Here is a 200,984-nt window from a genome sequence, read left to right as displayed (position 1 = left end):
GGGTACCCCGCCCGTTGGGGCGAGAAGACCAGCGGGCCCGCCCGGGGGGTGGGGGTTTGGGGGGGGGGGGGCCCCCGCGCCCGGGGGGGGGGGGGGCCGGCCCGCCCCGCCCCCCCCCCACCCCGGTCAGACCCCGCTCCGCTGTCACATCGCTCGCGTACGGCCCTCCCAGTAGGGATCCCGTAGCCGCCGCTTGTAGAGCTTTCCGTTCGGGTCGCGCGGCATCGACTCGATGAAGTCGACGCTCTTGGGGCGCTTGTACCCGGCGAGCAGGCGCTCGCAGTGGCCGAGGATGTCGGCGGCGAGGGCCGGGCCCGGCTCGTGGCCCGGGGCGGGCTCGACGACGGCCTTGACCTCCTCGCCCCAGTCGTCGTGCGGGATGCCGAAGGCGGCCGCGTCGGCGACGGCGGGGTGGGAGAGCAGCGCGGCCTCGATCTCGGCCGGGTAGATGTTGACCCCACCCGAGATGATCATGTCGATCTTGCGGTCGCGGAGGAAGAGATAGCCGTCCTCGTCGAGACAGCCCAGGTCCCCCACGGTGAAGAAGTCGCCGATGCGGTTCTTCCTCGTCTTGCTCTCGTCCTTGTGGTACGAGAATCCGCCCGTGCTCATCTTCATGTAGACGGTGCCGAGTTCCCCGGGCGGCAGCCGGTTGCCGTCGTCGTCGAAGACGGCGAGTTCGCTGATGGGCCAGGCCTTGCCGACCGTGCCGGGCTTCTTCAGCCAGTCCTCGGTGGTCGCGAAGGCGCCGCCGCCCTCACTGGCCGCGTAGTACTCCTCGACGCTGTGGCCCCACCACTCGATCATGGCCCGTTTCACATGGTCCGGGCACGGGGCGGCGCCGTGGATGGCGTGCCGCATCGAGGAGACGTCATAGCGCGCCTTCACCTCGTCGGGGAGTGCCAGCAGCCGGTGGAACTGGGTCGGGACCATGTGGGTGTGGGTGCAGGCGTGGGCGTCGATGACGCGGAGCATCTCCTCGGGCGTCCACTTGTCCATCAGCACCAGGCGGTGACCGATGTGCAGGGAGGCGCCGGCGAACTGGAGTACCGCGGTGTGGTACAGCGGCGAGCAGACCAGGTGCACGTTGTCGTCGTACGGCCTGATGCCGAAGATGCCGAGGAAGCCGCCGAGGTACGACTCCTCGGGGAGCTTGCCGGACAGCGGGCGCCGGATGCCACGGGGGCGGCCCGTCGTGCCCGAGGTGTAGTTCATGACCCAGCCGAGCGTGCGCTCGTCGGGCGCCGAGTCGGGCTGCCCGTCGAGGAGTTCGGCGTACGGCCGGAAGCCCGCCACCGTGCCCACCGCGTACCGCCGCGCCGCCGGAAGCTTCGCCTCGTCGGCGGCGTGGCGGGCGGCGCCGGCGAACCGTTCGTGGGCGATCAGCACCTTGGCGCCCGAGTCGGAGACGATCCAGGCGATCTCGGGGCCGACGAGGTGGTGGTTGACCGGCACCAGGTAGAGGCCCGCCTGGGAGGCGGCGAGGTAGGCGACGAAGAACTCGACGCCGTTGGGCAGGACGACCGCGAAGGCGTCGCCGCGTTCGAGGCCCGCGGCGCGCAGACCGTAAACGAGCCGATTGGCCGCGGCGTGCAGCCGGCCCGCGGTCCACTCGTCCCCGTCCGGGGTGACGAGGACCGTCCGTCCGGGGTCGGCGGTGGCCTGGGCCCAGAAGCCGTTGGGTGAGGTGCTCATGACTGTTCGCCCCTTCCCGCGATCCGGTTGATACGGTCGACGGCTCGCTCGAAGCCGCTCGTCAGGTCGTCGAAGACGGCCTGGACACCGCGCTCGCTGTTCATCCGGCCGACGATCTGCCCCACGGGCGTCCCCAGCAGCGGTTCCACCTCGTACTTCTGGATCCGGGAGACCGCCTCGGCCACCAGCAGCCCCTGGAGCGGCATGGGGAGTGTGCCGGGGCCGTTGGGGTCGTCCCAGGCGTCGGTCCACTCGGTGCGCAGCTGGCGCGCGGGCTTGCCGGTCAGGGCGCGCGAGCGGACGGTGTCGCCGGACCCGGCGGCGAGCAGCTTGCGGGTGACGGCGGGCGAGTGCATGTCCGCTTCCGTGACGGTCAGCCACAGCGACCCGAGCCACACCCCCTGGGCGCCGAGGCTGAGGGCGGCGGCCACCTGCTGTCCGCTGCCGATGCCGCCCGCCGCCAGCACGGGCAACGGATCGACGGCGTCGACGACTTCGGGAGTGAGCACCATCGAGGCGATCTCGCCGGTGTGGCCGCCCGCCTCGTAGCCCTGCGCGACGACGACGTCGATGCCCGCCTCGGCGTGCTTGCGCGCGTGCCGGGCGCTGCCCGCGAGGGCCGCGACGAGCACTCCGCGCTCGTGGGCGCGTTCGACGACGTCGGCGGGCGGAGAGCCCAGCGCGTTGGCGAGCAGTCTGATCGGGTAGTCGAAGGCGACGTCGAGCTGGGTGCGGGCGACCTGTTCCATCCAGCCGGTGATGCGCCAGCCGGACACCTCGACCTCGGCGAGTTCGGGCACACCGTACTTGGCGAGGGTGTCCTTGACGTACTGCCGGTGCCCCTCGGGGATCATCGCCTCGACGTCGGCCTCCGTCACCCCCTCGACCTTCTTCGCGGGCATGACGACGTCCAGGCCGTACGGTTTGCCGTCGACGTTCGCCTCGATCCAGTCGAGGTCGCGTTTGAGGTCGTCGGGGGCGGTGTAGCGGACCGCGCCGAGCACACCGAATCCGCCCGCGCGACTGATGGCCGCGGCGACGGCGGGAAACGGCGTGAAGCCGAAGATGGCGTGCTCGACTCCCAGTTTCTTGCTCAGCTCCGTCTGCATGGGCGCAGAATGCCGCAGTCCTCCGGACGAGGGAAGGCCTTTTCTGATGCTCCGTCAGATTTCTGGCCGGTCCTTCGCCAGAGTCCCAGGCCCCACGCCGCGCCGGCGACGCGCGAGCGACCGGCGGAGCTAGTCGTTCGCGTCCTCCAGTACGGCCATGGCCGCGTTGTGCCCGGGCACCCCGCTCACGCCGCCGCCGCGCACCGCGCCCGCCCCGCACAGCAGGACGTTCGCGTGCCGGGTCTCGACACCCCAGCGGCCCGTGCCCTCCTGGGCGTACGGGAAGGCGAGGTCGCGGTGGAAGATGTTGCCGCCGGGCAGCCGCAGGTCGCGCTCCAGGTCGAGCGGGGTCTTCGCCTCGATGCAGGGGCGGCCGTCCACGTCGGTGGCCAGGCAGTCGGCGAGCGGTTCGGCGAGGTGCGCCTCCAGCTGCGCCAGCGTCGACTTCAGCAGCTCCGCCCGTACGGCGTCGTTGTCCCGCTCGAACAGCCGGGCGGGCGTGTGGAGGCCGAAGAGGGTGAGGGTCTGGTAGCCCCGCTCGACCAGCTCCTGGCCGAGGATGCTCGGATCGGTGAGGGAGTGGCAGTAGATCTCGGAGGGCGGCGCGGTGGGCAGCTCGCCGGACGCGGCCTGCGCGTGGGCGGTCGCCAACTGCTCGTAGCCCTCGGCGATGTGGAAGGTGCCGGCGAACGCCTCGCGCGGGTCGACGGAGGTGTCGCGCAGCCTCGGCAGCCGCTTGAGCAGCATGTTGACCTTCAGCTGGGCACCCTCGGCGGGGGTGGGCGGTTCGTCACCGGTGAGGTGCGCGAGTTCCTGTGGCGAGGCGTTCACGAGGACGTGCCGGGCCGGGACGACACCCTCGCCGTCCGCGGTGCGGTAGGTGACCTCGGCGGCCCGCCCGTCGGTCTCGATGCGCACCGCCTCGTGACCCGTGGCGATCACCACGCCCGCGGCGCGCGCCGCCGCGGCGATCGCGTCGGTGAGGGCGCCCATGCCGCCGACCGGCACGTCCCAGGCGCCGGTGCCGCCGCCGATCACGTGGTAGAGGAAGCACCGGTTCTGGCGCAGGGACGGATCGTGGGCGTCCGCGAAGGTCCCGATGAGCGCGTCGGTGAGGACGACACCGCGTACGAGGTCGTCGGCGAAGTTCTCCTCCACGGCGACCCCGACCGGCTCCTCGAAGAGGATCCGCCAGGCCTCCTCGTCGTCGACGCGGGCGCGGAGTTCCTCGCGGGTGGGGAGCGGTTCGGTGAGCGTCGGGAAGACCTGCTGGGCGACATGGCCGGTCATGCCGTAGAAGCGCTGCCAGGCCTCGTACTCGCGCTCCGAGCCGGTCAGACGCGCGAAGGCCTCGCGGGTGCGGCGCTCGCCACCGCCGACGAGCAGGCCGGTGGGCCGTCCGTCGCGTTCGACGGGCGTGTACGAGGACACGGTCCGGCCGCGCACGCGGAAGTCGAGGCTCAGATCCCGCACGATCTTCCGGGGCAGCAGGCTGACCAGGTAGGAGTAGCGCGACAGCCGCGCGTCGACTCCGGCGAACGGCCGGGTGGACACGGCGGCGCCGCCGGTGCTCCCCAGGCGCTCGAGCACCAGCACGGACCGGCCGGCCCGGGCCAGGTAGGCGGCGGCGACGAGACCGTTGTGGCCCCCGCCGACGATCACGACGTCGTATCCCTCGTGTGCAGGCATGGTTCTTCGTAGCACGCGATGATCTAGAACGGCCAGAGGTACGCGGCACCCGGCGGGCATCCGGACGGGGCGCGGGCGCCCACTCCGAAGCGGCGGCGCGGGCGGGGCCGCCCGGGAGCCGTCCGCCGTACTCCCGGTGCCGTCCCTCGAACGGGGCGAGCGCGAACCCCCTGCACGAGAGCCCCTCAGCCTCCCCGTGCCGCCCGCTGCTGGCGTAACGCCGCGACCCTCCGGTACAGCTCCACCGCTTCCTGACCCCGGCCCAGTTGTTCCAGGCAGTGCGCCTCGTCGTTGCGGCTGGCCAGGGCGTCGGGGTGGTCGGCGCCGAGGACGCGTTCACGGGCGGTGGCGACGCCCCGGTACTCGGCGAGCGCGTCGGACCAGCGGCCCAGCCAGCCGAGGCCGACCGCGACCTCGCGGCGGCTGACGAGGGTGTCGGGGTGGTCGGGACCGAGGACTCGCTCGCGGAGCGCCCACACGTCGCGGGACTCGGCGAGCGCCTCCTCCCAGCGCCCCATCCGGCCCAGGTTGACGCCGAGGCCGTGCCGGGCGCGCAGGGTCTCCGGGTGGGCGGGGCCGTGCACCCGAGTACGGTCGTCGATCAGGTCCCGGTACAGCTCCAGGGCCTGCGCGCTGCGCCCGAGCCGGCCGAGGCTGATGCCGACCTCGTAGCGGGCGGAGAGGGTGTCCGGGTGGTCGGGGCCGAGGGCCTGGGCCCGCGCGTCGGCCACTTCCCGGTAGGTCTGCAACGCCTCCGGCCAGTGCCCCAACTGACCCAGCGCGTAGGCGACTTCGTACCGTGTCACGAGCGTGTCGGGGTGGTGCGCACCGAGCACCCGGGCGCGCGCGGCGGCGACCTCGCTCGCCATCCGGTACGAGTCCTCCAGGCGGCCCAGCCTGCTCAGGTTGAAAGCCAGGTTGTGGCGGCAGCGCAGGGTGTCGGGATGGTCGGGGCCCATCGCACGCTCGCGGGCGGCGAGCACCGCGACGTACGCCTGGTGCGCCTCGAAGTGGCGGCCCAACTGGCCCAGTACGTACGCCATCTCCTGGCGCGCGGCGAGGGTGTCGGGATGGCCCGGGCCGAGCGCCCGCTCCCTGCCCCGGGCGACCCGCGCGTACTCGCGCAGCGCTTCGGCGGCGTGTCCGGTGCGGCTGAGGGTGAAGCCGACCTCGTACCGGCTGGCGAGGGTGTCGGGGTGGTCGGGGCCGAGGACGTGCTCGCGTTCGGCGGCGACCGCGCGGTGCACCTCGCCCGCCTCGGTCCACCGGCCGAGCCGCCCCAGGCTCAGTCCGGCGTTGTGCCGTCCCGTCAGAGTGGTGAGCAACTCCGGTGAGGGCGTCGGGCGTTCGACGCGATCCGGCGCCTGAGGTACGGACGTGGCCGGGCGCGTTGTCCATTCGCCGGTCAGGCCCGCCGCCGCGTCCGGCAGGGCGCCACCCAGTCCGGCACCGGTCGCCTTGTGGCCGGTGGTCATGCCCCGGGTCCAGGAGGGCAGCCGGGGTTCACGCGAGGAAGCGGGCGAGGGAGCCCTCGTCGACGGCCCCAGCATCCGCTGCTCATGGGCGGGACGGCCCACCGCGGGGGACACGACCGTCGGCACGTACACCGGAGTCGTGCGCCCCGTGCCGATCCGCCGGCCGAGCTCGCGCGCGTCCTGCGGGCGCCTCGCCGGCTCCTTGGCCAGCAGATCCAGGATGATCCGCTCGAAGTACTCGGGGAGCTCGGCGCGGTGGTGGCGCGGCGGCTCGGGAGGCGTGTCGCGGTGGCCGACGAGGATCGCCCACGCGTCGTCCAGGTCGAACGGCGGTGCCCCGGTGGCGATTTCGTAGAGCACACATCCGAAGGAGTACAGATCGCTGCGCTGGTCGACCTGGGCACCGCTGATCTGCTCCGGTGACATGTAGTGCGGGGTGCCCATCGCGATGCCGGTGCCGGTCAGCCGGGCCGTGAAGCCGATGTCGTGGCCGAGGCGCGCGATGCCGAAGTCGCAGATCTTCACCGTGCCGTCCGCCAGCCGCATGATGTTGGCGGGCTTCAGGTCGCGGTGCACGATGCCCTGTTGGTGGGTGTAGGCGAGGGCCCCCGACACCTGGTCGGCGATGTCGACGACATCGGCGACGGGGAGCGGATGCTGCTTGTTGTCCTCCAGGAGCTGGCTGAGGTTGCGGCCCTCCAGCAGCTCCATGACCAGGTACAGCACGCCCTCCGCCTCGCCGAAGTCGTGCACCACGGTCACCCCGCGGTGTTGCAGCGCTGCGGCCACCCGGGCCTCGCGCCGGAATCTCTCCCGCAGCACACGCGTGAACGACTGATCGTGGTGCGGGCCGAGCGGTTTGAGGCACTTCACGGCCACCTGCCGCCCCAGCGACTCGTCGCGGGCGCGCCACACCTCACCCATGCCTCCCCGCCCGATCAGATCGAGCAGTCGGTACCGGCTCTGGATCAGCCTGGTCTCCGCCATCTCGTGCGATCGCCCCCGTCGCTGCTCGCCGCGCCCTCCCCTGGCCCGTCCAGTATGGCGAGTTATCTGCCGACTTTGTACGGTGCCGGTCGGGAGCCGGGGCCGAGCCGTGCCATGGCCCGCAGAATGTGTTTGGGCGGGAGTTGCCAGCGAAGACGTGCGGGAACGCAGCGCAGCACGGTGCCCGTGACGCGCAGGCGCCGGGTCACCGTCGAGGGGGCCGGTGCGGGTCTGCCGTACAGCTCGTGGGCGTACGGCGGCAGAGCGGCGTACGCCAGATGCGCCACGCGCCGCCACAGCAGGGCGCGCGCCGGTACGAGCAGCGGGTGGGTCGGCGGGCGCGACAGGAAGTCGTCCACGTCCCGCGCCTCGGACCCGGCGTCGAGCTCCGGCAGCACCTCCTCGAAGTAGGCGGCCAACTCCGCCCGGTTCGCCGGTACGTCTGCGGGATCGAGGCCCACCAGGCGTGCGCTGACCCGGTGTTCGTCGATGTACCGGTCGGCGTGCGCGTCCGTCATCGGGAACCCCGAGCGGCGCAGGACGTGGAGATAGGAGTCGATCTCGGCGCAGTGCACCCACAGCAGCAGCTCGGGCTCGTCGATCCGGTACCGCTCCCCCGTGTCCGGGGCGGTGGCCTTGAGCAGGGTGTGGATCTTCCGGACCCGGGCCCCGGCCTGCTCGGCGGCCTCGGTCGTGCCGTACGTCGCCGTGCCGACGAAGTTCGCGGTGCGCATCAGCCGGCCCCAGGCGTCGCGCCGGAAGTCCGAGTTCTGCATGACGCCCCGGACGGCGCGGGGGTGCAGGGCCTGGAGGTAGAGCGCGCGGATCCCGGCGACCCACATCATGGGGTCACCGTGCATCTGCCAGGTCACCGAGGAGGGACCGAACAGGCCCTGGTCACCCGAGCGAAGCGCGTCCACCTCGTCAGGTGTGACCAAGGTTCTTAGTTGGCATCAGGCAACGTTCGTGACCTGCGCTGATGCCAACTAGGTTCAGCAACTCTCGGTACGAAATCAGAGAGATAGTTGGCACTTTGGTACAGCGCAGGTCACAAGGGGTGTCACACCGCAGCCAGCCATCGAAGTGCACCTGGAAGCCTCAGTCACGGCAGTCCTCACCTGACTGACGTATGGTGCAGCTCTGGCGATGAGATCGAGACGCGCACTACGGATCTGTATGGGTCATTGCCCTGGAGTCGTAGTTGGCGCCGGGCCGGGGCACCGACCAGGCCTGCGCAGCGATCAGATCGTCAGCGGTCCCGTGTTCGCAACTGCCGGACGGTCATCCCTCATCACCCAAATACTCCAAGCTACGTCCCGTGAAACGCATCGCATCCTGGCTCAGCAGGAGGGGATCCCGACAGCCGCGCTGGTCGCACGCTTCGGCAATGTGGTCGGCGTAGGCCGTTACCCGCTGGTGCAGGCGTAGGCGCTCCTTGCGAAGTTCGTCGGCCATCAGAGGACCCAGTTCGCCCACGAGGGCGGCACGTGCGGCGCCGCGGGGGCGAGCCCGGATGGTGGGGCTATGCACGTAATGGCCTTGCGTGACCTGGCAAAAGGTCAGGACAGTGCCGAGGTCCGCATCGGCACGCTCGTGGAGACGGCGCAGGCGGGGGATGGCGGCGGTGAGAGCACGCCAGTGCTCATCCGGCATGGTCCAAGTGGCAAGCGCGCGACGGCGCTGGCCGTAGTCGATGCGGTTGGGGTCGGCCTCCAAACAGTCGGCGATCTGGTCGACTCGGGCTTCGAAGTCAGGCCAGAGTGCAAGTGTCTGCAGTTCGTCGCCGAGCCGGGTCAAGATCTTCGCGGCCATGCTCTTCGTTGAGCCGAGTTCGGGAGCGCAGGTGGTCCAAGGGACTCCGGTGACAAGTTGAGCCAAGCGCAGGGAGGCAGCCTGCCGGAGGATGCGTTCCCAACCAGTCCGTCGGGAACTGGTCGGTAGCTGGTCGAGGAAGCCCTCGAAGTAGGTGCGGAACCAGGCCACGGGAAGGTGGGCGGGGACGTGGTCGATGGTGTAACGGCGGGTGTTGCCATGAAGATTGCGGTGGCCCTGGCTGCCGTATGTGCGCGCGGCCATCGCTCGGGCCAGGCGCGGGGAGATGTTTATGGAGCGGGCGATCTGTGCGCCGTACGCGCTGGCGCGGGTATTCATCTCCTTGACCAGGGGCTGGATGTGCTCGCGTAGTTCGGCTGGGTCGGCTGGGGCGAGGAGAGCGTCAGCGGCCAGGAGCAGAGCGCCGCACTGAGCGGGGTCGGTGGGCGGGTCGCGAAAGCCCGTGCGGCGACCTGTGCGGTCGGAGGCTTGGAGGAACCAGGAAGCTTCATCAGCGTGAGCATCGACAAGGTCAGCCAGGGGTCGGTTGGGGAGCAGGTGGGTGCCAACGGGCCAGCTCAGCTTGACCAACTGGATAGCCATGATCAGGTCGGTGAAGTAGTACCGGTCAGTCCCCTCAACGCTGGAAGTGAGGCGGGCCAGGAGACGGCGTTGGAAAGCAATGAGTCGGTCTAGATCGGTTCCGTCGGGCCCTTGGGAAGGGGTGCGGTCAAGGCGGCTCGCACACAGGACGGCCGGGCCCGTGCCGCTGATCGGCGGGACTGGGTTGCGGCATTGCAGCGGGTGCTCGACAAGCCGGGAAGCGAACTTGACGAGGTTGACTCGAGCGCGCGTGTGATTGTTGAGCGGCTTGCGGCAGTGAGGGCATCGGTAGTGCAGGATGCGCCGATGACGAGGACAGGCAAAGACGACGGGTAGGTGCCAGATGAGTTTCCAGGCTCCACCATGAATGTTCTGGATGTCGCTGCCGTCACCAGCGAGGCAGTCCGGGCAGAAGCGGGAAGAGAAGTCCAGGGACCAATGAGCGCTGGCCATAGTCTGCGTGCGCTCACGGGCATTGCGCACCGCCGTCAGCGGCGGATAAGCGCCGGCGAGGCTGTCCAGGGTGAGGGCGTGCACTTCATCGGACGTCAAGCGCGCTGCGGCGGCCAGGCGGCCAGCTTGTTCGGGGGTCAAGTACTGCAGGAGAGCAGTGGGCAACCGGTCCTGACTGTAGGTGAGCAGCCCACACAGTTCGGCTGTGCGGCCGGGAGAGCGGCACAACCTGTGTGACAACCGCAGCACGAATCCGGCGAGGGATTCCTCAGGCAGGGGGGCGAGGCTGCGCGGCAGTTTTCGCGTCGTCGTAGAGACCTTCCTACGAGCTTCTTGGACCCGGGGGCGCGAAACCAGGTCAGGAATCGCACGCGAGAGGACAATGCCGAGGCACTGAAACAACCACCTCACTTCCTGGCGCCCAGACTCTCATTCATTCATCCGAACGACTGATGATCAAACTTCCGGACTGCTCACGCAAGAGGGAAGTTCTACCGCCGTGGGGCGATCTTGGATCATGCGCAGACGGCGAGAACGAAGCCATGCGTTTGATTCGATCCAGTACAAGCCGAAAAAATGCCCACCGGACTCAATACCCTCGCCAGCTCCACATTGGCCCAAGGCCGCACTGAGTGATTTCGTAGGGCTGCTCCACTAGCGAGACACCCCCAGAAAGGAAGCCATCTCACAGACCAACGGCGGCTGGATCCTTATGGCACGCAGCCAACGAACTGCCTCCTATCTCTGCGGCGCCCGGTGAGCGTCTGCGGCTTGGGAGCATCGCAGCAATCCGCGGCTCACTACCAGGAGAGCATGACTGCGATTCCCGTGACCGTCTCCCGAGTCACAGACCGTGAGCCATGCACACAAGAAATAATCAACCTAACGATACATCAGCCGTCATAGCCGACGCCAGCGAGGAAAGCATGCATTCACTCATACGTGTGACTACCGTAAAACGTTCGACTCGGGTGGAGTTGCACGCCGTACGGTCATCGCGCTCCTGGTGAATGGCTCACGAGGCAAAGGTGCTCAGGAGGCTCACGGATGAACTCGACGGACTTCGAGCCAAATTGGCTTTCCCGGCGGCTGGAGTCCTCCAGTGCCGTGTGGTCTGATGCGTGCTGCCTCCAAGACCTTGCCCTTTTGCACACCGGGTTCAGTGACTATGCGCCAGCCTTGGATCTCAACGAGAAGTGGCCCGCACGTTGGACCACGACGTGGAAGTTCGGCCGTGCTTCGGTGACCAGCCCGGTGCATGACCTGGACAAGGTGAACCTCAGGCGGAGCATTCCTGTGCGCCGCTTCACGTGGCGCACGGACCAGTTCCACCGGCCGGGGCTGGAGTACCTGATGGCGACGAACCGGCACCATGGCTTTGAGAGTCATGAGGAAGAGTGTCTACTACTGGTCTCCGACTTCGCCGCCAGCCTCGTGGAGGCCCTGTCTCAGCCGTTCCGGCTGCGGTTCTTCGCCAATGGGAAGGCGATCGAGCACACTCCGGACTTTCTGTTGGTGACTGGCTCCGGGCTCGTCCTGATCGACGTACGCCCGGCCGGCCGAATCAAGGCGGAAGACGGGCTGAAGTTCGCCGCTGCCGCGGAAGCCGCACTGTCGGCGGGCTGGCGGTACGGCGTTGTCGTGGGGTGGCGCCAGCATGTGTGGACGAACGTGGACGCGTTGTCGGCCGAGCGGCGCCCGCTGACAGATGTGCTGGGCATTCAAGGGCAGTTGCAGGAGGCTGCCGCGCAAGGCCCCCTGCCGTACGGAGAGTTGGTGGAGCGCTGCTGCCTGCCGGCGATCGGCCGGGCGCACGCGATCCATCTGCTGTGGAACCGGCGTCTCGGCGTGGACCTCTCCGTGCCGTTCGGGGACGCGAGCATGGTCCGGCTCGCTCTGCCCCAGCACCACCGGGAGCTTGAGCGGTGAGCACTGCGGTGAGAGCCATGTGGACCCTGGAACCGGGCGCAGAGCTGATTGTCGGCGGTGCCGCATGGCGGGTCCAGTCCTGTCTGCCCCACCTGGGCCGGGTTACGCTCATCGACGAGGAGGGCGGGTCGTGGAAGACCTCGGTGAGCGAGTTGATTCACCGTCCGGACTGCCGACCTTCCACTCGGACCCGCACGGACCTCTCGGCTGCGGACCGAGGTCGCCAGCCCAAGGCGATGGACGACCTGAAACAGGTGGAGCGCGACATCGTGACGCTCCGGCTGGAGCACCTGCGCGAGGTCGAGACCGGTTACCGCAGCGGCGACCCGCTGGACGCGCTGCCACATGAACCCCGTCCTCAATACGACCCGGACACCACGACCCTCACTCAGCGGCGGCTCGCGAAGGTACAGGAACTACGCCGAGCCGCTGCTGAAGCCCCCACGCAGGCGAAGACGAATGGGCTGCACCGGGTGAGTCTGCGCACTCTGGTGCGCTGGGACACCGGACGAGGCAAGTCCGGCCCGGTAGGTGTGGCGGATGACAGGTGGCTGCGTGAGGCGAGCGGCCACAAGATCTCGCCCGAGTTGCGTGAAGCCCTCTTCGCGGTGCACGCCGAGGCACAGCACCGCTCGAAGCTGACCATGCGAGAGAAAGAACGCCTCATCCATCAGTACATGCGCGAGGTGTTTGGTTCTGAGGATAACGCCAAGTCCGCCGACGTTCAGGAGGTGGAGATCCCCGGCTACGACACCCTGCGCGCCATCTGGAAGGACTGGTTCGGCTCCGACGGAGCTCGGCAGCGTTATGCGCGCTCGGCGGCGAAGGCGAAGGGGTACGCGACGGGCCAGCACGTCGTTGTGCACCGGCCCGGTCAGGTGGTGGCGCTGGACACCATGCTGCTGCCGGTCAAGGTGCTGGAGAACGTGTTCGGCGACCCTGTGTCGGTGCATCTGACGCTGGCTTTGGACGTCTACACGCGCTCGATCGTCGCATTCCGGCTCAGTCTCGTCTCCGACACTTCGATGGACGTGGCGATGGTGCTGCGGGACATGATGATGCCGTTGCCGATGCGCCCGGACTGGGGCAAGGACATGGAGTGGGCCTACCCCGGCGTCCCCGGCACGGTGGTCGCGGACTTCGCCGGGCACGAGGTGGCCGGGCTTCCGTTTTTCGCTCCGGAGACCGTCACCACTGACCACGGCTCCGTCTACCGCAACCACCACCTGGTCGAGGTACAGAGGGTTATCAAGGCGAACATCAAGCCCAGCCGTGTGCTGCGTCCCACCGACAAGTGGTCCGTGGAGCGGACTTTCGGCGCCATCCAATCGCTCGTATTCGGGATCCTGCCTGGCTATCAGGGCATCGACACCGCCGACCGCGGCGTGGACCCGGAGGCCGACGCCTGCCTCACGGTGGCGGAGATGGAACATCTCATCGCCACGTGGGTCGTGAAGATCTGGCAGAACCGGCGCTTCGGCTCGTATGCGCCGAGCTGGGACCCAAGCGGGGCTCACAGTCCCAACAGCCTGTTCGCCGCAGCCATGGCCCAGGGCGGCTTCGCACTGCGGATACCCTCGGCCGAGCTGTACTACCAGTTGCTGCCGCGGCACAAAGTCATGATCCACGGCAAGCGCGGCGTGAAGATCAAGAATCTCTGGTACGACGGCGACGCCCTGGATCCCTACCGGGGTGAGCTCTCGCGTCGCGGTGGGCGGCACAAGAACAAGTACGTCTTCCACCGGGACCCGCGAGATCCGTGCTTCGTGTTCTTCCAGGACCCTCGGACCCACGACTGGCACACGTTGCGCTGGACGGGCCTTCCCCAGGACGGCGAGATGCCGGCGTTCAGCGATGCCCGGGTGCGGGAGGCCATGCGGGAGCTGCGCAAGCGGGGTCTGGCTCCGAAGGCGGACGCCGAACTGCTGCCGGTACTACTGGAGTTGATCGGCGGAAATGTGCCCGTGGATCAGTGGCCGACCCAGCTTTCCAAGAAGCAACGCACCGAGCACGCACGCGAAGTCGCCCAGGCGGCCGCAGCCGCCGCCGACCGTCCCTCAGACGCGATCAAGAGGGAGCCGCCGACACGGCCCGTCGCAATTCCCGCAGCACGTGAGGGTTCCGAGGACGGCAAGGTCGTGCCCCTGCGCCCGAAGGAGCGTGCCCAGCAAGTACACGACGCAGTGAACGGCGAACGCCAACGCCGCCGTGAAGCCGCCGTCCCCGATCAGCTACTCCCACCACCCGACCTGTCCGAACGGCTGCGTACCTCCAGCCTGTTGGCCCTGCCAGACGACGACTCCGACGACGACATCACGGCCGGCGAGGCCGAGGAAGAGGCCAGCCAGTGACCTCCCAGCAGATCCCACTGTCGTTTCTCCCCGGCCCGGCGGTGGACCGCACCACCTTCGAAGGCTGGAACCGATGGTGCCAAACCCGCAATGCCTTCATTCCCGCACAGATCCTGACAGCACAGGAATACGGCCGCTTGACGAAACGGCAGAAACGCATCCACGACCTGCATCGTCTCGCGACGCACAGTTCCCTGCCGATCCAGGCCACCCCGATGAGCGAACGTGTCGCCCACGCAGTGCTGGCGCGCGTCGAGGACGGCGCCTTCAGCCACAAGGCCGGGACCCGCGGCGGCATCATGGTCAACGGAGACGGCGCCCAGGGCAAGACCGAAACGATCTGCGAGGCCCTGGCCATCTTCCAGGAGGAGTGGCTGGCCCTCAACAACTACGCGAACCCAGACGCCATGCCCGGCACCCGCGACCTGGTCGCCCCAGTCGCCTACGTACGCTGCCCGGTCAAGGCCACCCCCATCTCCACCTGCCAGCGGATCCTCGACTTCTACGGCGAGGACTACAAGGGCATGCGTCTGGAAGACCTCGTGCGCACCGTCAAGACCGCCGTCATCGAGCACGCCACGAAAGCACTCGTGATCGACGACATCACCCGCCTCAAGCTCCACCGGGAAGCCGACCAGGACGTCCTCGACCTGATCCGCGAAATGATGAGCATGCCGGTCACGCTCATCCTCGTCGGCGTCGGCATCCCCACCTCCGGCCTGCTTCGCGAGGGCCTGCGCGACCCCAAGACCGGGGAGTGGGTCTACGGGCCGGTCAAGGACCGCGGCCGCAGCCCCAACGACCACGCCGCCAGCCAGCACGAACGCCGCTTCCAGTTCATCGACCTCGATCCGTTCAACTACTCCACAACTGCGGAGATGCAAGCCTGGATGGTTCATCTCCGGCGCCTGGAAGGCGAGTTGAGGTTGCTCAACAACACCGACGGCATGCTCACCGACGGCGGCATGCCCGAGTATCTGTTCGACCGCACTAAGGGTGTGGTCGGCATTCTGGAGAAGCTCATCCAGCACGGCTGCCGCCGCGCCGTGGAGGACAAGAGCGAACGCCTGACCAAGGACCTGCTCAACCAGTTCACCGTCACCCCCGACGACATGCCCGACCTCGACGCCGAGTCCGGCGAACAGCCCCACATCCCGCCCCACGACCCCACGTCGAAGAAGAAGTCCACCGGCCGCATCGCCGTGTTCGACGACAACGGCCCGGCCGAGAGCAACGCCGGATGACCGAACCGCGGCGCCGCCCCTTGGCACGCTGCCTGGCACCACTGTGGTTACCGCCAAGTCCCATCACTGTGTACGACGACGGTCTGGCTGCCGTCGGCTCTGGCGGGTCACCCACGTGCAGCGTCGTGCACTGGTCCGGAACTGGAACCACTGCCAGATTTCCGAAACGAAGGAACCGACTTGCGAATTAAATTGCCAGCCTGGGCCATCCCTGCTGCCGTGCGACACCAAGATCCGGTCCATTGACGACACGTCCACTGGCGCGAAGCCTCGCACCGCTACCGGAAGAGTCCCTGACAGGCCTGCTCCTGCGCTTGGCCTACCGGCTGGATCGCTCGCCCGCCAGGATCGCCTCCCTATGCGGGCTGAGTCGCCACCAACACCGACTGCCCGCCGAGTACTTGATCGCCTTGCCTGCGGAGTCCAGCAAGGCTCTTGAGACCGCTGCATCTCTGCGCGCGGGTGAAACCAGTGCGCTCACCCTGTCAGCCATGGCCGCCTCCTATCCGCCGCTGGCCACGATGCGACTGGGCGGCAGCCGCAACATGGCCTCCGCCCGACGCACCTGGGCCTTCAACCTGTCCAGCCGCTACTGCCCCAACTGCCTGGCCGGCGACGGGAGCACCTTCCAGAACGTGTACGGCGGCCCGTGGCGACTGCGCTGGCATATCCCGGTCTCCTTCGCGTGCACCGCCCACAGCCGCCTCCTGGAGCAGGGGTGTCCGCAGTGTGGAGGTCATCCGAACCGGCCCTCGAACACCGAGCGGCAAGGGCTCATCACACAGCGCGCAATCAGTGGACTGCACCCGGCTCAGTGCCGCCATCTCCTCGATTCCGGCCCGGTCGGTGCCGACATCCGGACACCCCTGTGTGCAGCGCGACTCGACCAGACGGCCTGTACAGCCGAGCAACCGGACAGCGACCTTGTCATGATGCTCGCTCTGCAACGACGCATCGACCGACATCTGACGCCCACCAAACACGCGCACCCGACCAGCGACAACTACTCAACCTCAGAGCCGCATTTCTTTTCCGACTTGATCGCCGCCGCTCAACTCATCCGGCTCAGCTGGCCCGACGGTGCACGCTTCGCCCCTTCGAGCACCGCCGCAGATCTTGTTGCCCGCCACGTTGCCACCTGGAACGCCCTCCGCGAGGACCGCAGCCTGGGCAGGCGCGTCCGTAATGCATGGGCAGCTCCCGACGAACCGGCTGAGAGCGGAGCACTGCTGTTGGCCGCTGACACGCTGCTTGCCGACCGGGGCCAGGACAGTCCGGCTCTTCGCGAGCGGATCCAGCCGCTCGCCAACGCCGCGTTCTCGCGCAACCAGGCAAACATCAGCGCCACCTTCCGACGCATGGACGTCTCCCCAGACTTGTCAAGAGCCCTGGCCCAACGATCCCTCGGCTTCAACCGTGCTGGCGGCCACCACCACGCCCGACAACACGTGCCCTCACGCCAGAGCCAATTCGGAATCGAGCATGTCCCCGCTCTCTTGCCGGAAGCCTGGATCGAAGCGCACTTCGGCGATCTGACGTCCCTCTGGGACCCCAAGGACGTTTGGAAACCACGCCACCTACGCCGAGTAACATCCCTCAAGCTCGTCGAAATGGCTGGCGGCGGACCCTGGCCTCGATGCGCCGAGATCCTGGGAATACCTTGGACCACCGCCCAACGTAGTCTGACCGTACTCAAGCGAATCCTGTTGCCCGGCGGCCTCTGGCCGCTGCTCGACACGGCGGTCGAGGCCGTCGCTCAGGAATTGGATGCTGCCGCACTGCACGTGGATTTCGCTGCCCGTCGTCGAACGCTGAGTACATGGCAGATCCCTGTCGAGGACCTTACTGCACTCACAGTAGGCCTGGTCCGCCTTACCAACGTGGAGTCTTCTTCGATGCGGGCTGCGGTAACCGCGCTCGTGTGGGCTCGCGTGACGCAGGGCGACCACCTGCACAGCCCATCGATGCAAGCACTCCGCGATGCGCAGCAAAGCACCAAGCCCTTGGTATCAGCCATCGGACAGTTGCAGACCCCCTGCAACCACAGAGGAGCCAGACTCCGCCTCCTTCAACGCATCAGCGAATACGCCGATTGCCTCACCCAGACGCGCATTGAAGGGGACCGGTGTAGTTGAGGGGCCGGTCCATTTCCGGACACGCGACGCTGCTTGCGCGAATCGGCCCCTCCGAAGATGTGGTCGGTCGACATGTAGGTGCCGACGGTGCGGGTGGTGTCCCTCCCCGTTGTCGGCGCTGCCGATTTCGGGAGCCCCGGCGCACTACGCGGAAGGTCGGGAGCCCACTTTCTCTCCCCCGCCTACGTCGGGAGAAAGCTCAGCTCCCGTCCCGGACCTCGCTGACCGTGGGCAGCTTCCGCGACCACTTCGGCCACTACCAGCGCCAGATGTTCAACATCGACATGGCAGGACTCCCGCTGAAGACCGTCCTGGAGCAGCTCGACCTGCTCGGCGAGGAGGTCCTCCCGACTCTGCGCAAGGAGTTCGACGCCGGGCGCCCCGCGGATGTTCCGGAGGCCCCCACCCACTCGACCCTGCTCGACCGGCGCACGGCTCAGTCCGAGGAGGCGGCCAAGTGAACACGGACCTGAACATGAACACCGTCGAGCCGCTGCACCTCGCGGTCGTATCGGCCGGCTTGAGCGTCCCCTCCTCCACGCGTCTGCTGGCGGACCGGCTTACCGAGTCGGTGCGAGAGCAACTCGCCGACGCGGGGCGCGAGGTGGAGGTCCATCTCGTCGAACTGCGCGATCTGGCAGTCGACATCACCAACAACCTCGTCACCGGCTTCCCCTCCCCCACCCTTGAGGAAGCCATCGAGACGGTCACCTCGGCGGACGGTCTGATCGCCGTCACCCCAGTCTTCTCGGCGTCGTACAGCGGACTCTTCAAGTCGTTCTTCGACGTCATCGACAACGACGCCCTCACCGGAAAGCCCGTGCTGGCCGCGGCGACCGGCGGTACGGCCCGCCACTCGCTCGCCCTGGAACACGCACTGCGTCCGCTCTTCGCCTACCTGCGCGCGATCGTCGTGCCGACCGCGGTGCACGCGGCATCCGAGGACTGGGGCGGCAACGGCGATCCTCTCACCGACACGCTCCCCAACCGGATCGTGCGCGCGGGAGATGAGCTGACCGGGCTGATGCGCGGGCGGGTGAGTTCCGCCGCCCGCACGACGGCGGATGGCGTCGCCGTCGTACCGTTCGCGCAGCTCAGTGGATAGAGCAGGTGCCTTCTAAGCGCTTGGCCGCAGGTTCGAGTCCTGCCGGGGGCGCCCTTTTCTCAGCTCTCCTCCAGGAGGGCTTTTTTGCTGGTCAGACCATGCCCAGTCCTACACAGAAGAGCGCCGGACCCTCCCCCGGTGATCGCGGAGAGGGTGCAGAGCGTCGATGTGGCGCTGCCAAGCCGGCTGGCGGGCGTGCGCCGCGTTCACTCGGGGGAAGACGACGACCGGCAGGTCGAGCGTGCCAATGGCTTCGCCCACCTGCGTCAGTGCCACGTTGTCCATCACGCCCGAAGCCAGCTTCGCGACCGTATTGGCCGATGCCGGCGCGACCACGTAGCAGTCGACCGGCGGATGTGGTCGGGCCTCCCCAGGTAGTCGCGGCGCATGACGGGCAGGCCGGTCAGCTTCTCCAGCCGCTCGGCTTCGCCGGTCATCCGTAGCCACTCACCGGCGGTCGGTGTCAGCGTCACAGCCACTTGCCACCCTCGATCCATCGCAGGTTCGACAAGGCCGGTCCGGAGAACCTCCAATTCCCCGGCTGCCGAGCCGACGACTCCGAGCACGCCGCGCTTGGCTGAACTCACTGCATCCCCCGCACCGTTGAGTCACCACGAACACCTCGTACAAACGAGAGGCGCCGGTCACCGGAGGTTGCTTGATCAGGTTTCGCAGCGTCTCACGCACCCTGGGATTGTCGCGTACGGCGGCATCGGCGCCTCCTTGCCTACGCCACCCCATCAGCGACTGACAGACGCCGCGGCCGGGAAGAGGCACTCGCCGTCTGACCGGCGAACCCGCCCCCTGAAGATCAGGGGGCGAAAGGCCGATCTGCCCCGGCGTAGCCGCAGGAATGTCAGACCGCGTGGCTGCCCAGAACGGCCTTGCAGGCAGTGGGGAGTTCGCGCTGCGCACCGATACGTAAATGCCACGCACGTGGATAACCTTCGTGCCTAATCTCAATCCATGACAACTGCTACAGATGAAGATCAATACCTCAGACAGATCCTGGCTCTGCTGGAAGGCGCCAAGTCGTACGAGGCCCTCACGCAGTCCAACTCCAAGGGCTGGGAGGTCCAACCGGGCAGCGCCCTCGCCGGGGACGACGCCAAGACCGACCCCTACCAGGTGTCGCACAACGCCTGGAACGCCCTCAGCGTCGCCGTCGACCACCTGCACTGCTACCGCTCCTCGCTCGTGGGCGAGCAGCAGGGAACCAACCTTCCGCTCACCCTGCACACGCACGCGCAGTACTCGCTCCTGCGGGGAGCATTCGAGAACAGCGCCCGAGCGGTGTGGTTGCTCGCGCCCGCGAACCGCCTCGTACGCGTCCAGCGCCGCCTCTCCCTCCAGGCCGGCGAGTACCGCCACTCCGACCACATGCTGGAGTTGCTGAAGCAGCAGCCTCAGCGCCCGTCGGAGGAGCGCAGGCAACAGTTGACCGACCTGGTGGTGGCCGCCGGCGCCGATCTCGGCGACGCCAAGAAGGCGCTGCGGTCCCCGGACTACAAGGACATCGTCCGCGAAGCCGGGGCACAGACCACGATGGGTGCCGATCAGGCCGAGATCGTGTGGAGCAGCTGCAGTTCACTGGCGCACGGCGACGTCTACGGCACCCTGAGCATCCTGGAGCGCAACGTCATCTACACCCAGGGGGGCGTGAACCTCACTCAGATCACAAGCTCCCCCCAGGTCTTGTGGTGGGCGACGGACCGAGCGGTCGCGATGATGCAGCGCGGCTTCGACCTCTTCAAAGAGAGGGCCACCTGCCACCGCTGAGCCAGCACTTCCGCCTCCATCGATGAAGGCGTCGGCCTGTTCAGTCGGTAAACGCTCACGGCTCGTTCCGTGCGGCCCTCATGTTCCGTTACGGAAGAGCCTTGTTGCTCCGGAACAGAACGAGTGTTGACAGCGGACGCTGCACTCGCCGCTGTCCATGCACCATGGCTGCAACCAATGCCGGGAGCCAGACGTGAACAGGCCCCCGCCTTGGTGCGGTCAGGTGTGCATCAGCGGTCCTCCACGATGAAGCAGGCACGTTGGTAGAGCTCGTCGAACGTGATGACCTCGACGTCCTGGATGGATCGCCTGTACTGCTCAAAGGAGGTGATCTTCTCCGGGTTCGCCGCGCCGCTCTCCGTGAACTCGCTGAGGCTTCCGATCACCAGCACCTGTCGGGGGCGGACGGTGGAGACTTCGATGCCGGTCGGCGCGCCGTCGTCCCGGTAATGCCTGTGCAGTTCACCGCTGACCAGTTGTTGGGCCTTGTGGGCGGTCTTCTGCACCTGCGCCACGGCGCCGACGACGTCCTTGGAGACCTGGTAGACGTCTGGGAGCCGGTACGGCGCGCCAGCCAGCAGCCGCGTCATGTGGGTCTTGATCTCGCAGAACAACAGGCTGCTGATGAAGCCCTTGGAGCGCATGACCGCGTCACTGCGCTTTCCTGCCCCCGTGAAGATGTTGGCACCAGTCGTGATGCGCTCCAGCTTGCCGTCGTCGAAGGGGCCACAAGCGACGAGGGTGAGGCCGTACCCGAAGATCCACGGATTCTCCTCGAAGAAGCCCTGCCAGACCGCTTCCGGCCCTGCCACCTCGCGCTCTCGCTCGAAAAACTCCGGGTCGTTCAACAGCTGTCTGAACCGTAGGAGTTGCGCCTTGCGGTTGCTGATCAGCCGGATGTCCTCTTCCGTGAGGGCGCCACCGACGGCGGTCCTGACGGCTTCGAGGAGCGTCGTGCGGTCCTGGTCGGCCAGGAGCCGAGCCAACTCGGCTTCGTCGCCGACGACTAGCCGCAGGCTGCTTCCCGGGAGGTCCAGCCCGACGCAGCTCTGGAGGAAGCTGATGACCTTCCAGAAGCTCTCGTGGACATCTCCTGTGTCAACAAGCGCCTTGACGATCTGAGGCGCCTCGGTACCGGGGATCGCCTCCGTGGCCGGCGTCTTCGCAGCCTTGGCCTTGTCCTTCTTCCACAGTTTGATCCTGGGCGAAAGGACGCCGTCCTTGTTGATGAGGGTGACGTGGCACAGCGTGGCCACCTGCGGCCGGTCGTCGAGGAGGAATTCGGTGATCAGACGACCTCGGCGGGTGTCGTAGAAGTAGGGAAGTCCGGTGCCGCGGATCTCAAGGTCCGAGAAGTCCTGCCGTGCGACGTCGAACTCCGGGTTCAGCAGACCGATGCGGAGACGCCGAGCGATGGGCGGATCGGGCTCGGCCGTCTGGTTCCTCCAGTCCGGCGGGACGGTCGGCAGGGGCTCCATGCCGCCTTCGACCACGAGGGACTGAACATCCTCGCGCCGGGCCCTGGCGAGCACCGATTCCAGCCGCTGCCAGATCGCGTCGGTGACCGCTGCTGTGAACGCGGGCAGCAACGCGCGGTCCACGGTGAGGACAGCCTCGTACGTATCGTCCGTCCATCGGTCACCGGGCATGGGGTGGTAGATACCGCCGTCACGGCGCAGCGTCAGGGCGGTCGCGCGGAGCAGGTCGCGGGCCACCTCCTCCCCGTCGCGGTCGAGGAGGCCGTACGTCTGCCCGAGAACAAGGTCGAGTTTTCCGGTGTCGTCGTCGGCGAGCGGCAGCGAGACCACGGGGCCAGTGGGCTGCGTGGGAATCGCCTCGTAGATCGGCCGACTCGACAGGAACTCGAAAGCACGGAAGGTCCAGCCGTCCGGCCCCAGAAGGCGGTTCAACTCCTCGACACGTCGGGATGACTGGTCGACGTCGGGCTCTACCTCGGGATGAACGAGCCGTGCCAGGAAGGCGAGAAGCATCTCATCGGGGCCTTCGAGGAGTTGGAAGCGCGGGTCCTCGAAGACCCAGTCGTCGGGCCAGTCCAATGGGTTGTTGATCCGGTGCTGGACGATGTCTTCGCGTGCCGTCGTGAACCGGCGATCCGTCGACGGCAGCCTGTCCAAGTCGTACACGCTCTCCAGGAAGTCGGTCTCCTCAAGCCGTCCCCACCAGGGGCCGCCCTCGCCGCGCAAGTAGCCAAAAATATCGCGTCGCGTCACCGCCGTGATCTTCGGTGTGCTTTGCGGTGCCAACAAGGGCTCGGCCTGAGTCATGCTCCCAGGATGGACGTACGTCGGCTCATAAGGGGGCTGTTGGGCACTCTTGGATCTCTTTGGCTTGAGCGAGTGGCGTCGTCATCCAGAGCTCCAACGTGGCGAAGTCAGTCTGCCGCGCCAATCCTTCGCAGCCCCCGGGAACGCTGGCAGCGCAGACGCCACCATGTCCGTCACCACGCGGCTGGCGCTCGACAGAACCGGCATGCTTCACGCCGTGCTGATCTGGCTGACCTGCGCTCCAGCACGTGCCATTCACCGGCCAACGCTGGGGCCCTTCTTCGCTGAAGAGCCACCCATTCCCACCCAGCTACAGGCGGCCTGACCAGCACCCCAACACGCCTGACGCCCCATCAGAACGAGCATCAAATGAGCGTCACGAGCGTCATTTCAGCGTCAAGATATCGCCCGTAACGCCCACACCGCACATAATGCGCACACACAAAACCGCAGGTCAGGACACCTTGGCCACCGGTTCAAGGATCGCGACACACTCCACATGATGGGTCGTATGAAACAGCTTCAGACCCGACACCTTCCCCTCCTCGGTTCGGAGATCGAGAACACCGACGAGGGGTGCGATTGTTTCCGCGATCGCCTTCGAGTGCGTGAAGATGCTGTGAGAAGCTACGTCCAGGCCAGGGGGAGGCACTGGCGTCCCACCAGTCCCACGGGCGACTCAATCCCACATACGTACGCCTCCCCCGCTCCTCCGTGAAGCCGCTCAGACAGTCGGCGTCACGGGGCCAGCAGGGGCATCGCCTCGAAGGCGTGGTCCTGCCACAGGAGGTGCGAGGCCTCCTCGGGGTACACGGTGACCGACGACGGCGTGTGTCGAAGATCCGGGTGAGGCGCTGCTCGGAGTCGTACGCGGGCCAGCCCTGGTCGCCCGACGCGGCGAAGGACGTGCATCGAGACCGTCGATCAGCCCCCATGACAGCGCGGTCGTCGCGTCCAGGGCCGTACCGGTGAGCGCAAGGTGGAGAGTCCGCCACCGCCCGATCCGGCGCGGAATGCTGACGGTGCCGCCCGCGCCGGGAATCAGTCCCATGCCGATCTCCGGGAGTCGGAACGTGGTACCGGGCGCGGCCCTGACCGTTCCCGCGAAAGCGGGCAGCTCGATGCCGGAACCCACACACGTGCCATGCACCCGTGCTTCCATACGCGTCCGCAGTTCGTGCAGGAGCCGTCCGGCGCCCGCCCGGGTGCGGACGAAGTGAGCGACGACGGGGTCCTGTGCCGTGCCGAACTCGTCCAGGTCACCGCCCGAGCAGAACGCGGGACCAGCGCCCTTGAGCAGCACGCGGGAGATGGTGCCGTCGAGGGTGGCAAGGGTGAGGGCCTCGATCAGGGCGTCCCGCATGTGCCGGTCATAGGCGTTGCGCCGTTCCGGCCGGTTGAGGACCACCTCCAGTACGTCTCCCTCCCGGCTGACCAGTACGGGATCGCGCACGGGCGCCGGCTGCGGACGCGGACCCAGCGTGCCGAGCCAGCGCCGGAACCCGGCGCCGCCGAGCAGGGACGAGTACGCCAGCGACTCCGCGTCCAGGGCATCGCGCACCGGAAGCGACTCGGTCATGCGCAGGAGGGCGGCCAGTACGAGGGCGGGCTGCGGGTTGGCCGTCACGGCGGCCACGATCTCGGTCAGAGCGGTGGCGGGGTCGGACGCGGGGACGAAGGCTCGGTCGTCCGACGGCGGTTCGTGCCTGGTGAGCGTCAGGTCGAGGGCCCTCGCCAGCGCTTCCGCTTCGGGAGGCTGTTCGCCCCGAGCCGCCTGGGAGACCCCGACGAGGATGCGGTCACAGGTCCGGGCACGGCGGACTGCTGCAGCGACTGCCTCGGGAGCGATCGGTTCATCGAGGACGACTGCCAGCACGGGGGTCATGGCCCGCGCGCTCGCGTCCAGCAAAGGAGTGTGCGCCGCACCGTCCGCCAACTGTGCCGGACTGATCGAGGGCACGGACGTCATCGAAGCCACGCTCCTTCAAGGTCACGGCACGGGACCGCGAGTGTATCGTCGGCCTGGTGTCGACCGTCATGTCGGATTCCTACTGCTCATCGTCATGAATCTGCCCCCTTCGCCCTTGGCCGACTGGGCGTCCAGCGGCATCGTGTCGCTCACCGGACGCGCAGACGGACCACCCCTTGTGCCTCCCGGATGCGCGGCCACGTATGCCCGCGAACTGTCCGAACGGATCTACGAGCTGACGGCCTGCACTCCCTCGCCCGTGCGGGTCGACGGCGCCGGGCTGCTTGCCGAGCGGGCCGCGTTCACCGGCCACTCGCGGCGCGGCCGGACCTCGCCCGGTGGCGCGTGCCGGCTGCTTCCCGTCGCGGACGGCTGGGCTGCGGTCTCGTGCGCCCGCGTCGACGATCCGGCCCTGCTCGGCGCCCTGGTCGGCTCCGAGCTGACCGGCGATCCCTGGCCGGCTGTCGCGTCCTGGCTGCGGGACCACAGCGGTGCCGAACTGGCGGAGCGCGCCGAACTGCTCGGCCTCGCCGCCGGTACGGTCGCGTCCCCTGCTACCGCCCCTCCCGCCCGATCGCCGTCGCACCTGGTATCCCGGCCCGTCGACGGCCTGCTCGTGGTGGACTTCAGCGCCCTGTGGGCCGGGCCGTTGTGCAGTCACCTGCTCGGGCTGGCCGGCGCTCGTATCGTCAAGGTGGAGACTCCGAGCCGCCCGGACGGGGCCCGCCGCGGACAGCCCGACTTCTATCGGCTGTTGCACGCGGGACACCGGTCCGTCGTCCTCAATCCGGATACCGCGTCGGGCCGGCGTGCCCTGGCCGCGCTCGTGGCTGCGGCCGACATCGTCGTCGAGGCGTCCCGTCCGCGCGCGCTGGCCCGCTTTGGGCTCGACGCGTGGGCCGCAGTGGCCGCGGGCACCACCTGGATCTCCCTCACCGCCGCAGGGCGCGCGAGCGGACGGATCGGGTTCGGTGACGACGTCGCGGCCACCGCCGGACTCGTCGCCCGGGAACCCGACGGCACCCCGCTCTTCTGCGGGGACGCCATCGCCGATCCGCTCACCGGGCTCACGGCCGCCGCGCGTGCGCTCTCCGCTCCCGCCGACGGCAGCGGCTTCTTGCACGACATCGCGATGACCGATGTCGTCGGTGCCACGCTGGCCCAGGATCCGGGACCAGCCGCTGCCGCTCGCCGTTCCACGACGGGGTGGGTCCTGGAGACGGACCGCGGGTGGATCCCCGTCGCGGCCCCCCGGCGGCGCGAACCGGCCGGAGACGCACCCAGCATGGGCGAGAACACCGCCGAGGTGCTGCGCGATCTTGGAATCCCCGCGCTATGAGCCGCCTCCGCCGCGTCATCAACCTCCTCTTGCACGACGCCGAACTCGAAGACGGACGCCGGGCCGATGTACGTGTCGTGGACGGACGCATCGCGGCCGTGGCCCCGAACCTGTCACGCAGTTCCGGGGAGGAGACCGTCGACTGCCGCGGTGGCGCGTTGCTGCCCGGTCTGGCCGACCACCATCTCCACCTGCACGCTCTCGCCGCGCATCGGCACTCGGTCCGGTGCGGCCCGCCCGTCGTGCGGGACCGACACGGCCTCGCCACCGCGCTCGCCTCGGCGGCCCCCGCCGCGCACGGCTGGATCCGCGGCGTCGGCTACCACGAGACGGTCGCCGGAGATCTCGACGCCGCCGCACTGGACGCCATCCATCCGCAACGTCCCGTACGCGTCCAGCATCGCAGCGGCGCCCTCTGGATACTCAACTCTCTTGCCGCGAGGGCCGTTTCTCTCGATGCCGGTGACCATCCGGGGATCGAGCGGGACGCCTGCGGGAAACCGACCGGCCGGTTGTGGCGCGCCGACGACTGGCTGCGCGGCCGGCTCCCGCGCACCGCGCCGCCAGGCCTTGCCGCCGTCGGGGAGGAGCTCGCCCGCTTCGGCATCACCTCGGTGACCGACGCCACGCCCGATCTCGCCCCGGAGGCGCTGGCCGCCCTCACCGGCGACATGGGGAGCGGGCTGCTCCCGCAGCGGGTTCTCCTGCTGGGTGCACCGCTGGACTTCGCGGCCGACGGCTCTTCACCGGGGCACCCGGCCGTCGGCCCGTACAAGATCGTGCTGGCCGACTCGGGGCTTCCCGCGCTCGACGACCTGGTCAAGCGCATCCGTGCGGCGCACGCTGTCGGCCGTGCCGTCGCCGTGCATGTCGTGACCCGCGAGGCGCTCGTACTGCTGCTGGTGGCGCTGCGGGAGACGGGCGCCCTGCCCGGTGACCGCATCGAACACGCCGCCCTGGTTCCCAGGGAGTTGATCGCCGACATCGCCGTTCTGGGAGTGCGGGTGGTGACCCAGCCCGGCTTCCTCGCCGACCGGGGCGACGACTACGTCCACGACGTGCCCGTCCCGGAACACGCGGATCTGTATCGCTGCCGGTCTCTCCTTGAGCACGATGTACGGCTGGCCCTGTCCTCCGACGCCCCCTACGGTCCGCTCGACCCATGGGGCGTCATCGCGGCGGCCGTACGACGCACGATCCCGGGCGGACAAGTCGTCGGCCCGCAGGAGGGCCTCACCCCGGCCGCCGCCCTCGACGCGTTTCTGAGTGCCCTCGACGATCCCGGCGGACCGCCCCGACGTGTCGGGGTCGGTGCAGTCGCCGATCTGGTCCTGCTGCATGCCGGGCGGACCGAGGTACTCGCTGCTGCCGGGGTGGAGTTCGTCCGGACGACCTTTATGGGAGACCTTTCTGCGAACGTGCGCGCGCCCGGCCCAGTAACCGGCCGTATCAGGTGAGCTCGGCCGTCGCCGGCTCCGCACCGGCCTCTGGGGCGGCGTCGACGCGTGCCGGGGAACCACTCGTGACCGCCTTCTCTGTGTCCCCGGCCTCCTCGGACAGCCGCTCCATGCCGCTGATGGTCTTCAGCGGCTTCTCCTTGACGAACAGCACGGCCATCAGGGCCAGCAGCGCGAAAGGCGTGGCGACGAGGAAGGGTTCGGCGGTGGCGACTCCGTAGGCGTGCTCGACGATGCCCCGCATCGGTGTCGGCAGGGCGGTCATATCGGGTACGCCGCCCTCGCCGGCCTGACTACCGCCGGGCGCGACACCCGCCTCCTTGAGGCTCTTGGCCGTCTCGGATGCGACACGGTTGGCCAGAATCGCGCCGAGCACGCTGGTGCCGATGGTGCCGCCCATGCTGCGGGAGAAGGACAACACCGAGGTCGCGGCGCCGAGTTCGGCAGCAGGGACGTCGCTCTGCTCGGCCAGCGGCGAAGGAGGAGCCCGCAGGGGGGAGACCCTGCTTGGACCGGGAGGGACGATGTCCCGGCGGCGGTGGAGGAGGTCGTCGGGACACCGACGAACACCGTCAGGCAGGGCCTCATGGCTGCCGAGGACGTCCAGTCGGCGCGCAGGTCACCCGAATCCGCCGCCCGCTCTCACACACGCCACAGCTGCGCACCCGGGCGTGCCACGACCATCTCGGGTGCGACTGCGTTGGCGGACAACTTCGTTACCGCCAGAGCCAGTTCGGCAACGTCCTCGACCCGGATCATCCGGCTCGGCTCGCCCCGGTCACGGAACCACGCCGTCATGTCCGTATCGACATAGCCGGGGCAGATCGCCAAGGCCGTGCCGGACCCAATGCCGCACCGCATCGGCTGAAGCGTGATGGGCAGTTCTGGTCCGAACGCCCCGCCTCACTGCTGTCGCCGTTCCCAAGCAGCGGTCGGCCGACGGCGACGACGAGTTGGGGGGTCCGCGGTGCGATGCGGAACGCGAGGTTCGGGGTCAGGGAAACGGAAGGGTCTCAGGCCCAAGTGCCGGCGCCAGTCCCCCGGCCGCCGCGAGGGTTAGCAGAGCCGCACGGCCGCGTCGCCACCCTCACCAAGGCCGGCCGTGAACTCACTGGCGTAGAGCCGATACGTGCTGGTCGACGACCGCTGGGGCCATCTCCTGGGCATGTTCGAGGACGTGGAGGCCGGGAGGGCGGCCGTTCGTCCCCGGCGGCCCATGCGGACGAACGCAGCCACTCGGCGAGCGGAGGACGGACCATCAGGACCTCAGGTGCCGTGGAGTGTTCGCAGCCCTCGCCCCATCGGTGAATCGAGATGGGGACAAGAATTCACTTGACCCGCGAAATGTCCACACCGCGCACTGGCGCTGGACGGGCGCCGAGCACTGTGACGGAGTGGCAGCGGAGGAACCGTCCGTGGCGGCTTGCGCGACGAAAAGATGAGTTACGTTCACGTCTACTCGGACGAGAGTCAGAAGTTCGAAAACAGCATGTTTGGAGGTCGCAAGCCCGGCGCCGGTGTGCCGATCGACATCTGCGGCCTGAGCGCCATCCGCCACGCCTGCGTCCGGGTTTGGACGCAAAGCGCAAACCTGTCCACCTTCAGGGCTGAGATGTTGAGCGGTGTTCAAGGTCTCAGCCGAGGGGAATGCGGCCGGGTCTGACCGACCGCCCACTCATTTGACACCAGTTAAACCACTCGCTTTACTTCTTTGAAGCGGTCGGCTTACTTTTTGAAGGAGCCGGCGAATTTGGTGGCCGTCGTGGCGGCACAGGTCAACGGCGAGGTTGCTGGGAGGTAACGACACTGGCGGGCTGAGACGGTGCGATCGGGGCGCAGCAGGGCCACGTGGGAGGTAGTTCTGACCGGGGGCGAACGAACGCAGGATCCCTGCGGGCTGACCCGCGCCATCGCACGTAAGCACATCGACCAATGGAAACGTGTGCGGATGACGGTGGCCGCCGACACTGTCCGCTCCTCCGAGATCTGCGACCGGGTGTCCTGCCTGGCACGCTCAGGCACCGAACACCCGACAGCGCAGGGCAACTCCTTCTGGTTCGCACGATGCTGGCACCAGGTCACCTGCGCCCCAGCGCTGCACGACATTTTCATCAGCGAGTCTCTCGGCCACCCCTCACTACGGCTGCTTCTGCTCGATCCGAACCAATGCGCGCCCGGTCTGCGACCAGCGGTCCGCACCAAGCGCTAGGCCATGACTCCTCGTGGCACGCATGTCCGCCGGGCGCGAACGAGCGTTCACCGAAGACGGCGCCGCCTGCCAGCTCACCTGGGAAAACCTCGCCACCAGCCTCGTAACGCCATCGCCGGACCGAGACCGCCCTGGGCGACTCCGTTACCACAGGAAGAGAACAACATGGAAAGGACAGTGCAGTAGCGATGAGCGACACAACGACCTCTGCGGGAGAGAACTCAGCAGAGATTCCAGCGTTTCCGATGTCCAAAAATACGGCGGCCTGCCCGTTCGATCCGGCCCCAGACCTGTACACCCAGCGACAGGAGGGGCCGCTGACACGGGTGCGGTTGTGGGACGGCAGCACCCCGTGGTTGGTCACCGGCTACAACGATCAGCGGTCGGTGCTCGCTGACCCGCGGGTCAGCGCGAATCTCAACACTCCCGGCTTCCCGAGCACGTCACCACCCGTGGCCGCCGCGAAGACCAGCCTCTTCCGGATGGACGACCCGGAGCATGCCCGGCTGCGCCGAATGATCACCGCACCGTTCGCCATCAAGCGGGTCAACGCCATGCGCCCGGCAGTGCAGAAGATAGTGGACGACCAGATCGACGCGATGCTGGCCGGTCCAAAGCCGGTGGACCTGGTGGAAGCCTTCGCCCTACCGGTGCCCTCAGTAGTCATCTCCGAACTCCTCGGCGTCCCATACGACGCTCACGAGTTCTTCCAGGACAACAGCCAGATCATGGCCAGCCGCAACTCCACGCCCGAGCAGAAGTCCGGGGCCGTCAGGACACTGATCGAGTACCTGCACGGCCTGATCTCGGACAAGGTCTCCAATCCCGGCGACGACCTGCTGTCGGGGTTGGCCGAGCCGATCAAGACTGGGGAGCTGACCCAGCAGGAGGCAGCCGGGTTGGGCATCCTGTTGCTGGCCGCTGGACATGAGACCACCGCCAACATGATCGCCCTGGGAACGCTGGCGCTGCTGCAACACCCCGACCAGCTCGCTCTTCTCCGCGAGTCCGAGGACCCGAAGGTGGTCACCTCCGCTGTGGAGGAGTTGTTGCGCTATCTGAACATCGCTCACGACGGGCGGCTACGCGCCGCGACGGAGGACTTCGAGGTCGCCGGCCAGATCATCCACGCCGGCGAGGGTCTGATCATGCCGAACGAGATCGGCAACCGTGACCCGGAAATCTTCGACGACCCAGACCGGCTGGACATCACCCGCGACGCGCGCCGCCACGTCGCCTTCGGCTTCGGCGTCCACCAGTGCCTCGGCCAGTCACTGGCCCGCGTGGAACTGCAGATCGTCTACAGCACCCTCTACAAGCGGATCCCCACGCTGAAGCTGGCCACCGAACTCGATCAGATTCCGTTCAAGGACGACGGAATAATCTACGGCGTCTACAAACTCCCCGTCACCTGGTGACCGAAGCGATCTGCTGTTCGATCGCGGACTTTTCCTGAGCCGTGGGGTCGGTGCCCTCGCTGATCGCGTCGAGGAAGAACTCCGGCGTGAGCATCTTGAGGCCCAGACCCTCGGCGAGGGGGGTGACGATCGACTCGGAGGCGCCGATGAGGGTGCCCGCGTACTTCGCCTTGATGTCGGCGATGGTCTTGTTGTACGAAGCGAGGGCCGTGTCCTCGAAGGTCATCTCCTGCGCGTCGAAGTACGCGGCGTCGGCCGCGTCGATCTTTTGCAGTCGGCGGTGATCTGCTCGATGACCTGGTGCACATTGGCGGGCGTTACCAGCGGTGCGGGTTGCCGCCCGGCTTGATGCCCACCAGGTCGCCGACCTTCAGATCGGTGCGGCCGCTCTCGGGGTTGGCGGACAGCAGCTTGTCGGCCCAGGCTTCGTAGCCGATGCCGTTGACGACCGTGAAATGGGCGGGGGCGACGGTGCGGGCGTCAGCGGCGGTCGGCTCGTAGTCGTGCGGGTCCGCGTTCGGATTGTTGATGATGCTCTTCACCTCGACGTGGCTGCCGCCGAGCTGTGTCGCGATGCTGCCCCAGAAGTTCTCCGCCACCACCTGGATCGTCTTGCTCTTCTGGCTGTCGGCGGCCGTCTTGGAGTTGTCCGAAGAACTGGTCGAACAGGCGCTGACGGCGGCCAGCGCGGCGATGGCGACGACCGCGCCGATGGCGGTGCGGGTGCGAAGGGCTATGGCGGTTCTCATCCGAACCACATTCGGGACGAAGAGAGCTCTCTGCGCCGAGCCGAAAGTGAACATCCGCTCCAGCCGTCCGGTTCCCGCTCCTGTCCTGCGGCCACGCACTTGGCCCGTGTCTCCCGCAGACGGCGCCTGATCGAGCTCTTGCCGCTCGCCCCCTGCCCGCGACGCCCGGACACAGGGGACGTGTCCCCGCTAAGGGCTCGCAGAGAATCAACATGCTGATTTGATCTTCATCGGCAGGTGGGTTCCGTACTGGTCGAGGTGGGCGGCCACGTCGGTCGGGCACGCCCCCGCTGCGGCGGTCCCGCGTGTCAGCCCAGGTCGCCTTGGACCAGAGCACGGCCGGGCAGGGCTGTGCCAGGGGCACGCAGTCCGTCGAGGATCAGGGACGTTGCCCGGTGCAGCATCATGTCCGAGAGTTCAGCGTCGGCAGTCGGAAAGTGCTTGACCAGCAGCGACAGCAGCACGCTGATATCGCCCACGCCGATGTCCGCGCGTAGGCTGCCCTCCCTCTGCGCGGCAGCCACCAAGCCGTCGAGAAGTCCGAGGATCTCGTCCCTGACGCCCCCGATCTCCGGATCCCCGGTGATGATCGTGTGGGCCCGCTCCGACAACAGCGCCAGCTGGGACATCACACGCAACTCTCGCGAGTGCGCAAGGAGACGGGTGATGGTGTCCCACGCGGTCGGCTCCTGACCGGCTGCCGCCTTCACCTCGTCCAGCACACGTTCAAAGCTGTCTCGCGCCACGGCCCGGATCAGTGACTCACGGTCGGGGAACCGCCGGTAAAGGGTGCCCACGCCGACTCCGGCTCGCCGGGCGATCTCCTCCATCGGAACATCGGGGCCCTGCTCCTGGAACACCGCCTTCGCGCCCGCCAGGATCTGGTCGCGATTACGCCGGGCGTCGGCTCTCATCGAGGCGTGCGAGTCAGCAGTCATGCGGCCGATTCTCGCAGGGCGACCGGCCGGTCGAACCGGAGAGGTGGGCGAATTTCGTCCGTTTCGATACGGCCGGATCTCGAAGCGGAAGAAACTTGTCCGAGCTGCCGAGCGCATCGGAGCGTTTCTCCTGATCCGTCGCGCACGCCGCGCGCTCCTCCTCTACGTCCGCATCCGAAGCACCCGCACGATGCCGATCTGCTCCCGCCCAGGCCCCCACGAACCGCCTGCCACCCGGTAGCCCTGGCGCGCACGCGTCGTGGGCGTCTCGCATCTGCTGCTCGAAGGAGATTTCCATGACCAGAACCGCCCGCGTCACCGGAGCGTCCTCCGCTTTCGAGGCCGCCCTGACCCGAGCGTTCGCCCGGAAGCGCGCGGGTTCGCGGATTCCCGGACATGATGACGCCGGAACCGGATCGCGTGCGGCGCTCAGATATGGACGAGCGCGCGGGTTCGGGCTGGCGTGGCCTTCCTCGCCTCAGCCGGCTGTCTCGGGGTCAGGCCAGGCCTGGGCGGCGTCGCTGAGGGCGCCCGCCAGGGCTCCGAGCAGGAGCAGAAGCGCGGTTCGGGAAGGCGGGGCTGGAGCCGTGCGCCGAGGTAGCCGCCTATCAGCCCTTCGGCGCCGCAGGCCAGACCTAGCCACCAGTCGGGCGCGACGGGCCCGGGACTCGCCTGGCCCGGCCACCACATCGAACAGCAGGTTCGTCGGCGTGACGGCGGGACTCGGGACGCCGAGGACTCTGAGCTGGACCGACAGGAGGAAGACCGTCCCGGACGCGCGGCGGCGTAGCCGATGTCCGACCTCGGGTCTGGTGGGCTCGCATGTGGGGTGTCGTCTTTTCGTGGCGGGTGGTGGGGTGGTGTGTGTGGTTGCCGGGGCGTATCGGCTCATGTGGTGCCGGTTTCGTCGGCGAGGCGGGAGGTTGTCCTGCCGTGGTAGTTGAGGGCTCTGGCGATGACGGGCGCGGGGGCGTGTCACCGTACGGGCTGTGACTCGGCCGGGGCTCGGGAACTCCTCATCTTGGAGGGCGGCGAAGTCGGCGTGTGGCTGTTCAGCGGCTTCGGGGATACGCCTCGCGTTTGGCGTGCTCGGAGAGCGCCCGGTAGATGCTTGCGATCGAGGGGTTCTGTTCTGTCCCTTTCGCTTGCCGGTGGGGATGATCAGGTCGGGCTGGATCTGCTCTGCTGGTGCAGGGCTTCGATGTAGGCGTTGAGCGCTGGTGAGGTTTGGGACTCTTGGCGGATCACGGCGTAGAGCCGTCGGGTCAGGCTGGTCCCGGCGATGTCGCGAATGGCCAGGCGCGGGTCTGCGGCTGGCAGGGTCAGGTCGGGCAGCAGGGTCACTGCGCCTGCGCTGCGGACGAGTTCGAGCTGGACATCGGCATCGTTGGATCGGTGCCGGAGGTCGGGGTCAAATCCTCCGTGCGCCCGGCAGGTCCCGATGATCATTGCGTGGTGTCCGGTACCGCTGCTTGAGGAAGCCCATACCTCGTGGCGCAGCGAGGAAAGTGCAACGGGCCCGGGGCGGGTGGCGAGAGGGTGCCCTGCCGGCAGAACCAGGCGTGTCCCTTCGTGAAGGAGCAGGTGATGGTCCACGCCGTCGGGGCGCGGGCGGGGATGGCCTTCGTACTCGTCGCTGATGACGAGGTCGACGGTTCCCAGGCGCAGTTCGGGTAGGGCCACTTCGAGTTCGAGTTCGGTGATCTCGATCTCGACGAGGGGGTGCGAGCGTGCCACTTCCACCAGGGCGGGGATGAGCAGACGGCGTGCTGCCGATTGCAGGCCCACGGCTCGGATCCTGCCGCGGACTTCCTGGGTCAGGTTCGCCAGTTCGGTTTCGGCGGTTTCGGCGACGTTCAGCAGGACGGCGGCGTGACGGGCCAGCACTTTTCCGGCGTCGGTGAGCCGGACTCCCCGTCCGGCCGGCTCGACCAGGCGGGCACCAGCTTCCCGCTCCAGTGCTGCCAGCTGTTGGGAGACCGCCGAGGGGCTGTAGCCGATCGCGGCGGCCACGGCGGCGAGGGTCCCCCGCTCGGCGAGTTCGCGAAGCATCCTCAGGCGGCGGAGATCAGACAAGACCATCCACAAATCCTAATGAATCAGCTCCATCATTCATCGCTGGTCCTTATCGGTGAGGTGGGGGACGCTGGAGGTCGCCGCCGGTCGATCGGCACCTCACGCTCCTCGCCTCCCTCGGAAAGCACTTACGCTCACATGAACGCGCGCACCCCCTCCGCCCTTGCGTCCGGGATTTCGTCCTCGGTCGGAGCGTCGGTCATCTTCGGGATCATTTTCATGATCCCCCCGCACCTTCTGCCGCTGGATCCCGAGCAGATCCTGGGATACCGCATCATCGCGATGGTCGCCTTCCTGGCTGCCTTCTTCTGCGCGGCGCGGATGTGGGACCAGGCCGCGGCACTCGTCGGCCGTCTGCGCGCAACACCGCATCTGGTCGGCGTCCTGGTCGTGGACGCCGCTCTTTTGGGGCTGCAACTGTGGCTTTTCGGATGGGCGCCCCAGAGCGGACACGGCCTCGATCTCTCTCTGGGCTATCTCATCCTGCCGCTGGTCATGGTGGTGGTCAGCGTCGCGGTCTACCGCGAGAAGCTCTCCCGCTGGCGGATCGCGGCCGTGCTCTGCGCCGCTGCGGGAGTCACGGCGGCCGTAGTCGTCGCTGGCGGGCTGCGCTGGCCCACCCTGCTCGTCGCACTGGGGCTTCCGCTCTACTTCATCAGCCGACGCGCCTTTGCCCTGGACTCCGCTGCAGCCCAGCTCTTCGAGCTCAGCGCGATGCTCCCCTTCTCGGTCTTCGTCCTGACGGCCAAGCCGTCCCTCGGCACGGTCACCCACCGCCCACAGCTGATCGCCGGACTTGTCCTGCTTGGGCTTCTCAGTGCCGCCGGGTTCGCGCTGTACCTGACTGCCAGCCGTGTCCTGCCGTTCTCCCTGTTCGGGGTGCTCAGCTACGTCGAGCCGGTGCTGCTGGTGCTGGTTTCCCTGACGTTCCTGGGCGAGCCGTGGCAGTCGGCTGACACCTTCGTCTACATCCCGATCTGTGCCGGGCTCGTTCTTCTCGCGCTTGAATCGGCAGCAAAAGAACCCGCCGAGCCGAAGCAGCCCGCCCCTCAGGTCGACAGCGCACACCCGTGACCCAACGGCTGCGGGCCGAGGCCGTGGGTCGCCGACAGCCTGCCCCGGTAACGGCCGGGGCAGGCTGTCCGTTCAGCGGGCGTCGGGCCGGTCCTCGGTGATCTAGCGGGCGGCGAGCAGGCCCGAGGCGACGACGACGGTGGCGTTCAGGCCGAGCCAGTCGGCGAGTACACCGGTCACGAGAGCTCCGCCGGCGTAGCCGATGTCGCGCCAGAACCGGTAGGTGCCCAGGGCGTTGGCCCGCCATGCGGGATGGGCGTGGTCGGAGATGGACGCGATGAGGGCCGGGTAGACCATGGCCGTGCCCAGACCGAGGAAGACCGCGGACAAGACGCCCGCGAGCAGCGGACGCTCCAACAGGACGAGGGCGAGGACGAAGCCCACAGACTGGACGAGCATGCCGCAGACGATCAGAGGCTTGCGGCCGATGCGGTCGGCGAAATGGCCGGTGGGGATCTGCCCGAGCCCCCACAGGATCGGGTACAGCCCTTTGATGAGGCCGACCGCGGCCAGTCCCAGGCCGTGGTCGGTGAAGAGCAGAGGGAAGACGCCCCAGGTGAGGCCGCCATCGCCGGCGCCACCGGCGGCATGGCCTCCGGTATCATGGTCGCCGCCACCGACTACCCCGCCCTGGCGCTGACCGGCGGAGCCCTCGCCCTCGTGCCCGCCGTCGCCGCCCCCGCCAACCGCCGATGAACCCCACCAGCCCCGAGACCCCCGCGCCCGGTATCACCGTCGACGGCGCCAAGCCGGGCACCGTCGTCCACGTCATCGCCACCGACCCCGCCGCCCCGCTCGACTGGTGCCACATGGCCGGACACCACTACGTCGGCCCTGTACCGAACGCCGCCGACCTACCTGTGTACGCACTGCGGATCGCTGCCGGTGCCCGCCCTCCCGAGTAGGCGCCCCGTGGCATGCGGATGACACGGAAGGCTGACGGCCAGCCTCACCTCTGCAGCTTGGCCGTGCGTTCGGGATGGGCGGTCCCGACGTAGTGCATGGCGGTCTTCTCGGTAATCCCGAACAGGCGCATCAGCTTCAGCGGATCGCCGCACTCGAGCGCCTCGTTGAGGATTCGGTCCTGGCGCAGGCGATCGTGTCGATCGCTTCGCCCGGCCGACCGCCGAGGACGACGGAGCCAGGATCGCTCCGGAGAGTGCAGCCGGGGTGGTCGCCGACGGCGGTCTGTCCAATCTCGTGCCGATCCGGGGCGAAGGAGATCAGCATTGGCGTCGTTGGCTGGCCAAGAACTTCACGGTAAGCCGGTGGCTCCACTGCGTCCCGAGATGGTGCGCATGACGGAGGACCTCGGTTCGCGTGCCGTCGGCGCCACCCGAAGTGGCACGATGACGGCGACACGCCTTCGGCACCGACCATCTGAGCGGCGTGCCGTGGCCACTCGGAGGCCGGTGCCGAAAGCCGGGCGTCAGGAACCCAGCAGAGGCATCGCTTGGAAGGAGTGGTTCTGCCACAGCTGGCGCGAGGTCTCCTCCGGGTAGGCCACCACCGACGGCTCCGTGTCGAAGATCCGGGTCAGGCGCCCCTCAGAGTCATAGGCGGGCCAGCCCGGGTCGCCCGTGGCGGCGAAGGAAGTCCAGGCAGTGCGGATCTGGGACGTCAGTACGGCGGCTTCGGCGGTGTGCTCGGGGCCGATGGCAACCGGGCCCAGGTGGGCGTCGTAGGTGCCGAACAGCAGCGGGCCGTCCAGTCCGTGGCAGGCGCGCAGGCGCCCGCCCATGCCCGGGGACTGCCATGCCAGCTCGTACAGGTAGGCCTTCCCTCCCCCGGCCGCCTGCGCCTCGGCCAGCTGCTGGGCCGGCATACGGAACAGCCAGTCGGTCTGGACGAGTTCGAACAGGTCCTCGTCGGAGGTGTCGGGGAACGCCTCGCGGTAGATCCGCTCACCGTCGCCGTCGGGGCCGAAGTGGCGCAGTGCCTCAGCCGCCTGTTCCCGGGTGATGTTGCCGAAGAGGTTGCCGAAGAGGAAGAACGTGCGCCACTCGTCGCGGTTGTGCCCGATGATCAGCTCCACGTCCCGTCCCGCACCGCGCGCGAGCCCCTGCCAAGGGGTGACCGGCAGCACCTCGCCGTCGACGACCGGGGAGAAGAGGGTGAGGGTGTGCGACAGCTGGCCCCAGCGGTTCTCGTGCAGCCGCATTTTCTCCTGCAGCGCGTGCCCGATCGCGGGGAGTTTGCGCGGGTCCACGCCGCCCAGGTCCTTGACGGTCGGACGCAGGCCCGCCTCGGCCGCGATGGCCGCTCCGACATCCTGGGCCAAGGCATCGGAGAAGAAGGTCCCCGGCAGGCTCTGCCCGATGGCGCGCCGGAACAGCCCCGTCGCGCTCGGCATGACCATCAGCGAGGCGATGGACCCGGCGCCGGCCGAGTCGCCGAGGATGGTCACGTTGTCCGGGTCGCCGCCGAACGCCGCGATGTTCTCCTGCACCCACTCCAGCGCGGCGACCTGGTCCAGGAATCCCCGGTTGGCGGGAGCGCCCTCGATGGACGCGAAACCCTCGATACCGAGGCGGTAGTTCAGCGAGACGAACACCACCTCGCCGTCGCGGGCGATGTGCTGGGCGTCGTAGCCCGGGCTGCCGGAGAAGCCGTGCTTGTAGGCGCCGCCGTGGATCCACACCATCACCGGTCGGCGGGCGGCCGGGTCCGGGGCGGGCGTCCACACGTTGACCGTCAGCCAGTCGTCGCCGGTACCGCTGAAGAGGCCGTTGTCGCTGCGGCCCCCCATGTTCGCGTCCTGCGGGGCCGGCGGGCCGAACTCGTACGCCTCCCGTACACCGTCCCAAGCGCGCAGGGCACGCGGCGCCTGGAAACGGGCCTTCCCGAGTGGTGGCTGGGCGTAGGGGATGCCTCGGAATACAGCAAGGCCCCCCTCCCTGCGACCGCGCACCCGGCCTGTGGCGGTACGGACCTCGGGCTCGGACGATTCGACTGCGGGCATGGAGCCTCCCTAGCAATTTAAATAAGTTGATTGGTTTAACTCTTGCTCATTTTTTGACAGCTGTCTAGTCTTCACGTCATGCAGGATCGTCAAGACCGTCGGGTGCAGCGCTCCCGCACGGCACTGAAAAACGCCGCGGTCCGCCTGGTGTCCGAGCGCGGCACCACCGCTCTGCCGGTCATCGACCTCTCCGACGCCGCGGACGTCAGTCGGCAGCTGGTGTACATCCAGTTCGGGGACCGTGACGCGCTTCTCGTGGCGGCCGCGGCCGACCTGGTCGAACGGGAGCTCCTGCCGGAGGTCGGGGACGTCAATGCGTCCCATCGCGGACGCCTGCTCGCGATGGCCCGGCACTTCGCCCGGCACCGGCCCTTTTACCGCGCGATGCTCACCGGATCGTGCGCCTTCGCCATGGCCCGAGCCCTGAACAGGCTCTTCGCGTCACTGATCACTGTCGCGGGCCTGCGCGAGGTGTTCGGCGACCTCGACGAGGCCACGGCACAGGACCTGGTGGCGCTGATCACCGGCGGGACCGGCGCGATCGTCAACGACTGGGTGATCGACGCGGACGACCCGCTCGATCCCGAAGAACTGGCGGACCGTCTGCTGCGCGTCTCGACGGTGCTCGCCACCAGCCGCCCCGCTCCCACCCCCGGAGGCCGCCCCCGATGAACCTCAACAGCCACCTCATCCAGCGCATGCTGCACCTGCCCCCGCCCCTGACCAGAGACCTCACCGTCGAACCCGACCGGCGTGTCCCGATGCGCGACGGGGCCGTCCTGCTGGCCGACCGCTGGACCCCGAAGCATCGCGGCGACGGCCTGCCGACCGCGCTCATACGCGTCCCGTACGGCCGAGCGGGCCTGGTCGGCGGCCAGATGGCCCGGCCCCTTGCCGAGCGCGGCTTCCAGGTGATCGTCCAGAGCACTCGCGGCACCTTCGGCTCCGACGGCCCGTGGGATCCGCTGCGCCGCGAGCGTGAGGACGGCCTCGACACCATCGACTGGGTCATCAAACAGCCCTGGTTCGGCGAGTCGATGATCCTCTACGGCCCCAGCTACCTCGGCTTCGTCCAGTGGGCCGTCGCCGACTCCCTGCCACCGCAGGTCAAGGCCATGATCCCGGTGGTCTCCGAGTCCGCCCTCACACTGGAGTTCCTGCGCGCGGACGGCTTCTCCCTGGAGACGCCGTTCGGCTGGGCCGTGCAGGTGGCGGGACAGGAACGGCGCTGGGCGATGCCGCGCGCCGTGCTGGGCGGGAAGAAGCTCCAACGCGCCCTGCGCACGCTGCCGTTGAACCAGGCCGACACCGCCGCCATCGGGCACCGCTACGACTACGTCCAGGACATCCTCGACCACCCCGCCGACGACCCGTTCTGGCAGGGGCTCGACCACCGCCACCGTGTCGCCGACATCCAGGTCCCGGTGAGCAGCATCGCCGGCTGGCACGACATCTTCCTGCCCGGCCAGCTCCGGGACTTCCGCGTGCTGCAGGAGGCCGGACGCACGGCCCGTCTCACGGTCGGCCCCTGGGCCCACACCTCCGTGGGCGTCGGACAGGCCGCCTTCCCCGAGGCCCTCGACTTCGGCCTGGCACTCGCCAAGGGCGGCGAACCGGCCGAACGCGCCCCGGTACGCCTGTTCGTCATGGGCGAGGAGAAGTGGCGCGACTTCCCGTCCTGGCCGCCGCCCGGCTACGAGCCCCGGCGCTTCCACCTCCAGCCGCGCGGAGCCCTTTCCCCCAGCAGCCCGCCGGGGCACCCCCGGACCGCTACCGCTACGACCCGGCCGACCCCACTCCCGCCGTCGGGGGCGTACGCATGGCCTTCGGTGTCAAGTCCGGCCGCGTCGACAACACCGAATTGGAGGCCCGACGCGACGTCCTCACCTACACAACCTCCGTACTGGACAACGACGTCGAGGTCATCGGGGAGATCAGCGCCGAGATCTTCTTCCGCTCCAGCCTGCCGTACGCCGATGTCTTCGTACGCCTCTGCGATGTCGACGTCGACGGCCGCTCGACCAACGTCTGCGACGGCCTGACGAGCATCGCCGGAGCGGACCAGGTCACCCGGGCGATCGTTCGGCTGTGGCCCACCGCCTACCGTTTCCGGCGCGACCACCGCATCCGCGTGCAGATCTCCAGCGGCGCCTTCCCTCGCTTCAACCGCAACCCCGGCACTGGTGAGCCTCGCGGCTCGGCTGCCCAGCTGCGCACTGCCGAGCAGCAGATCTTCCACGACCCCGAACATCCCTCGGCCATCGTTCTGCCCGTGGGATGACGCTCACTCCGCTGCGGGGGCGTGGGCCACATGGTTCGCCGCCACGTACCCGAACACCGCCGATGCGGCGATGCTCGCCCCCGCACCGGGATACTTGCGGCCCATCACCGACGCAGTGCAGTTGCCGGTCGCGTACAGTCCGGCGGTGGGCTCCCCGCCGGTGTCCAGTACTCGCGAGAACTCGTCACAGAGAAGGCCCCCGCTCGTGCCGATGTCCCCGGGGTACAGAGCCACGGCGTAGAACGGCGGCTTGGCGACGGGCCCCAGGCAGGCATTGGGTTTGTGAGTGATGTCGCCGTAGAACCTCTCGTGGTCGCCCTCTCCCCGGTGGAAGTCCTCGTCGACTCCCGTCTCGGCGGACGAGTTGAACCTGTCGACGGTCTTGAGGAGCCCCTCGGCGTCGATCCCGCACTGGCGGGTCAGGTCCTCCAGGCTGTCGCTCCGCTTCATCGCACCGTCGGCGATCCACTGCTTCGGCGTCCGTCCGGGCGGCGCCGTGGCGAAGGGGTAGTGGCCTCGGTGCCAGGAGTCGACGATCAGCCAGGAGGGGATCGCGCCGCCGCTCTCCCGCTCGCGGGCGTACATCTGCTGGCCCGCCTCCTGGTACGAGACCGCCTCGTTGAAGTAGCGGCGGCCCGTCGAGTCGACAATGATCGCCGCCGGTTTGCTGCGCTCGGACGGGCACATGCTGGGGGTGCCGTCCGGCATGATCCACGAGGGCATCCGCCCGGCCTCGTCCAGCAGGTCGGCCGCAGCGCCGTGGGCCATGGCGATGCGTATACCGCGTGAGTGATCCCGCCGAGACGCGGCCCGGCGGGATCACTCATGTATGCCGGCAGTCGCCTGCCGGGGAGTTATGCGCCCGGTTCCGCCGTGCCCGAAGGCACGGGACTCGCACCGACGGCCACCGGGGACCGGCGCGAACGCAAGGCGCGCGTCTTCTCCCCCTCCCCCTGCAGCAGGCCTCCCGCGAACCCGGCCACCGCGCCGGCCAGCAGGCCGGCGACGAAGGTCCACAGCACGCCGCCGACGACCTTTATCTCACTGCCGCCGACCGCGTGACCGGCCATGCTCACGCTCGTGTGGAACGAGGTCTGCACGCCCACCGCCAGCACTCCGAAGACGATGGCGGTGACGATACCGAAGCGTTCGGCCAGGCCGATCTGCCGGGCCAGCGGGCCGCGATAGGGATGCAGGGGACGAGCCTGTGCCGGATCCGTGCCGCGGGCGGCGGCGAAGGCACATGCCAGCAGGAGGAGAGCGGTGACAACCAGAGTCACGACCCACACGGGCACACCGCCCATCGTGAGGTCACCGATGTGCTGGGTGTGGTTGGGCGGCGCTGCGGCGGCCCGCTGTCCACCGGACGTACCGGCGCCGGGCGCGGCGGCTCCGGCAGCGCTCTGCATCTGGTGCGAGGAGGACGTCCAGGTGGATCCCAGCCCCACGCTCAGCGCGGTCACCAGGGCGACCGGTGCCAGCAGCATGGCTCCGCCCGCCGCCTTGTGGTCACCGACGGCCACCGCCCCGGTGACCGTCATCAGCGCCGCGATGACGAGAAGAGGCCGTACGAGCGCTGAGAGGCTCGGCCCCCACGCAGGCCGCAACCCGCCCGCGGTGAAGCCGGCCGGCACCCGGCGGCTGATGAGCAGCCCCACCGCGATCACAGCGACGGCCCACACCAGGGCGCCGACCGCGGTCGTGCCGATCGCGACGTCGTACGACATCGCCGGCTGGGCGGCGCCGCCCGAGGCCCCCAGGGCACTGGCGCCGAACAGCTTCTCCACCAGCTCTCCGAGCTTGCCGCCGAGCGCGCCGGCTCCGCTCTGCGACACCGCCGGCAGCTTGAACGAGCCATGGGCGAGCGAGGCGGCAAGCATCAGGCCGAGCACGGCCGCGCCCGTGGCGCCAAGGGCTCTGGTCATCAACTCCTTTCCGTTGAGCGTCCGTTGGCGCAGCCCCCAGGAGAAGGTCAGCCAGAGGACCACCGCGCCGAGCAGGGTCACGGCGAGCGGTACCACGTCGACAGCGCCGCTCAGCGAGAGGGTCGCCGATCCGCCGCCGGGGACACCGGCGCCCTGCGCAGCCGCTGCCGGTGGCGCAGGCATGGTGTCGGGACCGATGTTCACCGAACCGCCGACAGCCAGGGCGGTCACGGCCATGATCAGTGCCCACAGGGAGTCGACGGACTGCGGATCGAACACGACGAGCGCGATCGCGGCGACCGCAGCCATGGCGACCACCGCGCACACGGCCGCCGCCGCACCTTCGAGTGCGTTGCGCAGGAGACGGGAGGAGACGGGTGGGGACGTTGGGGACGGGGAAACAGACATACGGGGATCACTCCCCTTTCACTTCGGGGGGAAGGGTTGACGCGACCCGACCGGAGGGCGAGCGGCCCACGGGATGGGATGTCCCTCTGATTCAGGTTCAGGTCGCGTCGGTGTCGGCCGGCTCGAGCAGGTCCGCGATCTTGGTCGCGGTCGAGACCACGAGCGGAAAGCCGACGTATGGGGCCAACTGCGGGAGAATCTCGCCGAGTTCGGCCTTGGTAAGGCCGTTGGCGAGCCCACGCAGCTTGTGGAGCCGCAGCTCTTCGGTGCAGCTGAGGGTGACGAGTGCGGCGATGGTGGCGATGCTCCGGTCACGCGGGGAAAGTCCGGGCCCCGGCCAGACCTCCCCGTACGCGAACCCAGCGGTCGTGACCGTCCGCATCGCGCCGCGCGAAGGGCGCTCTGTCGGCGAACTTCCGCGGAATCCTGCCCTCGAACACGTCCGGCGGTTCGATCGCGTGGTCGTCCACGCTGATCATGACGTAGTCATCGATGCTCATTCGAACCCTCCGTCGCGCGCACGGAATCCTGGTCGATCTTGCAGGGCACGAAATAGTAGGCTAGGCGACAATCGCATAGCCGGTCAATTGGCGGGAGAGTATTAGGGAGTGCAGGACTTGACGCTTCCCGACGTCGATCCAGAGCGATTCACGATCCGCCGCCACGACAGACGCGGGTTCGAGCAGGCCTATGTACGCGAGGGCATGGGCGGTGTGCCACTGCTCTGTGTCCACGGACGGCCGGAGACAAAACGCATCTGGTGGCGGGTGATCGAGCCACTGGCCGCGGCCGGTTTCGAGGTGATCGTGCCCGACCTGCGGGGCTTCGGCGACGGCGGCCTCGCTCCCGACGGCCGGTACGGCGTCGCCGCGCACACTGCCGATCTGTACGACCTCGTCGTGAAAGGGCTCGGACACGAGCGGGTCGCGATCTGCGCCGGCGACCTGCGCGGCCCGATCGCCCAGGATCTGGCACTGCGTTTTCCCGGCCTGGTCGAGCGGATGGTGCTGTTCAACTGCCCGTTGCCGTACGACCGGGAGACCATGCGGCGGCTACGGACATGTTCGCCCAGCGAGGCGCGCGACTATTGCGTGCGCCAGGGAACGGACGCCGACGGCCTGGCCGCCGAACTCAACACCCCGGAGAGACGCAGCAGTTACATCGCGACCTTCTACACATCACGTTTCTGGGCCCACCCCGGCGCCTTCATCGACTCGGTCACCGGGCGCGTGGGCGCCTCGCCCACGGTCGACTTCCACACCGCCCCGTTCGCGGACGCAGCCGGGTTCCCGGCGAGCCTCGGACCGTACGGGGACGTGTTCGCACCGACGGCCCACGGACAACGGACGGTGGCGGTTGCGACCATGTGATCGCGCCGGACTTCGACCGGATGGCCACCCTGGTGTTTCCGCGCCACCTCGGCCCGTTCCTGATCCGCGACTGCGGGCACTTCGTGCCGTGGGAGGCCCCGCACGCCCTGGTCTCGGCCGCACGGCTGCTCTGCCGAGACCTGCTCGGAGGGTGAGTCAACGGGGCCGGTGGCGCAGGCCAGGTTCGTGCGCGGCTATTCGGACTTGGCGTCCTCGCGCTCGAACGTGAGGGCGACGTTGTCCAACCCCTCCAGGAGGCCCTTGATGACGTCGGAATCGACGTCGGAGAGCCCGTACTCGATCGCCGCGAGCTCGGCGTGTGCGCGCCGGTAGAGGTTGTGTCCATCTCGCGTGGCGACCGCCAGGATGCGGCGCCGGTCGTTCGGGTCGGCACGCCGTTCGATCAGGCCGCCCCGCACGAGGCGGTCGATGGTGGCCGTCATGGTGGTCGAATGAACCGAGGCCCGCGCCGCGATCTCGGAGAGCTGCACGCCGTCGGGCTCCGGGCACACGATCGACAACACCTGGTACTTGGCGTGCGAGGTCCCCAGTTCGCTGAGCACACTGTCAAGTTCGCGCAGCAGCAGGTCGCGCACGCGCAGGAGCAGGCCTGCGACGATCAGCCGTTCCGTACCGGCGGAGTCGAGGTCGTACACCTGCCCCAACGCATCGGCGATCCGCGCGCTCGTGGCCGAGCGGCCGGTGGTCGCGGCGTCCGTTCCACGAGCGGCCTTGCGGGTCCCGCGGTTGTCGCCGCTTGCCATGGAGCCTTGTCCCTCCGACGTTCGGACCTTGGATACTTCGCTAGCCTAGCGTCTGCGCCCGAGGTCACGCCGACCGAGCGCTCTCCAGCCTCGCTTCGATGAGCTCGGCGACTACCGCACAGGGGTGTGTGCGAGGGAGCACCAGCCGCAGCTCCGGGAAGTCCGTGATCAGTACCGGCAGCATGTCCGACCGCCCCTCGGCCGTGACCGCGACGTCGACGCGGTCGTAGTCCCCTCCATGACGAACCACGGTGAGCAGTGCCGCGGTAGTCCAGCTCTCCGCGCCGGCCCGCACGAGGACCACGGTGTGCCGACGCGAGTGCGGACGCACGAACACGCTCTGCACGAAGGAGACGGCGGAGCACCCCTCGGGCACGTCGACCAGGAACACCTCGGGGTCGAAGGCGTGTGCCTCAACGGCGCGTCGCATCGCGTCGAGACGGGCGGCATCCTCGTCGACAACCAGGGAGAACCGCCTCCCTGAGCCCCAATGCACCATGGATCTCCTCAATCTCGTTCACCGCGCGATTCCGATACCGCCGTACGGCAGAGCTCCAGGAGCTGAGCACCCTGGGCTCCAGCCACCGTCTCGGGTACGCCGACGTGTGGTTCGGTGATCACGATGCCGTCGACCGACAGGCGCCGACCGCCCAGAGCCAAGTCCCCGCCCGTCACCAACGACCAGCGCCAGTCGCGGAGTCGGTGGGAGGGAATCACCTCACCGGGCGCAAGCCGGGTGCCGAGCGCGACACCACGCTCCGCGTCGTCGATCGAGCCGAGATCCCAGCGTCCGCCCTTGACCAGGCTGCCCTTGAAGAGCCCGGGCGTCCCTTCGATCCGCGTCGTCTGGTTTCCCTCGTTCCGCTCCGAACCCGGAGGCCGGGCGCCGAAATTGAAGGCACCGGCCGGGCCGTATGTGTAGATGCCGGGGCGGTACATGAGCCGGCCGGGACCGACCAGGGTTGGGTGGTCGTGGTACTCACGTGCGTAGCCACCCCCCTTCGTGTTCCGAGAGAAGATCTCCAGCAACTGGCAACCCCGGGGTCCGATCACCAAGGGTCCGTATTCGACGAACGGCGCAGTGACGAGGACGTCTCCCGGCCTCATCAGCCAGTCGCCGACGAGCGCCGAACCATCGAGCGGCGTAATGAACATCTAGTCGTCGTGCCGGTACAGCGGCCAGATCTGGTTGACGGGCATCCTCATGTCGGGGATGCACATCCGGAAGGCATCGTCGCCTGCACCCAGGTACCACAGGTCCTGCCACACCAGCCCACCGACGACCTCCGACAGCACCACATCGTCGGGCCCGTTGGCTCCGCCCGGCTCCAGGCGGGTCAGGGTGACACCCGACACCAGCCACTCCCCGTGCGCCACCGGAAGTACCCGTGTGGTCTCGTCGGCCGAGCTACCCATGCTCCTACTCACCCCTCGACGATCATGTCACCCCTGCAATACATTACGCCGCATTCCGACTATAGGTATACAGATTAGTTACCGTCAACGCACATCAACCGCTCTTCGCGCCCGCACCGCAGAGCAAGCCCACACTCGGCCGCCGACCGCCCATCCGGTCTGTGCTTCTAGTCACACAACGATCACCTTCTGCCACTTACTAGGACGTCCTAGTATCTGGCTCGTCAGCTCTCCTGACCGTTGTGGGTCGGCGGCCGGTACCGCCGCGATGTCTGACCACGACCACCGATCGGATAGGACTTCACATGGACTCCATCGCCCGTCTCGGCGTCGTCGGTTGTGGGCTCATGGGCTCCGGCATCGCCGAAGTAGCCGCCCGACGCGGCCTCGACGTCCGGGTCGCCGAAGCCACCCCCGACGCGGCGGCGACAGGCCGGCGACGCCTCACCGCCTCGCTCGATCGAGGCGTGCGGCGTGGCAAGCTCAGCGAGGAGGAGCGGGACCAGACCCTCGCCCGGCTCTCGTTCACCCACGATCTGAGCGATCTGGCCGACCGTCAGTTCGTCGTCGAGGCGGTCGCCGAGAACCGCGACATCAAGACCGACGTCCTGCGCGCCCTGGACAAGGCGGTGGAGGACCCGGCGGCAGTCCTGGCCACCAACACATCCTCCATCCCTGTCGTCGATCTCGCCGTTGCCACCGAACGGCCCGGCCAGGTCGTCGGCATGCACTTCTTCAACCCCGTGCCCGTGCAGCAACTCGTGGAGGTCATCCCCGCCCTCACCACAAACCAGGACACGCTGCAACGCACCCGCGCCTTCGCCGAACAGCTCGGCAAGCAGGCCGTCCAAGCGCCCGACCGCTCCGGCTTCGTCGTCAACGCCCTGCTCGTGCCCTACCTGCTCAGCGCGGTACGGATGGTCGAGTCGGGCGCCGCCCGCCCCGAGGACATCGACCAGGGCATGGAACTCGGTTGCGCCCATCCCATGGGACCGCTGCGTCTGCTCGACCTGATCGGCCTCGATACCGCGCAGGCGGTGGCCGAGTCCATGTACGAGGAGTTCAAGGAACCGCTGTACGCGCCGCCCGCGCTGCTGCGTCGCATGGTCGCCGCCGGCCACCTCGGCCGAAAGAGCGGCCGAGGCTTCTACCCCTACGACGGCTCGTAGTCGTACGCGTAACTCACCGCACCCTTCGGAAGAGCGCGGCCAGCGCCTGTCCCCCGCCGATGCACATCGTGACGACGCCGAGTTCGAGGTCCCTGCGGACCAGGTCCTTGGCCACCCGGAGGGACAGGATCGCGCCGGTCGCGCCCACTGGGTGGCCCAGGGCGATGGCACCGCCGTACGGATTGGTCCGCTCGGGGTTCAGCCCGGCATCGCGGACGACTGCCACCGCCTGGGAGGCGAACGCCTCGTTGAGTTCGACCGTGTCGATGTCCCGGGGCGTCGTACCGGTCTGCGCGAACAGCTTCTGCAGGGCCAACACCGGCGCATATCCCATGAGTTCGGGCTCCATCGCAGCGGTCGCCACCGCCTCCAGCGACACCAGGCCGGTCAGCCCGCGCTCCCTGGCCACCGACTCCCGCGCCAATACCACCGCGGCGCCTCCGTCGTTGATGCCCGAGGCGTTGCCCGCCGTGACGGTGCCGTTCTTGGCGAACGCGGGACGCAGCCCGGCCAACGCCTCCATGGTGGTCCCGGGCTTGGGGTGCTCGTCCTCGCGGACCGTGAACGGCTTCCGGCCGCCCACCTCCACCGCCACGATCTCCTCGGCGAACGCCGCCCGTGCCGCGTCAGTCGCCGCACGCCGCTGGGACTCCATGGCGAACTCGTCCTGCTGCTCGCGCGAGACGCCGTACTTCTCGGCCACGTTCTCCGCCGTGAGACCCATGTGGACACCTTGGAACGGGTCGGTCAGCATCATGACCGTACCGTCCACCAGTGCGCGATCGCCCAGTTTGTAGCCCGTGCGCGCCCCGAAGTCGTAGAACGGCATCCGGGTCATCGACTCGTTCCCGCCGGCGAGGGCGAAGTCCAGGCCGGCCCAGCGCATCTGCATCGCCGCGGACCAGATCGCTTGCAGGCCACTGCCGCAGAGCCGGTTCACCGTGTATGCGGGCACGTTCTTCGGCAGTCCGGCGGTGATCGCGACCCGGCGAGCGTTGTAGGCGTCCGGTCCGACCTGGCCGATGCAGCCCATCACGACCTCGCCGATGTCCTCCGCGGCGACGCCTGCGCGTTTCAGTGCCTCCTGCGAGGCGGTCGCGCCGAGTTCGAAGCCGGGTACGTCCTTGAACACCCCGCCGAAGCTTCCGACCGGGGTCCTGGCCCCGTCGAGGACGACGATCTTCTCGGGCTCTGCCATGTGTGCATCCCATCTCGCGCCCCGTGCGGAGCGTCCCGCCACGGGGGTTGCCGGTCCCGTCCGAGCATCACCGATACTAGGGCGACCTACTATCTGCTCACCATGCGATGGACGTCACATGGGGGAGCGACATCGAGCCCAGACGCTCGATCTGCAGCCGTAGCGTCCAGGGTGCCGGGTCGGCACGGGCCCGCAGTGCTTGCTGCGTGCCCGGCCGGGCGGTCGACAGATCAACGCCAGGACATCCACCGGGTCAGCCATAAGTAAGAGTCAGGCCGATACGGCCGGGACCACCCGATCCTTGCGTGATCCGGTAAATCGGGCAGCCCCAGGTCGCGGCCGCATCCTGGACGGCTGTCTCCGAGACCGCGTCCCGCGGGTCGTGGTGGCGCAAGGCCGTCGCGTCCGGGACGACCCGCTCATACACCCCGCTCGGCGTGCTCACCGTCAGCGCCATCGGGTACGAGCACGATAACCGCGTCCCGACCGCCCACTGCGGACCTGACCGTTCAAGGGCGCGGGAGGCGGCCAAGGGCCGTCAAAAGCGGATCGATCTTCCCGGCGACGCAGACACGTATCCATCCCTCACCCGCCGCGCCGAACGCCACACCCGGAGCCACCGCGACGCGCTGCTCGATGAGGAACTTCTCCGCCCAGGCCGAGACATTCCCATCGCTGGCGTGGGAGACATTGATCCACAGGTAGAACGCGCCTGCTGGCCTCTGGTAGCGGATGCCCTGATCGTCGAGTAGGGCAGACGCTGCCTTGATGTTCCCCCTGTAGCGCTCGCGGGCTGCGGCCACGTGGCTCTGGTCGCCTTCCAGGGCGGCGACCGCAGCCAGCTGAGCAGGTGTGTTCACGCAGCTCACGATGGACTCCTGCGCAGCACGGAAGGTGTCCGCGATACCGGTTGGCGTCACGAGGTAGCCAACCCGCGCGCCGGTGAGGGCGTACGTCTTGGACAGTGAGTAGACGCCGAAGACCCGGTCGTCGCTGTCCAGGCTCGCAAGGCTCACGTACGGGCTGTCGTAGGTGAAGTACTCATACACCTCGTCACTGATGACCCACAGGCCGTGGCGGGCGGCGAAGGCCAGCAGTTCGCGCAGCAGCTCCGGCCCATAGACGACGCCGAGCGGGTTCGAGGGACTGTTGATGAGCAGGACCCTGGTACGTCTGGTGATGAGCTGGTCCAGTTGCGCGAGGTCGGGCTGAAATCCGCTGTCCGGTGTGAGCGAATAGGGAACAGGGACCGCGCCGACCAGGCGTGGTGTCATGGCGAACGTGGCATAGCCCGGGTCGGGGATCAGGATCTCGTCGCCAGGGGCGAGTGTCAGCGACATGGCCATGTGGAGCGCTTGGGCGCCGCCGGCGGTGACGTGGACCTGGTCGCCGGAGACGGAGTAAAGGTTGTCACGGCGCAGTTTGGTGGCGATCGCCGTACGCAGGAGCGCGAGGCCGTCGTTGGGGGTGTAGTTCGTGACATCGTCGTTCCATGCCCGCGTGCCGGCGTCGAGAATGTGCCGGGCGACGGGCAGTTCGGGCTCACCGATGCTGAGCGGAATGATGTCGTCGAGTTGAGCGGCGATCTCATAGATGCGCCGGATGCCGGACGGCGGTATGGACAGCGCGTTCTCGGACAGTTTCGGCACTGCGGTCTCCTGATCTACGGAGTTCTGGGATCGGACTAGCGTGTGCCGAGGTAGTAGCTGAGGTGGGTGTGCAGCAAGGCGCAGTACGTGTCCGCGTCACCGGCCTCGAAGGCATCGAGCAACGCCACGTGTTCCTGCGCTCCCGGAGACAGGTGCTCGGGGCGGATGTGAAGGAGCTGAAGCCGCAGCCGCAGCTGACGATCGCGCAGCAGGTTGTACATCTGGGAAGCGATTGCGTTTCCCGAGGCTCGGATGAGCGCACCGTGGAACTCCGCGTCACACTCGGCGAACGCCTCGATGTCGCTGTCGGCGGCAAGCCTGCTCTGCCTGTCGACAAGAAGCCGGAGCTCGGCCAGAGCGGCCGGGCTGGGCCCTGGGCCGCCGAGAGCACGACGAACCGCCGATGCCTCGATCGCCTCGCGCATCTCCACGACGTCGCGGGCCTCATGAGGAGGCATGGGGGTGACCGCGGCGCCCTTGCGCGCGTGCAGCGTCACGAGCTTCTCCGTGTCCAGACGCAGGAACGCTTCGTGCACCGGGGTGCGGCTCATGCCGAGCTCGGCCGCGACGACTCCTTCGCTGACGAGCTCTCCACCGGCGAACGCTCCGGACAGGATCGACTGCTTGACGTGCAGATACGCGCGGTCTGCTGCCGCGAGGGTCTTGGGCATGGGGGCAGCCTAGACTACTTGCATGCAAGAATGCATTCTTCAATGCATTGATGTTGATCGCGCGGTGGGCAGCCCTGAATGGGAGACCGCCCGGTACAGGGTCACGTCGCACTGCTCACTGAGGCGTTCATGTGTCACCGCGACGGCGACCGCGTCGATCGGACCGGACTGCAGGTCCACCGGGCTCGTGCGCTGCCAGCTGCCGTCGGCATGGTCCGGCACGTCGAAGATGTCCTCTCCGGGTCGGACACGGGCTGCCGCCCTGCGGCACTGGCTGGTCAGCAGGCCCCCAGCTGCCACGGGTGCACCGGGCTCTGGCACCGGCCCGGCTGCCACGATCTGTCCGGCACCTACCGCAACGAGGGAGCGGCCTCCCGAACCCGGTGTGTAGCGCCCTACACCCTGGGGTCCGAGAGGCCGCTGTGACTACCTCCGGGCCATTTCCCCTACGCCCGGATCAGCTCCCTGTCCTCGTCCGGATCCGAGTCCTTTGCGTCTGACAGGGCCTTCAGGCCCTCGCCCTCGACATCGACGTTCGGCAGTATCCGGTCCAGCCACTTCGGCAGCCACCAGGCCTTCTTCCCAAGCAGGGCGAGCACCGCCGGCACGATCACCATGCGCACGATGAACGCATCGAAGAAGACGGCGATGGCGAGGCCGAAGCCCATCATCTTCACCATCGACTCGCTGGAGGTGATGAAGCCGGCGAAGACCGCGACCATGATGATCGCCGCGGCCGTGACGACCCGGGCACCGTGCTTGAAGCCGGTCACCACCGCCTCGCCGGGGCGCTCCCCGTGGACGTAGGCCTCTCGCATACGGGTCACCAGGAAGACCTCGTAGTCCATGGCCAGGCCGAAGACCACACCGACCAGGAAGATCGGCGTCATCGACATGATCGGGCCGGTCTCGTCGATGCCCAGCAGGCCGGACAGCCAGCCCCACTGGAAGACCGCGACGACGGCGCCGAGCGCGGCCAGCACCGACAGCAGGAAGCCGAGGGCCGCCTTCAAGGGGACCAGGATCGAGCGGAAGACCAGGATCAGCAGGAGGAAGGCGAGGCCCACCACCAGCAGGAGGTACGGAAGCAGCGCGTCGGACATCTTCTGCGAGATGTCGATGTTCACCGCGGTGGCGCCGGTGACCAGGACCTGCGCGTCCGTGGCGGCCTTGATGCCTGCGGCCTTGCCGCGGATCTCGTGCACCACATCCTCGGTCTGCGTGGACGCGGGCTTGGAATCGGTGGTGACAGTGATCGTCGCGGTGTCACCGGCCTTGTTGAAGGTGGCCGGGGAGACGGACACAACGCCCTTGACACCCTTGATCTCGTCGGTCACGTCGGTGGCCGCGCCCTTGGGGTCCTTGCTGTCCTTGCCGTCGACGACGACCATCAGCGGACCGTTGAACCCGGGCCCGAAGCCCTCTGACAGCAGGTCGTAGGCCTGGCGCTGGGTCGTGGACGTCGGCTGTGAACCGTCGTCCGGCATGCCCAGCTCCATCTTGGTGACGGGCAGCGCCGCCGTGCCCAGGCCGACCACCGCGACGAGGAGCACCGTGACGGGGCGCTGGAGCACGAACCGCGCCCATCGAGTGCCCATGTTGGGCTTGGGCTCGACCGAGGTGTTCTCCGGGGCCGCCGCGGCCTTGCGGCGGCCGAGCAGCTTGCTCTTCCCCCCTGCGGGGGAGACCTTGCGGCCGGCGTAGCCGAGCAGCGCGGGGACCATCGTCAGGGCGACGAGAACGGCGACGCCGACCGTGCCGGCCGCTGCGAGGCCCATCTTCGTCATCATCGGGATGTTGACGACGGACAGACCGGCCAGTGCGATGACCACCGTCAGACCGGCGAAGACGACCGCTGAGCCGGCGGTGCCGACGGCACGTCCGGCCGCCTCCTCGCGGTCTCGGCCGTCCGCCAGCTCGCTGCGGTAGCGGGAGACGATGAACAGCGCGTAGTCGATGCCGACGGCGAGGCCGATCATCGTGGCGAGCGTGCCGGTGGTGGCGCCGAGGTCGAGGGTGCTCGCCAGGGCGGTGATGGTCGACATGCCGATGCCGACGCCGATGATCGCGGTCAGCAGCGGAAGCCCGGCGGCGACCATGGAGCCCAGGGTGATGACCAGGACGAGCGCGGCGACGGCGATGCCGATGACCTCACCGATACCGGCCTCGGCGGCCGTCTGGAGGGCGTCGCCGCCCAGTTCGACGGTCAGGCCGGCGTCGCGGGCGTCCTCGGCGGTCTTCTTCAGGGCGTCCCTGGAGGAGTCCTCCAGCTCCATGCCGGGGACCTCGTACTTCACCGTCGCGTACGCGACGGTGCCGTCCTTGCTGACGGCCTGGGACGTGTAGGGGTCGGTGACGGAGCCGACCTCGGAACCGCTGCCCAGTTCCTTGACGGTCTTCTCCACGGTTGCCCTGACGTCGGCGTCCGTCATCTTCTCGCCGGAGGGCGCCTTGAAGACGACACGGGCGGTCGCTCCGTCGGCGGCCGAACCCGGGAAGCGCTGGTCCAGCAGGTCGAAGGTCTTCTGGGCTTCGGTACCGGGAATGGAGAACGAGGTCTCCCCGGCAGAGGGCGCGGAGGCCGCGCCGACCCCGGCAAGGGTCAGCAGGGCCACCCAGAACAGGGCGACGAAGTGCCGTCGCCTGAAGGCGAGCCGGCCGAGTTTATAGAGGATCGTGGCCACGAGGGCGGTCTCCCGGTCAGGTCGTGTGTTGTGCAGGGCAGGGGTGATCAGCCCGGCGGGGAGACAGGGATGATCGTCCCGACGACTTGAGCGGTGACGTCAGGTGGCGAGGTGGGTGCGGGGAGGGCTCAGGTGGTGGGTACGCCGAGGGCGGGGAGGACCACTGCGTCGATGTACGAGACGAGGAACTCCTGGGTGGGCGGCTCATCGTCGAGCAGCGCCTTGGCCGCGAAACCGCCGACCATCATGTGCAGCAGGAATTCCAGCGCGGGGCAGTTCACGCGGACCTCGCCCCGGTCGATAGCACGCCGGATCATGAGGTTGAAGCCGCTCATCTCCGGCTCGACGAGCTGCGCCCGCAAGGCGCGGCGCAGATCCGGGTTGCCGTGCATCGCCATGGCGACGCCCCGCATCAGCGACGACTTCTTCTCGATCGTGCAGTCGTCGTCGAGCTTGACGGAAGCGTGCAGGTCGCCCCGCAGTGAGCCGGTGTCGATGTCGTCGTGATTCGGCTTGGAGTGCTTCATGGCGCGCACCACGAGCTCGGCCTTGCCGCCCCACTGGCGGTAGAGCGTGGCCTTGCTGGACCGGGTGCGGGCCGCTACGGCGTCCATGGTCAGGGCGTCGTAGCCGACTTCCCGGAGCAGATCGAGCACGGCCGCGTACAGCTCGGCCTCACGCTCGGGCGTGATCCGACTGCGACGCGTCGTTGCGACAACCCGGGTCATGCCTCTCACCTGCTCACTCTGCGTGTTTCTCGTTCGTACGACCATGAAGATATCCTCACTCCGGGCGAAACGAAACCGTTTCGTACGCGTGGGATAAATCAATGAGTTGATTTAAACTGTAGCGGAGGGCGGCTTCCCGAGCAAACGGGACACTGTCGCGGTACACGGGGAGGTCTGGCTGCGCCTGCCTCATCCCGGCGGTGACCTGTTGTGCTGCGCGGCCGAGGGTGGCCTCTGGCTCTCCCCGCTTGTCCCTGCTGCGCGTAGCTGCGACCTCGACGGCCGCACGCTAGGCGATCACGCGTGCGAGGCGTTCGCTGGGGCCAGGTCCACAACCCAACGGCGGCAATGCCACCCCAGCAGGCGCGTCAACGGAGTTCCTGGGCCTGCCCCCGGCTCATGCGCACCGTCGGACTGCAGGGCCCGCACCGCGGACTACGGCGGCTGAGGCCGAACCCCGACCCACGGGCCACGTCACGGCCCGACCTCGTCGTCCGCAACTTCACTCCGGACCCGGACGGCCTGGACACCCGCTGATGCGGTGACATCTCCGGCAGACCTCGTCGCGCCCATCCTGGCCAGGCCCTTGCACCGATCCATCGGCCCTTGGCCCCGCGCCCGCGCCGCCAAGGGCACCGCATACAAGCCGTCCGAATCCGGCAAGGGCGGCCGGACGCCCCGGCTACCCGCTGCCCGCGCACGACGAGGGGACCCTTCCAGTAAGGCGGCTCCCGGCAAGGCCGGGGGTTCCGGAGCGGTGGTTACTCCAGCCGCCCAGTCCTGGCACGACGTCCTGGCCAACACTCCTGACCTCGGCTCCTGGGGCACCCGCACCCGCTACCTCGAACTCGGCTACCACGACGGGAGCGGCCCTCGCAGCTAACCGGCCGCCTGCCCCCGCTGCCGCGTTAGTGGTCGGAGACATGCCTGGTCAGACGGCTGATGTGGTCCGCAGGCCGGTCCACAAGAGAAGCCCTGAGCTGCCCGACTCCTCCTGCTCTCGGCATCCTGCCCTGGCAGGCCATCGCGAGGACCAAGCCGTTCTGGAAACGCTGCGTCTCGGGCCCGCCCAGGCCCTGGCCGCCGTGGATGTCAACAACCTCGAGAACATCGCCGTCCCGATCTCCGCGCACGGCGTGGCACCCACCACACAGCTCGTGATCAGAGCGGGCGACCACGAAGTCATCGCGGAGACCCTGCCCCTGCCGCCTCTGGGCGCCACCAGGGATGTCACCAGCCTGGCCGTCACCTACGTCCTCGCCCACCCCCTGCAGGGCCCTACTGCGGCCGTGGTGGCATACCGGCACGACACGTGTCTGCAGACGGCGGACGAGAACTTCACGCCCTGGCCCCTGACCACTCACGAACACCGCCGTCATCACAGCTCAGACATCCCCGGGTTTGATCGAGGGCTCATTTCCAGCTATATTTTAAATCAACTCGTTGACTTATCAGTACGGCACCAGTCCCGCACGAACCGGAAACCCGAGATGCCCGTCGTTCCCCCGCTGGTCCTAATGCTCGTCGGACGCGCCCTGCAGGGCCTGTCGGCCGGTGTCGTCCCGTTGGGCATCAGCATCGCGGCGGACTCCTCCGGCACGAAGGCCTGACGACGTTCGCGGCCCGGCGACCGCATGCCCGCTCGAGATCGGAAGGACACTGTCCATGACGAGCGACGCCACACGCGGACAGATCCTGCGGGCGGACCTGAAACTCTTCGCCGAGCAGGGATACGACAAGACCGCTCTGCGCGAGATCACCGAACGGCTCGGCGTGACCAAAGCCGCGCTCTACTACCACGTCAGAGCCAAGGAGGACATCCTCACTGCTCTCGTCCAGGAGTGGTGCGGGCCTGTCCAGGAGGTGATCGAGTGGGCGTGGGCCGCACCTCCCGGACTGGAGACGAGGCGACAGCCTCTGCGCCTGTATGAGGCAGCGCTCGTCGGAACGGCGCCGCTCTTCCTCCTCCTTCAGGCGAACTGGGCAGCCATGCGCGGCCTGGCCGTGGGCCCGGAGTTTCCAGAACACGATGACCGGCGTGGTCGCGGTCGTCAGAGGCGTCGACGCTCGAATTTCCGACCAACTCCGTTGCAGCGCTGCGGTACTGACGCTTCGACCGGATGCTGCCAGTGCTGTTCACTCTCGCTCTGGGAGCGGCCTCCGTCTACGCCTGCCACCGGCGCATCCAACGCGAGCACGCGATGCTGCGCCTGCGCTCCACCGCCGCGGCCATGCAACGGCACATCCTGCACCCCCTGCCCCTGCTCACCGACGACGTCCTGGTCAGCAGCGCCTACGAGCCCCTTCCAGAGGACCGGCTCGTCGGTGGCGACATCCATGACGTCGTCGCCACCCCGTGGGGGCCTCGAGTTCTCATCGGGGACGTCCAGGGCAAGGGACCAGCGGCCGTGGGTACCGCGTTCGCCGTCATCGAGGCCTTCCGGGAGGCGGCCTACCGGGAACCGACGCTCACCGCGCTCGTCGACGCCCTGGACGCAGCGGTCGTGCGGCACAACTCCTACGCCGAACAGGCGGGTGACGACGAGCGGTTCTTCACCGCCCTCGTCATCGGTGTCACGGGCAAGGAGGCTCAAGTGGTCAGCTGCGAGCACATTCCACCGCAGCCGGTGCACGACGGTGACATCGTCACGCCGATGCTGGACACCGGTGTGCCCCTCGGTCTCGCCGAGCTCACGGACGAGCCCGCGACGACGGAGTGGTTCGCGTTCCCGGCCGGGTCGAAGCTGCTGTTCACCACCGATGGCCTCACGGAGACACGTGCCGCCGACGGCGCGTTCCACCCGGTCGACGAACGGCTGGAGAGCCATGCCGGCCTCTCCCCGACCGACCTGGCGCAGGCTCGCTACGACGACGCCCGAACGTTCGCCGGGGACGACGGTGGGCACGACGACGTCGCCGTGCCCACCGTCCGCCGGACACCGACGCGTTGAGCACGCAAGCTGTCCTCCCTGCGAAGGACCCCCGCGTGGCACGAGCCAGGCCCCTGAGGACGAGGCCTCCGGTACCGCTCCGCCGCCGCCTCGACCCCGAACTCACCGCCTGTGCGCACACGGCGGTGATCGACCTGCTGCGCGAGATCGGATACGACGCCCTGACCGTGGAAGCCGTCGCCGCCCGGGCGAACTGCAGCAAGACCAGTCTGTATCGCCGGTTCAGCGGCAAGCAGGAGCCGGTGACCGAGGCTTTGCGACACCTGTCGCCCTTCGACGTCGACACCGTCGACACCGGTTCGCTCGCCGGGGACCTGCACGCTTTGATCGACGGGCGTGGCGAGGACGGGCTGCGCGAAGACGCGGCCCTGATACGGGGCCTGGTCAGCGCCCTGCACACGGACCCCGAAATCTCCTCCGCGCTACGGCAGCCCGGCCCCGGGAGACTCGACGCCCTGATCGCCCGCGCAGTGGACCGCGGCGAACTCGCCGACCGGCACGCGGCGTCGTACCACCTGCCGTGTCTACTGCTCAGTGCGGTGCTCACCCGCTCCCTGGTCGACGACGTCCCTGTCGCCGGCGCGTACATGCATCACTTCATCGACGTGGTGATCCTGCGCGCCCTCAGTGCCGTCGACGGGCGGCACTGGTACCCGAGTACCAACATCGCCCCCGGAACCGGAGACGGGTCCGGTCGCGCTCATAGCTTGGGTGCCGAACTCACAGCCCCACAGGCGGGAGAGAACCACCCGTGATCGACGTCCAGCAACTCACCAAGCGGTACGGGGACAAGACCGTCGTCGACAACCTGACCTTCACCGTCAAGCCCGGTCAGGTCACCGGATTCCTAGGCCCGAACGGCGCCGGGAAGTCCACCACCATGCGCATGATCATCGGTCTTGACCGACCCTCCGGCGGATCGGTGACGGTCAACGGCAAGGCCTACGCGGGGCACCACGCCCCCCTGCAGGAGATCGGCAGCCTGCTCGAAGCCAAGTCCGTCCACCCCGGGCGCAGTGCCTTCGCCCATCTCACGGCCCTGGCCCGCACACACGGCATCCCCCGCAGCCGCGTCGACGAGGTCATCGAACTGGCCGGCCTGCAGAGCGTCGCCCACAAACGGGCCGGTGCCTTCTCGTTGGGCATGGGTCAACGGCTCGGCATCGCGGCGGCGCTCCTCGGCGACCCGGAGATCGTCATGCTGGACGAGCCGGTCAACGGGCTCGATCCGGAAGGGGTGTTGTGGGTGCGCAACCTCCTGTCCCGGTTGGCTGGCGAGGGCCGTACGGTCATGCTCTCCTCCCACCTGATGAGCGAGACCGCGCTGATCGCCGAACATCTGGTGATCATCGGGCGCGGTCGGTTGCTCACCGACACGACAGTCGATGCCTTCATCCAGCAGGCCGGAGGTAGGGGCGTGAAGGTCGCGAGTACCCAACCGGAGCGGCTGCGGGCGGTGCTGTCCGGCCCGGACGTCACCCTCACCTCCGCCACCGCCGAGGAGCTGGTGGTGGTGGGCCTGGACGCTCACCGCATCGGCGCGCTGGCCCTGCAGCACGGGATACCGCTCTACGAACTCACCTCGCAGACGATGTCGTTGGAGGAGGCCTTCATGGAACTCACCAGCGATGCCGTGGAGTACCAGAGTGCCCCCGCCGCGACCACGACGAAGGCCGCCTGATGACCGTGACAACCACCGCACCCACCACTGGGTCCAGGGAAGCCGCCCGGCCCGACTACAAGGTCACCTTCCCCAGGGTGGTGCGCTCGGAGTTCGGCAAGTTCCTGTCGTTGCGCTCCACTCTGATCGCCCTTGGTCTGTCCCAGGTGCTGCTCGTGGCTGTCGGACTGATCGCCGCGGCCGTCTACACCCCCGGCGGCCAGGACGGGAGCGGACCGGACATCCAGGACGGACTCGTGGGCCTGTCCCTGACGGGCGTGACGTTCGCCGAGCTCGCCCTCGGCGTGCTCGGCGTCCTGATCACGGCCGGCGAGTACACGTCGGGCACGATTCGCTCCACACTGGCAGCCGTACCCAAGCGGCTTCCCGTGCTGTGGTCGAAGACCATCATCTTCGGCGTGATCGCCCAGGGCGCGGCCATGGGAGGCGTCCTGATCACGTTCCAGCTCGGCGGCATGATCCTCAAGACCGAGGACCTCTCGATGTCCCTCTCCGACGCCGGTGTGCTGCGGGCCCTGATCGGCGCCAGTCTCTATCTGGGGCTGGTCGGGGTGTGGGGCGTGGCCCTGGGCGCGCTGCTCCGGTCCACCGCGGGCGGCATCGCCGTACTCGTCGGCCTGCTCCTCGTCGTGCCCGGTCTGACCGGGTTGCTGCCCGCGTCCATCCGCGACAACGTCACCCCGTACCTGCCCAACAACGCCGGCCAGGCGGCGTACCACCTACATGAGGCGTCGGACTCGCTCGGCCCCTGGGCCGGACTGGCCGTGTTCGCCGTCTGGGTGACGCTGACGCTCGGTGCGGCCGCGTACCGGCTGGCGAGGACCGACGCCTGACCGGCAGGCGTGGGACAGGCTTGCGGTGACAGGGGCATGCGTCCGATGAGAGCGGAGACGACGGCGACCGAGCACCCCTTGGGCGCCGGATCCTGGTGCCTTGCGCCGCCCCCCGGGCTGGAGGCCGCCTGGACCCATCCCTTCCTCGGCCGCCTACTGCGCGCCCAGCGCCGACTGCGTCATGCCGACCGGAATCGCCCCTGGGTGCTGGACTCGGCGGTGATGGCGATCGTCGCCTCGACAGCGGTGGTGGACGCCTGTTTCGGCAGCGACCGCGGCCCCTTCGACGCGACCCGACCCGACCTGCCGCTCAGCGTGCTGCTCGCCCTCACCGCCGCGATGGTGCTGCCACTGTGGTGGCGGCGCCGGGCGCCCGTGGCCGTCTCCTCCGTCGTGACCCTGAGCGCCCTGGTTCCGTGGACTCTCAACCTCTGGCTGCTGGCTGGGGCATGTCTACTGACCGCCCTTTACAACCTGGCACTGCACGGCCCACTGCGGCTGCTGGGCTGGGTGGCCGTGGCGGTGCTCGCAGAGGTGAGCGCCGCGGTGTGGTTCCTGCTGCCGTCCGACGATCCCACCCCGGGCATGCTGCTCCTGGTGAGCCAGGAGATCGCCGCGATCGCCCTGGCCCTGGCCCTGAGGACGCAGCGTGTGTACCTTGCCGCGCTGCGAGACCGGGCGGCCCGCCTGGAGATCGAGCGGAAACAGCGTGAACGTCTCACCGCGGCCGCCGAACGCAACCGCGTCGCCCGCGAGATGCACGACATCGTCGGCCACAACCTCGCCGTCGTTGTCGGGCTCGCCGACGGGGCAGCAGCCCTCGCCGCCAGTCAGGGCGAGCAGAGCGCCGAGGTGCTGCGCCTCATCGGAGACTCCAGCCGTGAGGCCATGGGTGAAGTGCGCCGCATGCTGGGCATGTTGGGCGACGAGCCGGAGGACGCACCACTCAGCCCGCAGCCGCGTCTCGCCGACCTGGACACTCTTCTCGCCCGGGTGCGCGCCGCCGGGCTGAGCGTCTCGTATCGCACGGAAGGAGACCTCAGCGACTTGGGCGGCGGCATACAGCTGACGATCTACCGCATCGTCCAGGAAGCGCTGACCAACATCTTCAAACACGCCGGCCCCGGATCCACCGCACAGGCCACCGTGACCTCCGGGAAGGGCGGCATCCGAGTGCGGGTCACCGACACAGGACCGTGCCCCAGCGACCGGCACCCGGCTGTGCCACCCGGCTCGTCCGGCCACGGCCTCGTGGGCATCCGGCAGCGCACCGCGCTGTACGGCGGCACCGTCACCGCCGGTCCGCGCCCGGACCGGCCTGGCTGGGTCGTGGACGTCACCCTCGGCCCGGCGGGTGCCCAAGAAGCACATTCCGCTTTCTCCCGCGCCACTCCAGGAGACCAGGCCCGATGATCACCGTCTTGATCGCCGACGACCAGCCCCTTCAGCGCCTTGGGTTCCGCATGCTGTTGCAGGGCACACCCGGCATGACCCCCGTCGGGCAGGCCGCGCATGGTGCCGAGGCCGTCCGCATGGCCGCCGAACTGCGCCCCGAGGTGGTCCTGATGGACATCCGGATGCCCGGCATGGACGGCATCGAGGCCACCCGCCGCATCGTGGCCGCCGACGCCCGCATCCACGTCCTCATACTCACCACCTTCGCCCTCGACGAGTACGCTCATGCCGGCCTGCGCGCGGGAGCCAGCGGGTTCCTTCTCAAGGAGGCCCGCCCGGAGGAACTCATCGCCGGCGTCCGGGCAGTAGCGAGTGGCGACGCGGTCGTCTCACCCCGCCTCACCCGGCGTCTCCTCGACGCCTACGCACACCAGGTCCTCTCCCCCACCGGTGACACCGACACCCAAGTCGACCCGCGGGTGAGCACCTTGAGCGAGCGCGAGCACGAGGTCCTGCTCGCCATCGCCAAGGGCTGGACCAACACCGAGATCGCCGAACACCTCGTCCTGACCGAGTCCACGGTCAAGAAGCACGTCGGCCGCGTCCTCGCCAAACTCGGCGCACGCGACCGCGTCCAGGCCGTGATCATGGCCTACGACGCGGGACTGGTCCGACCCCGCGCCTGAGCCGCAGTCCACGAAGGGATCATGGAACCGGAGCCCGGCACACGGCCGTCTCAGACTCGACCGCGGACACCTGATTCTCCCGACTCCAGGTTCTTCGACCGATGCCGTGGACGGAGCATGTCGGCCCGGTTCATCCCTCTCTTCACCGGCTTGCCCGCCGGACCCACAGAAGTGCGCCGAACGGTCCAGCGATCAGCCCTCGTGGGTGACCGGCGCCTGCCACAGGCCGACAATGGCGTCGATCAGGCCGTTCGCCGCCTCACGCCAACTGGCGCGGGAAGTCTGCTCGTTATCCGCAAGGGCACGCTCACGTTCGGCGGTCATCTGTGTGATGAGGTGACGCGTCATGGCGGCCCGTTCGGCGTGCACCTCGGCCGGCAGGTCGGACAGGCAACGGTCCAAGCCCTCCTGCAGCTTCCGCATCGACGGCTGGCCGGCCGCGAACTCCTCGGTCGTGATCGCACGCAGGGCCGGATCGGCCGTGACCTGGGCGATGAACCGGGCATACCAGCTGGGGGCACCCAGAGCCTCCACGTACTCGGTGACAGGGCGGACCGCACAGGCCACCCAGTCCCGTAGGTCTGAGGAGTCGCCGATGTCTGCCAACATGCGAAGACGGCCGGTCTCTATTCCCTCGGCATGCCGACGGGCGATGGCGCGCACCAGGTCGACCTTGGTACCGAAGTGATAGCTGACCGCGGCATTGTTGCCCTGCCCGGCGGCCTCGCTGATCTGGCGGTTGGCGACCGCATGCACCCCATGCTCGGCGAACAGCCGCTCCGCCGCGGCCAGAAGTGCCTCCCGTGTCGCGCCGACCTGCTCGTCACGCTTCGTCCTGCCGCCCATCATCACCACCACTTCGGGACATCACACGGTCTGCGAGGGCCCGTCCCGCAAGCCCTCGCAGAACCTCGACCGGATCGGCGAGTTCAAACGACGAAAGCGTACGCAATGACACGTCCAGCTCAGGCCACCCTCTTCCATAATTCCTCCACTCAGGGTTTCTGCCGGATTCAGCCGGCCCAACTGGAACTCAGCCGCCGCCCAGTGCATACTTTAAATCACGCCATTGATTTAATACTACCCGAGCCGCCTGCACCTGCCTGCTCAGCCGGAAACCAGCTGATCCTCGCCTCCCCCTCCTCCCGCCAACGCACAGTCGCCACGGCACCCGGACCCCGCCGAAGCAGCCACCACCGCGGAAGCCGGGCAGAAGGCGTAGCCCCGGCCGGATCGGCTTGAGGGCGGGATGCGGTCCGGTCTCCGGGCCAGGGTCAGGCGGACCAGATGGCGCGAACCCGTGCCGTCACGTGTCAGCTTTACCAACCGACGTGACTGGCGGAGGCCAGCCGACGGAACTCACGACACCAATAGCCCCGGCTCACGCTCGTTCGACCGCGCCGTTCGTCGGCTCGTCATCCACGGAAGCCGTCGGGCGTCAGCCGACAACCCTCCGTGACAGGTCGACGGCCACGTCGCGAGTAGGCCTCGCGACGTTAAAATCTATCACTCACAACTTTTAATGCCTGGGGTGACCTCGGCACCGCCACCCTCGCGATCGCGCACGATCGCGCACGCCAACTCGATCGCTCCGACTGCCATCCGGATCCATAGATCCGCCCCAACAGGCCAGAGCCGACCGGCTGCGCCCCTGCCCCCCCACCTCGGCGGTCACCGTTCGTCAGGCCAGGTCACCCTGGACCAGAGGGCGGCCGGGCAGCGGCATACCCGGAGCGCGCAGCCCGTCGAGAATCAGGGCCGTGGCCCGGTGCAGCATCATGTCCGCGACCCCGGTGTCGGCGGCCGGAAAGTGTCTCACCAGCAGTGACAGCAACACGCCGATATCGCCTGCACCGATGTCCGTACGCAGGCTGCCCTCCCGCTGTGCGGCCGCCACCAAGTCGTCGATCAGCCCGAAGATCTCGTCCCGGAAACCCCGGATGTCCGGATCCCCGGTGATGACCGCACGGGCGCGTTCCGACAGCAGCGCCAGCTGGGCAGTCACCCGCAACTCCCGCGAGTGAGCGAGGAGACGGGTGATCGTGTCCCAGGCGCTCGGCTCCTCCCGGGCCACCGCCCGCACCTCTTCCAGGACGCGACCGAAGCTGTCCCGCGCCACGGCCCGGATCAGGGACTCGCGGTCGGGAAACCGCCGGTAGAGAGTGCCCACGCCGACCCCGGCGCTCCGGGCGATGTCCTCCATCGGCACATCGGCCCCCTGCGCCTGGAACACGACTTTCGCGGCCGCCAGGATCTGGTCACGGTTGCGCCGCGCGTCGGCTCTCATCGGGGTGCGGGGGTCAGCGGTCATACGGCTGATTCTCGCAGTGTGGCGTCCCTCTCAACCCAAGCTAGATGGACGAATTTCCTCCAGTTCGGTACCGTCGAAATCCGAAGCGGAAGAATTTCATCCGAAATGCCGAGCGCACTCGGAGGTTTCCCCCCATGTCCGCCGCCACCCCTCTCCCCCTTGCACGCACGTGCCCGTTCTCCCCCGTCACGGAACACGTCCAGCTGCGCCAAGACGAACCCAGCGCCCGCGTCACACTGCCCAGCGGCTCCCAGGCATGGGTGCTGACCAGGCACGACGACATCCGTACGATGCTGGCCGACCCTCGATTGAACGCCAACCGCACCCTTCCCGGCATACCGCAACTGACGGACCGTCCGAAAGCGCGGCTCGGGTCTTCGCTGATCACCGTGGACTCTCCGGAACATCGGCGCCGACGGCGCGAGGTCGCCGGAGAGTTCACAGTCAAGCGGGCAGCCGCGCTGGAGCTGCGGATCCAGCAGGCCGTCGACGATCGCATCGACGCGATGCTCGACGGCCCACGCCCCGCCGACCTCGTACAGGCCCTCGCGCTGCCGGTGCCGTCCGTAGTGATCTGTGAACTGCTCGGTGTCCCCTACGAGGACCACGAGTTCTTCCAGAACCACTCCAGCGCGCTGCTGCGCCTCACGGCGCCGGACGAAGAGAAGAAGGCTGCCGCGGTCGAGCTGCTGCGGTACATGGAAGCCCTGGTCGCGAAGAAGGCGCGGGAGCCTGGCGACGACCTTCTGAGCAGGCACCTGGAGAAGACCGGAGACCGGACAGGGGCCGCCGGCCTCGGGTTCCTGCTACTGATCGCGGGGCACGAGACGACTTCGAACATGATCTCCCTCGGCACGATGATGCTGCTGCGGCGGCCCGAGACCGTCGCGGCGATCCGCTCGGACCCGGCGAAGACACCGGGCGCGGTCGAGGAGCTGATGCGGTATTTCACCGTCGCCGAGTACGCCGTCGTCCGCGTCGCGGACGAGGACGCCGAGATCGGTGGCGTGACCATCCGCGCGGGCGAGGGCGTGCTCGCGCTGTCCAACACCGCGAACCGTGACCCCGCCGCGTTCGAGGCCCCCGACGAGTTCGACATCGAGCGCGACTCCCGCAACCACCTCGGCTTCGGCTACGGCGCCCACCAGTGCCTGGGCCAGAACCTGGCCAGGGCGGAGCTGCGCATCGTCTTCGACACGTTGTTCCGGCGACTGCCCGGGCTGCGCCTGACCCGGCCGGCCGAGGAGCTGCCGTTCAAGGCCGACGGGAACGTCTACGGCCTCTACGAGCTGCCGGTGACCTGGTAGGCCACGACCACTTGTCAACCGCCCTGACGGAGTTGTCTGTATTCCCCGTCCAAGGCTCCCTTCCCCCACCTGAGGAGTGACATGACCAGCTCTCTTGCCACCACCGATAACGAGTCCGTTCCCGACTTCCCGATGCCGAGGGATGCCAGGTGTCCGTTCGCCCCGCCGCCTCAGCTGCGGGAGCTGCACACCGAGCAGGTTCGTTCCGATCAGCCGCTCACGAAGGTCCGGATCTGGGACGGCAGCACGCCCTGGCTCGTCACCCGCTACGACGACCAGCGGACCCTGCTCGCCGACCCGCGCTGCAGTGTCGACCAAAGGCGTCCCGGCTTCCCGTACATGAGCCCCTCCTTCCGCGAGGTCGCCGAGCGCGGCAGCGAGCCTGCCTTCCTCACCATGGACGACCCCGAGCATGCCCGGATCCGCCGGATGATCTCCGGCGCCTTCTCGATCAAGCACGTCGCGGCCATGCGGCCCGCCCTCCAGCGCATGACCGACGACTTCATCGACACCATGCTGGCCGGGCCCAAACCCGTCGACCTCGTCCACGCGCTCGCTCTTCCCCTGCCCTCCCTGGTCGTCTGCGAACTGCTCGGCATCCCCTACGAGGACCACGAGTTCTTCCAGACCAAGAGCGAAGTGGGCATGCGCCACGACGCCGGCCGGGAAGAGGTGGCAGCCGCCCACCACGCCCTGCTGGACTACCTCGACAGCCAGATCGAGGCCAAACTCGCCAACCCGGCCGACGACATGCTCTCCAAACTCGCGGCCCACTACCGGGACGGCGACCTCACCCGCCGCCAGGCCGCCTCCATGGGCCTGCTGATACTCGGCGCCGGGCACGAGACCACCGCCAACATGATCGCGCTGAGCGTCACGGCCCTGCTGGAACACCCCGAGCAGCTCGCCGCCGTCCGCGACAGCGACGACCCGAAGGTCCTGGCGAGCGCAGTCGAGGAACTGCTGCGCTACCTGACCATCATCCACATCGGCAACCGCCGCATCGCCCTGGAGGACATCGAGATCGGCGGCCAGACCATCCGCGCCGGTGAGGGCCTCGTCATCCCCAGCATCACCGCCAACTGGGAGGAAGCCTTCTTCCCCGACCCCGACCGGCTCGACGTCCACCGGGACGCCCGCCGCCACCAGGCCTTCGGCTTCGGCATCCACCAGTGCCTCGGCCAGCCCGTGGCCCGCCTGGAACTCGAGGTCGTCCTCGGCACCCTCTTCCGCCGCATCCCCACGCTGCGCCTGGCGACCGACCTGGAGAAACTCTCCTTCAAGAACGACGGCATCGTCTACGGCCTCTACGAACTGCCGGTGACCTGGTAGCCGCCGACTCACACGCGTCGTAACTGAAAAGGACACCATGACCAGGACCGCCGTTGTCACCGGAGCGTCCTCCGGCTTCGGAGCAGCCCTGACCAGGGCGTTCGCCCGAGCGGGCTGGAACGTCGCCGCGACCATGCGCACCCCTTCGAAGGCTCCCGCCGATTTCGCGAGCCTTGCGGCCGTCGAGGTCATACGGCTGGACGTGACCGAGCGCGAGTCGATCGTGACGGCTCTCGGCGCGGTCGACGCCGGTTTCGGCCCGGTCGACGTCCTCGCCAACGTCGCCGGCTACGGCCAGCGGGGATCGCTGGAGGAGGTGACCCTCGATCAGATCCGCGCGCAGTTCGAGACCAACCTGTTCGGGCCGCTGGAACTCACCAAGGCCGTGCTGCCACGGATGCGCGAGCGCGGCGCCGGGCACGTCATCAGCTTCTCCTCCGTCGCCGGCACGGCGGCGGTGCCGACGATGGCGGCGTACAGCAGCTCGAAGTTCGCCCTCGAAGGCTTCAGCGAATCACTCGCCCAGGATGTCCGGCACCTGGGCATCAAGGTCACCATCGTTCAACCGGCCACCTACGGAACCGAGTTCGGCGCCGGCCTGCGCGCACCGGCGCACCCCATGCCCGAGGAGTACGGCCCCGCCCGGACCCTGCTTTTCAGCCAGGACGACTACAAGCGTGGTGACCTCGACGCGTCCGCCGACGCGGTCGTCTCGATCGCCGCCACCGACGATCCGCCGCTGCGTCTGTCCCTCGGCCACGGGCTCCATCTGCTGCGCAGCAAACTCGCCGCGCAACAGATGGAGTACGACCGCTGGGAAAAGCTCACCGCGGCCACCCTGTAAAGCTGCCCGGCCGGTGGATCCGAGACGGGTTCCCTGGTGCCCGGCCGCCCCGTCGATCCACTTCACACAACTCCCCTACGAGACAAGGACGTCAAGGCCACCGGCGACGTCAGCTCCACGATCCGCGTCCGACGAGACGCGAACAGGTTCTTTCCCTCCACCACGAGGAGACGCAGATGAGCCAGCACGACCAGGTCGTCCACATGCCGCTGACCACCGACGGCCCACTGGAACCGTCAGCGGACTGGAAACGCCTGCGCGAACAGTGCCCGGTGGCCACCGTCGAACTCCCGAGCGGAGACACCGGCACACTGCTGACCCGCTACGACCATGTCAAGGCCCTCCTGTCGGACCCCCGTTTCTCCCGCCCGACCGCCGAGGACGACAGCATTCGGCTCACCGCCGACGGAGCGACCGGCGTAGCGGCCGACGACGACCGGTCGATGAGTGTCCCCCTCAAGGGCGAGGCCCACCTGCGGTGGCGACGGCTCCTGGGCAGGTACTTCACCGTCAAGCGCGTGGCGGCGCTACGCCCCGGCATGGTGGCGACGGCCGAAGGCCTGGTCGACAGCATGGTCAAGAGCGGGCAATCCGCCGACCTCAGGACCGCGCTCGGCTTCCCACTGCCGATCTACGTGATCTGCGAGCTCCTCGGCGCACCCGCCGAGCACCGGGACCGCTTCTCCTACTGGTCCGACGCGTTCCTGAGCGTCAGCCGCTACCCGAAGGAGGAGATCACGGCCGCACATTCCGAGTTCGTGACGTACATGTCCGAACTCATCGCGGCCAAACGGGCCGAGCCGGGCGAGGACGTGCTCAGCACTCTGGTGGTGGAGAGCCTGGCCGAGGGTGAGGGGCTGACCGACGCCGAGCTTGTCGCGACGGGTATGGCTCTGCTCGTCGCCGGGCACGAGACGACCGCCAACATGATCGGCAAGATGGTCGCCATGCTGCTGGCGGACCGCACCCGGTGGGAGCGGCTGCTCGCCGATCCCTCCCTGGTGCGCACCGCGGTCGACGAGGCGCTGCGCTTCGACACCAACCAGGCCACCTTCGGTATCCGGCGCTATCTCGGCACGGATTTCGACGTCGACGGACAGTTGCTGCAGGGCGGCGCCACCGTGTTCTGCGTCCCCGCCGCCGCCAACCGCGACGGGCGGACCTTCGCCGACCCGGACGAGATGGACCTCGGCCGCAACCCCAATCCCCATCTGACCTTCAGCGCGGGAGCCCACTCCTGCCTGGGCCAGTCCCTTGCCCGCACCGAACTGCAGGTCGTTCTTGAGGTCCTGCTGCGGAAGCTGCCGACCCTTGCCCTCGCCGTACCGGTACCGGAGTTGCGCAAGCTCGAGGGCTTTGTCGTGGGTGGCCTGCGCGAGGTACCCGTGCGGTGGTAACGCCGCTGAAACGACCGACGTGAGCGGCTCCCGCGAGTCCGCTCACGCGGTCGGTCACCGAGCGCGGTCGCTCCTGCCCCCGACGGGCAGTGAAGGAGATCGCGTCAAAGGGACCACTCGGCAACTTTGTGGTCCTGGCTGCGTCGACACGCCCCTTCTCCAATTTACTAGGACGTCCTAGTATCTGTTCGGTCAGTATTCCCGTGTCCTGTCTGGGAAGGCCCCATGAGCGACTTGCACCGCCCCGCGCACCCTGTCCGGCTGGTCACTGCTTCGGCTCTGTTCGACGGGCATGACGCGTCGATCAACATCATGCGGCGGATCTTCCAGTCCCAGGGTGCCGAGGTGATCCATCTCGGACACAACCGGTCGGTGCGGGAGGTCGTCGACGCGGTCCTGGAGGAAGACGCGCATGGCGTGGCCGTCTCGTCCTACCAGGGCGGGCACGTCGAGTACTTCGAGTACCTGGTGGAGTCGCTGCGCGCGCAGGGAGCGGAGCACGTACGCGTGGTGGGCGGCGGCGGAGGCGTGATCGTGCCCGAGGAGATCGCCCGGCTGCGCAACAGCGGGGTGACCATCTTCTCCCCGCAGGACGGGCAGCGAATGGGCCTGGCCGGAATGGTCAACTCGGTGGTGCGGGACTGCGACTTCGACCTGTGGGACGGCAAGCCGGCCGGCGTCGCCGCCCTTCTCGCAGGCGACCGGTTCGCGATCGCCCGCGCCATCACCGGGGCGGAACTCGGCAAGTTGCCCGCGGATCTCCTGGAGCAGGTGCGTACAGCGGCCGTGGCACGGACGGTGCCGGTGCTGGGCATCACCGGCACCGGCGGTTCGGGAAAGTCGTCGCTGACCGACGAGTTGGTGCGCCGGTTCCGGGTCGACCAGCAGGACAAGCTGCGGATCGCGGTGATCGCGGTCGACCCGACCCGCCGTCGCGGTGGCGGCGCGCTGCTCGGTGACCGGATACGGATGAACTCCCTCGACGGCAACCGGGTGTTCTTCCGGAGCCTGGCCACCCGCGCCAGCCGCGAGCTGCCCGAGCACCTGTCCGACGTGATCGACGTCGTGAAGGCCGCCGGCTTCGACCTCGTGATCGTGGAGACGCCGGGCATCGGCCAGGGCGACGCGGCGATCGTGCCGTTCGTCGACGCCTCGCTGTACGTCATGACCCCGGAGTTCGGCGCCGCCTCGCAGCTGGAGAAGATCGACATGCTCGACTTCGCCGACGTCGTGGCGATCAACAAGTTCGAGCGGCGCGGCGCCAAGGACGCACTGCGCGACGTGGGCCGCCAACTGGTCCGCAACCGCGAGGCGTTCGGCATGCGGCCCGAGGACATGCCGGTGTACGGCACCTCCGCGGCCACCTTCAACGACGACGGCGTCACCGCCCTCCACCAGCACCTGAGGACCGTCCTGGCCGAGAAGGAGCTGGTCCTGTCCGAGGGCACGCTGGCCCCGGTCGACGGACGCCACTCCTCCGGCATCCGGCAGGTCGTACCCGCAGACCGGGTGCGCTACCTCGCCGAGATCACCGACACCGTCCGCGCCTACCACACCGAGACGGGCCAACTGGCCGAAGCGGCACGGCGCGTACAGCGTCTGGAGACGGTCACGGCCGAACTCGTCGATGCCGGCTCCGACGCTGGGAACGTGGAGTCGCTGCTCGCGGACGCCCGCAGGCAGCTCCCGTACGACATCACGAAGCAGATCGAGAACTGGCCCGCCGTCATCGCCTCCTACTCCGGCGACGACCAGGTCGTGCGGGTCCGGGACAAGGAGATCCTCACCAAACTGACCCGCGAGTCCCTGTCCGGCAACAAGATCCCCCGTGTCGCGCTGCCCCGTTTCACCGACCACGGGGAGCTGGTGCGGTTCTGGCGCCGGGAGAACCTTCCCGGCCGCTTCCCGTTCACGGCCGGGGTGTTCCCTTTCAAGCGCGACGGCGAGGACCCGGCACGGATGTTCGCCGGCGAGGGCGACCCGTTCCGTACCAACCGGCGCTTCAAGCTGCTCTCCGAGGGCCAGCCCGCCACCCGGCTGTCCACGGCTTTCGACTCGGTCACCCTCTACGGCCGCGACCCGGACGAACGCCCCGACATCTACGGCAAGGTCGGCACCTCCGGAGTGTCGGTGGCCACCCTCGACGACATGAAGGCGCTCTACGACGGCTTCGACCTGGTCGCGCCCACCACCTCGGTCTCCATGACGATCAACGGGCCCGCGCCGACCATCCTGGCGTTCTTCCTCAACACCGCCGTCGACCAGCAACTCGACCGGTTCCGGACCGCCGAGGGCCGCGACCCCTCTGGCGAGGAGGCGGCCGAACTGCGGGCGCACGCACTGGCGAACGTGCGCGGCACGGTGCAGGCCGACATCCTCAAGGAGGACCAGGGCCAGAACACCTGCCTGTTCTCTACCGAGTTCAGCCTGCGGATGATGGCCGACATCCAGGAGTGGTTCATCGCCCAGAAGGTCCGCAACTTCTACTCGGTGTCCATCTCCGGCTACCACATCGCCGAGGCCGGCGCGAACCCCATCAGCCAGCTCGCCTTCACCCTGGCCAACGGCTTCACCTACGTCGAGTCCTACCTCGCCCGCGGCATGCACATCGACGACTTCGCCCCCAACCTGTCGTTCTTCTTCTCCAACGGCATGGACCCCGAGTACTCGGTGCTGGGCCGGGTGGCCCGCCGCATCTGGGCCGTCGCGATGAAGGAGAAGTACGGCGCCGCCGAGCGCAGCCAGAAGCTGAAGTACCACGTCCAGACCTCCGGACGCTCCCTGCACGCCCAGGAGATGGACTTCAACGACATCCGCACCACGCTGCAGGCGCTCATCGCGATCTACGACAACTGCAACAGCCTGCACACCAACGCCTACGACGAGGCGGTCACCACCCCGACGGAGGACTCCGTCCGCCGGGCCCTGGCCATCCAGTTGATCATCAACCGGGAGTGGGGCCTGGCCATGAACGAGAATCCCCTCCAGGGCTCGTTCGTCATCGACGAACTCACCGACCTAGTCGAGGCCGCCGTACTCGCCGAGTTCGAGCGGATCAGCGAGCGCGGCGGCGTACTCGGCGCCATGGAGACCGGCTACCAACGCGGCCGCATCCAGGACGAGTCGATGCTCTACGAGCAGCGCAAGCACGACGGCACCCTGCCCCTCATCGGCGTCAACACCTTCCGCAACCCGCACGCCGACACCGTCGAGCCCGGCGTCATCGAACTGGCCCGCGCCACCGAAGAGGAGAAGCACTCCCAGCTGGAGCGCGTCCACACCTACCAGTCCCGACACCGGGACGAGGCGCATACCGCCCTGACCGCCCTCAAGAAGGCGGCCGTGACCGACCAGAACGTGTTCGCCGTGCTCATGGACGCCGCTCGGGTCTGCTCCCTGCAGCAGATCACCGACGCCTTCTTCGAGGTCGGCGGCCAGTACCGCCGCAACGTCTGACCAGGCCACTTCTTCCGACAGGACCACGGATGGAACCCGGCCTGCTAAGAGCGCTTCACACTCACCCCGAGCTGGCGTCCGCACTGCGGAAGTCCGGCCGCGGTCAACTCGACGCGCTGGTCACCCGCGCGGTGGGTCGAGGGGAGCTCCCCTCGACCCACCCGGCGTCGGGTTACCTCCCGCACCTGCTGCTCGGGGCGCTGATCACCCGCTCTCTGCTCGAGGGCGTTCTCGCGGACCGCACCTTCCTGCACCACTTCGTCGATGCGGTGATCCTCCCCGCCCTCGGCGTCGCGAGTCCGCGGCAGGACCAGGAGGCCGGTTCCGACGGGCATGTCGAGGTCGGTCGTACAGGCGGGGGCCGCAGGCCGATCCGCGGCTGAGCGCGCCGAGCGAGCACCGGAGCGAGGCCCTGCCGCCAACCGCCAAGAGCCGAACCAACACCTGGAGACCGCCGAACGGCTCGCCCCGACCGAGCCCACGGTGAAGAAACACGTCAGCCGAATACTGACCAGCCTCGGCGCAGGCGACCGCATCCAGCAGTGGCCATGGCGTACGTCGCCGGCCTGTGCTTTGTCCCCGTCGTGCAACCCGTGCGCGCACGGCGCCTCACACCCCGAGACCGGTTGTACGAATTCAGCCGCAAGCTCGGCGACCGACGACTGAAGTCGCGCCCCTCGGCGGCGTCGGCCCCACGTGCCCCCGTCATACCGCACTCTCGTGGACGACAAAAGCTCCCCATGTGCTTGCCTAAGTCAAGCAATCAAGTTATGGTTGAGTAAGTCAAGCAATTACGTCCCACCGAGGCGCCGCCGCTCCGGAAGGAAGCCCCATGAAGTCACAGCTCACGAGGAAGCCCGCCGTGGCGACTCCGGCCCCACCCGGCCCCCTTGGCTCGTTCATCCGGTTCGTGATCTTCGGCGGCGGTATCGGGGTCCTCTCCAGCTTCGCCGTGCCGCTGCTGGGCATGACGATGCCCTGGGCCGTATCGAACGCGATCATCACCGTCGCCTCCACCCTGCTGTGCACCGACCTCCACGCCCGCTTCACCTTCGGCAAGGGCCGCGGTGCCGGATGGGGCGAGCACTGGCAGTCCGCAGGCTCAGCCACGGTCGCCTACGTGATGACCAGCGCCGCGGTGCTCGTCCTGCACCTCGTGCAGCCCTCCCCCAGCATGCTGACCGAGCAGATCGTCTACCTCAGCGCCTCCGGCCTCGCCGGCATAGGCCGCTTCCTCGTCCTGCGCCTCTTCGTCTTCGCCACCCGCCGCGACCAGAGCGCCCGACCCCAGAAGCAGAACTGGACCGTCGCCGCGTCCACCCTGGTTCCGGCGTAGGACGCCCTTCCGTCGAGATCCGCGGCCCCGACGTCGCAAGGAGTAGAACGCTTACTACGGCCGCATTACTCGCCCTCTCCAGGTTCGACCCTCCGGCGGAGGGAATCACCAGGAGCCGCCCATACCGTGAGGTGAGGGCCGGGATCGCCCAGCGACTCGCCTTCTCGCGACGCCATGACTCAAGTTGTCGGCCAGATCCGATTCCACCGTGATCCATAGCCCTCAGGAGAAGACAGTGCATGTACTCGTCGTCGAGGACGATCGAACCGTCGCCGATTCCCTGGAGCGTGGCCTCGCCCGCTACGGCTTTCACGTGACCTCGGTGCCCACCGGACGGAGCGCGCTCACCGCCCCGGCGGCGGACATGGTTCTGCTCGACCTCGGCCTGCCGGACATGGACGGCCTGGACGTCTGCCGGGAGTTACGTGCCCGCAGCGATGTACCGCTCATCGTCATCAGCGGGCGGGGCAGCGAGACGGAGAAGGTCGTCGGCCTCGAACTCGGCGCGGACGACTACATCGTGAAGCCGTTCCTGATACGTGAGCTGATCGCGCGGATGCGAGCGGTGCTGCGCCGGCGCCCCATCGGGCCCTGCCCCCCAGAGCTCACCCCCGGCATGAGCTCCGTCCGGCCCAGCCGGTGCCAGGTGTCCCCTCCGCGCCCGCCGCGTGACATGTGCGGCCGGGTGAGCGTCGACCGCCGGGCGCATCGCGCCTTCCTGGACGGAACGGAAATCCCGTTGAGCCCCAAGGAGTACGCCTTGCTGGCCTTTCTCACCGAGCGAGTGGACAACTTGGTGACCAGGGAGGACATCATGACGGCGGTCTGGGACAGCAACTGGTCGGGCCCGACGAAGACCTTGGACACCCATATAACGGCCCTGCGTCACAAGCTCGGTGACGCCCTGTGCATTCAGGCAGTCCGCGGCGTCGGTTTCCGACTGGGAGTCAGATCTGACGAGACCTCAGAAGTGTCCGCGTCCTGATCCAGTTGTTGAATCTTGTGTGGAGCAGAGCGCCTTACTCGCAGCTGACGGGTGCACGCCAGACCGCGACGATCGCGTCGATCAGGCCGGTGGCCGTGCTGTGCCAGTTGTCACGGGGCGTGGGAGTGTTCACGGCCAAGGCACGCTCACGTTCGGCGCAGGCGTGCAGGATCAGATGGCGCGCCATGGCGGTGCGCTCCGCGCGCACCTCGGCCGGGAGCTCAGGAAGGCATCGGTGCAGGCGGTCGAGGAACTCTCCCATCGCAGGGGAGGTGAAGGTCTCCTCGACCATGAGGGCGTGGAGTGCCGGGTCGCTCATCACGTGGACGCAGAACCGCGCGTACCAGCTGGGGTTGCCCAGGGTCACCAGGTACTCGGGAATGGGAAGCACCAGACAGGCCACCAAGTCCCGCAGTTCGGTCGAGTTCCGGGTCTCGACCAGCAGTCGCGCCCGGATCTGCTCGACCTGCTCGGTGTGCCGCCGGACGATCGCGCGGATCAGGTCGGCCTTGGTGCCGAAGTGGTAGCTGACCGCGGCATTGTTGCCCTGCCCGGCGGCCTCACTGATCTGACGATTGGCAACCGCGTGCACCCCGCGCTCAGCGAACAGCCGCTCCGCCGCCGTCAGGATCAACTCACGTGTACTGCCCACTTGTTCGGCTCTCTTCGCCCTAGCCGCCGCAGTCATCCGACCTCCCTCGATTCGAAGCCGTCGAAGAGTCAGGGAACACCACTGCCCCAAGACGGGTCAATCACTTGATTTAAACATTTCAAAATCTGTGGACCCGACCACCGCCGGCTCACACCTCGGGCGTGACCGGCGCCCCCCAGAGTGCGACGATCGCGTCAACGAGGCCCGTGGCGGCCTCGTGCCAGGTCGCGCGAGGAGTGACGACGTTCTCCGAGAGGGCTCGCTCCCGCTCGACGCACATCTGCGTGATCAGGTGGCGCGTCATAGCTCCGCGCTCCACGCGCACCTCAGGTGGCAGGTCGGGCATGCATCGTTCCAGACCGTCCCGCAACCGCCCCAACGAGGGGGAAACGGAATAGAACGCCTCGGCCGTGACCATGTCCAGTGCGGGGTCGGTCGCGACCTGGGCGAAGAAGCGGGCGTACCAACTGGGGACACCCAAGGATTCCAGGTGCCCGGTGACGGGTCGCACCGCGCAGGCGACCCAGTCCTGCAGCTCGGTCGAGTCGCCGGCCGCGGCCACCATGCGGGCGCGGTCCTGCTCCATCCGCCCGGCGTGCTTGCGCACGATGGCACCGACCACGTCGGCCTTGGTGCCGAAGTGGTAAGCGATGGCGGCGTTGTTGCCCTGTCCGGCGGCCTCGCTGATCTGACGGTTGGCGACCGCATGCACCCCGCGCTCAGCGAACAGCCGCTCCGCCACACTCAGAAGCGCCTCCCGCGTCGAGCTGACCTGTTCATTCCGCCTCGTCCTGCCTGCCATCATCACCACCACATCGGGACATCGCACTGTCCCGCGACGGCCGGTCCCGCAGGCCACCGCGGATTCCCTGCCGAGCCGACCAGGCCATACGACGAAAGAGCGGGCACGGGCCCACCGAATGCGCTCCGACCTCCCCCGCCGACAGCAGCCACTTCCAGCGCCGCCGCACGGCGCGCCGACCAGCGCACAAGTTGCACTCTCCACGACTCCTTCACTGGTGTTCTCTCTTGATTCAGGCTTGTCGACTTGAACATGCGCCCACCCCCAGCTACATTTTAAATCAACCCGTTGATTTAAGCCAGACTTCAACGGATCCGACCACATCTGCCTGCTCAGACGGAGACCAGCCATGCCCCACACCCCCGCCCCACCCACGGACACCAAAACGTCCGCACCCCCCAACCCGAACGTGATCGTGACGGTGCTGGCCTTCGCCGGGATCGTGGTCTCGCTGATGCAGACCCTCGTCATCCCGATCGTCCCGGAACTGCCGAAGTACCTGAACGCCTCGGCCTCCGACACCGCCTGGGCCGTCACCGCCACTCTCCTCGCCGCCGCCGTCGCCACCCCCATCGCCGGCCGCCTCGGCGACATGTACGGCAAACGCCGCATGCTCCTCCTCAGCCTCGGCGCGGTGACCGCCGGCTCGTTCGTCGTCGCACTCAGCGACTCCCTCACCCCGATGATCATCGGACGCCTTCTGCAGGGCCTGTCCGCCGGGGTCATCCCGCTCGGCCTGAGCATCATGCGTGACGAGATGCCCGCCGAACGACTCGGCTCCTCCACCGCCCTCATGAGCGCCTCCCTCGGCATCGGCGCCGCCCTCGGTCTGCCCATCGCCGCCTTCGTCGCCGACAACTTCGACTGGCACACCCTCTTCTGGGCCTCCGGCGTCCTCGGCGCTCTCTCCCTCGTGCTCGTCCTGATGCTCGTACCGGAATCCAAGGTGCGCTCCGGCGGACGCTTCGACCTGGTCGGCGGCGTCGGCCTGGCGGCCGGACTCGTCGCTCTGCTGCTGGCCATCTCCAAGGGCGGCGACTGGGGCTGGGGCAGCGCCACCACCCTCGGCCTCTTCGCCGCCGCCGTGATCGTCCTGGTCGCCTGGGGCTTCTTCGAACTGCGCACCACCCAGCCGCTGGTCGACCTCCGCACGACCGCCAAACCCCAGGTCCTCTTCACCAACCTCGCCGGCCTCGCGTTCGGCTTCTCCCTCTTCGCCCTCCAGCTGGTCGTCCCCCAGCTCCTGCAACTGCCCAAGGAGACCGGCTATGGCCTCGGCGAGAGCCTGCTGACCGTCGGCCTCGTCCTCGCTCCCCAGGGACTGGTCGTCATGATCGCGGCCCCCCTGTCCGCGAAGATCTCCAAGGCCTTCGGCGCGAAGTACACGCTGATGATCGGCGCCGTCATCGTCGCCGCCGGCTACGCCCTCAACATCTTCATGATGAGCGAGGTCTGGGAGCTGATCTTCGTCTCCTGCATCGTCGGTGCCGGCGTCGGATTCGCCTACGGCGCCCTGCCCACACTCATCATGAGCGCAGTGCCGGTATCCGAGACGGGATCCGCCAACGCCGTCAACACCCTGCTGCGCTCCATCGGCAGCTCTCTGGCCAGCGCCATCTGCGGCGTCATCGTCTCCCAGATGACCATCAACTTCGCCGGCCACGCCCTCCCCTCCGAGAACAGCTTCAAGGTGATCATGGCCATCGGCTGCGGCGCCGCCCTCACGGCCCTTCTCCTCGCCTCCTTCCTCCCCCGCCGCACGGACGCCACCGCCCCCGGCACCCCCGCCGAAGCAGCCACCATCGCGGACACCGCCGGACAGAAGGCCTAAGCGTCTCAGGGGGCGAGCCTGCCTGAGCCGTTCGCTGGCACGGTCGGTGCTCCGCCCCCGAGAGGGCCCCATCCGAAAACCGGTACATCCCTCGACACCAGGAGAGCGATCATGGCCACGTACGTCCTCGTACCCGGCGGAGCACACGGCGGCTGGTGCTACCAGCGCGTCGCCCGGATCCTGCGGGAGGCTGGCCACGACGTCTACACCCCGACCCTGACCGGCGTCGGCGAGCGGTACCACCTGCTCAGCCAGGACATCGACCTCGACTTCCACATTCGCGACGTCATCCAGGTGCTGACCTACGAGGACCTGCACGACGTGGTCCTTGCCGGGCACAGCTATGGAGGCATGGTCATCACAGGGGTGGCCGACTTGGCCGTGGACCGGATCGGCCACCTCGTCTACCTGGACGCGGCCACACCGGTGAACGGTCAGTCGCTCGCCGACATCTCGCCACCGCAGATGCAGGCGGCCCGTGCGAGGGGCGATTTCGTCAACGGTGTCGAGGTCGTGCTCCAGCCCGGGCGGGAGCCGATCCCGCACTACGGCGTGACCGACCCGGACGACATCGCCTGGATGACACCGAAGCTCACACCCCACCCCTACCAGTGCTTCGACCAGAAACTGCATCTGGACAACGAGGTCGAACTCTGGCAGATCCCACAGACCCACATCGTCTGCACCAACACCATCCCCCACCGCGATCCCGTGCTCCTGGCCAAGGCCCGCGCCAACGGAAGGCTCTGGGACATCGACACCGGACACGACCTGATGATCACCGAGCCCGAGGCCGTCGCCGCCTGCCTCCTGCGCGTACCGACCGCCTGACCCACCCCGACAGCAGTTCAGAAAACTGGAGTTTAGATGACCGTCGCAAACCAACCGCCGCACCAGCCGGGCGGTCTGCTCGAAGGCAAGGTGGCCGTGATCACCGGAGTCGGGGCGGCCGAGACGATCGGTGCGGTCACCGCCGCGGTGTTCGTCAAGGAGGGCGCACAGATACTCGCCGCCGACATCAGCGGCGCTCAGAAGGACACGGCGATCGCCCTTGGCCCCGCGGCGGTTCCCTTCCAGGCCGACATCACGCGCGAGGAAGACGTCGAGGCGATGTTCGCCCACGCCCTGGAGACCTTCGGGCGCGTCGACATCCTGGTGAACGTCGCCGGCAACCCCGGCGGGCGACGCGGCGACGAGGTCACGGTCGAGGAGTACGAGAGCCTCACCTCCGTGCATCTGCTCGGCACGCTGCTCACCAACAAGCACGCCGTGCGGGTGATGGCGCCCGCCGGTGGCGGTGCCATAGTGAACTTCTCCTCGGCCGCCTCCTTCAACACCGACAGACTGATTTCGCCGGCCTACTCCGCAGCCAAGGCCGGCATCAACTCCCTCACCAAGTCCTACGCCGTGCACTACGGACCCCAGAACATCCGCGTCAACGCCGTCGCACCGGGCTTCACCATGAGCAAGAAGAACCGCGGTCTGCCGCCCGAGATCGAGGAGAGCCTGAGCAACAAGGCAGCGCTGGCCCGGCCGGGCACCCCCGAAGAGCAAGCCGACGTCGCCGCGTTCCTCGCCTCGGACCGGGCCTCGTTCGTGACCGGAGTCGTGATCCCCGTCGACGGGGGTTGGACCGCGAAGCTCGCCTGACACGGTAGACAGCCTCCTGGGCCATGTCCCGTTGATCGACTCGTTGGAACTACCGCTGCCCGCCGGTGCCGTCCCGGCGGGCAGCGGTGCCTCGGCAGCACCCCCACAGAAACCCAATCGTCGCGCCACCGGAGGCACGCCGTAGAACAGGACCCCCACCATGATCATTGACTTGCAGCGGTACCCACGCGGTCACCCCCGTAGCGCCGCCGCGGCCGCGGCCGCGGCACTCCTCGCCTGTTCCTTCGCCGGCAGCTTCATCACCCTCCCCGGCCGCGATCTGGACATCGCGTGGTGGCCCGGCGTCCTCCTGACAGGCGTCTCCTGCACCGTCCTGATGTGGCGCCGCAGCCATCCCCGCACCACGGTGGTGCTGACCACCGCATGCACCATGGGTGTGGTCGCGCTTGGCTACGTCGTCACCGTGCTGCTGCTGGGACCCCTCATAGTCGCGCTCTTCTCGCTGGCCGCCCGCACGCGGCGAAGGGTCGCGAACACCTTCGCCTGCGCCTCCATCGCACTGCTGGTGGTGACCGGGATGCTCGACGGCCCCGCCGGCGAACCGCTGCTGTTCCGGCTGCTGGGCCCCACCGCCTGGCTGCTGTTGCCCACCGCCCTAGGTACCGCGAGCCGGCTCTACCGGGCCTATCTCGAAGAAGAAGCCCGTCGGCGCGTCTCCGACGAGCGCATACGCATCGCCCGCGACCTGCACGACGTCGTCGCCCACCACCTCGTCCTTACCAAGCTGCAAGCCGGCGCTGTGGTTCGCCTGGTCCATGCCCGGCCCGCCGAAGCCGAGCAGGTAGCCACTGAGCTCACCGACACCGCCGCTGCGGCCCTGAGCGAACTCAAGGCCACCGTCGGTCTGTTGCGCCGCGCGGACGACACGGAGCAGCCCATAGAACCGACCCCGGGAGTCGCGCAACTCACCGAGCTGACGGCCTCGTTCCAAAGTGCCGGGCTCGCTGTCACTGTCGCCACCGAAGGTGAACCGCGGCCGCTCCCGGCCGGAGCGGACCTCAGCGCGTACCGCATCGTGCAGGAGGCGCTCACCAACGTCACCAAGCACGCCACCACCCGATCGGCCGAGGTCCGGCTCGCGTACTCTGAGGACCACCTGTGTATCACCGTCACCAATGACGGATCCGCGACATCGGTCAACTCCCCTTTTCCAAGGGGTGGTTACGGCATCATCGGGATGCGGGAGCGCGCCCGCTCCGTAGGCGGGGAGCTCCGCGCGGGTCCGCGAGACCAGGGGGGCTTCGAAGTGGTCACCCAACTGCCACTGCGGCCGCGGTCGTTCCAGGAGACAGCGACGTCGTGACATCCAGGGCGACGGCGCAGACGGCCGATCAGTCGCTCGCCGCGAGGGTACGGAACCGGCTCGCATGGAAAATCAACGGTGTGGTGTCGGGTTCCGCACGTAGTGCGTGGATGCGCAGCAGGGCGATCGCGTGGTCGCCGGCCGGGATCTCCACCTCCACCGAGCAGTCGAGCCAGGCGGTCGCCCCGTGCACGAACACCGCGCCCCCCGCGGTCGGTTCCCACTCCACCCCGGCGAAGCGGTCGCCCTCCTTGCGGGACAGGCTCACGCACGCCACGTCGTGGTCGGCGGCGAGCACACTCACTCCGAGCCTCGGGCAGTCCCGCAGCTTGGGCCAGGTCCTCGACGAGTCCTGCACGCACAGCGACACCAGCGGTGGACTCAGCGACACCGAGGTGAACGAGCTGGCCGCCATCCCGACTGGGGTGCCGCCCAGCAGTGCGCAGACCGCGGTCACGCCGGAGGGAAAACATCCGTAGGCCCGCCGTAGAACCGTCGGGTCGGTGGACAGTGCCTCTAGTGTGATCACTGCGGGCTCCGTGCGGGCACGGGAAGCCGTGCCGAGGTCAGCCCTCGGGGGGCGGCTGCGACGGTCGCTTTCATTCTCGTCCTCGTTTCTGCACCCCTGTCGGGCACGCGGGCCTGCGGCGGTCGCCGGAGCCGGCTCAGCGGCTCAACTCCGATCGCACTTCGTGTCGCAGTACCTTGCCGGTGGCGGTGCGGGGTATCTCGTCCCATACGACGATGCGGTCAGGTGTCTTCGAGCCACGCAGCAGCCGCCGCACCTCGGTGCGCAGGTCCTCACCGTCGAGCGAGACTCCTCGGGCGGGAACCACGGCCGCCTCGATGCGCTGGCCCCACTCCTCGTCCGGTACGCCGACGACGACGGCGTCCGCGACTCCCGGCTGGCGGAGCAGGACGTCCTCGATCTCTGCGGGTGCGATGTTCTCCGCGCCGCGGATGATGGTGTCGTCCGCGCGGCCCTCGACGAAGACGAAACCCGCCCGGTCGCGCCGGCCGAGGTCGCGGGTGTCGAACCAGCCGTCGGTTACCTCGGAGGCGACACCGGCGTACTTCCCGGACACCTGGGCGCCGCGCACCCAGACGCGTCCGGATGCCCCGGGCGGCACGGGTGCGCCGTCCTCGCCGCGGATCTCGATCTCGATGCCGGGGATCGGGCGTCCGGCGGAGTGCAGGCGCGCCCGCGCCCCGGGATCCTCGGCTGCGAGGGCCTGGCGGTGGTCTTCGGGGCCGAGGACGGAAATGGTCGAGCTGGTCTCCGTCAGCCCGTACGCGCCCACGAACCCGACGTGCGGCCACTCTTCCAGCGCCCGTTCGATCACTCGGGGCGGCATCGCGGCACCGCCGTAGGCGAGGGTCCGCAGGGTCGGCACCGACCGGTCTGCATCCTGCTCCTCCATCAGCCGGGCCAGCATCGTCGGCACCACCATGGCGTTGGTGACGCGCTCGGCACGCACCAGCTCCAGCCACCGCTTCGGCGAGAACGTGTCGAGGACGACCAGTCTCCGGCCTGCGTAGATGTTGGTCAGGACGTTCGACACGGCGGCGATGTGATACGGAGGGACGCACATCAACGCCGCGTCGTCGGGCTCCGCGCTGCCGAACTCCACGCTTCCGATGACGTACGAGACCAGGTTGTCGTGTCGCAGCACGACGCCCTTGGGCGCCGACGTCGTCCCGCTGGTGTAGATGATGACCGCGGCCGGGTCGGCCGGCCCGGGCGGCGGGCTCGCGTCATGTTCCGCCTGGGTCTTGGCGACCGTCGCGTCGAGCCATGCCGACGGTGTGCACGAGAGTGCCGCGACCGGGGGAAGCAGCGGGGCGTGATGGTCGTCGGCGATGACCAGGGCGCCGGTGTGGTTGGCCAGCAGCGCCGACAACTGCTCTGCGCCGAGCCGGTAGTTGACGGGGACGAAGGGCACCCCTGCCCGCGCGGCCGCGAACAGGGCGACGGGGAAGGCCGGTCCGTTGGCCGCGAGGTGGATGACCGAGGTGGCGCCCGACCGGGCTACGAGATCGGCGCCCGTGTGTACCGCGTGGCGCAGATCCTGGGCGGTGAGTCCTTCGTCGCGGGTGCCGACAAGTGTGCGGTCGGCGAACCCGTCGGCCGCCATGTCCAGAAGCATCGTGAGGTCCATCGACGTCCGTCCGGGGTCAGTCGGAGGCGGGCAACGGCTTGGCGCTCTTCACGGCCAACGGCACACCTCCGACGGCGAGGGTGCCCCGACCGGGTCTGGTGCACAGCAGTTCCACGCCTCCGTCCGCGGTGGCGTAGCGCTTGCCGAGCAGAGTTCCGGTCGCGTGCTCCGGATCAAGGGTCTGCTGGGCTGTGGCGTCGTGCTGCGTCTGATCGACCATCGGCCGGCCTCCGCAGGTCACTTCCTGTCCGTCCGCTGCCCAGCGGACGACCACGACGCTGGTGCTGTCCACCGTGCTCGCGAGCATCATGCCGATCCGTGGCTGCATGTCGGCTCCTTCCTTTCGATGGTTCGTGGACCTGGCGATCTCGTCGGCGGCCTACAAGGCAGGCGCCCGGCCGATCACCCCGTCGGCTTCGAGCGCGGCGATCTCCGGCTCGGTGAGCCCCAGTTGAGCCAGCAATTCGTGGTTGTGCTCCCCGAGCAGGGGTGCGTGGCGCAGATGGTGCCGGCCGGGTCCTCGGGAGAGCTTGACCGGCAGGGTGCTGTGCCGGGCGCTGCCGTTCACGGGATGCTCGACCTCCTCGAAGAAGCCGCGGAACTGCAGTTGCGGCAGCTCGGCCACGCGGTGCGGGTGCACCCCCTTGCCCACCGGAACTCCGGCGTCCCAGAGGAGCTCGACAATCTGGTCGGCGCCGCGTTTCCGGCACCAGGCCCCGAGGTGCTCGTCGATCTCGTCGTGGCGCCGTCGCCGTCCGTCGGCGGTGTCCAGACCGGGGTCCGTCGCCCATTCGGGCCGGCCGATCGCGTCCCGCAGTGCGGCCCACTGCTCGTCGGTGGCCACCGCGACCGCGATCCAGGTGTCCTCCCTGCCGAACTCGTCGATGTCGGAGGTCAGATACAGGTTCTGGGGCGCGGCGGTCGGTCCGCGGTTTCCGTCCCGCTGCAGGAGGGCGCCGTGGGCGGAGTGCTCGATGACCTGTTCGGCGGCCACGTTGAGGGCGGCGTCGACCATCGCGGCCTCCACCAGAACTCCCTCGCCGGTGCGGCGCCGGTGTTCCAGTGCCAGCAGCAGACCGTTGAGCGCGTGCACACCCGCGTTCGGGTCGCCGATCGAGTAGGGCTCGATCGGATTCTGGTCGGGGTGGCCGGTCAGCCAGGTCAGCCCGGACGCGTCCTCGATGACGTAGGCGAAGGCGGCGTGATCGCGCCACGGGCCGTCGAGCCCGAAGCCGGGCATGCGGACCATGATGGCGTCGGGCCGGATCGCCCGTATCGCTTCGTAGTCCAGGCCGACCTGGTTCAGCACCCGCGGGGTGTAGTTCTCGACGATCACGTCGGAGATCGCGATCAGTTCGCGCAGCAGTTCCCGCCCGCGCTCGGTCTGGAAGTTGAGTGTCAGGCTCTTCTTGTTGGTGTTGAGGCCGGAGAAGATCGGCGACCTCTCCCACCACTGGTCCACGGTGGCTGCCACGCCCGCCATCAGCCGGGTTCCGTCGGGCCGGGAAGTAGATTCCAGATGGATCACCTCGGCGCCGAGCAGGGCGAGGACGTGTGTGCACGACGGACCGGCCCAGAAGGCCGTCATGTCCAGGACCCGCAGGCCGCTGAACGGCAGCCGGTCCTCGCCGGTGTTCGGCCCGGCGGTCGGCCGCGGAGTGCGGGGTGCGGCACGGAGGCTGTCGGTGTGTTCGCCGAGGTGCGGCGCCGACTCCATGGGCCGCAGCCGCGCCGGCTGAAGGCGGTAGGGGTGATCGGGTTGGAGGAATCCGTCGCGGGGGTTGCGCAGGAAGGTTCCGCGCGCCTCGTAGTGCTCCATGGCCGGGGCGTTGGCGCCGTTGGCCACCAGGGCGTTGGGGATCCGGAACGCCGTCGCCAGTTCGCGGACCTCGGCGATGGTCCGGCTGCCGATCCACTCCTCGATCACCGGGGCCACCTCGTTGGTGCGGTCGACGATCGAGTACGGGTTCTCCTCGTCGATCCACTCGGGGTGGCCGACCATCGCGCAGAGGTCGGAAAATTGTTGGGGGGTCGCACACCCGAGGGCGATGAGGCCGTCCTTGGCCACGGTCACCCCCGGCAGCATCAGCGACCGGGCGCTACGCCTCGGCCCGCCCCGCATGTCGAGCCACGTGACCGAGTAGTAGGTGAGGCTCAGGACGTGTGCCTCGAGCATCGAGAGATCGACGAGTTCACCACGGCCGCTGCCCAGGCCGCGCAGTCGCGAGGTCAGGGTCCCCGCGGCCGCGTACGCCCCCGAGACCCAGTCCCCCGGCTGCCCTCCGATGGAGACCGGCGCTCGGTCCGGTGCGCCGCGGCCCGTTCCGAAGATTCCACCGGACCACGCCTGGAGGGTGAACTCGGTGGCCGGACGGTCCCGCCAGGGTCCGTCCAGACCGAAGGGGGTGATCGACGTTACCGTCAGGTGCGGGTGGCGTCGATGGATCTCCTTCGGGGAGAACTCCGCAAGCCCGGCGACGCGCGAACCCGGGGACCACACCACCGCGTCCGCCGCCCCCAGCAGTTCATGCACCAACTCGAGGTCCGCGGGACTGCCGGGGTCGACGACGACGCTCTGCTTGGAGCAGGACAGGTAGCTGAACAGGGCTCCGCCTCCGTCGGGGTCGACCGCGGCGCCGGAGACCGACCGGCTGCGCAGCGGATCGCCCTCCGGCGGCTCGACCTTGACGACCTCCGCGCCACCGTCGGCCAGCAGTTTGGTGCAGTACGCGCCGGCGATCCCTGTGGACAGATCGACCACGGAATAGTCGCTGAGCGGCGGTTCAACGGGGGACATCAGCGGCTCCCATCTGTTGGCTACTTCTTCTTGCGACCGGTCCGGCTCAGCCGCCATTCGGGCGGGAACTGATCGTCGTTACCCCTGACCGCGTTGGGGATTCCCCCTGCGATCACGTCCTCGTCCAGGACCAGATCGTCACCGTCGGGGCGGGCGATGTTCCCGATCGACTCGAAGAGTCCGGTCAGCATCGAGCCCATGTACTCGCCCTGGTGCTGCTTGTACATCTCGAAGAAGACCTTCTGCATGAAGACCGTGTCCGTCGGCCGGTTGCGGGCACAGGCCAGCGCGTACTTCTCCACCTCCGTCTCCAGGTCGTCCCTCGGGACGACGCTGTTGACGAAGCTGCACTCGTACATCTCCTCGGCGCTGAAGGGCCTTCCGGTGAAGACCATCTCCTGGAACTTCCGCAGGCCCATCATCTGCACCCAGGTCCACATCCGGGGGGCCCAGCCGATGTAGCGGAAGGCGGGATGACCGAAGAGCGCGTCGTCTGCGGAGATCACCAGGTCGGCGTCGGCCGCCTGGTAGAAGTGCCAGCCGTAGCAGTACCCCTTCACCTCAAGGATGCTGATCTTCTTGAAGTCCTGGAGACTGCGGCAGCCGCCCAGCGGGCTGGCGTAGTACTGGCCGAGGGTTCCGCCATACCGGTAGGAGTCTTTGGGGGGATACCGTACGTCGTCCTCGCTGAGCCTGAGTTCGCTCAGTCGCGGTCCGGCCGTGGGCGCGTCGTTCATCTCCATCACTTCGGTGATGTCGGCGCCGGTGCCGAGGTGGTCACCGACGCCGCGGATGACCAGGACCTTCACGTCGTCGTCGACGTTGGCACGGTGGAGCAGGTCGGCGTAGCGGAGCCGCGACGCCGCGGTCGGAGCGTTGAGGTGATCGGGCCTGTTGAGCGTGATGGTGGCGATCTTCGTCTTGGGGTCCTTCTCGTAGAGGATGATCTCCTCCGCCGAGGGACGCGCGCTGTCGGTCATGTGCTGGGAGTCCTTTCCCGTCTGGGTGGAGGGCGGTCAGGGCCGGAGCGGGCGGCCCTGACCTTCGGGGTTGGCCGACCGGCGGAGCTACGGCCTCCAGAGGGGACTTGACGTGAGCAGCTCGGGTCCGTCAGCCGTGATGAGGACCGCCTCGCGCCCGAGGACGGCGCCCACGCCCTCCTGCCAGACGTAGCCGGTCACGGACAGCACCATGCCGACTTCGAGCCGTTCCTCGGCCGCGGTGGCCGGCAGGCCCGACGTGACGACGGGCGGGTCGAAGCCGAGGCCGAGGCCGCGTGCCACCGGCATCGGGGGCAGCGGTTCGCCGGCGGTGTCGTAGGCGGCGAGCAGGTCACTGGCCTGGGCACCCGGACGGCAGGCGTCGGACAGCAGGGCCCAGAGCGCGTCCCACCGCCCGTACAGGGCGCGGATGGCGCTCAGGTCCCCGCCGTCGACCGGCCAGGTACGTCCGACTTCTCCGATGTACCCGCCGGCGACGACTCCCGCGGTAAAGGCCACGAGGTCGCCCGCGCCGATGCGGCCGTCGCCGTTCACCAGCCGCCAGTGATGCTCCCGGGAAGTCCTCCATGCGACCTCCTGGGCCGAGGGCGTGGCCACGCCTCCGGCCGCGGCCGCCTCCAGGAGTACGCCGGACAGCTCGGCCTCGGTGACTCCCGGGCGAAGCTCGGTCACGGCCTTGGCCAGGGCGGCCTCCGCCACGCCGATGGCTTCGCGGAGAGCCACCACCTCTTCGGCCGTCTTGATGCGGCGGGCGGCGCGCAGGGCGAGCTCGCCGTCGACCAGTTCGGCGACCGGGAAGACCTTGGACAGCAGCTCCGCGATGCTCGGGGTCAGGGCGTCCGTGCCCACCCGGCGGGCCGTCGAGGTCCCCTCGATCCCCCGCAGAACCGTGACGTAGTTCATCGGGTTCCAGCTCAGCGGGTAGAGCCGCTCGTGCGGAATGTCGTCGGGGATCCCCTCGTCCCACGTGCTGAGCATGTGGATGGCCCCGGTGGCGCGGACCACCACACACGCGGGGAAGAAGGGATGGGTCCCCGCGTTCGACAGACCCCGCGCGCCGCTGAGGTAGCGGACGTTGGCGCCTCGCCCGAGGACGAGGACATCGAGGTCATGGGCTTCCATTTGTGCCAGCGCACGCTCCCGCCGCCCACTGCGGAGAGCGCGGTCGTCCGGCAGGACCTCAGTCGCCATAAGGCGCGTAGGTGTAGTCGGTCAGGGCAGTCCAGCCCTCTTCCTCGATCACAAGGACCTCCTCGCTGCGGTAACCGCCGGTGCCGTCCTCCCAGACCACCGGCTCGAGAATGAGCACCATGCCGGCTTCGAGCACCACGCTTTCGTCGAACTCCTGGCCGAGGTCGGTGCCGATCAACGGCATCTCGGCGGCGTCCGTGCCCATGCCGTGTCCCAGGTAGAAGTGGGGCAGCCAGGGCTTCGAGCCGCCGTTGGCCTCGGTGGCGGCCCGCGTCAGATCGGCTGCGCGGGCCCCGGCCCGCGTCACCTCCTTCGTCGCGGTCAGGATGTCGAACCACCTCGTGAACTGCGCCTGTTGGCGTGGGGTGGGATCCTGTCCGACGATCCAGGTCCGGCCGAAGTCCGACATGTACCCGGCGTAGTTGATGCCGACGTCGGTCCAGAGCACATCACCCTTCGCCAGCTCCCGCTCCGTCGTCAGCAGCGGGAGGGCGAGGTCGCCGTGGGTGGTCCACACGCCCTCTGCCCGGGAATGCGGCATCACCTGCCAGATGGGGTCGAGCACGTTGGCCAGGGCGCCGTACTCGTAGACCTTGCGCAGGAAGCGGGCCGACAGGTCGATCTGGCGCATCCCCGGGGTCAGCGTCTGCGTGACCTCGGCCATGGCCTGTTCGGTGATCCGCAGGGCCTTGCGGATCGTGGACAGCTCGTCGGGAGTCTTGATCAGCTTGGCCGCGCCCAGGACCGATCCGGCGTCGCGGGGTGATCCGGCCGGGAGCAGCGCCTTCTCGGCCCTGCGCATCGCCCCCGTCAGCTCGTCGACCGCCACCACCGCGCCGGCCGGCACCAGGTCCGCGATCACGGCGGCGAAGTTGCGCACTCCTTCGTCGTACTCGAGATAGACCGGCGGATGCACATGGTCGGGCGGCAACAGCGGCTCGGAGGAGGCCCCTTCGCGGAACGGCATGAACAGATGGGGCCACTCATCGTCCGCCACGACCACGGCGACCGGGCGGTCGACGTGGGCCAGGCCGGCGTCGCCCAGCGGCCAGCTGGCGCCGGTCGCATAGCTCACGGCACTGTTGCCGAGCAGGATCAGGGCGTCGACGCCCTGAGCCGCCATGGCCGCTTTCAGACGGGCGCCACGTTCGCGGCGCATACGGACCAGATCGGGTGTGTCCGGAATGTCGATGACGGTCATTCCCGCCTCCCACACGATGTCATGGAGCTTCGCCGTCGCTTTCTCTGCGGGTCCGGACCGGCCTACAGGCCGAGGAATCGCTTCACGTTGCCGCTGACGATCTTGGCGGCGTTCTCGGGGCCGACGGCGTCCGCGATCATCGCGATCGACTTCTCCGAGTAGCCGAAGGTGCTCTCGTTGTGCGGGTAGTCCGCGGCCCACATGACCTTGTCCACTCCGATGTGCTTGAGCAGTTCCATGGCGAGCGGATCGACCATGAAGGACGCGTACATGTGGTTGTCCCAGTAGTGCCGGACGTCGTGCTCCACCGGCCGGTTCAGCATGTGACGGTAGGAGGCGAGGATGTGCTCGGCGTCCTGGAGGACGGAGGCGACCCAGCTCGCGCCGCCCTCGAACCAGCCGATCTGGAGCCCCGGGTGACGGTCGAGGATGCCGCTGAAGACATACCGGCCCCACACCTCGTGGAAGCCGGTGACGTTGTTCACCATGCCGACGCAGTAGGCGTTGAACTCACAGGGGGACTTCAGGCCGGTCTCACCGATGTGGTGGGACACGGGGAGCCCCGCCTCCTCGACCTCTGCCCAGACGGCGTCCATCGCGGTGCTGCCGTAGTCGATGACGTTGCCCTCGACGTCCTTGCCCGGCGACAGCGGCATCAGGAAGGTCCTGATGCCGAGGCTCTTGAGCTCGGCGAGGGTCCTGCGGGCGCCCTTGGGGTCCCACCAGTTGATGAGACCGACGCCGTAGAACCGGCCGTTCGACTGCTCCTGGAGGCCGGCGATGTGCTCGTTGTAGGTGCGGAAGCAGAGCTCCCGCACCTCCGGGTCGGGGTAGTGGAACAGCGCCAGGAGGGCGTTCGGGAAGGCCAGTTCCTTCTCGATGCCGTCCGAGCGCAGTTCGTCCAGACGGCCCTGGATGTTGCCACTGTTGGAGCCGGTCAGCGGGTCGTACTGCATGAGGACCCGGCTGAACTCCTTCGGCAGGAACGACTTGCCGCCCACGCCGATCTCGAACGCGCCGTCCTCGTACCAGATGCGCGGCGCTTTGTTCTTGAGCCGCTCGGGGAACCGCTCGTAGAAGATGTCGTCCGCCAGCGAGATGTGATCGTCGGCGGAGAAGATCTCGGTGCCCGGCGGAAGGTTCAGGGCACTGCCCGTGTGGCCACGCCGATCCTTCGGCGCGCGAAGCCCCTCGGGTGGGTACAGCGTCTCTGCTTGGCTGGACATCACTGTCCTCCGATCGGATGTACGACGTTGCGGAAATACGCTGGACGACACTGCCCACGAAAGCGCTCTGTGAGATTTCCGGTAGGCAGAGATTCGTCGATTCCGGGCCGACGAAAAGTCATGGCACGGAGGTCAGGTGTCTGTTTCGGCCAGACGAAAAAGAATCGCCGGGAAGGGCCGTCGCCTATCGAGTGGGACGTGGGGCCACGGCATGCATCACGGGTCTCACCGTGGAATGACTTCGCGCACTAATTCTCTGACGCATCGCGATCGTCCATCGCGAACCTCCTCAGTGCCGAGCTGCGTTGCTCGCATTTCGAGTCAACACCTTCCCCGACACCGTGTCAATCGGTTGATTTAAATTTGCGGAAGGAGAATTGACGATCAGTTGTCCGAAGCCTCGCGGCTCAATTCCTGGACCACGGGCGCCCATACTTCTGGGTCGATCTCGTAGGTGGTGTAGAAGGACACCCTGTCCACGAGAGTTCCGTAACGCCGACGGATCTCGCTGGCGATATCGCCCGGTTCCGCCACCACCGCGAAGGCGTTCAGTACGTCGTCGTCGACGAGTTGGCCCATGACCTGCCATCTGTCCTCGCGGGAGGACTTCGACAGCGCGTTGAGCTCGTCGCCGAGCTCGCCCCAGCCGTGCAGGTCCAGCACGCCGCGGTAGGCCGGAGTGCTGCCGTAGAAGGCGATCTGACGCCGTGTGTGTTCCACGGCGTGGGCCAACTCCTCCTCGGTGCGTCCGGTCGCGGTGAGCAGCAGATAACTGACACAGAAGTCGCCGCGGCTCCTTGCGGATTTCGCGAGCCCACGCTCGATCACCGGCAGGGTGACCTCCCGCAGATACCGCTCGGTGGTGAACGCGTGGGCGAGCATGCCGTCCGCCACCTCACCCGCGACGGCGGTCATGGCCTCACCGACGGCCGCCACGAGTACCTTGGGCGGCTTCCCGAGAGGGGTCGGCGGTGGCGAGAAGAACGGGGTCATCAGGGTGTGCGTGTAGAAGTCCCCGCGGAAGTCCAGCTTCGTTCCGTCGTTCCACGCGGACCAGATCGCGTGCAGCGCTGCCACGTACTCGCGCATGCGGCCGGCCGGCCGGCTCCACGGCATCGAGAAGCGCCGCTCGATGTGCGGTTTGATCTGGCTGCCCAGGCCGAGCGTGAAGCGCCCGTCGGAATAGCTCTGGAGATCGTGCGCGGTGTACGCGAGTTGCATGGGAGAGCGGGCGAAGGCCACCGCAATGGCCGTGCCGACCTCCAGGCGTTCGGTGTCCTCGGCCGCCAGAAGCAGCGGAAGGAACGGGTCATGGGCGGCCTCGGAGGTCCACAGCCCGGCGTAGCCCGCTTTCTCGTGACGCCTGGCCTCTTCCCTGACCTCCGAGGCGCCCCACACGTTGAGCGTGCCGTCCACTTTCATGGGGATTCTCCACGTAGATCCGGAGTTTCAGGAGGCGGCGGTGTCGGCCTGGGCCGTCGCGGAACTCGAGAGCTTCATGCGCCTCATGCCCGCCGACGTGCCGCCGTCGACTGTCAGCAACGTGCCGGTGACGTGCGACGACCGGTCGCTGACCAGGTAGGCGACGGCTTCCGCCACGTCCCTGGGTTCCCCCACCCGCTTCAGCGGCTGAATGGCCGCCATCACAGCGCGAATGTTCTTGGTCATCTCGGCGGACGCGGTGGCCGAGGCCAGCAGCTGCGTGGGGATGCCGCCCGGCGCGATGCAGTTGACCCTGATGTCGTGCTGCGCGAGGTCGATGGCGACGCCCTTGCTGAAGTGGACGACCCCTGCCTTGGAAGCGGCGTAGATCGGCACGCCGGGGTTGCCCATGACGCCGCCGATGGAGCTGATGTTGACGATGGATCCGCCGCCGTTCACCGCCATGTGGCGAGCGGCCGTCTGGGTGCCGGCCATGACGCCGAGCAGGTTGACCGACATGATGCGCTGGAAGTCGGCGAGTTCCTCGTCCAGGAAGCTCTCGCGGTGGGCGCCCGCGACGCCGGCGTTGTTGACCATGATGTGGAGGCTGCCGAACGTCTCCACGGCGAAGGAGACGAGTTCCACGACCTGCTGCGGATCCGACACGTCCGTCTGCCGGAACCGCGTGTCAGGACCGAAGTCGGCGGCCAGGGACTCGCCCGACTCCCGGTTGACGTCGGCGATGACGACGCGCGCACCCTCCTCCAAGAGCTTCTCGGTGATGGCGCGGCCCAGACCTCCGGCCGCACCGGTGACTACGGCGACTCTTTCGGACAGTTCTTTGGCCATCGTCTTTGATGTCCTCTCGTCCTGATCTGATGAATGCGCGCGCCGTGGATCCGAACCTCCGGGCGCCCGAAGGGGCCGAGCGCCCGGCTACAGGGCGTGCTCGACTACCAGGTGACCGGCAGCTCGTACACCCCGTACGCGAGCCGGTCATGCTTGAACTCGATCTGATCGACCGGCTTGGCCAGGCGCAGCGTGGGCACGCGGCGGAAGAGCGTGCCGTAGACAACCTGGAGTTCCACGCGGGCCAGTTGCTGGCCGATGCACTGGTGGATGCCGAAGCCGAACGCGTTGTGGTGGCGGGCGTTCTCCCGGTGAAGGTCCAACCGGTCGGGCTCGGGGAACGTGTTCGCGTCCCGGTTGGCGCTGAGGAGCTCGATGATGATGCCTTCGCCGGCGCGGATGACCTCGCCGTTGATCTCGATGTCCTCCGTGGCGATCCGGCGCTGGCCGCCGTGGATGATGCCCAGGTAGCGCAGCAACTCCTCGACCGCTCCCGCGACGACCTTCGGGTCCTCGGTGTCGCGAAGGACCGCCAACTGGTCCGGGTTCTCCAGCAGCGCGACCGTGGCGAGACCGATCATGTTGGCGCTGGTCTCGTGCCCGGCGCTGAGCAGCCCCAGGCCCATCATGGAGGCCTCGGGCAGGGTGATCTCACCGGCGTTGACGCGTTCCGCGATGTCGGAGAGCACATCGTCGGCCGGCTCGGCGGACTTCTTCTCGATGAGCCCGACGAGGTAGTCGTTCAACGCGCGGAACACACCCATGGCCTGTTCGGGAGTCGCGTTGCGCCTGATCCCGTCGGAGGCACTGCGATGGATGAACTCGTGGTCCTCGTGCGGCACGCCCAGAATCTCGCTGATCATGAACGTCGGCAGGGGCAACGCCAGCGCCTCGACGATGTCGGCCGGCTTGGGTCCGGACAGCATCGTGTCGATGAGGTCGTCGGTTTTCTTCTGGATGTCGGTGCGCAGCGCCTCGACACGTTTGAAGGTGAACGGGCTGGTCATGATCCGGCGGTACCGGGTGTGCTCGGGAGCATCCGAGTTGAAGACCGAACGCGGGCGGTGCTCCACGCCCGCCGCCATGCCTTCGTGCCAGTGGGGGAAGCCCGGCAGCCGCTCGTCGGCACTGACTCGGGGATCATTGAGCAGGGCCCGCTGCTCGGCATGGCCGGTGACGATCCAGGGAGTGCTGCCGTCCCAGATCCGTATCCTCGCCAGGCCCTTCCCGCCGGTGAGGGGCCGGAGGGCTGGAGGGGGGTCGAACGGGCAGCCTTCCGCCCTGGGCAACGGCCACTTGGGGAGCTCCGCTGTCCTGTCGCTTGTGGTACCTGTCACTGCGTTGGACATGTCCATCCTTCGGTCTGGGCCGGGTCGTCATTCCTCGATGTGGATGGCCAGGGCGGGGCAGACGGCGGCCGCGTACCGGACGTCGTCGGCAAGTTCGGCGGGCGGTTCGGCGCTGAGCAGCACGGCGACACCGTCCTCGTCACGCTGGTCGAACACGTCCGGGGCGTTGGCCACGCACTGTCCGGCCGCAACGCACTTGTCCTGCTCGATGGATATCTTCATGGTGAGGCTCCTCACTGCCATGAGGCGAAGCAGTGCCTCACGGAACGGCGGGAATCGACTGGCGACAGGCTGACGCTTCGTCAGAAGCGCAGACCTCACGGGTCATGCGGACCGGCATCCCCACCGGCGCAGATCCTCGGAGAGAACGACGCCGACAGGTTGGGGGGCACCACGCGACGCACGGAGAACCCCCTCAGAGCCGGTCTCCGTCGACCGCACTTCCGAGTGAACTCCCGCCCAGAAGTTAAGTCAACGGGTTGATTGAAAGTTTCTGCTGCGGGTTCTGCCGCCGCGTACTCGGCCTGTCGCGGACAGCCGCGCGGGGAGCACGCACGCCGTCGCTACGAGACGTGGGTGACAGGTGCCTGCCACAAACCGACGATCGCGTCGACCAAGCCGGTGGCAGCGCCGCGCCAACTGGATCTGGGCGTGGCCGCTCCGTCGGCGAGAGCACGCTCCCGCTCGGCACACATGTGCAGGCTCACCTGCCGGGTCATGGCGGTCCGCTCCGCGCGCACCTCGACAGGCAGGTCCGGGAGGCACCGGTGCAGGTTGTCGAGGATCTGCCGCTGCACGGGAGGGGTGAGGGTCTCGTCGACCACGATCTCGTGCAGCACGGGGTCGACCATCACCTGGGCGCAGAACCGCGCGTACCACGTGGGGTTGCCCAGGGCCGCCAGATGCTCGGGCAGCGGGCGCACCAGGCAGGACACCCAGTCCCGCAGGTCGGTGGAGTCGCCGACCTCGGCCAGAAGGCGTGCGCTCACCTGCTCGATCTGCTCGGTGTGTTTGTGTGCGATGGCCCGCACGAGGTCCGCTCTGGTGCCGAAGTGATAGCCGACCACCGCCGTGTTGCCCTGTCCCGCGGCCTCGCTGATCTGCCGGTTGGACACGGCGTAAACACCGCGCTCGGCGTAGAGGCGCTCCGAGGTGCTCATAATGAGCTCCCGGGTCGCCCTGACATGCTCGGCCCGCACAGTCCTACCGGCCATGCACAGTTCCTCCGGGGATTCTTGGTGCTCCACCTGACAACTGCCGAGTTGCGGTGCACAGTACACTCAAACCGCCGAAACCGACTGTGTAAAGCCCTCTGTGAAGCAAGTTCCCGCGCGGGAAGACGTCGACCGGCGACGGTGACCTTGGGCGGATCGCCGCCGGAGTCTGCGATGTCGTCACGAACCCACTCCGGGTGTCAGGACTGTGCCGGTGCCTTGGACCACTCGGCGGCCGCCTGCTCGAGGAGGGTCCGCCGGTCGGCTTCGAGGAGCAGCCGCTGTGTCACCAGTCTGGTCGCCAGAGTGTCGTAAGCGGCGAGATAGCGGTCGAGTGAGCCGTAGCGTCCGCGCAGGTCGTCGCCGGTGAAGGGCTGCCAGCCGCCGGAATTCCCGCAGGTGGCCGCGGAGTTCGCGGTGGACACAGGCGTCAGCGCCGGCGGCGCTGGTGAGCCGAGGGGCAGGTCGGCCGCGGGGAATCGCACTCCGCCCAGCGGGAAGCCGTCGCCGTCGACCTGGGGCACCGACACCTCGCGACCGGGCAGCCCGTTCAGAAGTGCGGGGTCGGCGGGCTTCGCCCCGGCCGTGAACAGCCGCTCCGGCGGCATCGGAGCCGGCCCGCCGACGCCGACTCGACGCTCCAGGGCGACCAGCATCGCCCGCGAGTAGGGCCGGTTGTCGATCGCGTTGAGCGGAATGACCTCGCCGCTGTTGCACCCTTGGGCGAACGCGGAATCCGCCTGGGCCTGCGTCAGCGTCGGCCTGTGAGCGGCGGGCCAGTCGTACCGGTGGTAGCCGGTCACCGCATACGCCTGCCGGGAGATACTGGCCCGAAGCCGGTAGTAGTCGGTGTATGCGGCCACATCCACGAAAACAGGGTCGGTCCTGGGTCGGCGCAGCACCTGTCGCGGAGTGAGGGGGACTCCGTCGGGCCTGACATAGGCGGTCTGCGGTTCGCCGTCGGCGGCTGCGACGGCGTTGATTGCCAGTTGGTTGCCGACGCCGTCCTGAGCGTACGCACCCTGGAAGACCTGTCCGCGCGCGTCGTTGAATCCCTCGGCGACGAAGCTGGTGACGAACCAGGCTGCCTGGCTCAGCCCGACGAGCAGCAGGTACCGGTAGGAGCCCAGCGGTGAGTCTGCGTCGCCGAGCCGGCCCTCGCGCAGCAGTCGGCCGAAGTCACGGACGATCACCTGGCCGACGCCCTGCGCGGCTGCCGGGACGCCCGGCGAGTAGCCGGTCTGCCACTGCACTCGCGCGTAGGAACGTGTGCCGTCGAACAGGAAACCGCTACCCATCCCGGACGTGTACGACACGTCCTGCGGTGCACCTCCCGGCACGTCGAAGCCGTTGAAGTCGCGGAGCATCAGCGGGGTTCCGCGGTTCTCCGCCTCCACCACAATCGAGCCACGTGCGTCGTCGCCGACCGGGCGGATCACCTCGAAGCCGGATGTGTAGGCATGGACGCCGTCACCGGCGACCGTGTCGAGCCCCGCAACGGGCTCGTCGCCCGACACGGATCCGGAAACGGTGCCGGCCAGCCGTTCATACGGCGTGCCACCGAACGTGCCCAACGATTCCCGGCGCGTCACGCTGACACCGGTGATGCCCGATGTGCGGTCGGCCACCGACGCCGAGGCGGGAGCGGGCGTCGGCAGGGCGACGGTCGTACCGAGCGCGAGGAGCAGAAGCGAGCGGCGATTCAACACAGGGTCTCCCAGGGGGATGTGGCTGAAGTTCTGAAGTTGCCGAGGGGCAACGGATCCAGGTGGCGGCCCTCGCGGTGCCCCGCCCGCCGGCTACGAGGCCGACCGGCCGTGTGGTGAGCCGCCTGTCGGCGCTGTGGGGCCCACGATCGCGTCGCTGTCGGTGAGTTGGGCGAGACGGGCCAGCGACTGGGCGGATTCGCCGTTCGGGGCGGCATGGAAGAAGGCCAGGTGCTGGCCGTGGGTACCGGTGATGGCGAGCTTCTCGTAGTTCAACTCCATCCGGCCGACCCGCGGGTGCGTCAGGACGACCCTGCCACTGGCGCAGCGGGCCACCTCCTGCCGGGCCCACATGCGGCAGAACTCCTCGCTGCGCAGGGACAGTTCACCGACCAGCTCGGCAAGGTGCCTGTCCCGGCCCTCGGGACCGGCCAGCGCGCGGATCCCGGCGACCATGGTGGCCGCGACGCGCTCCCAGTCCTGGTCGTCTCCGTCGTACATCGCCCTCACCGCCGCGTCGAGGAACACGGAACGCAGCGCGTTCTCGCCGGGAGTGATCGCCGGGGAAAGCGCCGTGGCGAGGGGATTGGCGACGAGGACGTCCTCGTAGCGGTTCATCACCATGGCGGGGATGTCGGTGCGGGAGAGCACGAACTGCCGTATGCCGTCAGGCACCCGCTCGGTGCGACGGCGAGCGGGGCGTGGCCGCTCGGGCGAGGCGAGGCGATGCAGGTAGGCGGTCGCCTCCGCGTCGAGGCCGAGCACGCGGGCCAAGGCGTCCAGGACCTGGGCGGACGGGTGGTGGTCGCGGCCTTGTTCCAGGCGGAGGTAGTACTGCGCGGAGAGCCCGGCCAGCTGTGCCACCTCCTCCCGGCGCAGCCCCGGCACGCGCCGCCTGCCGTGGGCCTCCAGACCGACGTCCCCGGGTGGGATGCGGTCACGACGGGCCCGCAGAAAGGCGCCCAGTTCGTTGCTCCGACTCATGTCACGCCCTCACGACGCCCCTGGGTGCCGACGGATGCCGGTGAGCCTGTCCCTGTCGGGGTCCTGGCTGGACGGACCGCCGAGGCACAGAGTGCTGCCGAAGCCACCTCTCCCGGAGGAGCACCATGACCAACGGCACCCGCCTCACCACGCCCTTCACTCGCGACACCACCGCCGACGAGGTCCTGGCCGACGTCGACCTGACCGGCCGTCGCGCGGTGGTCACCGGCGCCTCCTCCGGCATCGGCATCGAAACCGCCCGCTCCCTGGCCAGGGCCGGCGCCGAAGTGACCCTCGCCGTCCGCAACGCCGAGGCGGGACACTTGGCCGCCGCCGACATCACCGCCACCACCGGCAGCACCAAGATCGAGGTGTCCGCCCTGGACCTGACAGACCAGGCGTCGGTGGCCGCCTTCGCCTCCGGCTGGTCCGGCCCGCTGCACATCCTGGTAAACAACGCCGGCATCATGGCCGTGCCCGAGCTGCGCCGTACCCGGGAGGGGTGGGAGTACCAGTTCGCCACCAACCATCTCGGCCACCTCCACCTCGCGCTCGGCCTGCACACCGCGCTCGCCGCCGAGGGCGCGCGCATCGTCGCCGTCAGTTCCTTCGTCCATCTGCACACTCCGGTCGACTTCGACGACATCCACTTCGACCGCCGCCCGTACGACCCGTGGCTCGCCTACGGCCAGTCCAAGACCGCCAACGTGCTCTTCGCCGTCGAGGCGTCCCGGCGCTGGGCCGACGACGGCATCACCGCCAACGCCCTGCACCCGGGCGGCATCCGCACCGGCATCCAACGCCATCAGGCGGCGATTCTGGAGTCGAACCAACACGCCCAGGAGGTCATGGAGCGCTTCCCCTGGCGCACCCCCGAACAGGGCGCGGCAACCTCGGTGCTCCTTGCCGCCTCCCCCCTGGTGGAAGAGCTCGGCGGACGCTACTTCCAGGACTGCGACGAAGCCCTTCCCCACGACCCTGCCACCGTCGAGGACGTCCCGGAGCCGACGGACGTGGCCGCTCACGCTCTGGATCCGGGGGCCGCCGAACGGTTGTGGACCGTGTCCCGGAAGATGCTCGGCCGTTGAGGTCACGACGCCACCCATCGCTTCCACAACCGCGCTATCGCGCCCCGTGCATGGGCAGGATGATGGCCGACGGTCGGGCGGGGGCGTGAAACACCTCCTGGTCGGCCGTGCGGAGTTCGGTGGCGGTGGCAGGTGACACTCCCGTGCCGGGGTTGCGGGCGTACCGAGGGAAGGCACCGCTGGAGACCTGCACTCTGATGCGGTGTCCGCGCCGGAACCGGTAGGCCGTCGGCCACAGTCGCACGGTGGCGCGGGAGAGTTTGTCCGCACCTGAGAGCGAGACCAGGCCGTCGCAGACGTTGACCGAGCGGCCGCGGCCATCCACGTCGCACAGTCGCACGAACACGTCGGCGAAGGGCCGGCTGGAGCGGAACCAGATCTCCGCACTGACCTCACCGACGACCTCGACGTCCTGGTCGAGGACGGTGGTGGTGTACGTGAGGACGTCCGGCCGCGCCTCCAACTTGGTGTTGTCCTTGCGACCGCCGCCGGCTGCGCGCGCACCGCCCACCGCAGGAGTGGGATCCGTCGGGTCGTAGCGGTACCGATCGGGCGCCGAATCGGCGGGCGCCCCGGTGGACAGGGCGCCACCGGACTGGAGGTGGAAGCGCTGGGGCCGGTAGCCGGGTGGTGGCCAGGACGGGAAGTCGCCCCAGGCCTCCTCGCCCATCACATAGAGGCGCACGGGAGCCCGCTCCGGTGGGCGCTCGCCGCGCGCGAGGGCGAGTCCGAAGCTGAGCAGTTCGCGTGTCGGTGTGTTGTCGAGGTTGGCGTGTGTCCACGGGCCGATCGTCAACCGCGCGTGCCGGCCCGCCGCCTGCAGGGCTTGGAAGTCGCGGATCTGGCCGGGCAGGAAGATGTCGAACCAGCCGCCGACCGAACTCACCGGCACGGCCGCCTCGGGCACCCGGTGCCGGTGGTCGAGCCCGGTCCAGCGCGGGGAGTCCGCGTCGTGGGTGAGGATGTCCTGGATGTACTCGACGCGCTGCCCGGTGGCGGCGACGTCGGCCCCGCTCAACGGCAGGGTGTCCAGCGCCCGTTGCTTTCTCCGCATCTGGGCCAACCCGCGCAGTACGCCGGTCGGCTCGGGGAGGGCGTTGTTCACGCCCCAGGTGAACGGCGTCTCCAGGGACAGGCCGTCGGCGCGGAGGAACTCCAGGGTCAGCGCGGACTCGGTCATGTTTCGGGATCATCGCCTTGACCTGTGGCGGCAACCGGTCGGCCACGGCCCACTGCACATAGCCGAGGTAACTGGCACCGACCAGCACGACAGACTCGCCGCACCACGGCTGCTCGACCACCCACTCCAGGGTGGCCAGGCCGTCGTCCCGTTCCTGGCGCATGGGGTCGAACACGCCGCCCGAGCCATGGGTGCCCCGCACGCTCTGGATCAGCACCTGGAAGCCGCGCTCGGCGGGCACCCGACCCAGTTGCACGCCGACCGGCCCCCGTCGACCGTACGGGGAACGCACCAGTACGAGCGGCAGGCCCTCGCCGCCGGACCGCGGTGCCCACCGGTCGGCCAGCAGCACGGTGTCGTCGGGCATCGGCATGCGCAGATCCCGCTGAACGATCACGTCTCGCGTCAGCGGCGGGTCCAACTTGAGGACACGTTGGGCGAGATGGCTGATCGGCTGCACGGGTTCTCCTCGTCTCGACGCGGCTCGCGTGCCGCATGCAGGCCGAGGCCACACGCCTCGGCCGACCGATGACCGCTCCACTCGGTCACTCTCAGATTGCTCTGCCCAAGGGGAGAACCTCGTCCTAGTTGGTCACGCGGCGATCGGGGCGGTCAGCGCGTCGGTCCACGGAGTGGTACAGGAGATGAGGGCTCGCCACGCACGCATGATCTTGGGGGATTTTCCCGCAACCAGTACGCCGGTCAGCTGGTCGCCCTTGCGGTAGGCGACAAAGAGCTGCCGGGCCCCTAGGTCGCTGTCCAGAACAACCGCCTCGTCGTGGTCACGCAGGTTTCCGTACGCCTGGAACTTGGTTCCGTACTGGTCGGACCAGAAGTACGGAACCGGGGCGAAGGGGCGCTTCTCATCCGAGTGGAGCAGGTTGCGAGCGACGGCCATGCCCTGCTCGGCGGCATGGGTACGGTGCTCGACGCGCATCACTGTGTCGAAGAGCGGGTTGTACCAGCGGGCCACATCCCCGACCCCGTACACGCCGGGCGCGGCGGCACAGTACTCGTCACACACCAGCCCGTTGTCCACGGTGAGCCCGCTGCCGGCGAGCCACTCGGTGTTGGGGATCGAGCCGATGGCGACCAGCACGTCGTCGGCCGGGAGGACGGTCCCATCGGCCAGCCGTACACCGGTGACAACGCCGTCGGCGCCGAGGAGCTCGACGACCGCGGCATTCGTCCGCACCTCGACGCCCTGGTCGTGGTGAAGGCCGGTGAGGAACCGTCCGGCTTCCTCGCCGACGGCCAGTGCCAGCGGGACCGCCGCCGACTCCAGCAGAGTCACCTCGACCCCGAGGCCGCGGGCCGTGGCGGCCACCTCCGCGCCGACGAACCCGGCGCCGACGATCACCAGCCGCCCTCCGGGGCGCAGTGCCGCTTTGAGCGCCAACGCGTCCGGCAAGGTGCGCAGGACGTGCACCCCGGCCAGCTTGTCGCCTTCCGGCAGGCGGCGGGGGCGAACACCGGTCGCCACGACCAGATCGTCGTAGGGCACCTCGGAGCCGTCAGCCAGCGTCACCACGCGCTGCACCGTGTCCAGCCCGGTCGCAGGCACACCAAGGCGCCATTCCAGGCCCAGTGCCTCGATGGCGGCAGTCGATCGCAGGCTGAGCCGGTCGGGTTCCCACTGCCCGCACAGCAGTTGCTTGGACAGTGGCGGCCGGTCGTACGGGAGATGCAACTCGTCACCGACGAGCGTGATCTCGCCCTCGTGCTTCGCTCTGCGCAGCGCTTCCGCCGTGGCCAGCCCGCCGGCCGACGCACCGACGACCACCACGCGGTTCATGCCGCCGCCAGAAGGACGGTCACGGTCGGGCAGACCCGCGAGGCGCCCAACACGCGGTGCCGGGCGGCCATCCACTCCCCGGTGTCGACTGTCACCTTCACTCGACTCTCCTCCCACAACTGGAAGCCAACTACTACTTGCACCAGTGAACCATAAGCGGGAGTGCACTACCGGTTGTTAGACTGGGTTGGTGACTACGGATACCTCGCGACAACTGCGCGCCGACGCCGCGCGCAACGCCGAGCGGATCCAGCGCGCCGCACGGAAGGTCTGGGCGGAGCAGGGAGCTGATGCCCCGCTCGAGGAGATCGCGCGCCACGCCGGCGTCGGCATCTCGACGCTCTATCGCCGGTTCCCGGACAAGGGGGTGCTCGCCCGGGCCGCGCTTGAGCAGTGCCTCGCCGAGGACCTCTCTCCCGCCCAGGCACGCGCCCTCGAGGACGACAACCCGCTGCACGGCCTCACCACGTTGATCGAAGCGGCGCTGACCCTGGCGGCCCGCGAACACAACACCCTGGCAGCCGCACGGATGGCCGACTCACTCACTGCGGATGTCGCCGCCGAGTTCCACGCGGCACTGGCCGAACTGGCCCGCCGTAGCCAGCGGGCCGGACTCGTCCGCGCCGATCTGGTCCCCGAAGACCTGCCCAGGTTCATGGTCATGCTCTTCAGCGTCCTGTGGACCATGGACGCCCAGGCCGAGGGGTGGCGTCGCTACGTCGCCTTCGTTCTCGATGCCCTGTCGCCCACCGGGGCGAATCCGCTGCCCCCGGCCACCGCCCTGCTGAAGCACCCACGCCCGGACAAGTTCCCGATCTGACGTCAGCGGGTTCACGACGCATTCGAAGGTCAGGCCGCCGACCGGCTGGGATCCGGGAGCATTCCGCCGCATCGGCAGACGCACCGACGTCGCACCATCACCCCCACTGGAAGCCGCTGCGGGCCACAACTCCCTGCTTGAGCCGCTCGTCGGGGCCGTAGTCCTCGGCGGGGTGGAAGAACAAGGCCTCGGTGCCCTCCAGGGTCAGCAAGCGCTCGGCGTAGTCCTTCAGGTATGTCTCCCGCCGCTCCGGGGACACCCTGCCCGGCATCCAGGCGACGTACGGCGGCAGCACGTCGAAGCCGAGATAGCGGAAGATCCCGTTGTGGACTGGCCACAGGAACCGGTCATCAACGGCCGCACGCTCTACCGGCACGACAACAGGACGCAGCGGACGCGCCCACCCGGTGGCGCGCCCACCCCACCCCTCCGGCACGGCCAGCCTGGAACCTGTCCGCCCGACAGGGCGGGACAGGACAGTCCCCAACCGACCGTCACCCTCGCCGCGCAGAACAGTGCATCGGCGGCAAGCCCGACCAGCACGATGGCCTCACCCGGCTCGATACCGCGACGCCCATCGACCAGCCAGGCCCAGCCTGGTAACTGCGCGACCGGGCGGCGTTCCGCTTGATCGGGGCGCCATACTCCGCTACATTTTAAATCAACCCGTTGATTTAAGATTGGCCGAACCCGTTCAGACCGGAGACCTCGACATGCCGGACGCCGTCACCCAGCCCGTGGGCACCACAGGGGCCGCGCCACCGATCCTCCGTCACTGCGTCCTCCGGGGGAGCAAGCCCCGGAGGACCGCTCGCTCCGGCCGAAGCCTCCGGAACGAAGGCCTGGAACGGCCTTCCCCTCAGGACATCTCCAGTAATGCCGGGATGCCCCCAGAACCTGACGTCGGCGAATCCCCAAGTGGGTGACATGAGAACGAGCGACACGCACAGACGCATCCAGCAGGCGGCTCTGGAACTCTTCACCGAGCAGGGGTACGAGCGGACTTCCCTCCGCGAGATCGCCGAGCGTCTCGGAGTCACCAAAGCCGCGCTCTACTACCACTTCAAGGCCAAGGAGGACATCCTCACCGCCCTCTTCGAGGAGTGGATCGGACCTGTCACCGAGGTGATCGAGTGGGCCCTGGCCGCGCCTCCCTGCCTGGCGACCAAACAGGAGGCCCTGCGCCGGTACGAGACGTCCCTCGCCCGGACGGCGCCGCTCCTGCGGGCCTTCTACGCCAACCGGGCGGCCGTCCGCGACCTGCCCGTGGGCGCGGCGTTCCAGGAGACGACGAAGCGCCTGGTCGCGCTCTTCAGGGACGGCGAAGCAAGCCTTCCCGACCAGTTCCGCTGCATCGGCGCGGTGCTGACACTGCACGCGGCGGTGCTCGCCCCGGACGACGTCGACGGCCCGCCCGAGGAGAAGCGGGCCGCGGCTCTCGACGTCGCACTCGACCTGCTCGCCTCAGCCCATCCGCCGGACTGACGACACGGAGGGCCCGCGTGCCTGCCGCCTGTACGACGTACAGAGAGATCACCACCTGCCCAGGAGTTCCCATGCCCCACATCCGTCGAAAGAGGCCCGCCCACGTCCTTGAGGCCATTGAGCCCCCGGGCAACCTCGACATGATCGTCGGCGTGGTGTCGGTGACGATCCTGGTGGAGCTCCTCGGGGTCCTGTCCGGATCCGCCGTGTGGCTCCTCGGTCTGCTGGTCTTCCTCCCGGGCACGGCCTCGGCACTGTGCACCGTTCGACAGACGAGGTTCGTCTCGGGGTGGACCACGCTCGTCGTCACCCTCACCGTGCTGCTCCGGGGTGGTGACAGCGGCCAGTGGCTCGACCGGGTACTGCTGGTGCTGCTCACCCTCACCCTGGGAATGGCCTCCGTCTACGCCTGCCACCGGCGCATCAAGCGTGAGCACGAGATGCTCCGGTTGCGCTCCACCGCCGCGGCCATGCAGCGGCACATCCTGCACCCCCTCCCCGTTGTGACCGAGGACATCCTGGTCAACGGCGTCTACGAACCCGTGCAGGAGGACCGGCTGGTCGGCGGCGACATCTACGACGTCGTGGCCTCGCCCTGGGGGACCCGGGTATTGATCGGAGACGTGCAGGGCAAGGGACTGGCCGCCGTGGGCGCCGCGTTCGCCGTCATCGGGGCCTTCCGCGAGGCCGCCCATCGCGAGCCCACGCTCACCGCGCTCGTCGACATCTTGGACGCCGCTGTCGTCCGCCACAACTCGTACGCCGAACAGATCGGCGACGACGAGCGGTTCGTGACCGCGCTCGTCATCTGCGTCGATGGCGGTGCCGAGGCTCAGGTCGTCAACTGTGGCCATATCCAGCCCCGGTTGGTGCACAACGGCGTTGTCACCACACCTCCGCTGGACTCCGGCGTCCCGCTCGGGCTCGCCGAACTCGCCGCCGAACCCACGACCGTGGACTGGTTCGCGTTCCCGGCCGGTTCGACACTGCTCCTGAGCACCGACGGACTCACCGAGACCCGCGCCGCCGACGGTACGTTCTACCCGGTCGACGAGCGACTGACGAGCCACCTCGGCCTCTCCCCCACCGAGCTGCCACAGGCCCTGTACGAAGACGCCCGCGCCTTCACCAACAATGACGACCAACACGACGATGTCGCCGTCCTGACCGTCCGCCGGTCTCCGCACCGCTGAGGACGGCCGCCGTCGTGGTGACCGGTGCGTTCCTTCTGCTGTATGCGCCAGCCATTTCGCCCGGGGCCCCGGCCGCCCGGGCATCGATGAGCTCAGTGCGGGCCTGTAGGTGTAACCGCGCATCACGGGATGTTGGAGGATCAGGCAACGGCCCGGGTGTCGTCGCCTGTCAGCAGTGCCGCCAGGTCGCCCTTGCCGTTCTGCTCGATCGCCCTCCGGCCGCGGAGGCCCGGCGACAGGGTCGCGGGGCGCACCGCCGCCTCGGCAGGCGCCCCGCCGGCCGATGCTGAACTACTCGCCCGTGTGGGCCAGTTCGATGTCGTGCTCGTCGATGCCGCCGGTGGAGACCGCCACTCCGGTCACCCTCGGCGGATAGCCCCTCGCGATGATCGTGTACTCGCCGCCGTCAAGGTCGGAGAAGGCGTACGCGCCATCCGTGCCGGTCGTCGTGGTGGCGACCACGTTGCCCGCCGCGTCCATCAGCGTGACGTTCGCGTCGCTCAGCGGGACACCCGCGCCGCGCACCGTGCCCCGGACGTTGGCCCCGGGGTGCAGTTCGATCTCGATGTGCGTGGCGCCCGTGGCGCCGATCTCGACGGGCAGGGCGAGCGGGCGGTGCTTGGGGGAGTTGACCGCGAGGGTCACCGTGCCCGGGACCAGGTCCGCGATCGTGAACTCGCCCATGGAGTTTGTCTGTGCGCTGGACAGGACATCACCTCGTACGTCCGTCACGATGACGACCGCACCGACCACCGGCGCCCCGCTGTCAGACCGCACCGCTCCGGTCAGACCGCTGGTGCCGCTCAGCAGGATGTCGTAGGAGACGGGCTCGCCGTTGACGACGATCGTCGAGGCCTGCGGCTGGTGGCCGTCGGAGGAGGCGATCAGGACGTAAGAGCCCGTGCCGGGGGCGTGCACCGCGTAGGCGCCGTCGGCCTGCGCGACCGACCGGCCCAACTGCCGTCCCTCCAAGGAGATCAGCGTCACCGCGGCGCCCGGGACGGATACCTTCTCGGCGCCGCGCACGAAGCCACGTACCGGTATGGCGGGGGTCCCGACGCTCGCGGTGGTGACGAGTTCCTCGCCGACGGTGGAGGCGGGCGGCTTCTCCAGCGTGGTGGCCGGAGCCGTGGGCGTGGCCGGAGCAGGCAACTGCGACGTCGGTGCCGCCGAGCCCGCCGGACGGTGGCGCGGGATGAAGGACGCGACCGCGAAGGCAAGCAGGGCCGCGCCACCGCCGATGGCCAGGACCACCTTGAAGCCGTTCTCGGAGGGCACGGCGACACCGCCGAGGTTGGTGGTCATCTGCGCCAGGATGACGCCGGCGACGGCGCTGGCGGACGAGGTGCCGAGGGAGCGCATCAGGGTGTTGAGGCCGTTGGCGGCACCCGACTGGGACGGCGGCACGGCGCCCATGATGAGCGAGGGCATCGCTCCGTAGGTGAAGCCGATGCCGGAGCCGATGACGCTGGAGACCAGTACGAACTGCCAGATCTCGTTCATCAGCAGAATCTGCAGGCCGTAGCCGGCTGCCACGATCAGGGAGCCGAGCATGAGGCTCGCCTTGGGGCCCCTGGCCCTCGAGAGGGCGGAGGAGAGCGGGGCCATCAGCATCATCACCAGGCCGGACGGCGCCATGACCAGGCCGGCGGTGAGCAGCGACTCACCCAGACCGTATCCGGTCGCCTCAGGCAACTGCAGGAGCTGCGGAATGACCAAGGACATCGCGAACATGCCGAACCCGAGGGCGATCGAGGCGAGGTTGGTGACCAGCACCTGACGACGCGCGGTGGTACGCAGGTCGACGAGCGGCTGCTCGGCGCGCAGCTCGTACCAGCCCCACAGCAGCAGGACGACAACGGACGTGGCGAACAGGCCGAGAGTGGTGATGCCGCCCCAGCCCCAGTCGGCACCCTTGGAGATGGGCAGCAAGAGGCAGATCAGACCGATCGCCATGCCGAGGGCGCCGATCACATCGAGGCTGCCACCGGTGCGCACTTTGGACTCGGGCACCAGGACCAGCACGAGGACGAGGGCGACGGCGCCCAGGGCGCCCGAGCTCCAGAACAGCCAGTGCCAGTCGAAATTGTCGGCGATGACGGCCGCGGCAGGCAGGCCGAGGGCGGCTCCGACGCCGAGGGAAGCGCTCATCAGGGCGGTGGCCGAGCCAAGCCGTTCGGCGGGCAGTTCGTCGCGCATGATGCTGATGCCGAGCGCGATCACACCGCCTGCCATGCCTTGCAGCACGCGCCCGACGATCATCGGAGCGAGGGAGCTGCTGAGCCCTGCGATCACCGAGCCGGTAACCAGCAGCAGCAGGCTGACCAGCAGCATCCTGCGCTTGCCGTACATGTCTCCGAGTCGCCCCATGATCGGGACGGCGACGGCGCCGGCGAGCAGAGTGGCGGTGACGGCCCACGCGGTGTCGGACGCCGGTGCGTTCAGGAGCTTCGGCAGCTCGGGAACGATAGGGATCACCAGCGTCTGCATCAGCGCGACCACGATGCCGCCGAAAGCCAGCACGGCCACGACTGCGTTGGTCCGCGATACCGGCTGCCCTTCGGTCTCGGCGGTTCGGGGTTGTGCGTGGGACATGGTCGGGCCTCCGTAGGGACGATCGGGGTTGCGCGACACAGCACAAGCAATGTACTTGACTAAGTTAAGCAAAACTAAATCGTTTCGCAAGGGCCTCGTGACCCTGGGTCTCGGGAACGGAAACGAGGGCGAATTCGGGGCGGGGGACTGTCTCCCGCAGGGCGGCAATCTCCGCCATGGGCGGAACTCGACGTCGGAGCCCTGTGTCATGGCAGCCGTCTTCATGCTGGGCGCGCCACGAGTGTGATCCCGCCGGAACGGAGCCCGGCTGGATCACGCTCCGCGCACGTCCCGGGACGCGCCGGTTGTTGTCCGGCCGTCCCAGGCGCCCCCGTACGCATCGGCCAGGTGTGAGGCCTCATCGATTCGGATCGGGCCGCACGTTGTCAGGCGCCGAGCCGGTCGCATCCCCTTCGGACGCGTCGGCCGTTCTGTCGGAATCAGCGGCACCGCCTGCCGCCTCGGTGGCAGACGATTCCCTCACTTCGGGTGTGTCGAGGCTCGTGCGCAGGACGACCGGCTTCAGCAGGACCGCCGCGAGGATGCCTAGTGTGGCGATACCGGCTGCGATCAGGAAGATGGTTCCGGTCGCGTCGCCGTAGGCGACGGCGGCCGGTTCGTGATCTTGCGAGATTCCGTTGGTGACCTGACGAGCCAGGACGGCTCCCAGAACGGTGACGCCGAACGTGCCGCCCAGGGAGCGGAAGAAGGTGACCGTGGTGCTGGCCGTGCCGATGTCCTTCATCGGGACGGAGTTCTGGACGACGAGGATGAAGTTCTGCGTGGTCATACCGACGCCGGCGCCGATGCACAGCATCGCGACACTCATGAAGACCAGCGACGTCTGGTGGTCAATGGTGCCGAGCCCGGCGAACCCAGCCGTGAGCAGGACGGAGCCGACGACGACGAACGGCTTGAGCTTTCCGGTCTTGCTGAGCAGCCGGCCCGCGAGGATGGAGGAGACGAGGATGCCGCCCATCATCGGGATCGTCAGCAGTCCCGCCTCGGTGGCCGTGTAGCCGCGGCTGGTCTGGAAGTACTGGCTGAGGTAGACCGAGGCCGCGAACATGGCCGTGCCGGAGGCGAGACTGCCGAGGATGGCCAGCACGGTGGTGCGCTGCTTGATGATGTGCAGGGGCACGATGGGTTCGGCGGCGCGCGTTTCGACCCACATGGCGACGGACAGCAGGACCAGTGCCGCACCGACCATGGCGGCGGTCTGCCAGGAAGCCCAGGCGAACGAGCTGTCGACGAACGAGATCCAGACGAGCAGCACGCTGACGCCCGAGGTGATCAGAGTCGCACCCAGGTAGTCGATCTTCACGTTGTCACGTCGGACGACCGGGAGGCTCAGCGTTCGCTGGAGCAGGACCAGTGCGGCGAGGGCGACCGGGAGGCTGATGAGGAAGCACCACCGCCAGCCCAGCCACGAGGTGTCGACGATGAAACCGCCGAGCAGCGGTCCGCCGATGGTCGACAGGGCCGTGACGCTGCTGAGGTAGCCGCTGTACCGGCCTCGTTCGCGGGGCGGGATCATCGCCGCGATGGCGATCTGGACGAGAGCCTGCACGCCGCCGACACCTACGCCCTGCAGGGCGCGCGAGGCGATGAGCTGCCCGGGAGACTGGCTCACGCCCGCCGCCACCGAGCCGAGTACGAAGACGATGACGGCTATTTGTACGAGGGTCTTCTTGCTGAACAGGTCGGCCAGCTTGCCCCAGATCGGGGTGGTGGCGGTCGTGGTGAGCAGGGTCGCGGTGACGATCCAGGTGTACTGGGTCTGCGAGCCGTGCAACGCGCCGACCATCTTGGGCAGCGCGGTCGAGACCACGGTACTGCTCAGGGTCGCGACGAAGAGCGCGATGAGCAAGCCGCTGAGGGCCACGAGGACCTGTCGTTGGACCTTGGGCTGTGCGTCTGCGGTGACGGACTCGTTGATTGCGGTTGTGCTCATCGCGTGGAAACTCCGGGGACTGTCGAAGAAAGGCGGGGGGGGGGGGAATCGTTGGGCAGGCGTCGGTTCGTGGTTACACGATCACGGTGCGGACACCCTCCTTTCGCTCAAGCAGCTCGACGCCCTCGTCGACCTCGCCGACGAGGAGCTTCGGAGCACCAGAACGCATGGGATCCACGCCGACCCTCAGGTCGGACAACGCCGCACGGCGCGCGTCACAGCCGGTCACCAGCCATGCGCTGCTGCCGTCCCACAGACGGATCTGCGTCAACGGGCCTTCTGCCTGCTGTGCCCTCATCGCGGGCGCCGGATCGAGGGGACACCGCCCGCGCCTGTCGATGTCCTGGTCCGGAACGTCCCCAGAGGTTTCGCTCGTCGCATTTTCTACTGCGCTGGTCACTGCTTACTCTTCGCTCGTCAGGGGCCAGCAAGGAATCGTCGAGTCCGTTGGTTGGCCCGGCCATGCCGGTGCGTAGGCCGGAGCAGGCCAACCCGTGGAGCGCGGCCAGGAAACCGCTCACGGCCTGGGGCTCACGCCCGCCGGGAAGAGCGTGTTCGAGATCCGGCCGCCGCGGAAAGGCGAGGCAGTCCCGCACACCCTCGTGGTGGCCGAGCGGCCACCGGTGACCGGTCGGCCACCACGCTGTGGTCCACGGTCGCTGCGCCACGGCCGACACCAACGCACGCCCTGCGCGCGCCGGTTCGGCATGCCCCGGCACGGGCGCCAGGGTCATTCGACTGCCCACGCCAAGGGCTGGTACGAGCCTCGCGCGTCGCCGCCGGCGGCCACTCCGTCTCCTTCGACTCGACGCCCCCGGAGGTCCAGGCAACACCATCCGGCGACTTAAGTCAACCCGTTGATTTAGTTTCCCTGCCGCCTCGCAGCGACATGCCGAAGCGGTCCGGCGGTTACGGCCCGCCTGGTGGATCAGGTCGCAGAAGAGCAACAGCGGCCGGCAAGCGCAGGCGAAGCCTGCTGAAGATCTCGACAGCACCCCCGGCTTGCACCGATTCGACCCGATTGGCCAAGCCGGGCTACTGGCGTCAAGAGGCTCCTGGCCGAGCGCGTGACCGGTGCCTGCCGCAAGGCAGCGACGGCGTCGATCAGACTGTGCGCCGTCTCGCGCCAACTGGCGCGGGACGCCGACCCGTTGCCCGCGAGGGCACGCTCACGCTCGGCCGCCATCTGCGTGACGAGACGACGCGTCATGGTCGCGCGTTCGGTCTGCACCTCAGCCGGGAGGTCAGGCAGACAGCGCTTCAGACCCTCCAGCAGCTTCTGCATCGACGGCGAGGCGGCCACGAACTCCTCGGTCGTGACAGCGCGCAGGACCGGGTCGTGGTCGCTCACCACCTCGTCCTGGCCAACTTCCGGGCCTGTACCGTTACTTGGTTGTTGCGCCTGCAACTCGACGAGGCCGATCACATCTCCGCCGGCCTCTCCGTAACCGTCTCCATGGCATTGAGTGAACTCAAGGCCACCGCCGGTCTGCTGCGCGGCGCGGGTGACAAGGACAACGCTCGGGGACCCACTCCCGGAGTTGCCGGACTTCCCGATCTGGTCGATTCATCCAGAAAGGCCGGAATCCCGGTCACGGTCATCGGCGAAGGAGATCCCCGGCCGTTGAGTGCCCCGACAGACCTCACGTCGTGTCGCACCCTGCGGAAGGCGCTCACCAACGTCACCAAGCACGCGGGCACCGGCATGACCAAGGTGCGGCTCACCTACGACGGCGACCGGTTGCGGGTCACCGTTGTCAATGGCGGTGCCGTCGAATCCCCGGTGCCGGGCAGCGGTATCGGTCTCCTCGGCATGCGCGAGCGCGCCCCTGCCGTCTCTGGCCGGCAGCACGCCGGCCTCGCCGCGAAGGCGGTTTCGAGGTGGTCACCCAACTTCCGCTGCACTCCCCCGCCGCAGTGGATGCCGCTCGAAGAAGCGCCACATGACGTCCGTGGCGTCGACCTCGGTGGAGACCTTGCCAAGGCCTGGGAAGGCGGCCGGGTAGGGCGATCCCGGCCAGGTGTGTCCACCGTCCGCTATCACGTACATGCTCACGTCCGTGCCATGACGGCAGGCCCGATAGGTGCTGAGAGTGACGTGTTCGGTAAGCCGTGTGCCCCGCGGTCCGATGCGACAACCGTCGAGTTCCGCCCAGCGGTCGAAGGCCGCGGGAACCGAGTACTGCCAGTACGCGGGGCCACCGCCGGCATAGGGATTGACCATGTCCTCCTGCCCGTGGAAGGCCAGGACGGGGACCGGACGCGAAGGGACACAGCCTTCGGGGTCCGGACGGGTCGGATCGGAGGCGTCGGGGTTGCCGGCCCGCAGGCCCGCGACCGGGGCGACGGCGGCGATACGGTCCGCCAGCCGACAGGCGAGGAGAGAGGCCATCCGCGCTCCGCCGGAGAAGCCGGTGGCGTACACGCGCTCCGAGGCGACGCAGAAGCCGTCGGAGATCGCGGTGATGGTGTCGGAGAGGAACCGGACGTCGTCGCGGTCGTCCGGGGAGGGCAGCTGACCTGAGGTGTTCGGCACCCCGGGCAGGACCCAGGTGTAGCCGCCCTCCGAACCGGGCTGCGGAGTACCGCCGTTGGGCACGGCCACCAAGAACCCGTGCTGATCGGCGGCCCGTTCCATGCCGCTGATGACAAGCTGGTCGTTCCCGTTCGAGCCGCTGCCGTGCAGGTTGAGGACGAGCGGGACGGGGTTGCGTCCCGAGTACCCGCGGGGGATATAGAGCGACACCGGGTAGGTGGTTCCGGCAGAGGCGACAAAGACGGTGGTAAGGCCGGGCTCGGCCGGTGTGCAGCGGGGTCCGGCGGATCGGACCGTCTCCACGGCGTCAGCCGGCGCCGCGACGGCGGTGGGAATCGCGAGAGCGGCCGCGGCGGCGAGGAGGCCATGTGCGCGGCGTACGTGTGCGGGACGCAGGAGCACTGGGATTCCTTCCTTGAGGTCCTGGAGGGGAGAAGTGGAGTGCGGGCCGGGGCCAGGGTCAGGAGGACCAGATGGCGCGGACCTGGCTCATGGGGTCGTCGTCGACATGGGGCTCGGCGGACCAGACCATCGCCGCGCGCTCGTCCGCTGTGAAGCGCGGCCACTCCGTGCCCGGATCCTGATCCCGTACGAAGGCCACCCAGGACCGGTGCAAGGCGTCCGCCAATGCCTGTGGTGGCGCGGCCCCCGTCGCCACCGTGACGCCCTCGGCGCCGAGCAGATCGAAGGCGAACGGCAGGTCCAGGCAGTGGAAAGCCGCCCCGTTCACCGGCGACGCCCAACTGAACTCGTAGAGCCAGGTGGGACGGTCACGGGCGGCGCGGGCGGCGGCGACAGCCAGCGCCGGGACCCGGAAGGTGGCATCGGTGAGTGCCTGGCCGAAGTACGCATCCGGTTCGAGGTCCTTGTACGCGGCGCGGAAGGTCTCGGCCCGATCGGGCTCCAGGCCGAGGAAACCCAGGAGTTGGGGCAACGGCGGCGTTTCCGGCAGGTCCGGAAGCACGTTGAACTCGTGCGCGGTACAACCCAGCAGGAGCGGTACGTCGGCGCCGGCGTCGCCTTCGGTGAGGGCTGTGAAGACGGGTTCGGGGATGAGCTCGCCGTCGGCGAACGGTGCAAGGGTCTGCATCGGGGGCAGTCCCTCGCGGTCCGCCCCCGGTGCCAGGAGCCGGCCCTGGAGGTCGAGCAGTTCGTCGCGGCCGAGCCCGCGCAACGCGGCGGCGGTGGCGGGCACTCCGGTGCGTGCGGTGAACAGGCGCGCGGCGGCACGCGCGACATCAGGCCCGTCCGGCCGCATGAGGACGCCGGACGCGGAGATCACCCCGCGGAACAGCCCCCGGGCGGCGGGGACGGCGAGCAGCGTCTGTACGGCACCGCCGCCCGCGGACTGTCCGGCGATCGTCACCTTGGCCGGGTCGCCGCCGAACTTGGCGATGTTGTCGCGGACCCATTCCAGGGCGGCGATCCAGTCCAACACACCGCGGTTGTCCGGGGCGTCGTCGAGGTGGAGGAAGCCCTCGATGCCGAGCCGGTAGCCCAGGGAGACAAGGACCACGCCGTCCCGGCTGAAGGCGGATCCGTCGTACCAGGGGCTGGCCGCCGAGCCGGCGACGTAGCCGCCGCCGTGAATCCAGACCAGGACGGGCAGCGGCTTCTCGGGGGTGGTGTCCGGCGTGAAGACGTTGACGTTGAGGACCGCGTCTCCGGGGATGGTGGGCTCCGGGACGGTGGTGACCTCGGTGATGGGGCGGCGCTGGGCCGTCGGCCCGTACGCGATGGCGTCGAGGGTCTCGGTCCACGGCTGCGGCGCGACCGGCGCGGCGAACCTCAGCTCGCCGACGGGCGGCCGGGCGTACGGGATTCCGAGGAAGCGCAGGCTGCCATCCGCTCGGCGCTCGCCACAGACCGGCCCATGGACGGTGTTGACCTGGGGATACGCCGTACTCATGGGGTCTGCTCCTGATGCTTCGACGGGCACTTGGCACTCCTGACCGGCTTGGTGGCGAAACCCGACGCCCCTTCTGTCAGACGGCGGCCCAGCCGTCGTCGACAGGCAGAACGGCGCCGTTGACGAGAGAGGCGGCGTCGGAGGCCAGGAAGACGATGGCGGCGGCCTGTTCCTCCGCAGACCCCCGTCGGCCGATGTTGGCTCCGATCAACGGGCCTATGACGGTGGGGCCGTGTGCTTCCTGACCGGCGTCCACGTGGATGCTGGTCGCGGTGGGACCGGGGGCGACGGCGTTGGCGCGGATGCCCTGCCCCCTGTACATGACAGACAGGTTCTTCACCAGGCCGACGATGCCGTGCTTGGAAGCGGTGTAGGCGGCGCCCGCCGCGCTGCCGCGCAGAGAGGCCTCGGACGCGGTGAAGACGATCGAGCCGCGTCCCGCGGCCAGCATGTGCGGCAGAACCGCACGGGTCAGCAGGAACGGCGCCGTCAGATTGATCCGGATGACCCGCTCCCACTCGGCATCGTCGGTCTCGCCGAGCGCGGACATGCGGTCCATGATCCCGGCGTTGTTCACCAGAACGTCCAGGCGGCCGAAGGCTCCCACGGCCCGCTCAACGACCGTCTCCACGACCTGCTGGTCACTCAGATCCCCGACGACGGCGAGGGCGACTCCCCCCGTGGCGTCGATCTCCTTGACGGTTTCCTCGGCGCCCACCCGGTCGAGGTCCACGACCAGAACCTTCGCGCCTTCCTGCGCGAACTTCAGAGCCGTGGCCCTGCCGATTCCGGATGCGGCGCCGGTGACGACGACACCACGGCCTTCAAGACCCGTACTGATCATGTGCTGCACCATTTCTCTGTGGACTGCTGTGGACTGCCTGCGGTCTCTCCGTGAGCCTGTCTGCGGCGCCGGTCACGCCTTCAACTGCCACACGCTCCCTTCGCCGTTGGCCGCCAGGAGGAGGGAACCGTCCGGAGCGACGGCGAGGCCGGCGAACGGGCGCGGCGAGCCGGTCATGCCCTGGGTGAACAGCGCGGGTTCGGCGCGGGGAACGGTGTCGGGGGGCCATCCGACCGGCAGGTCCTCGGCATCCACCCTGGTCTCGCCCGTGGTCAGCGAGACAGTCCGCAGCCGCCGGTGTTCGACCTCCACCGTGAACAGCTCGTCGCCGCGCACGGCCAGTCCCTGCGGTGCGCCGAGCCCGTCCGCGACGACCTCCGTCGTTCCGTCCTCCTTGATCCGGAGCACCGCCCCGAGCCGGTCGTCGCTCACATAGCAGCGCCCTACGGTGTCGAAGGCCACGTCCACTGGGTGGTCGAGCCCTTCGGTGAGCACGGTGACGGTGTCGCTGTCGTCGACGGCCACGACCCGGCCGGCGCCCGCCTCGGCGACGACGAGCGAACCATCCGGCCCCACCGTGATGCCGACGGGCTGGTCGAGTCCGGTCGCCCGTTCCCGGGTGGTCCCCTGGTCGGGGTCGTAGGTGTGGACATCGCCGTACTGCGACGTGAGGTGCACGAAACCGGCCGCGTTGGTGACCCCGTGCACGAACGGCGGCAACAGGGTGTGGGAGGTGATGTCGCCCTCGTCGGAGGGCGCCGGGCTCGCCAGCCGGTAGTGGTCGCCCACGTACACCGTGCCGCCGAGGTCGACGGTCACGCCGTAGGGGCCGTCCAGGCCGCGGGGCACGACCTCGCGGGTACGCCCGTCGGGGTGCAGCTCGGTGATGCCTCCGCTGGCGTAGCTGGAGACGAACATGCGGTTCTCCGCGTCGAAGGCCGCGTTGTCCAGGCCCACCAGGCCGCTGGTGACGAGCGTGCGCGAGCCGCTGCCGTGCAGGTCGATACGGGTCACGATGCCTTCCACGCCCCGGGACAGGACATGCAGGACACCGCCCTGGTCGAAGCGGACCGCGACCGGCTCGTGCACGTCCTCGGCGACCATCTCGGGCACCCCGCCGTCCGGCGGAATCCGCCACACCTGGCCCGTCATCATGTGTGGGTAGTACAGCCACCCGTCCGGGCCGAGTTGCATGGCGTTGCCGAGCGCGACCCCTTCGGTGAGCACCACGGCTTCGCCGCCGTCCGGGAACAGCTCCAGCAGACGGCCGCCCGGCCGCATCTCGTTGACGAAGAGCCGGTCGCCGACGCAGGTGATGCCGTTGGGTACCTTCACCTCGTCCGAGACCAGGGTGTACGCGCCCTCGGGACTGCGCCGCCACACCCGGCCGGGGACCAGGTCGGCGATGTACATCGACCCGTCCGCGCCGAAGGCGAGGTCGTCCGGCGACTGCACCGGGCCGTCCATCGGCACGATCACGTCGACATCCCCGGTGGCCGTGTCGACGGCGCTGATCTGCCCGGCGAGGAACTGGGCGACGTACAGGCGCCCGTCCGGACCGAAGGCGACGCCGTTCGAACCCCACAGCCGGTTGGGCGGGTTGAGCCGCCGCGGCTTCCAACGCCCGCTGGTGGCAGACGGGTTGCCGGGCATCTCGCTGAAGCGAGTGATGTACGTGCTGGTCACGCCCGCTCCGCCTCCACGAGCACCTCGTCCATGCCACCGTCCTGGCGCCAGCGTCGGAGCAGTTCGTGGAAGGCCACCGGTCCGTCGGCGTACGCCTCGTTCCGCTCCCGGGGCATGCCCTCGTTGTTGTAGAAGCCGGGGGTGCACTCGGCCTGGAACTTGTGCAGGTCGGGCGCGTTCTTCCGGAGTGTGTCCAGCCAGGCATCCTGGGTCTCGGGGCTGGGCTCGACGTAACGGGCCCGGCGCTTCCGGGCCTGCGCGACCACCTCGGCGACGTGGGTGGCCTGTTCGTCGAGGATGTGGACGAAGTTCACGGACGCCGCGTTCTGCAGCGGGCCCAGCTGGAAGAGGTTCGGGAAGCCGTGGGTGTAGAACCCGTGGAGTGTCTTCGGGCCCTGCGACCACGCCTCGAACAGATGGACGCTTTGGCGTCCGTACACGGGGAGTTGTCCGGAGAGAATCCCCGAGATGCCGACCTCGAAGCCGGTCGCGAAGATGACGCAGTCGACCTCGTACTGCGCGCCGCCGACCACGACGGCGTTCTCGGTGATCCGCTCGACGCCGTGCGTGTCGGCGGTGTCGACAAGGGTGACGTTGGGCCGGTTGAAGGTCTGCAGATAGTTGTCGCTGAACGTGGGCCGCTTGCACATGTAGCGGTACCAGGGCTTGAGCTTCTCGGCCGTGGCCGGGTCCTCGACGATGGCGTCGACCCGGGCGCGAATCTCGTTCATCTTCTGGAAGTCGGCGAGTTCGTAGGCGCGTTCGCGCTCCTCGGCCGGCACATCCTCGTAGGCGTTCGTCGGGATGAGCTTCTCCTGGAGCCGGGCGCTGCTGGTCCAGGCGTCGTTCACCAGGTCCTCGTCCGTCCGGATGCCGGTGACGACCTTGAGGAAGTTCTCCGTGCGGTCCCGCTGCCAGCCGGGCTTCAGTGACCTGGCCCAGTCCGGGTCGGTGGGGCGGTTGTCCCGTACATCGACGGAGGAGGGCGTGCGCTGGAACACGAACAGGTGCTTGGCGTCCTGTCCCAGGTGGGGCACGACCTGGATGGCGGTCGCACCGGTGCCGATCAGGGCGACGCGTTTGTCGGCCAGCCCGTCCAGGCCGCCGTTCGCGTCACCTCCCGTGTAGGCGTAGTCCCAGCGGCTGGTGTGGAAGGTGTGCCCTTTGAAGGTCTCGATGCCGGGGATGCCGGGGAGTTTGGCCTGGCTGAGTGTTCCGGTGGAGACGATCACGTAGCGGGCCCGTATGCGGTCGCCGCGGTCGGTGGAGACGGTCCACTCCGACTCTGCGTCGTCCCAGCGGAGTTCGGTCGCCTGCGTCTGGAAGCAGGCGTTGTCGTAGAGATCGAAGTGCCGGGCGATGGCCTGCGCGTGCTGTCGGATCTCCTCCCCCGGCGCGTACCGCCACTGCGGGACGTAGCCGACTTCCTCCAGCAGCGGGAGGTAGATGTACGACTCGATGTCACAGTGGATGCCCGGGTAGCGGTTCCAGTACCAGGTGCCGCCGAAGGCGCCGCCCTTGTCGATCACCCGGATCGACTCCACGCCCGCCTGTCGCAGCCGGGCCGCGGCGAGCAGTCCGCCGAACCCGCCGCCGACGATCACCGCCTCGACCTGGTCGTGCAGCGGCTCTCGCGTGAACTCCGGGTCGGCGTAGGGGTCTTCGGTGTAGTAGCCGAACTCGCCGCCGGCACCCTGGTATTGGGCGTTGCCGTCGGGGCGGACGCGACGGTCGCGTTCGGCACGGTATCTGGCCCGCAGGGCCTCGGGGTCGAATCCGAGGGCGTCGGGCGAGTGGGGGTGGGTGGCGTTGGAGGAGGTGTGGGGGGCGGACATCAGTGTCCTCTTCCTCTCTGCGGTCCTTAGGGGCTGGCGCCCAGGCCGTCGTGGCGGGGCTGTGGCTCGTCGCCACCGCCGGCCGACATCACCGAACGGCTGGCCGGCCTCAGGGCACGAACGGCGCGGTCCACGCTCGTTCGGTCGTGCCTCTGATGGGCCTGTCACTGCGGAATTCGTCGGACGTCGGCTCGCCGTATGTCCAAGACACGTCTCGGCGATCACGTCGCGAGCATCAAAAATCTATCATCCAAAAAATTTAGTGGCTAGGGTGCCCGCAACACCCCTCACGACCGCACATCGAAGGGCCGCCGCACATGACCGCCAACGTCAACCCGATCATCCCCGGCTTCCACCCGGATCCCTCCATCTGCCGGGCCGGCGAGGACTATTACCTCGTGACCTCCAGCTTCGAGTACTTCCCCGGGGTCCCCGTCTTCCACAGCCGTGACCTCATCGAGTGGGAGCAGGTCGGCAACGTCCTCGACCGGCCGAGCCAGCTGCGGGTACGCCGGGGCCGGGACGGAGCCAACGCAGGCATCTACGCACCCACCATCCGGTACCACGACGGCGAGTTCTGGCTGGCGACGACGAACCGGGACGACGTCATGAAGGGCCACCTCATCGTCCGCTCGAGCGACCCCGCGGGCGAATGGAGCGACCCCGTCCACACGACCGGGGCGATCGGGATCGACCCGGACCTGGCCTGGGACGAGGACGGCACCTGCTACCTGACGTGGTCGCTCCCGGGCGGCATCGCCCAGGCCACCGTGGACCCGTCGACGGGCAAGGTGCTCTCCGAGCCGCGCATCATCTGGACCGGCACCGGCCTGGCCCACACGGAGGGCCCGCACCTGATCCGGCGCGGCGACCTCTGGTACCTCCTGGTGGCCGAGGGCGGCACCGGCCCGGGGCACGGCGTCTGCGTAGCGCGCTCGGACTCCCCCTCCGGCCCGTGGGAGCCGCACCCGGCCAACCCGATCCTCTCGCACCGCAGCACCCAGCACCCAGCACCCGGTGCAGAACACCGGTCACGGCGACCTGGTCGAGCTGCCCGACGGTTCCTGGGCGATGGTGCACCTGGGCGTGCGCCCGCTCGGGTCGTTCCCCGAGTCCCACGTCAACGGGCGCGAGACCTTCCTCACCGGCGTGGACTGGGTGGACGACTGGCCCGTGATCGTCGAGGACCGCTACACCGTCCCGGAGGCACCCACCGCCTTCACCGACGATTTCGGCGCCCCGGAGCTGCACCCGCGCTGGATCGCGCCGGGCACCGACCCACGTTCCTTCGCACTCGCCCGCCTGGGCGAAGGCCTGCGTCTGCTGGCCGGCCGGGTACCCGCCGCGACGGACGCCGAACGGCTCCTGGCCGTCCGGGCACGTGACGCCTCCTGGACCGCGACCGCGACCCTGCCGGAGGGCGACGCGGCCCTGGTCGTACGGATCGACGACGCCCACTGGGCCGCGGTGGAACGCCGGCGCGGCACCCTCTCGGCCCGCGCGGTCATCGGCCCGCTCGACCAGATACTGGCCACCGCCGACGGAATCGCGGCGGAGTACCCGATGGCCCTCCGCGCGGTCGCCCACACCGAGCAGTACAGCTTCGCCAAGGGACCGGACGAGATCCACCTGGGCTACCTGGCCGACGACGAGTTCCGTACGCTCGCCACCATCGACGGCCGCTACATCTCGACCGAGGTCGCCGGAGGCTTCACCGGCCGGGTGATCGGCGTCGAAGCCCTCGGTGCGGACGCGCTCCTCACCCGCTTCACCTACGCTCCCGAGCCCGTCCCGCCCACCGCTTCCTGACACCTCCTCTCCCCCGGCGCCCGGCCTGGGCTCGTCACCACCCGGGGCGAGGAGTCGTCCGGCCGACCCGTGGGCGACGTCGGTGCGGGCCGGATGAACTCATCCGGCCCGCACCTTCGGTCGAGGGTGGCTACCTGTCGTAAGCCGTCCCCGTCCTCACTCCCCCGCCTCCAGGACGCCGCCCTTGCGGGCGACATCGCCGAGCCAGGCCAGACTCGGCTTGGGCGTGCGCTCGAAGGTCTCGCGGTCGACGGCGATGAGTCCGAACGTCGGTGCCCAGTGGCCCCATTCGAAGTTGTCCAGTGCCGACCAGTGCAGATACCCGCGGACGTCGATGCCGTCGGCGACCGCGTCGTACAGGTGCCCCAGCGCCTCGGTGGTGTAGGCGATCCGGCGCGTGTCGTCGGTGGTGGCGATGCCGTTCTCGGTGACGAGCAGCGGGAGGGCCCCCTCCGTGGCCTCCCAGGCGTGCCGCAGCGCGATGCCGAGGGCGTCGGGCCGGTATGCCCAGCCGGTCAGGGTGTTGTCGGGGCTCTCGGGCGCGGGAACGATGCCGTCCTTGTCGACCAACTGGCTCGTGTACGACTGCACGCCCAGGAAGTCGTCCCCGCGGGCGCCGTGGTGGTAGAGGTCCTCCCACGCCCATCGCAGTTCGGCGTGCAGCTTCTCGCTGCCGGGCGTGGGGACGAGCGCCTGCTGCGCCACGGTCCAGCCGACCTTCGCCGAGGTGTGCTCGCGTACGACGGCCACAGCGGCGCGGTGGGCCCGCACCAGGGCCTCGCCGATCTCCACGCTGGGGGACGGCATCCGCATGCCCGCGCCGAGGTTGATGTCGACGCCCTCGGCCACGGCCGCCGACATACCGCTCATCAGGGCCAGGATGTTCGGCTCGTTGATGGTGACGACCCAGTTGACGTCGTGGAGGATCGTGCAGGCGCGCTCCACGTACCGGGAGAACCGGTCGACGGCCGTCGGGCCCGTCCAGCCGCCCTCGTCGGTGAACCAGCGGGGGTTGCTGAAGTGGTGCAGGGTGACGACCGGTTCGAGCCCGAGGCCGCGCGCAGTGTCGATCATGCGACGGTAGTGGGCGAGCTCGGCCTTGGAGAACTGCCCGGGCTCCGGCTCGATGCGGGCCCACTCGATGCCGAACCGGTAGGCGTTCAAGCCCGCTTCGGACAGCAGCCGCATGTCCTCGCCGTAGCGGTGGTAGCTGTCGAGGGCGTCACCGCTGAGTTCCAGACGGCCCTCGCTCTGGCGCTCCATCCGCCACCAGTCGCTGTTGAGGTTGTTGCCCTCGATCTGGTGCGGCGAGGTGGACGCACCCCACAGGAAGTCGGGGCGAAGGTCGGGGGTGCGGCTCATCGGGTTGCCTCCAGGATCTCGGTCAGGTCGTCGGTGGTCACGGGGACACCGGGGAAATGCAGGTACTGGCGGGCGGGAATGGACGCCACCATGTCCATGAGGTCGCTGTCGGCCTCCGCCTGAAGGCGCTGTTCCTCGGTCGCCCCGGCCATGAGCGCTTCTTGAAGCAGCGGGCCGGCCACCGGGTGGGCGAACCAGTCGCCGATGGCGGAGTCAAGGGACAGGGGTGTGGCATCGGCGTCGCCGGTGAGAGTGATCGTCTGTTCGGCGACGATGCGGGCGGCGCTCTCGCCGATCTGCACCGTGTACGCGCCCGGGGCGACCGTCCAGCCGCCGCCTTCTATGCCGTAGTAGGCGAACGCGCGGCGCTCCAGCGGGAGTTCAACGGTGCGGGACTCCCCCGGCCGCAGGGCGACCTTGGTGAAGGCACGCAGTTCGCGTGCGGGACGGCGGACCCGGCCGGCGGTGGTGGCCACGTAGACTTGGACGACGTGCTTGCCGGCCCGCTCGCCGGTGTTGGTCACCCGCAGACGGACGGTGGCGGTGTCGTCCCCGGTGACGTCGACCGACAGCTCCGCCGTCTCGAAGGCGGTGTAGCTCAGCCCGTGTCCGAACGGGTAGCGGACGGCGCGTCCGACAGTCTCGTAGTGGCGGTAGCCGACCATCACGCCCTCGCCGTAGCGGACATGGCCCGCTTCACCGGGGAAGGTGAGGTAGCTGGGGTTGTCCTCCAGCCGCAGCGGGATGCTCTCGGCCAGGTGGCCGGACGGGTTGACGGCGCCGGACAGCACGTCCGCGAGGGCACCGCCCGAGGCCTGTCCGAGGAGCCAGCCCGCCACGATCGCGTCGACGTCGTCGTGCCACCCCTCCAGGGACACCACGCCACCGGACGAGAGCACGACCACCGTGCGCGGGGCGACGGCCGCCACCGCACGCACCAGTTCCACCTGGTCCGCGGGCAGGTCGAGGTGCTCGCGGTCGGAGCCCTCGGTCTCGCCGCGCAGACCGACGAACACCACGGCGACCTCGACCCCACAGGCGGCCCGTACGGCCTCCTCGCGCAACGCCTCCGCGTCCCCTCCCCCGCCGGTCGTGAACCCGGCCGCGTACGTGACGGGGTGGCCGAGGGCCTGGCTCTCCTCCAACGGGGTGTCGACACGGGTGGCGTTGATGAGCGAGCTGCCACCGCCTTGGAACTGCGGGTCGGCGGCGAACTCGCCGATGACAGCGAGGCGTACTCCCTCCGCGAGCGGCAGGGTGTACTTGTCGTTCTTCAGCAGGACTATGCAGTCCGCGGCCAACTCGCGTGCCAGGTCGTGGTGTTCGGCGGGTACGGCCGCATCGGTCTCCGAGATGACGGCCAGTTGGGCGAGGCCGGCCACACGCCGTACGCTCGCGTCGACCAATGCCTCGTCCAGGGCACCATCACGCACCGCCCGCACGATCGCCGCGTCGTGGACGGCGTCCGGACCGGGCATCTGCAGATCAAGGCCCGCGGCCAGCGCCGCCACCCGGTCACCGACGCCGCCCCAGTCCGAGACGACCGCGCCCTCGAAACCCCACTCCGTGCGCAGGACGTCGGTGAGCAGCCATCTGTTCTCCGAGGCCGGGACGCCGTTGATCCGGTTGTAGGCGGCCATGACGGCGGCCGGGCGCGCTTCGGTGACGATGCGTTCGAAGGCTGCCAGGTAGATCTCGCGCAGGGTGCGCTCGTCGACCTCGGCGCTGACGCGCATGCGGTCGGTCTCCTGGTTGTTGGCCGCGAAGTGCTTGACCGTCGCGCCCACGCCCTGGGCCTGGAGGCCCCGCACGAACGCGGCGCCCAGCACACCGGACAGGAGCGGGTCTTCGGAGTAGTACTCGAAGTTGCGCCCGCACAACGGGGACCGCTTGATGTTAACGCCGGGGCCCAGGACGACTCCGACGCCAAGCGCACGGGCCTCCCTGCCCACCGCCTCCCCCACCCGTGCGGAGAGCTCGCCGTCCCAGCTGGATCCGACAGCGACGGCCGGGGGGAAGCAGGTGGCCGGCTCGCTCGCGTGGAACCCCAGGTGGTCGGCGCCCGCCTTCTGACGGCGGATCCCGTGCGGACCGTCGGTCAGCACCACCGCGGGCACACCCGCCTCGTCGAGCGGCTGAGTGGACCAGAAGTCCCCTCCTGAGAGCAGGGACGCCTTCCTCTCCAGGGGGAGGGTGGCCGGATCGGGCTGCTGCATGTGCGGGGTCCCTTCCGAGGGTGCGACGACGGCATCGCAGGTCTGGGGGGCGAGAGGGCTCGGGTTCAGCCACCCGAAGGTCACAGAAATGTTTCCGTGTCGAAAATCTATCACTCAAAAAAATTAAGAGCTAGCCTGCGCGCTGGGAGCAAAAGGGCTCCACCCGCACGAAAGGCCGGGGTGCCGCATGACACTCAACGTCGAGTCACCGCACCAAGAAGACAATGCCGGGAAGGCCGGTTTCGGCGCGCGGTTCGCACTCATCCTGATCGCTCTACTGTGGGCGTCCCAGCTGAACGGCCTCATCGGCCTGATGAGCTCGAACGCCCAGTCCGAGATCGCGATCCACTACCACACCACCCAGATCGCCTGGTTCGGCCAGGTCGGCCTGCTGGTCGGCGTCTTCTCCACGCCGTTCATCGTCAAGGCCGCCGGAATGTACGGCAAGAAGCGCGTGCTGACCGTCATCACCGCGCTCGGCCTGGCCGGCGACCTGATCGCAGCCTTCTCCACGAACTATGAGACCTTGCTCATCGGGCGCGCCGTCTCGGGCTTCTACGGTCCCTCTATCGCGCTCGTCTACGCACTGGCCCGGGACGTGTTCCCGCCCAAGCTGGTCGGTCCGGCCAGCGGCCTCCTCGGCGGCGGTATGGGTGTGCTGGCCCTGGGCGGACCGTTCCTGTCCGGCTGGGTCCTCGACGACTTCGGCTACCGCGGCGTCCTGTGGTTCATGGTGATATCCACTGCGATCAGCCTTGTGGCTCTGCTGCTCATCGTGCCCGAGAGCCCGGTGCGAGAGGCCCGCACCCGCATCGACTGGCTCGGCGGGATCCTGCTGGGCGGCGGTCTGACGTCCGTCATCTACGGCGTCGGCAAGGGCGAGGAGTGGGGCTGGACGAGCGGCGAGACCCTGGGCTTCATCGGAGCCGGCCTCGTGGCCGTTCTCGCGTTCGTGCAGGTCGAGCGCAAGATCGCCCATGCGATGTTCCCCATATCCCTGCTCGGGCGTCGCCGGGTGTGGTCCACGTTCCTGGTCACGGGCCTCGCCATGGGAGCGGTATTCGCCCAGGGCACCGTGCTGAACCTGCTCCTGCTCATGCCGAACATCCCGGGTCTGTCCGACGGCCTGGGCTGGTCCGCCACGAAGGTGGCCTGGGTCGGTGCGCCCAACAGCATCATCCTCATCGCGGTCTCGGTGGCGACCGGCGTTCTCGTCCGGCGCATCGACTCGCGGGTGCTGCTCGCCGTCGGCGGCACCCTGGCGGCCGCTGGTACCACCCTCACGTCCCAGTTCCACCACAGCGTCGGCCAGATCATGGCCACCGGCGCGGTCGGCTCGATCGGCATTGGCATCATCGTGGCCCTGGTCCCCATCATGGTCATCGAATCGGTGAAGCCTGAGGAGCAGGCGCTGGGCAACGGCGCGCAGAACATGATGCAGGGGGTCATGCAGGGCGTGCTGACCCAGGTGGCCTTCGTGGTCGTCGCGCAGAACAGCAACGTGATGAAGGGCACCGCCTTCTATGTCGACGACAGCTTCAGTAAGGGATTCCTGCTGTTCGCCGGCGTGATCGCGGTCGGCACCGTGCTCATCGCGCTGATCCCGAAGGCCAAGAGCCTCGACGAGGCAAAGGTCGGCCAGGCCGTCTGACCTCCTCCGCGACCGCGGTCCCCTTTCCCCTGGTCTCGGCCGACTCCGACTCCCCGTCGGAGCCGGCCGAGACCGCGGGGATCCGTGCTTCCTCCAGCGGGACAGCCCCGGCGGGTGAGCCCACTTCATGCCGTACTCACCCTGCCGAGCCGCGACCAGACCTGCCACGTTCATCTCGAAGGGAGACCCGTGTCCCGCAATCCCGAATCCGCGCCCCGGCCGGCGACAGTGACGGCCGCGGCCGTCCCTGGCCCGTGGCCCGTCGCTTCCCCGCCGTCCCCCGGTACAGAGGACAGGTCCAGCCGCCTATCGCAGGTGCCGGAGGAGGTGACGACACACGAGTTCGACGCCACGGCCCAGTGGATCGGCCGGGACAATCCCGTCCCTCGCCCGTCTCCCGGCGGGCAGCCTCCCGCGCCGTTGCTGCGGCGGGACTTCCGGCTCGCGGACCGGCCCGAGCGGGCCGAACTGCACATCGCCGGCCTGGGCTACTCCGTGGCCGAGATCAACGGCCGCGCGGTGAGCGACGCGTTGCTCGATCCGCCGCCCTCCCAGTACGACAGGACGGCGTACTCACGGACGATCGACGTCACGGAGCTGCTGCACGAGGGCGAGAACACCCTCGGTGTCGTGCTCGGCCGTTCCTACGTCTCCGGCGTCGGAAGCCCCGACGCGGTATGGGCCTGCGAACCGCGCCTCCTGGCCCAGCTCGACATCGTTCTGCGAAACGGCGGGACGCAACGGATCGTCAGCGACCGCACCTGGCAGATGGCCGACGGGCCCATCCGGGATTGGATGTTCCTCGGCGAGCACTACGACGCCCGGGCCGAGAAGCCTGGCTGGACGACGCCCTCGTACGACGCCTCGTCCTGGCAGGCGGCACCGGAACAGCCCGCGCCCACGCGGAGCGTGGTCCCGGCACTGATGCCGCCGGTGCGGATCGCGGACACGTTCGGTCCCGTCGCGGAAACCCGGTCACAGTCCGGCACGAGGGTGTACGACTTCGGCAGGATCACGGCCGGCTGGGCCCGGACAGCCGTCGAGGGCAGGCGCGGCACGACGGTGACACTGACATACGGCCAGACCCTCAACGACGACGGCACGGTCTACACATGGCTGCCGGACATGCACATCGACACCTACACCCTGAGCGGCGAGGGCCGTGAGGTGTGGGAGCCCCGCTTCACGCGGCACGGCTTCCAGTACGTCGAGGTGTCCTTCCCCGACGACGCCGTCGACACGTTCCGGATCGAGGCCCGGGAGAACCACACGGCGCTCGAGACGACAGGCCGGTTCGACTGCGGCAGCACCCTGCTCAACCGGATCCACGAGAACCAGCGCCGCAGCCTGCTGCTCAACCACTGGGGATTCCCCACCGACACCTCCTGGCGTGACCGGCAGGGCTGGACCGCCGACACGGCGCTGTTCATGGACGGGGCGATCCTCAACTTCGCGGGAGTCGCCGAGGTCTACGAACGGTTCCTGCGTTCGCTGCGCGACGCGCGGCTGCCGGACGGTGCGACGCCGATCTACGCACCCTTCGGGCGCGAGACCTCGCTCTACAACGACCCGTCCTGGTCGGGCATGCTGGTGCTGATTCCCTGGACGCTGTACCAGCACTACGGGGATCCGAAGTACCTGAGGGACAACTACGAGGCCATGGTCACCTGGATGAACCTCATGGACGCCCTCATCCTCAAGTCCGGCGACCTGTACGACGGTTACTCCTTCGGAGACCACTCCTCCCCGGGGACCGAGGACGCCGGCACCGTGGCCCTCAGTTCCCCGGAGGGCGGTGCCATCACAGCGAACGGGCACCTCTACCTGGAAGCGCGGACACTGGCCCGTATCGCTCGACTGCTGGATCGTCCCGCGGACGCCCCGAGGTACGACGCAATGGCCGACCGTATCGCCACTTCGTTCAACGCGGCCTACTTCGATGCTGCGGCGAACGTCTACGCGACCCCGGCCCAACAGGGCTACCGGCAGACCTCCAACCTGGTGCCGCTGGCCTTCGGCCTCGTCCCCGCCGGCCACGAGGAAGCGGTGCTGGCCAACTTGGTCGCCGACCTGGCGGCAAGGGGCCACCGCCTCAACACCGGAGCGATCGGCACCAAGCTCCTCCTTCCGGTGCTCACCGAGCACGGGCTGGGCGATCTCGCCTACGAGGTAGCCACCCGGACCGAGTATCCGAGCTGGGGATACTGGGTGGGCGAGGGAGCGACCGCGTCGTGGGAGACCTGGAGCCACAAAGGCCCGGAACAGACCCTCGACCACCCGTTCCTGGGCACCGTCGAGGACTGGCTCTTCATGCACCTCGCCGGCATCCAGGCAGCCGCGCCCGGCTACAGCGAGGTCCGCATCGCACCCGTGATCCCCGCCGACCTGGACCACGTATCCGCGAGCGTCACCACCCCGCACGGCCGGGTGTCCTCGAACTGGCTGCAGGACAACGGCCGCCTGACCCTGACCGTGAACGTCCCACCCGGCCTTCCGACCGAGATCCGGTTGCCCTTCCCCGAAGATGACGTGGAAGTCGTCGACGGGCAAGCCGCTGTGGCGGACGCGCAGGCCGGACGCACCACGTACCGGACCACCGCAGCGCGGACGGTCCTGCGGACTCGCTGACCGTGGCACACCCCACCACGAGACGACGACGCCATGAACATCAACTGCCCGGCCCCGCCCACCGACAGCGGCTGCCGAAGCGCTCAGCCGCCCGCCCGGGACAGCACGCGGTCCACCGCGGACTCTCTTGCGTCGAGGCCCAGCGCTACCCGACACCAACCGAGGACAGCACATGCCCATTCAGCTCCGAACAGCCGATACAGCGCACACGGAGGAGGTGACCTGGATCGTCACCACGTCGCACGCGCCCTGGCGCAGACAGCGCGGGCCGGTGACAGGCACTGTCACGGCACCCCCCGACGTCATCGTACGAACCAGTGAGACGCGGCAGACGATCGAGGGTTTCGGGGCCTGCTTCAACGAACTCGGCTGGGCCGCACTGGCAGCTCTGGGGGAGTCGGCCAGGAGTGAAGTCCTTCGCGAGCTCTTCGCGCCCGGCGTCGGAGCGAACCTCACCCTCTGCCGCATGCCGATCGGTGCCAACGACTTCGCACGCGACTGGTACTCGTACGACGAGGTCGACGGCGACCACGCACTGGAACACTTCAGCATCGAACACGACCACGAGACGCTCATCCCGTTCATCCGCGGCGCCCTGGAGCACCAGCCCGGTCTACGGCTTTGGGCATCGCCGTGGAGCCCGCCGGCCTGGATGAAGACCAACAAGCACTACGCGGGTGCGGTCGTGCCACCGTGGCTGCCGGGCCTCGAGAACGGTCTGCGGCCTGAGCAGGTGTGCACCGAGGGCACCGACATGTTCGTGCTGGAGCAGCGGTACCTGCAGACGTACGCCGCCTACTTCGGCCGCTTCGTCGACGAGTACCGCGACCAGGGCATCGCCGTCGAGATGGTCATGCCTCAGAACGAGTTCAACTCCCCGCAGGTCTTTCCGAGCTGCACCTGGACGCCGAACGGTCTCATACAGTTCCTCCGGCACCTTGGGCCCGAGATGAAGAAGCGAGACGTCGCGGTCTTTCTCGGCACCCTCGAACGAGGCGACGCCGGCCTGGTCGAGGAAGTGCTGCGGGACCCGGAGGTGAGCGAACACGTCCGGGGCGTCGGCTTCCAGTGGGGCGGCAAACGCGCCGTCGCGGCTGTCCACAGCAGCCACCCGGAGCTGCGGATCTACCAGACCGAACAGGAATGCGGCGACGGCCGCAACGACTGGCGTTACTGCCGCTACGCCTGGACTCAGCTCAAGCACTACCTGGACAACGGCACGAGCGCCTACACGTACTGGAACATCGCGCTGTCGGAGGGCGGCCAGAGCACCTGGGGCTGGACCCAGAACTCGCTCGTCACCGTGGACCCGACGACGGAGTCGTTCACCTACAACCACGAGTACTACCTGCTCAAGCACGTCGGCGGCTTCGTGGCACCGGGCGCGCGCGTCCTGGAGACGTTGAGCCTGAACGGCTACGAGAACCAGGTGGCCTTCGTCAATCCGGACGGGAGCGTGGTGCTCGTCGTTCACAACGACATGGCCGAGGAGATGCCCGTGCGTCTCATGGTCGACGACCGGATGGTCGAAGTGACGCTCCCGGCCGACTCGTTCAGCACCTTCCTCGTGCCACCGGGCGACTGAGGAGGCCCCGCTCCGCGGATCCCTCCGACCTCCGCGCCCCCGCCCGGTGGGGGTGCGGCCGGTATCCTCGCGTCGGCGTCGATGACCTACTGGGCCGACTACGTACCCGTGGTCGACTCACCGCCAAACGTCTCGCGACTCGTCGCCCGCGCCCTGTCGACGTTCATGAACAGCTTGAAGGCCTGGGCCGGTACGCGGCCCAGGGTGAACGGGTCGACGTGGTGCAGCGTCTGGAACACCGGTATGTCACTGCGGGAATCCGCTCCTCCCCGGGTGCTGGACGGCATCGGCGGCATCGGCGCGCTCCTGCCCCGCTGCCGGGTTCCACTGGAACCCGCTACGGGCCACGACTCCCTGCTTGAGCCGCTCGTCGGGACCGTAGTCCTCGGCGGGGTGGAAGAACAAGGTCTCGGTGTCCTCCAAGGTCAGCAGACGCTCGGCGTAGCCCTCCAGGTACGCCGCTCGCTGCTCCGGAGACACCCTGCCCGGCATCCAGGCGACGTACGGCGGCAGCACGTCGAAGCCGAGATAGCGGAAGATCCCGTTGTGGACGGGCCACAGGATGTGGTTGATGTCGCCGTCGATGCCGTCGGGCTCGTACAGACTCGACGCCGTACCGGTGGTCGCGCACACCATGGCACGGCGGCCCTTGAGCATCCCGGTGTCGTACTTCCGCCCTGCCCCGTAGGCGAACCCGCGGGCCATCGTGCGGTCGACCCAGCCCTTGAGGATCGCCGGCATACCGAACCACCACATCGGGAACTGGAAGATGATCAGGTCCGACCGGATGACCTTGTCCTGCTCCGCCCGGACGTCGGCCGGGGTGAGCCCGGACGCCGAGACGCGTTCCTGCTCCTTGGAGACGTCGAGGAAGCCGGGGTCGAGTCGCGTTCCGGGAAAGTCGTCGGCGTCGACTGCGGCCTTCCAACCGAGCCGGTACAGATCACTCACCACGACCTCGTGCCCGGCCTGTTCCAGTACCTGCACGGCTCTGTCCTTCAGCGCCCCGTTGAACGAGTGGGGTTCCGGGTGGGCGAAGACGATCAGCACGTTCACGAGGGATTCTCCGCGGTTGGGCCGTAGGCCGACGTCGAGCAGGGGCGGAAGGCCGGCGAAGCCCGGCCGTGCGTCGCCCAGGACCTGTACCACCGGCTCACGGAGTGAGCCGTTCCCCGCCGCTCTTCGACCGGTCAGCCGGAGAGCGTGCTCACGAAGAAGTCGAGCGAGCGGTCGACCTCCTTGAGGGACGGGCCCCGGTTCAGGTGTCCGTGTGGCATGCCCGCCGCGAGATACGTCCGGACAGGGACACCGGACTCCTCCAGCTGCCGTGCGAGCAGGTCGCCGGACGGCCGGAGGTCGTCGAACTCGGCGAGGACGATGCCGGTCGAGGGAAGGCCGTCGAGGCTCGCCGCCCCGGGCATCGCGGCCGCGGGCAGATCGGTCAGGCGGCCCACGTAGTTGCGCACCATGCCCTCGATCGACTCGGTGGTGAACCGCAGGAGCGACGGCAGATCCCGCATCCCGGCCGCGGTCTCGTCGTCCAGAGCCGGGGTCGGGAAGTGGACGAAGGGATACGCGAGCAGCAGGGCGTCCGGGCGAGGTTCGTCCTGGTCGCGGAGCCGGATCGCCGTGGACAGGGCGAGGGCGGCACCCGCACTCGCACCCCCGAGACCGACGGGAACGGACTGCGGCCGGACGGTTTCGGCGAGCCAGAGCCAGGCGGCGTGCGCGTCGTCGACGGGAACCGGATAGCGCGTGCCGTCCGCGGCCAGGCGATAGTCGACGGAGACCACCAACGCCTCGGCGCGGGCGGCGAGTTCGGCGGACACCACATGCGCTTCAGGCATCTCGAGGTTGCCGCCCGTGAACCCGCCGCCGTGCAGCCACAGCAGTGCACGGCGGGGCTCGTGGCGCGGGGTGTAGATCCGGACGGGGACCTCCCCGTGGGGTCCGGGGACGGTGCGGTCCTCGACCGAGACGTCCGGCATGCTCCACTCGCCGGGATCGCTGAAGTACTCCATGAACCGGGCCATGGCCTCCGGATCGGCCTGCGCGTCCTCCCAGTTGAGGCCGTCGAGAAGGCGCGACTTCTCAGCAAGGAAGGGATCGAGTGGCATGGAGGCTCCCAGAGGATCGAGTCGCCAAAATCTATCACTTGAAAAAATTCAAAGCCAGAGACCGTCGGGCAGCAACCGGGAAGGGTTGAGCACCGTCAGTCGGCCGGCCTCCCCTCCTGCCCGGAACCAGCCGAAGGCGCCAGCATCCGCGTGAACGTCTCGGCGATCGCGGCGATGTCCACCGTGGGGTCGTGCATCCACTGGATCTGCAGGCCGTCCAGCACCGCGAGCAGCGCCCTGGCCAGGTGGTCGGCCGGTTCGTCGGCCCGGATCACCCCGGTCCGCTGCTGTTCCTCGAAGTCCCGCGTGACCTCGCCCGCGAGGCTCCGGTAGCGCTCGGCGAAGTAACTGTGCGCGGGACTGTCCGGATCGGTGGCCGCCGCCGAGAGCGTGACGTACAGCTTGGCCAGCCCCGGATGGTCGGTTGTGTGGCGGGTGCTCGCCACCATGCCGTCGATCATGGTCTCGCCCTCTCCGGCGGCGGTACCGGCAAACGCCTTGCCCAGCACATCCCGCCGCTCCAGGACCGCGAGCAGCAGGTCGTCACGCGTGGGGAAGTAGTACGTCAGCGCCGGCTGCGTCACCCCGACCCGGTCGGCGATGTCCTGCAGGGAAGCCCGTTCGCCGAACTCGTCAACGGCCTCGTACGCGGCCTGGAGGATCTGCTCCCGTCGCTCCGCGCTCTTGCGGTACGGGCCTCGCGGCTTTCGCTGATTCGTCACTCGTCAGACCGTACTTCACCCTGTTCGTCGGCGAGTCGGCGTATGGCCTGCGCCGTTGTGCCGCGGACGCCGTGCCCGCAGCGCGCCACCGGCACGAGGGCACGGCAGGGCGGACGCGCTCACCGATGTCGGTGGCGCGCCTGCCCTGCCTCCCCGGCGCGGCCGGCTGCCGGTGTGTCAGGTCACCGGTAGCCGGCCGGCCGTTCTAACCGACCGTGACCGTCGCGGCGCAGGGGAGTGCGTCGGCGGCGAGCCCGGCCAGTACGGTGACGTCGCCGGGCTCGATGCCGCGACGTCCGTCGGTCAGGGTGTAGTGGAGTCGCTCGATGGGCGCTTCGAGGACGACGCTCCTTGTCTCCCCTGCGGCGACGCCGACGCGGGTGAACGCGATCAGCTGCCGCACCGGGCGGACGACGGAGGCGAACTCGTCACGCGCGTACAGCTGCACGACCGTCTCGCCGTCCACCGCACCGGTGTTCGTCACCGTGAGCCGGGCCCGGATCACGCCGTCGGCCAGTTCGACCGCCGGGCGGTCGTCGCCGTCGTCGCCGTGGTCTCGCTCGTCGAGCGTGACCTCGAAGGTGGTGTACGACAGCCCGTGGCCGAAGGCGTAGAGCGGGCCCTGGGTGTCGAGGTCGCCGTAGCCGTGGCGGGTGCCTGTGGGGTGTTCGTAGCCGCTGCCGTGGTGGTGGCCGTGGTAGAGGGGGATCTGGCCCAGGTGGCGCGGGAAGGTGCTGGGCAGCTTGCCGCTGGGGTTGATCAGGCCGAACAGGGTGTGCGCGATCGCGGTGCCCGCCTCCTCGCCGAGCAGGGGCGCGAGCAGGACGGCGTTGGAGGCCCGAGCGGCGTGCTCCAGGAGCAGCGGGCGGCCGGAGACGACCACGGTCACCAGCGGCTTGCCCGTGGCGGCCAGGTACTCCAGGAGGTCCTCCTGGTCGCCGGGCAGGGACGGGGATGCCGTCGTCTGGTTCTCGCCGGCGGTGTTGTTGCCGACCCACCCGGTGCGTTCGCCGAGGACCGCGAGGACCAGGTCGGCGTCCGCGACGGCAGCCCGCACGATTCCGGCGTCGAGGGAGCCGTCCGCCTCGAACCGGCCCAGCGACACGTACTCGATCTTCGCGTCCAGCTCCCGCACGGCGTCCAGCACCGTCGGGGCCTCGGGGTGCAGGTCGCGGGTCACGCCCTCGAAGGTGGGGTCGATGCCGGGGATGCGCGTCGTGAAGATGTCGGTGAAGTTGAAGGTGGCCGGGTCGATACCGGGCACCTTGCCCTCCATGACCGTCATCATGCCCAGCGGCATCTCGGCGCCGGCCACCGAGGTGTACGCGCCGAAGTGAATACGCAGTTCGTCCGCGGCGGGCCCCACCACGACGATGCGGCGCTCCCCCGGTGTCAGGGGCAGGATGCCGTCGTTCTGGAGCAGGACCGTGCTGCGGGCCGCCATGGCGCGGCGGACCTCGGCGGCCTCCGCGCGGTCCGGACGCACGGCCGGGGCGGGTCGCGGCCCGAAGTCGGGGATGAGTCCGACGCGGGCCTTGGTGGTCAGGACGCGGGTCACGGCGAGGTCGATGACCTTCTCGTCCAGGCGCCCGGCGGCCACCTCGTCCGTCAGGGACGCGAAATGGCTGTTGCCCGGAAGTTCGACGTCCAGTCCGGCGGACAGCGCCTGCACCGCTGCCTCGCCCTCCGTGCGGGCGGTGCGGTGGTGGGTGCGCAGCATGGTGACCGAGTCGTAGTCGCTGACCACCAGGCCGTCGAACCCGAGGGTCTCCCTCAGGAACTCGGTGAGCAGCCAGCGGTTCGCGGCCACGGGCACGCCGTCGATCTCGTTGTACGAGTTCATCACCGACGACAGGCCCGCCTCGGCGATCGCGCGGCGGAACGGCTCGGCGTACTCGTCGGTCAGGGCCCGGCGCCCGAGCTGGGTCACCGCCTGGTTCAGGGCGCCCTCCGAGGCGCCGTAACCCAGGAAGTGCTTGCCGGTCGCGAGGACGCCGGGCTCGTGCTGCGCGCCTCGCACGAACGCTACGGACATCTGGGCGGCGAGCTCCGGGTCCTCGCCGTACGTCTCGTGCACACGGCCCCAGCGCGGGTCGCGGTTGATGTCCATCACCGGGGCGAACATCAGCTGGATCCCGGCGTCGAGCATGTGCGCGGACGTCACCGCCGCGGCCCGCCGGACCAGCGCTGGGTCCCACGTCGCGGCCTGCGCCCAGGCCGTGGGGAACTGCGAACCGGAGGCGTGCAGGAAGCCGTTGATGCCCTCGTTGTGGACCAGCGCGCCGATCCCGAAGGGCGAGACCTCGCGGACGACGTACTGGATCTGGGCGAGCAGTCCGCGCATGCTGTCGGCGTCGTGGCCCAGGAACCACGCCAGGGACAGGTGCCCCACGCCGTGCGGTCGTACGTCCAGGATGCGCCGCGCGTCGACGGCCGGACCGCTGCCCTCCGACTGTGCTGTGAACAGGTCGGCGGCGCTCAGGCCGCTGATCTGGGCGACCTTCTGTTCCAACGTGAGCCGGGAGACCAGACGCCGGATGTCGTCGGGGTTCCATTCACCAGTGGCCATGTCAGGTTTCTTTCGTAGCGGGTGGTCGGGCGGGGGCGGATCGTCAGGGCCAGACGGTGAAGCCCTCGTGCTGGACCTGCCAGCTGCCGTCGCGCGGGAAGCCGGGCGTGTCGGGGCAGTCGGTGCCGGCGGATTCCCAGCCGGCTGCCATGAGGGACACGGCGGCGAGCAGGCCGCCGTTGGCCGGGTTGTAGAGCGGCAGAAGGCTGCCGAACTGCGGGTTGTGACCGACCGCCGAGTACGTGTTCCTCGGGGTGTCCGTGAGCAGGGCGTCCACCGCGAGGTCCGGGCGGCCGACGCGGGTGGCGGTCATCGCCATGGCCGGGAAGTCCCAGCCCCAGGCGGAGTCCCACTGCCAGTCGCCGAGAACGTCGAGCAGCGTCGCCTCCATCACGCCCGCGTCGATGAGCGGGCCGGCGGGGACGACACCGAGGGCGGACAGCAGCGAGGGGTGGTCGTCTCGGCGGAGGTAGGGCTCGGTCGCGACCGCCGTGTAGATCCCGCGGTCCGGGTCCCGGTGCGGTGCGGCCAGGTTGTCCTGGATGTGCTGCCACTGCTTGTTGCGTTCCTGGGAGAGGCGTTCGCGCCAGGACTGGGCGATCTCCAGCCCGTACCACCAGTAGGCGAGTTCGAAGGTCGGGTCCTCGGTGGTCTTGGCGTCGTAGAACTCCTGCGCCGGCATCACGGGCGCGGGCAGGTGGTAGGTGCCGGAGCGCTCCTCGACGAAGGAGGCCATGAACCGGGCTGTCTCCTCGACGAGTTCGGCGAAACGGGTGACCAACTCTGTGCGCTGAGCCTCTGGTTGGGCGCGGTAGAGCAGTTCGAGCAGGTAGAGGGGGTGGGGCTGCTGCCAGACGAGCAGTGCGCCGATGTCCGACGGGCTCTCCCGGCCGTCCGGGCCGACGTGCTTGGGCCAGCGCGCGCCCTCGTAGCTCTGCCGCCGGGCGGTCTCGCGCGCGGAGTCGAGGATGGACAGGTACCAGTCCATGCTGCGGGCGAGCAGCTCGGGGCGCCCCCAGGCGGCGAAGTGAGCCGCGTGCCACCAGTGCATCTCCAGGTGGAACTTGCCCTGCCAGGAGTTGGCGACGAGTCCCGACTCCTGGGGCGGAAGCGAGCCGGAGCTGTTCACGGCGGTCACATACTGCGACAGCACCACGCGGCGCTCCAGCTCCGCCGCCCGCGGGTCGGTGCTGCCCGCGAAGTCGACGGCGGCACCGGAGGTCCAGAAGTCGCGCCACCAGGCCGCGGCCGCGCCCGCCACGGACGCGAACGTGTCGCTGCCGAGTCCCTCGTCCGACTCTTCCGACTCGTCCGGAGCGAAGCCGGCCACGAGCTCCAGCGTGGTCGCCGAACCGGTCAGCTCGAACTCGTGCGGCTCCCCGGTCGCGGACAGCGTGCCCTCGGTCCAGGCCAGCCGTACCGCGTAGGCCGTGTCGTCGAGCACCCGCCGGATACGGGCCGCCTCCTCCCCCAGCCCCTCCAGTGTCGACTCGTGCCGGTCGGGCGAGGCCCAGTCGGAGGTCTGGAAGAAACCGTCACTGGCGTAGGGGAACCTCAGGACGACACCTGCGAGGCCACTCGCCACGAGATCCGACTCGATACGGAAGGCGACCCGTGCGTGGTGCGGGTGGGCGACCGTGGTGACCCGCACCTCCTGTCCGGCGTACTCGAAGCTGCTGGTGAGCGTGCCCGACCACAGGTCGAGCCGCTGGCGGGGGTTCGTGAGTGCCTCGGGGTGGGTCTCCGGCTCCGCACCGGCGGCGGTACGCAGCCGCAGTCCGATGCGTCCGAGGTCGATCCGGTGCGGATTCATGTGCAGCCAGGCCCCCGCACGGAACTCCTCGGCCAGTTCGCCGCCCATCATCGAGGCGGTGTCGAACTTGTCCGGGTACCGCACCGGCCCGCGTGCCGTCTGATACGTCGACATCGCGTCGTCGAGGACGAACCCGTCGGGGTTGGGCATCGAGTGCCATCCCCAGTTCGACATGGTCGCGTTGGTGACGGCGAGCCGCTGCTCGGCGAAGGCCGCGGACTGGTCGTGGTAGGAGACGAAGGTCTGCATGCCGGTGATGTCGGCGGTGTAGGCGAAGTCGCCGTTGCCGACCGTCAGGACGTGGGAGGGATCGGGTCGGGTGATCTCGACGGTGTGGCGACGGACGAGGGATTCACGGTCGATCATGGTCACCGTTCCTGGGAGTTGCGGCTCTGCGTGTGCTGTTCGGCCGTGACGACGACCTCCACCGGATCGCATCCCGGCGCTGTCGCGACGAGGCGGATCTTTCCGACGGCGGTGGGGCGCAGGACGGCCAGCGCGCGTCCCTCGTACGTACGGCGTTCCGTCGCGTCGAACCGCTCCTCGGTGGACGGGCCGGCGCTGCCGAACCCGATCAGTTCTCCCGCTCCGGAGACCTCCAGGCTCACCGGGCGGTCGGCGCCGGTGTGACAGGTGCCGGCCGCGTCGGTCAGGGTCAGGGTCACGTAGGCCAGGTCGCCGCCCGACGCCCGCACGACCTGGCGATCGGCCTCAGCCGTCAGCCGCACGGGGCCGTCGGCCCACGGCAGGCTGGTACGGCCCGTCTCGACGCCGTCCCGATAGGCGACGGCGACCAGTTCCCCGGGCACGTGGACGATCTCGAACTCGGTGCGGAAACGGTGCTCCGCACCAACAGGCCGCCGCCCGAAGGAGTTTCCGTTGCCGAGCAGCTCGACCTCGTCGGCGTCGCTGTACACCTCGACCGTGACCGGCTCGCCCTCGAAACCGGGCCAGGTCCAACTGGAGACGCTGTCGCTCCAGGCCCACGGCGACCCGGCCCAGGTCTTGCCGTGGTGCTCAGGCCTGCGGACCGCGATGTACGGCTCCGCCCGCAGGCCGAAAACGATCTCCCGGTAGTAGGAAGCGGGCCGGCGGTGCCCCGTGATGTCGATGTCACCACACCCCGCGACCAGGTAGGGGTACGGCGCGTTGTGCGCGTGCTGAGGCCCGTCCTCGGTGACGTACTGGGGTCGGCCGATGCCGACCTCGCCCAGGTAGTCCCAGCCGGTCCAGGTGAAGTCGCCGATGACGTGGCCGTACTGTCCGACCAGCCGCCAGTTGCCGTCGATGCGGGCCGGGAAGGTTTCGGTGCCGAGGATGATCCGGTTGGGGAACAGGTCGCGGTCGAGGGCGTAGCGGGCCTCGGCGTAGTTCATGCCGGCGACGTCGAGGACGGCGAAGGATTCAGCCGTGCGCTCGGTGACCAGCTCGGAGGAGCTGACCGCGTTCATCGCGTCGCCGGCGTCGGCCATGAGGGTGTTGATGCCGGCGCCATCCTCGGCCGCCTGCTCCAGCGCCTGCTGCTGGAGCGCGCCCAGCTCGGACATCACGGCGAGCATGCCGTTGACGGCGTTGGTGACATACCGGGTGGGGTCGAGGGAGCGGACCTTGTCGGCGAGTCGGCGCCCCCAGGCGGCGCCGAAGGGCGAGCCGGTCTCGGGAATCTCGTTGCCGATCGAGTACATGATGACACTGGGGTGGTTGACGTCCTTGGCGACCATCGCCCCGATGTCCCGCTCCCACCACTCGGGGAAGTTCAGGCTGTAGTCGAACTCGCTCTTGCCGGACGTCCATACGTCGAAGGCTTCATCCACGACGAGCATGCCGAGGCGGTCGCAGGCGTCCAGCATCGCCTTGCTCATCGGCTGGTGGGACATGCGGATCGCGTTGAACCCGGCCTCCTTGAGGATCTCCACCCGGCGTTCCTCGGCGCGGGCGTAGGTCGCCGCACCGAGGACTCCGTTGTCGTGGTGCACGCAGGCACCGCGCAGCTTGACGGGCTCGCCATTGATCCGCAGGCCCTGCTCCGGGTCGAGTTGCAGCGAACGGATACCGAAGGCGACCTTCTCCTCGTCCACGTCCCGCAGGGCCACATGGCACTCGTAGAGGGCCGGCGACTCCGGACTCCACGGGGCCGGGAAGGGTACGTAGAGGCGTTGCCGGACGATCGCGGGCTCACCCGGCAGCAACGTCAGCTTCGAGAAGTCGTTCGTGACGACGGTTCCGGAGCCGTCCCGTATCTCCGTGACGACGTCGACCGTGCGGACCTCGATCGAGTCGTTGGCCACCTCCGTCGCGACCTCGACGACAGCGCGCGAGCCGTCGATGTCGGGGGTGGTGACCCGGACACCGTCGGGGGCGATGCGGACCACCTCGCCGACGAGCAGCCAGGTGTCGCGGTAGATCCCCGCACCCGTGTACCAGCGCGAGTCGCGGTGGGCGCGGGCCTCGACGCGGATCTCGTTGTCCTCGCCGAAGCGCAGGAAGCGGTCCGCGTCGATGCGGAAGTGCGAGTAGCCGTATGGCCGTTGCCCGGCGTAGTCGCCGTTGATGTACACGGTCGCGTCGCGGTACACGCCCTCGAACTCGACGAGGATCCGCTTGCCCCGGTACTCCTCGGGCACGGAGAAGGTCTTGCGGTACTCGAAGACCCCGCCGGGGAAGTAGGCGCCAGCGGCGCCCTCCATCGTGACCTCACCGTCCGGAGCCGCCCGCCGCTGATCGATCAGCGCGTCGTGCGGCAGCGTCACGGGCCGGAAGGGGACCACCTGACCGGACAACTCGGCGAAGGGATTGACCTTGGGCCGGACCTGCCAGTTGTCGTTGAAGGACGTGCGGATCATGTGGACTCCATGAGTTGTCGGCTCGCCGCAGCATGAGGCCGCGCACGCAGCCCGGCACGACGCGATACGCCGGCTCGGCGACCTCGCCTTGAGTGACCGCGATGTTTCGGCTTTGAAAATCTATCACTCAAAAAATTTGGGGACCAGGGTGAGCGCAAGCTCTCGTGAACAGCGCGCCCGGAGCACACTCAGGTGTCCTGCTGGAGCACTCAGGGCCCTTCGGGATCGCACGCGAACACCGCTACGGCGGTCCGGCCGACCACAACCGCGATCGCGGATCGCTTCGCCGGGCACCACACCCTGGTCACCAGCGCGGGCAGTGGGATCGGCGCGGCCGCCGTGCGGCGGTTCGTCGCCGAGGGCGCGCACTCACCGGGATCGCTGTGAACCGCGACGCCCTGAGGGCCGTCCGGCAGAGCATGGGCGAGGGCGCCGACGCGATCTCGGTCTCACCTGCCTTCCCGACGGCCAGGAAGCGATGGGCACCCAGGACCGGGGCCGCGCCCCCAGCGGCGACGGCCTGGCGGCAGGCGGACCGGCAGCAGCTATGGCGGTGGAGCGATGGGCGCGACGCGTGCTTCATGACTGACCAGAGTTGGCACGCAAGGCCACCTGGTCAGTCGGTGCCGTCGCCGCGGAGGAGCAGATCGAGCAGCCCGGGAAAGCGCGCCTCGAACTCCTCGCGGCGCAGCCGGTTGACCCGCTTGGGACCCTGGTCGCGCTGTTCGACCAGGCCGGCGCCGCGCAGGACCGAGAAGTGGTGGCTGAGTGCCGCTTTACCGACCGGCACGTCGAAGCTGCCACAGCTGCGCGTCCAGTCGGCGGAGCCCGCCAGCTCGCGGATCAGCTGGACACGCACAGGATCGGCGACCGCGGACAGCGCGGTCAGGACGGAAACCTCGTCGGGATCCGTGTGCACCGGCGCCGCACGGTGACTGCCGCCTGCAGCCTGCTTCGTCATGCCCCGCTCCCCGCCATGCGCAGCCCCTATGGGACACCCCACAGGAGTGCCCCAGCGGCTTGCCGAGTGTTCAATGAGTATCTTACAGTCCCAGTGTTCGCTTTCCATTGAACACTTGATCGAAGGGTGCGTTCCGCTTATGCGTGCAGTCGAGTTCCAGGAGTACGGCGGTCCCGAGGTGCTGAGGGTAGTGGAGACCGAAACGCCCGAGCCGGGGCCAGGCCAGGTGACCATCGACGCCGCCTATGTGGGCGTGAACTTCGCGGACCTCAAGGCCCGCGCCGAGGGGTACAGGGTGGAAGCGCTGCCCTTCCGTCCCGGCCTGGAGGTCTCCGGACGGATCCGCGCCGTCGGCCACGGCGTCGAGGGGCTGCGCCCGGGGCAGGAAGTCGCCGCCCTCGTCAACAGCGGCGCCTACGCCGAGGTGGTCGTCGCCGAGACCGCCACTGTCTTCCCGCTCCCCGAGGGCCTGGACCTGCGGACCGCGGCCACGCTTCCCACCGTGCTGCCGACCGCGCACGCCCTCCTCCACGAGGTGGGACGACTGCGCGCCGGAGAGACCGTGCTGGTGCACGGCGCCGCGGGAGGTATCGGCACGGTCGCCGGACAGTTGGCCCGGGCTGCGGGCGCCGGCGCGGTGTACGGCGTGGTCTCCTCCACGGCCAAGGCCGGGCACGCTCTCAAGCACGGCTACGACGAGGTGTTCACGACCGACTCCTTCCCCGACGACGTCCGCCGCGCCACCGGCGGCCGGGGGGTCGACCTGGTGCTCGACCCGGTGGGCGGCGACAGCCTTCGCCGCGGCCTCGACACGCTGGCGGTCTTCGGTCGCCTGGTGTCCTTCGGCAACGCGAGCGGGGCCGAGCCGTGGCACGTCGGGCAGCCCGAGCTCTACGCGCAGGGCCGTTCGGTGGGGGGCTTCTCCATCCTGGCTCTCGCGCAGTCGGCGCCCGAGGCGCTGCGCTCGCTCGTCGAGCGTGCCTTCCGTACGGTCACCGACGGCACCGTGAACCTCCCGGTCACCGCGGAGTTCCCGCTGGCGGACGCGGCCGGGGCCCATGACCTGATGGGCGGGCGCACGTCAACGGGCAAGCTGCTGCTGCGGATCGCCTGACTGAACACAACCGCTCCGGAAACAGTCCGGACGTGAGTCAGGGCGGAACGCCGACGCCAGGCGCCCCAAGAGCACCCGCACCTTGAACGCACCGGGACAACGTCGGCCCGCAGCGGCGTCCGTGCCACCGGCCTGCCCCTGGACGCCGCCTCTGCGAGGGAGATCCAGACCGAACTCACCCGCCGCAACGCCCGACAGGAACTCGGACAAAGTAATGCATGAGAGCAACGTGACCTGAGGGTTTGCCGAGGTCGTGGGAAAGGTACCCGCCCCTGGACTTGTGCTGGGAGGCGTGTGCGGAATCCAGTTCGGCGCGGCCTTCGCCCCTCAGGTGTATCCGCAGGTGGGTGCGGCGGGCGTCGTGTTCCTCCGGTTGCTGATCGCTGGTGTCCTTCTCTGCCTGTTGTGGCGCCCGCGGCGACAGACGTTGAACTCGACAAAGAGTGCCTGGGGGACGGTGATCGGCGCCGGTGCCCTGTTGGCGGCGCACCATCTCGCTTTCTACGAGGCGGTGAAGCACATCCCCCTGGGGGCCGTGGCGACCATCGAGTTTCTCGGCCCGTTCGCCATCGCCCTGGCCGGATCACGACGGGCGGCCGACCTGCTCCCGGCATGCCTGGCGGCCGGCGGTGTCCTCCTGCTCAGCGGGGGCGGCGTTCCCCTTGACCTGGGCGGCCTCGCCCTGGCCGCGTTGACGGCGTGCTGCTGGGCCGGCTACATCCGCGTCTCCTCCCGCATGGCGCGACGTCTCAGCGGTGGCCAGGGCCTGGCCACCCTGCGGTGGCCTGCGCCTCCGTGGCCGCCACGTTCCTGGGAGCCGGGAAGCGACGCACTTCGCACGTGAGCGCCAGGGGAGAACCGACACAGGCTGAAGATCCTTCCCGGACCGGGAGCAAGCACTCCGCAGTCCCGGTCGAGTAGCGCCCAGCGGGCGTCGGGCCGGACGGCGGCGCACCCCGGCGACCTCGCCCCGAGTGCGCGCAGTGTTTCCGTGATGAAAATCTATCGGTCAACAAAATTGACGGCTAGGGTCGCCACAGCTCTCGTCACCCGTCCCGACCAGGAGCCGAGCACCATGCAGACCCCTCACGCCTCGCGCCCCGCCTGCTGTGCGCCCCCGGCCGGCAGGACGGCCGCCCAGCCGGTGACCGTGCCGTCGGCCGACCACCGGGGTTCCCTGGACGGCATGGTCCGCGTCCCCGGTGGCAGATTCCTGATGGGCGCCGATGACGCCGAAGGGTTCCCCGCGGACGGCGAAGGGCCGGTGCGGTCGGTGCACGTCAGCACCTTCCACATCGACGCATTCGCCGTCAGCAACGAGAGATTCACGGAGTTCGTCGACGCCACGGGCCATGTCACCGAAGCCGAACACATCGGGTGGTCCTACGTGTTCGCGGGCTTCCTGCCCGCCGCACTGCGACGCGGGGCACCCCGCCCGGCTCGCACCCCCTGGTGGTGCGGGGTCGCCGGCGCCCGCTGGGACCACCCCGAGGGCCCGGGCAGCACGCTGGAAGGCCGCGAGAACCACCCGGTGGTGCACATCTCGTGGAACGATGCCGCCGCGTACTGCGCCTGGGCGAGGAAGCGGCTGCCCACCGAGGCCGAGTGGGAGTACGCGGCGCGCGGCGGCCTGGAACTGAAGCGCTACCCCTGGGGCGACGAACTCGACCCCGGCGGCGAGTACCGCTGCAACATCTGGCGGGGCACCTTCCCCACCAAGAACACCGCAGCCGACGGCCACCGGGCCACAGCACCCGTCGACGCCTTCGAGCCCAACGGATTCGGGCTCCACAACACCTCGGGCAACGTGTGGGAATGGTGCGCCGACTGGTGGGCCGTGGACCACCCGACCGGTACGGCGACCGACCCGAAGGGTCCCGCCACCGGCCAGGAGAAGGTCATCCGCGGTGGCTCACACCTGTGCCACCAGTCCTACTGCAATCGGTACCGCGTCGCCGCCCGTACCGCGAACACGCCCGACGGGGCGAGCGGTCACACCGGGTTCCGCTGCGCCCGGGACGCCGATACCACCGCGTGACCAGCCGTACGACCGACCGACGAAGGAGCACCACGGCATGAAAGCCATCATGGTGATGTTCGACAGCCTCAACCGGCACATGCTGCCGCCGTACGGCTGCGACTGGACCCACGCCCCCAACTTCGCGCGGCTGGCCGAGCGGACCGCCACCTTCGACAACTGCTACGCGGGATCCATGCCCTGCATGCCGGCCCGCCGGGAGATCCACACCGGGCGCCACAACTTCCTGCACCGCAGCTGGGGACCGCTGGAGCCGTTCGACGACTCGATGCCCGAGCTGCTCAAGCGCAGCGGCGTGCACACACACCTGGCCAGCGACCATCCCCACTACTGGGAGGACGGCGGGGCGACCTACCACGGCCGGTACAACACGTGGGAGTTCTTCCGCGGTCAGGAGGGCGACCCGTGGAAGGGGCACGTCGCCGATCCGCCCATGCCCGACGAGGACGTCAAGGAGCTACGGCTGGAGGGCTACCGGCAGGACTGGGTCAACCGGCTGTACATGCAGACCGAGGACCGTCACTCCCAGACACTCACCTTCGACGCGGGGCTGGAGTTCCTCCGCACCAACCATGCCGAGGACCGCTGGTTCGTGCAGATCGAGACCTTCGACCCGCACGAGCCGTTCTTCAGCCACCAGCAGTACAAGGACCTCTACCCGGAGGACTACGACGGCCCGCACTTCGACTGGCCGGACTATCGGCAGGTCACCGAAACGAACGCACAGGTCCAGCACGCCCGCCACGAGTACGCCGCGCTGCTGTCCATGTGCGACCAATCCCTCGGCCGTGTCCTGGACGCGATGGACGAACACGACCTGTGGCGCGACACACTGCTGATCGTCTGCACCGACCACGGTCTGCTGCTCGGCGAGAAGGACTGGTGGGGCAAGTCCGTACAGCCCTGGCACAACGAGCTGGTCCATCTCCCGCTGTTCGTCTGGGACCCCCGGGCGGGCGTCGCCGGCGAGCGCCGCGAGGCGCTCGTGCAGACCATCGACCTGGCCCCCACCCTGCTGGAGTTCTTCGGCGTGGACCGCCCCACCGACATGCAGGGCTCCCCACTTCCCGTCACCTCCGACGAACCGGTGCGTGAGGCAGGCCTGTTCGGCATCCATGGTGGGCACGTCAACGTCACCGACGGCCGGTACGTCTACATGCGCGCACCCGTCTCGGCCGACAACACCCCTTTGTACGAGCACACGTTGATGCCGACCCACATGCGCGGGCGCTTCAGCGTCGAGGAGTTGTCCGGCCTCGAACTGGCCGAGCCCTTCACCTTCACGAAGGGCGTCCGCACGATCCGGGTGGACGGACGGACCTTCTTCAACCCGTACCGGTTCGGCACGCTCCTCTACGACCTGCGGACCGATCCGGAGCAGCGCGCACCGGTGATCGACGACGCCGTGGAGCTTCGTATGGCGAGCCTGCTCGTCGACCTCATGCGCGCGAACGACGCCCCCGCGAGCCAGTACGAGCGCCTGGGCCTGCCTGCCGGCGGGCTGGTTACCGCCGCTCATCTCCTGGTGCGCACGCAACGCCACCAGGCCGAACTGGCCGCCGAGCCGCTCCCCAGGCCGGAGGACTTCCCCGCGGGCCGCTTCTCACTGCGCACTCCGATCACGGCGCTGGTCTCCGACCCCAGAGCCGTCGAGGTCCTGCGCACGCACGCCCCCACCCTGGTCGACACCGAGCTCCTCCAGACGATCGGCTCGACGTCCCTGATCTCCCTCGCCGCGCTGTCCGGCGGCATGTTCCCGACAGCGACACTGCGTGTGCTCGCGGAGGAGCTTACGGCGCTCTGAGGCGGTGCCCCCTACGCTACGTTTAAATCAACTCGTTGATTTGAATTTCGTGCCGCTTCACGCCCCACCGCCAGCCGACGGAGACCGCGTCCGATGAACCTCAACAGCCACCTCTTCCAGCGCCTGCTGCACCTGCCTCCAGCCACGACCAGGGATCTGGCCGTCGAGCACGATCTGCGCGTGCCGATGCGCGACGGAGCCGTGCTGCTGGCGGACCGCTGGACCCCGAAAAGCGGCGGCGACGGCCTGCCGACCGCACTCGTCCGCCTCCCCTACGGCAGGTCGGGCATGACCGCCGAGCCGATGGTCCGGCCGCTGGCCGAACGAGGCTTCCAGGTACTCATCCAGAGCACCCGCGGCACCTTCGGCTCCGACGGCCCCTTCGACCCCCTGCGGTGCGAGCGGGACGACGGCCTCGACACCCTCGACTGGGTGATCAAGCAGCCCTGGTTCGGCGAGTCGATGATCCTGGTCGGCGCCAGCTATAGCGGCTTCACCCAGTGGGCGGTCGCCGACGCCGTACCGCCCCAGGTCAAAGCCATAATCCCCGTGGTGTCCGAATCAGCCCTCACCCTGGACTTCCTCCGCAGCGACGCGTTCTCGTTGGAAACCCCGTTCAACTGGGGCGTCATGGTCGCCGGCCAGGAAGGTCGGTTCGCGATGCCGCGCCAACTGTTGGGGGCGAAGAAGACCCTGCGTGCCCTGAGCACACTGCCATTGAGCCAGGCCGACACCGCCGCCCTGGGCCATCGCTTCGACTACATCCAGGACATCCTCACCCATCCCACCGACGACCCGTTCTGGTCGGCGGCCGACCACCGCCACCGCGTCGCCAATATTACCGCGCCTGCCAGCGTGATCGGCGGCTGGTACGACATCTTCCTGCCCGGCCAACTCCGTGACTACCGCGTCCTGCAGGACACCGGGCGCTCCACCCCCCTCCGCCTCACCGTCGGCCCCTGGCCCCACACCTCCCTCGAGGTGGGCGGACTGTCGGCCCGCGAGGCGGTCGACTTCGGGCTCGCCCTGTGCCGGGGCGAACAGTCCGCCGAACGCGCCCCGGTGCGCCTGTTCGTCATGGGCGAGGGCAAGTGGCGCGACTTCCCCTCCTGGCCGCCGCCCGGATACGCGCCTCAGCGCTTCCACCTCCGGCCGGGCACCGCTCTGGCCACCGAACCGCCGCCCGCCGACGCGGCCCCCGACGGCTACCGCTACGACCCGGCCGACCCCACCCCCGCCCTCGGCGGCGCCCGCATGTCCTTCGCCGCCAAGGCGGGCTCCGTCGACCAGACGAAGCTGGAGGCCCGGCCCGACGTCCTGACCTACACGACGTCCGTCCTGGACCAGGACGTCGAGGTGATCGGCGAGGTCAGCGCGGAGATCTTCTTCCGCTCCAGCCTGCCGTACGCCGATGTCTTCGTCCGTCTGTGCGACGTCGACGAGAAGGGCCGTTCCGTCAACGTCTGCGACGGCCTGACCAGCCTTACCGATGCCGACGAACTCACCCGCGCGACCGTACGGTTGTGGCCGACGGCGTACCGCTTCAAGCGCGGTCACCGCATCCGCGTCCAGATATCCAGCGGAGCCTTCCCCCGTTACAACCGCAACCCCGGCACCGGCGAACCCCGCGCCACCGCGACCACCCTCCGCGCCGCCGACCAGCAGGTATTCCACGACCCGGAACGCCCCTCCGCGATCATCCTCCCGGTCCGGCAGGCGGCATGACGTCCCGCACTTGCACAGATGCCACCCCCCTAGAGGTAAATCACCTGATTGATTTAATAGGTCGCAGGACAACGCTCGAAACGTGCGAGGTACGGGCTTCGCCGCGCTCGACACCGTCGACGCCCTTAGGCCCTTCTCCGTCGCCAGCACAGCGCCGTGCCGGCGACGGCCGCCTGGCCCATCTCGACGTTTCCCCTGGCAGGATCGGCGTTCCGCCCCGACGGCCAGCCGGGTGGCGTGTCAGCCGACGGACTCCATCCGGCCACACCTTCAGCGCCCCTTGAAGAAAGATCCCTGTGCCGCTATTTTAAATAAGTCCCTTGATTTAAATGACGAGGCTCCCCCCATGATCCTCAGCCGTCACCTGGTCCAGCGCATGCAGCGCCTTCCCCCGCCTTCCCCAGAGCCGGGCGGCCCGACCGAACCATGACGCGAAGGCCACAACAGCAGCGAGCCCCACCCGCCCCGCCGGACGGCTACCGCTGCGCGAAACGCACCCTCCCCCCATGGAGATGCCCGATGAGTCAGCACGCCCCCCTCGTTCGTCTGCCACTGCCCACCAATGGGCCCCTGGAGCCCCCGGCCGACTGGAAACGGCTGCGCGAGCAGTGCCCGGTGGCCACCGTCGAACTCCCCAGCGGAGACACGGGCACCCTCCTGACCCGCTACGACCACGTCAAGACCCTCCTGTCGGACCCCCGCTTCTCCCGCCCCACCGCAGAGGACGCCGGCGCCAGGATCGCCCCGGAAGGGGCCGGCGGCGTGTCGACCAACAGCGACATGTCGCTGCCCGTCCCGCTCAAGGGCGACGGCCATCTGAGGTGGCGCCGCCTTGTGACCAAGTACTTCACCGCCAAGCGCATGACGGCACTGCGCCCCCGCATGGTGGACATGACCGAAGCCCTCGTCGACGACATGGTCAGAAGCGGTTGGCCCGCCGACCTCAAGGCCGCCCTCGGCTTCCCGCTGCCGGTCTACGTGATCTGCGACCTCCTCGGCGCACCCGCCGAGGACCGGGACCGCTTCTCCTACTGGTCCGACGCCTTCCTGAACGTCGACCGCTACACCAAGGAGGAGACCAAGGCGGCCTACACCGAGTTCGTGACCTACATGTCCGACCTCGTCGTAGCCAAGCGTGCCCAGCCCGGTGATGACGTGATCAGCATGCTGATCGAGGAGAGCCGGGCGGAGGACCAGGGACTCAGCGACCCCGAACTCGTCGGCACCGGCATGGGTCTCCTGGTCGCCGGCCACGAAACCACCGCGAACATGATCGGCAAGATGATCGCCGTGCTCCTGGCCGACCGCACCCGGTGGGAAGGTCTGCTGGCCAACCCCTCCCTGGTGCGCACCGCGGTCGACGAGGTGCTGCGCTCCGACGCCAACCTGGGCGGCTTCGGCGCCCGGCGCTACCTGACCGAGGACTTCGAGGTCGGCGGGGCGGTGCTGCCGGGCGGCACCACTGTCTTCTGCGCCCTGTCCGCCGCCAACCGCGACGAGCACGTCTTCCCCGACCCGGACGAGATGGACCTCACCCGCAGCCCCAACCCCCATCTCACCTTCGGCGCCGGAGCCCACTCCTGCCTGGGCCAGTCCCTGGCCCGCACCGAACTCCAGGTCGCCCTGGAGGTCCTGCTGCACAAACTGCCGAGCCTCGAACTGGCCGTACCCGTCGCGGAGTTGCAGCAGATCGAAGGGCTGACCGTCGGCGGACTGCGAGAGGTACCCGTGCGATGGTGACCCGCCCCGACGAGACCTCCGCGCCAACAACCGAGCCGACCGAGAAAACAACCAAGGGCACGGCCGAGAGGCCGGCCACGCAGAAGGGAGCGACCATGAAGGTCATCGTGGATGAGGACAAGTGCTGCGGCGCCGGGAGTTGCGTACTGGCCGCACCGGATGTCTTCGACCAGCGGGACGAGGACGGCATCGTCGTCCTGCTCGACCCTGAACCCGTCGAGGACCAGCATGCGGCCGTCCGGGACGCGGCTGCCGTCTGTCCCGCCGCCGCCATCACGCTCAGCGACGCATAGGGCGCCGGCCGCTCCCGCGGGACCCGCGGCAGGGCACGTTCAGGCAGCTTATGCGTGTGTGTGCCCTGCCTCTCCACGTCGTCACTCCGCCGGGATACCGAAACCGGAGACGCCGGGCTGGTTCGAGGCGCAGTCATCCCGCCGGAGTCGTTCAGGTGGAACTCTGCCGCATCGCCCGGCGCCGAGCGGCGGCACGGGACCATCGCGCCCCCTGCGCCGTCCGGTCCGTTCCGTCCAAGCACCATGATGGCGTTCGCCGCGTCGATGTCCCGTCCGGACAAGGGCGTATGACGACACCCCTCACGAGGCGTGGCACGTCTGGCGACGGTCATCGGAATCCGCCGTTCCTCGTACCTGCCGGTCGGGGCGTCGCGCCGTGCGGGGGTGGCACAGGGCTGGATCAGCGTCGAAGACACAGGCTGTGGGCCAACCGCTTGGATGTGGTTCCTCACCCGCGGCAAGGCACTTGCGCAGCGGCGACTTCTTGACCCTGTGGGCGTCGAGCGCACAGTCGGGCTGGACGAACTGCCGCTTGCCGCAGGTCGATTGCTGCTCTCCTGCCGTTCCGGAGGATCGGCGACGGGGTCAGGATGCCTGCGACGGGTCGGTGAGGAGCTTGACCTGGTCGGGCGAGTCATAGGCGACGTGCTCCACGCCCCACTTCTTGAGGATCTTCACGTAGGTCCCGTTGTCGACGATTTCCTTCATCGCCGCCTGCACGGCCGGGCCGAGCTTGCTGCCCTTCGGGAGCACGATGGCCTGCTCGACCGGCTCGTAGACGAACTTCTGCAGGACCAACGGAACGTTCTGGCTGGCGATCGCGTAGGCCATCGTGTCCTCGTTGGTTCCGGTGATCTCCACACGCCCGTTGGTGACGGCGAGGACCCGGGCCCCGTCGGTGGGGTAGGTCTTCAGCGTGATGTCCTTCAGGCCGGCTGCGGCGCAGTCTTTGTTCGCGTCCTTGAGTTGGTCGATGTAGTAGGTGCCCGCGACCACGCTCACGCTGTGACCGCACAGGTCGGTGGCCTTGTTGATCTTGATGTTGGTTCCCTCCTTCACGGCGAAGCCGGTGCCGATCGGGAACTGGGTCACGAAGTCGATCTGCTTGAGGCGGTCCTTGGTCACACCGAAGTCGGCCGTCGACGTCTGGTAGCGACTGCTGACGATGCCCGGGATGAGGGAGTCGAAGTTCCCGACCGACTGGTTCGTGAACTTCACGCCCATGACCTCACTGATCGCCTGGGCGAAGTCGGGCTGGATCCCGACGAGCTTGCCGTTCTGGAGGAACTCCTCAGGAGGGAAGTCGTTGTAGATCGCATTGGTGATCGACTTCCCCTTGTACTCGTCGGGGACCAGTGCCACCACGGAGTCGACGGGCTTCAAACCCCATGTGTCGGTTGCGGCGGAAGATCCGGAGCCGGACGCGGCGGTCTCGGCCCTTTCGCCGTTTGCGATGGGCTCGGGGTCGGCACACCCCGCCAGCACCAAGCTGGTCACCGCAGTGAAAGCGAGCGCGGCGATCGGGAGTCTGAACGCGGGCCGCCTGAATGTAGGCATGGACATGACGGGAACCTCCTGTGTAGGTCCGCGACGGTTGGCGAACGAGTGATAGGCGCGGGACTGGGCACGTGGAAAAAGCGCGCGAAACGGAGGGCCGCGGATCACAGGACCTTGGAGAGAAAGTCCTTGGTCCGCTGCACCTGCGGGTTGAGCAGCACATCTCGCGGATGGCCTCGTTCGACGACGACGCCACCGTCCATGAAGAGCAGCGAGTCGGCGACCTCACGGGCGAAACCCATCTCGTGGGTCACCACCACCATCGTCAGTCCGTCGCCCGCCAGGCCCTGCATGACGTCGAGGACCTCCCCGACCAGTTCGGGGTCGAGCGCGGAGGTCGGCTCGTCGAAGAGCATCAGCCGCGGCTTCATCGCAAGGGCACGGGCAATGGCGACTCGCTGTTGCTGACCTCCCGAGAGCTGTCGAGGGTAGGCGTCGGCCTTGTCCGCGAGCCCCACCCTGGCCAGCAACTCCAGTGCAGCTGCTTTGACCTCGGCCACCGGCTGCTTGAGCACCCCCACCGGCGACTCGATGACGTTCTGCAGCACGGTCATGTGCGGGAACAGGTTGAACGACTGGAAAACCATGCCGATCCGGGCCCGCTGGGCCGCCAGCCGCTTCTCCGGCAGCGTCACATAGCGGTGGCCCCGCTGGCGGTAGCCGATGAGCTCCCCATCGAGTTCGACCCTCCCCGCGTCTATCTCCTCAAGGTGGTTCAGGCTGCGCAGCAGCGTGCTCTTTCCGGAGCCCGAGGGACCGATGATGCACATGACCTCACCGCGCTCGACGGTCAGATCGACGCCCCTGAGGACCTCGTTCGCACCGAATCGCTTCCGGATGCCGATGGCCCGGAGCACGATCTCGCGCTCGGCCGGCCGATCGGTCGCACTTGTCGTCATCATGCCCTCCTGGTCTCGGGGGCCCGCATCCTCGCCTGGAGGCTGCCGAATGTTCGCTGAAGCCGCTGCCAGGGCGTCAGCGGCAGCTCACGGCGTCCCCCGCGGGCGTAATGGCGCTCGATGTAGTACTGCACGACGCTGAGCACGCTGGTCACGATCAGGTACCAGACGCTCGCGACGATCAGCAGCGGGATCGTCTGGAACGTCTGCTGGTAGATGAGCTGGGCCGAGTAGAGGAGTTCGGGCATCGAGGTGACGCTGACCAGCGCCGTCGACTTCAGCATGCTGATCAGCTGGTTGCCCGTGGGCGGGATGATCACGCGCATCGCCTGGGGCAGGATGATCCGCCGCAGCGCCCGCCTGTTGCGCATACCGAGGGCTACAGCCGCCTCCTGCTGACCGTGGTCGACGGATTGGATGCCGCCGCGGACGATCTCCGACATGTAGGCCCCCTCGTTGAGGGCAAGGCCCAGCAGCGCGGCGACGAACGGAGTCACCACGACGTTCGCGTCACCGGACCACAGCACCGGGCCGACCAGGGGAATCCCCAGCTCGATCCTCGGGAACAGTGCGGCGAGGTTGTACCAGAAGATGATCTGGACGAGAAGCGGCGTCCCCCGGAAGAACCAGGTATAGGCCCAGGCCATCGACGAGAGGATGGGGATCGGCGACAGCCGCATCACCGCGGTGAGGATGCCGATCAGAATGCCCAGCGCCATCGACAACGCGGTGAGCTCAAGGGTGCGCAGGAGGCCCTTCATGATGCTTTGGCTGAAGAAGTACTGGCCCACGACGTCCCACTGGAGATTGGGGTTCGTGAACAGCATCTTGATGATGCCCCCGGCGCACAGCGCGACGAACACGACCAGAACCCACCAGCCGGGATGTGCACGGTGCGCGACGCGCGCCTCGGCCTGGCGTTCCGACGCGCGTGAGGTATCGCTGACCGTGGCACTCATGGCGCGGTCCCCCGTTGCGAAAAAACGTGCATCGTTCTCTCCCATCACTAGAGCTGTTCCGGCGCTGACGAATCATCAGGAGTACGTCGAGTCCAGGGCAGACCCCTACGCGCTTCGGCACGCGTACGAGAACGGCCGGCACGGTGCCGGCTCGGCGCGCTACCGCGCTCTTCTCAGCCCCTGCGGGTGGTGATCTCCTCGGTGAGCTACGGGACGACGTCGAAGAGGTCGTCGACCATGCCGTGGTCGACGAGGTCGAAGATCGGGGGCTCGGCGTCCTTGTTGATCGCCACGATCGTCTTCGAGGTCCGCGTACCGGCGCGGTGCTGGATCGCACCGGAGATGCCGGAGGCGATGTACAGCTGCGGCGAGACCGACCTGCCGGTCCGGCCGACCTGGTTGGCGTGCGGATACCAGCCGGTCCCCACCGCGGCGCGCGAGGCACCCACGGCCGCGCCGAGGGAGCCGGCGAGGGCCTCGACGCAGTGGGTCGGTGGAGGCTGCGGCCATCAGAACACCCCTCTCAGCGTTGGGCGTGGGTAGGCGCAGGACCAGGGCGCCGGGGAGGTCACTGCCGGATTCCGCGTTCTGGAAAACCGCGGCGAGTTGGAGACCATCGTGGAGCAGTGCGTCCGGTCGCGACATCTACGGACGATGGAGATCTGCGCCCTGGTTTCCACAATTGTCGAAGGCTGCTCGAAACGAGCTCGGTGGTATTCATCCGGAAACAAAGGGGTTACCGACGTCGCGGCCTGGGGCCGCCGTGCAGAAGCGCAGTCGGGTCAGCGCATCCCCGCTCAAGGTCCGAGGATCATGCCGCCGTCGTGGGCGCTTCCGGTCGCACAACCCCGTCCACTGCCTGCGCTACCTCGCCTCGCCGGTGCCGGTGCCGGTGCCGGGGACGCGGTGGGCGTGGGCAGTCGGGCTCGTCACGTCCATGGCGAACGGCAGGTGGTGGAAGTCCGCGAACCTCTCCCGCAGTGCTCGTGGCGGGGCTCGGCTCGACGGGCAGCCGCATTTCGGCCCTGGCCGACAGGTCCTACATCCAGGCACCGGCCGCGTTGACGACGTACTCGGCGGCCCGTACTCCGGCAGCGACCTCTCCTGGAGGCCGAGCCGGCCGTCCCGAGGCGAGAGGACCGCAGCAGCCAGATCGGCGGGGTGCGGCTCGGGGTGGGGGTCGGTCGCGTTCGTACGGCTCGATCCTGTGCGCGTCCGCCCCGTGCTGCCGCTGGGTGCCGAAGTGCGCGGCAAGGTGGTCGACGTCCTCCGGCCCGGCGCCGAGCGGGTAGTGCTCCCGCCGGCCTCCGCGTCACCGCCTGTCTGCCGGCCTACGTGAGCACCGCCCGCGTCGCGGCCGCGTCAGAAAAGGGGCGGGCCCCGGCAGTCCCGGAGGAAGGGACTGCCGGGGCCCGCGCCGGTGCGGCGGCCGGATCAGGCCGCCGGCCAGGGGGCACGCTCCGGCCGCTCAGGGCGCTTGACGGTCAGGGGGCTGGTGAACCGGATCAGATTCCACACCGTGCCCACCTTGTCGTTGGTCCCCGAGGCGCGGGAGCCTCCGAACGGCTGCTGTCCGACGACGGCACCGGTCGGCCTGTCGTTGATGTGGAAGTTGCCGGCGGTGTATTTCAGGACATCGGCGGCCTGGGCGATCGCTTCCTCGTCGTCGGCGAAGACCGCGCCCGTGAGCCCATAGGCAGTGGACTCGTCGACGAGCCGCAGGGTCTTCTCCCAGTCGGCGTCCTCGTACACGTGCGCGGCCGTGACGGGTGCGAAAAGCTCCTCGGTCATGAACGGCGAGTGCGGGTCACCGACCTCGATGAGGGTGGGGTCGACGAACCAGCCCACCGAGTCGTCGGTGGTGCCGCCCACGACCACCAGGTTCTGGGCCCGTGCCCTCGCCAGGGCCTCGGCATGCTTGGCATGCTGGCGGGCGTTGATGACGGCGCCGATGTGGGTCCGCGGCAGGGTCGGGTCACCGACCACGAGGCGCCGGGTCAGCTCGACGAGCCGCTCCTTGAGGGCGGGCCACAGGCTGCGCGGGATGTACAGCCGCGACGGTGCGGAGCACTTCTGCCCCTGGTAGTCGAATGCCCCGTGGACGCAGGCCACCGCAAGGGGGTCGACGTCGGCCGAGGGGTGGGCGATGATGAAGTCCTTGCCGCCGGTCTCACCGACCACACGCGGGTAGTTCCGGTAGCCGTCGACGCTCTCGCCCACGGTCCGCAGGATCTGCCGGAAGGTGGCGGTGGAACCCGTGAAGTGGACCCCGGCGAGGTCCCGGTGGGTGAGGGCGGCCGGACCGAGCTCGGCGCCGCTCCCGTGGACGACGTTCACGACCCCGTCGGGCAGGCCGGCCTCGCGCAGCAGTTGCAGGGACAGGTGCGCGGTCAGCGCGGCGCTCTCGGCCGGCTTCCACACGACCGTGTTGCCAAGGAGAGCAGGCGCGAACGCGAGGTTGTTCGTGGAGACGAAGTTGAACGGCGAGACTGCGAGGACGAAGCCCTCCAGGGGCCGGTAGTCCACGTGGTTGCGGACGCCCTTCGGCGAGAAGGGCTGTACGTCGTACATCGCCCGCATGTTCTCGACGTTGGCACGGATCAACTCGGCCGTCTCGGCGACCGCGTCGCCCTCGGCCTGTTCCCGGGTCTTGGACAGTTCGAGCATCGCCGCGGCGGTGAGCCGCTCGCGCCACGGCCCGCCGCTCTCCAGCATGTCGGCCGCCCGCAGGAACGGTGCCGCGCGCTCCTCCCGGCCGAGCCGGCCCCACCAGCGCGAGGTGTCGGTCGCCGCCGCGACGGCCTCGGCCACGTGCTCGACCGAGGCGTAGTGCACCTGCCCGAGTCCGACGGCATGCTCGTGGGGGGTGACGACGGGCAGGGTGCGTCCGGTGCGGACCTCACGGCCTCCGATGAGGTTGGGCACGTCGTAGTCGGCGGCGCGGACCTCGGCGAGAGCCGCGGCGGGTTCGGTCATGGCAGGGCTCCGATGGCGGTGTCGATCCGGTGTGGCTCGACCCTAGGAGCGTCGTACGCCTCTGGGCTTCGGCGGCGGTGTGGAATCTTCGACCGGCCTTCATACACTTGTCGAATCGGCCAGGTCCCCGGGTTGTGAAGCCGGTGCACGGGCCGACGGAGGAAAAGAGGAAGCCTTGATGGAACCGGTCAACATGCAGGCCGTGGTGGACGACCTGGCGTCCGCGGTCGGCCTGTCGGTGCTCATCGAGGACATCGACCAGCACCCCGTCTGGTGGAGCACCCGCGGTGCGGTCGACGGCACGCGGATGAGGACGATTCTCGACCGGCGCGTGGAGCCACCCGCCGCCGCGGTCGTGCGGCGGCTCAAGCTCACCCAGGCGACGAAGCCGGTGCACACGCCCGCGATACCCGAGGCGGACATGTGGGCGCGGTGGTGCATGCCGGTCCGGCACGAGGGCAGGGCGATCGGCTTCCTGTGGGTCCTTGATCCGGACGGCACCCTGACCGAGGACGACCTTCCCGCGCTGGTGGACTGCGCGGAGCTCGCCGCCGAGGCGATGGCGAAGACCCGCCGATCGGCGGAGCAGCGGCACCGGCAGCGCGACGAGCTCATCGATCGCCTGCTCCGTGCCCCGGACGAGGACGCCGCACGTGAACTCACTCGTCTGGAAAATCTGCCGTCCGATGCGCGGGTGCAGGTCGAGGCTCCGCCGGCGGCGGGCGGCTGGCCACTGCCCGGTGCCATGAGCGCACACGTCGTGGGCAGCCGCGTACGGAACGCGACGAGCGGCGGCGCGGTGCCGCTGGCTGAACTCGGTGAAGCGGTGCGCCGGGCGGCGGCCACCCGCCGGGCCGCCGCCGCCGGCGCGCGACTGGACAGCGCCTCGTGGGACGAGCTGGGAGCCTGGCGGTTCATTGTGGAGGCTTCCGACTCCCTGACCGTCGCGCAGGTGCACCCCGGCGCCGAGGCGCTCCTCGACCAGCCGCGCGACGACCTGATGACGACGGCCCGCGTCGTCCTCGACCACGGTGGAGAGGTCACCGCGGCGGCCGAGGAGTTGCACGTCCACCGCACCACGCTCTACTACCGCCTGAACCGGATCACGGAGCTGACGGGCGTCGACCTGCGGTCCGGGGCCGGCCGGACCAGCCTGCAGCTGGCACTGTGGCTGGCCGCTTATCGCAGCGTCGGCGAATAGGGCGCCGCCCGGCTTCGTCATCGGCTTCGGCTTCGACACGGGATTCGACAGAAGTCGAACACCCTGGAAATCTCTCCTCTCCGCCGTGGATGCGGCCGCCGGACGGCCCGACCTACCGTCAGCTGGCATGAGAACCGACATCGTCGTTATCGGCGGCGGAGCGATCGGTGCGGCCGTCGCCTACTACACGAAGATCCTCGATCCAAGCGCCGAGATCACCGTCGTGGAACGCGATCCCCGCTACGACCTGGCGTCGACCCCTCGGGCGTCGGGCGGAGTGCGGCGGCTGTTCCACCTCCCGGAGAACATCGAGCTGTCGAAGTACAGCATCGACTTCTTCGAGGAGTTCCCCGAGACCATGGCGGTCGACGGCGTCGAGGCCGGCATCGGCTTCAAGAAGAACGGCTACCTGTTCATCGTCCCGCCCTCCGAACGCGCCACGCTGCAAAGGAACTTCGACACCCAGCTGGAGCAGGGCTGCAACGTGGTCTGGCTCGAACCGGACGAGCTGAAGCAGAAGTTCCCGTCCATGTACGTCGACGACCTGGGCTGTGCCGTGCACTCCCCCGACGACGGCTGGCTCGACCCGCACAGCGTGCTCATGGGCTTCCGCAACAAGGCGAAGTCGCTCGGCGCCGAGTTCGTGGCGGACGAGGTGACCGGCCTGATCCGCGAGGGCAGCCACGTCACCACCGCCGTACTGAAGTCCGGGCGGCGGATCACAGCGGCCCAGTTCGTCAACGCGGCCGGCGCCTGGGCGAAGGACGTCTGCGCGATGGTCGGCGTCAAGGTGCCCATCGAGCCGCTGCGCCGCTTCGAGCACTACTTCGAGTCCCAGGACCCGATCGAGCCGCTCCCCTACCTCAAGGACACCCAGCGCCTCGCCTTCCGCCCGGAGGGCGGCGGCTACTCCGGCGGCGTGCCCACGCTCGAAGAGCCGCGCGGCTACAACTTCGACATCGACCGCGGCTACTTCGAGGACGCCGTGTGGCCCGCGCTGGCCCACCGCTTCCCGCAGTTCGAGCGCACCCGCTGCACCAGCACGCTGCCCGGTCTGTACGACCAGAACGACTTCGACGGCAACGCGATCATCGGCCCAGGTGCCAACGGCCTCGCCAACTTCCACCTGGCCGTCGGCTTCTCCGGCCACGGCCTGATGCACGCGCCCGGCTGCGGCCGCGCGATGGCGGAGCTGCTGGTGAAGGGGTCGTACCAGACGATCGACCTCACCCGCTTCGGCTGGCAGCGCCTCGTGGACGGAACCCCGCTCCGCGAGCAGGGCATCATCTGAATCGCCAAAGGAGTCAGTGAAGTTGAAGTTCGACTACATCGTCGTCGGCGCCGGCTCCTCCGGCTGCATCCTGGCCGCGCGCCTCACCGAGGACGCCACGACCAGGGTCCTGCTGGTGGAGGCCGGCGGCTCCGACCGGACCCTGTTCATCACCATGCCGGGCGGTCTCCCCTTCGTCTACCAGAACAAGCGCATCGGCTGGGGCTATCAGTCAGGCCCCGAGCCGCACCTGCACGGCAAGGTGATCGACGAGAAGGCCGGCAAGGTCATCGGCGGCTCGTCGTCGATCAACGCCATGATCTTCAACCGCGGCAACCCGATGGACTACGACGGCTGGGCGGCCGACGGCCTCAAAGACTGGGACTACGCCCACTGCCTGCCGTACTTCCGCAGGATGGAGACGTTCGAGGACGGCCCGGACGCGTTCCGCGGCGGCGACGGCCCACTGCGCATCAGTCGCGCCAAGGCCGAGCACAAGCTGTACGACGCGTTCCTGCGCGGCGGCGAACAGGCCGGCTTCGACGTCACACCGGACCACAACGGCCACCGGCAGGAGGGCCTGCACATCGCGCAGTCCTTCATCCACGACGGCGTACGGTGGAGCGCCTCACGCGCCTACCTCCGCCCGGCGCTGCACCGCCCGAACCTCACAGTGCTGCCGAAGGCCCTGGTGACGCGAGTGCTCGTCGAGAACGGCACCGCCGTCGGCATCGAACTCGCCGGACCGGACGGGCCGCGCCGGGTCACCTGCGAGCGCGAGGTCATCCTGTGCGCGGGCGCCGTCAACACGCCCAAGCTGCTGATGCTTTCGGGCATCGGTCCTGCCGACGATCTGCGCGAGGTCGGCGTCGACGTGGCCGTGAACATCCCCGGAGTGGGCCGCAATCTGCAGAACCACCCCGGTGTGGACCTTCAGTACGGCACCCGCCACGAGGACTCCCTCACCGCCGAGTTGGGCATGCTGGGGCGGGCCAGACTGGGCGCGGAGTGGCTGCTGCTGCGCAAGGGCCTCGGCACCACCAACTTCTTCGAGACCGGGGCGTTTCTGCGCACCCGCGACGACGCCGACTTCCCCAACATGCAGTACGAATTCCTTCCGCTCACCCGGCAGTTGAGGAACGGCAGGCTGGTGCCGGTGCCCGGCTTCCAGTTCTGGATGGACCTCTCCCGTCCCAAGAGCCGCGGCTACGTGAAGCTGTGTTCGAAGAACCCGGCGGACGCGCCCCTGACGGTGTTCAACCACTACGAGTCCCCAACGGACCTGAAGGACATGATCGACGGCGTACGGCTCGTCCGGGAGCGGTTGCTCCGCCAGCCCGCTTGGCGGAAGTTCGCCCCGGTGGAGCTCAACCCAGGCCCGGAGGCGACCAGCGACCGCGACATCGAGGCATTCGTCCGAAGGGCCACGGGCACCTCCTACCACCCGTCCGGCACCTGCCGCATGGGCATCGACGCGGACGCCGTCGTCGACGGCGAGGGCAGGGTCAACGCCGTGCCGGGCCTGCGCATCGCCGACGCGTCGATCATGCCGCGGGTCATCACCGGCAACCTGAACGCCCCCGTGATGATGATGGCCGAGAAGATCGCGGACCGCATACGCGGCAGGCTCCCGCTGGCGCCGTCCGACGCACTGCCCTACCGGGCGACGCGATAGGCAAGGGCGGTCGGACGACAGCCCTGCACTGACACGGCAAAATTCGACCCGGATTCGACCCGGCGTACGTTCTTCGGACTCAGAAACAGGCTCTGACCTGCGAGAAGACCAACCGGCCGCAATACTCGGCCACTACGCCGGGTTCTATCCGAGACAGGTCCCCAATGCCAGGCGACGCCGGGATGATGCGAATCGCGGTCAAGTCAGCGGACGAGGCGGCCTCCATGTCGGGCATGGCCCCGAGCTGACACGCCCCACCCTCGCCCTGAACCAAGATCCGGACCATGGACGGGCCAGCGTCCGCCACCCAACCTCCGCATCCCGCATCGGCACTGGTCAGAGACACACAGGCGGTGCACCACCAGCAGACCAAGAATCTGATGCACGTCAGCGTTACGGACCCCCGCTGCCGAAGCTGCAACGAGCACCGATCGCATAATCCGTACAGGTCAGGGGCCTTGGATTCCTATACCACCAGCAATGTTCTCTCGATCCAACGCCCGCCACTGCCCAGCACGAGACCCTGGCGCCGGGTTAGCGGCTAGCCCTGCGCTTCGGCTCGTCACACACCTTCGACAGCACCTGGATGACTCTCGATCCATGCGAGCCCTCCGAGGTCCAACTGACGGCGGGCGCGAGTGACAGCCACATAGGCGAGGCGCGCGTTGATATCACTCACGGGCTCCGGGATCGGACGGCCGCTGTCGTCCTGGCGGTCGCTGTCCGGCGGCGGGGGAAAGTCGTCGGCGATTCTGACTTCGGGCCACTCCCTGCCTTTTGCCTTGTGCGCCGTGGAGACCGTGACCTCGGCTTTGCTCTCGTCGGTCAGCTCGCCGACGGCGGCAATGATGGCTTCGGGACCGTGCGTGTCGACCAGTTCTACGAAGGGCTGAAGGTCTCGCCCTGCCGGATCATGCTCCGCATAGTCCTGCAACTCACCCCAGGAGGCGAAAAGAACCAGTTCAGGGTGGGAAGTGCGACGACCGTCCTTGAGGTCTTGGGCAGCGAGCGCCAGCGCGACAAGAGTCTGTCCACCTCGTGTCAGAGCCACCCGACGACCTGCTTCCAACTGCCTCAAAACTTCAGTCATGGCGCCAATGTTGGTGCGGCACAGCACCGCGTCCGGACAGGCGACCGGGCCGACCTTCGTCGGAATCGTGTCGGTGCCGGTCAACCGGATCGGCGCGTCGGTGAACGCGAGCCAACGGTTGGCCTGTTCGGCGAGGAGAGGGCCGAAGCGAAAGGAACGGACCAAAGTGAGGTGGGTGGCGTCGAAGCCTGTCATCACGTCCCGGGCACCGCGCCACCCGTAGATGGCCTGGGCGGAATCGCCGACCATCACCAGCTGGGCGTGGCCGCGTTGAGCGGCGAAGACCTGCTCAAGCACAGGGTTGGTGTCTTGGGCTTCGTCGAGGAACAGGAAGTCGGCGTCGATCTTCGGTTCGGTCAGGGCCCACATCTTCAAGTAGTGGTCGTGCTCGAAGCGCACCACACCTTCCTCATGATTCCGTAGATCTGTCCAAGCCTTCCCGGCGAACGGCATGACTGCGGCGGCGAGTTGGGCATGCTCAGCCGGTGTTCCAAGTCTGCGCAGGACCGGTACGTGGTGGGGTGCCAGAGCCTGGTCGGCGGACTGGCAGAAGCGGGTCACTGTACGCAGCACGGCGTGGGACAGCGCCCTGTGGCTGATCTCGTGGTCACCGATACGGACGGGGGACCTGATGCCGAGGGCCTGTCCGATCCGCCACGCAGGTTGGCGGGGACTGCTGAGGCGGCGAGCGAAGCGGTGGCCAATGGCTGCATAGGCCGTCGCATGCGCGGTCTTGCACAGCACGGAACGCGGGAATCGGCTTGCCGCGTCGGTAGCGATGTCCTTGTTGAAGGCGAGGTAGCGGCCACGGCGGTCGGTACTCGCGGCAAGCAGGCACAGTGTGCTGGTCTTCCCGGTGCCTGCGCCGGCTTGCAGCACCAGGTGTTGACCGTCGCGGAAGGCGTCGACGGCGTGGGTCTGTTCGTCAGTGAGTGTGTGCAACAGGAGCTCCGCGAATGAGATGGGCTAAGGGGTCGGTTGTGAGCTGTTCTCGTCGTGTGAATGCAGGGAAGCCGGGTCGCGGCTGCGCAGCAGGACGTGGGCCGCGCAGGCCAGCACGTCTTCAGGTGCGTGGTGGGCGAGGAGGTTCGTGAGTTGCGCGGTCAGTTGCCGAGTGCGTTCCCGCTCGTTCCGTTGAAGAGCCGCTACGACGGCCCGGCCGAGGAAGACTCCGGGCTTCTGCCCCCGGGCTGCCGCAGCCTGACGGACCGTCGAGCACGTGGTACGAGGAAGGGCGACATGGAGCAGAACTTGGCCGGACCGGTCGGGGTAGTGAGTTGTGAGCACGTCGATGGGCAGGAGTCGATCAAGCTCCCCGCGAAGTGACCGCAGCGCCTGGCCGGGCGACTTGGCGTGGCGCACGGTCATCAGCCGGGTGTGGTCGGCGTTCGCTGCGAGCGGCACCGCACGGCAGGCTTGCTGAAGCTCTCCGCGTGTGACTGGCCTGGTCAGGATGATCTCAACAGCGTGTTGCCGTCTCATCGCCGGACCGCCTTCCGCGCCTCACCGTCCGGGTGTGGTCGGCGTCCATGGGTAGGAAGCCGAGGGTTCACGTAGGGATGGTGGACGAGCGGGTCGAAGGGCTCCCAGTCGGTCAGTGCGAGATCAGCTGCCGTCGGGGCGGCGGCGTGCTGAGGGCAGCGCTGCGTGCGCCAGCGCAGTTGCTCGGCGTACGGCAGGGAGGAGAGGTCGTAGAGAGCCATCACCTCAGCAGGAAGGGCGAGCTGTCCTTGCGTGGCTGTCGCAGGAACCAGAGTCCAGACACCTGCGGGGCCGTCTGAAGCAAGCATCGTGCGGGTGCAGCGGTCTCGGTGCCGTGTCTGGGCGACGCACCGGATCTCGTCCACGGAGCGTGCGGCGAGGTAGCGGACGTACAGGATCTGGACGATGGGTCTCGCGGGTCGGCAGGCCTCCTGCTGTACCGCCGGCCGTTCCGAGACTGCGGCCGGAATGAAGGCGCCCGCGTTCGTCAGGCGACGCGTGTTCACCGCCAACGCCCGCCGCAGTCCGGTCAGGGTGGGCGCGATGACGGAGGTGGCGCCGCGGGCGGGGCAGATGACGGCGTGGGCCAGTCGGCACCAGGCGCTGCCGTCCCCTGCGGGAAAGGCGAGGCCGGAACTGACGTGCCAGCGGTAGTCAGCGGGGACCTCGGCCACCGGCAACTCCCGCGGATGCAGCCGGACGGGGCAGTCACGAACTCGCTGATACCACTCGACAGGGTTGCCGCACTCGCGGCAACGGTCGCGCTGGGCGCAGCGCAGAAGTCGGGTCGGGCTGTCGGGATCGACACGCAAAGAGCGTCGTCGGCGGCCCTGAACGGAACTACTGTCGCAGTGTCGGCGTGTGGATGATGAGTACATGCGCGTGAAGGTGCCAGGCAACACACCGCGCGAGCGACGCTCAGGCCGATGGGGTCCACCGAACGGCCCCATCTACGGCTACGCACATTCGAGGCATCGACCAAACGTTCGCGTCGACCTACCTGATCGGGTGATCGCCGAGCAGGCCCCGGAAGTCCGTCAGTCGTCCGTCCGTCGGGGCAGTTCGTGACCACGACAGAGGGCACCGAAGAGTTCGTCGAGAGGTGTGCTGAGCGCGTGAGCGAGGGCGTGCCAGGTGTTGAGGGTGCCGACGGTGCGACCTTGCTCGATCTCGATAAGGGTCCTTCTGGCCAGGCCACTCCGGGCGGCCAGCTCGTCGTACGTCCATCCCCTCCCCGCGCGCAGCCGGGCGAGCTCTAGACGCAGAGCGTCGAAGTCCGGATCGGGCGGGAAGATCGTCACCTGACCATCCGACGGTGCAGACACCTGCCCTGTCAGTGCAGACCTCTGCCCTAATTTCCACTGGCGAGCGACTCAGCGGAGGGCAGGGGTCTGCACTAGCGTGTGCGGCTGATCCCAGCCCGACGGGGCCCGCGTGGAAATGACAGGAGGAGCACACGCGCCATGAGGCTCCACTTCACCCATCCTGGAGTGCGGCGCACGTGGACAGTGGAATTGCGCCCACAGCCTGGCGGCCCGGTTCTCGTGTGCCAGCAGTGCACCCACGGCAGCCGACCGCTCGACGGCCCCTCGGCTCGCGCCGAGGCCCTGGCCCACCTGGCCCTGCACGCACGCAGGTCCCCAGTGCCGACACATCTGCGGACATGCCAGTGCCACGAGCGGGGCTGCTGTTGGCACCGCCGCCATCGCGGATGCCAGGGTCCCGTCCGGCTCTTGCTGGCGCGCGAGCGGGGCGGACGGCTGTGGCGACTCACCGACGCGTGCACCGCGTGTGCCGCAGCCACCCCGGAAGCAACCGTGGTCCCCGACGTGATCCTGACCGCCGCGGCTACGACGTCCGGACGAGCAAACACTCGACGGAGGCGATACCCGAAAGGGCCCGACAGCCAGACCCGGGTACGCGAGATGCTCAACTATCTCGCCGCGGCCCTGCCTGCCGAAACGGGAGCCGACGCCCGCATACTCGCTCTGCAGTGTGCACTGCGCATGAACGAATCAGCTCAAGTAAGGCTGCCTCATGGAGTGCTGCGCAGCCTTCGACTCGCATCTGCCACTGATTCGTGGCATGAGCTCAACGAAGCAGGACTTCTGCGCACACTTCCTTCCGACAAGCGCGCAGTTGCAGTTCAGATTCTCGACGCGGGCCTACTCACTCAGCACCCGGCTCGGCCCGACCGGATCCGCGCCGCCGACTGGGCAATGCGCAGCGTCTGCCGCGCACGCGCCAGTTCCATCCCGCTCCTTCAACTCGCCGCCCTGTTCCTCGTCGCCCGCACTACCCGAGGAAGCGATCACGGAATGACAGACATGGACCAGATCGCGCGAGAGTGCGGGCTTCCTGCCGCCGCGCTTCCTTCGCTACTCAACCAGTTGGTGGAGGCCGGGGTCCTCACGACCTGGCATGTGGCACCCGAAGCGGGAGACCTCTCGTGGACGCTGGGACCGAATGGCATTTACCCCGAGTCCGTCACCAATGAAAGCAACTGATTACCCGGGACGCTTACCGATCCGCCGTGTCGGGCGCTGTGTGGCACCATACGTTGCGACGCCGCAATGCCTCAGGCCAGTTGGGACGAGACCTCGTTCCCGGCCGATGTTGTGTTAGCCGTGAAGATGTCACCGCGGGGCGCCTGCCGCTTGCGCAAGCTCAGGGAAAGCTTCCTCCCATACCTCGCGGAGATGGCGGCTCACCAGCCTTCTCAGCACTGGCCATTGCGCGAGCAGCAAGTCCTTGTTGAGGAAACGAATCAGATCCTGGCGCTGCCCTTCGGCAAGCACGATTCGATAGAGACTCATGCACGCCTTGGGCCGCTCGACAGAAAAACTGCTAACTCCGGACCAGACCACATGCAGCGGCAGATCGACGACACCTTGAGAGGGGCCGACGAGTTCGACCAGCGTTCGTGGTAGGCGGTTGCGGTAGCGCGCCCGCAGTACTTCCGCAGGGGAGATCCGGTCGGCGCCTCCGGCGTCTTCCATCAGCTGACCTTCCTCCATGTCGTGGGTCCGAGGGCAAACGACCTCAAGTCGAATCGTCCCTTTGGTCGATCGGCCTCTCCGACCATCGAACCCGCAATCCGCGTGTCGCGGGAGCCGCCGTCGCGCCTTCAGCTGGCCGACCGAACCCGACGACCGCTGGCGCCGGTCATGTTCATGCGCCAGGTCAACATCCTCCTGCTCACTCCGTACCGAAACATCGCCACCTCAGGACTCAGCCCTCTCCTGGCGACGGACCACGCTGCCTCGTTGGTGATCAGCAGGTTGCCGGCCAACCAGTCCGCTTCTTCTTCGATCTCTCCGTCCCAGTGCCGACAACCGCGGACATCGAGCGCCGGACCGGGCGGATGCATCAAGAGCGCATGGGCGATTTCGTGGCCGGTCGAGCTGTTTTGACGCCCCGGGTCGTGGGAGTCGTTCACCCAGATCTGCCGCCGTGTCTCTGCATGCACAGTGAGTGCGCTCACGGCTTCCTGCTCGGTGGTGAGAAGTCGCTCGATCCGAGCGTCGTCCACTATCGCGGAACTGAATGTCTTGACCGGGATCGCCAAGTGTTCAGCGAGCCGTGCCGGCGCAAGCGGCGAGGCGGGGTGCAACCCCAACTCTCTCCGCATCTGCACCGCCAGGCGGTTGGCTTCAGCCTTGAAGCCGTGACGCAACGACATAGGGAGCTCCCCTACTCCGGCTGATCAGTCACCAACTGTTTGTAGGCGACGGCGATCAGGGCTTCGAGAGCTTCCGCAGCCTCAGGCGTGAGGTTGCGGTCGCCCCGCAGATGCGTAGCCACCTTGGTCAGCGTGTCCTGACTACGCGGCTCATCGGTCCGGCGAACAAAGTCGTCCGCGCTCAGGTTCGCCCATGTGACAAGGGCTGCGAGTCCGTCCACGTCCGGCCTGCGCCCCTGGGCCAGCCGCGTCAATGTCGATGCGCTGACGCCTGCTTCCTGAGCTACGTCCTTCCAGAGAAGACCTCGCTCCTGACGCGCGTGGTCCAGGGCCGTGTGAAACGCGACCGCGTCAAACCGTCCTGCTGCATTCCGCTCGCTCATGATCTCCTCCTCTCACCCGCATACTTCCACATCAGGTACCACTTGCGAAAGTCGAAGTGAGACCCTACCCTTCCAATTGCAAGATCGATAGCAGTACCGATCTCGCAATCAGGTAGTTCTCCGATGAATGGTGGTGGCGTCATGGCTACGAACACCGGCAGGAGCTTCCGACGCGGCAGCGTCTCCCGGCGGAGTCAGGTCCTCAATCCCCGGACCGGCACGTGGACGAAGCGCGGCGACAAGGGCCGCTTCATGGGAGGGAAGGCAGGCGGCGCGTTCAAGGGCGTCCGCCGCGAGAAGTAGCAGGTCTCGTGCTGGTGGGAGACGTCCCCCTCGTCTCCCACCAGCGGACAAGGAGGTATCGATGGTTCGCAAAGAATCCCTTGCGCAACTCCTCGACGAAGGACGCCGCAAGATCCAGGTGACCGACGAGGAACTCGACGAGGCCAAGCGCCGCCGCCGACTCCTGGCCGCGTCCGCACGCCGGGCTTTCCCCGGATCGACCACCTACTTCAACGGCAGCGTCGCCCACGGCGACGCCAACACGCCCCTGACCGACGTCGACCTCGGGGTCGTCCTCAGCAAGAAGGACGTCGAGCCGTACGGTCCGGGCAAGAAGAGCGCCCTGCCGCTCATGGAGATCGTCCGTGACGTGATCCATGAAGACCTCGACACGGAGTTCCGGAAGCTGACCGTCGAGGTTGTGGGCCGTCGCCGGGCCGTCCTCGTACGCTTTGGCGACCCCGTCACGCAGGGCCAGGACGACTTCACCGCGGACGTCATGACCGCGCTCCCGCACCCCTCCGGCCGCGGGCTGTACATCCCCAACACGAAGATCGCGGACCAGTGGGACCGCGCCAACCCGACCACGCACACCCAGATGGTGCTCCAGGCCATCACGGACACGAAGGTCGTGTTCGCCCGTACGGTCCGGCTGCTGAAGCACTGGAACTGCACACACAGCAAGCCCATGTGCTCCTGGAACATCAAGGCCCTCGGCCTCGGGTGCCTCGACGAACCCATGCCGCTGATCAACGCGCTCCAGGTCTTCTTCACCTACGCGGCGGACGAGATCGACAAGGGCCCGACACCGGACCCGGCCCACGTGGCCGGGCCCATCCCCCTGAACATGACGCGCCGCGAGGTCCACGAACGCCTGTGCACCGCGCGTGACTACGTCGACCTCGCGATCGAGCACGAGGCAGCCGGACGCCCGCTCAGCGCCCAGCACGCCCTCCACCAGGTCCTCCCCGAGCTCGTCCCGGACGCGGACGCCACGCAGGAGGAAGCCGCCCGGCTGGCATCGACGGTCCGCTCGGGCGGTACGGCCGCCACCGGTTTCGGGCTCGCCGTCGGGCTCGTCACGCCCACCCGGGCCTGGGGAAGCTGAGCCATGCCGTCCTGGTACGGGGTCCAGCCTGTCTGGTGGGCCCCGCTCGAACGCGACGCCCGGCTGCGCTTCGGCTCCGACCTCCGGCACGCGTATCGCCGCGGCTCACTGACGTACGAACTCACCGGACTCGACGTCATCGGCGAGCCCGACCCGATCGACGTCAGCATCAGGTTCTACGAGAACCCGCTCTATCCGACCTACGGCCAGAAGCCCCAGGATTTCCCGCGCGTCCACGCCAATCCGGGGGCTTCCTCAAAGCACCGGTACACCGGCGACGACGCCCTCTGCCTCTGGCACCCGCTCGATCCGGAAGAACGACGGTGGACGAGTTCGAAGGGACTCCTGGACCTCATCGAGATAGTCCGCACACACTTGTTCCTCGAACACTACTGGCGGCTCACCGGCGGTGAGCACGACGGCCAGTGGTTGATTGAGGACGCCCCGCACGGCATGCCGGGGAGTGGTGCATGGAGGTCATCGCGGCGACAGCGGCGACGTGCGGCGCGTGGACCTGGTCCCAGACCACCGCGCTGATCGTCCCGTTCATCGCCGTGTTCGGCGCCTTCCTCACCTACACCCTCAACCAGCGGGCAGTGAGACGGGAGCACCGGGCGAAGACCTTCGCCGAAGCCCTGACCGCGGTCGAGGAGTACCTGGAGATGCCGTACCGCATACGACGCCGCCCGGCGTCCTCGGACCTGGTCCGGCAGCAACTCACGGACGAGGTCAGCAGTCTGCTGGCGCGCATGGCGTTCCACCAGGCATGGCTCCAGATCGAAGCATCGTCCGTCGCAGGGCCGTACGCGACCCTCGTCGCCACGGCCCGCGCCGAAGCCGGCGCACAGATGAGTCTCGCCTGGCAGCAGCCGCCCATCAGGACCGACGAGGGGATGAACCTCGGCTCCGCCTACCCCCGCGACCGATCAACCGCTGCACGAGCAGCCTGCATTGAGGAGATGCGCCGTCACCTCTGAGTAGTGATGGCGATCTTGGTGCCAACTATCCCTCTTTTGTGCCAACTAAAAATCCTCGTCACATCAGGCTAACGCCGGACCCGCGGCATCCCCAGTCCGATCCACGAGATGATCTCGCGCTGGATCTCGTTGTTCCCGCCGCCGAAGGTGAAGATCACCGCCGAGCGGTAGCCGCGCTCCAGCTCGCCGTGCAGGACGGCGCCCGTGGAGCCCTCCTTGAGGACGCCGGGCGCGGCGACGATCTCCATGAGCCAGGCGTACGCGTCCCGGCGGGCCTCGGAGCCGTACACCTTGACCGCGGAGGCGTCCTGCGGGGTGAGGGTGCCCTCCTGGACGGCGTTCACCATCTGCCAGTTCAGGAGCTTCATCGCGTCAAGCCTGGTGTGGGTCCGGGCGAGGCGTCGGCGCACCCAGGGGAGGTCGGCGACGCGACGGCCGTCGGCGAGCTTGGTGTCCATGGCCCAGCGCTGGACGTCGTGCAGGGCGCGGATCGCCATGGTGCCGTGTGCGGCGAGGGTGACGCGTTCGTGGTTGAGCTGGTTGGTGATCAGCCGCCAGCCCTTGTTCTCCTCGCCGACCCGGCGCGAGACGGGGACGCGGATGTTCTCGTAGTAGCTGGCGGTGGTGTCGTGCGAGGCGAGGGTGTTGATGAGGGTGCAGGAGTAGCCGGGGTCGGAGGTCGGCACGAGGAGCATGGTGATGCCCTTGTGGGGTGGGGCGTCCGGGTCGGTGCGCACGGCGAGCCAGACCCAGTCTGCCGTGTCGCCGTTCGTGGTCCAGATCTTCTGCCCGTTGACGACATAGGTGTCGCCGTCCCGCACGGCCTTGGTCTTGAGCGCCGCCAGGTCCGTCCCCGCGTCGGGCTCGCTGTAGCCGATCGCGAAGTCGATCTCACCGGAGAGGATCCTCGGCAGGAAGTACTCCTTCTGCTCCGCGGTGCCGAACCGCATGATCGTCGGGCCGACGGTGTTCAGCGCCATCAGCGGCAGCGGTACGCCCGCCTGGGCGGCCTCGTCGAAGAAGATGAACTGCTCCATCGGGGTCAGCCCGCGCCCGCCGTACTCCGTGGGCCAGCCCACCCCGAGCCAGCCGTCCCTCCCGAGCCGCCGGATCGTCTCGCGGTAGAACCGTTTCTGGGCGGCCGGGTCGTCGTATCGGGCGTAGGCGTGGTCGGGCACCAACTCGGCGAAGTAGCCGCGCAGTTCGGTCCGCAGCCGCTGCTGTTCTGGCGTGTATTCGAGATGCACGGCGCCTCCTGGCTCCCCAAGGCCGGACCTGACGGCGCACACCGTAGAACGTGTTTCAGAAATTGTGAATGCCGAAGACACCGGCGCCCCGACCGCGACCCTCCCGGGGGCCCCTCATCCCGGGAACCCGTCCGAGGCGTCGGCCGGGCGGCCGTACTCCCAGACACGGTCGAACTCGGCCTGGAAGTGCTGGTACCAGTGCCCGTCGCGGTCGGGGCGCAGGGTGAACACGGCGTCCCCGCTGGCCGAGCTGTGGGAGTAGACATCCACATGGATGATGCCGCCCGGTCGCCGCGGGTCCAGCAGTACCAGCCCGAAGGCCGGCACGAACGGCAGGAACCTCACCTCGACCCTGTCCCTCACCCCTGGCTTCTCGAGCAGTTCTCGCAGGAGGTCGATCGAGGTGCGCAGGCGGTTCTGGTACACCTCGGGCCGGTGGGGGATGGTGCTGCGGCGCGCGGCCTCGGCGGGCGCAGTGCCGGAGGGGTCGATGAGCGCGATCCTGATCACGGATCCGGATACGGCTCGACGCTCCAGCTCGTCGATCGAGTTGCGGAGGGTGCGCGCGAGGGTCACTCCGACAATGCCGATGTCCCGTGCCCCACGTATCTGTTGGACGAGTTCCGGCTTGTCGCCGCTGAAGAAGTCCTCCGCCGAGATGTCGCCGGCGGCGCGGGCACGTACCTCCGCCGCCAGCTCGGCGACCTGCCGACGGCTGCCCAGCAGCCCTCCGGCCAGCAGGGCGAGGGTCGCGAGGGTGGCCGCGGCCAGTACCTTGCCGCCGGCCACATCGAGAGCGCCGAGCACGGCCAGGGTCAGCGAGAGCAGCGCCGTGACGTAGATTTCCAGGTTCTCGCCGGAGGAGAGATCGTTCCGAACGCGCCGCAGAAATCGCATGCGGGCCATCGTCCGCACCGCGGCGCCGGTCCGTCAACGAGGCCGTATCCGAACTCCGAGGCGGAGCTCCAGGGATTCAGGCGCGGCTCAGGGTGGCGAGGAAGTCCGTGCAGGCCTGGGCGCACTCCCGGCAGGACTTGGCGCTGTCCTGCCCACCCGGGTGCTCGTCGAAGACGTCCGCGCACTCGCGGCAGACGGTACGGCACCACTCGACCTGGACGCGGATGCCGGCCGTGTCCCGGCGAGCCTCCTCCGCCAGCACACGGCAGGTCGCGTCGCACACCTCCACACACAGAAGGCCTTTACGCCGTACGAGTTCCTGCTCCCGAGGCCCGTCCGGATCCACCGTGCTCGCCCGCAGCGCACAGGCACGGGCGGCCTCGGCGCAGGCCTGCGCACACTCGAAGCGGTCCTCCAGGAATCGGATGAGTTCTTGCTGGGATGTCATTGTCGTCACCGCGAGCGGGTAGCCACGGGAAGGCCCGCCAAACCTGCACCTCAGGGCCCGGCGGCCGCCCTCCGGACCAGCGCCACCCGGTTCAGGTGCACAACTCCGGGTACTCGGGGGCGCATGAGTGCCATGGATACGGAAGGGACCGTGCTCGCCGCGGCCCAGGGCCTGCTGGTCATCGGGCCGCTCACCGTGGGCGTCGCCCTGGTGGCGGTGCTGGTCGGTGTCGTGTGGTGGGGCCGCCGCAAGCGGCAACAGCAACCACCCCCGCCCCGCCCGGAGGAACAGCCCCGCCTGCCCGACAGCGGCCCTGTCCACGAGGTCAGGGAGCACCGCGAGCCCAACGAACTCCCCCCGAGCGAGCACCGACTGACACCCCACGAGTTGAAGCGAACGAACGGCTCCTAGACCCTGGCCGGCGGAGAAGGCCTAGCCGCCCATCGCCTCCGCCGCCTCGCGAGAGATCCGCTCGAACTGGGCGCCCATCGCCTCGGAGAGCGCATGGGCCGCCGAGAGCGGGCGGACCATCACCATCAGGTCGTCGATCCTGCCGTCCTCGTCGAAGTGCAGGAAGTCGCAGCCGTTGAGCTCCTTGTCGCCCACCTTCGCGGTGAAGACGAGCGCGTGGTCGCGACCGTCGGCACCGGCGATCTCGCGTACGTAGCGGAAGTCGGTGAAGACACGGGAGACGCCGCGCAGGATGGCCGCGGTGATGGCCTTGCCCGGGTACGGCTTGAAGGCGACGGGGCTGGTGAACACCACGTCGTCGGCCAGCATCTCCTCGACCGCGGTGAGGTCGCCCGCCTCTACGGCCTTCCGGAAGGGGTGCATCCGAGCCCCGCCTCTCACTCAACTAATTGATTAGGTTACGAACAGAGTAGTTGGGGTGGTGCGCGAGGTCCAGACATTGGAATTCCTATGGCTCTGGCCACTGCCCCTATTGGTCACCTATGTCAGAGCGGCATACCGTCGAGCACATCACCGCGCTGACGCTCTGGGTCCAGAGCGTCAGGGCGTACGACAGGAACAACGGCAACAACCCCCCGCACCCTCGGAGAAACGCACCATGTCGAAGATTCTCTTCGTGATCACCGGCGTCGACCACTGGACGCTCGCCGACGGCACCCGCCACCCGAGCGGCTTCTGGGCCGAGGAGGCCGTCGCCCCGTACGAGGCGTTCGAGGCCGCGGGCCACGAGGTCGTCGTCGCCACGCCGGGCGGCGTCGTACCGACCGTGGACAGGGGGAGCCTGGCTCCCGAGGTCAACGGTGGCCAGGAGGGCGCCGACCGCATCGCGCACGCCCTCGCGTCGATGACCGCGCTCCAGCGGCCGATCAAGCTGGCGGAGGTCGACCTCGCCGACTACGCGGCCGTCTACTACCCCGGCGGCCACGGACCGATGGAGGACCTGGCGGTCGACGCGGACTCCGGCCGGCTGCTCACCCTCGCGCTGGAGTCGGGCAAGCCGCTCGGTGTGGTGTGCCACGGCCCGGCCGCGCTGCTCGCCGCGACGAAGGAGGACGGCAGCAACGCCTTCGCGGGCTACCGGGTCTCCGGGTTCACCAACACCGAGGAGACGCAGGCAGGTCTCGCCGACAAGGCGAAGTGGCTGCTCCAGGACCGGCTCGTCGAGGCGGGCGTCGACTTCCAGGAGGGCGAGCCGTGGGCCCCCAAGGTGGTCGTCGACCGCAACCTGGTCACCGGCCAGAACCCGGCCTCCTCCGCCCCTCTGGCCGTCGAGCTGCTGACGAAGCTGGCCTGACCCTCATGGCCACCGACCGGCTCGATGAGGTCCTCGACGCCGCCTACGACTGCCTGACCAGGTACGGCGTACGACGCACGACGATGGACGACATCGCCTCCACCATGGGCGTGTCCCGGTCGGCGGTCTACCAGTACATCCGCGGCAAGGACGACGCCTTCCGTCTGCTCGCCGGGCGACTGCACGAGCAGGCGCTCGGCCGGGCCCGGGAGGCGGCCGCCGAGTGCGGCGCCCCGCACGCCGAGCGCGTCCGGGGCGTTCTGGCCGCCAAACTCGACCTGGTGCTCCAGCTGGCCGGCGACTCCCCCCACACGGCCGAACTCCTCGACGAGAAGGCCCGGTTGTTCGGGGACATCTGCCACGCGTTCGTCGGGTAGTTGCGGCGCCTGCTGATCAGCCTCTTCGCCGAGGCGGCCGCCCCGACCGGTGTCGAGCCCGCCGAGGCCGCCGACATCTGTCTGGCCCTGGTCGTCGGCCTGGAGTCGTCCCCCGGCGGCCGGCATCTGCTGGCCCCGGCCACCGACGCCCTCCTGACCGGCCTGCTCGGCGGCCGGGGCCTGACATGCGGCGGCTCCCCGGTGGGACCGTGTGGGACGGCGCGGCCCAAGTCCGGCCGGTGCCCGGTGTCCGTCTAGGCGGGCACGCGGTGGGGTTCGTATCCATGCAGGCGCCCCCCGGTGCGGTTCGTGGCCGACCGGCGTGATCGCCAAGTCCCTCCCGGCGCGCGGACGTCGCGGGAGTTCCATGACGACGGTGGCCGTGTCCGGGGCGGGCGCGGAGGCGCTCGCGTCGGAGAGCGGGAAGCCGAAGGGGCCCTAACCCCGCACAGGCGCCGTCGTGCCGCGGACCTCGAGGGCCGGGGCGGTGAGGACGACCTCGCCCGGGCGGGCGGGGTCGGCGATCCGGTCGAGCAGACACTGCGCGGCACGGCGGCCGACGTCATGGCCGGCGCTGTCCACGGTGGTGAGCCACAGGTGCCGCAGCCGTGAGAGGTAGGTGTTGTCGTAGCCGACGAGGGAGAGGTCGCGCGGCACCTGGAGGCCGAGTTCCTCCGCGGCCGAGAGGGCGCCGACACAGGCGATGTCGTTGAACGCGAAGACGGCGGTGGGCCGTTCGCGGGCGCTGAGCAGCCGGACCGTGGCACGGTAGCCGCCCTCCTCGGTCAGGTCCCCCTGCTCCACGACCGCCTCCGCGGCCAGTCCGCGCTCGCGCATGACCGCCTCGAAGCTGCGGCGGCGCAGCTCACCGACCATCCCCCGCCCCGCGATGTGCGCGATCCGGCGGTGGCCGAGGCCGATGAGATGCTCGGTGGCGAGGCGGGCCCCGCGCTCGTCGTCGTTGGCGACCACGTCGACACCGGGCAGCTCGGGCTCCCGGGCGCCCGCGACCACGGTGGGAATCTGCCCGGCCGCCGTCCGCAGCGCCTCGGCGGCTGGCAGGGTGCCGACGGCGATCAGACCGTCGACACGCAGGTCCACGAAGGTACGGGTGAGGTCCTCGCCCAGACGCCGGTTGAGATGACCGTCGGCGAGCAGCATGTGCAGACCTGAGTCGTGCAGCCGGGAGTTCAGACCGTCCAGCAGCTCCACGAACCAGGGGTTGCGCATGTCGTTGAGGAGCACCCCGACCGTACGGGTGCGCCGCTCGCTGAGGCTGCGCGCCGCGGCGTTGGGCCGGTAGCCGAGCTCCTCGACGGCGGCCAGCACGGCCTGCCGCTTCTCGTCACGGACCTGGTCGGAACCGCGCAGCACGAGGGAGACCAGCGACTTCGACACTCCGGCCCGCTCGGCGACGTCGCGAATCGTCGGTGCTCTCATCGTCTGCGTGGCTCCATTCCTGGACCGTTCCATACGGTGGGTGAGCTTGTCAAAGGGGTTGACACCCCGTGCGACTGGCTTCAGTGTGAGGCCGGGAGATATTGGACCGGTCCAAAGAGGGGCAGTCATGGTGCGTTCGCTCGGCGTTGCCGTCGTGGGGTTCGGCTGGATGGGACGGGTGCACACCCAGGCGTACGCCCGCGTGCCCCACCACTTCCCCGGGCTGTCCCTGCGGCCCGAACTGGTCGCCGTCGCCGACGAGGTGCCGGGCCGGGCGGAGCAGGCCGCGGCCCAGTACGGCTTCGCCGCCGCCCACCGCGACTGGCGCGAGGTGGCCGCCGATCCCCGGGTCCAGGCGGTGAGCATCGCCGCGCCGAACTTCCTGCACCGCGAGATCGGCCTCGCCATGGCCGAGGCGGGCAAGCACATCTGGATCGAGAAGCCGGTGGGCCTGACCGCCGAGGACGCCCGCGCCGTGTCGGACGCGGTCACCAAGGCCGGGGTCCAGGGCACGGTGGGCTTCAACTACCGCAATGCCCCGGCCGTCGCCGCCGCCCGCGAACTGATCGCCTCCGGCGAGATCGGCACCGTCACCCATGTCCGCATCCGGCTGTTCAGCGACTACGCGGCCCATCCCGAGGGCGCGCTGACCTGGCGCTTCGAGCGGGAGCGCGGCGGCAGCGGAGTCCTCGGCGACCTGGCCTCGCACGGCGTCGACCTGGCACGCTTCCTGCTCGGCGAGATCGAGGCACTGACCGCCGACACCGCGGTCTTCCTGCCTCTGCGGGCCCGCCCGACCGGCGCCACCGCCGGTCACACCCGCGCGACGGGCGGCGAACTGGGCCCGGTGGAGAACGAGGACTACGTCAACTGTCTGCTGCGCTTCGCCTCCGGTGCGCGGGGCGTGCTGGAGGCCTGCCGGGTCTCGGTGGGCGAGCAGAACAACTACGGCTTCGAGGTGCACGGCACCAAGGGCGCGGTCTTCTGGGACTTCCGGCGCATGGGCGAACTGGGCGTCAGCAGGGGTACGTCGTACCAGGACCAGCCCGTCAGCACGGTGTACGTCGGCCCCGGGGACGGCGAGTACGCGGCCTTCCAGCCGGGCTCCGCGAACAGCATGGGCTACGACGATCTCAAGGTCATCGAGGCCCATCACTTCCTGCGGTCGATCGCGGAGAACACCTCGTACGGCGCGACGCTGGCCGACGCGACGCACAGCGCGGCCGCGCTGGACGCGATGTCCCGCTCCGCCGAGCGGGGCACGTGGGTGCCCCTGGGCTGACGTGGCGGTCGCGGCGGCCGGATCCGTCGTCGCGTCCATGAAGGACGGCTGGGCGACTTTCTGTTATCGGCCGCGTTCCACGGCGTCTCCTGTGCGTAGGCATCCCCGGGCACCGACCGCTAAGGAACCAAGTCAGTGACAGCACAGATCAGTCGCCGGAACATGCTGAAGATCGCCGGCGCGGCCGCGGGCGCCACCATGGCCGGCAGCGCCCTCGCGCCGGCCCCGGCCATGGCGGCGGGCGGTGCCTTCGCGCACCCCGGGATGCTGCACACCCGGGCCGATCAGCACCGCATGGCGACCCGGGTGAAGGCCGGCGCGCAGCCCTGCACGGCCGGCTTCGCCAGGCTGACGGCCAACCGGCATGCCCAGAGCACCTGGACGGCCAACCCCCAGGCGACCGTGTACCGCGGCTCGGGCACACCCGAGAACTACGTCACGCTCTACAACGACATCCACGCCGCCTACCAGAACGCCCTGCGCTGGCACGTCACGGGCATCACCGCGCACGCCGACACCGCCCGTGACATCCTCAACGCCTGGTCGGCCAGGCTGACGAGGCTCGACGGCAGCGCCGACCGGTTCCTCGCCTCGGGTCTGTACGGCTACCAGTTCGCCAACGCGGCCGAGCTCGTCCGCGGCCACGAGGGCTTCGAACTGGGCCGGTTCCAGAAGATGATGCTCGACGTCTTCCACCCGCTGAGCGAGGACTTCCTCGCGCACCACAACGGCTCCTACATCACCAACTACTGGGCCAACTGGGACCTGACGAACATCGCCTCCGTCCTCGCCATCGGCATCCTGTGCGACGACCGGGCGAAGGTCGACCGCGCCGTCGAGTACTCGAGATAGCCTGGAACCAGGGCATCGACCTGTACGGCTACGACGACAGCCGCTTCCTCAAGGGCGCCCAGTACGTCGCCAAGTGGAGCCTGGGCGGAGCCGTGCCCTACACCTCGTACACCCGCAGGAAGGGCGCGCCCGGCATCTGGTCGGGCTCGGAGACCGCGTCCGCCGCGGCGGCCGTCGACCCGGCCATGGCCCGGCCGATCTGGGCCATGATCGCCAACCACTACACCAAGCGCCGGGGGCTGGACGCGCCGCACCTGACGAAGATCGCGGCCCGGTTCGCGCCCGAGGGCGGCGGGGACTACGGCCCCAACAGCGGCGGTTACGATCAACTCGGCTTCGGCTCGTTGGCGTTCACCCGCCCCCGGGCCACCGCCGCCGAGACGACGGCGCCGCCGACGCCCACAACCGGTGCGTCCGGTACGTCGCCCTCCGGCAGCGTGTCCGGTGCGTCACCCTCCGGCGGCGCGTCCGCCACGCCCTCCTCCTCCGCGAGCCCGCTCGGTGGGAAGGGCGGCGACCTGGCCGCGACCGGTTCCTCCGACCTGCCGGCCTGGACCGCCGCCACCGGCGTCGCCGCCCTCGCGGGCGGCTTCCTCCTGCTGCGCCGCCGCGACCGGGCCCGCCGCGACACCGGGGAGTGACGGGCGGGCGAGTGACGGGCGGCCGAGCGCCCGTCGGTCGCGGCCCGCTCAGGTACGGAGCAGCAACTGGAACTCGAAGGCGTACCGCGAGGAACGGTAGATGTGGGTGCCGTACTCGACCGCGCGGCCGGTGTCGTCATAGGCCGTACGCCGCATGGTGAGCAGGGCGGCGCCCGCCGGTTCGTCCAGCCGCTCGGCCTCCTCCGGCGAGGCGGAGCGGGCGCCCACGGATTGACGGGCGCTGTGCAGGGTGATGCCGACGGCACGCATCATGCGGTACAGGCCGGTCGACTCCAGCCGGGCGGTGTCGACGTCCAGCAGCCCTTCCGGGATGTAGTTGCACAGGGCCGCCACGGGCCGGTCATGGGTGAGGCGCAGCCGCTCCACACGGTGCACCGCGCCGCCCTCGGCGATGCCCAGAGCGGCCGCGACCTCGGCGGACGCCGGCTCGACCGCGTTGTGCAGCACCTGGGTCGTGGGACGCTGTCCGGCGTTCTCCAGGTCGTCGTAGAGACTGCTGAGCTCCAGCGGGCGTTTGACCTGGCTGTGCACCACCTGGGTACCCACGCCGCGGCGGCGGACCAGGAACCCCTTGTCGACCAGGTTCTGGATGCCCTGACGGACGGTGGGGCGGGACAGGCCGAGGCGGCCCGCGAGCTCGACCTCGTTGCCCAGCAGGCTGCCCGGGCTCAGCACACCGCGCTGGATCGCGGCCTCCAGCTGCTGGGCGAGCTGGTAGTAGAGCGGTACGGGGCTGTTGCGGTCCAGCGAGAAGTCCAGGCCCACGGGCATGGCGGCCGGTGCTCGTGGGGATCGGGCGGTCCGGCGGACGGGAACCCTTGCCATCGCATCGTCCTGACGGTCGGTCCTGAGGACGGCCGGTGCGGGAACCGAAGTGGTCCGTCCCGCACCGGCCGCCCCTGCGAGTCAGGAGTGGCTGGGGAAGCCGAGGTTGATGCCCGCGTCGGCCGGGTCGGGCCACCGCGTGGTGATCACCTTGCCCTGGGTGTAGAAGGCGATGCCGTCGTTGCCGTAGATGTGCAGGTCGCCGAAGAGGGAGTCCTTCCAGCCGCCGAAGGAGTGGTAACCGACCGGCACCGGGATCGGCACGTTGATGCCGACCATCCCCGCCTGGACCTCCAGTTGGAAGCGGCGGGCGGCGCCGCCGTCCCGGGTGAAGATCGCGGTGCCGTTGCCCCAACGGGATCCGTTGATGAGCTTGATGGCCTCGTCGTAGGTGTCGGCGCGCACCACGCACAGCACCGGGCCGAAGATCTCGTCCTTGTACGCGTCCGCCGTCACCGGGACCTTGTCGAGCAGCGAGACACCGAGGAAGAAGCCTTCCGCGCACTCGGGGTGTCCGTCGACGGAGTAGCCGGTACCGTCGACGACGACCTCGGCGCCCTGGGCCGCCGCGCCGGCGACGTACGACGCCACCTTGTCGCGGTGCTCGCGCGTGATCAGCGGGCCCATCTCGGAGGCGGGGTCGTTGCCGGGGCCGATGCGCAGGTTCTTCGCCCGCTCGGCGATCTTGCCGACCAGCTCGTCGCCGGTGTCGCCGACCGCGACCACGACCGAGACCGCCATACAGCGCTCGCCGGCCGAGCCGTAGGCGGCGTTGATCGCCTGGTCGGCGGCGAAGTCCAGGTCGGCGTCGGGCAGGACGAGCATGTGGTTCTTGGCACCGCCCAGGGCCTGTACGCGCTTGTCGTGCTCGACGCCCTTGAGCTGGATGTACTTGGCGATGGGCGTGGAGCCGACGAAGGAGACCGCGACGACGTCGGGGTGCTCCAGGAGACGGTCCACCGCGACCTTGTCGCCCTGGACGATGTTCAGCACACCGTCCGGCAGCCCGGCCTCGGAGGCCAGTTCGGCGAGCCGGAAGGAGGCCGACGGGTCCTTCTCGCTCGGCTTGAGCACGAAGGCGTTGCCGCAGGCGATGGCGAGCGGGAACATCCACATCGGCACCATGGCGGGGAAGTTGAACGGCGTGATGCCGGCGACGACACCCAGCGGCTGACGGATCGAGGCGACGTCGACCCGGGTCGAGACCTGCGTGGACAGCTCGCCCTTGAGCTTGTCGGCGATGCCGCAGGCCAGTTCGACGATCTCCATGCCGCGGGCGACCTCGCCGAGCGCGTCCGAGTGCACCTTGCCGTGCTCGGCGGTGATCAGCTCGGCGATCTCGTCGCGGTGCGCGTCGAGCAGTTCGCGGAACTTGAAGAGGATCGCCGTGCGCCTGGCGAGCGAGGCGCCGCCCCAACTCTCGTACGCCGATTTGGCGTTGGCGACGGCGGCGTCCACCTCGTCGACCGAGGCGAAGCCGACCTGCTTCTCCTGGGCACCGGTGGCCGGGTTGTAGACGGGTCCGAAGCGTCCGGAGGCGGACTCGACGGGCTTGCCGCCGATCCAGTGGGTGATGGTCTTCATGGTGCGGGGCGCCTTTCGGTGGCGGGGCAGGCGAAGAGGTCGGGATCAGAGGTGGCGGCGGCGGGCGGCGACGTGGCCCTCGTACCGTGCGCGGGCGTGCGACGCGGCGTCGCGGGAGGCGACTTCGGCGACGGGTACGTCCCACCAGGCCTCGGCGGGCGGTGCGGTGGGCGTCGGGTCGGTCTCGACGTACACGCAGGTCGGCCGGTCCGAGGCGCGTGCCGCGGCCAGGGCGTCACGCAGTTCCCGTACGGTCTTGGCGCGGATGACGTCCATGCCGAGGCTCGCGGCGTTGGCGGCGAGGTCCACCGGGAGCGGGGCTCCGGAGAAGGTGCCGTCGGCGGCGCGGTAGCGGTAGGCGGTGCCGAATCGCTCGCCTCCGACCTCCTCGGAGAGGCCGCCGATGGAGGCGTAGCCATGGTTCTGGATCAGGACCAGGTTGACGGGCAGGCCCTCCTGGACGGCGGTGACGATCTCGGTGGGCATCATCAGATAGGTGCCGTCGCCGACCAGCGACCAGACGGGCGTGCCGGGCGCCGCCTGCTGGACGCCGATGCCGGCCGGGATCTCGTAGCCCATGCAGGAGTAGCCGTACTCCAGGTGGTACTGGCGCGGGCCGCGCGCCCGCCACAGCTTGTGCAGGTCGCCGGGGAGCGAGCCGGCCGCGTTGATGACCACGTCGTCGTCGCCGACGACGGCGTCCAGGGCGCCGAGGACCTGTGTCTGGGTGGGTACGGCGGAGTCCTCCGCCCGGTAGGCGGCCTCGACGACCTCCTCCCAACGCGCCTTGCCCGCGCGGTACTCGGCCTCGTACGCCGCGTCGACCCGGTGGCCGGACAGCCCCGTCGCCAGCGCCTGGAGACCGGTCCGCGCGTCCGCGACCAGCGGTCGGGCGGCGAGCTTGTGGGCGTCGAAGGCGGTGATGTTGAGGTTGACCAACCGCACGCCGGGCTGCTGGAACAGCGTGTTGGAGGCGGTGGTGAAGTCCGTGTAGCGGGTGCCGACCCCGATGATCAGGTCGGCGGTGCGGGCGATGTCGTCGCTGACCGCGGTGCCGGTGTGGCCGATGCCGCCGAGGTCGGCGGGGTGGTCGTGACGCAGCGAGCCCTTGCCCGCCTGGGTCGAGGCGACCGGGATGCCGGTGGCGTCGACCAGGGACTTGAGCGCTGCCTCGGCCTCGCTGTGGTGCACTCCCCCGCCGGCGACGATCAGGGGGCGCTCGGCGGCGCGGATCGCCCGTACGGCTTCGGCGAGTTCCAGCGGATCGGGGGCGGGCCTGCGTACGCGCCAGACGCGTTCGGCGAAGAACTCCTCCGGCCAGTCGTACGCCTCCGCCTGCACGTCCTGCGGCAGGGCGAGGGTGACGGCACCGGTGTCGGCCGGGTCGGCCAGCACCCGCATCGCGTTCAGCGCGGCCGGGATCAGCATCTCCGGGCGGGTGATCCGGTCGAAGTGGCGGGAGACCGGGCGCAGTGTGTCGTTGACGGAGACATCGGCCTCGACGGGGTGTTCCAGTTGCTGGAGCAGCGGGTCGGCGGAGCGCGTCGCGAAGTAGTCGCCGGGCAGCAGCAGTACGGGCAGGCGGTTGATCGTCGCGAGGGCGGCGCCGGTGACGAGGTTGGTGGCGCCGGGTCCGATGGACGTGGTCACGGCCTGGGCGGAGAGGCGGTTGAGCTGGCGGGCGTAGCCGACCGCCGCGTGCACCATGGACTGTTCGTTGCGGCCCTGGTGGAAGGGCATGGTGTCCTCGCCGGCCTCCAGGAGGGCCTGGCCGATGCCCGCCACATTGCCGTGGCCGAAGATCCCCCAGGTGCCGGCGATCAGCCGGTGGCGTACGCCGTCGCGCTCGCTGTACTGCGCGGACAGGAAGCGCACCAGCGCCTGGGCTGTCGTCAGACGACGGGTGGTGGTGCTCATCAGGACCTCTCGGGGGCGGTGTAGAGGGGCAGGCGGGGGTCGACCGGCCGCTCCGGCCAGGTGTCACGGATCCAGGCGTGGTCGGGGTGGTCGCAGATCAGCCAGGCGCGGTCGGTGCCGGGGCCCGCCATGACGTTGAGGTAGTACATGTCGTGGCCGGGCACGGCCATGGACGGCCCGTGCCAGCCGTCGGGGATGAGGACGACGTCACCCTCGCGCACCTCGGCCAGCACATCGGTGTTGGCGCCGTGGCCCGAGGGTGAAACGCGCTGGTAGCCGAGGCCGGGCGTGCCCTCGTGGGGGGCGAACTCGAAGTAGTAGATCTCCTCGAGTTCGGACTCCTCGCCGGGCCGGTGCTCGTCGTGCTTGTGCGGCGGGAAGGAGGACCAGTTGCCACCGGGGGTGATCACCTCGACGGCGATCAGCTTGTCGCACTCGAAGACCCCTGCCGCGCCGAAGTTGTTGACCTGGCGGGAGCAGGTGCCGGTGCCGCGCAGTTCGACGGGGACGGAGGAGGCGGGCCCGTAGCGGGCGGGCAGCCGGCGGCTGCAGCGGGCGCCGGTGAGCGCGAACCGGCCGCCGTCGCGCGAGGCGATCGAGACCTGGGCGTCGCGGGGCACGTACGCGAAGTCGCTCACCCCGCTGAAGACGCTCTCGCGCCCGGCGAGCCGGAACGTGTCGCCGCCCACCGCGACGGTGCAGCCGCCCGAGAGCGGGAGCACGATCCACTCGCTGTCGCCGGTGTCGAAGGCGTGCCAGCCACCGGCGGGCAGTTCGAGCACCCGCAGGCTGGAGTGGCCCCAGCCGGCCGACTCGGGACTGACGTCCACGGCGTAGACGTCGGCGGCGGCCTTGCCCGCGGGCAGATGGTGCGTGGTGGTCATCGGAAGTGGCTCCTCTACGGGAATCAGAGCGGGCCTTCGGGAGTAGGCGAGTCGGCTCGGGCGGCTGGGAGTCAGAGCAGGCCGACCGCGGTGTCCACCGCGGTCTCCACACTGCCCTCCGCGGGGTAGAGCAGCGAGCGGCCGACGACCATGCCCTGGACGGTGGGCAGCCGCAGGGCCTTGCGCCATCTCTCGTACGCGCCCTCCTGGTCAGCGCCGACCTCGCCTCCGAGCAGTACGGCGGGCAGGGTGGAGGCCTCCAGCACCTCGGCCATGTCGTCGGGGTCGTCGGTGACCGGGAGCTTGAGCCAGGTGTAGGCCGAGGTGCCACCGAGGCCGGAGGCGATGGCGATGGACCGGGTGACGGCCTCGGCGCTCAGGTCGTTGCGGACCTTGCCGTCCACCCGGCGGGATATGAACGGCTCGACGAACAGCGGCAGTCGGCGGGCGGCCATGTCGTCGATGGCGCGCGCGGTGGTCCCCAGGGTCTCGAGGGAGCCCGGGTCGTCGTAGTCGATCCGCACCAGCAGCTTTCCGGCGTCGAAGCGGAGCCGCTCGATGTCCTCGGCGCGGTGGCCGGTGAAGCGGTCGTCCATCTCGAAGGACGCGCCGGACAGGCCGCCGCGGTTCATGGAGCCCATCACGACCTTGTTCTCCAGGACGCCCAGGAGCAGCAGGTCCTCAAGGATGTCCGCGGTGGCGAGCACGCCGTCCACCCCGGGCCGGCCCAGCGCGACGCAGAGGCGTTCGAGGAGGTCGGCGCGGTTGGCCATGGCCAGGCGGTGCTCGCCGACGCCGAGCGCGCCGCGCGCGGGGTGGTCCGCGGCCACGATCATCAGGCGGCCGCCGTCGCCGATCAGCGGGCGGCGGACCCGGCGGGCGGCCGCTTCGGCGATGGCCTCCGGATGCCGGGCGCGCACCATGGCGAGGTCGGGGATGCTGATGCTCAAGACAGGCTCCGTTCAGGGGGTGGCGTCGGTCAGCCGCGCGCGAGGAGGTCCTCGACCTCGGACTCGGTGGGCATCGCGGAGGAGCAGGCGAGACGGGAGGCGACGAGCGCGCCGGCCGCGTTGGCGTACCGGATGGTCTTCTCCAGCTCCCAGCCGGACAGCAGGCCGTGGCAGAGCGAGCCGCCGAACGCGTCTCCGGCGCCGAGGCCGTTGACAACCTCCACCGGGACCGGCGGGACCTCGGCGACGGTGCCGTCGCGGTGGACGGCCAGGACCCCCTTGGGGCCCTGTTTGACGACGGCGAGTTCCACGCCGGCCGCCAGCAGGGCTTCGGCGCACGCGCGGGGTTCGCGTACGCCGGTGGCGATCTCGCACTCGTCCAGGTTGCCGACGGCGACGGTGGAGTGCCGCAGCGCCTCGGCGTAGTACGGGCGTGCTTCGTCCGGGTCGGACCAGAACATGGGCCGCCAGTCGAGGTCGAAGACGGTGGTGCCGGACTTGGCACGTGCCTTCAGCGCGGCGAGCGTGGCGGAGCGGCTGGGCTCCTCGCTCAGGCCGGTGCCGGTGATCCAGAAGATGCGGGCCGCACGGATCGCGAAGAAGTCCAGCTCGTCGGTCCGGATCTCCAGGTCGGGTGCCTTGGGCCGCCGGTAGAAGTAGAGCGGGAAGTCGTCCGGCGGGAAGATCTCGCAGAACGTGATCGGCGTGGGGTGGGCGTCGACGGGCGTGACCCAGCGGTCGTCGACGCCGAACTCCTTGAGCGCCTGGTGGAGATAGGTGCCGAAGGGATCCTGTCCGGTGCGGGTGATCACCGCGGTGGCCCGGCCCAGGCGTGCGGCGGCCACCGCGACGTTGGCCGCCGAGCCGCCGAGGAACTTCCCGAAGGACTCGACCTGCGCGAGCGGCACACCCGTCTGCAGGGGATACAGATCGACGCCGATACGTCCCATTGTGATGACGTCGAGGGATTCGGCGTCGAAGGATTCAGCGGACTCAGGCATGCGTGACGCTCCTGATGCGTGGGATGCGGGCGGCGGGGCGCCCGGTGCCTCTCAGGTGTAGGACCCACGGCCGTCCCCTGTCAAGACTTTGTACTGACATTCGGACCTGCTCAGGAAATGATGTCCTAACAAAGTATTGACAGGGGGGTGCGTCAGGGTCTTGTATCCCGTCCCAACGAAGCAGCCGCGTCACCCTCATCGCCCCGGACATCCTGTCCGAGCCCCGCACGGGCCCAGCGCCCCGGCGCCGTCCCGTTCCCTTTCCCCTGTCGCACAGTGAGGTGCTGGAAAGATGGACCGCACGTTTCACCCCCGTACCCGCAGAATCGCCCTCGTCGCGACCGCGGCGGCATCCGCGCTGCTCATAGCCGGCTGTTCCAGCAGCTCCGGCGGGAAGAAGGCCGAGGAGAGCGGGGCGGCGGTGTCGGCCGGCAAGGCCGGCACTCCCCGCATGACGGTCGCGCTGGTCACCCACCAGGCACCCGGCGACACGTTCTGGGACATCGTGCGCAAGGGCGCCGAGGCGGCGGCCGCCAAGGACAACGTGAAGCTGGTCTACTCCGCCGACCCGAACGCGGGCAACCAGGCCAACCTGGTCCAGAACGCCATCGACCAGAAGGTCGACGGCATCGCGCTCACCCTCGCCAAGCCGGATGCCATGAAGGACGTCATAAGCAAGGCGACGTCGGCCAAGATCCCCGTGGTCGGCCTCAACTCGGGCGTCAGCGACTGGCAGAAGCTGGGCCTCATGGAGTTCTTCGGCCAGGACGAGACGGTCGCGGGTGAGGCGCTCGGCAAGAAGCTGAACTCGGAAGGCGCGAAGAAGGCCGTCTGTGTGATCCAGGAGCAGGGCAACATCGGACTCACCCAGCGCTGTGACGGGGTGAAGAAGACCTTCAGCGGTACGACGGAGACCCTGTACGTCAACGGCACCGACATGCCGTCCGTGAAGTCGACGATCACCGCCAAGCTCAAGCAGGACAGCGCCATCGACTACGTCGTCACCCTCGGCGCCCCGTACGCCCTGACCGCGGTGCAGTCGGTGAGCGACGCCGGCAGCAAGGCGAAGATCGCCACGTTCGACCTCAACAAGGACCTGACCGGCGCCATCAGCAAGGGCACGATCCAGTTCGCGGTCGACCAGCAGCCCTATCTCCAGGGCTACCTGGCGGTCGACTCGCTGTGGCTCTACAAGACGAACGGCAACTACAGCGGCGGCGGGGAGCAGCCGATCCTGACGGGGCCGGCCTTCGTCGACAAGTCCAACGTCGACGCCGTCGCCCAGTTCGCCGCGAAGGGCACCCGGTGATGAGCATGGCCCAACAGGCTGAGCCGGCGGTGACCACACCGCCGGCCCCCGGCCCCAAGGAGACCGACGGCCGGACCGCGCAGCGCTCCCTGACGCTGCGGCTGCTCGCCCGGCCCGAGGTCGGCGTCTTCCTCGGCGCCGTGGCGGTGTTCGTCTTCTTCCTGATCGCCGCGCCGTCGGTACGCTCCGGCAGCTCGATGGCGACCGTGCTCTACCAGTCGTCGACGATCGGGATCATGGCGCTGCCGGTGGCCCTGCTGATGATCGGCGGCGAGTTCGACCTGTCGGCCGGCGTCGCCGTGATCACCTCGGCGCTCACCGCGAGCATGATCAGCTACCAACTGACCATGAACGTCTGGGTGGGTGTGATCGTCGCGCTCGTCGTCTCGCTGGCGGTCGGCGCGTTCAACGGCTGGATGATGGTCCGCACCGGGCTACCGAGCTTCCTGGTCACGCTCGGCACCTTCCTGATCCTGCAAGGCGTCAACCTCGCGGTGACCAAGCTGATCACCGGGAACGTCGCGACCGACGACATCAGCACCATGGACGGCTTCGACCAGGCGAAGAAGATCTTCGCCTCCTCCTTCGACGTCGGCGGCGTCCAGGTGAAGATCACCGTCGTGTGGTGGCTGGTCTTCGCGGCCATCGCCACCTGGGTCCTGCTCCGCACCAAGTACGGCAACTGGATCTTCGCCGTCGGCGGCAACCAGGACAGCGCCCGCGCGGTCGGCGTACCGGTCACCTTCACCAAGATCACGCTCTTCATGCTCGTCGGCTTCGGCGCCTGGTTCATCGGCATGCACCAGCTGTTCTCCTTCAACACCGTGCAGTCCGGCGAGGGAGTCGGCCAGGAACTCATCTACATCGCCGCGGCGGTGATCGGCGGCTGTCTGCTGACCGGCGGCTACGGCTCCGCGATCGGACCGGTCTTCGGCGCCTTCATGTTCGGCATGGTCAACCAGGGCATCGTGTACGCGGGCTGGAACCCCGACTGGTTCAAGGCCTTCCTCGGCGTGATGCTGCTCGGCGCCACGCTCATCAATCTGTGGGTCCGCCGCGCGGCGACCCGGAGGTGAACCGACCCATGACAACCAACGGATCCGGACCCGCCGGCGCCATCCTCCCGGACGCTCCGCCCGAGGACGGCACCGCCCCGATCGTCGAACTGCGCGGCGCCGGGAAGGCGTACGGCAACATCCGTGCCCTGCACGGAGTCTCCCTCGCCGTCCACCCCGGCCAGGTGACCTGCGTCCTCGGCGACAACGGCGCAGGCAAGTCCACCCTCATCAAAATCATCTCCGGCCTGCACCAGCACACCGAGGGCGAATTCCTCGTCGACGGCACCCCGGTACGCTTCTCCACCCCACGCGAAGCCCTCGACAAAGGCATCGCCACCGTCTACCAGGACCTCGCCACCGTCCCCCTCATGCCGGTGTGGCGCAACTTCTTCCTCGGCTCCGAGATGACCAAGGGCCCCTGGCCGATCCAGCGTCTCGACATCGACCGCATGAAGAAGACCGCCGACGAGGAACTGCGCAACATGGGCATCGTCCTCGACGACCTCGATCAGCCCATCGGCACCCTCTCCGGCGGCCAACGCCAGTCGGTGGCCATCGCCCGAGCCGTCTACTTCGGCGCCCGCGTCCTCATCCTCGACGAGCCCACCGCCGCCCTCGGCGTCAAACAGTCCGGCGTCGTCCTCAAGTACATCGCCGCCGCCCGCGACCGCGGCCTCGGCGTCATCTTCATCACCCACAACCCGCACCACGCCTACATGGTCGGCGACCACTTCAGCGTCCTGCGCCTCGGCACCCTCGAACTCAGCGCCGCCCGCAGCGAGGTCAGCCTGGAAGAGCTGACCAACCACATGGCCGGCGGCGCGGAACTCGCCGCGCTCAAGCACGAACTGGCCCAGGTCCGCGGCGTCGACGTCGAGGAACTCCCCGAAGCGGACGACCTCAAAGCACCCGTGGCGGCCACTCCCGAAGGGACCTCCTGACATGACCGCTCCCCTGGACCGCATCCGGGTCGGCTCCGCACCGGACTCCTGGGGCGTCTGGTTCCCCGACGACCCCCAGCAGGTGCCCTGGGAACGCTTCCTGGACGAGGTGTCCGAGGCCGGCTACTCCTGGATCGAACTCGGCCCCTACGGCTATCTGCCGACCGACCCGGCCCGGCTCACCGCCGAGATCGCCAAGCGCGACCTGAAGGTGTCGGCCGGTACGATCTTCACCGGGCTGCACCGGGGACCGTCCGTCTGGGACTCCACCTGGGAACACGTCAGCGAGGTCGCCGCGCTCACCCAGGCCATGGGAGCGAAACATCTGGTGGTCATCCCCTCCTTCTGGCGCGACGACAAGACCGCCGAGATCATCGAGCCGCCGGAGCTGACCGCCGAGCAGTGGGCCCACCTGACCAAGGGCATGGAACGGCTGGGCCACGAGGTCAAGGAGACCTACGGCCTCGACATCGTCGTCCACCCGCACGCGGACACGCACATCGACACCGAGGACCACGTCGAGCGCTTCCTCGACTCCACCGACTCCGACCTGGTCAACCTGTGCCTGGACACCGGGCACTACGCCTACTGCGGCGGCGACAGCGTCAAGCTCATCGAGACGTACGGCGAGCGCATCGGCTATCTCCACCTGAAGCAGGTCGACCCGGCGATCCTCGCCGACGTCGTCAAGAACGAGGTGCCGTTCGGTCCCGCCGTGCAGCGCGGTGTGATGTGCGAACCCCCGTCCGGCGTACCGGAGCTGGAGCCGGTGCTGGTGGCCGCCCAGCGGCTGGGCGTGGAGCTGTTCGCCATCGTCGAGCAGGACATGTACCCCTGCGAGCCGGACAAGCCGCTCCCGATCGCCGTACGCACCCGCAAGTTCCTGCGCTCCTGCGGCGCCTGACCCGTCCGGCACTCCCGCGCGCATCCGCCCGCACCCGGATGTCCGCTCCGTGAGGCGGCCTCGTCAGCCCGATGAGGCCACCTCGGGCGTGCAGGGGAAGATCTCCTCGCGGGCGACGGTCATGTCGTTCGTGACCCGGGCGAAGACCGTGGGCTTGACGTAGTCGTCGTCGAGAACGATGGTCCAGCTCTTGCCGCCCAGCTTCCGGGTCACCCTCCAGAGCGGAGCGGCTACGCCGAGTTCCCGGGTCACCCTCGAAAGGGGAACGGCTACGCTGAGGCCATGCCGTCCACACGTCGCACAGCGCGCCAGACCGACCTGCTCGAACGGCTGGTCGCCCTGCTGGCGGCGGAAGGTTTCGCCTCGTTCACGCTCGACGAGCTGACCGAGCGGCTGCGCTGCTCGAAGACGACGTTGTACCAACTGGCGGGCAGCAAGCAGGAGTTGGTCCGCGAGGCCGTGAAGCACTACTTCCGTGGTGCGGCCGAGGCCGTCGAGAAGCAGGTGACGGACACCTCCGCGCCCGCGGAGCGCGTGGTGGTCTATCTGAACGCCGTCGCCCAGCAGTTGAGGCCGCTGTCCCGGCGCTTCCTCGACGACATGGCCGGATTCGAACCGGCCCGCGAGGTGTACGAGGCCAACACCCGCCTGGCCGCGGGCCGGATCAGACAGCTGATCGCGGACGGTGTCGCCGCCGGTGCGTTCCGTGACGTCCACGCCGCGTTCGTGGGTGAGGTCGTCGCCGCCACCATGCAGGAGATCCAGCGCGGCGAGGTGTCCGCGCGCACGGGGCTGACCGACGCGGAGGCGTACGCCGAGCTGGCGTCGCTCATCGTGCACGCGGTCTCGCCCTGACCGCGGGGGTGGCGGCCGGGGAGGCGACACCCCAGTCCCGCAGCACCGACTCGGCGTCCGCGCCCGGCGCGCCCGGTGCCGACGGCCGCCGGCTGGGCGTGCGCGAGAAGCGCGGGGCGGGTGCGGCCTGGAGGATGCCGTCGACCTCGATGAGGGTGCTCCGGGCCACCACATGCGGGTGCGCGCCCGCCTCCGCGAACGTCAGCACGGGGGTGACGCACGCGTCCGTGCCGGCGAAGTGCGCGGCCCACTCGTCGCGCGTACGGGAGGCGAACCGCCGCGCGAACAGGACCCGCAGCGCGGGCCAGCCGCCGCGGTCGCCCTGGGCGGGCAGGTGGGCCCCGGCGATGCCCAGCCCCTCCAGCAGCGCCGCGAAGAACCGCGGTTCGAGTGCGGCGACGGCCACGTACTTGCCGTCGCCGCACTCGTAGGTGTCGTAGAAGGGGGCGCCCCCGTCGAGGAGGTTGGCGCCCCGTTCGTCCGACCACTCACCCATGCCGCGCAGCGCGTACGTCATCTGGCCCAGCAGGGCGGTCCCGTCGAGCATGGCGGAGTCCACGACCTGTCCGGCTCCGGAACGTGAGCGCTCCCAGAGCGCGGCCAGGACGCCGATGACCAGGAGCATGGACCCACCCCCGAAATCTCCCACCAGATTGAGCGGCGGGGGCGGCGGATCACCGGCACGGCCCATCGCGTGGAGCAGCCCGGTGAGACCGATGTAGTTCAGGTCGTGGCCGGGATCCTGGGCGAGCGGACCGTCCTGACCCCAGCCGGTGACGCGTGCGTAGACGAGCCCCGGATTCTCCCTGCCGCAGTCCTCGGGGCCGACGCCGAGGCGCTCGGCGACGCCCGGCCGGAGGCCCTCGATCAGCACATCGGCCCGGGCGGCCAGCGCCCGTACCAACGCACGTCCCTCGGACTCCTTGAGATCGGCGAAGACCGACCGGCGGCCGCGCCGCACGATGTCGGTCGCGCTTTGCGGACCGAGCCGCAGCGCCCGGCCGCAGGGCCGCTCGACGCGCACCACGTCGGCGCCGAGATCGGCCAGCACCATGGCCGCGTGCGGGGCCGGCCCGAGCCCCGCGAGTTCGAGGACGCGCAGGCCGACGAGGGGACCGGCGGATCCATCGCTGGACTGCATGGCATCACGGTACCAAAAACGATACTGTTGTATCGCTCGCCGTATCGTTAGTTTCGGAGCGACCGAGGAAATCCCATGCCAGCTACCCGTACGCTTCCCTCCCCGGAAGCCGTCGACCTGATCGGCCTGACCCGTGAGCTCGCCGAGAAGGAGCTCGCGCCCCGCGTCGCCGAGGCGGAGGCCGAGGAGAAGTTCCCCCGCGAGGTCTTCCGCACGCTCGGCCGGGCGGGCCTGCTGAGCCTGCCCTACGCCGAGGAGTACGGCGGTGGGGACCAGCCCTACGAGGTCTACCTCCAGGTCCTCGAGGAGATCGCCGCCGTATGGGCCAGCGTCGGGGTCGGCGTCTCGGTGCACGCGTTGTCCTGCTTCGCCCTCGCCGCCTTCGGCACCGAGGAGCAGAGGAAGGAGTGGCTGCCCGACATGCTCAGCGGCGAGCTGCTCGGCGCCTACTGCCTGTCCGAGGCCCACGCCGGTTCCGACCCCGCCGCGATGCGCACCCGGGCCGTCAGGGACGGCGACCACTACGTCCTCAACGGCGCCAAGGCGTGGACCACGCACGGTGGGCACGCGGACTTCTACACGATCATGGCGCGTACGTCCGACGCGGGCTCGGGCGCGATCTCCTGCTTCCTCGTCCCGGCCGACACCCCTGGCCTGATAGCCGATCCGCCTGAGCACAAGATGGGTCTGACCGGGTCGGCCACCGCGACCATCCGTCTGGAAGATGTGCGCGTCCCGGCAGACCGCCGCATCGGCGAGGAGGGCCAGGGACTCAAGATCGCCTTCGCCGGACTGGACTGCGGACGACTGGGCATAGCGGCCGTGGCCACGGGCCTGGCCCAGGGAGCGCTGGACCACGCCCTGCGCTACTCGCGCGAACGGGAGACCTTCGGCCGCCCGATCATCGAACACCAGGGGCTGGCCTTCGTCCTCGCGGACATGGCCGCGGCGGTCCAGGCCTCCCGCGCGACCACGCTCGCCGCCGCCCGGCTCAAGGACCAGGGGCTCCCGTTCGCCTGCGAAGCGTCCATCGCCAAGCTGATCGCCACGGACAACGCCATGAAGGTCACCACCGACGCCGTCCAGGTCCTCGGAGGCGCCGGTTACACCCGCGACTTCCCGGTCGAGCGCTATATGCGGGAGGCCAAGGTCATGCAGATCTTCGAGGGCACCAACCAGATCCAGCGCCTGATCATCGGTCGCGCGCTGCGGGAGAGCGACCGGGGCACCCTCAGGGTCCAGAACTAGTGCCGCGGCAGGGTCCGCCCTCCGGGCGGACGACGGGAATGTGACGAAAGGGCCTAGGAGTGCGGGAGCCCGTGAAGTCGGGCTCGTAGGGCGCGGGCCATACGGTCCGCGTCTTGCGTGGTCACCCGCTCCGGCTCCGGGCGGTCCAGGAGCCCGAAGATGCCCGGCCCACGGTGTGCGGCGGGCAGATCCGCCATGCGCGGCACGATGTGGAAGTGCACGTGCGCGAAGCCCTCGGACTCGGCGAACTGGACGACGTAGGTCTTGAGGCAACCGGTCACCCCGCGCAGGGCCCTGGAGAGCCTGACCTGCCACACCCCCAGGGCCTCGGCCTCGACGTCGGTGAGGTCATGGACGGCCGTGACGTGCCGACGCGGCAGCAGCACCAGCCAGCCGGGTACCGCGGTGTTGAAGCTGTGAGCCACCCGCCAGTACTGGTCGAACACGACGCGTTCGCGTGAGGGAAGTTCGTCGAACCGCGCTTCCTTGCCGCATGCGAAGCAGAGGGGAGTCGTCATGCCCCCGGATCGTAGAACGGACCTCAACGGCAGCGGGCATCGTCCACCCGCCCACCACCGCCGCCCCACCGAAGCTTCGTCCAGACCGGACACGGTGACACTTCACGGTACAGGTCACGGCACGGATCACGTACAGAGAGGAAGCCTTCATGGCTGTCATGCGCGCGGTGCGGCTGCACTTCCCGACCCACGAGCTGCGGGTCGAGGACGTCCAACGGCCCACCCCCGGTGCGGGAGAGGTCCTGGTCAAGGTGGAAGCGGCCGGGGTGTGCCTGTCCGACGTCCACCTGATCTCCGGAGAACTCCGCGGCGCGCCCGCGCTGTTGCGGGGCGACACGGTGACCCTGGGCCACGAGGTGGCCGGCACCGTCGCCGAGCCGGGTCCGGACGCGGGCGGCTGGGCGGTCGGCGACCGGGTCGTCCTCCAGGCCGGTGAGTACCGCGACGGGCGGGGCTGGACCCGCGGTGTCGACTACGACGGAGGCTGGGCCGAGTTCGCGCTCGCCCGGATCGACACCCTGGTCCCGCTCCCCGACTCGATCCCCTTCGAGCAGGGAGCCGTCATCCCCGACGCGGTCTCCACCCCGTGGGGCGCCATCACCGACACCGCCGGTGTCCGCCCCGGCCAGGCGGTCGGGGTCTGGGGCATCGGCGGTCTGGGCGCGCACGGGGTGCAACTGCTGCGCATGGTGGGCGCCTGCCCCATCATCGCCGTCGACCCCTCCCCCGCCGCCCGCGACCGCGCCCTGGCCTTCGGCGCGGACCTCGCCCTCGATCCGGCCGACCCGGGTCTGGCGGACAAGGTCGCCGCCGCCACCCGCGGGACCGGTATCGAGACCGCCTTCGACTTCGCCGGCGTCACCCCGGTGCGCGAGCAGGCCCTGTCCGTGCTGGCCAACGGCGGCAAACTGGTCCTCGTCGGGCTGAGCGGAAAGCCGGTCACCATCGCGGACAGCACCACCTTCAGTACCCGCGAGCTACGGCTCCTGGGCCACTTCGGCTCCGGCGCGAACGCGGTGGCGCAACTCATCCACCTCACCGAGAACGGGCGGCTGGACTTCTCCCGCTCCATCTCGGACGTACTGCCCCTGGAGCAGGCGGCCGAAGCCGTCGAACGGCTGGAGCACAAGAAGGGCGATCCGATCCGCCTGGTGCTGCGCCCCTGAGGGTGCCGTTCACGTCGCGGACAAGCGGACCGGGGGCGCGGGGGTATGCAGCATCGCCTGCGTGGTCGACCTGACCGTGGACGGAGCCAACCACCCGGCGAGGCCGCCCGGAGCACTGCCCTGAACCGCGGGTCGAGCTCGAGCATGCGGTGAGTGAGGTCGTCCAGGTCGCCGTGGTGGACGACCTCCTCGCACAGCCAGTGCTCCAGCAGTGCTCCAGCGCTTCGTACGGCCTCAGAAGTTGATCATATGTCCGGCCAGGCCGTGCACGGCTTCCTTCACCGCTTCACCCAGGGTCGGGTGTGCGTGGACATTGCGGGCGACCTCGTGCACGGTCAGGTCCCACTGCTGCGCCAACGTCAGCTCCGGCAGCAGTTCCGTCACGTCAGGACCGATCAGATGGCCACCGAGGAGCTCGCCGTACTTGGCGTCGCTGATCAGCTTCACGAAGCCGACCGTGTCACCCAGGCCGTGCGACTTGCCGTTGGCCGTGAAGGGGAACTTGGCGACCTTGACGTCGTGGCCCCGCTCCTTCGCCTGCGCCTCGGTGTAGCCGAAACTGGCGATCTGCGGCTGGCAGTACGTGGCACGCGGGATCATCACATAGTCCAGCTCCATGGTCTCCGCGTCCGCGATCGTCTCGGCCGCGATGATCCCCATGGACTCGGCGTTGTGGGCGAGCATCAGCTTCGCGGTCACATCCCCGATCGCGTAGATGTGCGGTACGGACGTACGGCAGCGGCCGTCGACGTCGATCGCGCCGCGCTCGGTGACCCGTACACCCGTGGCCTCCAGGCCGTACCCGGTGACGTTCGGCGCGAAGCCGATCGCCTGGAGGACCTTGTCGGCCTCCAGCACCTTCTGCGCGCCGTCCTTGCCGGTGACCGTCACACGCACCTGCGGGCCCGACTCGTCGATCGACTCGACACGCGTCGAGGTGAGCACGTCGATGCCCAGCTTCCGGTACTGCTTGGCGAGTTCGGCGGAGACGTCCGCGTCCTCCAGCGGGGCGACCCGGTCCAGGAACTCGACGACCGTCACCTTCACACCGTAGTTGTGCAGGACGTACGCGAACTCGATGCCGATGGCCCCGGCGCCCGCGATCACGATGGAGCGCGGCAGGTCCTCGGTGAGGATCTGCTCCTCATAGGTGACGACACGGTCGCTGCGCCGGGTGCCGGGCAGCAACTTCGGGGTGGCGCCGGTGGCGATGATGCAGTCGTCGAATCCGACCGTCTTCGTGGTGCCGTCGGCGAGGGCCACCTGAAGCGTATGGGCGTCGAGGAAGGTGCCGCGGCCGTCGATCTCGGTGATCGCGTTCTTCTTCATCAGGAAGTGGACACCCTTGACACGGCCGTCCGCGACCCGGCGGCTGCGCCGGAACGCCTCGCCGTAGTCGAAGGAGACCTCGCCGTCGACCTTGATGCCGAACGTCTTCGCCTCCCGCGTGAAGATGTGCGCCAGCTCGGCGTTCCTCAGCAGCGCCTTCGTGGGGATGCAGCCGACATTCAGACAGACACCACCCCAGTACCGCTCCTCGACGACCGCGACCCGCTTGCCCAGTTGCGCGGCGCGGATGGCGGCGACATAGCCGCCCGGTCCTGCTCCGAGTACGACCACGTCGAAGCGCTCGTCCATGAGTGGATCCTTCCGGTGAAGCCCGGCTCAGAGCCGGTCCAACATCCTCTGCACCATCTGACCCTGTGACCTTATGTCTTGAGTGCCGCTACGACACTTTTCGTGTCTGTGATCACATGCGCGTAGGTCGGACCGTTCAATTCATGGGCGGCCCTCATGAGTTCGCTCGAGAAAGCCGCGGTGGCGTCCGTCACCAGCGACACATGGAATCCGAGTTCCATCGCGTACTTGGCCGTGGTCTCGATGCAGGTGTTCGCGAGCAGTCCGATGACGATCACATGGTCCACGCCGCGCTGACGGAGGCGCATCTCCAGGTCGGTGTTGGCGAACCCGCTCTGGGCCCAGTGCTGTGCGACCACCGTGTCCGAGGGCTCGGGCCGCAGGGGCGGGTACCAGTCCCCGCCGAACGCGTCCTGGGCGAAGAGCTGATGCTTGTCCACGGAGCGTTGTGACGGGTTCGGGTGGGAAAAGGAGTCGTACAACCCCGGTGTCCAGCGGTGATGCGGAACATAGAACACCGGCACGTCGGCCTCGCGAGCGGTGGACACCAATGCGGACAGATGGGCCCGCAGGTCGACTTCCCGCGCGACCTCCGCGATGCGCGGCCAGAGCTTGCCCTCGTCGGCGAGGAAGTCGTTCAGCGGATCGACCAGCAGAACCCCCGTCCGGCGCCGGTCGTAGTCGTACACCGTCATAGCTGCCTGCTTTCAGTACGTCGCACTCCTGTGCGAGCGCGCCGGTCAGACGGGGAACAGCAGACAGCTGCTGGTGGTGTGCGCCAGCAGCCGGTCCCCGGAGTCGAAGAGCTCGGCCTGCGCGAGGGCGGTACGACGTCCACTGTTGAGGACGGTGCCCACGGCACGGACCTTGCCGGTGTCCACGGTGACCGGGCGCAAGAACTTCACATTCAGGTCGAGTGAGGTATACCCCATCCCCTGCGGCAGGACCGACTGCACCGCGCAGCCCGCCGCCGAATCGAGCAGGGTGGCGTACACACCGCCGTGGACGCTTCCGATCGGGTTGTAGTGCTCCTCGCCCGGGACGAGGGCGAAGACGACCCGGCCGTGCTCGACCTCTTCGAAGGTCATCCCGAGGGTCGCCGCGATCGGCGCGGCGGGGAGCCGTCCGGCCTGCACCTCGCGGAGGAAGTCGAGACCGCTGTACTGCCCGACGGCGGCGGCGGAGACGGCGGGGTCCTCCCAGTCGTACGTGCGTGACCTGCCCATGTCGCTCCCTGGATGATCTGGATGTGGAATTCGAAGCTAGCCAGGACGAGGTCTGGATGTCAACGTCGAAGCCAGCCTACGATGGGCCGCATGACATGGCTGGAGACAAGCACCGAGAACTGCACGGTCCAGCGGACTCTCGACCTGGTGGGCGAGAAGTGGTCGCTGCTGGTCCTGCGGGATGCCATGAACGGCGTACGGCGCTTCGACGACTTCCGACGGCACGTCGGGCTGTCCGAGAGCGTGCTCGCGGACCGGCTGCGGAAGCTCGTCGCGGCCGGGATCCTGCACACGGTCCCCTACAACGAGGCCGGCAGCCGCACCCGCCACGAGTACCGGCTCACCCGCAAGGGCTGGGAGCTGTGGCCGGCGATGATCGCCCTCAAGCAGTGGGGAGACCGCCATGCCGCCGATCCCGAGGGGCCGCCCCTTGAGGTCACGCACGCCGACTGCGGCGCGCCGGTCGAGGCCGTGGTCGTCTGCTCCGCGGGACACGGTGCCCTCGTCCCGCCGGAGGCACGCACCCGCCCCGGCCCGTCGGCGAAGCCGTTGGACCTCACCGCTCGTTAGGCCGAGGGGCAGCGCGCGCATGCGGGATCGGCCCCGGTCGCCGAGTCCGCGCCGGTCACGACGGCGACCGCCACACCGAGGTGATCGAGCGGGCCGGTGGTGTCCTGGACCAGGCCGTCGCCGAGGCCGTACGCGTCGGACCGCGGACGGGCCGACGCCTGACACAGCGTGCCCGGCGGCGACGCCGCGGTCCTCGTGGCCCGGTCGGCGTCACGGCTGTCGGAACGGGTGACGAAGGAGTACCGGCCGGCGCAGCCGTCGGTCGTCGCCCTGCGTCCGGTGGCACGGGGTGATGTCGCGTCCGGCGAGAGGAAAGCGGTCGTCGCTCAGGCCGACGTATGGGCCTTCGCATGGTGCGCGACGGAGGTGAAGTGCAGGTTGTCGTCCTCGACAGGGCCGCCGCGCAGCAGTTTGACGTCGGAGTGGTAGTTCATCGACATGAGCCAGGGATGGGCGAGCCCTTGACGCGGCAGCTCGTGAAGGGACCGCTTGACGTAGCCGGCGCCGAAGTCGAGCAGCGGACGGGTCGGCATGGCCGGGTCGGGGAGCTCGGGGCAGCAGATGTCGGCGCCGGTTGCGTCCATGTGCCCGAGCAGCCGGGTGAAGTGCTCGCACAGCAGGCCCACCTTGAGCGTCCACGAGGAGTTCGTGTAGCCGATCGCGAAGGCGAAGTTCGGTACGCCGCTCAGCATCATGCCCTTGAAGGCCACCTTGTCGGCGAAGTCGACGGGTTCACCGTCCACCGAGAGCGCCATCCCGCCGAACAGCTGCACGTTCAATCCGGTGGCGGTGACGATGATGTCGGCGTCGAGCTCATGACCGGACTCGAGCCGGATGCCGGTCTCGGTGAACGTCGCGATCCGGTCGGTGACGACCGAGGCCGTTCCGTTGTTGAGCGCCTTGAACAGGTCCGCGTCGGGGACCGCGCACAGCCGCTGGTCCCAGGGGTCGTAGGACGGGTTGAAGTGCTCGTCCACGGGATAACCGGCCGGCAGTTGCCTGATGTTCACGGCGCGGATGAGACGTCGCACGACCCGTGGGTGGCGTCGCGAGGTCCGCCAGATGAGGCGCTGCATGGCGATGTTCTTGCGCCGGGTGAGCCGGTAGGCGAGGCCGGCCGGCAACACCTTGCGCAGTGTGTTCGCGATCACGTCCTGCGACGCGACCGGAAGGATGTAGGTGGGTGAACGCTGCAGCATCGTGACGTGGCCGGCGGTGTCGGCCAGCGCCGGGATCAGCGTGACGGCCGTCGCTCCGCTGCCGATCACCACGACCTTCCGGCCCGCGCAGTCCAGGTCCTCCGGCCAGTGCTGCGGGTGCACGATCTGTCCGGCGAACCGCTCCCGGCCCTCGAACCGGGGGGTGAACCCTTCGTCGTAGCGGTAGTAACCACCGGCGCAGAACAGCCAGTTCGCGGTCATCGACACCGTCTCTCCGGTGTCGGCGCGCTCGATCTCCACCGTCCAGCGGGCCTCCGCGGTGGACCATGCCGCGCCGCGTACCCTGTGGTGGTAGCGGATGTGCTGTTCGATACCGCTCTCCCCCGCGGTCTCCCGCAGGTAGTCGAGGATCAGATCGGCGGTGGCGATCGACTTGTCGTTGCGCCACGGCTTGAAGGCGTAGCCGAAGGTGTGCAGGTCGGAGTCCGACCGGATACCCGGATAGCGGAACAGTGCCCACGTGCCGCCGGAGACACCGCGGGCCTCCAGGATCGCGTAACTGCTGCCGGGCCGCTCGGTCTGGAGGTGGTGGGCGGCGCCGATGCCGGAGATGCCGGCGCCGATGATCAGCACGTCGATGTGCTCACTCTGACGGGTCATGTGCGGGGACTCCGTTGATGAGGCGTTCGCT

Annotated in this window: 170 protein-coding genes, 1 tRNA gene and 9 pseudogenes; 80 read left to right on the top strand and 100 right to left on the bottom strand. The window is 68.9% G+C overall.

Features of this window, described 5'->3' with window-relative positions; all coding sequences use genetic code 11:
* Positions 1 to 144: 144 nt before the first annotated feature.
* From ACIQTP_RS18670 to ACIQTP_RS18645, 6 genes are all read right to left on the bottom strand, one after another.
* Complete coding sequence (locus ACIQTP_RS18670; RefSeq protein ID WP_403401033.1) at positions 145 to 1,695, bottom strand: acyl-CoA synthetase; 1,551 nt, start codon at positions 1,693 to 1,695, stop codon at positions 145 to 147.
* Positions 1,692 to 2,804, bottom strand: a complete 1,113-nt coding sequence (locus ACIQTP_RS18665; RefSeq protein WP_403401031.1) for a nitronate monooxygenase — start codon at positions 2,802 to 2,804, stop codon at positions 1,692 to 1,694. Before ACIQTP_RS18665 ends, ACIQTP_RS18670 begins: the two co-directional genes overlap by 4 nt.
* A 129-nt stretch (positions 2,805 to 2,933) precedes the next feature.
* A complete protein-coding gene (locus ACIQTP_RS18660; RefSeq protein ID WP_403401029.1) occupies positions 2,934 to 4,493 on the bottom strand; it encodes a phytoene desaturase family protein in 1,560 nt (519 codons plus the stop codon).
* Positions 4,494 to 4,678: 185 nt separating this feature from the next.
* On the bottom strand, positions 4,679 to 6,955 hold the full coding sequence (locus ACIQTP_RS18655) for a tetratricopeptide repeat protein (RefSeq protein ID WP_403401027.1): 2,277 nt from the start codon (positions 6,953 to 6,955) through the stop codon (positions 4,679 to 4,681).
* Positions 6,956 to 7,017: 62 nt separating this feature from the next.
* A complete protein-coding gene (locus tag ACIQTP_RS18650; protein WP_403401060.1) occupies positions 7,018 to 7,815 on the bottom strand; it encodes an oxygenase MpaB family protein in 798 nt (265 codons plus the stop codon).
* A gap of 421 nt (positions 7,816 to 8,236) precedes the next feature.
* Positions 8,237 to 10,234 (bottom strand): TniQ family protein, encoded by a 1,998-nt coding sequence (locus ACIQTP_RS18645; RefSeq protein ID WP_403401025.1) that lies wholly within the window; start codon positions 10,232 to 10,234, stop codon positions 8,237 to 8,239.
* A 636-nt stretch (positions 10,235 to 10,870) separates the two neighbouring features.
* Here ACIQTP_RS18645 and ACIQTP_RS18640 point away from each other — a divergent pair.
* The 7 genes and pseudogenes from ACIQTP_RS18640 (at position 10,871) to ACIQTP_RS18610 (ending at position 18,635) form a co-directional block, all read left to right on the top strand.
* Entirely contained in the window at positions 10,871 to 11,752 is an 882-nt protein-coding gene (locus ACIQTP_RS18640; RefSeq protein WP_403401023.1) for a TnsA-like heteromeric transposase endonuclease subunit, read from the top strand.
* A gap of 17 nt (positions 11,753 to 11,769) precedes the next feature.
* Positions 11,770 to 14,103 (top strand): transposase, encoded by a 2,334-nt coding sequence (locus ACIQTP_RS18635; protein WP_403401058.1) that lies wholly within the window; start codon positions 11,770 to 11,772, stop codon positions 14,101 to 14,103.
* A gap of 137 nt (positions 14,104 to 14,240) precedes the next feature.
* Positions 14,241 to 15,347, top strand: coding sequence for an AAA family ATPase (locus ACIQTP_RS18630; RefSeq protein WP_403401022.1), 1,107 nt, complete (start codon positions 14,241 to 14,243; stop codon positions 15,345 to 15,347).
* Between the two features lie 242 nt (positions 15,348 to 15,589).
* Positions 15,590 to 17,482: a TniQ family protein gene (locus ACIQTP_RS18625; protein ID WP_403401020.1), complete on the top strand. Its 1,893-nt coding sequence runs from the start codon at positions 15,590 to 15,592 to the stop codon at positions 17,480 to 17,482.
* Positions 17,483 to 17,691: 209 nt separating this feature from the next.
* Positions 17,692 to 17,943: pseudogene (locus ACIQTP_RS18620) on the top strand (5,10-methylene tetrahydromethanopterin reductase); the annotation flags it as partial.
* Between the two features lie 14 nt (positions 17,944 to 17,957).
* Positions 17,958 to 18,587, top strand: coding sequence for an FMN reductase (locus tag ACIQTP_RS18615; protein WP_403401057.1), 630 nt, complete (start codon positions 17,958 to 17,960; stop codon positions 18,585 to 18,587).
* A tRNA-Arg gene (locus ACIQTP_RS18610) sits at positions 18,574 to 18,635 on the top strand. The genes ACIQTP_RS18615 and ACIQTP_RS18610 overlap by 14 nt, the downstream gene beginning before the upstream one ends.
* A gap of 60 nt (positions 18,636 to 18,695) precedes the next feature.
* Here the strand turns inward: ACIQTP_RS18610 and ACIQTP_RS18605 are convergent.
* Complete coding sequence (locus ACIQTP_RS18605) at positions 18,696 to 18,923, bottom strand: flavoprotein (RefSeq protein WP_403401018.1); 228 nt, start codon at positions 18,921 to 18,923, stop codon at positions 18,696 to 18,698.
* A gap of 630 nt (positions 18,924 to 19,553) precedes the next feature.
* Here ACIQTP_RS18605 and ACIQTP_RS18600 point away from each other — a divergent pair.
* The gene (locus ACIQTP_RS18600) at positions 19,554 to 20,366 is read left to right on the top strand and encodes a hypothetical protein (RefSeq protein WP_403401016.1); all 813 of its coding nucleotides are present in this window, start codon (positions 19,554 to 19,556) and stop codon (positions 20,364 to 20,366) included.
* A 230-nt stretch (positions 20,367 to 20,596) separates the two neighbouring features.
* Here ACIQTP_RS18600 and ACIQTP_RS18595 read toward each other — a convergent pair whose 3' ends face one another.
* Both ACIQTP_RS18595 and ACIQTP_RS18590 read right to left on the bottom strand, forming a co-directional pair.
* Positions 20,597 to 22,651, bottom strand: a complete 2,055-nt coding sequence (locus ACIQTP_RS18595) for a Shedu anti-phage system protein SduA domain-containing protein (RefSeq protein ID WP_403401014.1) — start codon at positions 22,649 to 22,651, stop codon at positions 20,597 to 20,599.
* Between the two features lie 724 nt (positions 22,652 to 23,375).
* Positions 23,376 to 24,620: an enoyl-CoA hydratase/isomerase family protein gene (locus ACIQTP_RS18590; protein WP_403401012.1), complete on the bottom strand. Its 1,245-nt coding sequence runs from the start codon at positions 24,618 to 24,620 to the stop codon at positions 23,376 to 23,378.
* 94 nt (positions 24,621 to 24,714) lie between these two features.
* Here ACIQTP_RS18590 and ACIQTP_RS18585 point away from each other — a divergent pair, with 94 nt between their 5' ends.
* Together ACIQTP_RS18585 and ACIQTP_RS18580 are read left to right on the top strand one after the other, a co-directional pair.
* Positions 24,715 to 25,959 (top strand): CoA transferase, encoded by a 1,245-nt coding sequence (locus ACIQTP_RS18585; protein WP_403401010.1) that lies wholly within the window; start codon positions 24,715 to 24,717, stop codon positions 25,957 to 25,959.
* A complete protein-coding gene (locus ACIQTP_RS18580) occupies positions 25,956 to 27,416 on the top strand; it encodes an amidohydrolase family protein (RefSeq protein ID WP_403401008.1) in 1,461 nt (486 codons plus the stop codon). The genes ACIQTP_RS18585 and ACIQTP_RS18580 overlap by 4 nt, the downstream gene beginning before the upstream one ends.
* Here the strand turns inward: ACIQTP_RS18580 and ACIQTP_RS18575 are convergent.
* Positions 27,409 to 27,888 (bottom strand): annotated as a pseudogene (locus ACIQTP_RS18575) (MFS transporter); the annotation flags it as partial. The gene ACIQTP_RS18580 and the pseudogene ACIQTP_RS18575 overlap by 8 nt on opposite strands.
* Positions 27,889 to 29,813: 1,925 nt before the next feature.
* Between ACIQTP_RS18575 and ACIQTP_RS18570 the strand changes: the two are divergent.
* On the top strand, positions 29,814 to 31,043 hold the full coding sequence (locus ACIQTP_RS18570; protein ID WP_403401006.1) for a cytochrome P450: 1,230 nt from the start codon (positions 29,814 to 29,816) through the stop codon (positions 31,041 to 31,043).
* Here ACIQTP_RS18570 and ACIQTP_RS18565 read toward each other — a convergent pair.
* From ACIQTP_RS18565 to ACIQTP_RS18550, 4 genes are all read right to left on the bottom strand, one after another.
* Positions 31,033 to 31,269 (bottom strand): hypothetical protein, encoded by a 237-nt coding sequence (locus tag ACIQTP_RS18565; protein WP_403401004.1) that lies wholly within the window; start codon positions 31,267 to 31,269, stop codon positions 31,033 to 31,035. The genes ACIQTP_RS18570 and ACIQTP_RS18565 overlap by 11 nt on opposite strands.
* A gap of 91 nt (positions 31,270 to 31,360) precedes the next feature.
* Positions 31,361 to 31,792, bottom strand: coding sequence for a metal ABC transporter solute-binding protein, Zn/Mn family (locus ACIQTP_RS18560; RefSeq protein ID WP_403401002.1), 432 nt, complete (start codon positions 31,790 to 31,792; stop codon positions 31,361 to 31,363).
* Positions 31,793 to 32,100: 308 nt separating this feature from the next.
* Entirely contained in the window at positions 32,101 to 32,730 is a 630-nt protein-coding gene (locus ACIQTP_RS18555; protein WP_403401000.1) for a TetR/AcrR family transcriptional regulator, read from the bottom strand.
* Positions 32,731 to 33,891: 1,161 nt separating this feature from the next.
* Entirely contained in the window at positions 33,892 to 34,812 is a 921-nt protein-coding gene (locus ACIQTP_RS18550) for a LysR family transcriptional regulator (protein WP_403401055.1), read from the bottom strand.
* Positions 34,813 to 34,824: 12 nt separating this feature from the next.
* On the opposite strand from ACIQTP_RS18550, the gene rarD reads away from it, so the two are divergent.
* Complete coding sequence (rarD, locus tag ACIQTP_RS18545; RefSeq protein WP_403400999.1) at positions 34,825 to 35,880, top strand: EamA family transporter RarD; 1,056 nt, start codon at positions 34,825 to 34,827, stop codon at positions 35,878 to 35,880.
* Between the two features lie 102 nt (positions 35,881 to 35,982).
* Here rarD and ACIQTP_RS18540 read toward each other — a convergent pair whose 3' ends face one another.
* Positions 35,983 to 36,393, bottom strand: a complete 411-nt coding sequence (locus ACIQTP_RS18540; RefSeq protein ID WP_403401053.1) for an MFS transporter — start codon at positions 36,391 to 36,393, stop codon at positions 35,983 to 35,985.
* Between ACIQTP_RS18540 and ACIQTP_RS18535 the strand changes: the two genes are divergently transcribed.
* Positions 36,322 to 36,576 (top strand): hypothetical protein, encoded by a 255-nt coding sequence (locus tag ACIQTP_RS18535; RefSeq protein WP_403400997.1) that lies wholly within the window; start codon positions 36,322 to 36,324, stop codon positions 36,574 to 36,576. The genes ACIQTP_RS18540 and ACIQTP_RS18535 overlap by 72 nt on opposite strands.
* Entirely contained in the window at positions 36,573 to 36,785 is a 213-nt protein-coding gene (locus ACIQTP_RS18530) for a sulfurtransferase TusA family protein (RefSeq protein WP_403400995.1), read from the top strand. The genes ACIQTP_RS18535 and ACIQTP_RS18530 overlap by 4 nt, the downstream gene beginning before the upstream one ends.
* 524 nt (positions 36,786 to 37,309) lie before the next feature.
* On the opposite strand, the gene ACIQTP_RS18525 is transcribed toward ACIQTP_RS18530, so the two are convergent.
* Positions 37,310 to 38,842 (bottom strand): carboxylesterase/lipase family protein, encoded by a 1,533-nt coding sequence (locus tag ACIQTP_RS18525; protein ID WP_403400993.1) that lies wholly within the window; start codon positions 38,840 to 38,842, stop codon positions 37,310 to 37,312.
* 78 nt (positions 38,843 to 38,920) lie between these two features.
* On the opposite strand from ACIQTP_RS18525, the gene ACIQTP_RS18520 reads away from it, so the two are divergent.
* Together ACIQTP_RS18520 and ACIQTP_RS18515 are read left to right on the top strand one after the other, a co-directional pair.
* On the top strand, positions 38,921 to 39,514 hold the full coding sequence (locus tag ACIQTP_RS18520) for a TetR family transcriptional regulator (protein ID WP_391058149.1): 594 nt from the start codon (positions 38,921 to 38,923) through the stop codon (positions 39,512 to 39,514).
* A pseudogene (locus tag ACIQTP_RS18515) lies at positions 39,511 to 41,123 on the top strand (CocE/NonD family hydrolase). The gene ACIQTP_RS18520 and the pseudogene ACIQTP_RS18515 overlap by 4 nt, the downstream one beginning before the upstream one ends.
* A gap of 3 nt (positions 41,124 to 41,126) precedes the next feature.
* Here the strand turns inward: ACIQTP_RS18515 and ACIQTP_RS18510 are convergent.
* The 3 genes from ACIQTP_RS18510 to ACIQTP_RS18500 all read right to left on the bottom strand — a co-directional run bounded on the left by ACIQTP_RS18510 (position 41,127) and on the right by ACIQTP_RS18500 (position 43,838).
* A complete protein-coding gene (locus ACIQTP_RS18510) occupies positions 41,127 to 41,897 on the bottom strand; it encodes an FAD-binding protein (protein ID WP_391059122.1) in 771 nt (256 codons plus the stop codon).
* Between the two features lie 80 nt (positions 41,898 to 41,977).
* The gene (locus ACIQTP_RS18505) at positions 41,978 to 43,456 is read right to left on the bottom strand and encodes a streptophobe family protein (protein WP_391058147.1); all 1,479 of its coding nucleotides are present in this window, start codon (positions 43,454 to 43,456) and stop codon (positions 41,978 to 41,980) included.
* A 97-nt stretch (positions 43,457 to 43,553) separates the two neighbouring features.
* Positions 43,554 to 43,838, bottom strand: a complete 285-nt coding sequence (locus ACIQTP_RS18500) for a carboxymuconolactone decarboxylase family protein (RefSeq protein ID WP_391058144.1) — start codon at positions 43,836 to 43,838, stop codon at positions 43,554 to 43,556.
* Positions 43,839 to 44,073: 235 nt separating this feature from the next.
* Here ACIQTP_RS18500 and ACIQTP_RS18495 point away from each other — a divergent pair, with 235 nt between their 5' ends.
* Together ACIQTP_RS18495 and ACIQTP_RS18490 are read left to right on the top strand one after the other, a co-directional pair.
* Entirely contained in the window at positions 44,074 to 44,826 is a 753-nt protein-coding gene (locus ACIQTP_RS18495) for an alpha/beta fold hydrolase (protein WP_391058142.1), read from the top strand.
* Positions 44,823 to 44,981: a hypothetical protein gene (locus ACIQTP_RS18490; protein WP_391058139.1), complete on the top strand. Its 159-nt coding sequence runs from the start codon at positions 44,823 to 44,825 to the stop codon at positions 44,979 to 44,981. The genes ACIQTP_RS18495 and ACIQTP_RS18490 overlap by 4 nt, the downstream gene beginning before the upstream one ends.
* Before the next feature lie 39 nt (positions 44,982 to 45,020).
* Here the strand turns inward: ACIQTP_RS18490 and ACIQTP_RS18485 are convergent, their stop codons facing one another.
* The 4 genes from ACIQTP_RS18485 to ACIQTP_RS18470 all read right to left on the bottom strand — a co-directional run bounded on the left by ACIQTP_RS18485 (position 45,021) and on the right by ACIQTP_RS18470 (position 47,006).
* On the bottom strand, positions 45,021 to 45,590 hold the full coding sequence (locus ACIQTP_RS18485) for a MarR family transcriptional regulator (protein WP_390931152.1): 570 nt from the start codon (positions 45,588 to 45,590) through the stop codon (positions 45,021 to 45,023).
* Between the two features lie 64 nt (positions 45,591 to 45,654).
* Positions 45,655 to 46,089, bottom strand: coding sequence for a hypothetical protein (locus ACIQTP_RS18480; protein ID WP_391058137.1), 435 nt, complete (start codon positions 46,087 to 46,089; stop codon positions 45,655 to 45,657).
* 8 nt (positions 46,090 to 46,097) lie between these two features.
* The gene (locus ACIQTP_RS18475; RefSeq protein ID WP_391058135.1) at positions 46,098 to 46,745 is read right to left on the bottom strand and encodes a hypothetical protein; all 648 of its coding nucleotides are present in this window, start codon (positions 46,743 to 46,745) and stop codon (positions 46,098 to 46,100) included.
* Positions 46,746 to 47,006 carry a hypothetical protein gene (locus tag ACIQTP_RS18470; protein ID WP_391058132.1) on the bottom strand — a complete coding sequence of 87 codons (261 nt, stop codon included), beginning with the start codon at positions 47,004 to 47,006 and terminating at the stop codon, positions 46,746 to 46,748.
* Positions 47,007 to 47,311: 305 nt separating this feature from the next.
* On the opposite strand from ACIQTP_RS18470, the gene ACIQTP_RS18465 reads away from it, so the two are divergent.
* Positions 47,312 to 48,175, top strand: coding sequence for a 3-hydroxybutyryl-CoA dehydrogenase (locus tag ACIQTP_RS18465; protein WP_390931145.1), 864 nt, complete (start codon positions 47,312 to 47,314; stop codon positions 48,173 to 48,175).
* A 13-nt stretch (positions 48,176 to 48,188) separates the two neighbouring features.
* On the opposite strand, the gene ACIQTP_RS18460 is transcribed toward ACIQTP_RS18465, so the two are convergent.
* From ACIQTP_RS18460 to ACIQTP_RS18435, 6 genes are all read right to left on the bottom strand, one after another.
* Positions 48,189 to 49,373 (bottom strand): acetyl-CoA C-acyltransferase, encoded by a 1,185-nt coding sequence (locus tag ACIQTP_RS18460; protein WP_391058130.1) that lies wholly within the window; start codon positions 49,371 to 49,373, stop codon positions 48,189 to 48,191.
* Between the two features lie 509 nt (positions 49,374 to 49,882).
* The gene (locus tag ACIQTP_RS18455) at positions 49,883 to 51,022 is read right to left on the bottom strand and encodes an aminotransferase class I/II-fold pyridoxal phosphate-dependent enzyme (RefSeq protein WP_391058127.1); all 1,140 of its coding nucleotides are present in this window, start codon (positions 51,020 to 51,022) and stop codon (positions 49,883 to 49,885) included.
* A gap of 35 nt (positions 51,023 to 51,057) precedes the next feature.
* A complete protein-coding gene (locus tag ACIQTP_RS18450) occupies positions 51,058 to 51,693 on the bottom strand; it encodes an FCD domain-containing protein (protein ID WP_390931140.1) in 636 nt (211 codons plus the stop codon).
* Positions 51,694 to 51,732: 39 nt separating this feature from the next.
* Positions 51,733 to 51,993, bottom strand: coding sequence for a hypothetical protein (locus tag ACIQTP_RS18445; RefSeq protein ID WP_391058124.1), 261 nt, complete (start codon positions 51,991 to 51,993; stop codon positions 51,733 to 51,735).
* Between the two features lie 146 nt (positions 51,994 to 52,139).
* On the bottom strand, positions 52,140 to 54,377 hold the full coding sequence (locus ACIQTP_RS18440) for an MMPL family transporter (RefSeq protein ID WP_391058121.1): 2,238 nt from the start codon (positions 54,375 to 54,377) through the stop codon (positions 52,140 to 52,142).
* Between the two features lie 128 nt (positions 54,378 to 54,505).
* A complete protein-coding gene (locus tag ACIQTP_RS18435) occupies positions 54,506 to 55,105 on the bottom strand; it encodes a TetR/AcrR family transcriptional regulator C-terminal ligand-binding domain-containing protein (RefSeq protein WP_390931138.1) in 600 nt (199 codons plus the stop codon).
* 399 nt (positions 55,106 to 55,504) lie between these two features.
* Here ACIQTP_RS18435 and ACIQTP_RS18430 point away from each other — a divergent pair, with 399 nt between their 5' ends.
* From ACIQTP_RS18430 to ACIQTP_RS18385, 10 genes and pseudogenes are all read left to right on the top strand, one after another.
* The gene (locus ACIQTP_RS18430; protein WP_390931136.1) at positions 55,505 to 55,642 is read left to right on the top strand and encodes a hypothetical protein; all 138 of its coding nucleotides are present in this window, start codon (positions 55,505 to 55,507) and stop codon (positions 55,640 to 55,642) included.
* A 220-nt stretch (positions 55,643 to 55,862) separates the two neighbouring features.
* Complete coding sequence (locus tag ACIQTP_RS18425; protein ID WP_390931134.1) at positions 55,863 to 55,988, top strand: hypothetical protein; 126 nt, start codon at positions 55,863 to 55,865, stop codon at positions 55,986 to 55,988.
* Between the two features lie 40 nt (positions 55,989 to 56,028).
* Complete coding sequence (locus ACIQTP_RS18420; RefSeq protein ID WP_391058118.1) at positions 56,029 to 56,715, top strand: hypothetical protein; 687 nt, start codon at positions 56,029 to 56,031, stop codon at positions 56,713 to 56,715.
* 55 nt (positions 56,716 to 56,770) lie between these two features.
* A pseudogene (locus tag ACIQTP_RS18415) lies at positions 56,771 to 56,926 on the top strand (TetR family transcriptional regulator); the annotation flags it as partial.
* Positions 56,927 to 57,219: 293 nt separating this feature from the next.
* Positions 57,220 to 58,056, top strand: a pseudogene (locus ACIQTP_RS18410) (PP2C family protein-serine/threonine phosphatase); the annotation flags it as partial.
* A gap of 35 nt (positions 58,057 to 58,091) precedes the next feature.
* Positions 58,092 to 58,811, top strand: a complete 720-nt coding sequence (locus tag ACIQTP_RS18405; RefSeq protein ID WP_403400985.1) for a TetR/AcrR family transcriptional regulator — start codon at positions 58,092 to 58,094, stop codon at positions 58,809 to 58,811.
* On the top strand, positions 58,808 to 59,737 hold the full coding sequence (locus ACIQTP_RS18400) for an ATP-binding cassette domain-containing protein (RefSeq protein WP_390931128.1): 930 nt from the start codon (positions 58,808 to 58,810) through the stop codon (positions 59,735 to 59,737). Before ACIQTP_RS18405 ends, ACIQTP_RS18400 begins: the two co-directional genes overlap by 4 nt.
* The gene (locus tag ACIQTP_RS18395) at positions 59,737 to 60,570 is read left to right on the top strand and encodes an ABC transporter permease (protein WP_403400983.1); all 834 of its coding nucleotides are present in this window, start codon (positions 59,737 to 59,739) and stop codon (positions 60,568 to 60,570) included. Before ACIQTP_RS18400 ends, ACIQTP_RS18395 begins: the two co-directional genes overlap by 1 nt.
* 36 nt (positions 60,571 to 60,606) lie before the next feature.
* A complete protein-coding gene (locus ACIQTP_RS18390; protein ID WP_403400981.1) occupies positions 60,607 to 61,983 on the top strand; it encodes a sensor histidine kinase in 1,377 nt (458 codons plus the stop codon).
* On the top strand, positions 61,980 to 62,651 hold the full coding sequence (locus tag ACIQTP_RS18385; RefSeq protein WP_403400979.1) for a response regulator: 672 nt from the start codon (positions 61,980 to 61,982) through the stop codon (positions 62,649 to 62,651). The genes ACIQTP_RS18390 and ACIQTP_RS18385 overlap by 4 nt, the downstream gene beginning before the upstream one ends.
* A 192-nt stretch (positions 62,652 to 62,843) precedes the next feature.
* Here the strand turns inward: ACIQTP_RS18385 and ACIQTP_RS18380 are convergent, their stop codons facing one another.
* Both ACIQTP_RS18380 and ACIQTP_RS18375 read right to left on the bottom strand, forming a co-directional pair.
* Positions 62,844 to 63,500 (bottom strand): TetR/AcrR family transcriptional regulator, encoded by a 657-nt coding sequence (locus ACIQTP_RS18380; RefSeq protein ID WP_403401051.1) that lies wholly within the window; start codon positions 63,498 to 63,500, stop codon positions 62,844 to 62,846.
* Between the two features lie 832 nt (positions 63,501 to 64,332).
* Positions 64,333 to 64,962, bottom strand: coding sequence for a TetR/AcrR family transcriptional regulator (locus tag ACIQTP_RS18375; protein ID WP_403400977.1), 630 nt, complete (start codon positions 64,960 to 64,962; stop codon positions 64,333 to 64,335).
* 134 nt (positions 64,963 to 65,096) lie between these two features.
* Here ACIQTP_RS18375 and ACIQTP_RS18370 point away from each other — a divergent pair, with 134 nt between their 5' ends.
* The 8 genes from ACIQTP_RS18370 (at position 65,097) to ACIQTP_RS18335 (ending at position 75,619) form a co-directional block, all read left to right on the top strand.
* Positions 65,097 to 66,269, top strand: coding sequence for a cytochrome P450 (locus ACIQTP_RS18370; RefSeq protein ID WP_403400975.1), 1,173 nt, complete (start codon positions 65,097 to 65,099; stop codon positions 66,267 to 66,269).
* 81 nt (positions 66,270 to 66,350) lie between these two features.
* The gene (locus ACIQTP_RS18365) at positions 66,351 to 67,601 is read left to right on the top strand and encodes a cytochrome P450 (protein ID WP_403400973.1); all 1,251 of its coding nucleotides are present in this window, start codon (positions 66,351 to 66,353) and stop codon (positions 67,599 to 67,601) included.
* A gap of 37 nt (positions 67,602 to 67,638) precedes the next feature.
* Positions 67,639 to 68,445: an SDR family oxidoreductase gene (locus tag ACIQTP_RS18360; protein ID WP_403400971.1), complete on the top strand. Its 807-nt coding sequence runs from the start codon at positions 67,639 to 67,641 to the stop codon at positions 68,443 to 68,445.
* Positions 68,446 to 68,621: 176 nt separating this feature from the next.
* The gene (locus ACIQTP_RS18355; protein WP_403400969.1) at positions 68,622 to 69,842 is read left to right on the top strand and encodes a cytochrome P450; all 1,221 of its coding nucleotides are present in this window, start codon (positions 68,622 to 68,624) and stop codon (positions 69,840 to 69,842) included.
* Between the two features lie 225 nt (positions 69,843 to 70,067).
* Positions 70,068 to 73,298 (top strand): fused isobutyryl-CoA mutase/GTPase IcmF, encoded by a 3,231-nt coding sequence (gene icmF, locus ACIQTP_RS18350; protein ID WP_403400967.1) that lies wholly within the window; start codon positions 70,068 to 70,070, stop codon positions 73,296 to 73,298.
* A 29-nt stretch (positions 73,299 to 73,327) separates the two neighbouring features.
* Positions 73,328 to 73,681 (top strand): TetR-like C-terminal domain-containing protein, encoded by a 354-nt coding sequence (locus ACIQTP_RS18345; protein ID WP_403400965.1) that lies wholly within the window; start codon positions 73,328 to 73,330, stop codon positions 73,679 to 73,681.
* 449 nt (positions 73,682 to 74,130) lie between these two features.
* Positions 74,131 to 74,634 (top strand): GtrA family protein, encoded by a 504-nt coding sequence (locus ACIQTP_RS18340; RefSeq protein WP_390931108.1) that lies wholly within the window; start codon positions 74,131 to 74,133, stop codon positions 74,632 to 74,634.
* Positions 74,635 to 74,869: 235 nt separating this feature from the next.
* Positions 74,870 to 75,619: a response regulator gene (locus ACIQTP_RS18335; RefSeq protein WP_390931106.1), complete on the top strand. Its 750-nt coding sequence runs from the start codon at positions 74,870 to 74,872 to the stop codon at positions 75,617 to 75,619.
* Between the two features lie 34 nt (positions 75,620 to 75,653).
* Here the strand turns inward: ACIQTP_RS18335 and ACIQTP_RS18330 are convergent, their stop codons facing one another.
* Positions 75,654 to 76,307 carry a TetR family transcriptional regulator gene (locus ACIQTP_RS18330; RefSeq protein WP_391058094.1) on the bottom strand — a complete coding sequence of 218 codons (654 nt, stop codon included), beginning with the start codon at positions 76,305 to 76,307 and terminating at the stop codon, positions 75,654 to 75,656.
* 112 nt (positions 76,308 to 76,419) lie between these two features.
* Complete coding sequence (locus ACIQTP_RS18325; protein ID WP_391058091.1) at positions 76,420 to 77,073, bottom strand: TetR family transcriptional regulator; 654 nt, start codon at positions 77,071 to 77,073, stop codon at positions 76,420 to 76,422.
* A 349-nt stretch (positions 77,074 to 77,422) separates the two neighbouring features.
* Here ACIQTP_RS18325 and ACIQTP_RS18320 point away from each other — a divergent pair, with 349 nt between their 5' ends.
* From ACIQTP_RS18320 to ACIQTP_RS18305, 4 genes are all read left to right on the top strand, one after another.
* Positions 77,423 to 78,904: an MFS transporter gene (locus ACIQTP_RS18320; protein ID WP_391391936.1), complete on the top strand. Its 1,482-nt coding sequence runs from the start codon at positions 77,423 to 77,425 to the stop codon at positions 78,902 to 78,904.
* 111 nt (positions 78,905 to 79,015) lie between these two features.
* A complete protein-coding gene (locus tag ACIQTP_RS18315) occupies positions 79,016 to 79,735 on the top strand; it encodes an alpha/beta fold hydrolase (protein WP_390931098.1) in 720 nt (239 codons plus the stop codon).
* Between the two features lie 36 nt (positions 79,736 to 79,771).
* Positions 79,772 to 80,554: an SDR family NAD(P)-dependent oxidoreductase gene (locus ACIQTP_RS18310; protein WP_403400962.1), complete on the top strand. Its 783-nt coding sequence runs from the start codon at positions 79,772 to 79,774 to the stop codon at positions 80,552 to 80,554.
* Between the two features lie 160 nt (positions 80,555 to 80,714).
* Positions 80,715 to 81,878, top strand: coding sequence for a sensor histidine kinase (locus ACIQTP_RS18305; protein ID WP_403400960.1), 1,164 nt, complete (start codon positions 80,715 to 80,717; stop codon positions 81,876 to 81,878).
* 28 nt (positions 81,879 to 81,906) lie between these two features.
* Here the strand turns inward: ACIQTP_RS18305 and ACIQTP_RS18300 are convergent, their stop codons facing one another.
* The 15 genes from ACIQTP_RS18300 to ACIQTP_RS18230 all read right to left on the bottom strand — a co-directional run bounded on the left by ACIQTP_RS18300 (position 81,907) and on the right by ACIQTP_RS18230 (position 98,977).
* The gene (locus tag ACIQTP_RS18300) at positions 81,907 to 82,407 is read right to left on the bottom strand and encodes a flavin reductase (protein ID WP_390931093.1); all 501 of its coding nucleotides are present in this window, start codon (positions 82,405 to 82,407) and stop codon (positions 81,907 to 81,909) included.
* 136 nt (positions 82,408 to 82,543) lie between these two features.
* Positions 82,544 to 84,025 carry a class I adenylate-forming enzyme family protein gene (locus tag ACIQTP_RS18295; protein WP_403400958.1) on the bottom strand — a complete coding sequence of 494 codons (1,482 nt, stop codon included), beginning with the start codon at positions 84,023 to 84,025 and terminating at the stop codon, positions 82,544 to 82,546.
* Positions 84,026 to 84,053: 28 nt separating this feature from the next.
* Positions 84,054 to 84,365, bottom strand: coding sequence for a hypothetical protein (locus ACIQTP_RS18290; protein ID WP_390931089.1), 312 nt, complete (start codon positions 84,363 to 84,365; stop codon positions 84,054 to 84,056).
* A 51-nt stretch (positions 84,366 to 84,416) separates the two neighbouring features.
* The gene (locus ACIQTP_RS18285; RefSeq protein ID WP_390931087.1) at positions 84,417 to 86,834 is read right to left on the bottom strand and encodes a CoA transferase; all 2,418 of its coding nucleotides are present in this window, start codon (positions 86,832 to 86,834) and stop codon (positions 84,417 to 84,419) included.
* A gap of 20 nt (positions 86,835 to 86,854) precedes the next feature.
* On the bottom strand, positions 86,855 to 87,814 hold the full coding sequence (locus ACIQTP_RS18280; protein ID WP_390931085.1) for an enoyl-CoA hydratase-related protein: 960 nt from the start codon (positions 87,812 to 87,814) through the stop codon (positions 86,855 to 86,857).
* Between the two features lie 87 nt (positions 87,815 to 87,901).
* Positions 87,902 to 89,026 carry a M24 family metallopeptidase gene (locus ACIQTP_RS18275; protein WP_390931083.1) on the bottom strand — a complete coding sequence of 375 codons (1,125 nt, stop codon included), beginning with the start codon at positions 89,024 to 89,026 and terminating at the stop codon, positions 87,902 to 87,904.
* A complete protein-coding gene (locus ACIQTP_RS18270; RefSeq protein WP_390931081.1) occupies positions 89,016 to 90,227 on the bottom strand; it encodes a M24 family metallopeptidase in 1,212 nt (403 codons plus the stop codon). The genes ACIQTP_RS18275 and ACIQTP_RS18270 overlap by 11 nt, the downstream gene beginning before the upstream one ends.
* 62 nt (positions 90,228 to 90,289) lie before the next feature.
* On the bottom strand, positions 90,290 to 91,453 hold the full coding sequence (locus ACIQTP_RS18265) for an amidohydrolase family protein (RefSeq protein ID WP_390931079.1): 1,164 nt from the start codon (positions 91,451 to 91,453) through the stop codon (positions 90,290 to 90,292).
* 384 nt (positions 91,454 to 91,837) lie between these two features.
* The gene (locus tag ACIQTP_RS18260) at positions 91,838 to 92,875 is read right to left on the bottom strand and encodes a TIGR03617 family F420-dependent LLM class oxidoreductase (protein WP_403400954.1); all 1,038 of its coding nucleotides are present in this window, start codon (positions 92,873 to 92,875) and stop codon (positions 91,838 to 91,840) included.
* A 27-nt stretch (positions 92,876 to 92,902) separates the two neighbouring features.
* Complete coding sequence (locus ACIQTP_RS18255; RefSeq protein ID WP_403400952.1) at positions 92,903 to 93,724, bottom strand: SDR family NAD(P)-dependent oxidoreductase; 822 nt, start codon at positions 93,722 to 93,724, stop codon at positions 92,903 to 92,905.
* A gap of 104 nt (positions 93,725 to 93,828) precedes the next feature.
* Positions 93,829 to 95,073: a cytochrome P450 gene (locus tag ACIQTP_RS18250; protein WP_403400950.1), complete on the bottom strand. Its 1,245-nt coding sequence runs from the start codon at positions 95,071 to 95,073 to the stop codon at positions 93,829 to 93,831.
* Positions 95,074 to 95,100: 27 nt separating this feature from the next.
* Positions 95,101 to 95,295 (bottom strand): ferredoxin, encoded by a 195-nt coding sequence (locus ACIQTP_RS18245; RefSeq protein WP_390931072.1) that lies wholly within the window; start codon positions 95,293 to 95,295, stop codon positions 95,101 to 95,103.
* Positions 95,296 to 95,636: 341 nt separating this feature from the next.
* The gene (locus ACIQTP_RS18240) at positions 95,637 to 96,287 is read right to left on the bottom strand and encodes a TetR family transcriptional regulator (RefSeq protein ID WP_391058073.1); all 651 of its coding nucleotides are present in this window, start codon (positions 96,285 to 96,287) and stop codon (positions 95,637 to 95,639) included.
* Positions 96,288 to 96,487: 200 nt separating this feature from the next.
* Positions 96,488 to 97,996 (bottom strand): alpha/beta hydrolase domain-containing protein, encoded by a 1,509-nt coding sequence (locus tag ACIQTP_RS18235; protein WP_403400948.1) that lies wholly within the window; start codon positions 97,994 to 97,996, stop codon positions 96,488 to 96,490.
* 90 nt (positions 97,997 to 98,086) lie between these two features.
* The gene (locus ACIQTP_RS18230; RefSeq protein WP_390931067.1) at positions 98,087 to 98,977 is read right to left on the bottom strand and encodes a helix-turn-helix domain-containing protein; all 891 of its coding nucleotides are present in this window, start codon (positions 98,975 to 98,977) and stop codon (positions 98,087 to 98,089) included.
* Between the two features lie 125 nt (positions 98,978 to 99,102).
* On the opposite strand from ACIQTP_RS18230, the gene ACIQTP_RS18225 reads away from it, so the two are divergent.
* Positions 99,103 to 100,065 (top strand): SDR family NAD(P)-dependent oxidoreductase, encoded by a 963-nt coding sequence (locus tag ACIQTP_RS18225; protein ID WP_403400946.1) that lies wholly within the window; start codon positions 99,103 to 99,105, stop codon positions 100,063 to 100,065.
* Positions 100,066 to 100,099: 34 nt separating this feature from the next.
* Here the strand turns inward: ACIQTP_RS18225 and ACIQTP_RS18220 are convergent, their stop codons facing one another.
* The 3 genes and pseudogenes from ACIQTP_RS18220 to ACIQTP_RS18210 all read right to left on the bottom strand — a co-directional run bounded on the left by ACIQTP_RS18220 (position 100,100) and on the right by ACIQTP_RS18210 (position 103,040).
* Entirely contained in the window at positions 100,100 to 101,245 is a 1,146-nt protein-coding gene (locus tag ACIQTP_RS18220; RefSeq protein WP_403400944.1) for a CocE/NonD family hydrolase, read from the bottom strand.
* 61 nt (positions 101,246 to 101,306) lie between these two features.
* Positions 101,307 to 101,612: pseudogene (locus ACIQTP_RS18215) on the bottom strand (CocE/NonD family hydrolase); the annotation flags it as partial.
* A 225-nt stretch (positions 101,613 to 101,837) separates the two neighbouring features.
* On the bottom strand, positions 101,838 to 103,040 hold the full coding sequence (locus ACIQTP_RS18210; protein WP_391391923.1) for an FAD-dependent oxidoreductase: 1,203 nt from the start codon (positions 103,038 to 103,040) through the stop codon (positions 101,838 to 101,840).
* Positions 103,041 to 103,230: 190 nt separating this feature from the next.
* Between ACIQTP_RS18210 and ACIQTP_RS18205 the strand changes: the two genes are divergently transcribed.
* The gene (locus ACIQTP_RS18205; RefSeq protein WP_390931060.1) at positions 103,231 to 103,860 is read left to right on the top strand and encodes a TetR family transcriptional regulator; all 630 of its coding nucleotides are present in this window, start codon (positions 103,231 to 103,233) and stop codon (positions 103,858 to 103,860) included.
* Positions 103,861 to 103,957: 97 nt separating this feature from the next.
* Here ACIQTP_RS18205 and ACIQTP_RS18200 read toward each other — a convergent pair whose 3' ends face one another.
* On the bottom strand, positions 103,958 to 104,236 hold the full coding sequence (locus ACIQTP_RS18200; RefSeq protein ID WP_391391922.1) for a hypothetical protein: 279 nt from the start codon (positions 104,234 to 104,236) through the stop codon (positions 103,958 to 103,960).
* 551 nt (positions 104,237 to 104,787) lie between these two features.
* On the opposite strand from ACIQTP_RS18200, the gene ACIQTP_RS18195 reads away from it, so the two are divergent.
* Positions 104,788 to 105,345: a TetR family transcriptional regulator gene (locus tag ACIQTP_RS18195; protein WP_390931056.1), complete on the top strand. Its 558-nt coding sequence runs from the start codon at positions 104,788 to 104,790 to the stop codon at positions 105,343 to 105,345.
* A 71-nt stretch (positions 105,346 to 105,416) separates the two neighbouring features.
* Positions 105,417 to 106,538 (top strand): PP2C family protein-serine/threonine phosphatase, encoded by a 1,122-nt coding sequence (locus tag ACIQTP_RS18190; protein ID WP_403400941.1) that lies wholly within the window; start codon positions 105,417 to 105,419, stop codon positions 106,536 to 106,538.
* A gap of 291 nt (positions 106,539 to 106,829) precedes the next feature.
* Here the strand turns inward: ACIQTP_RS18190 and ACIQTP_RS18185 are convergent, their stop codons facing one another.
* From ACIQTP_RS18185 to ACIQTP_RS18145, 9 genes are all read right to left on the bottom strand, one after another.
* Complete coding sequence (locus tag ACIQTP_RS18185; RefSeq protein WP_390931053.1) at positions 106,830 to 109,133, bottom strand: MFS transporter; 2,304 nt, start codon at positions 109,131 to 109,133, stop codon at positions 106,830 to 106,832.
* A 358-nt stretch (positions 109,134 to 109,491) separates the two neighbouring features.
* The gene (locus ACIQTP_RS18180) at positions 109,492 to 111,087 is read right to left on the bottom strand and encodes an MFS transporter (protein ID WP_390931052.1); all 1,596 of its coding nucleotides are present in this window, start codon (positions 111,085 to 111,087) and stop codon (positions 109,492 to 109,494) included.
* A 73-nt stretch (positions 111,088 to 111,160) separates the two neighbouring features.
* On the bottom strand, positions 111,161 to 111,487 hold the full coding sequence (locus ACIQTP_RS18175; RefSeq protein WP_403400938.1) for a hypothetical protein: 327 nt from the start codon (positions 111,485 to 111,487) through the stop codon (positions 111,161 to 111,163).
* Positions 111,488 to 112,015: 528 nt separating this feature from the next.
* Positions 112,016 to 112,513 (bottom strand): hypothetical protein, encoded by a 498-nt coding sequence (locus tag ACIQTP_RS18170; protein ID WP_403400936.1) that lies wholly within the window; start codon positions 112,511 to 112,513, stop codon positions 112,016 to 112,018.
* 459 nt (positions 112,514 to 112,972) lie between these two features.
* A complete protein-coding gene (locus ACIQTP_RS18165; protein WP_403400935.1) occupies positions 112,973 to 114,025 on the bottom strand; it encodes an alpha/beta hydrolase family esterase in 1,053 nt (350 codons plus the stop codon).
* A gap of 58 nt (positions 114,026 to 114,083) precedes the next feature.
* Positions 114,084 to 115,532 (bottom strand): carboxylesterase/lipase family protein, encoded by a 1,449-nt coding sequence (locus ACIQTP_RS18160; RefSeq protein ID WP_403400933.1) that lies wholly within the window; start codon positions 115,530 to 115,532, stop codon positions 114,084 to 114,086.
* Positions 115,533 to 115,608: 76 nt separating this feature from the next.
* The gene (locus tag ACIQTP_RS18155) at positions 115,609 to 116,376 is read right to left on the bottom strand and encodes an SDR family NAD(P)-dependent oxidoreductase (RefSeq protein ID WP_390931038.1); all 768 of its coding nucleotides are present in this window, start codon (positions 116,374 to 116,376) and stop codon (positions 115,609 to 115,611) included.
* Positions 116,377 to 116,448: 72 nt separating this feature from the next.
* The gene (locus ACIQTP_RS18150) at positions 116,449 to 118,029 is read right to left on the bottom strand and encodes an SMP-30/gluconolactonase/LRE family protein (RefSeq protein WP_403401049.1); all 1,581 of its coding nucleotides are present in this window, start codon (positions 118,027 to 118,029) and stop codon (positions 116,449 to 116,451) included.
* A gap of 29 nt (positions 118,030 to 118,058) precedes the next feature.
* Positions 118,059 to 119,897, bottom strand: coding sequence for a flavin-containing monooxygenase (locus tag ACIQTP_RS18145; protein ID WP_403400930.1), 1,839 nt, complete (start codon positions 119,895 to 119,897; stop codon positions 118,059 to 118,061).
* A 317-nt stretch (positions 119,898 to 120,214) separates the two neighbouring features.
* On the opposite strand from ACIQTP_RS18145, the pseudogene ACIQTP_RS18140 reads away from it, so the two are divergent.
* Positions 120,215 to 121,010, top strand: a pseudogene (locus tag ACIQTP_RS18140) (glycoside hydrolase family 43 protein); the annotation flags it as partial.
* Positions 120,984 to 121,706: a hypothetical protein gene (locus tag ACIQTP_RS18135; protein WP_403401047.1), complete on the top strand. Its 723-nt coding sequence runs from the start codon at positions 120,984 to 120,986 to the stop codon at positions 121,704 to 121,706. The pseudogene ACIQTP_RS18140 and the gene ACIQTP_RS18135, both read left to right, overlap by 27 nt.
* A gap of 156 nt (positions 121,707 to 121,862) precedes the next feature.
* Here ACIQTP_RS18135 and ACIQTP_RS18130 read toward each other — a convergent pair whose 3' ends face one another.
* Positions 121,863 to 123,068 (bottom strand): family 1 glycosylhydrolase, encoded by a 1,206-nt coding sequence (locus tag ACIQTP_RS18130; RefSeq protein WP_390931033.1) that lies wholly within the window; start codon positions 123,066 to 123,068, stop codon positions 121,863 to 121,865.
* The gene (locus tag ACIQTP_RS18125) at positions 123,065 to 125,284 is read right to left on the bottom strand and encodes a glycoside hydrolase family 3 C-terminal domain-containing protein (RefSeq protein ID WP_403400928.1); all 2,220 of its coding nucleotides are present in this window, start codon (positions 125,282 to 125,284) and stop codon (positions 123,065 to 123,067) included. Before ACIQTP_RS18125 ends, ACIQTP_RS18130 begins: the two co-directional genes overlap by 4 nt.
* A 187-nt stretch (positions 125,285 to 125,471) precedes the next feature.
* Between ACIQTP_RS18125 and ACIQTP_RS18120 the strand changes: the two genes are divergently transcribed.
* From ACIQTP_RS18120 to ACIQTP_RS18110, 3 genes are all read left to right on the top strand, one after another.
* On the top strand, positions 125,472 to 126,935 hold the full coding sequence (locus tag ACIQTP_RS18120) for an MFS transporter (protein ID WP_403400926.1): 1,464 nt from the start codon (positions 125,472 to 125,474) through the stop codon (positions 126,933 to 126,935).
* A gap of 327 nt (positions 126,936 to 127,262) precedes the next feature.
* Positions 127,263 to 129,563, top strand: a complete 2,301-nt coding sequence (locus ACIQTP_RS18115; protein WP_403400925.1) for a family 78 glycoside hydrolase catalytic domain — start codon at positions 127,263 to 127,265, stop codon at positions 129,561 to 129,563.
* A gap of 172 nt (positions 129,564 to 129,735) precedes the next feature.
* On the top strand, positions 129,736 to 131,148 hold the full coding sequence (locus tag ACIQTP_RS18110; protein WP_403400923.1) for a glycoside hydrolase family 30 beta sandwich domain-containing protein: 1,413 nt from the start codon (positions 129,736 to 129,738) through the stop codon (positions 131,146 to 131,148).
* Positions 131,149 to 131,246: 98 nt separating this feature from the next.
* Here ACIQTP_RS18110 and ACIQTP_RS18105 read toward each other — a convergent pair whose 3' ends face one another.
* From ACIQTP_RS18105 to ACIQTP_RS18075, 7 genes are all read right to left on the bottom strand, one after another.
* Complete coding sequence (locus tag ACIQTP_RS18105; protein ID WP_403400921.1) at positions 131,247 to 131,387, bottom strand: hypothetical protein; 141 nt, start codon at positions 131,385 to 131,387, stop codon at positions 131,247 to 131,249.
* A gap of 7 nt (positions 131,388 to 131,394) precedes the next feature.
* Positions 131,395 to 132,204, bottom strand: coding sequence for an NAD(P)H-dependent oxidoreductase (locus ACIQTP_RS18100; protein WP_403400919.1), 810 nt, complete (start codon positions 132,202 to 132,204; stop codon positions 131,395 to 131,397).
* Positions 132,205 to 132,338: 134 nt separating this feature from the next.
* Complete coding sequence (locus ACIQTP_RS18095; protein WP_403400917.1) at positions 132,339 to 133,265, bottom strand: alpha/beta hydrolase fold domain-containing protein; 927 nt, start codon at positions 133,263 to 133,265, stop codon at positions 132,339 to 132,341.
* A gap of 95 nt (positions 133,266 to 133,360) precedes the next feature.
* Positions 133,361 to 133,987, bottom strand: coding sequence for a TetR/AcrR family transcriptional regulator (locus ACIQTP_RS18090; RefSeq protein ID WP_403400915.1), 627 nt, complete (start codon positions 133,985 to 133,987; stop codon positions 133,361 to 133,363).
* Between the two features lie 205 nt (positions 133,988 to 134,192).
* Positions 134,193 to 136,556, bottom strand: coding sequence for a glycoside hydrolase family 3 N-terminal domain-containing protein (locus ACIQTP_RS18085; protein ID WP_403400913.1), 2,364 nt, complete (start codon positions 136,554 to 136,556; stop codon positions 134,193 to 134,195).
* Positions 136,557 to 136,599: 43 nt separating this feature from the next.
* On the bottom strand, positions 136,600 to 138,735 hold the full coding sequence (locus ACIQTP_RS18080) for a hypothetical protein (RefSeq protein ID WP_403400912.1): 2,136 nt from the start codon (positions 138,733 to 138,735) through the stop codon (positions 136,600 to 136,602).
* Positions 138,736 to 138,737: 2 nt separating this feature from the next.
* Positions 138,738 to 141,212: a glycoside hydrolase family 2 TIM barrel-domain containing protein gene (locus tag ACIQTP_RS18075; RefSeq protein ID WP_390931004.1), complete on the bottom strand. Its 2,475-nt coding sequence runs from the start codon at positions 141,210 to 141,212 to the stop codon at positions 138,738 to 138,740.
* Positions 141,213 to 141,404: 192 nt separating this feature from the next.
* Between ACIQTP_RS18075 and ACIQTP_RS18070 the strand changes: the two genes are divergently transcribed.
* Positions 141,405 to 141,599: a hypothetical protein gene (locus ACIQTP_RS18070; protein WP_403400911.1), complete on the top strand. Its 195-nt coding sequence runs from the start codon at positions 141,405 to 141,407 to the stop codon at positions 141,597 to 141,599.
* Positions 141,600 to 141,828: 229 nt separating this feature from the next.
* Here ACIQTP_RS18070 and ACIQTP_RS18065 read toward each other — a convergent pair whose 3' ends face one another.
* Positions 141,829 to 142,173 (bottom strand): ArsR family transcriptional regulator, encoded by a 345-nt coding sequence (locus ACIQTP_RS18065; protein WP_390931002.1) that lies wholly within the window; start codon positions 142,171 to 142,173, stop codon positions 141,829 to 141,831.
* 139 nt (positions 142,174 to 142,312) lie between these two features.
* Between ACIQTP_RS18065 and ACIQTP_RS18060 the strand changes: the two genes are divergently transcribed.
* From ACIQTP_RS18060 to ACIQTP_RS18030, 7 genes are all read left to right on the top strand, one after another.
* Positions 142,313 to 143,287 carry a zinc-binding alcohol dehydrogenase family protein gene (locus tag ACIQTP_RS18060; protein ID WP_403400909.1) on the top strand — a complete coding sequence of 325 codons (975 nt, stop codon included), beginning with the start codon at positions 142,313 to 142,315 and terminating at the stop codon, positions 143,285 to 143,287.
* Between the two features lie 292 nt (positions 143,288 to 143,579).
* Positions 143,580 to 144,131 carry an EamA family transporter gene (locus tag ACIQTP_RS18055; protein WP_403400907.1) on the top strand — a complete coding sequence of 184 codons (552 nt, stop codon included), beginning with the start codon at positions 143,580 to 143,582 and terminating at the stop codon, positions 144,129 to 144,131.
* 231 nt (positions 144,132 to 144,362) lie between these two features.
* Positions 144,363 to 145,325 (top strand): formylglycine-generating enzyme family protein, encoded by a 963-nt coding sequence (locus ACIQTP_RS18050; protein ID WP_403400905.1) that lies wholly within the window; start codon positions 144,363 to 144,365, stop codon positions 145,323 to 145,325.
* Positions 145,326 to 145,362: 37 nt separating this feature from the next.
* Positions 145,363 to 147,129 carry a sulfatase gene (locus tag ACIQTP_RS18045; RefSeq protein WP_403400903.1) on the top strand — a complete coding sequence of 589 codons (1,767 nt, stop codon included), beginning with the start codon at positions 145,363 to 145,365 and terminating at the stop codon, positions 147,127 to 147,129.
* 93 nt (positions 147,130 to 147,222) lie between these two features.
* Positions 147,223 to 148,854: a CocE/NonD family hydrolase gene (locus ACIQTP_RS18040; RefSeq protein WP_403400901.1), complete on the top strand. Its 1,632-nt coding sequence runs from the start codon at positions 147,223 to 147,225 to the stop codon at positions 148,852 to 148,854.
* Positions 148,855 to 149,373: 519 nt separating this feature from the next.
* A complete protein-coding gene (locus ACIQTP_RS18035; protein WP_403400899.1) occupies positions 149,374 to 150,594 on the top strand; it encodes a cytochrome P450 in 1,221 nt (406 codons plus the stop codon).
* A 95-nt stretch (positions 150,595 to 150,689) separates the two neighbouring features.
* Positions 150,690 to 150,887 carry a ferredoxin gene (locus ACIQTP_RS18030; RefSeq protein WP_403400897.1) on the top strand — a complete coding sequence of 66 codons (198 nt, stop codon included), beginning with the start codon at positions 150,690 to 150,692 and terminating at the stop codon, positions 150,885 to 150,887.
* 585 nt (positions 150,888 to 151,472) lie between these two features.
* On the opposite strand, the gene ACIQTP_RS18025 is transcribed toward ACIQTP_RS18030, so the two are convergent.
* From ACIQTP_RS18025 to ACIQTP_RS18005, 5 genes and pseudogenes are all read right to left on the bottom strand, one after another.
* The gene (locus ACIQTP_RS18025) at positions 151,473 to 152,270 is read right to left on the bottom strand and encodes an ABC transporter substrate-binding protein (RefSeq protein WP_403400895.1); all 798 of its coding nucleotides are present in this window, start codon (positions 152,268 to 152,270) and stop codon (positions 151,473 to 151,475) included.
* 278 nt (positions 152,271 to 152,548) lie between these two features.
* Positions 152,549 to 153,343 carry an ATP-binding cassette domain-containing protein gene (locus ACIQTP_RS18020; protein WP_390931853.1) on the bottom strand — a complete coding sequence of 265 codons (795 nt, stop codon included), beginning with the start codon at positions 153,341 to 153,343 and terminating at the stop codon, positions 152,549 to 152,551.
* Positions 153,343 to 154,302 carry an ABC transporter permease subunit gene (locus ACIQTP_RS18015; RefSeq protein WP_391057990.1) on the bottom strand — a complete coding sequence of 320 codons (960 nt, stop codon included), beginning with the start codon at positions 154,300 to 154,302 and terminating at the stop codon, positions 153,343 to 153,345. The genes ACIQTP_RS18020 and ACIQTP_RS18015 overlap by 1 nt, the downstream gene beginning before the upstream one ends.
* Positions 154,303 to 154,508: 206 nt before the next feature.
* Positions 154,509 to 154,784: pseudogene (locus ACIQTP_RS18010) on the bottom strand (electron transfer flavoprotein subunit alpha/FixB family protein); the annotation flags it as partial.
* A gap of 952 nt (positions 154,785 to 155,736) precedes the next feature.
* Positions 155,737 to 157,278: an aldehyde dehydrogenase family protein gene (locus ACIQTP_RS18005; RefSeq protein WP_403400893.1), complete on the bottom strand. Its 1,542-nt coding sequence runs from the start codon at positions 157,276 to 157,278 to the stop codon at positions 155,737 to 155,739.
* 178 nt (positions 157,279 to 157,456) lie between these two features.
* On the opposite strand from ACIQTP_RS18005, the gene ACIQTP_RS18000 reads away from it, so the two are divergent.
* The 3 genes from ACIQTP_RS18000 (at position 157,457) to ACIQTP_RS17990 (ending at position 161,424) form a co-directional block, all read left to right on the top strand.
* Complete coding sequence (locus ACIQTP_RS18000) at positions 157,457 to 158,479, top strand: helix-turn-helix domain-containing protein (RefSeq protein ID WP_390930974.1); 1,023 nt, start codon at positions 157,457 to 157,459, stop codon at positions 158,477 to 158,479.
* Between the two features lie 127 nt (positions 158,480 to 158,606).
* Positions 158,607 to 159,770 (top strand): NAD(P)/FAD-dependent oxidoreductase, encoded by a 1,164-nt coding sequence (locus tag ACIQTP_RS17995; protein ID WP_403400890.1) that lies wholly within the window; start codon positions 158,607 to 158,609, stop codon positions 159,768 to 159,770.
* A gap of 16 nt (positions 159,771 to 159,786) precedes the next feature.
* Entirely contained in the window at positions 159,787 to 161,424 is a 1,638-nt protein-coding gene (locus ACIQTP_RS17990; protein WP_403400888.1) for a choline dehydrogenase, read from the top strand.
* A gap of 562 nt (positions 161,425 to 161,986) precedes the next feature.
* On the opposite strand, the gene ACIQTP_RS17985 is transcribed toward ACIQTP_RS17990, so the two are convergent.
* The 3 genes from ACIQTP_RS17985 to ACIQTP_RS17975 all read right to left on the bottom strand — a co-directional run bounded on the left by ACIQTP_RS17985 (position 161,987) and on the right by ACIQTP_RS17975 (position 165,297).
* Positions 161,987 to 163,456, bottom strand: a complete 1,470-nt coding sequence (locus ACIQTP_RS17985; RefSeq protein WP_403400886.1) for a UvrD-helicase domain-containing protein — start codon at positions 163,454 to 163,456, stop codon at positions 161,987 to 161,989.
* A gap of 536 nt (positions 163,457 to 163,992) precedes the next feature.
* Positions 163,993 to 164,874, bottom strand: a complete 882-nt coding sequence (locus ACIQTP_RS17980) for a DUF6083 domain-containing protein (protein WP_403400884.1) — start codon at positions 164,872 to 164,874, stop codon at positions 163,993 to 163,995.
* 159 nt (positions 164,875 to 165,033) lie between these two features.
* Positions 165,034 to 165,297, bottom strand: coding sequence for a helix-turn-helix transcriptional regulator (locus tag ACIQTP_RS17975; protein WP_403400882.1), 264 nt, complete (start codon positions 165,295 to 165,297; stop codon positions 165,034 to 165,036).
* Positions 165,298 to 165,921: 624 nt separating this feature from the next.
* On the opposite strand from ACIQTP_RS17975, the gene ACIQTP_RS17970 reads away from it, so the two are divergent.
* Positions 165,922 to 166,503, top strand: a complete 582-nt coding sequence (locus tag ACIQTP_RS17970) for a hypothetical protein (RefSeq protein WP_403400880.1) — start codon at positions 165,922 to 165,924, stop codon at positions 166,501 to 166,503.
* A gap of 129 nt (positions 166,504 to 166,632) precedes the next feature.
* On the opposite strand, the gene ACIQTP_RS17965 is transcribed toward ACIQTP_RS17970, so the two are convergent.
* From ACIQTP_RS17965 to ACIQTP_RS17955, 3 genes are all read right to left on the bottom strand, one after another.
* Positions 166,633 to 167,013, bottom strand: a complete 381-nt coding sequence (locus ACIQTP_RS17965; RefSeq protein ID WP_403400878.1) for a hypothetical protein — start codon at positions 167,011 to 167,013, stop codon at positions 166,633 to 166,635.
* Between the two features lie 110 nt (positions 167,014 to 167,123).
* Positions 167,124 to 167,678, bottom strand: coding sequence for an ImmA/IrrE family metallo-endopeptidase (locus ACIQTP_RS17960; protein WP_403400876.1), 555 nt, complete (start codon positions 167,676 to 167,678; stop codon positions 167,124 to 167,126).
* An 11-nt stretch (positions 167,679 to 167,689) separates the two neighbouring features.
* On the bottom strand, positions 167,690 to 168,061 hold the full coding sequence (locus ACIQTP_RS17955) for a helix-turn-helix domain-containing protein (RefSeq protein WP_403400874.1): 372 nt from the start codon (positions 168,059 to 168,061) through the stop codon (positions 167,690 to 167,692).
* A gap of 141 nt (positions 168,062 to 168,202) precedes the next feature.
* On the opposite strand from ACIQTP_RS17955, the gene ACIQTP_RS17950 reads away from it, so the two are divergent.
* The 4 genes from ACIQTP_RS17950 (at position 168,203) to ACIQTP_RS17935 (ending at position 170,428) form a co-directional block, all read left to right on the top strand.
* Positions 168,203 to 168,364, top strand: a complete 162-nt coding sequence (locus tag ACIQTP_RS17950; protein WP_403400872.1) for a hypothetical protein — start codon at positions 168,203 to 168,205, stop codon at positions 168,362 to 168,364.
* Between the two features lie 61 nt (positions 168,365 to 168,425).
* Positions 168,426 to 169,451: a hypothetical protein gene (locus ACIQTP_RS17945; protein ID WP_403400870.1), complete on the top strand. Its 1,026-nt coding sequence runs from the start codon at positions 168,426 to 168,428 to the stop codon at positions 169,449 to 169,451.
* 3 nt (positions 169,452 to 169,454) lie between these two features.
* On the top strand, positions 169,455 to 169,988 hold the full coding sequence (locus ACIQTP_RS17940) for a hypothetical protein (RefSeq protein ID WP_403400868.1): 534 nt from the start codon (positions 169,455 to 169,457) through the stop codon (positions 169,986 to 169,988).
* The gene (locus tag ACIQTP_RS17935; protein WP_403400866.1) at positions 169,922 to 170,428 is read left to right on the top strand and encodes a hypothetical protein; all 507 of its coding nucleotides are present in this window, start codon (positions 169,922 to 169,924) and stop codon (positions 170,426 to 170,428) included. Before ACIQTP_RS17940 ends, ACIQTP_RS17935 begins: the two co-directional genes overlap by 67 nt.
* A gap of 68 nt (positions 170,429 to 170,496) precedes the next feature.
* Here ACIQTP_RS17935 and ACIQTP_RS17930 read toward each other — a convergent pair whose 3' ends face one another.
* The 3 genes from ACIQTP_RS17930 to ACIQTP_RS17920 all read right to left on the bottom strand — a co-directional run bounded on the left by ACIQTP_RS17930 (position 170,497) and on the right by ACIQTP_RS17920 (position 173,029).
* On the bottom strand, positions 170,497 to 171,675 hold the full coding sequence (locus tag ACIQTP_RS17930) for an acyl-CoA dehydrogenase family protein (RefSeq protein ID WP_403400864.1): 1,179 nt from the start codon (positions 171,673 to 171,675) through the stop codon (positions 170,497 to 170,499).
* Positions 171,676 to 171,789: 114 nt separating this feature from the next.
* A complete protein-coding gene (locus tag ACIQTP_RS17925) occupies positions 171,790 to 172,572 on the bottom strand; it encodes a hypothetical protein (protein ID WP_403400862.1) in 783 nt (260 codons plus the stop codon).
* Positions 172,573 to 172,648: 76 nt separating this feature from the next.
* A complete protein-coding gene (locus tag ACIQTP_RS17920; protein ID WP_403400860.1) occupies positions 172,649 to 173,029 on the bottom strand; it encodes a ferredoxin in 381 nt (126 codons plus the stop codon).
* 114 nt (positions 173,030 to 173,143) lie between these two features.
* Here ACIQTP_RS17920 and ACIQTP_RS17915 point away from each other — a divergent pair, with 114 nt between their 5' ends.
* Entirely contained in the window at positions 173,144 to 173,431 is a 288-nt protein-coding gene (locus ACIQTP_RS17915) for a DUF6479 family protein (protein WP_403400858.1), read from the top strand.
* 21 nt (positions 173,432 to 173,452) lie between these two features.
* Here ACIQTP_RS17915 and ACIQTP_RS17910 read toward each other — a convergent pair whose 3' ends face one another.
* The gene (locus tag ACIQTP_RS17910) at positions 173,453 to 173,854 is read right to left on the bottom strand and encodes a nuclear transport factor 2 family protein (protein ID WP_060897588.1); all 402 of its coding nucleotides are present in this window, start codon (positions 173,852 to 173,854) and stop codon (positions 173,453 to 173,455) included.
* A 235-nt stretch (positions 173,855 to 174,089) separates the two neighbouring features.
* Here ACIQTP_RS17910 and ACIQTP_RS17905 point away from each other — a divergent pair, with 235 nt between their 5' ends.
* From ACIQTP_RS17905 to ACIQTP_RS17895, 3 genes are read left to right on the top strand one after another with little or no spacing between them, the layout of a single operon-like run.
* The gene (locus ACIQTP_RS17905) at positions 174,090 to 174,785 is read left to right on the top strand and encodes a type 1 glutamine amidotransferase domain-containing protein (protein ID WP_403400856.1); all 696 of its coding nucleotides are present in this window, start codon (positions 174,090 to 174,092) and stop codon (positions 174,783 to 174,785) included.
* 5 nt (positions 174,786 to 174,790) lie between these two features.
* Positions 174,791 to 175,162 carry a TetR/AcrR family transcriptional regulator gene (locus tag ACIQTP_RS17900; protein ID WP_403400854.1) on the top strand — a complete coding sequence of 124 codons (372 nt, stop codon included), beginning with the start codon at positions 174,791 to 174,793 and terminating at the stop codon, positions 175,160 to 175,162.
* A complete protein-coding gene (locus ACIQTP_RS17895) occupies positions 175,163 to 175,420 on the top strand; it encodes a hypothetical protein (protein ID WP_403400852.1) in 258 nt (85 codons plus the stop codon). It abuts the gene before it with no gap.
* A 180-nt stretch (positions 175,421 to 175,600) separates the two neighbouring features.
* Here ACIQTP_RS17895 and ACIQTP_RS17890 read toward each other — a convergent pair whose 3' ends face one another.
* Complete coding sequence (locus ACIQTP_RS17890) at positions 175,601 to 176,602, bottom strand: LacI family DNA-binding transcriptional regulator (RefSeq protein ID WP_402040070.1); 1,002 nt, start codon at positions 176,600 to 176,602, stop codon at positions 175,601 to 175,603.
* 127 nt (positions 176,603 to 176,729) lie between these two features.
* On the opposite strand from ACIQTP_RS17890, the gene ACIQTP_RS17885 reads away from it, so the two are divergent.
* Together ACIQTP_RS17885 and ACIQTP_RS17880 are read left to right on the top strand one after the other, a co-directional pair.
* Positions 176,730 to 177,884 (top strand): Gfo/Idh/MocA family protein, encoded by a 1,155-nt coding sequence (locus tag ACIQTP_RS17885; protein ID WP_403400850.1) that lies wholly within the window; start codon positions 176,730 to 176,732, stop codon positions 177,882 to 177,884.
* Between the two features lie 162 nt (positions 177,885 to 178,046).
* Positions 178,047 to 179,377: pseudogene (locus ACIQTP_RS17880) on the top strand (Tat pathway signal sequence domain protein).
* A 48-nt stretch (positions 179,378 to 179,425) separates the two neighbouring features.
* Here the strand turns inward: ACIQTP_RS17880 and ACIQTP_RS17875 are convergent.
* The 6 genes from ACIQTP_RS17875 to iolC form a co-directional block, all read right to left on the bottom strand.
* Positions 179,426 to 180,169: a GntR family transcriptional regulator gene (locus tag ACIQTP_RS17875; RefSeq protein WP_402040064.1), complete on the bottom strand. Its 744-nt coding sequence runs from the start codon at positions 180,167 to 180,169 to the stop codon at positions 179,426 to 179,428.
* A 135-nt stretch (positions 180,170 to 180,304) separates the two neighbouring features.
* A complete protein-coding gene (locus ACIQTP_RS17870; RefSeq protein WP_403400847.1) occupies positions 180,305 to 181,807 on the bottom strand; it encodes a CoA-acylating methylmalonate-semialdehyde dehydrogenase in 1,503 nt (500 codons plus the stop codon).
* Positions 181,808 to 181,852: 45 nt separating this feature from the next.
* A complete protein-coding gene (iolD, locus tag ACIQTP_RS17865; protein WP_403400845.1) occupies positions 181,853 to 183,724 on the bottom strand; it encodes a 3D-(3,5/4)-trihydroxycyclohexane-1,2-dione acylhydrolase (decyclizing) in 1,872 nt (623 codons plus the stop codon).
* Entirely contained in the window at positions 183,724 to 184,608 is an 885-nt protein-coding gene (iolB, locus tag ACIQTP_RS17860; RefSeq protein ID WP_403400843.1) for a 5-deoxy-glucuronate isomerase, read from the bottom strand. The genes iolD and iolB overlap by 1 nt, the downstream gene beginning before the upstream one ends.
* Positions 184,609 to 184,679: 71 nt before the next feature.
* Positions 184,680 to 185,558: a deoxyribose-phosphate aldolase gene (locus tag ACIQTP_RS17855; protein ID WP_403400841.1), complete on the bottom strand. Its 879-nt coding sequence runs from the start codon at positions 185,556 to 185,558 to the stop codon at positions 184,680 to 184,682.
* Between the two features lie 29 nt (positions 185,559 to 185,587).
* Entirely contained in the window at positions 185,588 to 186,559 is a 972-nt protein-coding gene (gene iolC, locus ACIQTP_RS17850) for a 5-dehydro-2-deoxygluconokinase (RefSeq protein ID WP_403400839.1), read from the bottom strand.
* A gap of 292 nt (positions 186,560 to 186,851) precedes the next feature.
* Here iolC and ACIQTP_RS17845 point away from each other — a divergent pair, with 292 nt between their 5' ends.
* Genes ACIQTP_RS17845 through ACIQTP_RS17830 form a run of 4 tightly spaced genes read left to right on the top strand, consistent with a single transcriptional unit; the run spans position 186,852 to position 190,771 of the window.
* Positions 186,852 to 187,868 (top strand): sugar ABC transporter substrate-binding protein, encoded by a 1,017-nt coding sequence (locus ACIQTP_RS17845; RefSeq protein ID WP_403400837.1) that lies wholly within the window; start codon positions 186,852 to 186,854, stop codon positions 187,866 to 187,868.
* On the top strand, positions 187,868 to 188,944 hold the full coding sequence (locus ACIQTP_RS17840) for an ABC transporter permease (RefSeq protein ID WP_402040044.1): 1,077 nt from the start codon (positions 187,868 to 187,870) through the stop codon (positions 188,942 to 188,944). The genes ACIQTP_RS17845 and ACIQTP_RS17840 overlap by 1 nt, the downstream gene beginning before the upstream one ends.
* An 8-nt stretch (positions 188,945 to 188,952) precedes the next feature.
* A complete protein-coding gene (locus tag ACIQTP_RS17835; protein WP_403400834.1) occupies positions 188,953 to 189,867 on the top strand; it encodes an ATP-binding cassette domain-containing protein in 915 nt (304 codons plus the stop codon).
* A 1-nt stretch (position 189,868) separates the two neighbouring features.
* A complete protein-coding gene (locus ACIQTP_RS17830) occupies positions 189,869 to 190,771 on the top strand; it encodes a sugar phosphate isomerase/epimerase family protein (protein ID WP_403400832.1) in 903 nt (300 codons plus the stop codon).
* A 63-nt stretch (positions 190,772 to 190,834) separates the two neighbouring features.
* On the opposite strand, the gene ACIQTP_RS17825 is transcribed toward ACIQTP_RS17830, so the two are convergent.
* Positions 190,835 to 190,984, bottom strand: coding sequence for an aldehyde dehydrogenase family protein (locus ACIQTP_RS17825; RefSeq protein ID WP_403400830.1), 150 nt, complete (start codon positions 190,982 to 190,984; stop codon positions 190,835 to 190,837).
* A gap of 69 nt (positions 190,985 to 191,053) precedes the next feature.
* Between ACIQTP_RS17825 and ACIQTP_RS17820 the strand changes: the two genes are divergently transcribed.
* The gene (locus tag ACIQTP_RS17820) at positions 191,054 to 191,626 is read left to right on the top strand and encodes a TetR/AcrR family transcriptional regulator (RefSeq protein ID WP_402040032.1); all 573 of its coding nucleotides are present in this window, start codon (positions 191,054 to 191,056) and stop codon (positions 191,624 to 191,626) included.
* Here ACIQTP_RS17820 and ACIQTP_RS17815 read toward each other — a convergent pair.
* Positions 191,601 to 192,767: a CaiB/BaiF CoA transferase family protein gene (locus tag ACIQTP_RS17815; protein ID WP_403400828.1), complete on the bottom strand. Its 1,167-nt coding sequence runs from the start codon at positions 192,765 to 192,767 to the stop codon at positions 191,601 to 191,603. The genes ACIQTP_RS17820 and ACIQTP_RS17815 overlap by 26 nt on opposite strands.
* A 75-nt stretch (positions 192,768 to 192,842) precedes the next feature.
* On the opposite strand from ACIQTP_RS17815, the gene ACIQTP_RS17810 reads away from it, so the two are divergent.
* Positions 192,843 to 194,015, top strand: coding sequence for an acyl-CoA dehydrogenase family protein (locus ACIQTP_RS17810; RefSeq protein WP_402040026.1), 1,173 nt, complete (start codon positions 192,843 to 192,845; stop codon positions 194,013 to 194,015).
* Between the two features lie 53 nt (positions 194,016 to 194,068).
* Here the strand turns inward: ACIQTP_RS17810 and ACIQTP_RS17805 are convergent, their stop codons facing one another.
* A complete protein-coding gene (locus ACIQTP_RS17805; protein ID WP_403400826.1) occupies positions 194,069 to 194,533 on the bottom strand; it encodes an HIT family protein in 465 nt (154 codons plus the stop codon).
* A gap of 149 nt (positions 194,534 to 194,682) precedes the next feature.
* Between ACIQTP_RS17805 and ACIQTP_RS17800 the strand changes: the two genes are divergently transcribed.
* A complete protein-coding gene (locus ACIQTP_RS17800; protein ID WP_403400824.1) occupies positions 194,683 to 195,699 on the top strand; it encodes a zinc-binding dehydrogenase in 1,017 nt (338 codons plus the stop codon).
* A 234-nt stretch (positions 195,700 to 195,933) separates the two neighbouring features.
* On the opposite strand, the gene lpdA is transcribed toward ACIQTP_RS17800, so the two are convergent.
* The 3 genes from lpdA to ACIQTP_RS17785 all read right to left on the bottom strand — a co-directional run bounded on the left by lpdA (position 195,934) and on the right by ACIQTP_RS17785 (position 198,563).
* The gene (gene lpdA / locus ACIQTP_RS17795) at positions 195,934 to 197,337 is read right to left on the bottom strand and encodes a dihydrolipoyl dehydrogenase (RefSeq protein ID WP_402040014.1); all 1,404 of its coding nucleotides are present in this window, start codon (positions 197,335 to 197,337) and stop codon (positions 195,934 to 195,936) included.
* Between the two features lie 71 nt (positions 197,338 to 197,408).
* Positions 197,409 to 198,032 carry an isochorismatase family cysteine hydrolase gene (locus tag ACIQTP_RS17790; protein ID WP_403400822.1) on the bottom strand — a complete coding sequence of 208 codons (624 nt, stop codon included), beginning with the start codon at positions 198,030 to 198,032 and terminating at the stop codon, positions 197,409 to 197,411.
* Positions 198,033 to 198,077: 45 nt separating this feature from the next.
* Entirely contained in the window at positions 198,078 to 198,563 is a 486-nt protein-coding gene (locus ACIQTP_RS17785; protein WP_403400820.1) for a PaaI family thioesterase, read from the bottom strand.
* A gap of 90 nt (positions 198,564 to 198,653) precedes the next feature.
* Between ACIQTP_RS17785 and ACIQTP_RS17780 the strand changes: the two genes are divergently transcribed.
* A complete protein-coding gene (locus ACIQTP_RS17780; protein ID WP_403400818.1) occupies positions 198,654 to 199,133 on the top strand; it encodes a winged helix-turn-helix transcriptional regulator in 480 nt (159 codons plus the stop codon).
* Between the two features lie 326 nt (positions 199,134 to 199,459).
* Here ACIQTP_RS17780 and ACIQTP_RS17775 read toward each other — a convergent pair whose 3' ends face one another.
* The gene (locus tag ACIQTP_RS17775) at positions 199,460 to 200,953 is read right to left on the bottom strand and encodes a flavin-containing monooxygenase (RefSeq protein ID WP_403400816.1); all 1,494 of its coding nucleotides are present in this window, start codon (positions 200,951 to 200,953) and stop codon (positions 199,460 to 199,462) included.
* Between the last annotated feature and the right edge of the window lie 31 nt (positions 200,954 to 200,984).

Source organism: Streptomyces sp. NPDC090798, from assembly GCF_044768965.1.
Taxonomy (GTDB): domain Bacteria; phylum Actinomycetota; class Actinomycetes; order Streptomycetales; family Streptomycetaceae; genus Streptomyces.
The sequence above is the reverse complement of the archived record's forward strand: the minus strand, read 5'-3'. Positions and strand labels throughout refer to the sequence as shown.

Excerpts from the sequence above, each read along its gene's own strand:
- ACIQTP_RS18670 (WP_403401033.1), bottom strand. The coding sequence starts at position 1,695 with ATGAGCACCTCACCCAACGGCTTCTGGGCCCAGGCCACCGCCGACCCC.
- ACIQTP_RS18665 (WP_403401031.1), bottom strand. The coding sequence starts at position 2,804 with ATGCAGACGGAGCTGAGCAAGAAACTGGGAGTCGAGCACGCCATCTTC.
- ACIQTP_RS18660 (WP_403401029.1), bottom strand. The coding sequence starts at position 4,493 with ATGCCTGCACACGAGGGATACGACGTCGTGATCGTCGGCGGGGGCCAC.
- ACIQTP_RS18655 (WP_403401027.1), bottom strand. The coding sequence starts at position 6,955 with ATGGCGGAGACCAGGCTGATCCAGAGCCGGTACCGACTGCTCGATCTG.
- ACIQTP_RS18650 (WP_403401060.1), bottom strand. The coding sequence starts at position 7,815 with ATGCACGGTGACCCCATGATGTGGGTCGCCGGGATCCGCGCGCTCTAC.
- ACIQTP_RS18640 (WP_403401023.1), top strand. The coding sequence starts at position 10,871 with ATGAACTCGACGGACTTCGAGCCAAATTGGCTTTCCCGGCGGCTGGAG.
- ACIQTP_RS18635 (WP_403401058.1), top strand. The coding sequence starts at position 11,770 with ATGTGGACCCTGGAACCGGGCGCAGAGCTGATTGTCGGCGGTGCCGCA.
- ACIQTP_RS18615 (WP_403401057.1), top strand. The coding sequence starts at position 17,958 with ATGAACACCGTCGAGCCGCTGCACCTCGCGGTCGTATCGGCCGGCTTG.
- ACIQTP_RS18600 (WP_403401016.1), top strand. The coding sequence starts at position 19,554 with ATGACAACTGCTACAGATGAAGATCAATACCTCAGACAGATCCTGGCT.
- ACIQTP_RS18595 (WP_403401014.1), bottom strand. The coding sequence starts at position 22,651 with ATGACTCAGGCCGAGCCCTTGTTGGCACCGCAAAGCACACCGAAGATC.
- ACIQTP_RS18590 (WP_403401012.1), bottom strand. The coding sequence starts at position 24,620 with ATGACGTCCGTGCCCTCGATCAGTCCGGCACAGTTGGCGGACGGTGCG.
- ACIQTP_RS18585 (WP_403401010.1), top strand. The coding sequence starts at position 24,715 with ATGAATCTGCCCCCTTCGCCCTTGGCCGACTGGGCGTCCAGCGGCATC.
- ACIQTP_RS18580 (WP_403401008.1), top strand. The coding sequence starts at position 25,956 with ATGAGCCGCCTCCGCCGCGTCATCAACCTCCTCTTGCACGACGCCGAA.
- ACIQTP_RS18570 (WP_403401006.1), top strand. The coding sequence starts at position 29,814 with ATGAGCGACACAACGACCTCTGCGGGAGAGAACTCAGCAGAGATTCCA.
- ACIQTP_RS18565 (WP_403401004.1), bottom strand. The coding sequence starts at position 31,269 with ATGACCTTCGAGGACACGGCCCTCGCTTCGTACAACAAGACCATCGCC.
- ACIQTP_RS18560 (WP_403401002.1), bottom strand. The coding sequence starts at position 31,792 with ATGAGAACCGCCATAGCCCTTCGCACCCGCACCGCCATCGGCGCGGTC.
- ACIQTP_RS18555 (WP_403401000.1), bottom strand. The coding sequence starts at position 32,730 with ATGACTGCTGACTCGCACGCCTCGATGAGAGCCGACGCCCGGCGTAAT.
- ACIQTP_RS18550 (WP_403401055.1), bottom strand. The coding sequence starts at position 34,812 with ATGGTCTTGTCTGATCTCCGCCGCCTGAGGATGCTTCGCGAACTCGCC.
- rarD (WP_403400999.1), top strand. The coding sequence starts at position 34,825 with ATGAATCAGCTCCATCATTCATCGCTGGTCCTTATCGGTGAGGTGGGG.
- ACIQTP_RS18535 (WP_403400997.1), top strand. The coding sequence starts at position 36,322 with ATGGCCGGTGGGGATCTGCCCGAGCCCCCACAGGATCGGGTACAGCCC.
- ACIQTP_RS18530 (WP_403400995.1), top strand. The coding sequence starts at position 36,573 with ATGAACCCCACCAGCCCCGAGACCCCCGCGCCCGGTATCACCGTCGAC.
- ACIQTP_RS18525 (WP_403400993.1), bottom strand. The coding sequence starts at position 38,842 with ATGCCCGCAGTCGAATCGTCCGAGCCCGAGGTCCGTACCGCCACAGGC.
- ACIQTP_RS18520 (WP_391058149.1), top strand. The coding sequence starts at position 38,921 with ATGCAGGATCGTCAAGACCGTCGGGTGCAGCGCTCCCGCACGGCACTG.
- ACIQTP_RS18505 (WP_391058147.1), bottom strand. The coding sequence starts at position 43,456 with ATGTCTGTTTCCCCGTCCCCAACGTCCCCACCCGTCTCCTCCCGTCTC.
- ACIQTP_RS18500 (WP_391058144.1), bottom strand. The coding sequence starts at position 43,838 with ATGCGGACGGTCACGACCGCTGGGTTCGCGTACGGGGAGGTCTGGCCG.
- ACIQTP_RS18485 (WP_390931152.1), bottom strand. The coding sequence starts at position 45,590 with ATGGCAAGCGGCGACAACCGCGGGACCCGCAAGGCCGCTCGTGGAACG.
- ACIQTP_RS18480 (WP_391058137.1), bottom strand. The coding sequence starts at position 46,089 with ATGGTGCATTGGGGCTCAGGGAGGCGGTTCTCCCTGGTTGTCGACGAG.
- ACIQTP_RS18475 (WP_391058135.1), bottom strand. The coding sequence starts at position 46,745 with ATGTTCATTACGCCGCTCGATGGTTCGGCGCTCGTCGGCGACTGGCTG.
- ACIQTP_RS18470 (WP_391058132.1), bottom strand. The coding sequence starts at position 47,006 with ATGGGTAGCTCGGCCGACGAGACCACACGGGTACTTCCGGTGGCGCAC.
- ACIQTP_RS18465 (WP_390931145.1), top strand. The coding sequence starts at position 47,312 with ATGGACTCCATCGCCCGTCTCGGCGTCGTCGGTTGTGGGCTCATGGGC.
- ACIQTP_RS18460 (WP_391058130.1), bottom strand. The coding sequence starts at position 49,373 with ATGGCAGAGCCCGAGAAGATCGTCGTCCTCGACGGGGCCAGGACCCCG.
- ACIQTP_RS18450 (WP_390931140.1), bottom strand. The coding sequence starts at position 51,693 with ATGCCCAAGACCCTCGCGGCAGCAGACCGCGCGTATCTGCACGTCAAG.
- ACIQTP_RS18435 (WP_390931138.1), bottom strand. The coding sequence starts at position 55,105 with ATGACCCGGGTTGTCGCAACGACGCGTCGCAGTCGGATCACGCCCGAG.
- ACIQTP_RS18430 (WP_390931136.1), top strand. The coding sequence starts at position 55,505 with ATGCGCACCGTCGGACTGCAGGGCCCGCACCGCGGACTACGGCGGCTG.
- ACIQTP_RS18420 (WP_391058118.1), top strand. The coding sequence starts at position 56,029 with ATGCCTGGTCAGACGGCTGATGTGGTCCGCAGGCCGGTCCACAAGAGA.
- ACIQTP_RS18395 (WP_403400983.1), top strand. The coding sequence starts at position 59,737 with ATGACCGTGACAACCACCGCACCCACCACTGGGTCCAGGGAAGCCGCC.
- ACIQTP_RS18390 (WP_403400981.1), top strand. The coding sequence starts at position 60,607 with ATGCGTCCGATGAGAGCGGAGACGACGGCGACCGAGCACCCCTTGGGC.
- ACIQTP_RS18385 (WP_403400979.1), top strand. The coding sequence starts at position 61,980 with ATGATCACCGTCTTGATCGCCGACGACCAGCCCCTTCAGCGCCTTGGG.
- ACIQTP_RS18380 (WP_403401051.1), bottom strand. The coding sequence starts at position 63,500 with ATGATGGGCGGCAGGACGAAGCGTGACGAGCAGGTCGGCGCGACACGG.
- ACIQTP_RS18375 (WP_403400977.1), bottom strand. The coding sequence starts at position 64,962 with ATGACCGCTGACCCCCGCACCCCGATGAGAGCCGACGCGCGGCGCAAC.
- ACIQTP_RS18370 (WP_403400975.1), top strand. The coding sequence starts at position 65,097 with ATGTCCGCCGCCACCCCTCTCCCCCTTGCACGCACGTGCCCGTTCTCC.
- ACIQTP_RS18365 (WP_403400973.1), top strand. The coding sequence starts at position 66,351 with ATGACCAGCTCTCTTGCCACCACCGATAACGAGTCCGTTCCCGACTTC.
- ACIQTP_RS18360 (WP_403400971.1), top strand. The coding sequence starts at position 67,639 with ATGACCAGGACCGCCGTTGTCACCGGAGCGTCCTCCGGCTTCGGAGCA.
- ACIQTP_RS18355 (WP_403400969.1), top strand. The coding sequence starts at position 68,622 with ATGAGCCAGCACGACCAGGTCGTCCACATGCCGCTGACCACCGACGGC.
- icmF (WP_403400967.1), top strand. The coding sequence starts at position 70,068 with ATGAGCGACTTGCACCGCCCCGCGCACCCTGTCCGGCTGGTCACTGCT.
- ACIQTP_RS18345 (WP_403400965.1), top strand. The coding sequence starts at position 73,328 with ATGGAACCCGGCCTGCTAAGAGCGCTTCACACTCACCCCGAGCTGGCG.
- ACIQTP_RS18340 (WP_390931108.1), top strand. The coding sequence starts at position 74,131 with ATGAAGTCACAGCTCACGAGGAAGCCCGCCGTGGCGACTCCGGCCCCA.
- ACIQTP_RS18330 (WP_391058094.1), bottom strand. The coding sequence starts at position 76,307 with ATGACTGCGGCGGCTAGGGCGAAGAGAGCCGAACAAGTGGGCAGTACA.
- ACIQTP_RS18325 (WP_391058091.1), bottom strand. The coding sequence starts at position 77,073 with ATGGCAGGCAGGACGAGGCGGAATGAACAGGTCAGCTCGACGCGGGAG.
- ACIQTP_RS18320 (WP_391391936.1), top strand. The coding sequence starts at position 77,423 with ATGCCCCACACCCCCGCCCCACCCACGGACACCAAAACGTCCGCACCC.
- ACIQTP_RS18315 (WP_390931098.1), top strand. The coding sequence starts at position 79,016 with ATGGCCACGTACGTCCTCGTACCCGGCGGAGCACACGGCGGCTGGTGC.
- ACIQTP_RS18310 (WP_403400962.1), top strand. The coding sequence starts at position 79,772 with ATGACCGTCGCAAACCAACCGCCGCACCAGCCGGGCGGTCTGCTCGAA.
- ACIQTP_RS18305 (WP_403400960.1), top strand. The coding sequence starts at position 80,715 with ATGATCATTGACTTGCAGCGGTACCCACGCGGTCACCCCCGTAGCGCC.
- ACIQTP_RS18295 (WP_403400958.1), bottom strand. The coding sequence starts at position 84,025 with ATGCTTCTGGACATGGCGGCCGACGGGTTCGCCGACCGCACACTTGTC.
- ACIQTP_RS18290 (WP_390931089.1), bottom strand. The coding sequence starts at position 84,365 with ATGCAGCCACGGATCGGCATGATGCTCGCGAGCACGGTGGACAGCACC.
- ACIQTP_RS18285 (WP_390931087.1), bottom strand. The coding sequence starts at position 86,834 with ATGTCCCCCGTTGAACCGCCGCTCAGCGACTATTCCGTGGTCGATCTG.
- ACIQTP_RS18280 (WP_390931085.1), bottom strand. The coding sequence starts at position 87,814 with ATGACCGACAGCGCGCGTCCCTCGGCGGAGGAGATCATCCTCTACGAG.
- ACIQTP_RS18275 (WP_390931083.1), bottom strand. The coding sequence starts at position 89,026 with ATGGCGACTGAGGTCCTGCCGGACGACCGCGCTCTCCGCAGTGGGCGG.
- ACIQTP_RS18270 (WP_390931081.1), bottom strand. The coding sequence starts at position 90,227 with ATGACCGTCATCGACATTCCGGACACACCCGATCTGGTCCGTATGCGC.
- ACIQTP_RS18265 (WP_390931079.1), bottom strand. The coding sequence starts at position 91,453 with ATGTCCAGCCAAGCAGAGACGCTGTACCCACCCGAGGGGCTTCGCGCG.
- ACIQTP_RS18260 (WP_403400954.1), bottom strand. The coding sequence starts at position 92,875 with ATGAAAGTGGACGGCACGCTCAACGTGTGGGGCGCCTCGGAGGTCAGG.
- ACIQTP_RS18255 (WP_403400952.1), bottom strand. The coding sequence starts at position 93,724 with ATGGCCAAAGAACTGTCCGAAAGAGTCGCCGTAGTCACCGGTGCGGCC.
- ACIQTP_RS18250 (WP_403400950.1), bottom strand. The coding sequence starts at position 95,073 with ATGTCCAACGCAGTGACAGGTACCACAAGCGACAGGACAGCGGAGCTC.
- ACIQTP_RS18245 (WP_390931072.1), bottom strand. The coding sequence starts at position 95,295 with ATGAAGATATCCATCGAGCAGGACAAGTGCGTTGCGGCCGGACAGTGC.
- ACIQTP_RS18240 (WP_391058073.1), bottom strand. The coding sequence starts at position 96,287 with ATGGCCGGTAGGACTGTGCGGGCCGAGCATGTCAGGGCGACCCGGGAG.
- ACIQTP_RS18230 (WP_390931067.1), bottom strand. The coding sequence starts at position 98,977 with ATGAGTCGGAGCAACGAACTGGGCGCCTTTCTGCGGGCCCGTCGTGAC.
- ACIQTP_RS18225 (WP_403400946.1), top strand. The coding sequence starts at position 99,103 with ATGACCAACGGCACCCGCCTCACCACGCCCTTCACTCGCGACACCACC.
- ACIQTP_RS18220 (WP_403400944.1), bottom strand. The coding sequence starts at position 101,245 with ATGACCGAGTCCGCGCTGACCCTGGAGTTCCTCCGCGCCGACGGCCTG.
- ACIQTP_RS18210 (WP_391391923.1), bottom strand. The coding sequence starts at position 103,040 with ATGAACCGCGTGGTGGTCGTCGGTGCGTCGGCCGGCGGGCTGGCCACG.
- ACIQTP_RS18195 (WP_390931056.1), top strand. The coding sequence starts at position 104,788 with ATGAGAACGAGCGACACGCACAGACGCATCCAGCAGGCGGCTCTGGAA.
- ACIQTP_RS18190 (WP_403400941.1), top strand. The coding sequence starts at position 105,417 with ATGCCCCACATCCGTCGAAAGAGGCCCGCCCACGTCCTTGAGGCCATT.
- ACIQTP_RS18185 (WP_390931053.1), bottom strand. The coding sequence starts at position 109,133 with ATGTCCCACGCACAACCCCGAACCGCCGAGACCGAAGGGCAGCCGGTA.
- ACIQTP_RS18180 (WP_390931052.1), bottom strand. The coding sequence starts at position 111,087 with ATGAGCACAACCGCAATCAACGAGTCCGTCACCGCAGACGCACAGCCC.
- ACIQTP_RS18160 (WP_403400933.1), bottom strand. The coding sequence starts at position 115,532 with ATGAGTACGGCGTATCCCCAGGTCAACACCGTCCATGGGCCGGTCTGT.
- ACIQTP_RS18155 (WP_390931038.1), bottom strand. The coding sequence starts at position 116,376 with ATGATCAGTACGGGTCTTGAAGGCCGTGGTGTCGTCGTCACCGGCGCC.
- ACIQTP_RS18150 (WP_403401049.1), bottom strand. The coding sequence starts at position 118,029 with ATGCCCGGCAACCCGTCTGCCACCAGCGGGCGTTGGAAGCCGCGGCGG.
- ACIQTP_RS18145 (WP_403400930.1), bottom strand. The coding sequence starts at position 119,897 with ATGTCCGCCCCCCACACCTCCTCCAACGCCACCCACCCCCACTCGCCC.
- ACIQTP_RS18130 (WP_390931033.1), bottom strand. The coding sequence starts at position 123,068 with ATGAGCCGCACCCCCGACCTTCGCCCCGACTTCCTGTGGGGTGCGTCC.
- ACIQTP_RS18125 (WP_403400928.1), bottom strand. The coding sequence starts at position 125,284 with ATGCAGCAGCCCGATCCGGCCACCCTCCCCCTGGAGAGGAAGGCGTCC.
- ACIQTP_RS18120 (WP_403400926.1), top strand. The coding sequence starts at position 125,472 with ATGACACTCAACGTCGAGTCACCGCACCAAGAAGACAATGCCGGGAAG.
- ACIQTP_RS18110 (WP_403400923.1), top strand. The coding sequence starts at position 129,736 with ATGCCCATTCAGCTCCGAACAGCCGATACAGCGCACACGGAGGAGGTG.
- ACIQTP_RS18095 (WP_403400917.1), bottom strand. The coding sequence starts at position 133,265 with ATGCCACTCGATCCCTTCCTTGCTGAGAAGTCGCGCCTTCTCGACGGC.
- ACIQTP_RS18085 (WP_403400913.1), bottom strand. The coding sequence starts at position 136,556 with ATGGCCACTGGTGAATGGAACCCCGACGACATCCGGCGTCTGGTCTCC.
- ACIQTP_RS18080 (WP_403400912.1), bottom strand. The coding sequence starts at position 138,735 with ATGATCGACCGTGAATCCCTCGTCCGTCGCCACACCGTCGAGATCACC.
- ACIQTP_RS18075 (WP_390931004.1), bottom strand. The coding sequence starts at position 141,212 with ATGATCCGCACGTCCTTCAACGACAACTGGCAGGTCCGGCCCAAGGTC.
- ACIQTP_RS18065 (WP_390931002.1), bottom strand. The coding sequence starts at position 142,173 with ATGACGAAGCAGGCTGCAGGCGGCAGTCACCGTGCGGCGCCGGTGCAC.
- ACIQTP_RS18060 (WP_403400909.1), top strand. The coding sequence starts at position 142,313 with ATGCGTGCAGTCGAGTTCCAGGAGTACGGCGGTCCCGAGGTGCTGAGG.
- ACIQTP_RS18050 (WP_403400905.1), top strand. The coding sequence starts at position 144,363 with ATGCAGACCCCTCACGCCTCGCGCCCCGCCTGCTGTGCGCCCCCGGCC.
- ACIQTP_RS18045 (WP_403400903.1), top strand. The coding sequence starts at position 145,363 with ATGAAAGCCATCATGGTGATGTTCGACAGCCTCAACCGGCACATGCTG.
- ACIQTP_RS18040 (WP_403400901.1), top strand. The coding sequence starts at position 147,223 with ATGAACCTCAACAGCCACCTCTTCCAGCGCCTGCTGCACCTGCCTCCA.
- ACIQTP_RS18035 (WP_403400899.1), top strand. The coding sequence starts at position 149,374 with ATGAGTCAGCACGCCCCCCTCGTTCGTCTGCCACTGCCCACCAATGGG.
- ACIQTP_RS18030 (WP_403400897.1), top strand. The coding sequence starts at position 150,690 with ATGAAGGTCATCGTGGATGAGGACAAGTGCTGCGGCGCCGGGAGTTGC.
- ACIQTP_RS18020 (WP_390931853.1), bottom strand. The coding sequence starts at position 153,343 with ATGACGACAAGTGCGACCGATCGGCCGGCCGAGCGCGAGATCGTGCTC.
- ACIQTP_RS18015 (WP_391057990.1), bottom strand. The coding sequence starts at position 154,302 with ATGAGTGCCACGGTCAGCGATACCTCACGCGCGTCGGAACGCCAGGCC.
- ACIQTP_RS18005 (WP_403400893.1), bottom strand. The coding sequence starts at position 157,278 with ATGACCGAACCCGCCGCGGCTCTCGCCGAGGTCCGCGCCGCCGACTAC.
- ACIQTP_RS18000 (WP_390930974.1), top strand. The coding sequence starts at position 157,457 with ATGGAACCGGTCAACATGCAGGCCGTGGTGGACGACCTGGCGTCCGCG.
- ACIQTP_RS17995 (WP_403400890.1), top strand. The coding sequence starts at position 158,607 with ATGAGAACCGACATCGTCGTTATCGGCGGCGGAGCGATCGGTGCGGCC.
- ACIQTP_RS17980 (WP_403400884.1), bottom strand. The coding sequence starts at position 164,874 with ATGTACTCATCATCCACACGCCGACACTGCGACAGTAGTTCCGTTCAG.
- ACIQTP_RS17970 (WP_403400880.1), top strand. The coding sequence starts at position 165,922 with ATGCTCAACTATCTCGCCGCGGCCCTGCCTGCCGAAACGGGAGCCGAC.
- ACIQTP_RS17965 (WP_403400878.1), bottom strand. The coding sequence starts at position 167,013 with ATGGAGGAAGGTCAGCTGATGGAAGACGCCGGAGGCGCCGACCGGATC.
- ACIQTP_RS17960 (WP_403400876.1), bottom strand. The coding sequence starts at position 167,678 with ATGTCGTTGCGTCACGGCTTCAAGGCTGAAGCCAACCGCCTGGCGGTG.
- ACIQTP_RS17955 (WP_403400874.1), bottom strand. The coding sequence starts at position 168,061 with ATGAGCGAGCGGAATGCAGCAGGACGGTTTGACGCGGTCGCGTTTCAC.
- ACIQTP_RS17950 (WP_403400872.1), top strand. The coding sequence starts at position 168,203 with ATGGCTACGAACACCGGCAGGAGCTTCCGACGCGGCAGCGTCTCCCGG.
- ACIQTP_RS17945 (WP_403400870.1), top strand. The coding sequence starts at position 168,426 with ATGGTTCGCAAAGAATCCCTTGCGCAACTCCTCGACGAAGGACGCCGC.
- ACIQTP_RS17940 (WP_403400868.1), top strand. The coding sequence starts at position 169,455 with ATGCCGTCCTGGTACGGGGTCCAGCCTGTCTGGTGGGCCCCGCTCGAA.
- ACIQTP_RS17935 (WP_403400866.1), top strand. The coding sequence starts at position 169,922 with ATGGAGGTCATCGCGGCGACAGCGGCGACGTGCGGCGCGTGGACCTGG.
- ACIQTP_RS17925 (WP_403400862.1), bottom strand. The coding sequence starts at position 172,572 with ATGCGATTTCTGCGGCGCGTTCGGAACGATCTCTCCTCCGGCGAGAAC.
- ACIQTP_RS17915 (WP_403400858.1), top strand. The coding sequence starts at position 173,144 with ATGAGTGCCATGGATACGGAAGGGACCGTGCTCGCCGCGGCCCAGGGC.
- ACIQTP_RS17910 (WP_060897588.1), bottom strand. The coding sequence starts at position 173,854 with ATGCACCCCTTCCGGAAGGCCGTAGAGGCGGGCGACCTCACCGCGGTC.
- ACIQTP_RS17905 (WP_403400856.1), top strand. The coding sequence starts at position 174,090 with ATGTCGAAGATTCTCTTCGTGATCACCGGCGTCGACCACTGGACGCTC.
- ACIQTP_RS17900 (WP_403400854.1), top strand. The coding sequence starts at position 174,791 with ATGGCCACCGACCGGCTCGATGAGGTCCTCGACGCCGCCTACGACTGC.
- ACIQTP_RS17890 (WP_402040070.1), bottom strand. The coding sequence starts at position 176,602 with ATGAGAGCACCGACGATTCGCGACGTCGCCGAGCGGGCCGGAGTGTCG.
- ACIQTP_RS17885 (WP_403400850.1), top strand. The coding sequence starts at position 176,730 with ATGGTGCGTTCGCTCGGCGTTGCCGTCGTGGGGTTCGGCTGGATGGGA.
- ACIQTP_RS17875 (WP_402040064.1), bottom strand. The coding sequence starts at position 180,169 with ATGCCCGTGGGCCTGGACTTCTCGCTGGACCGCAACAGCCCCGTACCG.
- ACIQTP_RS17870 (WP_403400847.1), bottom strand. The coding sequence starts at position 181,807 with ATGAAGACCATCACCCACTGGATCGGCGGCAAGCCCGTCGAGTCCGCC.
- iolD (WP_403400845.1), bottom strand. The coding sequence starts at position 183,724 with ATGAGCACCACCACCCGTCGTCTGACGACAGCCCAGGCGCTGGTGCGC.
- iolB (WP_403400843.1), bottom strand. The coding sequence starts at position 184,608 with ATGACCACCACGCACCATCTGCCCGCGGGCAAGGCCGCCGCCGACGTC.
- iolC (WP_403400839.1), bottom strand. The coding sequence starts at position 186,559 with ATGCCTGAGTCCGCTGAATCCTTCGACGCCGAATCCCTCGACGTCATC.
- ACIQTP_RS17845 (WP_403400837.1), top strand. The coding sequence starts at position 186,852 with ATGGACCGCACGTTTCACCCCCGTACCCGCAGAATCGCCCTCGTCGCG.
- ACIQTP_RS17840 (WP_402040044.1), top strand. The coding sequence starts at position 187,868 with ATGAGCATGGCCCAACAGGCTGAGCCGGCGGTGACCACACCGCCGGCC.
- ACIQTP_RS17835 (WP_403400834.1), top strand. The coding sequence starts at position 188,953 with ATGACAACCAACGGATCCGGACCCGCCGGCGCCATCCTCCCGGACGCT.
- ACIQTP_RS17830 (WP_403400832.1), top strand. The coding sequence starts at position 189,869 with ATGACCGCTCCCCTGGACCGCATCCGGGTCGGCTCCGCACCGGACTCC.
- ACIQTP_RS17820 (WP_402040032.1), top strand. The coding sequence starts at position 191,054 with ATGCCGTCCACACGTCGCACAGCGCGCCAGACCGACCTGCTCGAACGG.
- ACIQTP_RS17815 (WP_403400828.1), bottom strand. The coding sequence starts at position 192,767 with ATGCAGTCCAGCGATGGATCCGCCGGTCCCCTCGTCGGCCTGCGCGTC.
- ACIQTP_RS17810 (WP_402040026.1), top strand. The coding sequence starts at position 192,843 with ATGCCAGCTACCCGTACGCTTCCCTCCCCGGAAGCCGTCGACCTGATC.
- ACIQTP_RS17805 (WP_403400826.1), bottom strand. The coding sequence starts at position 194,533 with ATGACGACTCCCCTCTGCTTCGCATGCGGCAAGGAAGCGCGGTTCGAC.
- ACIQTP_RS17800 (WP_403400824.1), top strand. The coding sequence starts at position 194,683 with ATGGCTGTCATGCGCGCGGTGCGGCTGCACTTCCCGACCCACGAGCTG.
- lpdA (WP_402040014.1), bottom strand. The coding sequence starts at position 197,337 with ATGGACGAGCGCTTCGACGTGGTCGTACTCGGAGCAGGACCGGGCGGC.
- ACIQTP_RS17790 (WP_403400822.1), bottom strand. The coding sequence starts at position 198,032 with ATGACGGTGTACGACTACGACCGGCGCCGGACGGGGGTTCTGCTGGTC.
- ACIQTP_RS17785 (WP_403400820.1), bottom strand. The coding sequence starts at position 198,563 with ATGGGCAGGTCACGCACGTACGACTGGGAGGACCCCGCCGTCTCCGCC.
- ACIQTP_RS17780 (WP_403400818.1), top strand. The coding sequence starts at position 198,654 with ATGACATGGCTGGAGACAAGCACCGAGAACTGCACGGTCCAGCGGACT.
- ACIQTP_RS17775 (WP_403400816.1), bottom strand. The coding sequence starts at position 200,953 with ATGACCCGTCAGAGTGAGCACATCGACGTGCTGATCATCGGCGCCGGC.